Annotated in this window: 180 protein-coding genes, 3 tRNA genes, 6 pseudogenes and 1 riboswitch; of the genes and pseudogenes, 97 read left to right on the top strand and 92 right to left on the bottom strand. The window is 74.3% G+C overall.

Annotated features, from left to right (window positions below; all coding sequences use genetic code 11):
• The first annotated feature begins 234 nt into the window (after positions 1-234).
• The 3 genes from DQ238_RS08010 (at position 235) to DQ238_RS08000 (ending at position 2,720) form a co-directional block, all read left to right on the top strand.
• Positions 235-1,038 carry an exodeoxyribonuclease III gene (locus DQ238_RS08010; protein ID WP_113780747.1) on the top strand — a complete coding sequence of 268 codons (804 nt, stop codon included), beginning with the start codon at positions 235-237 and terminating at the stop codon, positions 1,036-1,038.
• Positions 1,039-1,067: 29 nt separating this feature from the next.
• On the top strand, positions 1,068-2,207 hold the full coding sequence (locus tag DQ238_RS08005) for a spore photoproduct lyase family protein (protein WP_113780775.1): 1,140 nt from the start codon (positions 1,068-1,070) through the stop codon (positions 2,205-2,207).
• 111 nt (positions 2,208-2,318) lie between these two features.
• Positions 2,319-2,720 carry an SRPBCC family protein gene (locus DQ238_RS08000; RefSeq protein WP_113780746.1) on the top strand — a complete coding sequence of 134 codons (402 nt, stop codon included), beginning with the start codon at positions 2,319-2,321 and terminating at the stop codon, positions 2,718-2,720.
• A 226-nt stretch (positions 2,721-2,946) separates the two neighbouring features.
• Here DQ238_RS08000 and fdhA read toward each other — a convergent pair.
• A pseudogene (gene fdhA, locus DQ238_RS07995) lies at positions 2,947-4,167 on the bottom strand (formaldehyde dehydrogenase, glutathione-independent).
• Positions 4,168-4,614: 447 nt separating this feature from the next.
• On the opposite strand from fdhA, the gene DQ238_RS24050 reads away from it, so the two are divergent.
• The 3 genes from DQ238_RS24050 to DQ238_RS07980 all read left to right on the top strand — a co-directional run bounded on the left by DQ238_RS24050 (position 4,615) and on the right by DQ238_RS07980 (position 9,275).
• The gene (locus DQ238_RS24050; RefSeq protein WP_255418029.1) at positions 4,615-4,737 is read left to right on the top strand and encodes a hypothetical protein; all 123 of its coding nucleotides are present in this window, start codon (positions 4,615-4,617) and stop codon (positions 4,735-4,737) included.
• A gap of 149 nt (positions 4,738-4,886) precedes the next feature.
• Positions 4,887-7,490: a SpoIIE family protein phosphatase gene (locus DQ238_RS07985; RefSeq protein WP_113780745.1), complete on the top strand. Its 2,604-nt coding sequence runs from the start codon at positions 4,887-4,889 to the stop codon at positions 7,488-7,490.
• A gap of 363 nt (positions 7,491-7,853) precedes the next feature.
• On the top strand, positions 7,854-9,275 hold the full coding sequence (locus tag DQ238_RS07980) for an amidase (RefSeq protein ID WP_113780744.1): 1,422 nt from the start codon (positions 7,854-7,856) through the stop codon (positions 9,273-9,275).
• A 161-nt stretch (positions 9,276-9,436) separates the two neighbouring features.
• Here the strand turns inward: DQ238_RS07980 and DQ238_RS07975 are convergent, their stop codons facing one another.
• Together DQ238_RS07975 and DQ238_RS07970 are read right to left on the bottom strand one after the other, a co-directional pair.
• Complete coding sequence (locus DQ238_RS07975) at positions 9,437-14,380, bottom strand: NAD-glutamate dehydrogenase (protein ID WP_113780743.1); 4,944 nt, start codon at positions 14,378-14,380, stop codon at positions 9,437-9,439.
• A gap of 190 nt (positions 14,381-14,570) precedes the next feature.
• Entirely contained in the window at positions 14,571-14,939 is a 369-nt protein-coding gene (locus tag DQ238_RS07970; RefSeq protein ID WP_113780742.1) for a phage holin family protein, read from the bottom strand.
• A 277-nt stretch (positions 14,940-15,216) separates the two neighbouring features.
• Between DQ238_RS07970 and DQ238_RS07965 the strand changes: the two genes are divergently transcribed.
• From DQ238_RS07965 to DQ238_RS07945, 5 genes are all read left to right on the top strand, one after another.
• Positions 15,217-16,185 carry a chemotaxis protein CheB gene (locus tag DQ238_RS07965; RefSeq protein WP_158550732.1) on the top strand — a complete coding sequence of 323 codons (969 nt, stop codon included), beginning with the start codon at positions 15,217-15,219 and terminating at the stop codon, positions 16,183-16,185.
• 128 nt (positions 16,186-16,313) lie between these two features.
• The gene (locus DQ238_RS07960) at positions 16,314-17,498 is read left to right on the top strand and encodes an ATP-binding protein (protein ID WP_113780774.1); all 1,185 of its coding nucleotides are present in this window, start codon (positions 16,314-16,316) and stop codon (positions 17,496-17,498) included.
• A gap of 173 nt (positions 17,499-17,671) precedes the next feature.
• Positions 17,672-18,427 (top strand): ZIP family metal transporter, encoded by a 756-nt coding sequence (locus DQ238_RS07955; protein WP_113780740.1) that lies wholly within the window; start codon positions 17,672-17,674, stop codon positions 18,425-18,427.
• 194 nt (positions 18,428-18,621) lie between these two features.
• Positions 18,622-19,548: an alpha/beta fold hydrolase gene (locus DQ238_RS07950; RefSeq protein WP_113780739.1), complete on the top strand. Its 927-nt coding sequence runs from the start codon at positions 18,622-18,624 to the stop codon at positions 19,546-19,548.
• A gap of 176 nt (positions 19,549-19,724) precedes the next feature.
• Entirely contained in the window at positions 19,725-20,183 is a 459-nt protein-coding gene (locus tag DQ238_RS07945; RefSeq protein WP_113780738.1) for an ATP-binding protein, read from the top strand.
• A gap of 89 nt (positions 20,184-20,272) precedes the next feature.
• Here DQ238_RS07945 and DQ238_RS07940 read toward each other — a convergent pair whose 3' ends face one another.
• A complete protein-coding gene (locus DQ238_RS07940) occupies positions 20,273-21,364 on the bottom strand; it encodes a YafY family protein (RefSeq protein WP_113780737.1) in 1,092 nt (363 codons plus the stop codon).
• Positions 21,365-21,424: 60 nt separating this feature from the next.
• Here DQ238_RS07940 and DQ238_RS07935 point away from each other — a divergent pair, with 60 nt between their 5' ends.
• Positions 21,425-21,868 carry a VOC family protein gene (locus DQ238_RS07935; protein WP_113780773.1) on the top strand — a complete coding sequence of 148 codons (444 nt, stop codon included), beginning with the start codon at positions 21,425-21,427 and terminating at the stop codon, positions 21,866-21,868.
• Here DQ238_RS07935 and DQ238_RS07930 read toward each other — a convergent pair.
• The 9 genes from DQ238_RS07930 to DQ238_RS07890 all read right to left on the bottom strand — a co-directional run bounded on the left by DQ238_RS07930 (position 21,849) and on the right by DQ238_RS07890 (position 28,476).
• On the bottom strand, positions 21,849-22,382 hold the full coding sequence (locus tag DQ238_RS07930; protein ID WP_233495803.1) for a winged helix-turn-helix domain-containing protein: 534 nt from the start codon (positions 22,380-22,382) through the stop codon (positions 21,849-21,851). The two genes, DQ238_RS07935 and DQ238_RS07930, sit on opposite strands and share 20 nt — an antisense overlap.
• A 4-nt stretch (positions 22,383-22,386) precedes the next feature.
• On the bottom strand, positions 22,387-23,487 hold the full coding sequence (locus tag DQ238_RS07925) for a hypothetical protein (RefSeq protein ID WP_113780736.1): 1,101 nt from the start codon (positions 23,485-23,487) through the stop codon (positions 22,387-22,389).
• A complete protein-coding gene (locus DQ238_RS07920) occupies positions 23,484-24,518 on the bottom strand; it encodes a TerC family protein (protein WP_113780735.1) in 1,035 nt (344 codons plus the stop codon). Before DQ238_RS07920 ends, DQ238_RS07925 begins: the two co-directional genes overlap by 4 nt.
• Positions 24,519-24,810: 292 nt before the next feature.
• Positions 24,811-25,311, bottom strand: a complete 501-nt coding sequence (locus DQ238_RS07915) for a hypothetical protein (RefSeq protein ID WP_113780734.1) — start codon at positions 25,309-25,311, stop codon at positions 24,811-24,813.
• Complete coding sequence (locus tag DQ238_RS07910; protein WP_113780733.1) at positions 25,308-25,670, bottom strand: response regulator; 363 nt, start codon at positions 25,668-25,670, stop codon at positions 25,308-25,310. The genes DQ238_RS07915 and DQ238_RS07910 overlap by 4 nt, the downstream gene beginning before the upstream one ends.
• Positions 25,667-26,155: a chemotaxis protein CheX gene (locus tag DQ238_RS07905; protein ID WP_113780732.1), complete on the bottom strand. Its 489-nt coding sequence runs from the start codon at positions 26,153-26,155 to the stop codon at positions 25,667-25,669. Before DQ238_RS07905 ends, DQ238_RS07910 begins: the two co-directional genes overlap by 4 nt.
• Positions 26,152-26,523, bottom strand: coding sequence for a response regulator (locus tag DQ238_RS07900; protein ID WP_233495802.1), 372 nt, complete (start codon positions 26,521-26,523; stop codon positions 26,152-26,154). Before DQ238_RS07900 ends, DQ238_RS07905 begins: the two co-directional genes overlap by 4 nt.
• Before the next feature lie 13 nt (positions 26,524-26,536).
• On the bottom strand, positions 26,537-27,361 hold the full coding sequence (locus DQ238_RS07895) for a protein-glutamate O-methyltransferase CheR (protein ID WP_113780730.1): 825 nt from the start codon (positions 27,359-27,361) through the stop codon (positions 26,537-26,539).
• Positions 27,358-28,476, bottom strand: a complete 1,119-nt coding sequence (locus DQ238_RS07890; protein ID WP_113780729.1) for a chemotaxis response regulator protein-glutamate methylesterase — start codon at positions 28,474-28,476, stop codon at positions 27,358-27,360. Before DQ238_RS07890 ends, DQ238_RS07895 begins: the two co-directional genes overlap by 4 nt.
• Positions 28,477-28,896: 420 nt before the next feature.
• Here DQ238_RS07890 and DQ238_RS07885 point away from each other — a divergent pair, with 420 nt between their 5' ends.
• Both DQ238_RS07885 and DQ238_RS07880 read left to right on the top strand, forming a co-directional pair.
• Positions 28,897-30,555: a bifunctional diguanylate cyclase/phosphodiesterase gene (locus DQ238_RS07885; RefSeq protein ID WP_158550731.1), complete on the top strand. Its 1,659-nt coding sequence runs from the start codon at positions 28,897-28,899 to the stop codon at positions 30,553-30,555.
• Between the two features lie 46 nt (positions 30,556-30,601).
• Positions 30,602-31,783, top strand: coding sequence for a glucose-1-phosphate adenylyltransferase family protein (locus tag DQ238_RS07880; protein ID WP_113780727.1), 1,182 nt, complete (start codon positions 30,602-30,604; stop codon positions 31,781-31,783).
• A 92-nt stretch (positions 31,784-31,875) separates the two neighbouring features.
• Here DQ238_RS07880 and DQ238_RS07875 read toward each other — a convergent pair whose 3' ends face one another.
• The 8 genes from DQ238_RS07875 to DQ238_RS07840 form a co-directional block, all read right to left on the bottom strand.
• Positions 31,876-32,745, bottom strand: a complete 870-nt coding sequence (locus DQ238_RS07875; RefSeq protein ID WP_113780726.1) for a hypothetical protein — start codon at positions 32,743-32,745, stop codon at positions 31,876-31,878.
• A 427-nt stretch (positions 32,746-33,172) separates the two neighbouring features.
• Entirely contained in the window at positions 33,173-33,634 is a 462-nt protein-coding gene (locus DQ238_RS07870) for a chemotaxis protein CheW (protein WP_113780725.1), read from the bottom strand.
• Position 33,635: 1 nt separating this feature from the next.
• Positions 33,636-36,113 (bottom strand): chemotaxis protein CheW, encoded by a 2,478-nt coding sequence (locus DQ238_RS07865; protein ID WP_113780724.1) that lies wholly within the window; start codon positions 36,111-36,113, stop codon positions 33,636-33,638.
• A gap of 278 nt (positions 36,114-36,391) precedes the next feature.
• On the bottom strand, positions 36,392-38,026 hold the full coding sequence (locus DQ238_RS07860; RefSeq protein ID WP_113780723.1) for a methyl-accepting chemotaxis protein: 1,635 nt from the start codon (positions 38,024-38,026) through the stop codon (positions 36,392-36,394).
• Between the two features lie 310 nt (positions 38,027-38,336).
• Positions 38,337-39,965 (bottom strand): methyl-accepting chemotaxis protein, encoded by a 1,629-nt coding sequence (locus DQ238_RS07855; protein WP_113780722.1) that lies wholly within the window; start codon positions 39,963-39,965, stop codon positions 38,337-38,339.
• Positions 39,966-40,397: 432 nt separating this feature from the next.
• Positions 40,398-41,765: a trehalose-6-phosphate synthase gene (locus tag DQ238_RS07850; RefSeq protein ID WP_305037557.1), complete on the bottom strand. Its 1,368-nt coding sequence runs from the start codon at positions 41,763-41,765 to the stop codon at positions 40,398-40,400.
• A gap of 275 nt (positions 41,766-42,040) precedes the next feature.
• Positions 42,041-42,403, bottom strand: a complete 363-nt coding sequence (locus tag DQ238_RS07845; protein ID WP_113780720.1) for a CrcB family protein — start codon at positions 42,401-42,403, stop codon at positions 42,041-42,043.
• Positions 42,400-42,777, bottom strand: coding sequence for a CrcB family protein (locus DQ238_RS07840; protein ID WP_113780719.1), 378 nt, complete (start codon positions 42,775-42,777; stop codon positions 42,400-42,402). The genes DQ238_RS07845 and DQ238_RS07840 overlap by 4 nt, the downstream gene beginning before the upstream one ends.
• A gap of 151 nt (positions 42,778-42,928) precedes the next feature.
• Here DQ238_RS07840 and DQ238_RS07835 point away from each other — a divergent pair, with 151 nt between their 5' ends.
• On the top strand, positions 42,929-43,483 hold the full coding sequence (locus DQ238_RS07835; RefSeq protein ID WP_147263025.1) for a Uma2 family endonuclease: 555 nt from the start codon (positions 42,929-42,931) through the stop codon (positions 43,481-43,483).
• Between the two features lie 130 nt (positions 43,484-43,613).
• On the opposite strand, the gene DQ238_RS07830 is transcribed toward DQ238_RS07835, so the two are convergent.
• Positions 43,614-44,582, bottom strand: a complete 969-nt coding sequence (locus DQ238_RS07830; protein ID WP_113780717.1) for an ABC transporter substrate-binding protein — start codon at positions 44,580-44,582, stop codon at positions 43,614-43,616.
• Between the two features lie 96 nt (positions 44,583-44,678).
• On the opposite strand from DQ238_RS07830, the gene DQ238_RS07825 reads away from it, so the two are divergent.
• From DQ238_RS07825 to DQ238_RS07805, 5 genes are all read left to right on the top strand, one after another.
• Positions 44,679-45,671 carry an iron ABC transporter permease gene (locus tag DQ238_RS07825; RefSeq protein ID WP_113780716.1) on the top strand — a complete coding sequence of 331 codons (993 nt, stop codon included), beginning with the start codon at positions 44,679-44,681 and terminating at the stop codon, positions 45,669-45,671.
• Positions 45,668-46,759: an iron chelate uptake ABC transporter family permease subunit gene (locus DQ238_RS07820; RefSeq protein WP_113780715.1), complete on the top strand. Its 1,092-nt coding sequence runs from the start codon at positions 45,668-45,670 to the stop codon at positions 46,757-46,759. The genes DQ238_RS07825 and DQ238_RS07820 overlap by 4 nt, the downstream gene beginning before the upstream one ends.
• Positions 46,756-47,622: an ABC transporter ATP-binding protein gene (locus DQ238_RS07815; protein ID WP_233495801.1), complete on the top strand. Its 867-nt coding sequence runs from the start codon at positions 46,756-46,758 to the stop codon at positions 47,620-47,622. The genes DQ238_RS07820 and DQ238_RS07815 overlap by 4 nt, the downstream gene beginning before the upstream one ends.
• A 127-nt stretch (positions 47,623-47,749) precedes the next feature.
• Entirely contained in the window at positions 47,750-48,115 is a 366-nt protein-coding gene (locus tag DQ238_RS07810) for a hypothetical protein (RefSeq protein ID WP_113780714.1), read from the top strand.
• A complete protein-coding gene (locus DQ238_RS07805; protein WP_113780713.1) occupies positions 48,108-48,557 on the top strand; it encodes a hypothetical protein in 450 nt (149 codons plus the stop codon). Before DQ238_RS07810 ends, DQ238_RS07805 begins: the two co-directional genes overlap by 8 nt.
• A gap of 120 nt (positions 48,558-48,677) precedes the next feature.
• Here DQ238_RS07805 and DQ238_RS07800 read toward each other — a convergent pair whose 3' ends face one another.
• The 3 genes from DQ238_RS07800 to DQ238_RS07790 form a co-directional block, all read right to left on the bottom strand.
• On the bottom strand, positions 48,678-49,424 hold the full coding sequence (locus DQ238_RS07800) for a hypothetical protein (protein ID WP_113780712.1): 747 nt from the start codon (positions 49,422-49,424) through the stop codon (positions 48,678-48,680).
• An 87-nt stretch (positions 49,425-49,511) separates the two neighbouring features.
• Positions 49,512-50,027 (bottom strand): flavin reductase family protein, encoded by a 516-nt coding sequence (locus DQ238_RS07795; protein WP_233495800.1) that lies wholly within the window; start codon positions 50,025-50,027, stop codon positions 49,512-49,514.
• 22 nt (positions 50,028-50,049) lie between these two features.
• Positions 50,050-50,985 (bottom strand): hydroxymethylglutaryl-CoA lyase, encoded by a 936-nt coding sequence (locus DQ238_RS07790; protein ID WP_113780711.1) that lies wholly within the window; start codon positions 50,983-50,985, stop codon positions 50,050-50,052.
• Between the two features lie 144 nt (positions 50,986-51,129).
• Here DQ238_RS07790 and DQ238_RS07785 point away from each other — a divergent pair, with 144 nt between their 5' ends.
• Positions 51,130-52,020: a sensor domain-containing diguanylate cyclase gene (locus tag DQ238_RS07785; protein WP_113780710.1), complete on the top strand. Its 891-nt coding sequence runs from the start codon at positions 51,130-51,132 to the stop codon at positions 52,018-52,020.
• 66 nt (positions 52,021-52,086) lie between these two features.
• On the opposite strand, the gene DQ238_RS07780 is transcribed toward DQ238_RS07785, so the two are convergent.
• Positions 52,087-54,330 carry an MMPL family transporter gene (locus DQ238_RS07780; RefSeq protein WP_113780709.1) on the bottom strand — a complete coding sequence of 748 codons (2,244 nt, stop codon included), beginning with the start codon at positions 54,328-54,330 and terminating at the stop codon, positions 52,087-52,089.
• A 30-nt stretch (positions 54,331-54,360) separates the two neighbouring features.
• Entirely contained in the window at positions 54,361-54,987 is a 627-nt protein-coding gene (locus DQ238_RS07775; protein WP_158550730.1) for a TetR/AcrR family transcriptional regulator, read from the bottom strand.
• 130 nt (positions 54,988-55,117) lie between these two features.
• Between DQ238_RS07775 and DQ238_RS07770 the strand changes: the two genes are divergently transcribed.
• Positions 55,118-55,759, top strand: coding sequence for a TetR/AcrR family transcriptional regulator (locus DQ238_RS07770; RefSeq protein ID WP_199506196.1), 642 nt, complete (start codon positions 55,118-55,120; stop codon positions 55,757-55,759).
• A gap of 60 nt (positions 55,760-55,819) precedes the next feature.
• Positions 55,820-56,671: an alpha/beta fold hydrolase gene (locus tag DQ238_RS07765; protein WP_113780706.1), complete on the top strand. Its 852-nt coding sequence runs from the start codon at positions 55,820-55,822 to the stop codon at positions 56,669-56,671.
• A gap of 79 nt (positions 56,672-56,750) precedes the next feature.
• Here the strand turns inward: DQ238_RS07765 and DQ238_RS07760 are convergent, their stop codons facing one another.
• Positions 56,751-58,481, bottom strand: coding sequence for a glycerol-3-phosphate dehydrogenase/oxidase (locus tag DQ238_RS07760; RefSeq protein ID WP_113780705.1), 1,731 nt, complete (start codon positions 58,479-58,481; stop codon positions 56,751-56,753).
• Between the two features lie 375 nt (positions 58,482-58,856).
• Between DQ238_RS07760 and DQ238_RS07755 the strand changes: the two genes are divergently transcribed.
• Positions 58,857-59,588, top strand: coding sequence for an MIP/aquaporin family protein (locus tag DQ238_RS07755; RefSeq protein WP_199506195.1), 732 nt, complete (start codon positions 58,857-58,859; stop codon positions 59,586-59,588).
• Between the two features lie 44 nt (positions 59,589-59,632).
• Positions 59,633-61,150 (top strand): glycerol kinase GlpK, encoded by a 1,518-nt coding sequence (gene glpK, locus DQ238_RS07750; RefSeq protein WP_113780704.1) that lies wholly within the window; start codon positions 59,633-59,635, stop codon positions 61,148-61,150.
• A gap of 77 nt (positions 61,151-61,227) precedes the next feature.
• On the opposite strand, the gene pgm is transcribed toward glpK, so the two are convergent.
• Both pgm and DQ238_RS07740 read right to left on the bottom strand, forming a co-directional pair.
• Positions 61,228-62,862 (bottom strand): phosphoglucomutase (alpha-D-glucose-1,6-bisphosphate-dependent), encoded by a 1,635-nt coding sequence (pgm, locus tag DQ238_RS07745; RefSeq protein ID WP_113780768.1) that lies wholly within the window; start codon positions 62,860-62,862, stop codon positions 61,228-61,230.
• A gap of 67 nt (positions 62,863-62,929) precedes the next feature.
• Complete coding sequence (locus DQ238_RS07740) at positions 62,930-63,751, bottom strand: DUF4253 domain-containing protein (protein WP_113780703.1); 822 nt, start codon at positions 63,749-63,751, stop codon at positions 62,930-62,932.
• A 105-nt stretch (positions 63,752-63,856) separates the two neighbouring features.
• Between DQ238_RS07740 and DQ238_RS07735 the strand changes: the two genes are divergently transcribed.
• Positions 63,857-67,126: a DEAD/DEAH box helicase gene (locus DQ238_RS07735; protein WP_113780702.1), complete on the top strand. Its 3,270-nt coding sequence runs from the start codon at positions 63,857-63,859 to the stop codon at positions 67,124-67,126.
• A 3-nt stretch (positions 67,127-67,129) separates the two neighbouring features.
• On the opposite strand, the gene DQ238_RS07730 is transcribed toward DQ238_RS07735, so the two are convergent.
• Positions 67,130-68,191: an alpha/beta fold hydrolase gene (locus DQ238_RS07730; RefSeq protein WP_233495799.1), complete on the bottom strand. Its 1,062-nt coding sequence runs from the start codon at positions 68,189-68,191 to the stop codon at positions 67,130-67,132.
• 78 nt (positions 68,192-68,269) lie between these two features.
• Here DQ238_RS07730 and DQ238_RS24340 point away from each other — a divergent pair.
• The 5 genes and pseudogenes from DQ238_RS24340 to thiD all read left to right on the top strand — a co-directional run.
• Positions 68,270-68,356: pseudogene (locus DQ238_RS24340) on the top strand (hypothetical protein); the annotation flags it as partial.
• 121 nt (positions 68,357-68,477) lie between these two features.
• Positions 68,478-68,903 (top strand): TA system VapC family ribonuclease toxin, encoded by a 426-nt coding sequence (locus DQ238_RS07720; protein ID WP_113780701.1) that lies wholly within the window; start codon positions 68,478-68,480, stop codon positions 68,901-68,903.
• A gap of 266 nt (positions 68,904-69,169) precedes the next feature.
• Positions 69,170-69,269: riboswitch (TPP riboswitch) on the top strand.
• The gene (thiM, locus tag DQ238_RS07715) at positions 69,261-70,049 is read left to right on the top strand and encodes a hydroxyethylthiazole kinase (RefSeq protein WP_113780767.1); all 789 of its coding nucleotides are present in this window, start codon (positions 69,261-69,263) and stop codon (positions 70,047-70,049) included. (Overlaps the previous riboswitch by 9 nt.)
• Positions 70,046-70,711, top strand: coding sequence for a thiamine phosphate synthase (thiE, locus tag DQ238_RS07710; RefSeq protein ID WP_113780700.1), 666 nt, complete (start codon positions 70,046-70,048; stop codon positions 70,709-70,711). Before thiM ends, thiE begins: the two co-directional genes overlap by 4 nt.
• Complete coding sequence (gene thiD, locus DQ238_RS07705; protein WP_113780699.1) at positions 70,708-71,523, top strand: bifunctional hydroxymethylpyrimidine kinase/phosphomethylpyrimidine kinase; 816 nt, start codon at positions 70,708-70,710, stop codon at positions 71,521-71,523. The genes thiE and thiD overlap by 4 nt, the downstream gene beginning before the upstream one ends.
• 131 nt (positions 71,524-71,654) lie before the next feature.
• Here thiD and DQ238_RS07700 read toward each other — a convergent pair whose 3' ends face one another.
• On the bottom strand, positions 71,655-71,957 hold the full coding sequence (locus tag DQ238_RS07700; protein WP_113780698.1) for a hypothetical protein: 303 nt from the start codon (positions 71,955-71,957) through the stop codon (positions 71,655-71,657).
• A 215-nt stretch (positions 71,958-72,172) separates the two neighbouring features.
• Complete coding sequence (locus tag DQ238_RS07695) at positions 72,173-73,258, bottom strand: SDR family oxidoreductase (protein WP_113780697.1); 1,086 nt, start codon at positions 73,256-73,258, stop codon at positions 72,173-72,175.
• Positions 73,259-73,458: 200 nt separating this feature from the next.
• Here DQ238_RS07695 and DQ238_RS07690 point away from each other — a divergent pair, with 200 nt between their 5' ends.
• The gene (locus DQ238_RS07690) at positions 73,459-74,835 is read left to right on the top strand and encodes a DNA polymerase IV (RefSeq protein WP_113780766.1); all 1,377 of its coding nucleotides are present in this window, start codon (positions 73,459-73,461) and stop codon (positions 74,833-74,835) included.
• Here DQ238_RS07690 and DQ238_RS07685 read toward each other — a convergent pair.
• Positions 74,801-75,058, bottom strand: a complete 258-nt coding sequence (locus tag DQ238_RS07685) for a hypothetical protein (protein ID WP_113780696.1) — start codon at positions 75,056-75,058, stop codon at positions 74,801-74,803. The genes DQ238_RS07690 and DQ238_RS07685 overlap by 35 nt on opposite strands.
• A 133-nt stretch (positions 75,059-75,191) precedes the next feature.
• Here DQ238_RS07685 and DQ238_RS07680 point away from each other — a divergent pair, with 133 nt between their 5' ends.
• Positions 75,192-75,797, top strand: coding sequence for a bifunctional 2-polyprenyl-6-hydroxyphenol methylase/3-demethylubiquinol 3-O-methyltransferase UbiG (locus DQ238_RS07680; protein ID WP_113780695.1), 606 nt, complete (start codon positions 75,192-75,194; stop codon positions 75,795-75,797).
• A 146-nt stretch (positions 75,798-75,943) separates the two neighbouring features.
• On the opposite strand, the gene DQ238_RS07675 is transcribed toward DQ238_RS07680, so the two are convergent.
• Entirely contained in the window at positions 75,944-77,131 is a 1,188-nt protein-coding gene (locus DQ238_RS07675; protein WP_113780694.1) for a CdaR family transcriptional regulator, read from the bottom strand.
• Positions 77,132-77,199: 68 nt separating this feature from the next.
• On the opposite strand from DQ238_RS07675, the gene DQ238_RS07670 reads away from it, so the two are divergent.
• A complete protein-coding gene (locus DQ238_RS07670; protein ID WP_233495798.1) occupies positions 77,200-78,336 on the top strand; it encodes a ferredoxin reductase in 1,137 nt (378 codons plus the stop codon).
• Positions 78,337-78,380: 44 nt separating this feature from the next.
• On the top strand, positions 78,381-79,583 hold the full coding sequence (locus DQ238_RS07665) for an acyl-CoA desaturase (RefSeq protein ID WP_113780692.1): 1,203 nt from the start codon (positions 78,381-78,383) through the stop codon (positions 79,581-79,583).
• A gap of 57 nt (positions 79,584-79,640) precedes the next feature.
• On the opposite strand, the gene DQ238_RS07660 is transcribed toward DQ238_RS07665, so the two are convergent.
• Both DQ238_RS07660 and DQ238_RS07655 read right to left on the bottom strand, forming a co-directional pair.
• Positions 79,641-80,528, bottom strand: a complete 888-nt coding sequence (locus tag DQ238_RS07660) for a hypothetical protein (RefSeq protein WP_113780691.1) — start codon at positions 80,526-80,528, stop codon at positions 79,641-79,643.
• A gap of 82 nt (positions 80,529-80,610) precedes the next feature.
• Positions 80,611-81,120 carry a hemerythrin domain-containing protein gene (locus DQ238_RS07655; protein ID WP_113780690.1) on the bottom strand — a complete coding sequence of 170 codons (510 nt, stop codon included), beginning with the start codon at positions 81,118-81,120 and terminating at the stop codon, positions 80,611-80,613.
• Positions 81,121-81,237: 117 nt separating this feature from the next.
• Here DQ238_RS07655 and DQ238_RS23655 point away from each other — a divergent pair.
• From DQ238_RS23655 to DQ238_RS07645, 3 genes and pseudogenes are all read left to right on the top strand, one after another.
• Positions 81,238-81,333: pseudogene (locus DQ238_RS23655) on the top strand (hypothetical protein); the annotation flags it as partial.
• 157 nt (positions 81,334-81,490) lie between these two features.
• Positions 81,491-82,756 (top strand): class I SAM-dependent DNA methyltransferase, encoded by a 1,266-nt coding sequence (locus tag DQ238_RS07650; RefSeq protein ID WP_199506194.1) that lies wholly within the window; start codon positions 81,491-81,493, stop codon positions 82,754-82,756.
• Positions 82,753-83,952: a restriction endonuclease subunit S gene (locus DQ238_RS07645; protein WP_113780689.1), complete on the top strand. Its 1,200-nt coding sequence runs from the start codon at positions 82,753-82,755 to the stop codon at positions 83,950-83,952. The genes DQ238_RS07650 and DQ238_RS07645 overlap by 4 nt, the downstream gene beginning before the upstream one ends.
• 117 nt (positions 83,953-84,069) lie before the next feature.
• Here DQ238_RS07645 and DQ238_RS07640 read toward each other — a convergent pair whose 3' ends face one another.
• The 5 genes from DQ238_RS07640 to DQ238_RS07620 all read right to left on the bottom strand — a co-directional run bounded on the left by DQ238_RS07640 (position 84,070) and on the right by DQ238_RS07620 (position 85,821).
• Positions 84,070-84,336, bottom strand: coding sequence for a DUF2442 domain-containing protein (locus DQ238_RS07640; protein ID WP_199506193.1), 267 nt, complete (start codon positions 84,334-84,336; stop codon positions 84,070-84,072).
• A gap of 107 nt (positions 84,337-84,443) precedes the next feature.
• Positions 84,444-84,857 (bottom strand): PIN domain-containing protein, encoded by a 414-nt coding sequence (locus DQ238_RS07635; protein ID WP_113780687.1) that lies wholly within the window; start codon positions 84,855-84,857, stop codon positions 84,444-84,446.
• Positions 84,854-85,090, bottom strand: a complete 237-nt coding sequence (locus DQ238_RS07630; RefSeq protein WP_113780686.1) for an AbrB/MazE/SpoVT family DNA-binding domain-containing protein — start codon at positions 85,088-85,090, stop codon at positions 84,854-84,856. Before DQ238_RS07630 ends, DQ238_RS07635 begins: the two co-directional genes overlap by 4 nt.
• Before the next feature lie 111 nt (positions 85,091-85,201).
• A complete protein-coding gene (locus DQ238_RS07625; protein WP_158550728.1) occupies positions 85,202-85,618 on the bottom strand; it encodes a PIN domain-containing protein in 417 nt (138 codons plus the stop codon).
• Positions 85,615-85,821 carry a type II toxin-antitoxin system VapB family antitoxin gene (locus tag DQ238_RS07620; protein ID WP_113780684.1) on the bottom strand — a complete coding sequence of 69 codons (207 nt, stop codon included), beginning with the start codon at positions 85,819-85,821 and terminating at the stop codon, positions 85,615-85,617. Before DQ238_RS07620 ends, DQ238_RS07625 begins: the two co-directional genes overlap by 4 nt.
• 147 nt (positions 85,822-85,968) lie before the next feature.
• On the opposite strand from DQ238_RS07620, the gene DQ238_RS07615 reads away from it, so the two are divergent.
• Both DQ238_RS07615 and DQ238_RS07610 read left to right on the top strand, forming a co-directional pair.
• Positions 85,969-89,382, top strand: coding sequence for a DEAD/DEAH box helicase family protein (locus DQ238_RS07615; RefSeq protein WP_113780683.1), 3,414 nt, complete (start codon positions 85,969-85,971; stop codon positions 89,380-89,382).
• 292 nt (positions 89,383-89,674) lie between these two features.
• Positions 89,675-94,336, top strand: coding sequence for an FtsK/SpoIIIE domain-containing protein (locus DQ238_RS07610; protein ID WP_370447503.1), 4,662 nt, complete (start codon positions 89,675-89,677; stop codon positions 94,334-94,336).
• Positions 94,337-94,539: 203 nt separating this feature from the next.
• On the opposite strand, the gene DQ238_RS07605 is transcribed toward DQ238_RS07610, so the two are convergent.
• The 5 genes from DQ238_RS07605 to DQ238_RS07585 form a co-directional block, all read right to left on the bottom strand.
• A complete protein-coding gene (locus DQ238_RS07605) occupies positions 94,540-94,866 on the bottom strand; it encodes a hypothetical protein (protein ID WP_113780681.1) in 327 nt (108 codons plus the stop codon).
• 125 nt (positions 94,867-94,991) lie between these two features.
• A complete protein-coding gene (locus tag DQ238_RS07600) occupies positions 94,992-99,557 on the bottom strand; it encodes a DUF6531 domain-containing protein (RefSeq protein WP_113780680.1) in 4,566 nt (1,521 codons plus the stop codon).
• Positions 99,558-99,569: 12 nt separating this feature from the next.
• Positions 99,570-99,869 carry a WXG100 family type VII secretion target gene (locus tag DQ238_RS07595; RefSeq protein ID WP_113780679.1) on the bottom strand — a complete coding sequence of 100 codons (300 nt, stop codon included), beginning with the start codon at positions 99,867-99,869 and terminating at the stop codon, positions 99,570-99,572.
• 89 nt (positions 99,870-99,958) lie between these two features.
• Positions 99,959-100,576 (bottom strand): hypothetical protein, encoded by a 618-nt coding sequence (locus DQ238_RS07590; protein ID WP_113780678.1) that lies wholly within the window; start codon positions 100,574-100,576, stop codon positions 99,959-99,961.
• Positions 100,573-100,842, bottom strand: a complete 270-nt coding sequence (locus tag DQ238_RS07585) for a hypothetical protein (RefSeq protein WP_147263024.1) — start codon at positions 100,840-100,842, stop codon at positions 100,573-100,575. The genes DQ238_RS07590 and DQ238_RS07585 overlap by 4 nt, the downstream gene beginning before the upstream one ends.
• Positions 100,843-101,089: 247 nt before the next feature.
• On the opposite strand from DQ238_RS07585, the gene DQ238_RS07580 reads away from it, so the two are divergent.
• Complete coding sequence (locus DQ238_RS07580; RefSeq protein WP_113780676.1) at positions 101,090-102,997, top strand: serine/threonine-protein kinase; 1,908 nt, start codon at positions 101,090-101,092, stop codon at positions 102,995-102,997.
• A 116-nt stretch (positions 102,998-103,113) separates the two neighbouring features.
• Positions 103,114-103,602, top strand: a pseudogene (locus DQ238_RS23650) (IS5/IS1182 family transposase); the annotation flags it as partial.
• Between the two features lie 120 nt (positions 103,603-103,722).
• Here the strand turns inward: DQ238_RS23650 and DQ238_RS07570 are convergent.
• From DQ238_RS07570 to rpsF, 5 genes are all read right to left on the bottom strand, one after another.
• Complete coding sequence (locus tag DQ238_RS07570) at positions 103,723-107,178, bottom strand: replicative DNA helicase (protein WP_113780765.1); 3,456 nt, start codon at positions 107,176-107,178, stop codon at positions 103,723-103,725.
• A 731-nt stretch (positions 107,179-107,909) separates the two neighbouring features.
• Positions 107,910-108,365: a 50S ribosomal protein L9 gene (gene rplI / locus DQ238_RS07565; protein ID WP_113780674.1), complete on the bottom strand. Its 456-nt coding sequence runs from the start codon at positions 108,363-108,365 to the stop codon at positions 107,910-107,912.
• A gap of 2 nt (positions 108,366-108,367) precedes the next feature.
• On the bottom strand, positions 108,368-108,604 hold the full coding sequence (gene rpsR, locus DQ238_RS07560; RefSeq protein ID WP_113780673.1) for a 30S ribosomal protein S18: 237 nt from the start codon (positions 108,602-108,604) through the stop codon (positions 108,368-108,370).
• 201 nt (positions 108,605-108,805) lie between these two features.
• Complete coding sequence (locus DQ238_RS07555) at positions 108,806-109,282, bottom strand: single-stranded DNA-binding protein (RefSeq protein WP_113780672.1); 477 nt, start codon at positions 109,280-109,282, stop codon at positions 108,806-108,808.
• 2 nt (positions 109,283-109,284) lie between these two features.
• Positions 109,285-109,572: a 30S ribosomal protein S6 gene (rpsF, locus tag DQ238_RS07550; RefSeq protein WP_113780764.1), complete on the bottom strand. Its 288-nt coding sequence runs from the start codon at positions 109,570-109,572 to the stop codon at positions 109,285-109,287.
• Positions 109,573-109,861: 289 nt separating this feature from the next.
• Between rpsF and DQ238_RS07545 the strand changes: the two genes are divergently transcribed.
• Positions 109,862-110,722, top strand: coding sequence for a deoxyribonuclease IV (locus tag DQ238_RS07545; RefSeq protein ID WP_233495796.1), 861 nt, complete (start codon positions 109,862-109,864; stop codon positions 110,720-110,722).
• Positions 110,723-110,918: 196 nt separating this feature from the next.
• On the opposite strand, the gene DQ238_RS07540 is transcribed toward DQ238_RS07545, so the two are convergent.
• The 3 genes from DQ238_RS07540 to DQ238_RS07530 all read right to left on the bottom strand — a co-directional run bounded on the left by DQ238_RS07540 (position 110,919) and on the right by DQ238_RS07530 (position 115,573).
• On the bottom strand, positions 110,919-112,520 hold the full coding sequence (locus DQ238_RS07540; RefSeq protein ID WP_113780671.1) for a glycosyltransferase family 87 protein: 1,602 nt from the start codon (positions 112,518-112,520) through the stop codon (positions 110,919-110,921).
• A 23-nt stretch (positions 112,521-112,543) separates the two neighbouring features.
• Positions 112,544-114,979 (bottom strand): transglycosylase domain-containing protein, encoded by a 2,436-nt coding sequence (locus tag DQ238_RS07535; RefSeq protein WP_113780670.1) that lies wholly within the window; start codon positions 114,977-114,979, stop codon positions 112,544-112,546.
• A gap of 180 nt (positions 114,980-115,159) precedes the next feature.
• The gene (locus tag DQ238_RS07530) at positions 115,160-115,573 is read right to left on the bottom strand and encodes a DUF5318 family protein (protein ID WP_199506190.1); all 414 of its coding nucleotides are present in this window, start codon (positions 115,571-115,573) and stop codon (positions 115,160-115,162) included.
• Between the two features lie 154 nt (positions 115,574-115,727).
• Between DQ238_RS07530 and DQ238_RS07525 the strand changes: the two genes are divergently transcribed.
• From DQ238_RS07525 to DQ238_RS07515, 3 genes are all read left to right on the top strand, one after another.
• On the top strand, positions 115,728-116,375 hold the full coding sequence (locus DQ238_RS07525; protein WP_113780668.1) for a PadR family transcriptional regulator: 648 nt from the start codon (positions 115,728-115,730) through the stop codon (positions 116,373-116,375).
• A 15-nt stretch (positions 116,376-116,390) separates the two neighbouring features.
• On the top strand, positions 116,391-117,470 hold the full coding sequence (locus DQ238_RS07520) for an inositol-3-phosphate synthase (RefSeq protein WP_113780667.1): 1,080 nt from the start codon (positions 116,391-116,393) through the stop codon (positions 117,468-117,470).
• 172 nt (positions 117,471-117,642) lie between these two features.
• Positions 117,643-118,404, top strand: a complete 762-nt coding sequence (locus DQ238_RS07515) for a hypothetical protein (protein WP_113780666.1) — start codon at positions 117,643-117,645, stop codon at positions 118,402-118,404.
• A gap of 268 nt (positions 118,405-118,672) precedes the next feature.
• Here the strand turns inward: DQ238_RS07515 and DQ238_RS07510 are convergent, their stop codons facing one another.
• Positions 118,673-119,332: a YqgE/AlgH family protein gene (locus tag DQ238_RS07510; protein WP_113780665.1), complete on the bottom strand. Its 660-nt coding sequence runs from the start codon at positions 119,330-119,332 to the stop codon at positions 118,673-118,675.
• A gap of 112 nt (positions 119,333-119,444) precedes the next feature.
• Between DQ238_RS07510 and DQ238_RS07505 the strand changes: the two genes are divergently transcribed.
• Positions 119,445-120,698, top strand: coding sequence for an MFS transporter (locus DQ238_RS07505; protein WP_113780664.1), 1,254 nt, complete (start codon positions 119,445-119,447; stop codon positions 120,696-120,698).
• 524 nt (positions 120,699-121,222) lie between these two features.
• Here the strand turns inward: DQ238_RS07505 and DQ238_RS07500 are convergent.
• Positions 121,223-122,668: a CCA tRNA nucleotidyltransferase gene (locus DQ238_RS07500; RefSeq protein WP_113780663.1), complete on the bottom strand. Its 1,446-nt coding sequence runs from the start codon at positions 122,666-122,668 to the stop codon at positions 121,223-121,225.
• 108 nt (positions 122,669-122,776) lie between these two features.
• On the opposite strand from DQ238_RS07500, the gene DQ238_RS07495 reads away from it, so the two are divergent.
• From DQ238_RS07495 to DQ238_RS07455, 9 genes are all read left to right on the top strand, one after another.
• Entirely contained in the window at positions 122,777-123,253 is a 477-nt protein-coding gene (locus DQ238_RS07495) for an NUDIX hydrolase (protein WP_113780662.1), read from the top strand.
• A 73-nt stretch (positions 123,254-123,326) separates the two neighbouring features.
• Positions 123,327-125,690 (top strand): DUF6049 family protein, encoded by a 2,364-nt coding sequence (locus DQ238_RS07490; RefSeq protein ID WP_113780661.1) that lies wholly within the window; start codon positions 123,327-123,329, stop codon positions 125,688-125,690.
• A gap of 412 nt (positions 125,691-126,102) precedes the next feature.
• Positions 126,103-127,815: a murein biosynthesis integral membrane protein MurJ gene (murJ, locus tag DQ238_RS07485; RefSeq protein WP_233495795.1), complete on the top strand. Its 1,713-nt coding sequence runs from the start codon at positions 126,103-126,105 to the stop codon at positions 127,813-127,815.
• A 68-nt stretch (positions 127,816-127,883) separates the two neighbouring features.
• Positions 127,884-129,458, top strand: coding sequence for a protein kinase family protein (locus DQ238_RS07480; RefSeq protein ID WP_113780659.1), 1,575 nt, complete (start codon positions 127,884-127,886; stop codon positions 129,456-129,458).
• A gap of 94 nt (positions 129,459-129,552) precedes the next feature.
• Complete coding sequence (trxB, locus tag DQ238_RS07475) at positions 129,553-130,530, top strand: thioredoxin-disulfide reductase (protein ID WP_113780658.1); 978 nt, start codon at positions 129,553-129,555, stop codon at positions 130,528-130,530.
• Between the two features lie 198 nt (positions 130,531-130,728).
• Entirely contained in the window at positions 130,729-131,055 is a 327-nt protein-coding gene (trxA, locus tag DQ238_RS07470; protein ID WP_113780657.1) for a thioredoxin, read from the top strand.
• A 264-nt stretch (positions 131,056-131,319) separates the two neighbouring features.
• Entirely contained in the window at positions 131,320-132,462 is a 1,143-nt protein-coding gene (locus tag DQ238_RS07465; protein WP_233495793.1) for an N-acetylmuramoyl-L-alanine amidase, read from the top strand.
• Between the two features lie 208 nt (positions 132,463-132,670).
• Positions 132,671-134,059: a PLP-dependent aminotransferase family protein gene (locus DQ238_RS07460; protein WP_113780656.1), complete on the top strand. Its 1,389-nt coding sequence runs from the start codon at positions 132,671-132,673 to the stop codon at positions 134,057-134,059.
• On the top strand, positions 134,056-135,051 hold the full coding sequence (locus DQ238_RS07455; RefSeq protein ID WP_113780655.1) for a D-alanine--D-alanine ligase: 996 nt from the start codon (positions 134,056-134,058) through the stop codon (positions 135,049-135,051). The genes DQ238_RS07460 and DQ238_RS07455 overlap by 4 nt, the downstream gene beginning before the upstream one ends.
• An 88-nt stretch (positions 135,052-135,139) precedes the next feature.
• Here the strand turns inward: DQ238_RS07455 and DQ238_RS07450 are convergent, their stop codons facing one another.
• From DQ238_RS07450 to rpmH, 8 genes are all read right to left on the bottom strand, one after another.
• Positions 135,140-136,192: a ParB/RepB/Spo0J family partition protein gene (locus tag DQ238_RS07450; RefSeq protein WP_113780654.1), complete on the bottom strand. Its 1,053-nt coding sequence runs from the start codon at positions 136,190-136,192 to the stop codon at positions 135,140-135,142.
• Entirely contained in the window at positions 136,189-137,274 is a 1,086-nt protein-coding gene (locus DQ238_RS07445) for a ParA family protein (RefSeq protein WP_113780653.1), read from the bottom strand. Before DQ238_RS07445 ends, DQ238_RS07450 begins: the two co-directional genes overlap by 4 nt.
• Positions 137,275-137,359: 85 nt before the next feature.
• Positions 137,360-138,031, bottom strand: a complete 672-nt coding sequence (rsmG, locus tag DQ238_RS07440) for a 16S rRNA (guanine(527)-N(7))-methyltransferase RsmG (RefSeq protein WP_113780652.1) — start codon at positions 138,029-138,031, stop codon at positions 137,360-137,362.
• A complete protein-coding gene (locus tag DQ238_RS23645) occupies positions 138,028-138,738 on the bottom strand; it encodes a protein jag (RefSeq protein WP_113780651.1) in 711 nt (236 codons plus the stop codon). Before DQ238_RS23645 ends, rsmG begins: the two co-directional genes overlap by 4 nt.
• A 90-nt stretch (positions 138,739-138,828) precedes the next feature.
• Positions 138,829-140,148: a membrane protein insertase YidC gene (yidC, locus tag DQ238_RS07430; RefSeq protein WP_113780650.1), complete on the bottom strand. Its 1,320-nt coding sequence runs from the start codon at positions 140,146-140,148 to the stop codon at positions 138,829-138,831.
• Entirely contained in the window at positions 140,141-140,515 is a 375-nt protein-coding gene (gene yidD / locus DQ238_RS07425) for a membrane protein insertion efficiency factor YidD (protein ID WP_233495791.1), read from the bottom strand. Before yidD ends, yidC begins: the two co-directional genes overlap by 8 nt.
• A complete protein-coding gene (gene rnpA, locus DQ238_RS07420) occupies positions 140,512-140,895 on the bottom strand; it encodes a ribonuclease P protein component (RefSeq protein ID WP_113780649.1) in 384 nt (127 codons plus the stop codon). The genes yidD and rnpA overlap by 4 nt, the downstream gene beginning before the upstream one ends.
• 1 nt (position 140,896) lies before the next feature.
• Positions 140,897-141,034, bottom strand: a complete 138-nt coding sequence (gene rpmH, locus DQ238_RS07415) for a 50S ribosomal protein L34 (RefSeq protein ID WP_089305879.1) — start codon at positions 141,032-141,034, stop codon at positions 140,897-140,899.
• 596 nt (positions 141,035-141,630) lie between these two features.
• On the opposite strand from rpmH, the gene dnaA reads away from it, so the two are divergent.
• The 7 genes from dnaA to DQ238_RS07380 all read left to right on the top strand — a co-directional run bounded on the left by dnaA (position 141,631) and on the right by DQ238_RS07380 (position 151,152).
• Entirely contained in the window at positions 141,631-143,418 is a 1,788-nt protein-coding gene (dnaA, locus tag DQ238_RS07410; protein WP_199506189.1) for a chromosomal replication initiator protein DnaA, read from the top strand.
• A gap of 844 nt (positions 143,419-144,262) precedes the next feature.
• Positions 144,263-145,426, top strand: a complete 1,164-nt coding sequence (dnaN, locus tag DQ238_RS07405; protein WP_233495790.1) for a DNA polymerase III subunit beta — start codon at positions 144,263-144,265, stop codon at positions 145,424-145,426.
• 95 nt (positions 145,427-145,521) lie between these two features.
• The gene (gene gnd, locus DQ238_RS07400) at positions 145,522-146,550 is read left to right on the top strand and encodes a phosphogluconate dehydrogenase (NAD(+)-dependent, decarboxylating) (RefSeq protein WP_113780648.1); all 1,029 of its coding nucleotides are present in this window, start codon (positions 145,522-145,524) and stop codon (positions 146,548-146,550) included.
• A 39-nt stretch (positions 146,551-146,589) separates the two neighbouring features.
• Complete coding sequence (gene recF / locus DQ238_RS07395; RefSeq protein ID WP_113780647.1) at positions 146,590-147,804, top strand: DNA replication/repair protein RecF; 1,215 nt, start codon at positions 146,590-146,592, stop codon at positions 147,802-147,804.
• Positions 147,801-148,334, top strand: coding sequence for a DUF721 domain-containing protein (locus DQ238_RS07390; RefSeq protein ID WP_113780646.1), 534 nt, complete (start codon positions 147,801-147,803; stop codon positions 148,332-148,334). Before recF ends, DQ238_RS07390 begins: the two co-directional genes overlap by 4 nt.
• Positions 148,335-148,468: 134 nt before the next feature.
• Complete coding sequence (locus tag DQ238_RS07385; RefSeq protein WP_113780645.1) at positions 148,469-149,368, top strand: hypothetical protein; 900 nt, start codon at positions 148,469-148,471, stop codon at positions 149,366-149,368.
• Between the two features lie 5 nt (positions 149,369-149,373).
• On the top strand, positions 149,374-151,152 hold the full coding sequence (locus tag DQ238_RS07380) for an ABC transporter ATP-binding protein (protein ID WP_113780644.1): 1,779 nt from the start codon (positions 149,374-149,376) through the stop codon (positions 151,150-151,152).
• 212 nt (positions 151,153-151,364) lie between these two features.
• On the opposite strand, the gene DQ238_RS07375 is transcribed toward DQ238_RS07380, so the two are convergent.
• Positions 151,365-152,888 carry an SDR family oxidoreductase gene (locus tag DQ238_RS07375; protein ID WP_113780643.1) on the bottom strand — a complete coding sequence of 508 codons (1,524 nt, stop codon included), beginning with the start codon at positions 152,886-152,888 and terminating at the stop codon, positions 151,365-151,367.
• Between the two features lie 342 nt (positions 152,889-153,230).
• Here DQ238_RS07375 and gyrB point away from each other — a divergent pair, with 342 nt between their 5' ends.
• From gyrB to DQ238_RS07345, 7 genes are all read left to right on the top strand, one after another.
• Positions 153,231-155,276, top strand: a complete 2,046-nt coding sequence (gene gyrB / locus DQ238_RS07370) for a DNA topoisomerase (ATP-hydrolyzing) subunit B (RefSeq protein WP_113780642.1) — start codon at positions 153,231-153,233, stop codon at positions 155,274-155,276.
• 117 nt (positions 155,277-155,393) lie between these two features.
• Positions 155,394-159,122, top strand: coding sequence for an intein-containing DNA gyrase subunit A (gene gyrA / locus DQ238_RS07365; protein WP_199506188.1), 3,729 nt, complete (start codon positions 155,394-155,396; stop codon positions 159,120-159,122).
• Between the two features lie 171 nt (positions 159,123-159,293).
• Positions 159,294-160,019: a DUF3566 domain-containing protein gene (locus DQ238_RS07360; protein WP_113780641.1), complete on the top strand. Its 726-nt coding sequence runs from the start codon at positions 159,294-159,296 to the stop codon at positions 160,017-160,019.
• A 285-nt stretch (positions 160,020-160,304) separates the two neighbouring features.
• Positions 160,305-160,378, top strand: a tRNA-Ile gene (locus tag DQ238_RS07355).
• A gap of 97 nt (positions 160,379-160,475) precedes the next feature.
• Complete coding sequence (locus tag DQ238_RS23090; protein ID WP_199506187.1) at positions 160,476-160,613, top strand: DLW-39 family protein; 138 nt, start codon at positions 160,476-160,478, stop codon at positions 160,611-160,613.
• 24 nt (positions 160,614-160,637) lie between these two features.
• Positions 160,638-160,710 (top strand) — tRNA-Ala (locus DQ238_RS07350).
• Positions 160,711-161,081: 371 nt separating this feature from the next.
• Positions 161,082-161,678 (top strand): MBL fold metallo-hydrolase, encoded by a 597-nt coding sequence (locus DQ238_RS07345; protein WP_233495789.1) that lies wholly within the window; start codon positions 161,082-161,084, stop codon positions 161,676-161,678.
• A 61-nt stretch (positions 161,679-161,739) separates the two neighbouring features.
• Here DQ238_RS07345 and DQ238_RS23640 read toward each other — a convergent pair.
• The 4 genes and pseudogenes from DQ238_RS23640 to DQ238_RS07330 all read right to left on the bottom strand — a co-directional run bounded on the left by DQ238_RS23640 (position 161,740) and on the right by DQ238_RS07330 (position 163,922).
• Positions 161,740-162,362, bottom strand: a pseudogene (locus DQ238_RS23640) (SDR family NAD(P)-dependent oxidoreductase).
• Positions 162,363-162,388: 26 nt separating this feature from the next.
• Positions 162,389-162,610 (bottom strand): hypothetical protein, encoded by a 222-nt coding sequence (locus DQ238_RS23075; RefSeq protein ID WP_199506185.1) that lies wholly within the window; start codon positions 162,608-162,610, stop codon positions 162,389-162,391.
• 55 nt (positions 162,611-162,665) lie between these two features.
• On the bottom strand, positions 162,666-163,106 hold the full coding sequence (locus tag DQ238_RS07335) for a VOC family protein (protein WP_113780639.1): 441 nt from the start codon (positions 163,104-163,106) through the stop codon (positions 162,666-162,668).
• A 180-nt stretch (positions 163,107-163,286) separates the two neighbouring features.
• A complete protein-coding gene (locus tag DQ238_RS07330) occupies positions 163,287-163,922 on the bottom strand; it encodes a dihydrofolate reductase family protein (RefSeq protein ID WP_233495807.1) in 636 nt (211 codons plus the stop codon).
• Between the two features lie 724 nt (positions 163,923-164,646).
• On the opposite strand from DQ238_RS07330, the gene DQ238_RS07325 reads away from it, so the two are divergent.
• Entirely contained in the window at positions 164,647-165,183 is a 537-nt protein-coding gene (locus DQ238_RS07325) for a peptidylprolyl isomerase (protein WP_113780758.1), read from the top strand.
• A gap of 149 nt (positions 165,184-165,332) precedes the next feature.
• Positions 165,333-166,088: a rhomboid family intramembrane serine protease gene (locus DQ238_RS07320; RefSeq protein WP_113780637.1), complete on the top strand. Its 756-nt coding sequence runs from the start codon at positions 165,333-165,335 to the stop codon at positions 166,086-166,088.
• A gap of 6 nt (positions 166,089-166,094) precedes the next feature.
• Here the strand turns inward: DQ238_RS07320 and DQ238_RS07315 are convergent, their stop codons facing one another.
• Positions 166,095-166,634, bottom strand: a complete 540-nt coding sequence (locus DQ238_RS07315; protein WP_113780636.1) for a PH domain-containing protein — start codon at positions 166,632-166,634, stop codon at positions 166,095-166,097.
• 145 nt (positions 166,635-166,779) lie between these two features.
• On the opposite strand from DQ238_RS07315, the gene DQ238_RS07310 reads away from it, so the two are divergent.
• Positions 166,780-167,943, top strand: coding sequence for a thiolase family protein (locus tag DQ238_RS07310; RefSeq protein ID WP_113780635.1), 1,164 nt, complete (start codon positions 166,780-166,782; stop codon positions 167,941-167,943).
• Positions 167,944-168,393: 450 nt separating this feature from the next.
• Here DQ238_RS07310 and crgA read toward each other — a convergent pair whose 3' ends face one another.
• Positions 168,394-168,663, bottom strand: coding sequence for a cell division protein CrgA (gene crgA / locus DQ238_RS07305; protein WP_113780634.1), 270 nt, complete (start codon positions 168,661-168,663; stop codon positions 168,394-168,396).
• 67 nt (positions 168,664-168,730) lie between these two features.
• Here crgA and DQ238_RS07300 point away from each other — a divergent pair, with 67 nt between their 5' ends.
• Entirely contained in the window at positions 168,731-169,498 is a 768-nt protein-coding gene (locus tag DQ238_RS07300; RefSeq protein WP_113780633.1) for a DUF881 domain-containing protein, read from the top strand.
• A gap of 121 nt (positions 169,499-169,619) precedes the next feature.
• Positions 169,620-170,276, top strand: a complete 657-nt coding sequence (locus tag DQ238_RS07295) for an aminodeoxychorismate/anthranilate synthase component II (RefSeq protein WP_113780632.1) — start codon at positions 169,620-169,622, stop codon at positions 170,274-170,276.
• 69 nt (positions 170,277-170,345) lie between these two features.
• Here DQ238_RS07295 and pknB read toward each other — a convergent pair whose 3' ends face one another.
• From pknB to DQ238_RS07260, 7 genes are all read right to left on the bottom strand, one after another.
• Positions 170,346-172,268, bottom strand: coding sequence for a Stk1 family PASTA domain-containing Ser/Thr kinase (pknB, locus tag DQ238_RS07290; RefSeq protein WP_113780631.1), 1,923 nt, complete (start codon positions 172,266-172,268; stop codon positions 170,346-170,348).
• 133 nt (positions 172,269-172,401) lie between these two features.
• Positions 172,402-174,276 (bottom strand): serine/threonine-protein kinase, encoded by a 1,875-nt coding sequence (locus DQ238_RS24205; RefSeq protein WP_113780630.1) that lies wholly within the window; start codon positions 174,274-174,276, stop codon positions 172,402-172,404.
• Positions 174,276-175,718: a penicillin-binding protein 2 gene (locus DQ238_RS07280; protein WP_113780629.1), complete on the bottom strand. Its 1,443-nt coding sequence runs from the start codon at positions 175,716-175,718 to the stop codon at positions 174,276-174,278. The genes DQ238_RS24205 and DQ238_RS07280 overlap by 1 nt, the downstream gene beginning before the upstream one ends.
• Positions 175,715-177,133, bottom strand: coding sequence for an FtsW/RodA/SpoVE family cell cycle protein (locus DQ238_RS07275; RefSeq protein WP_199506184.1), 1,419 nt, complete (start codon positions 177,131-177,133; stop codon positions 175,715-175,717). The genes DQ238_RS07280 and DQ238_RS07275 overlap by 4 nt, the downstream gene beginning before the upstream one ends.
• The gene (locus tag DQ238_RS07270) at positions 177,130-178,545 is read right to left on the bottom strand and encodes a PP2C family serine/threonine-protein phosphatase (protein ID WP_113780628.1); all 1,416 of its coding nucleotides are present in this window, start codon (positions 178,543-178,545) and stop codon (positions 177,130-177,132) included. Before DQ238_RS07270 ends, DQ238_RS07275 begins: the two co-directional genes overlap by 4 nt.
• 103 nt (positions 178,546-178,648) lie before the next feature.
• Positions 178,649-179,107: an FHA domain-containing protein gene (locus DQ238_RS07265; RefSeq protein WP_113780627.1), complete on the bottom strand. Its 459-nt coding sequence runs from the start codon at positions 179,105-179,107 to the stop codon at positions 178,649-178,651.
• 13 nt (positions 179,108-179,120) lie between these two features.
• The gene (locus DQ238_RS07260; RefSeq protein WP_113780626.1) at positions 179,121-179,930 is read right to left on the bottom strand and encodes a DUF3662 and FHA domain-containing protein; all 810 of its coding nucleotides are present in this window, start codon (positions 179,928-179,930) and stop codon (positions 179,121-179,123) included.
• A gap of 175 nt (positions 179,931-180,105) precedes the next feature.
• On the opposite strand from DQ238_RS07260, the gene DQ238_RS07255 reads away from it, so the two are divergent.
• Positions 180,106-180,188, top strand: a tRNA-Leu gene (locus tag DQ238_RS07255).
• A gap of 199 nt (positions 180,189-180,387) precedes the next feature.
• On the opposite strand, the gene DQ238_RS07250 is transcribed toward DQ238_RS07255, so the two are convergent.
• Entirely contained in the window at positions 180,388-180,804 is a 417-nt protein-coding gene (locus DQ238_RS07250; protein WP_233495788.1) for a metalloregulator ArsR/SmtB family transcription factor, read from the bottom strand.
• A 131-nt stretch (positions 180,805-180,935) separates the two neighbouring features.
• On the opposite strand from DQ238_RS07250, the gene DQ238_RS07245 reads away from it, so the two are divergent.
• Positions 180,936-181,343, top strand: coding sequence for a four-helix bundle copper-binding protein (locus tag DQ238_RS07245; RefSeq protein WP_113780625.1), 408 nt, complete (start codon positions 180,936-180,938; stop codon positions 181,341-181,343).
• A gap of 108 nt (positions 181,344-181,451) precedes the next feature.
• Here DQ238_RS07245 and DQ238_RS07240 read toward each other — a convergent pair whose 3' ends face one another.
• The 3 genes from DQ238_RS07240 to DQ238_RS07230 all read right to left on the bottom strand — a co-directional run bounded on the left by DQ238_RS07240 (position 181,452) and on the right by DQ238_RS07230 (position 183,686).
• Positions 181,452-181,838 carry a nuclear transport factor 2 family protein gene (locus tag DQ238_RS07240; RefSeq protein ID WP_113780624.1) on the bottom strand — a complete coding sequence of 129 codons (387 nt, stop codon included), beginning with the start codon at positions 181,836-181,838 and terminating at the stop codon, positions 181,452-181,454.
• 80 nt (positions 181,839-181,918) lie between these two features.
• On the bottom strand, positions 181,919-182,383 hold the full coding sequence (locus DQ238_RS07235) for a DUF1707 domain-containing protein (RefSeq protein WP_113780623.1): 465 nt from the start codon (positions 182,381-182,383) through the stop codon (positions 181,919-181,921).
• Between the two features lie 106 nt (positions 182,384-182,489).
• On the bottom strand, positions 182,490-183,686 hold the full coding sequence (locus DQ238_RS07230) for an acyl-CoA dehydrogenase family protein (protein ID WP_199506183.1): 1,197 nt from the start codon (positions 183,684-183,686) through the stop codon (positions 182,490-182,492).
• An 80-nt stretch (positions 183,687-183,766) separates the two neighbouring features.
• On the opposite strand from DQ238_RS07230, the gene DQ238_RS07225 reads away from it, so the two are divergent.
• Complete coding sequence (locus DQ238_RS07225; protein WP_113780622.1) at positions 183,767-184,417, top strand: TetR/AcrR family transcriptional regulator; 651 nt, start codon at positions 183,767-183,769, stop codon at positions 184,415-184,417.
• Here DQ238_RS07225 and DQ238_RS07220 read toward each other — a convergent pair.
• Positions 184,378-185,253 (bottom strand): proline dehydrogenase family protein, encoded by an 876-nt coding sequence (locus DQ238_RS07220; protein ID WP_113780621.1) that lies wholly within the window; start codon positions 185,251-185,253, stop codon positions 184,378-184,380. The two genes, DQ238_RS07225 and DQ238_RS07220, sit on opposite strands and share 40 nt — an antisense overlap.
• A 181-nt stretch (positions 185,254-185,434) precedes the next feature.
• On the opposite strand from DQ238_RS07220, the gene DQ238_RS07215 reads away from it, so the two are divergent.
• Genes DQ238_RS07215 through DQ238_RS07195 form a run of 5 tightly spaced genes read left to right on the top strand, consistent with a single transcriptional unit; the run spans position 185,435 to position 189,346 of the window.
• Positions 185,435-186,355 carry an aldose 1-epimerase family protein gene (locus DQ238_RS07215; protein ID WP_199506182.1) on the top strand — a complete coding sequence of 307 codons (921 nt, stop codon included), beginning with the start codon at positions 185,435-185,437 and terminating at the stop codon, positions 186,353-186,355.
• Between the two features lies 1 nt (position 186,356).
• Positions 186,357-187,082 (top strand): MOSC domain-containing protein, encoded by a 726-nt coding sequence (locus DQ238_RS07210; RefSeq protein ID WP_113780620.1) that lies wholly within the window; start codon positions 186,357-186,359, stop codon positions 187,080-187,082.
• Positions 187,083-187,088: 6 nt separating this feature from the next.
• Entirely contained in the window at positions 187,089-187,304 is a 216-nt protein-coding gene (locus DQ238_RS07205) for an RNA-binding S4 domain-containing protein (protein ID WP_199506181.1), read from the top strand.
• A gap of 39 nt (positions 187,305-187,343) precedes the next feature.
• Positions 187,344-188,588 (top strand): pyridoxal phosphate-dependent aminotransferase, encoded by a 1,245-nt coding sequence (locus tag DQ238_RS07200; protein ID WP_233495787.1) that lies wholly within the window; start codon positions 187,344-187,346, stop codon positions 188,586-188,588.
• Positions 188,585-189,346 (top strand): carbon-nitrogen family hydrolase, encoded by a 762-nt coding sequence (locus tag DQ238_RS07195; protein WP_113780619.1) that lies wholly within the window; start codon positions 188,585-188,587, stop codon positions 189,344-189,346. Before DQ238_RS07200 ends, DQ238_RS07195 begins: the two co-directional genes overlap by 4 nt.
• A 179-nt stretch (positions 189,347-189,525) precedes the next feature.
• Here DQ238_RS07195 and DQ238_RS07190 read toward each other — a convergent pair whose 3' ends face one another.
• Positions 189,526-190,308 (bottom strand): PRC and DUF2382 domain-containing protein, encoded by a 783-nt coding sequence (locus tag DQ238_RS07190; RefSeq protein WP_113780618.1) that lies wholly within the window; start codon positions 190,306-190,308, stop codon positions 189,526-189,528.
• Between the two features lie 144 nt (positions 190,309-190,452).
• Between DQ238_RS07190 and DQ238_RS07185 the strand changes: the two genes are divergently transcribed.
• Both DQ238_RS07185 and DQ238_RS07180 read left to right on the top strand, forming a co-directional pair.
• Positions 190,453-192,015: a CYTH and CHAD domain-containing protein gene (locus DQ238_RS07185; RefSeq protein WP_113780617.1), complete on the top strand. Its 1,563-nt coding sequence runs from the start codon at positions 190,453-190,455 to the stop codon at positions 192,013-192,015.
• Between the two features lie 166 nt (positions 192,016-192,181).
• Positions 192,182-193,420 (top strand): metallophosphoesterase, encoded by a 1,239-nt coding sequence (locus DQ238_RS07180; RefSeq protein ID WP_233495786.1) that lies wholly within the window; start codon positions 192,182-192,184, stop codon positions 193,418-193,420.
• A 62-nt stretch (positions 193,421-193,482) separates the two neighbouring features.
• Here the strand turns inward: DQ238_RS07180 and DQ238_RS07175 are convergent, their stop codons facing one another.
• Entirely contained in the window at positions 193,483-194,130 is a 648-nt protein-coding gene (locus DQ238_RS07175; RefSeq protein ID WP_158550727.1) for a TetR/AcrR family transcriptional regulator, read from the bottom strand.
• Positions 194,131-194,287: 157 nt separating this feature from the next.
• Here DQ238_RS07175 and DQ238_RS07170 point away from each other — a divergent pair, with 157 nt between their 5' ends.
• From DQ238_RS07170 to DQ238_RS07160, 3 genes are all read left to right on the top strand, one after another.
• Entirely contained in the window at positions 194,288-195,028 is a 741-nt protein-coding gene (locus DQ238_RS07170) for a GntR family transcriptional regulator (RefSeq protein WP_233495785.1), read from the top strand.
• A 168-nt stretch (positions 195,029-195,196) separates the two neighbouring features.
• Positions 195,197-195,673: an SRPBCC domain-containing protein gene (locus DQ238_RS07165; RefSeq protein ID WP_113780614.1), complete on the top strand. Its 477-nt coding sequence runs from the start codon at positions 195,197-195,199 to the stop codon at positions 195,671-195,673.
• A gap of 107 nt (positions 195,674-195,780) precedes the next feature.
• Positions 195,781-196,050 carry a GlsB/YeaQ/YmgE family stress response membrane protein gene (locus tag DQ238_RS07160; RefSeq protein WP_199506180.1) on the top strand — a complete coding sequence of 90 codons (270 nt, stop codon included), beginning with the start codon at positions 195,781-195,783 and terminating at the stop codon, positions 196,048-196,050.
• Positions 196,051-196,069: 19 nt separating this feature from the next.
• On the opposite strand, the gene DQ238_RS07155 is transcribed toward DQ238_RS07160, so the two are convergent.
• Positions 196,070-196,708 carry an MBL fold metallo-hydrolase gene (locus tag DQ238_RS07155; protein ID WP_113780613.1) on the bottom strand — a complete coding sequence of 213 codons (639 nt, stop codon included), beginning with the start codon at positions 196,706-196,708 and terminating at the stop codon, positions 196,070-196,072.
• 99 nt (positions 196,709-196,807) lie between these two features.
• On the opposite strand from DQ238_RS07155, the gene DQ238_RS07150 reads away from it, so the two are divergent.
• A complete protein-coding gene (locus DQ238_RS07150; protein WP_113780612.1) occupies positions 196,808-197,056 on the top strand; it encodes a hypothetical protein in 249 nt (82 codons plus the stop codon).
• 124 nt (positions 197,057-197,180) lie between these two features.
• On the opposite strand, the gene DQ238_RS07145 is transcribed toward DQ238_RS07150, so the two are convergent.
• The 3 genes from DQ238_RS07145 to DQ238_RS07135 all read right to left on the bottom strand — a co-directional run bounded on the left by DQ238_RS07145 (position 197,181) and on the right by DQ238_RS07135 (position 200,766).
• Entirely contained in the window at positions 197,181-197,957 is a 777-nt protein-coding gene (locus tag DQ238_RS07145; protein WP_113780749.1) for an enoyl-CoA hydratase-related protein, read from the bottom strand.
• 141 nt (positions 197,958-198,098) lie between these two features.
• Complete coding sequence (locus DQ238_RS07140) at positions 198,099-199,760, bottom strand: AMP-binding protein (protein WP_113780611.1); 1,662 nt, start codon at positions 199,758-199,760, stop codon at positions 198,099-198,101.
• Positions 199,761-199,767: 7 nt separating this feature from the next.
• Positions 199,768-200,766, bottom strand: a complete 999-nt coding sequence (locus DQ238_RS07135) for a cyclase family protein (protein WP_113780610.1) — start codon at positions 200,764-200,766, stop codon at positions 199,768-199,770.
• 236 nt (positions 200,767-201,002) lie between these two features.
• Between DQ238_RS07135 and efeU the strand changes: the two genes are divergently transcribed.
• The 5 genes from efeU (at position 201,003) to DQ238_RS07110 (ending at position 207,810) form a co-directional block, all read left to right on the top strand.
• A complete protein-coding gene (gene efeU, locus DQ238_RS07130) occupies positions 201,003-201,902 on the top strand; it encodes an iron uptake transporter permease EfeU (protein ID WP_113780609.1) in 900 nt (299 codons plus the stop codon).
• On the top strand, positions 201,889-203,058 hold the full coding sequence (gene efeO / locus DQ238_RS07125; protein WP_113780608.1) for an iron uptake system protein EfeO: 1,170 nt from the start codon (positions 201,889-201,891) through the stop codon (positions 203,056-203,058). Before efeU ends, efeO begins: the two co-directional genes overlap by 14 nt.
• 17 nt (positions 203,059-203,075) lie before the next feature.
• Positions 203,076-204,377: an iron uptake transporter deferrochelatase/peroxidase subunit gene (gene efeB, locus DQ238_RS07120; RefSeq protein ID WP_113780607.1), complete on the top strand. Its 1,302-nt coding sequence runs from the start codon at positions 203,076-203,078 to the stop codon at positions 204,375-204,377.
• A 203-nt stretch (positions 204,378-204,580) separates the two neighbouring features.
• Positions 204,581-206,233 (top strand): serine/threonine protein kinase, encoded by a 1,653-nt coding sequence (locus DQ238_RS07115; protein ID WP_113780606.1) that lies wholly within the window; start codon positions 204,581-204,583, stop codon positions 206,231-206,233.
• 101 nt (positions 206,234-206,334) lie between these two features.
• Positions 206,335-207,810, top strand: a complete 1,476-nt coding sequence (locus tag DQ238_RS07110) for a serine/threonine-protein kinase (protein ID WP_233495784.1) — start codon at positions 206,335-206,337, stop codon at positions 207,808-207,810.
• Between the two features lie 71 nt (positions 207,811-207,881).
• Here DQ238_RS07110 and DQ238_RS07105 read toward each other — a convergent pair whose 3' ends face one another.
• Positions 207,882-208,709, bottom strand: coding sequence for a hypothetical protein (locus tag DQ238_RS07105; protein ID WP_113780605.1), 828 nt, complete (start codon positions 208,707-208,709; stop codon positions 207,882-207,884).
• A gap of 110 nt (positions 208,710-208,819) precedes the next feature.
• On the opposite strand from DQ238_RS07105, the gene DQ238_RS07100 reads away from it, so the two are divergent.
• Complete coding sequence (locus DQ238_RS07100) at positions 208,820-210,091, top strand: competence/damage-inducible protein A (protein WP_113780604.1); 1,272 nt, start codon at positions 208,820-208,822, stop codon at positions 210,089-210,091.
• Between the two features lie 344 nt (positions 210,092-210,435).
• Here DQ238_RS07100 and DQ238_RS07095 read toward each other — a convergent pair.
• Positions 210,436-211,131: pseudogene (locus DQ238_RS07095) on the bottom strand (NADPH-dependent F420 reductase); the annotation flags it as partial.
• Positions 211,132-211,370: 239 nt separating this feature from the next.
• On the opposite strand from DQ238_RS07095, the gene DQ238_RS07090 reads away from it, so the two are divergent.
• Both DQ238_RS07090 and DQ238_RS07080 read left to right on the top strand, forming a co-directional pair.
• On the top strand, positions 211,371-212,582 hold the full coding sequence (locus tag DQ238_RS07090) for an HNH endonuclease signature motif containing protein (protein WP_113780602.1): 1,212 nt from the start codon (positions 211,371-211,373) through the stop codon (positions 212,580-212,582).
• 509 nt (positions 212,583-213,091) lie between these two features.
• On the top strand, positions 213,092-213,742 hold the full coding sequence (locus DQ238_RS07080) for a maleylpyruvate isomerase family mycothiol-dependent enzyme (RefSeq protein WP_113780600.1): 651 nt from the start codon (positions 213,092-213,094) through the stop codon (positions 213,740-213,742).
• Positions 213,743-214,020: the final 278 nt, after the last annotated feature.

The raw sequence follows: 214,020 nt of genomic DNA, 5'->3' as shown, positions 1-214,020 counted from the left end.
CTGGCTCTACGTGATCTGGCACTGCTGGCAAGCCGGCGAAGCCTACGACCCCGCCCGACACAACGCCCTGCAACGCATCCTCAACCAAGATCAACGGCAGGCGGCTTGACACAGGGCTTCTCACGCGTCCTCCCCGCTGGGCCGCCGGTCGTCTCGGCCATGGTCCCACCCGGCCCGACCGGAGAGGATTCGCGCGGGTAACCCGTGCCGATCCACTCCGTAAGCTCGGACGACGTGCGCCTGGCCACCTGGAACGTCAACTCGATCCGCACCCGCGCCGACCGGGTGGTCGCCTGGCTGCAGCGCTCCGACGTCGACGTCCTGGCGCTGCAGGAGACCAAGTGCCGCGACGACCAGTTCCCCGAGTCCCGCTTCGCCGACCTCGGCTACGCCGTCGCGCACGTCGGCCACTCGCAGTGGAACGGAGTGGCCATCCTGTCGCGGATCGGCCTGGACGACGTCGAGGTCGGCTTCCCCGGCCAGCCCGGCTGGGGCTCGGCCGACCGGCCCGACCCGGACACCGAGGCCCGCGCGCTGGGCGCCACCTGCGGCGGCGTGCGGGTGTGGAGCCTCTACGTGCCCAACGGCCGTGCGCTCACCGACCCGCACTACGAGTACAAGCTGCGCTGGCTGGCGGCCCTGCGGACGACGGCGGCCGGCTGGCTGACCGCCGACCCCGCGGCGCAGGTCGCCCTGGTCGGCGACTGGAACATCGCCCCGCAGGACGAGGACGTGTGGGACGTGCGGGTCTTCGCCGCCTCCACGCACGTCTCCGAACCCGAACGCGCCGCGTTCCGCGCGATCGTGGACGCCGGGTACGCCGACGTCGTCCGGCCGCACGCCCCCGGCCCCGGCGTCTACACCTACTGGGACTACACGCAGCTGCGCTTCCCCCGCCGCGAGGGCATGCGCATCGACTTCGTGCTCGGCTCGCCGGCGCTGACCGCCCGGGTCGGCGGTGCGCGCATCGACCGCGAGGAGCGCAAGGGCAAGGGCGCCAGCGACCACGCCCCCGTGGTCGTCGAGCTCACGGACTGATGCCGCCGCGGCCGGTGTTGCACGAGGTGATGAGCGCACCGGCCCCCGCCCCCGCCCCCACCCGGCCCAGCCCTCCCCCGCCCACCCAGCCCAGCACTCCCCCGCCCACCCGCCTCTGGACGCCGAAGCGCGTCCTCGTCACCCGCTCGGCCGCCGAGCGCCCGCACGGGCAGCGCATCCTGGCCCGCCTCGAGGCCGCCGGCGTCGACGACGTCGAGCTGCTGCCCGGCGACCGGCTGCCCCCGCTGCGGGGGGACGGCGACCGCGCGGCGTTCATGGCCGCCAAGGACACCCTCGCCGTCGTCGTCCCCCCGCCGTCCAAGCGCGCACTCCAGCCGATCCCGCCGTCGGCGGACTGGCGGGTCGACCTGGCCGAGGGCTGCCCGGCGCACTGCCAGTACTGCTACCTCGCCGGCTCGCTGTCCGGGCCGCCGGTCACCCGGGTCTTCGCCGACCTCGACGAGGTGCTCGCCGGCCTGGACGGCTACGTGGGCCGCGGCTCGGTCACCTCCGCCACCGTCGAGCGCGGCGGCGAGGGGACGACGTTCGAGGCCTCCTGCTACACCGACCCGCTGGCCATCGAGCACCTCACTGGCGGCCTGGCCCGGATGATCGAGCACTTCGGCACCCACGACTGGCCCGGGCCGGTGCAGCTGCGCGCCACCACCAAGTTCGACGACGTGGCCGGCCTGCTCGACCTGCCGCACGGCGGGCGCACCCGGCTGCGGTTCTCGCTCAACGCAGCCTCGGTGGCCCGCCGCTTCGAGGGCGCCACCTCACCGGTGCCCGCACGGATCGCCGCGCTGGGCGCGGTCGCCGCGGCCGGCTACCCGGTGGGCCTGACGATCGCGCCGATCATGCCGGTCGAGGGCTGGCGCGAGGAGTACGGCGCCCTGCTCGACGCGGTGGCGGCGGCGCTGCCGGCCGGCGCGGACCTCACCGTCGAGTGCATCACCCACCGCTTCACGCCGGGCAGCAAGACGACGCTGCTCGACTGGTACCCGCGCACGAAGCTGGAGATGGACGAGACGCGGCGCGCGACCAAGCGGGGGAAGTTCGGCTCGGTCAAGCACGTCTACCCGAAGGAGACGATGGCCGAGCTGCGCGGCTGGTTCGAGGCGGCCGTCGCCGAGCGGCTGCCGCAGGCCCGCTTCCTCTACTGGACCTAGCACCCCCTGGACCCAGCACCCCCTGGACCCAGCACCCCCTGGACCCAGCACCCCCTGGACCCAGCACCGGGACCGGGTTGGGTGCGCCACCCGGTTGGGTACGACCGACCCATGGGTGACTTCACCGCCTCCACCACGGTCGGGCGCGACCCGCAGTCGCTGTTCGACTACCTCTCCGACGTGGGCAACCTGCCCCGGTACTTCTCCCGCATGACCTCGGCCGAGCCGGGTCAGGGCGAGGAGGTGCACACCACCGCCCGGATGCCCGACGGGCAGGAGGTCCAGGCCGACGCGTGGTTCCGCGTCGACACCGGGGCGCAGCGCATCGAGTGGGGCTCGGAAGGCCCCAACGACTACCACGGCCACCTCGACGTCCGCCCGGACGGCGGGGGCAGCGAGGTGGAGGTGTACCTGCACACCACCCGGGTCGACGACGGCAACCAGCAGGTCGAGGACGGGCTCCGGGAGACCCTGGCGAACATCAAGCAGCAGGTGGAGGGCGGCTCGGCCTGACCGCGGCCCCCTCCCGGGCCCGCTGGCCCCTGCAGGGAGAAGGACCCCGGCCCCCACCCGCCGCGAGCTCGCGAGTGGCGGGGAAAGGGGTCCTTCTCCGAGGGGTGGGGAGGACCGGCGGCCCCTCTGCAGGGTCCCGCCGCGGCCCCGTCCCGGGTCCCGTCCTGAGCCTGCGAAGAGTGGGGAGGACGGGGTCCTTTCCGGTGGGGGGCAGAGGGGTCCTCCCTCAGGCGGCCGGGATCAGCCCGTTCGGGTCGAGCACGTACTTCTTCGCCGCGCCCTGGTCGAACTCCCGGTACCCGCGTGGAGCGTCCTCGAGCGGGATGACGGTCGCGTTGACCGCCTTCGCGATCTGCACCCGGTCGTGGAGGATCGCCATCATCAGCTGGCGGTTGTAGCGCATCACCGGGCACTAGCCGGTGGTGAACGCGTGCGACTTGGCCCAGCCCAACCCCAGCCGGATCGACAGCGACCCGGTCTTCGCCGCCTCGTCGGCCGCACCCGGGTCACCGGTCACGTACAGCCCGGGGATGCCCAGGGCGCCACCGGCGCGGGTGATGTCCATCAGCGAGTTGAGCACGGTCGCCGGCGCCTCGGTCTGCGCGTCCTTGCCGTGTCCCCGTGCCTCGAACCCGACCGCGTCGACGCCGCAGTCCACCTCGGGCACGCCGAGGATCTGCTCGATCTGGTCCTTGGGGTCGCCCTGGCTGACGTCGACGGTCTCGCAGCCGAAGCTCTCGGCCTGGGCCAGCCGGTCGGCGTTGAGGTCGCCGACGATGACCACGGCGGCGCCGAGCAGGTGCGCGGAGGCGGCCGCGGCGAGCCCCACCGGTCCGGCGCCGGCGACGTAGACGGTCGAGCCGGTGCCCACCCCGGCGGTGACGCAGCCGTGGTAGCCGGTCGGGAAGATGTCCGACAGCATCGTCAGGTCGCGGATCTTGGTCAGCGCCTGGTCGCGGTCGGGGAACCGCAGGCAGTTGAAGTCGGCGTACGGGATCATGACGTACTCCGCCTGGCCCCCGGTCCAGCCGCCCATGTCGACGTAGCCGTAGGCCGAGCCGGGACGGTCCGGGTTGACCGTGAGGCAGATCCCGGTCTTGCCCTCCTTGCAGTTGCGGCACCGGCCGCAGGCGGTGTTGAAGGGCACGCTGACGATGTCGCCCACCTCGAGGAACTCGACGTCCGGGCCCTTCTCGACGACCTCGCCGGTGATCTCGTGACTGAGCACCAGGCCCTCCGGCGCCGTCGTCCGCCCGCGGACCATGTGCTGGTCGCTGCCGCAGATGTTGGTGCTGACGGTCCGCAGGACCACCCCGTGCGGGGTCTTGCGCCCGACGTTGGACGGGTGCACCCCCGGGCCGTCCTGCAGCTCCAGCCTGGGGTAGTCCAGGTCGGCGACCTCGACCTTGCCCGGTCCCGTGTACACGACGGCCTTGTTGCCTGCCACAGCGCTCCTCCTCGTGGTCCATGGCCGGCTGTCGGCTGGGCCGGTCGCGTTCCCCTCTCCCCACGCCGGTCGGCGCGGACCGCAAGTGTGTCGTGCACGACACAACTGCTCCCGGATGGGGATCGAACCACCCTCCCGCAACGGCCTGTGACCACGTAGCGTGTTTACTCGTGTTCGTACTGCTGCCGCCGTCGGAGACCAAGGCCGTCGGTGGGGACGGCGTTCCGCTCGACCTGGCCGCCCTCTCCTCCCCCGCGCTCACCGCAGTCCGGGCCGAGCTGGTGCGGACGCTGGTCGACCTGGCCGCCGACGCGCCGGCGTCCCGCGCCGCCCTGGGCCTGTCCGAGCGGCAGGACGACGAGGTCGCGCGCAACGCCGCCCTGCGGCACCGGCCCGACCCTGCCCGTCCTCGAGCGCCACGCCGGCGTCCTCCACGACGCGCTCGACGTGCGCTCGCTGACCCGCGCCCAGCGCGCGCGGGCCGACCGGCGGCGGGCGGGGTTGCACGTGGAACACGACGGCGGGACGGCGCTGACCCTCGTCGTCCCCGCGCCGCGGGCGGCCCGGTGAGCGGTGCCGTCGCCACGGTGGTCCGGATCGGCTCGGTCGCCCGCGACCGACCAACCGTGGCATAACCTGCGGTGACACGCGAGGCTCGAACAGCGGGGCTGACCGGCGGGCACACGCCGCGGCCGTGTGTCGACGACGGAGAGGAACCGGTGGAGGGATCCCCGCGACGGCTCGGTGCCGTCCGCACGGCCGACGTCACCCTGGCGGCGGAGGAGCTGCGCAACGACCCCGCCCGCGTCCGCGCGGCCCGTCGGCTGCGGGCCGCCCAGCGCGGCACCCCGGCCCTCGACCGCCTGGTGGAGCTGGCCGCCCGGCTGCTGGGCACGCGGGCGGGGCAGATCTCGGTGCTCGACGACGTCGCGACGATCGGTGGCGCGGTCGGCCTGCTCCCGGGCCACGCCGACGGCGAGACGAGGCTGACCGACACGCCGTGCACGCTGTCGGCCGCCTCGGACGACGTCGTCGTCATCCCCGACGCCCGCGCCGACGAGCGGGTCGGCTCCCTGCCGCCGGTGGTCACCGGCGCGGTCGGCTCCTACCTCGGCGTCCCGCTCGCCGACAGCGAGGGGCACGTCGTCGGCTCCCTGTGCGTGTTCGACCCGGCGCCGCGCGAGTGGTCGGAGACCGACGTCGCGACGCTGCGCCAGCTGGCCGCCTCGGTGGTCACCGAACTCGAGTACGCGGCGCTGACCGGTGAGTACGAGCGCCAGCACCTGCGCTGGCGGCTGGCGATGGAGGCCGGCCGGGTGGGCACCTTCGACTGGGACCTGCGCACCGGCGAGCTGGTCTGGGACGAGCCGCTGATGGCCGTGTTCGGCTACACCGCCGAGGAGTTCGACGGCACGATCGAGGCGTTCAACCGGCGCCTGCACCCCGACGACCTGCCCCGGGTCGGCGAGGCGCTGCGCGCCTGCATCGAGACCTGCGGCGAGTACGAGGCCGAGTACCGCGTCGTCCACCCGGACGGCGGAACGCGCTGGGTGACCGCACGCGGCCGGGCGCTGGCCGGGATGGACGGCGCCGCCGCCCGCATCCTGGGCGCGGCCTACGACACCACCGAGGACCGCAGCGGCGACGTCCGCGTCACCCGGGTCCTCGAGGCCATGCCCGCCGGCTTCTACTCCCTCGACCACGACTGGCGGTTCACCCACGTCAACGCCGAGGCCGAACGGTTGCTGGGGCGCAGCCGCGAGGAGCTGCTCGGCGAGGTGATCTGGACGGCGTTCCCGGCGACGGTCGGCGGCGTCTTCGAGGAGGGTTACCGCAGCGCCGTCCGGACCGGGCAGCCGGTCAACTTCGACGCCCACTACCCCGCCCCGCTCGACGGCTGGTACGAGCTGCGTGCCTGGCCCAGCCCCGAGGGCCTGTCGGTCTACTTCATCGAGGTCACCGAGCGCAAGCACGCTCGGGACCGCGCCGAGCGCTCGGCGCAGCGGCTGGCCCTGCTGGCCCAGGTGAGCGCCGAGCTCGCCGGCACGCTGGACGCGCAGACCGCGACCAGCCACCTCCCGCGGCTGGTCGTCCCGGCGCTGGCGCAGTGGGGCATCGTCACCGTGGTCGACGCCGAGGGACGCGCCCGCGACGTCGGCTGGTGGCACCCCGACCCCGCCGCCCGGGCGCTGGTCGAGCGCTACGCCGCCGTCCGCCTGGACGCCATGCCGGCCACCTCGCCGGTGGCCCGGGCGCTGCTGTCCGGGGAGACGGTGCGGGCCCCGGCGGACGAGGTCACCGCGCTGCTGCCGCCGGGCGAGGCGCGCGACCTGCTGGGCGTGCTGGCGCCCGGGTCGGCGGTCTGCCTGCCGCTGCGCGGCCGGGGGCGCACGCTCGGCGTGCTGACCCTCTACTCCGGTCGCGGGGAGGCGGTGTCGCGGGAGGACCTCGCCACCGCGCAGGACGTCGCCGACCGCGCGGGGCTGGCGCTGGACAACGCCCGGCTCTACGCCCAGCAGCAGCAGCTGGCCGAGGGCCTGCAGCGCAGCCTGCTCACCGAGCCCCCCGAGCCCGACCACGCCGAGATCGTCGTCCGCTACCTGCCCGCCGCCGAGGCCGCCCGGGTCGGGGGCGACTGGTACGACGCGTTCATGCAGCCCAACGGGGCCACGATGCTGGTGATCGGCGACGTCGTCGGCCACGACACCGAGGCCGCGGCGGCCATGGGCCAGCTGCGCGGGCTGCTGCGCGGTATCGCCACCTACAGCGACGCAGCGCCGGTGGAGGTGCTGCGCGGCCTGGACGCCTCCATGGCGGTGCTGCAGACCCGGGTGATGGCGACCGCCGCGGTGGCCCGCTTCGAGCAGACCGAGGAGGAGCGGGCGCGCGGGATCACCCGGATGCGCTGGGCGAACGCCGGGCACCTGCCGCCGCTGGTCATCAACGGCGACGGCAGCGTCGCGGAGCTGGCCGCCTGGAAGGCCGACCTGCTGCTCGGCGTCGACCCCGAGGTCCGGCGGCAGGAGTCGGTGGTGACCCTCGACCGCGACGCGACGGTGCTGCTGTTCACCGACGGCCTCGTCGAGCGGCGCGACGCCGACCTCGACGCCGGGCTGCTGCGGCTGCGCGAGGCCCTCGCCGAGCTGGCCGACCGGCCGCTGCAGGAGCTGCTCGACGAGGTGCTCGAGCGGCTGGTCGACGGCCGACCGGAGGACGACGTCGCGCTGGTCGCCGTCCGGCTGCACCGGCAGGACCGGCCGCGCCCGGCCGAGGCCGGCCCCAACGACGTCCCGGACGTCTTGGCGGGCGACCCCGCCACCTGACCCGTCGGTGCCCGCGGTGGTGCGCCGACGGTGTCATCGCGATGTCGTCCTGACGAGCGGGGGCCCGGTGGTCTCCCCGAGGAAGGGCGAGATGGGCTCCGCGCAGCCGAGGGAGGGCACGTGGCCGCGGGAACGGTCCCTGGGAGTGGGGGGCCGGAGGCTCCCCCGAGCAGGGACGAGAGTGTGGGGCTCAGCGCAGGTCGGGGACGGCACGTGGCCGCGGGGGCGGTCCCTGGGAGTGGGGGGCCGGAGGCTCCCCCGAGCAGGGACGAGAGTGTGGGGCTCAGCGCAGGTCGGGGACGGCACGTGGCCGCGATGTCGTCCGGTAGGACGACGGTGTCATCGCATGGCTAACCTCCTCGGGTGACCGACACTCCCGACGAGCTCTGCCTCAGGCCGGCCACCGAGCTGGCCGCGCTGATCCGCTCCCGGCAGCTGTCCGCGCGTGAGCTGACCGACGCCTGCCTGAACCGCATCGAGCGGCTCGACCCGCAGGTGAACGCGGTCGTCACGCTGGACGCCGAGGGCGCCCGCGCCGCGGCCGACGCCGCCGACGCCGCGCTGGCCGCGGGCGACGAGGTGGGCCCGCTGCACGGGCTGCCGGTGGCGCACAAGGACACCCACGTCACCGGCGGCATGCGCACCACCTGGGGCTCACCCCTGCACGCGCGGACGGTACCGGCGGACGACGAGCTGGTCGTGGCCCGGCTGCGGGCGGCCGGGACGGTGCGGCTCGGGAAGACCAACGTGCCCGAGTTCGCCGCCGGCTCGCACACCTTCAACAGCCTGTTCGGGGCGACCTCCAACCCATACCGTCACGGGCTGTCGGCCGGGGGGTCCAGCGGCGGCGCGGCCGCGGCGCTGGCCGCGGGCTTCGTGCCGGTGGCCGAGGGCAGCGACATGGGCGGCTCGCTGCGCAACCCAGCCGCCTTCTGCAACGTCGTCGGGCTGCGGCCGACCCCGGGCCGGGTGCCGACGTGGCCGGCGGAGATGGCTTGGTCGCAGCTGTCCGTGCAGGGCCCGATGGGGCGCACGGTGGCCGACGTCGCGCTGTCCCTGTCGGTGCTGGCCGGGCCGGACCCGCGGGTCCCGATCTCGCTGGGCGACCCGGGTGGCCCGTTCGCCGCGCCGCTGCCGGACCGGCTCGACGGCCTGCGGGTGGCCTGGGCGCCGGACCTCGGCGGGCGGGTGCGGGTGGACCCGGCGATCACCGCGGTGCTCGCGGAGTCCGTGGGGGTGTTCGAAGAGCTCGGCGCCGCCGTGGAGCCCGACTGCCCGGACCTCTCCGGCGCCGACGACGTCTTCGGCACGCTGCGGGCCTGGCTGTTCGACGCGGCCTACACCGAGCTGGCCCGGCGGCACCCGGACCAGGTGAAGGAGTCGATCCGCTGGAACGCCGAGATGGGCGCCAAGCTCACCGGCGCCGACATCGCCCGCGCCGAGTCCGCGCACACGGCCCTGTACGAGCGGGTGGTGGGCTTCTTCGACGGCTACGACGTCCTGCTGGCGCCCACCACCCAGGTGCTGCCGTTCCCGGTCGAGCAGGAGTACCCGACCGAGATCGGCGGGGAGTCGATGGAGAACTACCTGGAGTGGATGCGCGCCTGCACGCTCCTCACGCCCACCGGGTGCCCGGCGCTGTCGGTGCCGGGCGGGTTCACCGACGACGGCCTGCCGGTCGGCCTGCAGGTGGTCGCCGCGCCGCGGGCCGACCGGCGGGTGCTCGAGGTCGGGCACGCGTTCGAGCAGGCCACCCGCTTCGGCGAGCGCCGTCCGCCCCTGTGACGCCGCCTGCGGCTCTCTAGGGCCAGGGCTAGAAAGCCATAGACGAGGCTCGACCGCCGTCCTGGCTCACCGTGGCGCGTCCGAGCTCACCGTCAACGATGAGCTCGGAGGCAGCATGATCAGCTCACCTGATCATCCGGCACGGCAGCGGCGGCGGCGGGTCAGGTGCGGCGGCGCAGGCCGCGCAGGGTCCGGACGGCGACCAGCAGCTCTGCCAGGTCCTGACGGTCCCCCGCGGCGAGGTCGACCAGCTGCGCCGCCGCCCGCTGCTGCGTGCCGTCCCAGCAGTCCACCCACCGGGCCACGAGCTCGCCGGCGTCCTCGGTGTCGCTGCGCCGGCCGGCGAGCACCTCCGCGGTGAGCGCCGCCTGCTCCCTCGCCAGGTCGTCGCGCAGGGCGGCCCGGGCCATCGACGGCCAGCGCCGGTCCCGGGGCAGCGCGGTGACCTGCTCGCGCAGCGGCACCAGCGCCAGCCGCTCGGCCAGGGCCTGGTGCACCCGGCCGGCCAGCTCGATCGGAGCGCCGGTGCGCTCGACGACGACGGCCAGGTCGAGGGCGGCCGGCAGCAGCGGCGCGGCGGCGACCTCGGCGGCCAGCTCCCCCGGGACCCCGAGCTGCCGCAGCCGGGTTCCCCGCTCGGTGTACGCCGCGGCCTCCGCGCCGAGCAGCCACGTCGGCAGGTCGGCCCGCACCGCGGCCACCGGGGCGGCGAACCGGGCGACGACGGTGCCGATCGGCGGAGCCTCGTCCGCGGCCAGCTCGGGCAGGGCCAGCAGCCACCGCGCCGCCCGCTCGGCCAGCCGGGTGACCTCGGTGCGCAGCTCGTCCTGGGTGGCCGCGGGCACGCGGTTGTCCAGCGGGCGGACGGCGTCCCACAGCCGGTCCACCGCGAACACGGCCCGGGCCACCGCGTGCGCCCGCACCACCCCGGCCAGGGTCACCCCGGTCTCCTCGACCAGCCGGAACAGCCCGGTCACCCCGGCGACGTTGACCGCCCGGTTGGTCAGCGCGGTGGCGACGATCTCCCGCCGCAGCGGGTGGCCGGTGACCGCCGGGGGGAAGCGCCGGCGCAGCTCGGTCGGGAAGTAACCGACCAGCAGCTCCTCGAGCGCCGGGTCGTCGGGCAGGGGCGAGGACAGGACGGCGTCCCCGGTCTCGAGCTTGGCGTAGGCCAGCAGCACCGACAGCTCCGGGCTGGTCAGCGCGTGCCCGTCCCGCCGCCGCTCGACCAGCGCCCGGTCGTCGGGCAGGGCCTCCACGCTGCGCACCAGCCGGCCGGTGCGCTCCAGGTGCCGCAGGAAGCGGGCGTGCGCGTCGAGCAGGCTGCGCGCCGAGGCCACCTCCACGGCCAGCGTCGCGTTCTGGGCGTGGTTGTCGGTGAGGACGGCGGCCGCCACCTCGCCGGTCATGTCGTACAGCAGCGCGGCCCGGCCCGCGGCGTCCAGCTCGCCGGACTCCTCCACCCGGTTCAGCGCGATCTTGATGTTCACCTCGTGGTCGGAGGTGTCCACACCCGCGGAGTTGTCGATGGCGTCGGTGTTGACCCGCCCGCCGGCCAGCGCGTACTCCACCCGGCCGCGCTGGGTGAGCCCGAGGTTGCCGCCCTCGCCCACCACCCGCACCCGCAGGTCGCGCCCGTCGACCCGGACGGCGTCGTTGGCCTTGTCCCCCACGTCCAGGGAGCTCTCCGACGCGGCCTTCACGTAGGTGCCGATCCCGCCGTTGAACAGCAGGTCCACCGGGGCCAGCAGGACGGCGCGGACCAGCTCCACCCCCGACAGCGCCACCACGTCCCCGGGCAGCCCGAGCGCGGTGCGCATCGGCTCGCTGACTCCGACCGCCTTCGCCGTCCGCGGCCACACCCCGCCGCCGGGGCTGATCAGCGCGGGGTCGTAGTCGGCCCAGGAGGAGCGGGGCAGGTCGAACAGCCGGCGGCGCTCGGCGTAGGAGGTGCGCGCGTCGGGTGCGGGGTCGACGAAGACGTGCCGGTGGTCGAAGGCGGCGACCAGCCGGATGTGCTCGGACAGCAGCATCCCGTTGCCGAACACGTCGCCGGACATGTCGCCGATGCCGACGACCGTGAAGTCCTCGCTCTGCACGTCGACGCCGAGCTCGCGGAAGTGGCGGGTCACCGACTCCCAGGCGCCGCGGGCGGTGATGCCCATGGCCTTGTGGTCGTAGCCGACCGACCCCCCGGAGGCGAAGGCGTCGCCCAACCAGTAGCCGCGCTCGAGGGCGACGGCGTTGGCCAGGTCGGAGAAGGTCGCCGTCCCCTTGTCCGCGGCGACCACCAGGTAGGTGTCGTCGCCGTCGTGGCGGACCACCCGCTCGGGCGGGACCACCGCGCCGTCCACCAGGTCGTCCGTCAGCGACAGCAGCGCGCCGACGAACAGCCGGTAGCAGGCCCGGCCCTCGGCCAGGACGGCGTCCCGCGACCCGTCGGAGGGCGGCCGGCGGACGACGAACCCGCCCTTGGCGCCGGTCGGCACGATGACGGTGTTCTTCACCATCTGCGCCTTGACCAGCCCGAGCACCTCGGTGCGCAGGTCCTCGTGCCGGTCGGACCAGCGCAGCCCGCCGCGGGCGACCGCGCCGAAGCGCAGGTGCACGCCCATCACCCGCGGCGAGCTCACCCACACCTCGCGGGCCGGGCGCGGCTGGGGCAGGTCGGGCACCGACGCCGGGTGCAGCTTGACCGCCAGCGGGCCGCCTGCGTAGTACGTCGTCCGCACGGTGGCGGTGACCGCGGCCAGCAGCGCGGTGAGCACCCGGTCGGCGTCCAGCGACGCCACCTGGCCGATCGCCTCGCGCAGCGACGCGACCAGCTCCTCGGTCCGGGCTGCCCGCCCGACCGCGCGGTCCGGCGAGAAGCGGGTCTCGAACAACGCCACCAGCCGGGCCACGACCTCCGGGTGCGCGGCCAGCGTCGTCTCCACGTACCGCTGGCCGAAGGGCAGCCCGGCCTGCCGCAGCCACTGCACGTAGGCCCGGACGACGGTGACCTGCCGCCAGGTGAGCCCGGCCAGCAGCACCAGCGCGCCCAGCCCGTCGTCCTCGGCGTCGCCGCGCCACACCGCGCCGAGCCCCTCGGTGAACCGCTCGGGCAGCGAGCCGGCGAACGGCAGCTCGGCGGCCGGCGCGGCCAGCCCGAAGTCGTAGATCCAGGCCAGCGGGGCGCCGATCCGGTCGATCTCGTAGGGCCGCTCGTCGACCACCTCGACGCCCATGTGCTGCAGCATGGGCAGCACGTCGGAGAGCAGCAGCCGCTCCCCCACCCGGTAGACGCTCAGCCGTGGTTCGCCACCCGCGGGCCAGCGCAGCACCAGGTCCAGCTCCCCCGCCGCGAGGGCGTCGAGCCGCTCGAGGTCCTCGACGGCGGCGGGAGCCGGGAAGTCCTCCTGGTAGGCCGCGGGGAAGGCGTCGGCGACCCGCGCCAGCCGGCGTTCGACGTCGTCGGCGCCGTAGCGGGCGGCGAGCGCGGCGGCGAGCTCGTCGGTCCAGCTGCGGACGACGGCGGCCAGCTCGCTCTGCAGCGCCGCGACGTCGACGTCGACGTCGGGCAGCGTCGCCGGGGCGCCGCGGGTCGCCGGCGGGCGGACGACGAAGTGCAGCCGGGCCAGCACCGACTCGGTGACCCGGGCGGTGTACTCGATGCTGGTGCCGCCCAGGCGCTCGAGCAGCAGCTGCTGGACGGCCAGCCGCACCTCGGTGGTGTACCGGTCGCGGGGCAGGTACACGATCGCCGACCAGAACCGGCCGGCGGGGTCGCGGCGCAGGAACAGCCGGGTCTGCCGCCGCTCCTGCAGGTACAGCACCGCCAGCGCCACCGGCAGCAGCTCGTCGGTGCCCACCTGGAACAGCTCGTCGCGGGGGTAGGTCTCCAGGACGTCGAGCAGCGCCTTGCCGGTGTGGCTGTCGGCCGGCGCCCCGGAGCGCTCGACCACCTGGGCCACCCGCCGGCGCACCAGCGGCGCCTCGCGGACGCCGTGCGCGTAGGCCGCGGTGGCGAACAGCCCGACCAGGCGGTGCTGGCGGGCCGGCCCGCCGTCGCCCGCGGACAGGGTGACCGTGACCAGGTCCAGCCAGGCGCGGCGGTGCACCGTCGAGCGGACGTCGGCCTTGGTCACCGCCAGCAGCCCGGCGGCCGGCGTCCCCTCGGGGGTGACCGCCATGTCCACGTCGCTGCGCAGCACGCCCAACCCGCTGCCGGGCACCGCGCGGACCGTCGTCCGACCCCGCGCCCGCACCACGTCGACGTCGCGGGCGCCGAGGAAGACGAAGTTGCCGTCGGTCAGCCAGCGCAGCAGCGCCGCCGCCTCGGCGGGGTCGTCGGCCGGGTCGGTGACCGCGGCGGCTCCGTCCCCACCCCGCCCGGCCCCGTGCTCGAGCCGGTCGGCCAGCTCGAGGGCGCGGGCCCGCATCCGGCCGGCGTCCTCGTCCACGGCCCGGACGTCGGCCAGCACGGTGCGCAGCCCGGTGACCAGGTCGCCGGCGGCCTCGTCGTCCAGCGGGCCGTCGAGGACGACGGCCATCCACGACTCGGCGAGCGCGTCGGGCCCGCAGCCGCCGGCCTCGGCGCTGTCGCAGAAGGCCCGGATGCGGCCGGTGACGTCCCGGCGGACCACCAGCACCGGGTGGACGACGTGCTCGATCCGGAAGCCCTGCCGCAGCACCTCGGCGGTGACGGAGTCGACCAGGAACGGCATGTCGTCGGTGACGACCAGGACCATCGAGCGGGCCCGCGCACCGGGGCGGGACGGCAGCTCCTGCACGTCCACCGTCGCCGACCCCTGCGGGCGCACCTCGGCCAGCCGCAGGTGCCCGAGGGCCAGCGCGGCGAGGTCGGCCGGGTCCTGCTGGAGGACCTCGTCGGCCGGCTCGCTCCAGTAGTAGCGCCGCAGCAGGGCGGGGACGTCGTCGGCGGTGCAGCCGACCGGGAGCGACGCCCCGGGGTCCAGGGCGGCCTGCGCGGCCCGTTCCAGCAGCCGGCGCTTCTCGTTGCGTGCCGCCTCGAGGGCGGCGAGCTCGGTGGCGGCCGGCGGGGTGCCGTCGTCCGCGGAGGCCGGACCCGGGGTCGCCGGGGCCGAGCCGGTGGCGCTGATCATGCTCCTGACGCTAGTAGAAGGACCCCCCTGCCCCCCACCGCTCGCACGCTCGCGGCGGGACCCTGCAGGAGGGCCGCCCCTGCCCCCCACCGCTCGCACGCTCGCGGCGAGCCTCCGGACGGGGCCGGGCCCGGGAGGGGGCCGGAGCCTCGGGACGGGGCCGGCGGCAGGTCCCTGCAGGGGCCGAAGGTCAGCCGCGCTCGACCAGCTGGTCGGCGATCCAGTTGCCGATGGCGAGCAGCAGCCCGCCGAGGACCGCCGTGCCGAAGCCGGCGACCTGCAACCGGTCGGTGATCGCGGCGGTGATGCCGAGCAGCGCGGCGTTCACCACGAGGAGGAACAACCCCAGGGTGAGCAGCACGAACGGCAGCGAGAGCAGCCGCAGGACCGGCCCGACGACGGCGTTGACCACCGCGAAGATCAACGCGATCCACAGGTAGGTACCGGGCCTCCCGAGCGGCCCGTCCGGGTTGGGGAGCACCTCGATACCGGGCAACAGGTACGCCACGCCGTAGAAGACGCCGGCCATGAGGACGACCTTGATCAGGAACCTCAGCACGCCGCCACGCTAGCGACGGTTCCTCCCGGTTCCCTGTGCATGGGCACCTCTACGGATCTCTAGACCGAGCCGTAGAGACCAGCAGACGACGCTCGAAGCGCCCTTCCGCCCCCGTGATCATGGGGTTGTTTCCGCCCGGCACGGCGAGTCCCACCGTGTCGCCGGCAAGAAGCCCGTGATCACGGCGCGGAAGGGGCCGGTTGATGCGCTCGCACGCATCGACCGGCGGCCCGCGGGGAACACCTCGGCAACGGAGGACGACCCGAGGAGGACGGCTGTGGTCGACCGGGTGGTCGTGGTGGGGGCGTCCGCGGGCGGCATCGGGCCGCTGCAGACGCTCGTCGCCGGGCTGCCCGAGGACCTGCCAGCGGCGGTCCTGGTCACCGTCCACCTGCCGGCGACGGCCGACAGCCACCTGCCCAGGCTGCTGTCCCGGTGCGGGCCGCTGCCGGCCGCCCACCCGGTCGACGGCCAGCTGCTGTCCCCGGCCTCGATCCTGGTGGCCCCGCCCGACCTGCACCTGACCGTCCGGGGCGAGCGGGTCCGGCTCTACCGCGGGCCGCGGGAGAACCGGCAGCGTCCCGCCGTCGACCCGATGTTCCGCAGCGCCGCCGCCGCGTTCGGCCCCGGCGTCGTCGCCGTCGTCCTCTCCGGCGCCCTGGACGACGGGTCCGTGGGCGCCGCGGCGGTGGCCGCGCAGGACGGCGTGGTCGTCGTGCAGGACCCGGTCGAGGCGCGGGTGTCGGCCATGCCCCGGGCCGCGCTGGCCGCCGTCCGCCGGGCGCGCAGGACGCCCACCGCCGAGCTCGCCGCCGTCGTCACCGACCTCGTCCGGCCCCCTGAGGCCGTCCCCGGCGCGACACCCCACCCCGCCTCCCCGGAGAGGAGCCCCACGATGACGGGCGGACCGACCGCGCTGACCGACCTGGGTACCCCCGCCGCACTGGGGTGTCCCGAGTGCCAGGGCGGGATGTACGAGTCGACCCCGGACGGCGCTGTGAGCTACACCTGCCACGTGGGACACGCGTGGTCCGCCCAGTCCCTCCTCGACGCCCAGCACCAGGCGGTGGAGGGGGCCGTCTACAACGCCGCCTCGAAGCTGATGGAGATCGCCGCGGTGCACCGGCGCCTCGCCGAGGTGCCGGACGCGCTCGAGGGCCGCGAGGAGCACCTGCGCGCGGCGGAGCGCGCCGAGCAGCGGGCGCTGCGGGTGCAGCAGCTGGCCACCGAGGACCCGACACCCTGACCCGGCCCTGGCCCCGGACTCACGGCCCCTGACCACACGCCCCGACCCGGAGCCGTGGCGCGACGACACGCTGCACTCCTCTACGGTTGTCTACGCCCGGGGCTAGACGAGCACATAGCGTGCTCGACGTGGACCCCGTGCGGAACCCGTACGCACCCGGCGCCGGGCAGCGCCCGCCCGAGCTGGCCGGCCGGGACGCCGAGCTGTCCGCCTTCGACGTCGTCCTCGAGCGGATCGCGCACGGCCGGCCGGAGCGCTCGCTGGTGCTGACCGGGCTGCGCGGGGTCGGCAAGACCGTGCTGCTCAACCAGCTGCGCTCGGCGGCGATCACCCGCGGCTGGGGCACCGGCAAGGTCGAGGCACGGCCGGAGCAGTCGCTGCGCCGGCCGGTCTCCTCCGCCCTGCACATGGCGCTGCGCGAGCTGCGCCACCCCGACCAGGAGTCGATGGACGCCGTCCTGGGCGTGCTCAAGGCGTTCGCGCTGCGCCAGGTGCCAGACGCCAGGGTGCGCGACCGCTGGCAGCCGGGCATCGACGTCCCGGCCGCGACCGGGCGGGCCGACTCCGGGGACATGGAGATCGACCTGGTCGAGCTGCTCAGCGACGCCGCCGGGCTGGCCGCCGACGTGGGCCGCGGCATCGCGCTGTTCGTCGACGAGATGCAGGACGTCCAGGCCGCCGACGTCTCGGCGATCTGCGCCGCCTGCCACGAGCTCTCCCAGCAGGGGGCCCCGCTGATCGTCGTCGGGGCCGGGCTGCCGCACCTGCCGGCGGTGCTGTCGGCGTCCAAGAGCTACTCGGAGCGGCTGTTCCGCTACCTGCGCATCGACCGGCTGGACCGCGCCGCCGCCGACCGGGCGCTGCTGGCGCCCGCCGAGCGGGAGGACGTCGCCTTCGAGCCCGAGGCGCTCGACGCCCTCTACGCGGCCGCCGACGGCTACCCGTACTTCGTGCAGGCCTACGGCAAGGTCACCTGGGACGTCGCCGCCGCCTCCCCGATCACCGCCGCCGACGTCGCGGTCGCCGCCCCGGTCGCCGAGGCCGAGCTCGCCGTCGGCTTCTTCGGTTCCCGCTACGACCGGGCGACCCCCGCCGAGCGGGAGTACATGCGCGCCATGGCCGAGCTGGGCGGGCCGACCGGCGGAGCGGTGTCCACCTCGGAGGTCGCGTCGTCGCTGGGCCGCAAGCCGGCGTCCCTCTCCCCCGCGCGGGACTCGCTGATCAAGAAGGGCCTGGTCTACTCGGCCGAGCGCGGCCAGATCGCCTTCACCGTCCCACACTTCGGCCGCTACCTGCTCGACCACCCGGACTGAAGAAGGACCCCTCTGCCCCCCACCTCTCGCAGGCTCGGGGCGGGGCCCGGGACGGGGCCAGCGGGACCCGGGAGAGGGCCGTTCTCCCCCACGAGTCGTGCAATTCGCGGCGATCAGCTCCTGATCGCCACGAGTTGGCATGACTCGACGCGTAGGAGGGCAGAGGGGACGCCGTGCCGACGTGGCTGGAAGCGGGGCTGTGGGGGCTGCTGGGCGGTGGCGCGCTGGTGCTGGGCGCGCTGGTCGCCTGGTTCGCCCGCGTGCCGCAGGTGGTCATCGCGTCGGTGATGGCCTTCGGATCCGGGGTGCTGATCTCCGCGGTCGCGTTCGACCTGATGGAGGAGGCCGCCGACACCGGCGGGCTGCTGCCCGCGGCCATCGGCTTCGTCGGCGGCGCGCTGGCCTACTTCGCGGCGAACGCCGCGCTGGCCCGCCACGGCGCCCGGCACCGCAAGCGGTCGGGGGACCAGCAGCCCTCGGAGCAGGAGCAGTCCGGCAGCGGGGCGGCCATCGCGATCGGGGCGCTGCTGGACGGCGTCCCCGAGTCGGTGGTGCTCGGCCTGGGGCTGCTGGGCGGGGGGACCGTGAGCGCCCCGGTGCTGGCCGCGGTCTTCATCTCCAACGTGCCGGAGGGGTTGTCCTCCGCGGCCGGGATGAAGAACAACGGCCGCTCGGCCCGGTACGTGTTCGGCGTGTGGATCGGCATCGCCGTGGCCAGCGGCCTGGCCGCGCTGGTCGGCTACGTCGCGCTCGGCGACGCACCCCCGGAGGTGGTCGCCGTCATCACCGCGATCGCCGCGGGGGCGATCCTCACCATGATCGCCGACACGATGATCCCCGAGGCGTTCGAGCGCACCCGCACCTGGACCGGCGTCATCACCACCCTCGGCTTCCTCGTCGCCTTCGCCATCGATCTCGCCGGGCGCTGAGCCCCGCACCGGTAGCCGAGCCCTGCCCGAGCCCGGCACGGGTATGGGAAGCAATCCCTGCGTCAGCGGCTCGTGGACGCAGGGATTGCTTCCCATACCTGGGCTGCGGGGGACGGCTTTCCATACCCGGGCTGCGGGGGACGGCGTTCCATACCCGGGCTGCGGGGGACGGCGTCCCCGGGCAGGGTGAGGCCGTGAGGGAACCACTGCCCGAACCCCGCCTGGTCGACGTCCCGGTGCAGGGCGGTGAGCTGGCCGTCCTGCACTGGGCGGCCGACGCCCCCGGCGCCCCGATCGCCGTCCTCGTGCACGGCATCACCGGCAACGCGATGGCCTGGGCGCGGGTGGCCGGCGCGCTGGCCGGGGAGTTCGAGGTGGTCGCGCCGGACCTGCGCGGGCGGGCCGCGTCGGCCGGTCTGCCGGGGCCGTACGGGATCGAGGCGCACGCGGCCGACGTCGCCGCGCTGCTCGACCGGTTCGGGGCCGACCGCGACGCCGGGGCCGACGCCGCCGTGCTGGTCGGGCACTCGATGGGCGCCTTCGTCGCCGCCCTGGCCGCCGCCGGGACGGCGCGGGACCGGGTGCACGGGCTGGTGCTGGTCGACGGCGGGCTGGCCTTCCCGCAGCCGCCGGGCGCCGACCTCGACGCGATGCTCTCCGCCGTCCTCGGCCCCGCGCTGGACCGGCTGTCGATGACCTTCCCCGACCTGGCCGCCGTCCGGGCCTTCTGGGCGCAGCACCCCGCGGTGGGCCCCTGGGTCGACGTCCCGTCGGTGGCCGCCTACCTGGCGCGCGACGTGCAGGGCGAGCCGCCGGCGTTGCGCAGCGCGTGCGTGCCCGAGGCGGTCCGGGTGGACGGCGGGGACGTGCTGCTCAACGAGCGGGTGCTGGAGGCGACCGCCGACCTGCCGGTGCCGGCCACGCTGCTGTGGGCGGCCCGCGGGCTGCTGGACCAGACGCCGGGGCTCTACGACGAGGGCCGGCTGGCGCAGCTGGGCCTGGAGCCGAGCGGGATCACCGCCCGCGAGGTGCCCGACACCAACCACTACTCGATCATCTGGGCGCCGCGGGGCGTCGAGGCCGTGGCCGCCGCCGTCCGGGAGGCCACCGCCCGCACCTGAGGCGCCCGGCGAGCGCCTGCTCGGGGCCGGCGCCACCAGCGTGGCGGTCGGCGGGCGGCCGGCTGCTCCTCCTCCGGGGTGGAGCGCGTCGCCCCGCGGTTGGGCCCGCGGCCGGCTGGGAACCCCCGGTGCGTCGAGGACACCGACGGAGGACACCGACGGACGGGGAGAGGGCAGTGGCTCGACTCGCGTGGCCGTTGCGCCCGCTACCGGACGGCCGGGGAGAGCTGTGGCGGTGGGGCCTGGGCGCCGTGGCCGAGCTGCCGGCCGCCCGTGCGGCCCTGCGTTCCCGGCTCGACGCCGTCGGCTCCCCGGACGGCGACGAGGACCAGGCGGCCGAGCGGCTGGTCCTGGCCTTCGACGAGCTGGCGTCGAACGCGCTGCGGCACGGGACGTCGCCGGTGGTCGCCACGGTGGTCGCCGGCAGCGGCGGGTGGCTGCTCGACGTGAGCGACCGCGACCCCGACTCGATGCCGGCCCCCGCCGTCGACCGCGACCCCGCCCGGGGCGGCCTGGGCCTGCACCTGGTGGCCCGGCTGTCGGTCGCGCACGGCTGGTACGTCGACGGCGGGTGCAAGCACGTGTGGGCCTGCCTGCCCACCACCCTCGGGAGCCGCCGGCCCACCTACAGCTGACCAGCGGTCGCCGCGGAACCCGATCACCGGACGCCGTCCGCCCGCGGGTCGTCGGGGGGCCTCGCCGGCCGGGTCACCGGGGAGCCGGGTCAGCGGGGAGGAGGAGGCGGTGACTCGTGGCCGGACCCCGCAGACGGCTGGCGGCCTCGGCGCCCGCGAGGGCGGGTCGACGACACACCCGGTGACCCTGGCGGGGCCTGGTCCCCGCGTCCGGTGTCGGCCTCGACCGCGGCGGTGAGCCGTTCGACCAGCGCGCGCACGAGCGGGCGCAGAGCCTGCGGGCCCTCCACCCGGAAGGGGCGGTCGATCCCGGCCAGGACGGCGGGTACCCAGTCCAGCCGTTCGGCCCGGATGAGCACGCGCACCCAGCCCGGGTCGTCGGCCTCCTCCTCGACGGTGGCGGTGCCCGGTGGGAACAGGGGGCGCACCTGCTCGGCGGTGCCCTCGACGCGGAGCGAGACCACGTGCCGGTGGGGTGCCGCGGCGATGGCGGACAGCAGAGCGTCGGTGGGATCGAAGCCCGCTGGCACGTCGAAGGTGCCGGTCGACGGCTGCGGCGCGGCGATGCGGTCGATCCGGAACGTGCGCACCTGGCCGCTGGCGGAGTCCGCACCGGTGAGGTACCAGCGCCCGGAGTGGGCGACGATCCCGTACGGGTGCACGGTCCGCCGGCTGCGCCGCCCGGTGGAGTCGGTGTAGTCGATGTCCACCGGTCGGCGGTCGCGTGCGGCCTCGGCGACCAGGAGCAGGACCGCCGTCTCGGGAGCGGCCGAGGGACGGGGGCCGACCGTGAAGTCGGCGGTCTGCAGCAGCGCGTCCAGCCGGCGCCCCAGCGCCTGCGGCAGGACGCGGCGCAGCTTGGCAGCAGCGCTCTCGGCCGCGGCGACCGACGTGCTCACCAGCCCGGCCCGGCGGCCGGAGACCAGGCCGAGCAGCACCGCCAGCGCCTCGTCGTCGGTGAGCATGAGCGGGGGCATGCGGTAGCCGGGGACCAGGCGGATGCCCCCGTAGCGGCCGCGCACCGACTCGACGGGGACGTCGAGGTCGACCAGGTGTGCGACGTAGCGGCGGACGGTCCGCTCGTCCACGCCCAACCGACCGGCCAGGTCCGCCACCGTCCGCGTGCCACCGGCCTGCAGGATCTCCAGCAGCGCGAGCACTCGAGCCGTGGGACGCGTCACACCGACATCGTCGTCCATACCGGGCGGGATCTGACCGGCTTCGTCCCTAGCGTGCCGGTCATGACGCAGACCCCGCCCACCGCGGACCACTCCCCCACCCTCGTGTCGATCCGGTTGATCACCGACGACGTGTCCCGCCTGGTCACCTTCTACGAGCAGGTCACCGCAACGCCGGCGCGGTGGTCGACGCCGGACTTCGCCGAGCTGCGGACGCCGGCCGCCACCTTGGCCATCGGCAGCACGCGCACGGTGGCGCTGTTCGGCGCGGGCTCGGCCCGCCCCGCGGACAACCACACCGCGATCGTCGAGTTCCTCGTCGACGACGTCGACGCCGAGTACACCCGGCTCCGGGACGTCCTGGGCGACGTCTGCGGGTCTCTGGTCAACGAGCCGACGACCATGCCCTGGGGCAACCGCTCGCTGCTGTTCCGGGATCCGGACGGCACCCTCGTCAACTACTTCACCCCGGTGACACCCGAGGCCATCACCAGGTCCGGGCGCTGACCGCGGCCCCGTCGACGTCGGTCAGCGGCGAGGAGTCCGGCTGCGCCGCGGCGGTGCGGGGGGCTCCGCCTGCGGCCCGCTCGCCGTCGGTGAAGATGGCCAGCAGGTCGTCGACCTCGTGCGAGGCCGTGGTCGGGTGCCGGAAGGGCCGGTGCGCCTCGATCGTGTAGTGCGTCCGCCGGCCCACCCGCTCGCGCCGCAGGTAGCCGGCGTCCTCGAGGTCGCGCAGGATCAGCAGCGCGGCGCGGGGCGTGATGCCCACGCGGTCGGCCACGTCGTTCACCCGGACGTCGGGGTCCCGGGCCACCGTCAGCAGCACGTGACCGTGGTTGGTCAGGAACGTCCACGACGGCCGGACGGGGCCGGGTGCGGCAGGTGGGGGGTGTGCTCGGCCGCCGGTCGTGGCGCCGGCACGCCCGGTGCCCGGGACCGCGACCTCCTCCCGCGGGAGCGCGGCCGGGTCGGGGTCGTCGCGTCCGCGGGCCGGGCGGTCGCCGGAACGGTCGTCCGTCACGGGGTCAGTGTCCCGCCCGCAGGGTCAGGGCCACACCCTCGTGCTCGGCGAGGGCGCCGTCGTCCACCAGTGCGACCCACCCACCCCGGTCGAGGACGAGCTCGATGAGCTCGTCCACGGCGTCGTCGATGACGTCGGGGTGCTCGACGTCCCAGGCCGGCAGGAGCAGGTCGCCGTCGCCGCTGAGGCGGGCCGGGTAGAAGAGCCCGTGCTCCACGGCGAGCATCTCGGGGCGCTCGTGGCGGGCCGCCAGCCAGGCCGAGCTCATGCCCGAGACCACCCGCTGCCCTCCGGCGCGGCGGTCGAGCAGGTCGAGCGCTTCCCGCTGGCGGGAGCGCAGGTAGCGGGTGAGCACCGGCCGGATCCGTTCGACGAGCTCGGGCAGCGGTGTGGTGGCGAGCGCCGGGACGGTCCCGGCGAGGCGCGAGAGGTTCTGCGACAGCCGGGTGAAGGCGGCCACCGCCTGCTCGGCCCCCGCGAGGACGAGGGGGGCGGGGTGCAGCCGCAGGTGGGTGCCGAGCGCGCGGTCGACCGACGTGAGGAACGCGGCCGTGTCGGTCTCCTCGAGCCTGGGCCGCGACGGATCCGGCCCCCGTTCCCGCTCGTTGCGCAGGGGGAACGGCGAGCGCGGGGCGGGCCGCAACGTGTCGGCGACGCCCTCGAAGAGCCGCGCCTCGCGGCTGCTCAGCAGCAGCACGACGTGGCGCGGGGTCTGGTGCAGCGCGGAGACGAGGTCGCGGGTGGCGAACGTCGGGTCGACGACCACCCGGTCGTGCACGGGCGTGGGCAGCCGCACGGTCATGGCGAAGCCGGAGCGGGCGTAGATGGCGATGGCCTGGCTGGTCGCGGCGGCCGTCGCCGCGGCGACGTGGGTCTGCAACGCGGCGAGGAGCTCGTCGACGTCCTCGAGCTCCTCGCCGCGCAGCCGGTGCCCGGCCTGGGCGAGGAGCCGGCGCAGGGCGAGCGCGTCGGCGGTCGTCATGACCGGCCGCGCAGTGGTGCTCAGCAGCAGCGACACCGCCGGGTACCCGCGGATCGACTGCAGCAGCACCACCGTCTCGGCGCTCAGCGAGGTCGGCGCGACACCGCCACCGGTACCGGTCACGGCGTCCTCCGTCGGGACGGGAGCGGCCGCCGGCGCCAGAGGGGCTCGACCGCGGCCATCTCCTCGGCCGAGGCGATCCGGAACGGCGGCGCCTCCGGGCGCGCTGGCGGCCGTCGGCCCTGACCCCGGGTGGCGCGCAGGCTGGCGCCGATGGAGACGGCGATGATGGTGGTGACCACGGCCAGCGACAGCGGAGTCGGCACGTGGAGCACGTCGACCTTGAGCAGCATCTTGACCCCGACCCACACCAGGACCAGTGCCAAGCCGGCCTTGAGGTACACGAAGCGGTGGATCAGGTCGGCGAGCAGGAAGTACATCGCCCGCAGGCCGAGGATGGCGAAGGCGTTGGCGGTGAAGACGAGGAACGGCTCGTCGGTGACCGCGAAGACGGCTGGGATCGAGTCGACGGCGAAGACGACGTCGGTGACCTCGACCAGCACCAGCACCGCCAGCAGGGGTGTCGCCAGCAGCGTCCCGCCCCGGCGGACCAGCAGGCGCTGCCCGTGGTAGGCGTCGGTCATGGGCACCCAGCGCCGGAAGAGCCGCAGCACCCGGGAGCGCTCCGGGTCCAGGTGCTCGTCGCGCTGGCGCAGCATGCGGTAGCCGGTCCACAGCAGGAACGCCGCGAACAGGTACAGCACCCAGGAGAAGCTGGCGATGAGCACCGATCCGGCGGCGATGAACGCCCCCCGGAAGACCAGCGCCCCCAGCACGCCGAGGAAGAGCACGCGGTGCTGGTACTCCCGGGGGACGGCGAAGTAGCCGAAGACGATCGCCCAGACGAAGACGTTGTCCACGGCCAGGGACTTCTCGATCAGGTAGCCGGCGAAGTACTGCTGGCCGAACTCGGCGCCCCACCGCCACCACACCAGCGCCCCGAACCCCACCCCGAGCGCGACCCACACCGCCGACCACGCGGCGGCCTCGCGGACCCCGATGACGTGCGCACGCCGGTGCGCGACGAGGTCGACGGCCAGCATGGCCAGGACGGCGGCCAGGACGGCCACCCACACCCACAGCGGCACACCCATCGAAGGACCTCCCGGTCAGCGCTCACCAACCGGAGGTCTCTCCCGGCCCGGGACGGGCCCGCCCCGCCGGGCCCGAGGGCCGTACTGACGGCGGAGCGCCGAGGGATACTCCCCTCCTGCGAGGACCAGTGAAGCAGAGTTCACCCATCCGCGCCAGCCCCGCACGGGGGACCCCGGCGGACAGGACCTGGCGGAGTGCGACGACGGCCCCGGGGTGGGTGCCCCGGGGCCGTCGTCGTGGAGTGCGCCCGGGACGGCGGGGCGGTGCCGCGCCGTCCCGGGGCAGCTGCGGTCAGGCCCCCGAGGGGACCACCAGCGAGAGGGCGCCCTTGCCGTAACCGGGGATCTCGACGGTCAGGTCGAGCCGGTTGAAGGCGGCCAGCATGCCGGCGACGTCGCCGGGCAGGTCCTCGCCCGGGGCGTAGAGCGCGTGCAGCTTGGAGTGCGGCGCACCCGGCACGTTGAACAGCGCGGAGAGCACGTTGACGACCTCGTGCAGGGCCTCGGTGAGCATGGCGGTCAGCTCGCCGTCCTCCTCGACGGCGTCCTGCACCCCACCGAGGGGCAGCAGCGCCAGCGCGCCGCCGGTGTAGGCCGACAGGCCCAGGTCCATGACGCACAGCGCGTTGACGTCCATGGACGGCGACACGTACACGGCCACCGAGACCGGCGACCGGTCGGTCGGGGTGACCGGCGCGCCGGGCGCCACGCCGACCGGCTTGCCCACCAGGCCGGTGAGCATGTCCCGGACGTCCTTGGGCGCCGGCAGGGCGACCGACAGCGGCGCGGTCACGAGAGCACCCCGTCGAGGGCGTCCCGGAAGGTCTCCTCGGTGAACGGCTTGGCGATGAGGAACAGGGCGCCGGCGTCCGCCGCCTTCTCCCGCATCTCCGCCGAGCCCTCGGAGGTGACGAAGCCGAACGGGACGCCGGAGCCGGCCGAGCGCAGCGCCTGCAGGCACTCCAGCCCGCTCATGTTCGGCATGTTCCAGTCCGACAGCACCAGGTCCGGTTTCTCGGCGTGGACCTTGTCGTAGGCGTCGCGGCCGTCCTCGGCCTCGACGACGTCGTGGTCGTCGTAACCGGCCTGCCGCAGGGTGCGGATGACGATCTGCCGCATGACGCGGCTGTCGTCGGCGACCAGGATCTTCACAGGGACACTCCGTTCTCTTCCGTGAGGTCCAGGGCGCACCCCTGGACGGAGATGGTCAGCGGCTGGCCGCGCCACAGGAGGTCGACGCGGCAGGTGTCGGCCGGCGAGCCGGGGCTCGGCGCGGCCCCGACCTCGGGCAGGCCGAGGACGGACGGTGCGGGGAGGAGGGCCTTGACGTTGCCGCCGACCACGTTGGCCAGCTCGCCCAGCGCGTCGACGACGTCCTCGCCGTCGACCACCTCCGGGGCGTGCTCGCCCAGCAGGGCGCGGGCCAGCTGCTCGGCGGTGTCCCGGCCGCAGGTCAGGACGACGGCGCCGGTCCAGGGGCCGACGACCTCGACCCAGGAGCTGACCGGGTCGGTGGGCGGCTCCCCCGGCAGGGGGACGAGGACCTCCTCCTCGCCGACGAGCGCGGCCCACGCCTGCTCGGCGATCTCCGCGACGGTGCCCTCGTCGAGCAGCTCGGTGACGACCGGCGCGCTCACCGCGCCACCTCCTGCGGCAGCAGGCCGAGCAGCGCGAGCTTGTCGTGGAGTGCGTCGGCGGTGAACGGCTTGAGGACGTACTCGTGCGCGCCGGCGGCGAGGGCGCGCACGATCTGCCCGTGCTCGCTCTCGGAGGTGACCATCACCAGGGTCACCGCCCGCCAGGCGGGGTTGGCGCGGACGGCGGAGACGAACTCCAGCCCGTCCATCACCGGCATGTTCCAGTCGATCGTGCACAGCTCGGGCACCCAGCCCTCGTGCAGCACGTCGAGCGCCTCCTGGCCGTGGCCGGCCTGGCGCGTCTCGTAGCCGAAGCCCTCCAGGGTCCCGCTCACGATGCGCCGCATGGCGCGTGAGTCGTCGATCACCAGTGCACGCACGTCAGGCCCCCTTCAGCGGGCGGTAGGCGGAGCTGCGGCCGATGACGACCCGCTCCCAGGAGTCGTCGACGCCGAGGGTCGTCTCCGCGGCGCCGAGGAACAGCCATCCGTCGGGGCGCATCAGCGCGCGGACCCGGTGGAGGATCGCCTGCTTGGTCGGCAGGTCGAAGTAGATGAGGACGTTGCGCAGGTAGACCACGTCGAACGGGCCCATCCGCGGGAACGGCGCGGCCAGGTTGCACTCGCCGGCGGTCACCATCCGCCGCAGGGCGGGCGCGATCTCCCACTCGCTGCCGGCCCGGGTGAAGTGCCGGACCAGCATCGGCGCGGGCAGCCCGCGGTTGACCTCCAGCTGGCTGAACCGGCCGGCGCGGGTGCGCTCGACCATCTCGCGGGAGATGTCGGTCGCGGTGATCGAGACGCGCGCCGCCGCGTTGGGCAGGGCGTCCTCCAGCAGCATCGCGATCGTGTACGGCTCCTGCCCGCTGGAGCAGGCCGCCGACCAGATCTGCAGCCGTTCGGCGGGGCCGCGGGCGGCCAGCAGCACGGGCAGCACCGTCGAGGTCAGGGCGGTGAACGGGTCGCCGTCCCGGAACCACGAGGTCTCGTTGGTGGTGAGCGCCTCGACGATCCTGCGGGTGGACTCGGGGCTGGGGCGGCTGCGCACCGAGTCGACCAGCCGGCCGACGTCGGGCAGGCCCATCTGGCGGGCGATGGGCAAGAGCCGGGCCTCCACCAGGTACTCCTTGCCCGGGGTGAGCACGATCGCGCTCTCCCGGTGCACCAGCTGGCGGACCCAGTCGAAGCCGGTCGCGGTGAGGGTCATCGCCTGCCTCCCGCGGTCGCCGGGACGGAGGCGGTGGCGCGGGCGGCGCCCAGCCGCCGGGAGATCGCCTCGGGGATCCGCTCCAGCGGGAGGACCTCGTCGGCCAGGCCGGCCGAGGCCACCACGCCGGGCATGCCCCAGACCACCGACGTCGCCTGGTCCTGCACGACGACGGCGCCGCCGGCCTCGCGGACGGCGCCGGCGCCGATGCGGCCGTCGGAGCCCATGCCGGTGAGGACCACACCGAGGACGGCGCCGTCGTAGGCGTCGACAGCCGAGCGGAACAGCGGGTCGACGGCGGGGCGGCAGAAGTTCTCCGGCGGCCGCTGGTCCAGGGCGGTCTGCAGCCCGCGGCCGGTGCTGCGGACGGTCAAGTGGTGGTCCCCCGGCGCCAGGTGCACCGTGCCCGGCGCCAGCGGGGTGCCGTCGACGGCCTCGACCACGCGCAACGGGCACAGCCGGTCGAGCCGCTGGGCGAACTGCCGGGTGAACACCGGCGGCATGTGCTGCACCAGCAGGACCGGCACGGGCAGGCTCGCCGGCAGCACCGGCAACACCTTGGCCAGGGCCTCCGGGCCGCCGGTCGAGGAGCCGATGACCAGGACGGCGGGCTGCTTGACCGCGCCGGAGCGGGGCGCCGGCGGGCGGACGGGGGCGGGCGGGGGTGCGGCGACCCGGGCGGAGCCGGCCGGGCGGCCGGTGAGGGCCTTGATCTTGGGGATGAGTTGCGCGCGCACGCTCTCCATCGACTGGGCGACGCTGCCCACGTTGGCCGGCTTGGTCACGTAGTCGTTCGCGCCCGAGGAGAGCGCGTCGAGGGTCGCCGCCGCACCCCGCTCGGTGAGCGTGCTGAACATGATGACCGGCACGCGGCTGCGCCTCGACCCGCCCACTCCCGCCCGGATGGCCCGCACCGCCTCGATGCCGTTCATCTCCGGCATCTCGATGTCCATCGTGAGCAGGTCCGGCTCGAGCTGGGCCAGCTTGCCCAGCGCGATCCGGCCGTTGATCGCGGTGCCCACCACCTCGATCGCCGGGTCCTCCGAGAGGACGTCGGTCACGATCTTGCGGACGACCACCGAGTCGTCGACGACCATCACCCGGATCGGGTCCATGCGTCCTCCTGGCGCCTGCCCACCGGCAGGCGAGCTGTTGTCCTCTGGTATCGGCAGCCGAGCGCTCCGCTTGAGCGGGACCGGCCGTCCCGCGTGGGTGGGGTCGCACACCGGCGCCCCGTCACGGGAGTTCTCGGCACGGCGGGCGCGGGGCTTGACGGGAGCCCAGCAGATGGCGCACGACCGAGCCGCCTGCCGGTGCCGTCGGCGGGACGGCGATCCGTCGTGAGCGCGCCACCGGACAGCGCACCCCCGGACACGGCCCCGGGCATCCCTCGTCGGGGTCGGGTCCCGGTTCCGGCCTCAAGGCGGCGGCGGGCCGGGCCGATGCGACCGGGACCGCGCCGACGGCCGTCGTCCACACCGGGGAGGCGTCGGCGGGCCGGGCCGACGACCGTCGTCCGCACCAGGGGGAGGACCGTGACGAACCGACCAGTCGACGTGCTCGTCGACCTGCGGGCCCGGGTGTCCCGTGAGGCGGCGCTGGTCGCCGTCCTCACCGTGCTGGTGGCCGCCGCCAGCGTGGCATGGGACCTCCCGGCCCGGCTGGCGGGCTGGTCCGCGCAGCACCGCGCGGTGCCGCTCGACCACGTCGTGCTGCTCCTGGCCGTCTCCCACGTGTTCATGGCCGTCTTCGGAGCCCGGCGGGCCGCCGAGCTCAAGGCGCAGTTCCGCCAGCGCGCGCAGGCCGAGGAGGAGCTGCGGGTCCGCGCGCGCACCGACGACCTCACCGCGCTGCTCAACCGCCCCGGGCTGGCCGGGGAGCTGGCGTCCGCGCTGGCCGACACGGCCGCCGGGGGCCCGGACACCACGGTGGTGCTCCTCGACCTCGACCGGTTCAAGGAGGTCAACGACGTCCTGGGCCACGCCGTCGGCGACGCGCTGCTGCGCGCCGTGGCCACCCGGCTCACCGGGGAGCTACCGCCCGACACGGTGCTGGCCCGGCTCGGCGGCGACGAGTTCGCCGTCCTGCTGCGCGGCCGCGACGACGCCGCGACCGGGCAGCTCACCACCGCGCTGCTGGCCGCGCTGCGCCGTCCCTTCGACGTCGACGGTGCGGTCCTCGAGGTCGACGGCAGCGTCGGTGTCGTCTCCAGCCGCGACGGCGCCGACGACCTGCTGCGCGCGGCCGACGTGGCCATGTACGCCGCCAAGGCCGAGCGGTCCGGGGTGGTCGGCTGGTCCCCGGGCCTCGAGCGGTCCGACGCCGCCCAGCTGGCCCTCTTCGGCGAGCTGCGCCGCGCCATCGGCGCCGGCGACCTGCGGGTGCACTACCAGCCGCGGGTCGGCCTCGCCGGCGGCCGGGTGCGGGCCGTGGAGGCGCTCGTCCGGTGGCAGCACCCCCGCCGCGGGACCGTGCTGCCCGGGGAGTTCATCGGCCTGGCCGAGGCGACCGGCCTGATCCGGCCGCTCACCGACGCCGTGCTCGAGCAGGCCCTCGCCGACTGCCGGCGGTGGGCCGACCAGGGGCTGTCGCTGGCCGTCTCGGTCAACCTCTCCGCCCGCAGCCTGCTCGACGAGGAGCTCCCCGACCGGGTCGCCGGCCTCCTGGGCGCCCACGGGCTGCCCCCGTCGTCCCTGGAGCTGGAGATCACCGAGAGCGCCGCGATGAAGGACCCCGACCGGGCGGTGCGGGTGCTCGCCCGGCTGCGCGGACTGGGGTTGCGCCTGTCGGTCGACGACTACGGCACCGGGCACGCGTCGCTGTCCTACCTCAGCCGCCTCCCGGTGGACACGCTCAAGATCGACCGCTCGTTCGTCTCCACCATGGAGCTCGACGGCAACGACCGGGCGATCGTCCGGAGCACCATCGCCCTGGCCCACCACCTGGGGCTGCGGGTGGTCGCGGAGGGCGTGGAGACCCGGCGGACCTGGGGGCAGCTGGCCGCCTTCGGCTGCGACGAGGCGCAGGGCTACTGGCTGGGCCGGCCGGAGCCGGCGGACGACGTCCCGGCCCGGGTGGCCGCGGTCGCCGACCTCCTGGCCGCGCCGCCCCGGGCTCCTGCGCCGGGCCGGGACGGCGGTCGAGCGCCGGCGGCCCCCGTCCAGGCCGGTGCCGCGGACGGACGCAGAGCCTGACCGGGCCCAGGGGGTGACCCGCCCGCGGCCCGGGTAGCCCGGTGCCATGGCGCTCCCCCGTGTCCTCGCCCTCGTCCTCGCCGGCGGCGCCGGCGGCCGCCTGGAGCTGCTCACCGAGCAGCGCGCCAAGCCCGCCGTCCCGTTCGCCGGGGTGTACCGGCTGATCGACTTCCCGCTGAGCAACTGCCAGCACTCGTACATCGGCGACGTGTGGGTGTCGGTGCAGTACAACCCCACGTCGCTGTCGCAGCACCTGGCCAACGGCCAGCCCTGGGACCTCGACCACATGGACGGCGGCCTGCTGACCCTGCCGCCCTACCAGGGCAGCGAGCGCGGCGGGTGGGTCTCGGGCACCGCCGACTCGCTGTGGCGGTACGCGCCGCTGGTCCGCCAGTTCGACCCCGACGCGCTGGTCGTGGTCAGCTCCGACGCGGTCTACAAGCTCGACTACCGGGAGGTGGCCGACGAGCACCTGGAGTCCGGCGCGGAGGTCACGATGGTGACCACCGAGGTCGCCGAGGACGACGCCCCGCGCTACGGGATCGTCGAGGTCGGCGACGGCGGCCGGGTCACCGACTACGCCTACAAGCCCGAGCAGCCGCGCACCACGACGGCGACCAACGAGGTGTTCGTCTTCTCCCCCGGCCCGACCCTCGACCGGCTCGACGCCCTGAGCGCGGAGGTCGGCGACGAGGGCCTGGCCGACCTCGGCAGCCACCTGCTGCCCGCGCAGACCCGCGACGGGCTGGCCCGGGCGCACCCGCTGCGCGGCTACTGGCGCGACGTGGGCACGGTGCCCGCCTACTGGCAGGCCCACCAGGAGTTCCGCTCCGCCGAGCCGCCGCTGGACCTCGACGACCCGCGTTGGCCGGTGCACACCCGCGGCGGCCTGCACAGCGCGGCCCGCGTGCTGCGCGGCGCGGAGGTGGAGGACAGCCTGGTCTCCGGCGGCACCCGGGTGGCCGGCCAGGTGAGCGGCTCGGTGCTCTCCCCCGGCGTCGTCGTGGAAGCCGGGGCCACCGTGGTCGACTCGGTGCTGTTGCCCGGGGTGCGCGTGCGCGCCGGGGCCACGGTGACCCGGGCCGTCCTCGACGACGGCGTGGAGGTCGGCGAGCGGGCCGCGGTCGGCGGGGACGGCGAGATCACCCTGGTCGGCCGGCGGGCCACCGTCGAGGCCGGCGCCCAGGTGAAGGCGGGCGCCCGGCTGCCCGACCCCGACGAGGACTGACCCTGCCCCCCCCCGGGTATGGGAAGCGATACCTGCGTTTCGAGCCCCAGGACGCACGTATCGCTTCCCATGCCCGGGAAGGTCGGCGGCGGTCAGCCCCTCGGCGCCAGCAGCACGGCGAGCGCGTCGGCGCCGAGCAGGTCGGCCACGGCGATTCCCTGCACGCAGCCGGCCACCGCGTTCCACGCACCCGCGGCGCCGTCGGCGGCGGTGAAGCCGCCGTCCAGGAAGGCCCGGACGGCGAGCAGCTGCGCGGTGGCCAGGGTGCGGGTGCGCCCCGAGACGTGCGCGGCCCAGCAGGCCTCGTGCATCGCCGCCGCCCACGGCCGGCGCTCGGCCCGACCCCGGTCGACGGCGGCCAGCCACCGGGCCCGGCCCGCGGCGTCCAGCGCCCGCAGCCCGGCCAGCAGCTCGGTGAGCTCACCGGTCGCGGGGCCGAGGTCGAGCTCGGGCGTGGTCGGCAGACCCGCGCCGGCAGCGGCGGTGAAGGGGCCGGTCAGCTGGCGGTGGACCAGCGGCGGGAGCACCTCGGCGGCCCAGGCGCCCACCGCGGCGTCGGCCAGGACGTCGGCGGCCGCGGCGCGCGTCGCGTCGTCCACCAGGGCCACGGCGGGGTGCTCGGGGCCGAGCACGTCCTCGCGCAGCACCCGCTCCACGGCGGCGGCGTCCCCGATGGTGCTGCGCTCGAGCTGCGCGACGAGGACGGCGGCGCGGTCGGCGCCGACGCAGGTGCGCAGCTGCGGGGCGGCGGCGGCCAGTTCGCGGGCCCGGCGCGACCGGACCGCGAGCGCCGCCCGCTCCGCCCGGTCCCCGCCCGTGGCCGGGTGGACCGCGGCGAGCTGTTCGAGCGCCGCCGCGTCGGCGGCCAGGCCAGCGAGCAGGACATCGGCGACCGCGCGGCCGGCCGGCAGCCGGACCAGGTCGAAGCCGAGAGTGGCGGCACTGACCAGCGAGTAGGGCACGGCGTCTCCCCCAAGACGTAGGTGCCGCCATGCTGACCGCGCCGTCGGGAGGGCGCTACGCGGCCCTCACTCGTTCGCCGGAGGGGAGCCGGCGGCGGCCTGCGCGCCCATCACCTCTCGACCATGGGACGGCCACGGAGAGTTGCTGGGCGCGGTCACGGCTCCCCCACCGCCGGGTGACCCCGGATCGCCGAGGTCGGGGGGTCCGGGCGCCGTGGGTCGGGCGGCGGAAGGGTCGCGCCGTGGCCCCGGGAGGACGCCGGGAGCGTCGCGCCGTGGCCCGGACAGACGACGTGACCCCCGGCTGCGGCGCAGCCGGGGGTCACGTCGGGTCGGGCCGTCGGCCGCCGGGGAAGTCCGGCCGCGCCCGGCCTCCTGCCGGACCCGCGCCGAGCGTGCAAGGCGTGGGGGCAGGGGCAGGGGCCTCTCAGGCGCTCACGGCCTTGTGGACGTCGAGGGCCAGCAGCAGCTGCCCGTCGAGCTTGAACGCGCCGCGGATGAGCTCGCGCGCCGAGCCGTCGAGGGTGTCCGGCGGGGCCTCGAAGTCGGCCGGGTCGACGTCGACGACGTCGGCGATGGCGTCGACGAGCAGGCTGACCGCCTCCCCGTGCAGCCGGACGACGATCACGACGGCGTCGGTGCCCTCGGGCCGCGGCGGCCGGCCCAGCCGCTGGCGCAGCTCGATCGCGGTCACCACCTGCCCGCGCAGGTTGATCAGGCCGGCGACGGCGACGGGGGCGAGGGGCACCCGGGTCAGCCCCTGGCTGCGCAGCACCTCCTGCACGTGCGCCACCTCGACGCCGTACAGGTCGCCGTCGAGCCAGAAGGTGGCCAGCTGGCCGCCGATGGCGGGGGCCCCGCTGTCGGCGGGCCTGGTGGTGGTGGCCATGTCAGACCTCCAGGAGGGAGCCGGGGACGCCGTCCGGCGTCGTGGTCGCGAGGGCGGAGGGGTGGGCGAGGGCGGAGGGGTGGGCGAGGGCGGAGGGGTGGGCGAGGGCGGAGGGGTGGGCCGAATAGAACGCCGGGTCGGCGGCGAGGATCGCGGCGCGGACGTCGAGCAGCTCGGTCACCTTGTCGCCGAGCACCGCCGAGCCGAGCAGGCCCAGGTCGTCGATGTCGCTGCGGATCGCCGCCTCGCCGTCGACGATGTCGAGGATCTCCTCGACCGCGATCGCCACGCTGCGTCCGCGGTCGGTGTAGACGATGACCTCGAGGACCTCGCGGTCGGTCTCGCCGTAGGCGCCCAGGTGTCGGTCGAGCCGGACGATCGGCAGGATCGCGCCGCGGTACTGCACGACCTCCCGGTTGCCGACCCGCTCCACCGACTCGGCGCGCACCTGCTCCAGGCGGGTGACGGTGTCCAGCGGGATCGCGACGCGGCGGCCGCCGCCGATGGCGGCCAGCAGCATCCGCTGGCGCTCGGCCTCGCTCGCCGCGGCCCGCAGCGCGGCCTCGCGGGACTCCTGGCGCTCGGTGGTCTCGGTGCGCAGGGCACGCCGGGCCAGGGCCTGCACGTCGAGGATGAGCGCCACGGTGCCGTCGCCCAGGACGGTCGCGCCCGAGTACAACCCGATCGCCTTGAGCTGGCCGCCGACGGCCTTGACCACGATCTCCTCGGTGTTGATGACGCGGTCGACGACGAGGCCGAAGCGGCGGCCCTCCGAGCGGAGGACGGCGATGACGACGTGCCCGTCGTGCCGCTCGGAGGTCAACCCGAGGACGTCGGTGAGCCGGACCAGCGGGAGCAGCTCGCCGCGCAGCCGGTACACCGGCGCGCCGCCGACCTCCTCGACGGCGGTGGCCGCCTTCTCGGCGTCCAGGGCGACCAGCTCCTGCAGGCTGATCTGCGGGATGGCGTAGCGGTCGCCGGCGCACTCGACGGTCAGCGCCGGGACGATGGCCAGCGTCAGCGGGATGCGCAACCGGGTGCAGGTGCCGTGCCCGGGGACCGACTCGACCTCGATGGTGCCGCCGATGGACTCGATGTTGGTCTTGACGACGTCCATGCCGACGCCGCGGCCGGAGACGTTGGTGACCGCCGCGGCCGTGGAGAAGCCGGGCAGGAAGATCAGCTGCAGGACGTCCTGCGGGTTCATCCGGGCGAGCGCGTCGGCGGTGATCAGTCCCCGCTCGACGGCCTTGGCGCCGACCTTGGCCGGGTCGATGCCGGCGCCGTCGTCGGCGACCTCGACCACGACCTGGCCGCTCTCGTGCTTGGCGCGGAGGGTGAGCACGCCCTCGGTCGGCTTGCCGGCGGCCCGGCGGGCCTCGGGGGCCTCGACGCCGTGGTCGACGGAGTTGCGGACCAGGTGGGTCAGCGGGTCCTTGACCGCCTCGAGCAGCGTCTTGTCCAGCTCGGTGTCGCGGCCCTCCATCTCGAGGCGGATGGACTTCTGCAGCTGCAGGCCCAGGTCGCGGACGACGCGCGGCAGCTTGGACCAGATGTGGTCGATCGGCTGCATGCGCGTCTTCATGACGCCCTCCTGCAGCTCGCTGGCGATGAGGTTGAGCCGCTGCGAGGCGCGTACCAGGTCGGTGTCGTTGGAGCGGCCGACGTACTGGACGATCTGGTTGCGGGTCAGCACCAGCTCGCCGACCAGCAGCATCAGCTCGTCGAGCAGGTCGACGTCGACCCGGATGGTGCTGTCGGCGACCGCCCGCCGGGACTGCCGGCCGCCGCTGTCGGCGGCGGGGGCGGCGTCGCCGTCGTGCAGGTCGGCGGGCTCGACCGCGGGCTCGGGTCGTGGGGCCGGCGCCGTGGGTGGCGCCGGAGCCTCGGCGGTCGGGACGGCGGGGGTCGGGACGGCGGCCTCGGGGTCGGCGTCCTCGGAGGCGGCGGCCTCCGCGTCGACGGCGGCCTCGGGAACGGCCTCGGGGACGGCGTCCTCCGCGTCACCGGCGGCGGGGGCGGGCGGGACGGCGTCCTCCGCGTCACCGGCGGCGGGGGCGGGCTCGACGGCGGGGGCGGGCGCCGCGGCCGGGGCGTCGTCCATCGCGGCGCTGATGGCCGCGACCACGGCGGAGACGTCCACCGAGCCCTCACCGCCGGTCGCCTCGATGGAGGCGAGCAGCGCGCGGACGGTGTCGACCATCTGCAGCAGCACGCTGGTCCGGTGCGGGGTCAGCGCCAGCTCGCCGTCCCGCAGCCGGGACAGCATGTTCTCCCCGACGTGGGTGACCTCCTCCAGCCGGGAGAAGGCCAGGAAGCCACTGGTGCCCTTGATCGTGTGGATCGTGCGGAAGATGCTCGACAGCCGCTCGCGCGAGTCGGGCTCCTGCTCGAGGGCGACCAGGTCGGTGTCCAGCTGGTCGAGGTTCTCGTGGCTCTCGACCAGGAACTCCTCGACGATGTCGTCCAGACCGTCCACGGATGCTCTCTCCCTCGTCCTGCCCGGCGTCCGGGCCTCTCGGTCTGTCATCGGCAGGCCCGGCCCGGTGTGAAGGCGAGGGCGCCGGGTCCACCTCCTCGGGCCGCGCGACCAGGTCGCGCGGCTGCTGCGCGGTGGCGGCCTCCGCGGCAGCCGTCGCCACGGCCTCGACCGCGCTCCTCGCCGCGCCCGCCGTGCGGCACGCCCTGGACCGGGGCTCGATCGGCTGGTCCTGCTCGGTCCCGGAGCCGGGTGGGGACCCGGCTCCGGGAGTGCGGTCAGTAGGTGAAGCGGGCGACGCTGCCGCGCAGGTCGGCGGCCATCCGGGAGAGCTCCTCGACGGAGGTGCGTGCCTGGGTGAGCGCCTGGGTGGTCGACGACGCCCCGGAGGACACGGCCGCGATGTTGTCGGTGATCTGCCCGGTGGAGGCCGCGGCCTCGGCGGCCGAGCGGGCCATCTCGCTGGTCGTGGCGGTCTGCTCCTCCACGGCGCTGGCGATGGTGGCCTGCCGGTCGGAGATCTGGGTGACGATGCCGGAGATCTCCCCGATCGCGGTCACCGCCGCACTGGTGTCCCCCTGGATGGACTGCACCCGGCGGGCGATGTCCTCGGTCGCCTTGGCCGTCTCCTGGGCCAGCTCCTTGACCTCGTTGGCCACCACGGCGAAGCCCTTGCCCGCCTCCCCTGCCCGCGCCGCCTCGATGGTGGCGTTGAGCGCCAGCAGGTTGGTCTGCTCGGCGATCGAGGTGATCACCTTGACCACGTCCCCGATCTCCGTCGAGGAGACCCCCAACTTGGTCACGGCCGCGGAGGTCTCCTCGACCGCCGTGACCGCCCGCGTGGCCACCTGCGCGGCGGCTGTGGCGTTGGAGGCGATCTCCCGGATCGACGCCCCCATCTGCTCGGCTCCGGCCGCCACGGTCTGCACGCTGCCGGCCACCTCGCCCGCGGCACCGGACACCACCGACGACTGCGCAGCGGTCTCGTCCGCAGACGCAGCGATCTGACCCGACGACGCCGACAACTCCTGGGACGACGCCGCCACCGCGTCCGCCGACGACACCACCGACGCCATCACCTCCCGCAGGTTGCCGACGGCGAGGTCGAGGGCCGCTGCCGTGCGACCGACCTCGTCGTCCTGCTGGACGCCGCTGACCCGGGTCAGGTCGCCGACCGACAGAGCGGTGGCCACCGACATCACCGCGGAGAGCGGGCGGATGATGCGCCGAGCCACGGCCAGAGCGATCCCCAGCACCAGCAGCGCGCTGAGGACGATGACGGCGATCATGATGCGGGTGGTCCGCTCCTGGGCGTCCGCGGCGGCCGCCTTAGCGGCCTCGACCCGCTTGCCGAGGGAGTCCTTCAGCTGCGTGGTGGCGTCGATGATGTCGAAGTAGATGGGCCAGCTGCCCTCCATCAGCAGCTTGTCGGCCGCGGCCGTGGTGGCCGGTGTGTCCTGGGCGTAGAGGGCGACGATCTGGTCGTCGGTCTCGAGGAAGTCCCCGTAGAGGCTCTCGATCTCGTCGCGCGCGGCGGCCTCGTCGGCGGTCAGCGGATCTGCGGCCATCACGTCCAGGTCGCCGAGCAACTGCTCGCTCAGGTCACGGAAGCCGGTCCGGTGGTGGCTGTTCTCGTCGACCGCCGCGGGCGCCCCGTAGAGGCGCACGTCCCAGGCGTAGGACACCTGCCAGCCGCTCAGGTCGGCGTTGTAGTACTCCATCCGCTGGGCATGGCCCAGCGCGGTCTCCAGCGAGTTGATCTCGTCCAGGGTCGCTCCCGCGTCGCCCAGCCCGGCGATGCCGAACCCGCCCAGCGCGAGGGTGGCGGCCATGCCGGCGGCGCCGACCGCGAGGATCTTGCCGCGGACGCCGATGTGGCGACTCCGTCGAGGTGCTCTCGGGCTCTCAGTCATGCCGTGTGCTCCTTGCCCTTCTTCGGCTCTCGGTTCGACCGGTCGGTGGAAATGGGCGGCGTCACGCGCCGGGAACTGGTTCACCCGGCTCGGAGACCACAGGCGCCGCATGCGGAAAAATAAAGGTGCACCGGGCCGCCGTCGACGCGTCGGGAGGCGTGTCGGAATGGCCGCGCAAAAATGGTGGGCCATCGCATCGAAGATGTCGACATGGCGCCGTGAACGGCACTCGGGAGCCCTCCTTGGAAATGCGACGGCCGGGGTGGGATCGCGGTGCGATCCCACCCCGGCCGAGTGCCGAGTGCCGAGTTCAGTAGGTGAAGCGGGCCACCGTGGTGCGCAGCTCGGCGGCCATCCGGGACAGCTCGTCGACGGCGGTGCGGGTCTGGGTCAGCGCCTGGGTCGTCGACTCTGCAGCCGTGGAGACCCCGGTGATGTTGTGGGCGATCTCGCTGCTGCCCCCGGCGGCCTCGGCCACCGACCGCGACATCTCCTGGGTGGTGGCGGTCTGCTCCTCCACCGCCGAGGCGATCGTGGTCTGGAAGTCGTTGATCTGCCCGATGATCTCGTTGATCCGCCCGATCGCGCCCACCGCGCCGGAGGTGTCGCCCTGGATGGACTGCACCCGGCGGGCGATGTCCTCGGTGGCCTTGGCCGTCTCCTGGGCCAGCTCCTTGACCTCGTTGGCCACCACCGCGAAGCCCTTGCCCGCCTCGCCGGCGCGGGCCGCCTCGATGGTGGCGTTGAGCGCCAGCAGGTTGGTCTGCTCGGCGATCGAGGTGATCACCTTGATCACGTCGCCGATCTCCTTGGAGGACTCGCCCAGCCGGGTCACCTGCGCGGTGGTGGTCTCGGCCTCGGTCACCGCCGTCGCGGCCACCCGGGCGGCTTCGGCGGCGTTCTGGCTGATCTCCCGGATGCTGGCGCCCATCTGCTCGGCACCCGCCGCCACGGTCGCCACGCTGCGGGACACCTCCTCGGCCGCCGAGGACACCACACCCGACTGCGCCGCGGTCTCCTCCGCCGACGCCGAGATCTGCGCCGAGGACGCCGACAGCTCCTCGCTGGAGGTGGCCACCGCCTCCGCCGAGGCCACCACCGACGCCATCACCGACCGCAGGACGGCCAGCGCCTCGTCCAAGGAGGTGCCCATGCGCCCCAGCTCGTCCTTCGAGGACAGGCTCACCGTCTGCGTCAGGTCGCCGGCCGCGATGGCCGCCGCGACGTCCTGCACCCGGCGGGTCGCCCGAGCGATGCCCGCGGCCACGACCATCCCGACCGCCACGGCGAGCAGGATGCCCACCACCAGGATGGCGATCGAGGTGACCCGCTGGGTCGCCGCGTCGTCGCGCGCGGCGTCGGCCGCGGCCTGGGCGGCCTGCTGCTCCCCCTGCACCAGCGTGTTGAGCGGGTCCTCGATCTTCGCGGTCAGCGGCTTGACCTGCGCCTCGTTGAGGGCCGTCCAGCTGTCGTAGTCGTTGCTCAGGGCGAAGGGGGCGAGGACGCTGCGCTGCAGCTCGAGGTAGTCGGCGTAGGACTGCTCGGCCTGGGTCAGCAGGGCGTCCTCGTCCTGCGTCAGGCCCCGCTCGCGGTAGCGCTGCGCCGCCTGCTCGAAGCGCGTCTCGATGTCGTCGAGCCCGTCCAGCACCTGCTGGGACTGGGCCGGGTCGCGGGTGAGCAGAGCGTCACGGGCGGCGATCCGCGAGTCCTTCATGGCCCCCCGCATGGACGTGACGTCGGTGACGCCCTGCACGTTGAGCGCGTACAGGTCGGCGGTCCGGGCAGCGGTGGTGTTCAGCGCCTGCAGCCCCAGGACACCGACGACTGCGGCGATCAGTGCGGCGACCCCGACGGCGGTGAGGACCTTGGTCTTCACTCCCCGGTCGGCGAACCAGGGGAACCGTCGCCGTCCGGCGTCGGCAGGTGCGGTGGCGCTCATGGCGGGTCTCCAAAGGAGGCAGGAAGTGGCGGCGGAGGAGCCGTTCTCGACTCCTGGGTTCTCGACCCGCCGGCACAGATGTTGAGGCGCCCACGGCGCGCAGGCGAACATTTCCGCGAGCGCGGTCCGAATTGTTGTCGAAAGGGTGGTCGACCTCTGATCCGGGCGCCATTTGTCGACATTTCGACCCGGCGGGAGCGGGAGCGGGGGTGATGGCCGCCGGCGCGATCGGCACCGTCATGCAGGCGGCGGACCACCGAACGTGACCAGCGACGAGGCGCACGGGATCGGGGCCCGACCGGTGACGGCGCTCAACCCGACGGTGGCCACGCTCCACCGTCGACGCGGCGACCGTCGTGGAGGACCACTCCGGAGACTGCTCCAGCCGCGGGCCGCCCCGTCTCCCGGTCCCCGTGACCCGTGCGGGCTCGGTCAGGCCTGGGCGCGCAGGGCGTCGAAGAAGGACGTCGCCCAGTGCTCGAGGTCGTTCCTGAACACCTGCCGGCGCATCGCCCGGATCCGCTTGGCACCCTCGGCCGGTTCGATCCGCAGGGCGCGCAGCAGCTGGGTCTTCACGCCGGTGATGTCGTGCGGGTTGACCAGGAACGCCTGGCGCAGCTCCGCGGCGGCGCCGGCGAACTCGGAGAGCACCAGGGCGCCACCGAGGTCGCCGCGGGCCGCGACGTACTCCTTGGCGACCAGGTTCATGCCGTCCCGGTACGGCGTGACGAGCATGACGTCGGCGGCCCGGTAGAGGGCGGCCAGCTGCTCGCGCGGCACCGACTGGTTGAAGTAGTGGACCGCCGGCCCGCCGATCGAGCCGAAGACACCGTTGATGTGGCCGACCTGCTGCTCGATCGTCTCGCGCATGTGCACGTAGTGCTCGACCCGCTCGCGGCTGGGCGTGGCGACCTGCACCAGCACCGTCTGCGGCGCCTCGATCGCGCCGTCCTGCAGCAGCTCCTCGAAGACCTGCAGCCGCAGGTTGATCCCCTTGGTGTAGTCCAGCCGGTCCACCCCCAGGACGATCTTGTCCGGGTTGCCGAGCTCGGCGCGGATCTCCTCGGCCCGTTTGACGACCTCGGGGGAACCGGCCAGCTCGTCGAAGGCCTGCGCGTCGATGGAGATGGGGAACGCCCGCGCGGTGACCGTCCGGCCCTCGTACTCGATCGTGGAGCCGCGGGTGGGCAGGTCGTGCAGCCGGCGGGCGAGCTGGACGAAGTTGGCCGCCGCGGTGGGCCGCTGGAAACCGACCAGGTCGGCGCCGAGCAACCCCTCCACGATCGCCGAGCGCCAGGGCAGCTGGGTGAACAGCTCGAAGGGCGGGAAGGGGATGTGCAGGAAGAACCCGATGGTCAGGTCGGGGCGGTGCTGGCGCAGCAGCGCCGGCACCAGCTGCAGCTGGTAGTCGTGCACCCACACGATCGCGCCCTCGGCGGCGACCTCGGCGGCCCGGTCGGCGAAGCGCCTGTTGACCTGGACGTAGGTGTCCCACCACGTCCGGTGGTACTCGGGCTTCTCGACGACGTCGTGGTACAGCGGCCACAGCGACGCGTTGGACATGCCCTCGTAGTAGCGGTCGACCTCCTCCTCGGAGAGCGCCACCGGGACGAGCGACACCCCGCCGGACTCGAACGGCTCGGGGGCCGCTCCCGCCGAGCCCGCCCAGCCCACCCAGGCGCCGCCGCGCCCGGCGACGAAGGGCTCCAGCGCGGTGACCAGGCCGCCGGGGCTGCGCTGCCACTGCGTCGTACCGTCCGGGTCGGTCACCTGGTCGACCGGCAGCCGGTTGGCCACCACGACGACGGGGCTGTCCGCCCGCTCGCGTCCAGACGTTGTCGGAGTCATACCGCCTCGACCCTACTGAGCCCGTCGGGTCCACGCTCCCGGGGAGCCGCGCCGGCCCACGGACGAGCGGCCCGGCCGGGGGATCTCCCCCCGGCTCGACGGTGCGCAGCCACTCGGCGAGCAGCGGCTCGGCCTGGGTGGTGAGCCGGGCCGGCGCCTGCTGGGTGTCCCCGGCCGGGCGCGGGGCGCCGGCCTCCTCCCGCCGGGTCACGAGTCGACCGTGCAGCTCAGGAGCCCACCCGGGCGGCGAGGGCGTACCCGGCCGCCGCCGCGCCCAGCCCCAGCAGCAGCGTCGCGGCCACGTAACCCAGACCGCGGGCGAGTGCCCGCTGCTCGGCCAGCCGCACCACGTCGGCGCCGAACGTGGAGAACGTGGTCAGCGTGCCGCAGAAGCCCGTCCCGACCAGGGCGACCACCGCCGGGGGAGTGGCGGCGGCCCCCAGCACCAGCCCGAGCAGCGCGCTGCCGGCCACGTTGGCCGCCAGCGTGCCGCGCGCGGGGTCCCGGCCGCCCCGGGCCGCCAGCCGGGTGACCAGCAGCCGCAGCGGGGCGCCGACCAGCGCACCGGCCGCCACCAGCAGCGGCGTCACCGGGCCCGGCGGCCCCGCACCGCCACGGCGCCGGCGGTCACCGCGAGCACCCCGCCGAGGACCGAGACGAGCACGTAACCGGCGGCCAGCGCGCCGGCCCCGGCGTCGGTGAGCTCCACGACCTCCACGGCGAACGTGGAGTACGTCGTGTACCCGCCGAGCACCCCGACGCCGAGCAGCGGCCGCACCCACACGGGTTCGGGGGAGCGGGCGGCGAGGCCGGCGTAGAGGGCGCCGAGCAGCAGGCAGCCGGTCAGGTTCACCAGCAAGGTGGCCCAGGGCCACCCGGCGGGGGAGTGCGGCAGCGCCGTCCCCACCCCCCAGCGGGCCAGGGCCCCGATCGCACCGCCCAGCGCGGCCAGCAGGTAGGCCATCGATGCCCCCGTCCATCCGCGACGATCATGGACCTGCGGTGCCGACACACCGGCGTCTCTCGGCGAGTCGCATCCGCGAGCCCGTGATCGCCGCGGGTCAGCGTTCCCGGACGCCCGTACCCGGGTGGTCGTGGCCGCTACGCTCGCCGCCGTGAGGGATGTGCTCGTCGAGGTGCCCGAGGCGTTGCTCGCCGAGCGCCGCCGGCTGGGCCTGGACGGGCGGGACGAGATGTGGGAGGGCGTCGTCCACGTGGTGCCGCCGGCCGGCGGGCCGCACCAGCGGCTGGCGTTCCGTCTGGGGCTCGCCCTGGGCCCCTTGGCCGAGCGGCTGGGGCTGATCGCCTCGCACGAGACCGGGCTGTTCCGCGCCGCCGACGACTACCGGGTTCCCGACCTGCTCTTCTGCCGCCCGGAGCACGCCTCCGAGCGGGGGGCGGAGGGCGCCGAGCTGGTCGTCGAGGTCCGGTCTCCCGGGGACGAGACCTACGCCGAGCTCGAGTTCTACGCCGCGGTGGGCGTCCGCGAGGTGCTCGTCGCCCACCCGGACGACCGCACCGTCGAGCTGTTCCGCCTGGCCGGTGACCGGATGCTGCCGGTCACCGGGGACGCGGAGGGGGCGGTGCGCAGCGACGTCCTCGGCGTGCGCCTGCTCACCGGCGACTCCGGGCTGCACCTGAGCTGGGCCGACGGCGCGACCACCGTCTGAACCCGGCCCGCAGCCCCCTCCCGGGCGCGCGAGCCCGGCTGACCGGGTCACCGGCACGGAGGAGGTCCGACCCCGTCCGCCGTCTCCACGGCTGCGCGCAGCGCCCGTCCGCCCCGCGGGACCCGCCCCGTCAGCCGACGGCGGCCTCGACGTCGTCCATCACGAGGTCGGCCGCGATCGGGCCGGAGGCGCTGCTCCAGACCGAGCCGTCGACCTCGGTCGCCGTCCCGCCCTGGACGGCCGTGAGGCGGCTGAACGCCGGCTGCGAGCGCGCGGCCTCCAGCGCGGCGCCGCCCTGGGCGCCGAAGGCGGCCAGGAACAGCCGGTCGGCGTCGACCTGGTCGAGGTTCTCCAGGGACAGCGGGTCGCTGTGCGGCCGGGTACCGAGGTCGACCGCCGCCTGCAGCGGCTCGGCCCCGGCGGCCTGCAGCAGCGAGCCGGGCATGGTGGTCGCGTTCATGAGCACCGGCCCGTTGGCCGCCCACCGGACGACGGCGGCGCTCCCCCGGAGCACGCCCGTGCCGGCCAGCGCGGCCGCCCGGTCGGCGACGGCGTCCAGCTTCCCGGTGAGCTCGTCGTCGGCCCCCAGCGCCTCGGCATAGGCGTGCAGCGGCGCCTGCCAGTCCCCGCGCTCGGGCGTCTCGGGCACCACGGTCGGCGCGATCGCCGCCAGCGCGTCGTACTGGGCCTGCTCCAGGCCGGCGGCGGCCAGGATCAGGTCCGGCTCGGCTTGCAGGACCGCCTCCAGGTTCGGCTCGGCCACCGTGGCGACCACCGGGATGTCCGCGGCCGCGCCGCCGAGGTAGCCCGGCGGGGCGTCGCCGCCGCGGCTGGCCGTGGTGCCGACGGGGGTGACGCCGACCGACAGCGCCACGTCGAGCGCGGACTCGGCGAGGGCGATCACGCGCTGGGGCTCGGCGGGGACGGTCACGTCGCCGTACAGGGTGTCCACCGTGGTGTCCTCGGCGACGTCCGTCGGCGACGCGGACGACGACGAGGGGGACGACGAACCGCCGCACGCGGTCAGTGCCAGGGCCAGCCCGGCGGCCGTTCCGGTCAGCAGGGCCCGGCGCCGGCGCGCCGCGGGCAGGTGGGTCACGAGGTCCTCCGCAGGGTCGGGGCAGCACCGACAGCCGGTGCCCGGCGGTAGGTTAGCCTTACCTAAGTGAGGAGCCGCAACCGGGGAGGGTGACGGGTGGACCGGGTACTGCTGCGCGGGCTGCTGCCCGCCCTGGCCGCGCTGGTCCTCGCCGTCCTGGCCAGCCTCGCCCTCGGCGCCGGCGAGGTGGGCCCCGGGCGGGCGCTGGCCGTCCTGGCCGGCGGCGGGGACGACGACGCCCGGTTCGCCGTCCTGCAGCTGCGGGTGCCGCGCACGATGGTCGCCGTCGCGGTCGGTGTCGCGCTGGGCGTCGCGGGCGCCGTCCTGCAAGCTGCCGCCCGCAACCCGCTGGCCGAGCCCGGCCTGCTCGGGGTGAGCGCCGGCGCGTCGTTCGCCGTCGTCCTGGTCATCGCCGCCGGCGCGAACGCGGCCACCCTCGGGCCGTGGGTCGCCGTGGCCGGGGCGGGCGCCGGCTGCCTGCTCGCGGTGGGCGCCGCCCGGCTGCGCGGCACGGGCGAGGACCCGGTCCGCCTGGTGCTGGCCGGGGCGGCGCTGTCCGGCCTGCTGGGCGCGGCCACCTCCGTCGTCCTCCTGCTCGACCAGCGGACCGCCGACGAGGTGCGGTTCTGGACGGTCGGCTCGGTCGCCGGCCGCGACCTCGCCACCCTCGCGCAGGTCGCGTCGGTGCTGGCCGGTGGCCTGCTGCTCGCCGGCCTGGCCGCCCGGCCCCTGTCCGCGCTGACCCTCGGCGACACCGTCGCCCAGGGGCTGGGCCACCGTCCCGCCCGCACCCGGGTCGTCGCCATGGCGGCGGTCGCGCTGCTGGTGGGAGGCGCGGTCGCGGCCTCGGGCCCGATCGCGTTCGTCGGGCTGGTCGTGCCCTTCCTGGCCCGCGCGCTCGGGGGCCCCGACCTGCGCCGGGTGCTCGCCGTCTCGGTCGTCCTCGGCCCGGTCGTGGTGCTCGCCGCCGACGTGGCCTCGCGGCTGGTGGTGCGCCCCTACGAGATGCCCCTCGGCGTGGTGACGGCGCTGATCGGCGCGCCGGTCCTGGTGGCCGTGGTCCGCTCCGGCCGGATGCCGGCGCTGTGACCGCGACCGCGCCGCCCGCCGGCGCCACCGCGCCGACCGCCGGCACCGCGCCCGCCCCGCCGGGCACGTGGTGGCTCGGGCTGCTCGGGCGCTCGCTCCTGGTCGACCGCCGGGCGCTGACCGCCGCCACCGCGCTGGCGGTGCTCGTCGTCGCCACCGTGGCCGTCAGCCTCGCCGTCGGCACCGCCGCGGTGCCCCTGACGCGCACCCTGCCCGCCGTGGTCGGCGCAGGAGAACCCCGCGACGTCCTGCTGGTGCAGCAGCTGCGGCTGCCGCGGGTCGCCGCCGGCCTGGCCGTGGGCGCGGCCCTGGGCGTCGCCGGCGTGCTGCTGCAGACCCTGGCCCGCAACCGGCTGGCCACGCCCGACACGGTCGGCCTCAACGACGGCGCGGCCGCGTTCGCGGTGGCCAGCGTGGTCGCCGTCCCCATGTCGCTGGCCCCGTCGGCGTCCGCGCTGGTCGGGTCGGCGACGGCCGCGGCGCTGGCCGTCGGGCTGGCCGGCGGTGCCGGCCGCCGCGGCTACCGCTTCCTCGTCGTCGGGCTCGGGGTGGGCGCCGCGCTGGGCGCGGTCACCCAGCTGGTACTGGCCCGGGCACCGATCGACGAGGCCAACCGGGCGTTCCCCTGGACCATCGGCAGCCTCAACAGCCGCGCGCCCACCGCCGTCGCCGTCCTGGCCGTCGGGCTGGCCGTCGCCCTGCCGGTGGCAGTCGTCCTGGGCCGGCAGCTGCGGCTGCTGCGGCTGGCCGACGCCGTCGTCCTCGGGCTCGGGCAGCGGGTGGGCCGGATCCGGCTGGGGGTGATCGCCACCGCGGTCGTCGCGGCCGGCCTGTCGGTGGCGACCGCCGGCCCGCTCGGCCTGGTCGCCCTGCTGGCCCCGGAGATCGCCCGCAAGGCCGCCGGGCCGCGGGTCGTCCCGGTGGTCGGCGCGGCGCTGGCCAGCGCCCTCGTCGTGCTGCTGGCCGACCTGGTGGGGCGCACGGTCGCCGCGCCGGTCGAGCTGCCCGCGGGCATCGTCACCGCCGTCCTCGGGGGCCCCTACCTGCTGTGGCTGCTGCTGACCACCCGGACGAGGAGGATGCCGTGAGCACCCTGGAGGCCACCCGACCCGCCCGTGCGGTCGACCCCGCCGACCTGGCCACCGAGCGACTGGACCTCGGCTACGACGGCACCCTCGTCGTCCGGGCCCTGGACCTGCAGCTGCCGCCCGGGGAGGTGACCGCGATCGTCGGGCCCAACGGCTGCGGCAAGTCCACCCTGCTGGGCGCGCTCGCCCGCGTGCACGGCCCCCAGGGCGGCGCGGTGCTCCTCGACGGCCGCGACCTGGCCGGCCTGCGCCCGCGGGACGCTGCGCGGCGGATCGGGCTGCTCCCGCAGCAGGCCGAGGCGCCCGACGGGCTCACCGTCCGCGACCTGGTCCGCTACGGCCGGCACCCGCACCAGGGGCTGCTGCGGCAGTGGTCGCCGGAGGACGCCGCGGCGGTGCACCGGGCCCTGGCCGCCGCCGACCTGCTCGACCTCGCCGACCGGCCGCTCGACACGCTCTCCGGCGGTCAGCAGCAGCGCGCCTGGATCGCGATGGTCGTCGCCCAGGAGACCGCGGTGGTGCTGCTCGACGAGCCGACGTCCGCGCTCGACCTCGGCCACCAGCTGGAGGTGCTCGACCTGGTGCACGACCTGGCGGCGCAGGGGCGCACCGTCGTCCTGGTGCTGCACGACCTGTCCACCGCCTGCCGGCACGCCGACCACCTCGTCGCTCTGCGCGACGGACGGGTCGTCGCCGAGGGGACGCCGGCCGGCGTGGTGACCGCCGAGCTGGTGCGCGACCTCTACGGCGTGGAGGCGACCGTGCTGCGCGACCCGGTCGCCGGCACCCCGGTCGTCTGCCCGGCCCGCCGGGCGGGACGGCGGCAGGAGCCACGGCCGCACGCCGACCCCGGACGTCGGTGAAACGCCGTCCCGCCACGTGCCGGGTACCCCGTGGTGTCCCCCCCCCGGCCGAGGACGGTGACCGGGGCGTTCCCCTCCGCGGGAGGATGGCACCCGTGCCCGCTCCCTCCGCCACGGGGCCTCCCCGGTGAGCCTCGCACTGGTGGTGGCGGTGACCGTGGTCTGCGCCCTGCTGGTCCTCGCCGGGCTGGCCTCCACCCTCGCCCGGCGCCGGATCGGCCTGCTGCACCTGTGGGGGGCGGCGCTGCTGGAGGTGCTGCTCGTGGTGCAGACGGTGCTCGCCGTCGTCGCGCTGGTCCGCGGGGAACGCCCGGAGGAGACCGCGACGTTCCTCGGGTACCTGGCCGGCATCGTGCTGGTGCCGGTCGCCGGGGCGCTGTGGGCCCGCTCGGAGCCGACCCGCTGGGCCGGCACGGTGCTGGCGGTGGCCGGCGCCACGGTCGCCGTGATGGTCTGGCGACTGCTGCAGCTGTGGGAGGCGACCGGTGGCTGAGCCGGCAGGGAAGCGGTCCACGGCCGCCGGCACGACCGCCGGCGGCCCCGGCCGCGTGTTGGTGGCGGTCTACGGGGTGTTCACGCTGGCCGCCGGCTCGCGCGCCGTCGTCCAGCTGGCCACCCGCTTCTCCGAGGCGCCCGTGGCCTACCTGCTCTCCGCGTTCTCCGCGGTGGTCTACGGCGTGGCGACGGTGGCGCTGGCCCGCGGCGGGCGCCGCACCGCGCTCGCCGCGATCTCGGTGGAGCTGGCCGGCGTCCTCGTCGTGGGGACGCTGTCCCTGGCGGACCGGGCGGCGTTCCCGGACGAGACGGTGTGGTCCGGGTACGGCCAGGGCTACCTGTTCGTCCCGCTGGTGCTGCCGGTGGTGGGCCTGTGGTGGCTGCGCCGGTCGCGGCGAGCGCAGGGCGCGCCCACCGACGAGCCGCCATCGAGCAGCTGAGGTTCCGCGTATCCCCAGTCGATCATGGGGTTGTGGCCGACCGCGACGGCGTGTCCCGCCGTGTCGCCGACAACAACCCCATGATCGACGAGGCGCCGCGCCCACCGCCCCCGCAGGGGGTCAGAAGTCCCCGCCGCCGAAGTCACCGCCGAAGTCACCGCCGAAGTCACCGCCGGGGTCACCGCCGGGGTCCGACCAGCCGGCGTCGGCGCCACCGGCGAAGTCCCCACCGGGGTCCCCTCCGTAGTCGCCGGCCTCGGCGCCGTCCGTGTAGCCGGCGGCGTAGGCCTCCTCGTCCCCGCCGCCGAAGAGCCCGCCGTCCCCCAGGCCGGTGTCGAACAGGGCGTCGGCGACCGCCGTCCCGACCACCAGACCACCCACGGTGCCCAGCAGGCTGGCGCCGACCATGCTGCCGAAGCTCGGGCCGTAGCCGCCCCCGTAGCCGGACCCGTAGCCGCCGCGGCCGCCGCCGTAGCCGCCGCCGCCGCCGCCGAAGGCGCGCTCGAGGGTGCCCGGCTGGCGCAGCTCGGCGCGGGTGGCGGCGCGGGCGAGGGTGCGCGGGTCGTCCGAACGGGGCCGCTCCGAGGACGGCACCGCCGCGGCCAGCTGCACCAGCACCTGCTGCCGCTGATCGGGGGTGAGCTGGGAGAAGGCCTCCGCGTGCGCCTCCTCGACCTTGTCCGGGGGCGCGGTGCGCAGCAGGTAGCGGTAGCGCTCGATCGCCTGCTCGTCGGCGGAGCGGCCGGCCGACGGCTGCGGTGGCGGCGGCGCGCCGTAGCCGCCGGAGGCGGGTGCGTACCCCTGGTCGGCGTACCCCTGGTCGTAGCCGGATCGACGGCGGCCGAAGAGCCGGTCGAGCAGTCCCATGGCGATCGTCTCCCTCCGGGTGGTGCACGTCCCGCCCCGTCGCTGGGTTCCCGCCCGGTCGCCGCCCACACCTCCCGGCAGCGGGTGTCAGCCCTGCGGGCTCTCCAGCAGCCGGTAGGCACCCCGGTGGAAGAGCAGGGGACGCCGACCCTCGTCGGCACCCAGGTCGAGCACCCGGGCGGTGACGACGGTGTGGTCGCCGCCGTCGTACTCGGCCCACAGCTCGCAGTCGACCCAGGCCACGACGTCGGCCAGCACCGGCTGCCCCAGCCGGCTGGGCCGCCACGACACGCCGGCGAACTTGTCGACGCCGGAGCTGGCGAACCCGTCCGACAACTCGGTCTGTTCCTCGGCGAGGACGTTGACGCAGAACCGGCCCAGCTCCCGCAGCCGCGGCCAGGAGCGCGAGCTGCGGGCCGGCGCGAAGACCACCAGCGGCGGGTCCAGCGACAGCGAGCTGAACGACTGACAGGTGAAGCCGACCGGCCCCTCGGAAGCCAGCGCCGTGACGATGGTGACCCCGGAGGCGAAGTGGCCCATCACCCGGCGCATCGTCGTCGAGTCGACGACCTCACCCTCGGGCACCGGCTGCGTCTCGCTCACACCGCCCAGCCAACCACGGGCGTCACCCGACGGGGGCCGAGCGGGGGACCGAGCGGCCGCCGGCGCGGTACAGCGAACTGGGCAGGTCGCGGCCCACGGCGTCCTCGGCGACCCGGGCGGCGGCGAGAACGGCGTCGAGGTCGAGCCCGGTGTGCACCCCGGAGTCCTCGAGCCAGTAGACGAGCTCCTCGGTGGCGATGTTGCCGCTGGCGCCGGGGGCGAACGGGCAGCCGCCGAGCCCGCCGACCGAGGAGTCCAGCTGCCTCACCCCGGCCTGGACGGCGGCCAGCGCGTTCGCCTGGCCGGTGCCGCGGGTGTCGTGGAAGTGCACCCCCACCTCGACGCCGGGGCAGGCGCGGCGGACGGCGTCGAGCAGCTGCACCACCCGCAGCGGGGTGGTCGTCCCGATCGTGTCGCCCAGGCACAGCCGGTCGGCACCGGCGGTGACCGCGGCCCGGGCGACGTCCACGGTGCGGGGGATCGGCGTGCGGCCGTCGAACGGGCAGTCCCACGCGGTGGCGATGACCACCTCGAGCGAGCCGTCGGCTGCGTGGGCCAGGCCCGCGATCTCCCCGACCGCCCCGACCGCCTCGGCGGTGGAGCGCCCGGCGTTGGCCCGGCTGTGCCCGTCGGAGGCGGAGACGACGTACTCCAGGTCCGCCATCCCGGCGTCCACGGCGCGGGTCGCTCCCCGCGGGTTGGCCACGAGGGCGGAGAAGTGCACGCCGGCGAAGCGGTGCAGCTCGGCCGCCAGCCGGTCGGCGTCGGCCAGGGCCGGCACGGCCCGCGGCGAGACGAAGGAGGTCACCTCGATCCGGCGGACGCCGGTGGCCACGAGCGCCTCGAGCATCGCCAGCTTGCCCTCCAGCGGCACGGGCGCCTCGAGCTGCAGGCCGTCGCGCATGCCGACCTCGCGGATGTCCACGGTGGCCGGCAGCACCAGGTCGAACTCGTGCACGGCAGCTCCCCTCGTCGGAACCCGGGTGCGGCTGCCCATCCTGCCCTCCCGGAGGTTCCACGTGGAACCGCCCGGGGCAACCAGGTGGAGGACCTGCAGGAAGGGGCGGCTGGTCGTGCAGGATGTCCGGCACGGAGGTGGGATGTGACGAACGCGGTGGGCAGGCTGCCCCCGGCCGACCGTCGGAGCGCGTTCGCGAACGCACCGATGGGCATCGTGCTCGCCACGCCCTCCGGTCTGGTCGTGGACGCCAACCCGGCGTTCGCGGAGATGGCCGGCAGCGCGGCGGAGGACCTCTACGGCGCCTCGGTGCTCGACCTCATCCACCCCGAGGACCGCCCGGCCGCGGTCGAGGCCTACACCGAGCTGGCCGAGCGGCGCCGGATGATGCGGCACGAGACCCGGCTGGTGCGGGGCGACGAGGACGTGGTCCCGGTGCAGGTCACGTCGTCCTGGGTGGAGGGGACGCCGGAGGGCGACCCGCCGCACCTGGTGATGATCGTGGAGGACATCACCGAGCGGAAGGCCCTCGAGGCCGCGCTGGTGCACCGCTCGCTGCACGACCCGCTGACCAGCCTGCCCAACCGCATCCTGTTCAACGACCGGTTGCGGCACGCCCTGGAGCGCGGCCACCGCGAGCGCACCTCGACCTGCCTGCTCGGCATCGACCTGGACGGCTTCAAGGAGATCAACGACGAGTACGGCCACCCGGTCGGCGACTCGGTGCTGGTGGCCTTCGCCGAGCGGCTGACCTCGGTGCTGCGGGCCAGCGACACCGCGGCCCGCGTCGGGGGTGACGAGTTCAACATCGTGTGCGAGAACAGCGAGCGGGCCGACGCCGAGGCGCTGGCCGAGCGGCTGCGGCACACCGTCACCGAGCCCCTGCAGGTGCGCGGGGGGCTGACCATCCCGCTCGGCATGAGCATCGGGATCGGCACCGTGGCCGGCGGCACCGACCCCGTGCAGGCCTTCGAGCTGCTCATCCGCGAGGCCGACGAGGCGATGTACGCCGACAAGGCCGCCCGCCGGCACTGAGTTCGCCCCCCCCCCCCCGGGGCACCGCCCCGAGCTCGCGAGGGGTGGGGAGGAGGGGGTCCTCGTTCAGCGGGTCGCCGGCTCCGGCTCCCGCCGGGCGGGCACGGTGGACGCCGGGGCGAGCCGCGCGCCCTCGACGTCGAGGTCGGGCAGCAGCCGGTCCAGCCAGCGCGGCAACCACCAGGCCGAGCGGCCGAGCAGCGCCAGGACGGCGGGCACCAGCGTCATCCGGACGACGAAGGCGTCGCACAGGATGCCGACGGTCAGGCCGAAGGCGATGGCCTTGACCACGACGTCGTCGATGGTGACGAAGCTGGCGAAGACCGAGAACATGATCAGCGCGGCCGCCACGACCACCCGGGAGGCGTGCCGGGCCCCGGCCAGGACCGCCGCCCGCGGCGCGGCCCCGTGCACGTACTCCTCGCGCATCCGGGAGACGAGGAAGACCTCGTAGTCCATGGCCAGGCCGAACAGCACCGCCATGAGGATGACCGGCATGAAGCTGATGACCGGCCCCGTCGTCGGGACGCCGAACAGGTCGGCCAGCCAGCCCCACTGGAACACCGCGACCACGGCACCGAAGGACGCGCCCACCGACAGCAGGAACCCGACCGCGGCCTTGACCGGCACCAGGACCGACCGGAAGACCAGCAGCAGCAGGACGACCGCCAGGCCGACGACGACCACGGCGAAGGGCAGCAGCGCCCGGTCGAGCCGGTCGGAGACGTCGATGGCGACGGCGGTCTGACCGGTGACCGAGACGTCGGCGCCGGTCCGGGCCTCCAGCTGCGGGGCGAGGTCGCGCAGCGCGGCGACCAGGTCGCCGGTCGCCTCGTCCTGCGGCCCGCTCTCGGGGACGACGGTGACCAGCGCGGCCGTGCCCCCGGGCAGCACGGTCGGTGCGGCGTAGGCGACGTCGGCCAGGCCGCCGGCGAACCGCCCCGGGGTCTGGGTGGGGGTGCCGCCGATGGCGACCGCGACCTGGCCGGCGGCCTGCGCGGCGGTGGCCGGGTCCAGGCCGTCGACCAGGACGACCAGCGGGCCGTTGAGGCCGGGGCCGAACGTCTCGCCGATCAGGTCGTGGGCCTGCCGCTGCGGGGTGTCCTCGGCGGCGGAGCCGTTGTCCGGCAGCGCCAGCCGCAGCTGCGCGGCGGGGAGGGCGAGCACGCCGAGCCCGATGACCGTGACCAGCACGGTCAGCAGCGGGCGGCGGGTGACCAGGGCGGCCCAGCGCTCGCCCATCGGGCGGGCCCCGCCGTCCTCGGCGGCGCTGGCGACCTCCCGGCGGGCCGTGCGCGAGCCGGGCCGGGGGGCGAGCCGCCGTCCGGCGAAGCCCATGAGGGCGGGCAGGAGGGTGAGCGCGACGAGGACGGCGACCAGCACGGTCGCGGCGGCCGCCAGCCCCATGACCGTGAGGAAGGGCAGGCCGACGACGGCGAGCCCGGACAGCGCGACGACCACGGTGAGGCCGGCGAAGACCACCGCCGTCCCGGCCGTGCCGGTGGCCCGCGCCGCGGACTCCTCCGGGTCCGTGCCCGAGGCCAGCTGGGTGCGGTGCCGGGACAGGATGAACAGCGCGTAGTCGATGCCGACCGCCAGGCCGATCATCAGCGCCAGCGTCGGCGCGGTCGAGGACAGCGAGATCAGGCCGGAGACGCCGAGCAGCCCGCCCAGGCCGACGCCGATGCCGATCAGCGCCGTCAGCAGGTTCATGCCGGCGGCCAGCAGCGAGCCGAAGGTGACGACCAGCACCAGGACGGCGACGGCGACGCCGACGAACTCGGTGGGGCCGACGTGCACGCCGGTGGTGCCGAACGCGCCGCCGCCGACGGCGACCTGCAGGCCGGCGTCCTCCGCCGCCTGCGTGGTCCCCTCCAGCGCGTCGAGGCTGCCGTCGTCGAGACCCTCGCGCTGCACCGGGTACTCGACGGTGACCAGGGCGGCGCGGCCGTCGGGGGTGATCGCCCGGCTGGTGAACGGGTCGGCCACGGCGGCGACCTGCGGCGCCTGCGCGGCCCGAGCCACCACCTCGGAGATGGCGGCCGCGTACCGCGGATCGGCCACGGTGGCGCCGTCCGGGGCGACGAAGACGATCTGCGCGCTCACCCCGGCGGCCTGCGGCTGCAGCTCGGCCAGCCGGTCGAGCGCGGCCTGCGACTCCGAGCCGGGGATGGCGAACTCGTCGTCGAAGGAGCCGCCCGCGGTGACCAGGACCGCGACGACGGCGGCGAGCACGACCGCCCAGCCGGCGGTGACCAGCCGGCGGGAGCGGTAGGCGGCCCGGCCGAGCCGGGCGAGCAGGGTGGCCATGGGTCCTCTTCGGGTCGGTCGGGGACGGCTTCAGCCGGAGACGGCGCTGCGCAGCAGGAGCAGCAGCGCGGTGCGCTCGAGGTCGGTGCCGGCGGCGGCCGTGTCCGTGGCGCTGTCGGTGACCTGCGAGACGACGACGCCGTCGTGCAGGGCGAGCAGCATGCGGGCCAGGTGCTCGGCGGGGACGGTCAGCCGCAGGCCGACGCGGGCGGTGGCGTCCTCGACGAGCCGGGCGACCCGCGCGCGCACGGCCCCGGTGTGCTCGCGCAGGGCGGCGGCGGCCTCGGGGTGCCGGGCGGCGTGCAGCGCGTACTCGGTGTGCACGAGCACCCAGGTGCGGTCGGCCCGGAACGTGTCGAGGCAGCGGGCCACGGCGGCGGCGATCGGGTCGTCCTCGGCCTCGATGCCGGCCAGCTGCTGCTCGACCCGCGCCAGCTCGCGGCTGGTCTCCCGGGCGTAGAGGGCGGCGAAGAGCTCGTCCTTGGTGCGGAAGCTGGAGTAGAAGGCGCCGCGGGTGAAGCCGCCGCGGCGGCAGACGTCCTCGACGGTGGCGGCGGCGAAACCCACCTCGGCGAAGGTCTCCAGCGCGGCGTCGAGCAGCCGCTCGACGGTGGCCGCACGCCGACGCCCGGGCCGGTCGAGGTCCGCGGCGCTCACGATGCATGAATGTATCCGATACGCCGGTGCATCGACTGGAGCCCTCGTCGGGCACGTCCGTGGAGGTGCCCGACGCGAGGGTCGGGCCGGACGACCCGGGCGTCCGGCCCGGCCTGGCATCGTGGCGGCCGTGGCCGACGGGGCGCCAGCCGAGCGACGGGGCTATCCGCGCGCGACCGGGTCCGAACGCGGGCTGGCGCGGCGCCGGGAGCTGCTCGACCGGATCGCCGACGACGTGGCGGCGCACGGGCTCGGCGACTTCTCGCTGCGCCGGGCCGCCCGTGTCGCCGGGACGACGCACAAGGTGTTGCTCTACCACTTCGACAGCGTCGAGAGCCTGCTCGCCGAGGTGGTCCGCCAGCTGCGCGAGCGGCGCATCGACCGCGGCCTGGCCGCCGCCGCGGCGCGGGAACGGCAGGGTGGGCGGACGCTCGCCGAGCGGATCCGGGCGATCTGGCCCGCCCTGCTCGTCGCGGAGAGCCAGGTCCTGGACCAGGCGATCGGCCTGTCGATGGTCGACCCGGCGCGGTACGCCGACCTCGGCCGGGGCGCCTCGCAGCAGTACCTGCCGTCCCTGGTCGCGCTGTGCCCGCCGCACTGGTCCGAGCGGCGCAAGGTCGAGGTCGCCGAGATGGTGCTCGCGACGCTGCGGGGCTTCCTCATCGACCGGCGGGTCAGCGAGTCCACCGACGGGGTGGCGGCCGGGTTCGCCGCGCTCGCCCGGGCGCTGGACCGGGAGGAGGCCGACGACCCGGGGATGGACACGAAGTGAACCAGGTGGTTCACTTCGTGGTGACGTGGATCACCGCGTTCCACCCGGAGGAGGTGTCCCGTGGACACGATCGAGTCGTCGGCCGGGACGATCGAGTACGCCGACTCCGGCGGGAGCGGTCCGGTACTGGTCCTCGTGCACGGGCTGCTCATGGACTCCACGCTCTGGGACGACACCGTCGCCCGCCTGCCCGCCGGCTACCGCTGCCTGCGGCCCGTCCTGCCGCTCGGCGCACACCGCGTCCCGGTGACGGAGGACGCCGACCTGTCGCTGCCCGGCCAGGCACGCCTGGTGGGCGAGTTCCTGCAGCGGCTGGGCCTGCACGACGTCACCCTCGTCGGCGCCGACACCGGCGGCGCGGTCGTGCAGCTGGTCCTCACCGACGGCGCCCCGCAGGTCGGGCGGGCCGTGCTGGTCGGGTGCGAGGCGTTCGACAACGTCCCCGCGGGCCTGACCGGGAAGACGGTCGTGCTGGCCGGGCGGCTCTCACCCCGCCTGTTCGGGATCGCGGTGCAGCAGATGCGGTTGCGGCCCCTCCGGCGGCTGCCGCTGTCGTTCGGCTGGCTGACCCGGCGCGGTGACGCCGTGACCCGGCGGTGGCTGTCCTCCGTCCTGACCCGCAACGACATCCGGCGCGACGCGGTGCGGGCGCTGCGGGCGATCGGGGCCGACACCGGCGTCCTGGAGCGCGCCGTCGAGCCGTTGCGCGCCTTCTCCCGCCCGGTGCTGGTCGTCTGGTCGCGCGAGGACCGGGTGATGCCCCCGGCGCACGGTCGCCGGCTCGCCGAGCTGTTCCCGGACGGCCGGCTGGTCGAGGTCGACGACAGCGCGACGCTGGTGCCGCTGGACCGGCCGGACGTCCTCGCCGACCTGATCAGCGGGTTCGTCCCGGCCGGGACGGCGGCCGGGTAGCCGTCGTCCCGCCCCGTCCCGGGCCCCGCCGGCCCCCTGCCCCCGGGTCCTGCTCCGAAGGGCGGGGAGGGCGGGGTCCTCAGACGAGGGCGCGGCCGACCGCGACCGCGCGCGTGTCCGGGGCGGCGACCCGGGCCGCGTCGGCCTCCTGGTCGCTGGTCGCGGTCTGCGAGCGGCGTTCGGCCTCCACGCGGGCGGCGTAGCTGTCCACCTCGCTGGCGATCCGCTGCTCGTCCCAGCCGAGGACGCCGGCGACCGCCCGGGCCACCGGCTCGGCGCTCTCCACCCCCCGGTGCGGCGTCTCGATGGAGATGCGGGTGCGCCGGGCCAGCAGGTCGTCCAGGTGCAGCGCCCCCTCGTGCGAGGCGCCCCACACCATCTCGACCATGAGGTACTCCTCGGCGCCGGGCACCGGCTCGAGCAGGAAGCGGTCGTCGGCGGCGAGCTCGAGCACGTCGGGGGTGAGCGAGCCGTAGCGGTTGAGCAGGTGCTCGGCGCGGAAGTGCGGGATGCCCCAGCGTTCGGCCAGCCCGTCGAGCTGGTTGACCATCGCCTGGTAGCCCTCGGCGCCGAGCAGCGGGATGTTCTCGGTGACGCTCGGGGGCACCCGGCGGGTGACGTCCTCGGCGACGGCGTCCACCGCGTCGGCGGCCATCGGCCGGTAGGTCGTGTACTTGCCGCCGGCGACGGCGATCACGCCGGGCGTCGGCCGGGCGACCGCGTGCTCGCGGGAGAGCTGGCTGGTCAGCTCCGACTCGCCGGACAGCAGCGGGCGCAACCCGGCGTAGACGCCGGTGATGTCGTCGTGGGTCAGCGGCACCGCGAGTACCTGGTTGACGTGCTCGAGGATGTAGTCGATGTCGGCCCGCGACGCGGCCGGGTGGGCCTTGTCGAGGTCCCAGTCGGTGTCCGTCGTCCCGATGATCCAGTGGCTGCCCCAGGGGATGACGAACAGCACCGACTTCTCGGTGCGCAGGATCAGCCCGGTCTCGCCGTTGATCCGGTCGCGCGGGACGACGATGTGCACCCCCTTGCTGGCCCGCACGTGGAACCGGCCGCGCCCGCCGACGAGGGTCTGGACGTCGTCGGTCCACACCCCGGTGGCGTTGACGACCACCTCGGCCCGGACGTCGACCTCCCGGCCGGTCTCCACGTCGCGCACCCGCGCCCCGACGACCCGGTCCCCCGCGTGCTCGAAGGCGACCACCTCGGCGGAGTTGAGCACGGTGGCCCCGTAGGCGGCGGCGGTGCGGACGACGGTGAGGGTGTGCCGGGCGTCGTCGGCCTGCGCGTCGTAGTAGCGGACGGCGCCGACCAGCGCATCGGGTCGCAGCGCGGGGAACAGCGTGCGGGCGCCGGTGCGGGTGAGGTGCTTCTGCGGGGGCAGCGGCGTCGACAGCGCGCCGATGCGGGCCAGCCCGTCGTAGAGGGCGAGGCCGGCGGTGACGTAGGGCCGCTCCCACACGCGGTGCTCGAGCGGGTAGAGGAAGGGCACCGGCTTGACCAGGTGCGGCGCGAGCCGGGTGACGGAGAGGTCGCGCTCGTGCAGCGCCTCGCGGACCAGGCCGAACTCGAAGGACTGCAGGTAGCGCAGCCCGCCGTGGAACAGCTTCGAGGAGCGCGACGACGTGCCGCTGGCGAAGTCGCGGGCCTCGACCAGCGCCGTCCGCAGTCCCCGGGTGGCCGCGTCCAGCGCGACGCCGGCCCCGGTCACCCCGCCCCCGACGACGAGGACCTCGAACTGCTCCTCGGCCAGCTCGGCCCAGGCTCGTGCACGCTGCTCGGGGCCGAGCGCGGTCTGTGCGGTCATGCCGACTCCTCAGGCGGGGACTGCTCGTCCTCCACGGTAGGCGGGCCGGGAGGGCCCCGTCGACGGCGCCCGTTCGACGACGGCGCCCGTTCGACGACACCCGTTCGACGACGACACCCGTTCGACGACGCCCGTGCGACGACGCCCGTTCGACATCGTCGGACGGGCAGGGCTCACCCTGTCGCGTGGCCGGCCCGCGGGTGATCGTCGTCCACCACGTCCTCCGACCCGACGGCTCGCCCCGGCAACTCGCCGCAGCCGCGTTGCCCCAGGTCCACGGGTGTGAATACCGTCACCCGGCCAGTCGTCGTCCGGTGGCCAGCCGCATCGGATCCGACCGCGGGCAGCTGAGGCACCGGCGATGAGGAGCACCGCATGGACCAGGTCGGCCTGTGGACCGTCTTCGGCAGCGAGTTCGTCGGGACCGCGGTCCTGGTACTCCTCGGCGTCGGCGTGGTGGCCAACGTCGCGCTGCCCCTGACCTACGGCAACGGACCGAGCTGGCTGCTGGTCAACTTCGGCTGGGGCCTGGCCGTCTTCGCCGGCGTCTACGCCGGCGCGACGTCCGGGGCGCACATCAACCCGGCGGTCACCCTCGGTATCTGGGTCAGCGGCGCCGACGAGTACGCCCCCGGCGTGCCCATCACCCTGGCCGCGACGGCGGTCTACGTGGTCGGGCAGTTGCTCGGCGCCTTCACCGGCGCGGTCCTGGCCTGGTTGGCCTACCGCAGGCACTACGAGCAGGCGCCGGAGGCCGCGCTCGGCACCTTCTCCACCGGGCCGGCCATCAAGAGCCCCGTGGACAACGTGGTCACCGAGGTCATCGGGACCTTCGTGCTCGTCTACATCATCCTGCGCTTCGGGGACACCCCCACCCAGATCGGCCCCCTCGCGGTGGCCCTGCTGGTGGTCGGCATCGGCGCCTCGCTCGGCGGGCCGACCGGCTACGCCATCAACCCCGCCCGCGACCTGGGCCCGCGCATCGCCCATGCCGTGCTGCCGATCCGCGGCAAGGGGAACAGCAACTGGGGCTACGCGTGGGTGCCGGTCGTGGGCCCGCTGATCGGCGCCGCGCTGGCCGGCGCGCTCTCGCACGTCCCCATCTGACCCCGAGGGCCGCTCGCCGGCCCACCGATCCGAGAGGAACCCCCGTGAGCCAGTACGTCCTCGCCATCGACCAGGGCACCACGAGCACCCGCTGCATGATCTTCGACCACGCCGGCGCGGTGGTCTCGGTCGGCCAGAAGGAACACCGGCAGATCTTCCCGCGCGCCGGATGGGTCGAGCACGACCCGAACGAGATCTGGGGCAACACCCGCGAGGTGGTGGGCCAGGCCCTGGCGCGCGCCTCCTTCGGGATGTCCGACGTGGTCGCCGTCGGCATCACCAACCAGCGGGAGACCACCGTCGTCTGGGACCGCCGCACCGGGGAACCGGTGTACAACGCGATCGTCTGGCAGGACACGCGGACCTCGCAGATCGTCGAGGAGCTGGGCGCCCTCGGCGGCGGCGCGGACCGCTACAAGGACAAGGTCGGCCTGCCGCTGGCCACCTACTTCGCCGGCCCCAAGGTGCGCTGGATCCTCGACAACGTCGACGGCGCCCGGGAGCGGGCCGAGCGCGGCGAGCTGCTGATGGGCACCATCGACTCCTGGCTGCTGTGGCACATGACCGGCGGCGCCGACGGCGGCGCGCACCTCACCGACGTCTCCAACGCCTCGCGCACGATGCTGATGGACTACCGGACGCTCTCCTGGGACGCCGGCATCGCCGAGGAGATGGGCATCCCGGTGTCCATGCTGCCGGAGATCCGGTCCAACTCCGAGGTGTACGGCGAGGGTCGCCCGGCCGGGTTCCTCACCGGCATCCCGATCGCCGGGTCGCTGGGCGACCAGCAGGCCGCGACGTTCGGGCAGGTCTGCTTCGAGCGCGGGATGGCCAAGAACACCTACGGCACCGGCAACTTCATGCTGCTCAACACCGGCGAGGAGGCCGTCCCCTCCGAGCACGGCCTGCTGACGACGCTGTGCTACCAGCTCGGCGACGCCAAGCCGGTGTACGCCCTGGAGGGGTCGATCGCGGTCACCGGCTCGCTGGTGCAGTGGGTGCGCGACAACCTGGGCATGATCACGAGCGCCCCGGAGATCGAGGACCTCGCCCGGTCGGTCGAGGACAACGGCGGCGCCTACTTCGTCCCGGCGTTCTCCGGCCTGTTCGCCCCGTACTGGCGCTCCGACGCCCGCGGCGCCGTCGTCGGGCTGACCCGGTACGTCAACAGGGGGCACCTGGCCCGCGCGGTGCTCGAGGCGACCGCCTACCAGACCCGAGAGGTGCTCGAGGCCATGAACGCCGACTCGGGGGTGGCCCTCACCGAACTGCGGGTGGACGGCGGCATGGTCGGCAACGAGCTGCTCATGCAGTTCCAGGCCGACGTCCTCGACGTCCCGGTGATCCGGCCGAAGGTGGCCGAGACCACCGCCCTGGGTGCGGCCTACGCCGCGGGGCTGGCCGTCGGGTTCTGGTCCGGCCTCGACGACCTCACCGCCAACTGGGCCGAGGACAAGCGGTGGACCCCGCAGATGCCGGCCGAGGAGCGGGAGCGGACCTACCGCAACTGGCGCAAGGCGGTCACCAAGAGCCTCGACTGGGTCGACGAGGACGTGCGGTAGTCCCTCCTCCGTGGTCATCGGCGGGCGGTCGTGCTCGACGGCGTGTCGGGCGACCACCCGCCGATGACCACCGGGGTTCACGCCCCCAGAGCGGCCGAGACGACGGCCTTGGCCTCCTCCTGCACCTGCTCGAGGTGGTCGGGGCCCTTGAAGGACTCCGCGTACACCTTGTAGACGTCCTCGGTGCCCGAGGGCCGGGCGGCGAACCAGGCGTTCTCGGTGACCACCTTCAGGCCCCCGATCGGGGCGTCGTTGCCCGGCGCCCGGGTCAGCTTGGCCACGATCGGTTCCCCGGCGAGCTCGGTGGCGGTCACGTCCTCGGGGGAGAGCTTCCCGAGGGCCGCCTTCTCCTCCCGCGTGGCCGGGGCGTCGACGCGGGCGTAGGCGGACGCGCCGTACCGCTGGGTGAGGTCGGCGTGCAGCTTGGACGGCGAGCGCCCGGTCACCGCCAGGATCTCGCTGGCCAGCAGGGCGAGCAGGATGCCGTCCTTGTCCGTCGTCCACACGCTGCCGTCGCGGCGGAGGAACGAGGCGCCGGCGGACTCCTCGCCGCCGAAGCCGACCGACCCGTCGAGCAGGCCCGGCACGAACCACTTGAAGCCGACCGGCACCTCGACCAGCCGCCGACCCAGGCCCGCGACGACCCGGTCGATCAGCGACGAGGAGACCAGGGTCTTGCCGACGGCGGTGTCGGGGGACCAGCCGTCGCGGTGGCTGTAGAGGTAGGAGATCGCCACGGCGAGGAAGTGGTTGGGGTTCATCAGGCCGGCGTCGGGGGTGACGATGCCGTGCCGGTCGGCGTCGGCGTCGTTGCCGGTGGCGACCTGGAACCGGTCCTTGGCGCCGATCAGCGAGGCCATGGCCGACGGTGAGGAGCAGTCCATGCGGATCCTGCCGTCCCAGTCCAGCGTCATGAACCGCCAGGTGGGGTCGACCAGCGGGTTGACCACGGTCAGGTCGAGGCGGTGCCGCTCGGCGATCGCCGCCCAGTAGTCGACGCTGGCGCCGCCGAGCGGGTCGGCGCCGATGCGCACCCCGGCGTCCCGGATCGCGTCGAGGTCGAGCACCGACGGCAGGTCGTCGACGTAGTCGCCGAGGAAGTCGTGGGCCTGCGCCGCCGTCCGGGCGCGGGCGAAGGGCACCCGGCGGACCCCCTTCAACCCGTCCCGCAGCAGCCCGTTGGCGCGGTCGGCGATCGCCGTGGTCGCGTCGGTGTCGGCCGGGCCGCCGGAGGGCGGGTTGTACTTGAAGCCGCCGTCGCGGGGCGGGTTGTGCGACGGGGTGACCACGATGCCGTCGGCCAGGCCGTTCGTCCTCCCCCGGTTGGCCCGCAGGATCGCGTGGCTGACGGCGGGGGTGGGTGTGTACCGGTCGGCGGCGTCCACGCGCACGGGGACGTCGTTGGCGGCGAGCACCTCCAGCGCGCTGGCCCAGGCCGGCTCGGACAGCGCGTGCGTGTCCCGGCCGATGAACAGCGGGCCGTCGTACCCCTGCACGGCGCGGTACTCGCAGATCGCCTGGGTGGTGGCCAGGATGTGCGCCTCGTTGAACGCCCGGTCGAACGCCGAGCCGCGGTGGCCGCTGGTCCCGAACACGACCTGCTGCGCGGGGTCGGCCGGGTCGGGTTCGAGCGTGTAGTAGGCGGTGACCAGCGAGGCGACGTCGATCAGGTCGCTGGGGGCGGCGGGCTGTCCGGCGCGGGGGTCGCTCATGGGCTCGATCCTGGCCCGCACCGCGCCGCTGCCGCGAGCCGGTGCCCGTCGTCGTCGGGTCCCCAGGTCAGTCCCACCAGAAGTGCCACACCTGCGCCGTGTGCAGCCGTGCGGCGTACTCCTCCGGGTCGAGCGGCGCCGCGTCGAAGGAGTCCTGCGGGGAGAAGTTGTCCGGGCAGAAGGCGATGTGCTCGTGCGCGAGGACACGGCTCTGCTCCGCGTCCTGCGGCGGCCTGGTGACCACGAGGTCCAGCTCCGCGAAGCCGACGGCCACCACGTAGGCGCCGAAACGGTCCTCCCACGACCGCAGCACTCCCGCGACGTCCGCGCCGGTGAGGAACCAGTTGCAGGCGCCGTGCCAGCCGAGCTGGGCCAGGGTGTCCGCCGGTCGTCGTGCCGGGACCAGGATCAGCCTGCGAGGGTGGTCGCCGCCCGGGAGACGGGGCAGCACCACGCCTGCGGCGGGCGGCTCACCGACGCCCACCGCGAGCCCGGACCACGGAGGGTGGGGCAGGAGCGTGCCGTCGGCCCGCACCGGTCGCATCCCCTCCCACCTCCTCCTGAGGACGGCCGCGGCGTCAGCGGGGGGAGCCGGGAGGAGGAGCTCTCCGGAGAGGAACGGCCGGTCCGGGACCGTGCTCGTCATCAGCGGCCAGAAGCCCGACCGGTCGAAGCGGCGGGCCCAGCGGCGCCACGCGCCGTGTGGGTCGGCGACCGGCTCTGCGGTCAGCCAGCCGCGGACCACGCCGTCCGGGATCCCCTTCGGTGACGTCCCGACGACGGGTACGAGCTCGGGGAGCCCCCACTGTTGGTCGGCAGCGCTCACCGATCCCGTCTGCTCCGCCCGCACCGGGACGGAGCGTGCCTGCTCGTCCAACACCCAGGTCATGCCGATTCCTCTCGTCGGCCGGATTCCATCAGCGGCGCGCTGTGGACCCGTGTCGCCGTCCACAGGGAGCCGTCTGCCGTCGGCAGGAGCGCCTAGCCTCGGTGCGTGCTCGACGAGTGGGAGGGGCTGCTCCGCGACGACGTGATCCGCAGCGCCGTGGGAGCGGCGGCCTTCCGCCGGGGTCAGCAGTACGCCCAGGCCGGGCGGGTGTCCGACATCCGGGCGCAGCGCACCCGGGGCCGGCTCTCGGCCACCGTGCAGGGCAGCGAGCCGCGGCCCTACACCACCGTCGTCGAGCTCGACGCCGGCGGCCGCGGCTGGTGGGGCTCCTGCAGCTGCCCGGTCGGCGCCGACTGCAAGCACGTCGCCGCCGTGCTGCTCGCCGCCCGTCAGGCGGTCACCGACGAGCCCGCCCCTGTCGCGCCGGACTGGGAGCGGACGCTCACCGAACTCCTCCGGCCGACCGACCGCGCCTCCCGGACGGCGGGGACGCCCCTCGGACTGCAGTTCGAGGTGGAGGAACCGGCAGCCGGCCGGTCGGGCGCGCTGACCACGTCCGCACGACCGGCGATCCGCCTGCGCCCGGTCGTGCCAGGAGCCAAGGGCCGGTGGATCCGCACCGGGGTCTCCTGGCGCAAGCTGGAGTACGCCTACGGGTACGCCGGCTACACGCCCGCCCACGCCTCCGCGCTGCGCGCGCTCTACGTCGCCCACCAGACCGCGCAGGAGGTGCCGGCCTACTACTACGGCGAGACGCCGGTCCAGCTCGAGGACTTCGGCCCGGCGCTGTGGCCGGCCCTCTCGCAGGCGGTGGACGACGGCGTGACGATGCTGACCGCTTCCGGAGCGCCGGTGGTCCTCGCCGAGGAGCCGGCGCGGGTCTGCGTGGACCTGCACCGCGCGGGCGAGGACGCCGTGGTCGAACCGGTGGTCACCGTGGCCGGGACACCGCTGCCGGCGAGCGCGGCACTGACCCTCGGCAGCCCCGCCCACGGTGTCGTCGTCCCGGCGGGTGCGGACACGGACGACCTCGTGCCCGACCGGGGGCTGCTGCTGGCCCCGCTGCACCGGCGGGCTCCGGCGCCGCTCACCCGGCTGCTCGCCGGCGGCGCCCTGCGGGTGCCCGAGGCCGACGTCGACCGGTTCCTGCGCGACTTCTACCCGGCGCTGCGCCGGACGGTCGAGGTGACCTCCTCCGACGGCTCGGTGACGCTGCCGGAGGTCGCGCCGCCCCGTCTGGCGTTGCACGTCACCTACGCCGAGGGCTCCCGGGTCACCCTGGAGTGGTCGGTGCAGTACGAGGCCGGCGGCGCGGTGCGCCGGCTGCCCCTCGACGCCGACAGGGCGGACGGCGACCCCCTCCGCGACCGGCCTGCCGAGGAGCGGCTGGTGCGCGGCCTGCCCCGTCCCGGGCGGCTGCCGCAGCTGTGGCAGCCCGACGGCGCGCCGACCCTGGTGCCGGGAGTGCGGCTGCAGGGCATGGACGCCGTCGTCCTCACCGAGCAGGTGCTGCCCGAGCTGCGCGACCGACACGGCGTCGTCGTCACCGTCAGCGGCACACCACCGGCCTACCGGCACAGCGACGCCGCGCCGCTGGTGCGGGTGTCGGCGACCGAAGGCGGGGACGTCGACTGGTTCGACCTGGGCGTCACCGTCAGCGTGGACGGCGAGGACATCCCGTTCGTCCTGCTGTTCACCGCCCTGGCCGCCGGCGACACGCACCTGGTGCTGCCCAGCGGCACCTGGTTCCGCATCGACCGGCCGGAGTTCGAGCAGCTGCGCCGGCTGATCGAGGAGGCGCGGGCCCTGCAGGACGCCGACCGGCCGGGCCTGCGGATCAGCCGCTACCAGGCCGGCCTGTGGGAGGAGCTGGCCGCGCTCGGGGTGGTCGAGGAGCAGAGCCGGCGGTGGACCCGCGAGGTGCAGCGCCTGCTCGACGTCGACACCGCCGCCCCGCCGCCGCTGCCCGCCGGCCTGGCCGCCGAGCTGCGGCCCTACCAGCTGCAGGGCTACCAGTGGCTGGCGGTGCTGTGGGACGCCGGTCTCGGCGGCGTGCTCGCCGACGACATGGGCCTGGGCAAGACGCTGCAGACACTGGCGCTGCTGTGCCGGGCCGCCGAGGCCGGTGAGCTGACCGATCCGGTGCTCGTCGTCGCGCCGACCAGCGTGGTGCCGAACTGGGTGCGGGAGGCGGCCCGGTTCGCCCCGGGCCTGCGGGTGGTGGCGGTCGAGGAGACCGATCGGCGGCGCGGCGTCCCGCTGGCCGAGGCGGTCGCCGGCGCCGACGTGGTGGTCACGTCCTACACGCTGCTGCGCATCGACGAGGAGGCCTACCGGTCGCTGCCGTGGCGCGGCCTGGTGCTCGACGAGGCGCAGTTCGTGAAGAACCACCAGGCCAAGACCTACTCCTGCGCCCGCCGGCTGCCCGCGCCGGTCAAGCTGGCGATCACCGGCACGCCGCTGGAGAACAACCTGATGGACCTGTGGGCGCAGCTGTCCATCGTCGCGCCCGGACTGTTCCCCAGTCCGCAGCGGTTCACCGAGTTCTACCGGACGCCGATCGAACGGGGCACCGACCCGGAGCGGCTGACCGCCCTGCGCCGGCGGATCCGGCCGCTGATCCGGCGGCGCACCAAGGAGCAGGTGGCCGCCGAGCTGCCGCCCAAGCAGGAGCAGGTGCTGGAGGTGGTGCTCAACCCGAAGCACCGCAAGATCTACGACACCCACCTGGCCCGTGAGCGGCGCAAGGTGCTCGGCCTCGTCGACGACCTCGACCGCAACCGCTTCACGATCTTCAAGTCGCTCACCGTGCTGCGCCAGCTCAGCCTGGACCCGGCCCTGGTCGACGACGCCTACGCCGGCGTCCGCTCCAGCAAGGCCGACGCCTTCCTCGAGCACCTGCAGGAGGTGGTCGCCGAGGGCCACCGGGCGCTGGTGTTCAGCCAGTTCACCGGCTTCCTGCGCACGGTGCGCGACCGGCTGGACGCCGAGGGACTGCCCTACGTCTACCTCGACGGCCGCACCCGCGACCGGGCGCGCCGGATCGCGGAGTTCACCGAGGGCCGGGCGCCGGTGTTCCTCATCAGCCTCAAGGCCGGCGGGTTCGGGCTCAACCTCACCCAGGCCGACTACGTCTTCGTCCTGGACCCGTGGTGGAACCCCGCCGTCGAGGCGCAGGCGGTCGACCGCGCCCACCGGATCGGCCAGGACAGGACGGTCATGGTCTACCGGCTGGTGGCGGCGGGCACCATCGAGGAGAAGGTGATGGCGCTCAAGGCCCGCAAGCAGGACCTCTTCGACCGGGTGGTGGACGACGAGGGAGCGCTGTCCGGTCCGCTGACCGCCGAGGACATCCGCGGCCTGTTCGCGCCCTGACCCTCAGGACTCCACCCGCTCCAGGCCGTCCCGCCGCTCGACCGCGTCGAGGCCGTCCCGCCGCTCGAGTCTGTCGAGGCCATCCCGTCGCTCGACTGCGTCGAGGCCATCCCGTCGCTCGACTGCGTCGAGGCCATCCCGTCGCTCGACTGCGTCGAGGAAGTGCCGTCGCTCGACTGCGTCGAGGAAGTGCCGTCGCTCGACTGCGTCGAGGAAGTGCCGTCGCTCGACTGCGTCGAGGAAGTGCCGCAGCGTCGCGAGGAACACCTCCGGTTGCTCCGAGTGCACCCAGTGGCCGGCGTTCTTGACCCGCACCAGGCGGGTGTTGGGACACAGCTCCTCCATCCGTGAGCGGTCCTGCGGCAGCACGTAGTGCGAGTTCGCGCCGGCGATCCACAGCACCGGCCCGTCGTAGCGGGCGCCCGGCGGCGGCTCGGGGAAGCCGCGCAGCTCACCCAGGTCGCGTGCGAGCAGCTCCAGGTTCAGCCGCCAGCGCCAGCCGCCGTCGCCGCCGACGTCGTCCCGGACCAGGCTCTGCAGCAGGAAGGAGCGCACCATCCGGCTGGGGACGGCGGCGCGCAGCGCGGCATCGGCGTCCGCGCGGGTCTCGAGCGACCCGAGGTCGAGGGCGCGCATCGCGGCGATGAAGTCCGCGAACGGAGAGGCCTCCTCGTCCGGATCGTCGGTGCGTCCACCGGACACCGGGTACTCGGTCGGGGCGATGTCGACGACGACCAGCGCGCGCAACAGCTCCGGGTGCCGCAGGGCGACCTGCAGCGCCACCTTGCCGCCCATCGAGTGCCCGACCAGGGTGACCGGCTCCCCGAGCGAGCGCAGCTCGGCGGCGACCGTGCGCGCCATGTCCACGTAGTCGACCCGGTCGGTCCACGGCGAGTGACCGTGGTTGGGCAGGTCGAGCAGGGTGACCCGGTGGTCGCCGGCCAGCCCCCGAGCGATCGTCGTCCAGTTCTTCCCCTGGCCGAAGAGGCCGTGCACGAAGACCACCCGCGGGCCGGTCTCGCCCAGCGTCCGGGCGTGCAACCGCTCCTCGGGGTGCGCCGTCATGCGTCGATCCCACCACGAGCATCGTGATGCGTGCAGCCGTGCACCACGACGTAGGCTCGGGGCGTACGGACCACGGTCAACCTCGACGACGACGTCGTGGCGGCGGTGGAACGGCTCCATCGGGAGGAGGGCCTCGGGGTCAGCGAGGCGGTCAACCGGCTGGCCCGCGCCGGGCTGGCCCCGCGCCGGGAGACCCGTCGTCTCCGGCAGCGCACGACCCCCTCGAGTTCACGGTGGACGTGCGGAACGTCGGCGAGGTCCTCGACCTGCTCGACGAGGCGCGCTGATGCTCGTCGACGCGAACCTGCTCCTCTACGCGGTCAGCGAGGCCGCACCGCAGCACGACAGGGCGCGCGTGTGGTGGGAGGAGACGCTCAACGGGTCGAGCCGGGTGGGCCTGCCGTGGCAGACGATCGGGGCCTTCGTCCGCATCGCCACCCACCCGCGGGTGGCCCGCCCCGCCCTGACCGCAGAGCAGGCGTGGAGCTTCGTCGCCGACTGGCTCGACGTCGACCTCGTCTGGGTGCCGCCGGCCACCGAACGCACCGCGGCCGTCCTCGGCAGCCTGCTGCGTACCACCGGCGTCACCGGCAACCTCGTGCCGGACGCCCAGCTCGCCGCCCTCGCCATCGAACACGGGCTGGGGGTCGCGTCGGCGGACAGCGACTTCGTGCTGTTCCCCGGGGTCCGCTGGAGCAATCCGCTCGGCTGACACCGCACCCGGCCGGCCCCGGACAGCGGGAGCCGGCCCGGGCGCGTCGTCCCCGCCCGTCCGGCGGAGCTGGCCGAGCACGGGTTCCACGTGGAACGTGAGCGCCAGGGCTGGGCGTGGACCGAGGACGCCGGGACTCCACCACCTCCTCCGAGTCGATCACGGGGTTGTTGCCGCTCGCCCCGCCCGATCCCGGCGTGTCGTCGACGACCCCATGATCACGGCAGGCCCGGCCGCTCCGGTCGGTCGGTGTTACGTTCGCAGTCGCACGTGGCACGGGGTGTCCCCCTCCCGTCGGGGACTGAGAGCACACCCGTCGAACCTGCTCCAGTTCGCACTGGCGAAGGGATGCCGACCGTGGAAGCCGTCGACCTGCGCGCCGCCCGCGCGGCGCTGACCGCACGCACCCCCCTGGTGCACTGCCTGACCAACACCGTGGTGCAGACGATCACCGCCAACGCCCTGCTCGCGGCCGGCGCCGCCCCGGCGATGGTCGACGCCCCCGAGGAGGCCGGCGACTTCGCCGCGGTCGCCTCCGCGGTGCTGGTCAACGTCGGCACCGTGCACGCCCGCACCGCCGAGGCGATGCGGATCGCCGCCCGCTCGGCCGGCGCCGCCGGGACGCCGTGGGTGCTCGACCCCGTCGCCGTCGGCGGGCTGGCCTACCGCACCGAGCTGGCCACCGAGCTGGTCGGGCTGCGGCCCACCGTGGTGCGCGGCAACGCCTCCGAGGTGATGGCGCTGGCCGGGGCGGGCCGCGGCGGCCGGGGCGTGGACAGCACGGACAGCGCCGAGGACGCGGCGAAGGCCGCCGCCGAGCTGGCCGCCCGCACCGGCGGGGTCGTGGCGGTCAGCGGCGAGGTGGACCTGGTCACCGACGGACGCCGGACGCTCCGGGTGGGCGGGGGATCGCCGCTGCTGACCCGCACCACCGGCGCCGGCTGCGCGCTCGGTGCCCTGGTCGCGGCCTACGTGGCCGTCACCGGGGACGCGCTGACCGGAGCAGTGGCCGCGCACGCGCACGTCGCGCTGGCCGCCGAGGTCGCCGCCGACGTCGCCGACGGGCCGGGCACGTTCGCGCCGGCCTGGCTCGACGCGCTCGACGCCCTCGACGGCGACTCGCTGGCCGCGGCGGACGTCCGATGAGCCGCCCGGACGACTGGACCCTCTACCTGGTCACCGACACCGAGCTGTCCCGGCCGCGCCCGGTCGCCGACGTCGTCCGCGCCGCCGTGGCCGGCGGCGTCACCGCCGTCCAGGTGCGGGACAAGACCGCCTCCCGGCGGGAGCTGCTGGCCCTGACCCGGTCGGTGCGGGCGGCGCTGGCCGAACGGCCGGACGTCGCGGTGGTCGTCAACGACGCGGTGGACGTCGCGCTGATCGCCGGTGCCGACGGCGTGCACGTCGGCCAGGACGACCTGCCCCCGGCCGAGGTGCGTGCGCTGCTCGGCCCCGACCGGCTGCTGGGGTTCAGCGTCTCCTCGGTGGCCGAGATGGACGTCGCGCTGTCCCTGCCCGCGGGCACCGTCGACCTGGTCGGCATCGGCCCGGTGTGGACGACCCCGACCAAACCCGACGCCGGGACCGCCCTCGGCCCCGCCGGCGTCCGCGTGCTGGCCGAGGTGGCCCGCGCCCGCGGGCTGACCACGGTGGCGATCGGCGGAATCGACGCCTCCCGTGCGGCGGAGGTGGCCGCGACCGGGGTGGACGGCGTCTGCGTCGTCTCCGCGATCTGCGCGGCGTCCGACCCCGAGCAGGCCGCCCGGGACCTGCGCGCCGCGATCGCTCCGGCGGCGGTGGCCCGGTGAGCGGCGTGCCGGTCGCGCTGACCGTCGCCGGCAGCGACCCCAGCGGCGGCGCCGGCATCCAGGCCGACCTGAAGACCTTCAGCGCGCTCGGCGTCTACGGGACGGCGGTGCTCACCGCGCTCACCGCGCAGAACACCCGCGGGGTCACCGGCGTCCACCCGGTGCCGGCGCAGTTCGTCGTCCAGCAGTTGCACACCCTGCTCGACGACGTCGAGGTGCACGCCACCAAGCTCGGCATGCTGGGCACCACGGAGGTGGTCCGCGCGGTGGCCGCCGTGCTGGCCGACCGCCCGGCCGGTCCGGTCGTCTGCGACCCGGTGATGGTGGCGACCAGCGGCGACCGGCTCATCGACGAGGCCGCGGTCGACGCCGTCCGCACCGACCTGCTGCCGCTGGCCGACCTGGTCACGCCGAACGTGCCCGAGGCCGCGGTGCTGCTCGACGCGCCGGCCGCCACCGACCTCGACGAGCTCCCCGAGCAGGCCACCGCGCTGCTGGGGCTGGGCCCGCGGGCGGTGCTGCTCAAGGGCGGTCACCTGGGCGGCGAGGAGAGCGTCGACGTGCTGGCCACCGCGGCCGGCGTGACGGTCACCCGAAGGCCGCGGGTGGTGACGACGTCCACGCACGGCACCGGCTGCACGCTGTCCTCGTCCCTCGCCGCCCTGGCCGCGCGCGGGCGCACCGACGACTGGGCGCGGCTCGTGGACCCGGCCCGGGACTACCTGCAGAAGGCGCTCGCCGCCGGGGCCGGGCTGGGGATCGGCTCCGGGCACGGCCCGGTGCACCACTTCGCCGGCATCTGGCCGGCCTGACGCCGGCCCTCCCGGGCAGACGCCGGCCCTCCCGGGCAGACGCCGGCCCTCCCGGGCATGGGAAGCGATACCTGCGTTCTCGGCGTCGACACGCACGTATCGCTTCCCATGCCCGGGAGGATCGGTCCAGGTCAACTGGGCCGCGTGGTGCCTTCGCCGTCTGCCGACCGGACCGCGCCCCAGGCCAGCGGGACGGCGACGGCCAGGCCGACGCCCAGCGCCAGGAGCCCGGCGGCGGCGTCCGGCAGGTCGTCGGGGAGCAGCGTGGCCGCGGCGGCGCCAGCGAAGCCCACCCCGCCCAGGCGCGCGGCGAGGGCCGGGACGGAGAACGGGCCGTCGGCGTCGTGGCCGAACTCGCCGACCTCGCCGACCACCAGGGCGAGCAGGAGGACGCCGAGGCCGACCGCGCCCACGACGAGGAACGCGACCGCCACGCAGTTCCTCCCCGTCGGTGTGCGCGCCGACGCTCGCAGGAGGGGCGGTGGTGATCAAGCGACGAGGCGCCCGCTCTCACCCGTACGGAGGACGGCCGGTCGGCCGGGTGGGCAGGAACCGGTCCGGGGACCGTCGCCGGTCGGCGCAGCGCACTCCGCGCCGATCACCGGCGGGTGGCGGCGCCTGCCGGCGGGCTGACGCGGCCGGGCAGCGGTCAGCGGGCGGGCGGGAGCACGCGGCGGTCCTGCAGCACCCGGATCCAGTGCACGAAGCTCTCCTCGGTGTCCATCACCCCGCAGAAGCCGGCCTGCTTGATCTCCACCGTGCTGACGAAGGCGGGCGGCGGGGGCTGCGTCGCGCCGTACGCGAAGCAGAAGTCCGCGTAGTGGTGCGACTCGCCCAGCAGGTCGGCCATGGCGATCGGGCGCAGGCCGTGCTCGGCGACGACCCCGTCCCAGACGTCGGCCTTCGCGGGGAGGAACTCGGCCAGGGAGAGCGGCTCGTCCGGCCCGGCGGGCACGCCGAGCGCGTCGGCCAGGGCCGGCCACAGGTCGCGCCACTCGAAGACCTCGCCGTTGGTCAGGTTGAAGTGCCGCCCGGCGGCCGCCGGCGCCTCGGCCGCCCAGCGGATGGCGTCGGCCACCAGCCGGGTGTCGACGGCCTCCCAGACGTAGGGCACCCCGCCGGGGAAGCCGAACGGCCGGCCCTCGGCCCGGCAGATCGCGGCGAAGGCGCCGATCACCGGCGGCAGGTTCATCACCACGCCGGTGTTCGGCCCGACGACCAGCTGCGGGCGCATGATCGTCCAGTCGAAGCGGCCGGCCGCTTCGTCGGTGAGGTGGTCCTCCTGCAGCCAGTAGAAGTTGGCGTGCTCGTCGCGCGGCTGGCGCTCGCGCGCCGGCACCCGCATCGGGTGCAGGTGGATGCCGTAGGCCTTGGTGCCCTGCAGCAGGGTCACGTGCCGCAGGGCGGCCACCCCGGTCAGCGGCTCGAGCAGGTTGCGCAGCATCGCCAGGTTGGTGTCCATCTGGTCCTGCTCGGTCCAGCCCGGGATGAGCCCGGGCTTCTCGTACACGGCGGCGTAGACCAGGTGCGTGACGCCGGCCAGCCCCGCGACCGCCGTCCGGGTCGCCGCCTCGTCCCGCAGGTCGACCGCGAGGTGCTCGAACGGCCGGTCGCTGTCCACCTCGGGCCGGCGGCGGGACACCGCGACGACGTCCCAGCCGTCGGCGAGGAAGCGGTCGACGCACGCGGCGCCCACCAGCCCGCTGGCCCCGGCGACGAGAACGGTGCCGGCCATGGTCTCCTCCTCAGGCTGGGGAGCAGGGGCTCCCGATGGTCCGGGCCCGATCGGGGAGGCGTCAATCGCCTCGTCGACGGCCGGCCGCCGTCCCGGCGCGTCGTCCCGCACCCGTGTCCGCGGTCTCCGAGCGTCGCCCCGGCCCCGTCGGACCCCGGCCGCAGAATGGGGACGGCGGCGGGTCGAGCGGAGGGGTGGGCGTGCGGCGGGAGGCGAGCATCCTGCACCTGGACCTCGACGCCTTCTTCGCCGCGGTCGAACAGCGGGACAAGCCGTCGCTGCGCGGGCGGCCGGTGGTCGTCGGCGGCGTGGGCGGGCGCGGCGTGGTGGCCACGGCGTCCTACGAGGCGCGGGCCCACGGAGCGCGGTCGGCGATGTCCACCGCGGAGGCGCGGCGGCGCTGCCCGCCGGGGACGGCGTTCCTCGGCGGCCGGTTCGCCGCCTACCGGCGCACCTCCGACGTGGTCATGGGGCTGCTGCGCGAGCTGTCCCCGCTGGTCGAGCCGGTGTCGATCGACGAGGCCTACGTCGACCTGGCGGCCGTCGACCTCCCCTCCGGTCCCGGCTCCGATCTGTCGGTGGACGGCGTCACGGCGCTGGCCCGCGCGCTGAAGGTGCGGATCGCCGGAGCGACCGGCGGGGTGACCGGATCGGTCGGCGTCGGCAGCTCGAAGCTCATGGCGAAGATCGCCTCCGACCTGGACAAGCCCGACGGGCTGGTCGTCGTCCCCCCGGGCAGCGAGCTGGACGTGCTGCACCCGCTGCCGGTGACCCGGCTGGGCGGCGTGGGGCCGGCGACCGCCGAGCGGCTGCGCCAGGTCGGGGTGACGACGGTCGCCGACCTGGCCGCCAAGTCGCTGCCCGACCTGGTGGCGCTGGTCGGGCGGGCGCACGGGGCCGGCCTGTACGCGCTGGCCCGCGCCGAGGACGACCGGCCGGTGGTCGCCGAGCGGGAGGCGAAGTCCATCTCGCAGGAGGAGACCTTCGCGCGCGACCTCACCGACCTCGCCGTCCTCGGCCGGGAGATCGACTCCATGGCCGGGCGGGTGGCCGGCCGGCTGCGCGCCGCGGCGCTGTCCGGGCGGACGGTGACGGTCAAGATGCGCCGCTACGACTTCACCACGATCACCCGCTCGCAGACCCTGCCGCAGCCCACCGACGACCCCCGGGTCGTCGCCGCGGTCTCCCGGCGGCTGCTCGCCGAGGCGGGCACCGGGGGCGGGCTGCGGCTGCTCGGCGTCGGCGTCTCCGGGCTGTCGCCCTACACCCAGGGCGACCTGTTCGCCGCCGACGACGAGCCGGTGGTCGACGTCCCGGTGTCCCCGGAGCTGCCGGAGGAGCTGGCGGAGCCGCAGGCGGAGGCGCGGTGGTGGCCGGGGCAGGACGTCCGGCACGACGAGCTCGGCCCCGGCTGGGTGTGGGGCCGCGGCCTGGGGCGGGTCACGGTGCGCTTCGAGGGCCCGCTGACCCCACCCGGGCCGGTCCGCACCCTGGCCTCCGGCGACCCGGCCCTGCACCCGGCCGGGCCGCCGGAGTGGCGGGTCAGCGGGCCAGCGCCAGCCACCCCAGGACGGTGAGGTCGCCGTCGACCTGGACGACCACCCGGTCGCCGTAGCAGGTCACCAGGTGAACGGCGAACAGGTCGGCGGAGTCGGCCTCGACGCGGTCGACGACGGCGCCGGGGTGCTCGGCGAGGGCGGCCGTGGCCACCCGGACGGCGAGGTCGGCGTCCAGGTCGGGAGGAAGCGGGCGTGCCCGCAGCTGACGGCGGGTCCGACGTCCGGTCGGGGTGGTCTGCACGGTGGCCTCCTGGCGTCGCGGCGACCTCCGGGGGGCCGCTCGGTCCCCGACCCTGGGCCGCGAGCCTGTGGCCGGGCTGGGCGCCGGATGCCGGTTCCCTCGCAGATCCGCGCCGGTCAGCGATCATGGGCGCATGGTCGAGCAGAGCGCGTGGGTGCGGATGACCCAGCGGGACCCGGGCCACTCGACGGCCTACGTCCAGCGGTTCCGGGACCTCGCCGCCCGGGGGTTCGACCTGGCCGGCGAGGCGCGCCTGGTCGACGCGATGCTGCCCCGCGGCGCGCGGGTGCTCGACGCCGGCTGCGGCCCGGGCCGGGTGGGCGGCTGGCTGGCCCGGGCGGGGCACGACGTCGTCGGGGTGGACGTCGACCCGGTGCTCGTCGCCGCGGCCGAGCAGGACCACCCCGGCCCCCGGTGGCTCGTCGGCGACCTGGCCGAGCTCGACCTGCCCGCGCTGGGGATCCCGGACCCGTTCGACGCCATCGTCTGCGCGGGCAACGTGATGACCTTCTTGGCGCCGTCGACCCGTGCCCTGGTCCTGCGGCGGCTGCACCCGCACGTGGCCGCCGACGGGCGGGCGGCCATCGGCTTCGGCGCCGGCCGCGGGTACGCCTTCGACGAGTTCCTGGACGACGCCCGCGCTGCCGGCTGGGAGCCGGACCTGCTGCTGTCCACCTGGGACCTGCGGCCGTTCACCCCGGAGTCGGACTTCCTCGTCGCGGTCCTGCGCCCCGCCTGAGTGAGGACCCCCTCCCCCGACGTTGATCATGGGGTTGTCGTCGGCCTGCTCGGCGTGTCGACGCGTGTCATCGACAACAACTCCATGATCGTCTCGATCGTCTCGATCGTCTCGGTCGGATCGGTCGGCCCCCCCGGCGATGGCGCTCAGGGCTCCCGGGCGCCCAGCGCGAGGGTGAGCTCCAGCACGTACTGCGGGTCCTCCAGCCGCTTGCCGTAGAGGTCGCGCAGCTGGCCCATCCGGTAGCGCACCGTCTGCGGGTGCACGAACAGCTCCGCGGCGACCCTCTCCCGCCGGCCGTGGTGCAGCAGCCACGCACGCAGCGTCTCCACCAGCTTCTCCCGCGGCCCGGGACCCAGCCCGTCGAGGGGGGCGAGCACCTGCGCGCGCAGATCGGTCAGCGCGTCGCCGTCGGCCCGCAGCACCAGGTCGGCCAGCCGCTGCTCGGTGTCGACGGCGGCCTCGCACTCCGGCCGCAGGCCCAGCTGCAGCGCCCGCAGCGCCCGCGAGTACGACGAGCGTGCCTCCTGCCACGGCCGCGGCGGCCCGACGACGGCCTCCCGCCCGGACAGCGCCTTGAGCAGCGCCGCGCGGGCGAACCCCTCCGCGTCGGGGACCAGCAGCACCGCCCGCTCGGTGGTCGGCTCGGCGCCCGGCAGGTCCTCGCCAGCCGTCAGGGTGCGGGCGTCGAGCACGGCGAGCGCACCGCGGGCGCGGGCCTCGGGTAGGAGCACCGCGGTGAGGGTCCGCGGCGGTGCCCAGTCGGCCCGCTCGGCGGCGGCGACCAGGTCGTAGGGCGACCCTCCGGTGAGCAGCAGGTGGGCCAGCCGCTCCAGGTGCTCCCGCCGCACCCGCCCGCTGGTGGCCAGGTGGTCGGCGTGACCGGCCACGCTGGAGGCCGACAGCTGGTCGATGTAGGCGAAGACCAGCTCGGCGAAGCGGGCCAGCGAGTCGGCGGGCATGCCGGCCCGCACCGCGGTCTCGCTCAGGTGCCGCCACGCCACCCGCGCCCCCACCCGGTAGGCGGCCAGCAGCGCGTCCATCGACCGCCCGCTGCGCGCCTCCCCGCGGCCGAGGGAGTAGGCGCCCTCGATGGCCGGTCCGACCGGCCGGCTGGCGTCGGCCCCGCCGCTGGCGGTCGCCAGCTCGAGGAAGCCGCCGAGGGCCAGCTGGACGGCGTTCTCGATCTTGCGGCCCATCGGACCGCGGAACGCCTCGGTGTAGCTGGGCACCGCGACCACGATCGCCGCCACGGTCTGCTCGGCGACCGCCGGCAGCTCGGCCCGCATGGCCGCCGCGACCTCGGCCGGAAACATCTCCTGCTCCGGTGCCATCACCCCTCCTTGTTCGCAGGGGACAGTATCCGGACTCACGTTCACGTCCTGAGCACAGGTGGTTGCGCGTGACGCCGGGAAACATCGAGGACATGACCGCGACCGTCCCGCGCCCTTCCCCGGTTCGGCCGGCCCTCTCCGCGCTCCGCGACCGGGCGTGGCGCCTCGCCGAGCTCGTCACCACCCCGCTGCTGCCCGCCGACTACCTCGACATGGTCAGCCCGCTGCGGGCCGGGGCCGACCTGCGCGGGCGCATCGTCGCGGTGCAGCCGGAGACGCGGGACGCCGCCACGCTGGTCATCCGGCCCGGCGCCGACTGGCAGCGCCACGTGCCCGGCCAGTGGGTGCGCATCGGCGTCGACGTCGACGGCGTGCGCATGTGGCGGGCCTACTCGCTCACCTCGCAGCTGGACCGTCCCGACGGCTGCATCAGCATCACGGTCAAGGCCATCCCCGGCGGGAAAGTCAGCAACCACCTGGTGCACCGGACGACGCCGGGCACGCTGGTCCACCTCGACCAGGCCGCCGGCGAGTTCGTCCTCCCCAGCCCGCTGCCGGCCAAGGCGCTGTTCGTCACCGCCGGGTCCGGCATCACCCCCGTCATGGGCATCCTGCGCAACTACCCGGAGCTGTCCGACAGCCGGGCCGACACGGTCGTCGTCCACTCGGCCCCGACGGCGGACGACGTCGTCTTCGGCTCCGAGCTGCGGGTACTGGCCGCTGACGGCCGGATCCGGCTGGTGGAGCAGCACACCGACACCGCCGGGCTGCTCGACCCGGCCGGCCTGGCCGCGCTCGTCCCCGACCTCGCCGAGCGCGCCACCTGGGCCTGCGGCCCGGTCGGTCTGCTCGAGGCGCTGGAGGAGCACTGGGCCGCGGCCGGCATCGCCGACCGGCTGTTCACCGAGCGGTTCCGCCCCACCGTGGTGGTGGCCGGCGAGGGCGGCACGGTCACCTTCACCGGGACCGGCACCACGCTCGAGGCCGACGGCGCGACCCCGATCCTCGACGCCGCCGAGTCCGCCGGCGTCCTCGTGCCCAGCGGCTGCCGGATGGGCATCTGCTACGGCTGCGTGCTCCCCCTGCGCGAGGGCGCGGTGCGCGACCTGCGCACCGGCGAGGTCACCACCGCCGTCCCGGGGGACGGCGTCCTCGTGCAGACCTGCATCAGCGCCGCCGCCGGCGCCTGCTCCATCGACCACTGACCCGACGACCGAGCCCGATCCCGAGACCCGAGGAGCCTGCCCGCGTGACCGTGCTGCAGAAGAAGGACGTCAACCCGATCGAACACCTCGCCCCCGAGGACGTCGAGCTCATCGGCAAGGAGCTCGACGAGATCCGCCAGGGCGTCATCGACACCCGGGGCGAGGCCGACGCGCGCTACATCCGCCGCGTCATCGACGTCCACCGCAAGATCGAGCTCGGTAGCCGCGCCGTCCTGCTCGCCTCCGGCTTCCCGCCCGCCTGGGTCCTCGGGACGATCGGCCTCTCGGTCGCCAAGATCCTCGAGAACATGGAGATCGGGCACAACATCCTGCACGGCCAGTGGGACTGGATGCGCGACCCGAAGATCCACTCCACGACGTGGGAGTGGGACATGGCCAGCCCGGCCGAGCAGTGGAAGCACTCGCACAACGAGCTGCACCACACGTACACGAACGTCGTCGGCAAGGACAACGACCTCGGCTACGGCATCATGCGCGTCGACGAGGACCAGCCGTGGCAGCCGTGGCACCTCGGGCAGCCGCTGTGGAGCTTCGTCAACGCCTGCTTCTTCGAGTACGGCATCGCCGCCTACGACCTCGAGCTCGCCGGCAACCTGGCCACCAAGGAGCGGCGGTCCAACCCGCAGTTCCGGGCCGACGCCAGGGCCGTGCTGCGCAAGATCGGTCGCCAGGTGCGCAAGGACTACCTGGTCCACCCGCTGCTGTCGGGGCCGAACTTCCTCTCCACCCTGGCGGCCAACTTCGTCGCCAACCTGGTGCGCAACCTGTGGTCGAACTCGGTGATCCTCTGCGGGCACTTCCCCGAGGGCGTCGAGACCTTCGAGAAGAAGTCGATCGACGGCGAGACCCGCGGCGAGTGGTACCTGCGCCAGATGCTGGGCTCGGCGAACATCTCCGGCTCTGCGGCCATGCACGTCATGACCGGGAACCTGTCGCACCAGATCGAGCACCACCTGTTCCCCGACCTGCCGAGCAATCGGTACGCGCAGATCGCGCCGAAGATCCGCGACCTGTTCGACCGGTACGGGCTGAATTACCACACCGCGCCGCTGCCGAAGCAGGTCGCCTCCGCCTGGCACAAGATCATCCGGCTGTCGCTGCCGAACGGCTGGCTGGAGAAGACCAACCGCCGCAACCTGCCATCCCAGCTGGTCACGCTCTACCGGGTCACGACCGGCAAGCCGAAGGTGCGCCGCCGGCTGCTCAAGGAGATGGCCGCCGCCTGAGAGGCGGGCGCCGCACACGGCCGAGGCCGGGACGGACCCCGTCCCGGCCTCTGCCGTTCACAGGAGGCCGTTGTCCCGCAGGATCCCCAGTGCCTCGACGGTGCGCCTCCCCCGCCACTCCAGCGCCGCGGCGGGGGAGTAGCTGACGAAGTCGACCGGCCACCCGCCGTCGTCCTGCTGCTGGGCGGCCAGCCGCTCCAGCTCCCGGTCGACGACGTCCGGCGCGAACAGCTCCCGAGCGGGGGAGCCCGGGCTGGGCGCGAAGTCCAGCGGGCGCACGTACTCCTCGTCGGCCCCGCCGGCGACGTGCACCAGGCCGTCGGCGGGGACGTGGACCCGGAGCCGGTCGAGCAGTTCCGGTACCTCGGGGCGGGTGGCGCAGGCCGCGTCGAGGAGCCGCACCGCGAAGGCGAGCTCGAGGGCGTGCGGATCTTCGCCGAGGTCGCGGACGGCGGCCAGGCAGAAGGCGGTGGCGCGGGCCAGCCACGGGTGGTCGGCGACGGCGGGGTCGTGCTCGGCCACCCGGTGGGCGACGGCGGCCACGGCCGCGGTGATCTGCAGGCTCGACGCGGTGGGGTCGGCCGAGGCCCAGAAGGGGGCGCAACCGGCGGGGTCGGGAACCGGGAGGGCGAACGGCAGGCCGCCGTCCGGCAGGGTCGCCGCGTCGAGCCAGTCGCACAGCTCGCCGGCCCGGGAGGTGGTCACCGCGGCGGTGTCGGCGAAGACCTCGAGGGCGTGCAGCGCCCCGCCGGGCTGGCTGGTGCGCGAGCGCAGGTCGGGTTCCAACCCCCAGCCGTAGCCGCCGTCGGGGTTGCGGTACGCCTCGACGGCGGCCAGGACGGCGGCCGCAGTGCCTGCACCGAACAGCAGGTCGAAGCGGCGGCGGTCGAGCAGGCGGGCGTGGGTGGCCGTGAAGTCGGCGGCTGCGGACAGGTCGGCTGGCATGCGGCCACCTTGGCCCAGCCCACCGACATCTCGGCGGCGTCGGCGAGCCGGGGAGCGGTCGCACGCGGCGCCGTCGTCGCGGTCAGGAGTTCTCGGAGATGTACTGCTGGGGGTCCTTGTCCCGGATCGGGATGCCCGCGTAGTGCTTGGACTCGAAGGTGAGGAACTGGACCGCGATGTCGTGCCGGGTCTGCAGGTCGGCGTGGTGCCGGAAGTCCAGCAGGTCCTCCCGCTCCTCCTCCGCCATGTGGTCGTCGTTGGCCTTGCGGGCCTCCCAGACCGCCGTCCACCAGCCGTCGCTGCCGACCTCGTGGTCGCGGGTCTTCCGCACCCCGTCGCGGATGTCGTTGTGGTCCTTGATGGCGTCCTCGACCTCGTCGTCGACGTCGCCCTCCGGGTTGCCCTTGCCGAGCTGGAGCACCCGCGGGTAGAAGAACCGCTCCTCGGCCTCGGCGTGCACCTCGAGCAGCACCGCGAGCCGGTCCCAGACCGCGCCCAGCGCCTCGGTGTCGTTCCGGGGCATCTCGTCGAGCAGCGCGAACATGCGCCGCTGCTCGTGGTGCTGCTCGAGGATGACTTCGGTGATGTCCATGCCCTGGACCCTCCTCGGGACCCCTGGGCGGTGCAACAGCGCGGTGATCCACGTGGAACAACGCCCGGCCACCGGCGCCTCCCGAGCGTCGTCGTCCCCGCTGGTTAACCTCAGCCGATGCTGACGGGCTCACTGCGCAACCAGATCGACCGCGTGTGGGACGCCTTCTGGTCGGGCGGGATCGCCAATCCGCTCGAGGTGATCGAGCAGATCACGTACCTGCTGTTCGTCCGGCGTCTCGACGACGTCCAGTCGCGCGAGGAGAGCCGCGCCCGGCTGCTGACGCGCCCGCTGCAGCGACGGATCTTCCCCGAGGGCGACGGGCGACCTGCTGCGCTGGTCGCGGTTCAAGGACCTCGAGCCGGGCGAGATGTACGAGGTCGTCAGCAACGGCGTCTTCCCGTTCCTGCGCACGCTCGGCGAGGGCTCCACCTACTCGCAGCACATGAGGGACGCCCGTTTCACCGTGCCGACGCCGGCGCTGCTCTCCCGGATCGTCGACATGCTCGACAAGGTCCCGATGGACAACCGAGACACCAACGGCGACCTGTACGAGTACATGCTGTCGAAGATCGCGACGGCGGGGCACAACGGCCAGTTCCGGACGCCGCGGCACGTCATCCAGCTGATGGTCGAGATGACCGCCCCGACGCCCACGGACGAGATCTGCGACCCGGCGTGCGGCACGGCCGGCTTCCTCGTCGCGGCGGGGGAGTACGTGCGGGAGCGGCATCCCGAGGCCCTCGTCGACCGGGAGCAGAACCGGCACTTCAACGAGAGCATGTTCCACGGGCACGACTTCGACTCGACCATGCTGCGCATCGGCAGCATGAACATGCTGCTGCACGGGGTCGAGCAGGCCGACATCCGCTACCGCGACTCGCTCTCGGACGGCGCGAGCGGCGAGGCCGAGCTGTACTCGCTGATCCTGGCCAACCCGCCGTTCGCCGGGTCGCTGGACCACGAGTCGGTGGCTCGCGACCTCCAGCAGCTCGTAAAGACGAGGAAGACCGAGCTGCTGTTCCTGGCGCTGTTCATCCGGCTGCTGCGCACCGGCGGCCGGGCGGCGGTGATCGTGCCGGACGGCGTGCTGTTCGGGTCGACGAAGGCGCACAAGGAGCTGCGCCGCACGCTGGTCGAGGAGCACAAGCTCGACGGCGTCGTGAAGCTGCCCAGCGGGGTGTTCAAGCCCTACGCCGGGGTGTCGACGGCGATCCTGCTGTTCACCAAGACCGGGGTCGGCGGCACCGAGGACGTCTGGTTCTACGAGGCGACCGCGGACGGCTGGTCGCTCGACGACAAGCGGTCGCCACTGCTGGACGCCGACAAGCTCGGGCCGCGGCCGGCGATGCCGCTGTCGGAGGACGAGCACGCGAAGAACAACCTGCCTGACGCGCTGGCCCGATGGTTCGAGCGGGACGGCGACGAGCGGAAGCGGGAGCGCACCGAGCAGAGCTTCTGCGTGCCCAAGGCCGACATCGTCGCCGCCGGCTACGACCTCTCCCTGAACCGGTACAAGGAGGTCGTCCACGAGGAGGTCGAGCACCGCCCGCCACTGGAGATCATCGCCGAGTTGGAGCAGCTCGAGGGCGAGATTGTTCGGGGTCTCGCCGACCTCAAGGCGATGCTCTCGTGACCTGCTGGCCGCTCGTCCGACTCGACGAGATCGCCGAGGTCCGCCTCGGGCGGCAGCGATCCCCGAAGAATCACGTCGGTCATGACATGCGGCCCTACCTACGGGCAGCCAACGTCGGCTGGGACGGGCTTCTGCTCGACGACGTGAAGGCGATGAACTTCACGGCCGCCGAGATGAAGACCTACCGCCTGGAACCGGGCGACCTGCTGCTCAACGAGGCCTCCGGAAGTCGCCACGAGGTCGGCAAGCCTGCACTCTGGCAGGGCGAGATCCCGGACTGCGCCTTTCAGAACACGCTCCTACGCGTTCGTCCCCGCAAGGCTTCCTCACGATTCCTGCTGCACTACTTTCGTCACACGGCAAGCAAGGGAGGGTTCGCGGAGCGGTCCCGAGGCGTCGGCATCCACCACCTCGGTCGTGACACGCTTTCCAGCCTTCCCACACCGCTGCCCCCTGTCGACGAGCAGAAGCGGATCGCAGACATCCTGGACCATGCCGAGTCTCTCCACGTCAAGCGGCTGCGGACCCTCGTCCTCCTCGAGAACCTCGTGCAGTCAATCTTCCTCGATATGTTCGGCCATCCCCTGACGAGCCCCCGCTACGCAAAGGTCCGGCTCGGTGATGTGACGGCTTACGTCCGCGGCGTCGCGTTCAAGCCGGAGCAGGTGAGCGACTCGGCTGACCCACAGAGCGCCGCCTGCCTGACTACGAAGAACGTGCAGCGGACGCTGAACCTGTCCGCCATCACGTTCATCCCAGCCTCCGTCGTCCGCCGTGACGACCAGTGGCTACGAGAAGGCGACACCCTCATCTCCAGCGCCAACAGTTGGAATCTGGTCGGTCGCTGTTGCTTCATGCCGCCCTTGGAAGCACCGGCTACGTTCGGTGCCTTCGTCTCCGTCCTCCGTCCTACTGTCGACGAGCTGTCCGCGAAGTACTTGCACCACTGGTTCGCGAGTCCAGCGGTGCAGACCACGGTCCGGAGCTTCGGGCGTCAGACGACCAACATCGCCAACCTTGACGTGCAGCGGACCCTCGATCTCTCGCTCCCGATGCCGTCTCTGGAAGAGCAAGAGCGCTTCATCACAGCCCTCGCGGCACGGCGCGCAACGACTGCACGATTGGAGACATCGCAACAGGAGCTCGACCGTCTTCGAGCAGCGCTGCGAGCTCGCGCGTTCCGGGGAGAGCTGTGAGCGCGCCGGTGGAGATGCCGGTGTGGGAGGGGTTTCTCGTCCCCGTCCTCCAGGTCCTGTCCGACGGACACCAGCGTGCTCGGCGGGAGACGTCCAAGCTCGCCGCCGACCTGGTGATCAGGCGGGGATTGGCGGCCGCGACTTCGCGTACAGGCCCTCCGGGGATAGGTCGGCCCCGTTCGGCCACACGATGGTGGCCGCCTCTGGGTCGACCCGCACGGCAGTGAACGCGGCATGGTCCGAGCGCAACGGTTCGAACGCCGGTCCCCACAGAGAATCCTCGACGTCCAGGACCCGGACCTCTCCGGTGCTGAAGGTCAACTCCAAGACGTAGCGGGCCAGCACCCGCACGGCCACGACGTCCACAGACGGCTCGTCGTTCACCGGCCCTTCCCTTCGTCGGCGCCCAGGCTACCTGGGAAGTCGTGCTCCAGCGTGCGCTCGAAGGCCACGATCGCCTCCTCCTGATGGGCGGCCACGGCCGGTATCGCTCACTCGGCGACGATCTCGACGTCCACGCTCAGCGCTGCGTACGTGCCCAGAGCGCGAGCGTCCCGGGTGACCAGCGGAACGCCGGCGGCGCGCGCGGCGAGACCGACCAGCGCGTCGTAGACGGCGCCCCCGGCGATGCCGAGGGGCGCGAGGACCCGCGGCAGCGCGGTCGCCTCGGTGGCCGGCACGGCCAGCGAGGCGCCGAAGTTGGCCTCCACCAGCCGGACGGCGTCCGGCGCAGCCACCCGCGGGTCACCCGGCAGCCGGGTGAGGACGGAGTAGGTCTCGGCCAGCGAGTGGGTCGTCAGCACGGCCGTCCGGTCGGCGACATGGCGTCGCACGGCCGCGCGCGCGGCGTGGGACCGGACGAGGAACGGGACGGCGGCGCTCGTGTCGAGGGCCAGCCGGCTCACCGTCGGCCCGAGTCCAGCAAGCCGAACACGATGTCGTCGGTGACCGGGGTCGCGGAGTCGGCGACGAGCGCGCCGTCGACATCGACGAGCCGAGCGGTGCGGCCGGTCGGGATCAGCTGGAGCCCTGCGCCGTAGCGGCTCACGTCCAGGGTCGTACCCGGGGTCAGCCCGAGGGCATCGCGCAACGCCTTGGGGACGACGATCCTGCCCAGCCGATCGATGGACGTCTCCATTGGCACGACGCTACCAGCCACCTACCATCTCCCGATCTCGTGATCGAGTGCTCCCGGTCAATGGCACTGCATCTCCTCGAGCGCTTCATACGACCGCTGGAGGAAGGGCGGCTACGAGCCGGGATCGTGCCCCTCACCCCGCGGCGCCACCCACTCATGGGTGATCCCGGTGACCTCGGCCAGGCGCTCGTAGTCGCTGTCGTAGTGCAGCACCGTCAACCGATGCTCTGCTGCGGTCGCCGCCACGATGACGTCCGGCAGTGAGGTGCGGTGCTGGCCGCGCAGCGCCAGGCGGCGCTGGACGTCGATGGCAGCCCGCTGGTCGCTGAGGTCGTACCAGGGCAGTCGGCGCAGGTGTTCCAGTGTCGCGTCGTACTCCTGCGCGTTGCGCGCCGAATACAGCAGCTCCAGCGCGGTGACGGTGCACAGTCCGAGGTTCCTCGCCCGGATCTCACCGGCCAGGCGATCGGCCACCACGCGGTTGCGACCACCCAGGACCCACGCCGACTTGTCGAACAGGTACGTCACTGCCGCCAAGCACCACGGAGGTCTGCGTCCGCCAGGCGCTTGCCCACCTCCTGGATCCAGTCGGCGAGGTCATCGGTCTCCTCGTACTTGCCGGCGACCTCCCGCAGCGCGCGATTCACCGCCTCCTTCTTCACCGTCGTCCCGTACCGCGCCATGGCCAGCGCCAGCGCCTCTTCGTCCAAGTCGATCACCGTCTTGGCCACCGGGTCCTCCAGAACAGGTGGATATCTCGTCGCGAAGCGTATATCCGCCGGAGACGGGCAAGCCACCCCTCCGCGTGAGGAGCAGTGGGCCAACGCAGCGTTACCGTGTGGTCTCTGAGCATCACGCGGGAAGCGGGGGAGGACCGGGTGGCGAGCAACTTCGCGTTCCTGCGCGCCGAGTGGCCGCAGCTGGCCGAGGAAGCCGCCCGCGCCGAGCACAACACCTTCGGTGACCCCCGCGCGGCCTGCTTCTACGCCCGCCGCGCCCTCGAGCTCGCCGTCCACTGGCTCTACGACGCCGACGCCGCACTCCGCCGTCCGTACAAGGACGACCTCTCCGCCCTGCTCTTCGAGCCGACCCTGCGCACCCTCGTCGGGCCGGCGCTGCACACGAAGATGGACGTCCTCCGCCGGCAGGGCAACGCCGCCGTCCACCGCAGCAAGCCAGTCACCCCGGGCGAGTCGCTGCCCGCCGTCCGCGAGCTCTTACACGTCCTCTACTGGCTCGCCGACCGGTACAGCCGCCGGCCGGGGGACCGGCCCGGCGCCCTGACCTTCGACGCCGACCTCCTCCCGCGACCCGTGCCGGCGAGCGTGCGGATGAAGCGCCAGGAGGAGCTGCGCGCCCAGGCCGAGCGGTACGCGGTCCAGGACGCCGAGCTGGCGCGCCAGCGTGAGCGCAATGCGGACCTCGAGCGGGAGATCGCCGAGCTGCGGGCCGCGGTCGCCGCCGCCACCGCCATCAACTCGGCCGCGCCGGTCCCGCACGACTACGACGAGGCGACCACCCGCGACCTGTTCATCGACCTGCTGCTGCGCGAGGCCGGCTGGCCGCTCGACGGAGATCGCGACCGGGAGTTCCGCGTCACCGGCATGCCCACGGCGGCAGGGACCGGCTACGTCGACTACGTGCTGTGGGGCGAGGACGGCCGGCCGCTGGGGCTCGTGGAGGCCAAGCGGACACGGACCGACCCGGCCGGCGGGCAGCAGCAGGCGAAGCTCTACGCCGACCGCCTCGAAGCCGAGTTCGGCACCCGCCCGGTCATCTACTACACCAACGGCTACGAGCACTGGATGTGGGACGACGTCACGGCGCCGCCCCGGCCGGTGCAGGGCTTCTACACCCGCGACGAGCTGGCCCTGCTGGTCGCGCGGCGCAACGCCCGCCGCTCGCTGGCCGACACCGCCATCGACGAGCGCATCGTGGGCAGGCACTACCAGCTGCGCACCGTTCGGCGGATCGCGGAGACCTTCGAGGTCGACCGGCAGCGCCAGGCCCTCGTCGTCATGGCCACCGGCGCCGGGAAGACCCGCACCGTCATCGCGCTGACCGACCTGCTGATGCGGGCCAACTGGGCGAAGCGGGTGCTCTTCCTCGCCGACCGCGTCGCCCTGGTCAACCAGGCGGCGGGCGCCTTCAAGGCGCACCTGCCGGCGGCCACCACCGTCAACCGGGTCACCGACCGCGCCACGGACGGACGCGTCTACGTCTCGACCTACCCGACGGTGATGGGCCTCGTCAACGAGGTGGACGACGAGGGGCGCCGCCGCTTTGGCCCCGGCTTCTTCGACCTGATCGTGGTCGACGAGGCGCACCGGTCGATCTACCGGAAGTACAAGACGCTCTTCGAGCACTTCGACGGGCTGCTCGTCGGTCTCACCGCCACGCCCAAGGACGAGGTCGACCGCAACACCTACCGGCTGTTCTCCCTCGAGGACGGTGTCCCCACCGACCACTACGACCTCGACGACGCCGTCCAGGAGGGGTTCCTGGTGCCGCCGCGAGCGGTGTCGGTTCCCCTGCGCTTCCTCCGCCAGGGCATCCGCTACGACGACCTGCCCGAGGAGGAGAAGGACGCCTGGGAGGACGTCGACTGGGACGACGTCGGCCCGGCGCCGGACGCGGTCGAGGCCGCGGCCCTGAACAGCTGGCTGTTCAACGCCGACACGGTGGACAAGGTCCTCGCCACGCTGATGACGCACGGCCACCGGGTGGCCGGCGGCGACCGGCTCGGCAAGACGATCGTCTTCGCCAAGAACGCCGACCACGCGCACTTCATCGAGCGGCGGTTCAACGCGCAGTACCCACAGTACAACGGGGAGTTCGCGAAGGTCGTCACCTACCAGACGGCGTACGCGCAGACCCTGATCGACGCCTTCGCCACCCCGGGCAGAGCCCCGCACATCGCCATCTCCGTCGACATGCTCGACACCGGGATCGACGTCCCCGACGTCGTGAACCTGGTGTTCTTCAAGCCCGTCCGATCCAAGGCGAAGTACTGGCAGATGATCGGCCGCGGCACGCGGCTGCGGCCGGACCTCTACGGCCCCGGCCAGGACAAGGCCGACTTCTACCTGTTCGACTTCTGCCAGAACATCGAGTACTTCAACCAGCCGGTGGTCCCCGCGGCCGGCGCGGTGAGCCCCTCGCTGATGGAACGCCTGTTCGCGGCGCGGGTCGAGCTGCTGACCCGCCTGGACGGCGGGGCTCCCGATCCCGCCGACGACGGCACGATCAGCGAGGCCGGCCTGCGCCGGGACCTCTCGCTGCTGCTGACCGAGCGGGTCGGCGGGATGAACGTCGAGAACGTGATCGTCCGCCCGCACCGCCGTCTGGTGGAGCGGTTCTCCCGGGTCGAGGCGTGGTGCGGCCTGGACGCGACGGCGGCTTCCGAGGTGACCGCGGAGCTCGCCGGGCTCCCGAGCACGGTGACCGAGGACGACGAGCAGGCGAAGCGGTTCGACCTGCTGATGCTGCGGCTGCAGCTGGCCGCCGTCGACGGGGATCCGGCGTTCGACCGGCTGCGGCGGCAGGTGCAGCAGCTCGCGGCGGCGCTGCTCGAGCAGACGCAGATCCCGGCCGTGCGGGAGCAGCTGGTGCTCCTGGACGACGTCTGCGGTGACGAGTGGTGGGTCGACGTGACGCTGCCGCTGCTGGAGCTGGCCCGCCGCCGGGTCCGGGGGCTGGTCCAGCTGATCGACAAGGTCCGGCGGGGGATCGTCTACACCGACTTCGCCGACCAGCTCGGCGAGGCCACCGAGGTGCCACTCGTCGGCATCCCGGTGCGCGATGAGTTCGAGCGCTTCCGCGCCAAGGCGCGGGCGTACCTGCAGGCGCAGGAAGGTCACGTGGCGCTGCTGAAGCTGCGCCGGAACCTGCCGCTCACGCCGACCGACCTCGTCGAGCTGGAGCGCATGCTCACCGACGCCGGCGTGGCGACCGAGGAGGACCTCGCACGCGCCCGGGAGCAGGCGGAGGGACTGGGCCTGTTCATCCGCGGCCTGGTGGGCCTGGAACGGGACGCCGCCACCGCCGCCTTGAACACCTTCGTCGCCGGGCGGACGCTCACCGCCAGCCAGCTGGACTTCGTGCAGCTGGTCGTCGCCGAGCTGACCGCACACGGCGCCATGGACCCCGGGCTGCTGTGGGAGTCGCCCTTCACCGGCCTGGCGCCGCAGGGGCCGGACTCGCTGTTCAGCGACGCCGACGTCACGTCCCTGGTCGCCGTCCTGGAGAGCGTGCGGTCAACTGCTCAGCCCACATCGGACATCGTCGCCTGACCCGGCACCGGGCAACGCGAGAGACCCCGTCGTCGACACGGGGTGCTCCGCTGGTGCGGCCCCGCCATGGCCTACGCACGGTGTGATGGGACATGCGGCGCCGCAGAAGTGCGGTCACGCTTTGTGCGGTGTCCCCCGACCTCGTCACAGGACGCCGTTGGCCCGCAGGACGGTGAGGGCCTCGATGGTGCGGTGGCCGCGCCACTCCAGCGCGGCCGCGGGGGAGTAGCTGGCGAAGTCGACCGGCTAGCCGCGCCAGCTCTGCTCGACGACCTGCAGGGTTCCACGTGGAATGCGGGCCGGTAACCGCTCGAGCCGACTGGGGTGGCGCTCAACATGGCGCTGGCCGCAGAGACTGGCCGCAGGGAGCGGTTGCCGCGGATCTGTTGGGCCGCACCTCACTGCGCCACACTCCGTAGCTGTCTCCGTGTCGACGGGGGGTCGCATGACGGTCGCTGTCGCCATCGCCATCACCATCACCAGCCTCGCCGCGGGTGCGGCCGTGGCCTTCCTGCTCAGCCGGTCGGGACCACCCCGCGGTGGACACGTCAGGACACGTAGACGTGCGGACACCCCGGTGCGAAGCGGCCGGAACGGTCATTCGTCGACGAAGTTGGCGCACCGCTACGTGGAGGGCCTTCGGCGTTCGGAACCCGGTCCTGCGCCGCCGGAGGACGACACCGCAAGGCAGCGCCCCTGGGTCATGCGGCTGACCGTGCATGACACGGACACCGGCTTCGTCCAGGACGTCGAGGTCCGGGCACAGGCGGCGACCAGTGTGGCCTCCCTGCTGTCCGCGCTGCCTGTCCGCGTCGGGACGCGGCGGTGCTACGTGGGCTCCCAGGCCGTGGATCCAACAGGCACCCTGGGAACGAGCCCCTTGTTGCAGGGCGCGACGATCAGCGTCGGTGCGCCGGCGTCGAATCCGCGAACTCTTCCGGACGGCGTCGTCGGTGCTCTCCGCGTCGTTGCGGGCTGTGACGCCCGAACCGCGGTCTGGCTACCGCCCGGTGGCCACCTGATCGGGCGGGAGACCGCAGCGGCGGTCCTGCTGCACGACGGGGACGTCTCCCGGCGGCATGCGCAGCTCGATGTCCGACGCGACGGCGAGGCCACCCTCACCGACGTGGGCTCGACCAACGGCACGAGGGTCGACGGAGACGCCGACACCGGACCCGTGACATTGAACCGCGACAGCGTGGTGGAGATCGGCGGGAACCGGCTGCAGTGGGTGTCCGGATCCGCCCCGCTGCGCACCGCCCGCAGCTCGGACGGGCGGTTGGAGTTCAACCGCGCGTTCGCCCCGGCCCCGGCTGTGCTCCGCACCGCGGTGGACCTGCCGGTGTCGGTCCACAGCCCGGCGCGAACCGCCAGCACGCTGGTCATCGGCGTCCTCGTTCCCCTGGCTCTCGGCGTTACCCTGGCCCTCGCCCTGGGGCACCCCGCCATGCTGCTGTTCGCGCTGCTGGGACCGGTGACCGTCCTGCTCACCGCGTGGTCCGACCGGCGCCAGCGCCGGGCCAACGACCGCGAGCGAGCCGCTGCGCAACAGGCGGTCACACAGCGGCTGACCGCGCACGTCGCCGAGGAGGAGGCGCTGCGCCGGGCGCTGGCCCCGGACCCGGTCGACCTCACTCTCGCGGCGACCGGCGCCGCCCGGGGGCTGTGGCCGCGCAACGCCGACTCGCCGGACGGACTGGTGCTGCGCGTGGGCCTGGCCGACGAGCCGGCGTCGGTGGACCTCCGGGGTCAGCCATGGACGGGGTTCGAACCGCCGGTGCTGCACGACGTCCCCGTCACCGTCGACCTGCGGACGATCGGGGTGCTGGGCGTCGTCGGCTCGGCCGGGCCGGCGGCCGCGCTGCTGCGCTGGCTGCTCGTGCAGTTGGGCACCCTGCGCAGCCCGGACGACCTGCGGCTGGTCGTCATCAGCTCTGGAGACGGCGAGGAACTGGCCTGGACCCGCTGGCTGCCGCATCTCGACGCCGGGGAGGCCGGCTCGTCACCGTGCTGGGTGGGCAACACTGCGGCGACCCGCACGGCGCGGATCGCCGAGCTCAAGACACTCGTGGCCACACGGACGGCGGCCCGCGGCACCGCATTCGACGTCCGCTTCACCGACGAGGTGGTCGTGGTGCTCGACGGTGCGCTCGAGCTGCGCCGGCTGTCCGGGATGAAGGAGGTGCTGCGCGACGGTCCGTCGGTGGGGGTCTACACGATCTGCGTCGATCGACACGACATGAACGAGTGCCGCGGTCTGTGCGAGCTCGAGGGCACGGTCCTGCGGCTCACACGCAGCCGGGACGACCGGACGACAACGATCCGGCCCGAGGGGGTCGATCACGCAACGGCGGAACGACTGGCCCGTGCGGTGGCGCCGATGCGCGACCGACTCACTCTTGCCGGCGCGGAGGCCGCCGTCCCCTACCCCGTGCGCTTCCTCGACCTGCTGGGCATGGGCGCACCCACGGCCGAGGACGTGCTCGAGCTGTGGCGGGAGCTGCCCGGACCGACCACCGAGGTGCCACTGGGCGCCGACGCCTCGGGGCTGGTGACGGTCGACCTCGCAGGTCAGGGACCGCACACGATGCTCGGCGGCGCTACCGGTGCAGGCAAGAGCATCCTCCTGCAGACCCTGGTGACCTCGCTGCTGCTGTCGAACCGATCCGACGAACTGGACCTGGTCCTCGTTGACTTCAAGGGCGGCAGCGCGTTCCTGCCCTTCGAGGACTGCCCCCAGGTGGTGGGGCTGATCCGCTCGACGGGGGAGACACCCGCCGACGTCTTCGACGAGGCCGCCGCAATCCGCGTGCTGGCCTCCGTGCGGGCGGAGGTCCGCCGCCGCGAGTCTCTGCTCGCCCGCTACGGCGGGGAGATCGACGAGTACTGCCGCGCCCGCTGCGGAGATGCGGCGCTGCCCGCGTTGCCGCGGCTGGTCATGGTGTTCGACGAGTTCGCGCGGGTGCTGGAGGTCTCGCCGGACTTCCTGCGGGAGCTCGTCAACGTCGCCGCCAAGGGCCGGTCGCTCGGCATGCACCTGGTGCTCGCCACCCAGTCGCTGCAGGGCAAGCTGTCGGCGGAGCTGAAGAACAACATCGACCTGCGCGTCACGCTGCGGCAGAACGAGCCCGCCGACAGCGTCGAGGTCCTCGGCGTGCCGGACGCCGCGGTGATCCCCGGCCGGCTGCGAGGGCGCGGCATGATCCTGTGCACCAAGGACGAGACCCGCACACCGCGGCTGTTCCAGTCCGGCTACCTGGGTGACCCCCCGCCGGTGGCCGGGGCCCAGCCGGCACGGGTGCGCATCGTGGAGTGGGCCGCGCTCGGCGCGCCCCGGCCGCAGGAGCCCTCCGCCGCCGGTGGTGCGGTGACCGACCAGCAGCTGGCCATCGCCGCCATCGAGGAGGCCGCCCGCCGCCTCGGCCTGCCCGCGCCGCACCGCCCGCTGCAGCCGCCACTGCCCGCCCACCTCGGGCTGGAGGAGCTGTCCTGCCGGGCCACCGCTGCGGCAGCAGCGACGGCAGTGCCGTTCGGACTCGCCGACGATCCCGACGACCAGGCACAGCCGCCGGCGGCGCTGGACCTGGCCGGCACCGACCGGCTGCTGGTGGCCGGTGGCCCCCAGTCGGGTCGGACGACGTTCGTCCGTGCCCTGGTGGAGAGCCTGGCGCGGCGGTTCCGTCCCGACCAGGCACACCTCTACCTCTTCGAGCACCAGCCGGCGGGCTTGGCCGCCTACGCCGAGCTGCCGCACTGCGGTGGTGTCTTCTCCCCGGCCGAGCCGGACCGGGTCCGCCGCCTGGTCACCTGGCTGGACGGCGAGGTACAACGGCGGAAGGTAGCCGGTTCCGGCGCGGACCCGTGGATCGTCTGTGTGATCGACGGGTGGGAGCACTTCGAGAACCGCACCGACCCGGCCTTCGTCGAGACGTCGCTGCTGAAGATGCTGCGCGGAGTCATCACCGCTGGCCCGCCGGTCGGCGTGCACGTCGTCGCCGTCGGGGGCCAGGCCATGCTGTCCAGCCGGGTACCCGACCTCTACTCCCGGCGGCTGCTGCTGCCCTTTCCCAAGGAGGAGACCCGCCGCGCATACCTGCCCTCGGGAACGGTGAGCCCGCCGGTGCTGCCCGGTCGGGCCGTCGACGCCGCGAGCGGGGACCACGTGCAGGTGTGCCGACCCTCGCGGTCGCCTAGCGAACTGGTCGGCCTGGCGCCTGCCGAGCTGTTGCCCAAGCAGTTTCCGTCCCTACCCGTGCGGGTGTCGCTGGACGAGCTGTGCCTGCCCTCGCCGCTGCCCTCGCCCACCTGGATTCCGCTCGGTGTCGGCGGGCCGGAGGTCGAGACGATCGGGGTCGACTTCTTCGGCGCCGGGCCGCACACCATGCTCGTCTCCGGTCCGGCCGGCTCGGGCCGGAGCACCGCCGCGCTGACCGTGATCACCGGCCTCCGCTGCGTCGGGGTCGACGTGCTTGTCGTCGCGCCGCCCCGATCCCCCCTGGCCACGTTGGTAGACACCGATCTTGGGGTGCGTGCGGTCGTCGGCACGACCGTCACGGACGCCGAGCTGCGGGAGGCCGTGGCCGACTTCGGTGAGGACCGCTACGCGGTCGTAGTCGACGACTTCGAACAGATCACGGTGACCCCGTCGCAGGAGAACTGGGCGGACGTGTCGACCCTGCTCGAGGAGGCCACCAGCCCGGCCTCGCTCGGCCGTCAGGCGCTGGTGCTAGTCGGTGACGCGACACCCGTCCTCAACGGCCAGCGACGCTCACTGATGCGGGTGGCCAATGAGGTCCTGACCTCCGGCACGCGGCTCCTGCTCACCCCAACCGTCCCGCTGGTCGCCCGCGAGCACGGTTTCTCCCTGGAGCCTGACCAGTTCTTCGCCAGCCCTCCCGGCGCCGGCTACATAACCTTTGCCCGCCAGCAGCTCGTGCGGGTCGCTCTCTTGTGAAGTGGCACGCGGCCGAGGACCCACGATGCAGCAGCCGTTGCAGTTGACGGTGTGTCGACGACGCTGCCAATGGCGGGGCTTGGTCATCCGACAACGTACGGCGTCCCCGTGCTCTCGGCATTTCCACGCCGCGGCCGATCGCCTCACTTGCCACGGCAGCAGCTTTCATTAGCTCACAGGGGAAAGCCGACTATGCCGCCCGTTCACGTGGCTCCAAGCTCAGACAGGACATCCTGAGCGCTCGCGGAGGCCACGGTGGACTTTCCCGTCATAATGGTCTTGCACATCGCCGGCACGTCGACCCCCTCAAACCAGAGTTCATTGAGGGTGTCCAGCAAATGGGCGGACACCTGGTCGTCGGCGTTCGCCAAAGCTTCCAGGACGATGCCCAGTCCCTTCACCCCCCACTTCACCACTAGTGTCCCCGCTGCTGCCTTGATTACAGCGAGATCCTTGTCGTTCAACAGATCACGGAGCTGCATGACCGCATCGTCGTTGCTGGACTCAGCTAGCAAGGCTGTGGCACGCATGCGGTCCTGCCAATTTCTGGACCGCGCCAAGGAGTGAATCCGCTCTGATGTCATTCCACCCCTCCTGACATCGCGCTATACGACAACCTGGGAACGGTATAAACGTCGCCCGGCTACAATGATCATCATGGTATTTCATCGGGTGTGGCGGCCCGCACGTCGCCTTGGCGAGGGAAGACTTTCCCCAGCGGGTTGACGTCATGGTGGTATTCGACGGTATGCGGGGTGGGAATTCCTGCATGCGGTCGCCCGGTCAGATCAACTCTCTTGATAATGAGGCCGCTGCTGTCATACACGGCATAGTTGGTGATGGACCCATCGGGGGCCCTTTTGACGAGGATGGCCCCCGCAGGGCCTTGCTGAAGTGGAAGGCGACGCCCAGGGTACATGGCGGCTGCTGACAGGTCGATCCTGTCGGTCCGCGCGCCAGGATTTCCGGCGCCTGCCCTATTATTCCGGCACGGCGTCAAACCGAGAGGATCCGACTCGGCAAAAGGATTCTTGGGATAGCTGTATACATTGCTCCCGCCCCTCAAGCCGATAGGGTCGTCGCTCTGGTAACGAGCACTGTCCATGCTGTAATAGCGATGATGGTTGTACGCGAGCTGCGTTTCGCCGTCGAAGTACTGTCCCGGAAACATGAGGGGACAGTCCCGATCCCTGTCCCTTGGGCCGACAGCATCTCCCCAGAGGCTCGACTTGCCTTGCCAAATCGGCTCTCCGTCGCCGTTCAGCAGCTCGGCCGGTGCGCCGCTGAGTTCCGTGACGATCAGGTGGAATTCCTGCACCGGTGGAGAACCCGATTCATCACCAACAGAGCGCATCAGCAGGGACTGCGAGAGTGGTTGGAAGGTCCCAGGAAACCAGTCCCATGACCTGGCTCGGCTGATTGAAGGCACGCGTAATTGGTACGGGCGAGCGCTGGTGAACTCTTCGGCGAGCAGAAGGCCGTCCCACGCAAAGTGAAGTCCCTCCACCTGGTTTGAGGCCCGGTCCACACGCTCCTTGGCCGTACGCCGACCGAAGGAGTCGTAGCGGTACTGCCAGCGCTCTCCCTGGGGGGTCTCGGCAGCGACGAGGCGATCATCACCGTCCCATGTGTACCGCCAGGTGCGCGGCTTGGCGGACAGGCGCTTCTGTTGGCGGATCACGACACGTCCTTGGCTGTCGTGTTCGTATCGCACCGCACCCGCGCGGCGGATCTGCGTGCCGGCGTACTCCCGGTCGCCTTGAGCATCACTACTCAACGTCTCGGGAGAAGCAGGCCAGGACCCAGTTGTGATATTCCCAGCCGAGTCGTAGGCGTACCGTTCGGTCCAGCCGGCCCCGGTGACCGCGGTGATCCGGCCGACCGGGTCGAGGTCGAAGCGCCGACTTCCCGACAGGAGGTCGTCGATCTGGGTGATGTAGCCGTCGGCCCGGTAGTGGTACTTCCGCTGCTGCACGACCCGCGCTTGGCGCGCGGATTCAGGCCGTGCATCGTCGAGCGAGGGCGCCGTGACGGTTTGCGCCAGCAGCTGTGAGTTGGCGTCCCAGTCCTGCGCGATGACGACGCCGGTATCGAGGCGCCGCTCGATCTCTCGCCCCGCCGCGTCATAGCTAAAGTCCAGCCGGTGTCCCGCCGTGTGCAGGGCGACAGGACGGTCGTTGGCGTCATATTCCCACAGGCTCTCCGCGCCCGACGGCGTCCGGCGGCGCACCCGCCGGCCGAGCACGTCGTACGTGGACTCGACGCTGCGGCCGTTGCACGTCTCCGACAGCACCCGGCCGAGCGGGTCACGCTCGAAGCGGACGTCTGCGTCGGCGTTCGTGGCGCGGACGACGCGGCCCGCGGGATCGTAGGAGAAGACCGCGAGGGCGTCCTCGGCTCGCTGCTCCACCACGTTGCCGAGCGGGTCGCGGACGAAGCGGGTGACCTCTCCGGCGCCGTTGACCCGCTCGACGAGCTGGCCGCCGGCGTCATACGCGTAGCGCAGGACGCGGCCGTTGAAGTCGATCTCGCGCACGAGGTTGCCGGCGGCGTCGTACTCGTACCGCCACATGAGGCCCTGCGGGTTGGTGACGGCAACCAGGCGCAACTCGGTGTCGTAGGAGAACACCAGTCGGGCGCCGTCGGGCGCGGTGCGGGCGGCGGGCAGGTCGAAGTGCGTGACCTCGATGCGGGTGGCAGAGCCCATCGCGTCGAGGTGCTCGACCAGGTTGCCCTCCCCGTCGTACGACCACCGCTCGGTCGCGCCGTCCGGCAGGGCGCGCCAGGCCAGCTTTCCCTCGACGGTGTAGCGGAAGCGGGTCGTCGCCCCCAGCGGGTCAATCACGGTGGCGGCGCGACCGGCGACATCCCGCTCGTAGCGGGTCGTCGCCCCCAGTGGGTCGGTGACGGCGACCGGCAAGCCGGCAGCATCGGTCTCGATCCGGCGGACGTGACCCAGGGCGTCCATGACCTCGACCAGCCGGCCCAGCTCGTCGTACAGGTACGACGTCCGTGCCCCCATCGGGTCAGTGACGGCGGTCAGGTTGCCGCGTTCGTCGTACTCCCGCCGCCAAACGGCGCCGTCGGGCCCGATGACGGTGACCGGCAGGCGCATCGCGTCGTACGCGGCGGAGATCGTGCTGCCGTCCGGCCGCTCGACCGAGGTCAGATCGCCGGCTTCGTCGTAGGCGTAGCGAATGGTCCGGCCGAGTGGGTCGGTGCGGGCGAGCAAGCGGTCGTAGCGGTCCCACTCGGACTCGGTCGCGTGCCCGAGTGGGTCGACCTCGCGAATGACCTGTAGGGCCTCGTTGAGGTGGTAGGTGGTGCTGTGACCGAGGGAGTCGGTCACCACGCTGACGCGGTTGTCGACGTCATAGGTGATCGTGCCGTCGAGGCAGCCGTCCGAACCGGAGGTGCGGACGCAGCGGCCGTAGGCGTCGTAGGCGTAGCGGTACTGGGTGCCGTTGCGGTCCTGCCACTGGGTCATGCGCCCGGCGCTGTCGTACCCGAAGCGCAGCGGGACGCCAGAGGAATTGACCACGTCGGTCAGCCGCCGAGCCCCGTCGTAGCCGAAGCGGACGAGGACTTGCTCCACGTCTCCTGAACGGCCGAGCAGGCGCAGCCCGGTCACCAGGCCGCTGCGGGTGTCGACGGCGACGCGGTAGCCGCCGGAGTGGCGGACCTCGGTGAGCGTGCCGTCCCCGTCGTATTCGAGGTCGATGCGGTGCCCGTTGCGGTCGACCACCGCGGTCAGCGGCAGAACGCCGGCGTCCGGTCCGCTCGTCGACCCGAAGTGCAGGACGAGCCCGCGCTCATCGTCGGTGACCGTGTACGTGTCGTCATCGGTGCGGGCGAGGGGAAGGCGCGGACCCTCCTCGGGTAGCACGTGGCCTGCGGCGGGCACCGGGGGGTAGACGAGCAGCGTGCCGTCCTCGGCGGCGTAGCAGACCCCGGCACCGTCGACCTCGAGCCGCTGGTCGAGCGTCGACGCCCACGACGGGCCGAACCAGCGGCCCACCCGGTAGGACGACAGGTGCGTGCGCGTGAGCACCAGCGGGAGCATCCCCGGCAGCTCGGCGTCGGTCTGCTGGAGCAGCATCTCGCCACTTGCGACGTCGATTGGGTCGACCCTGACATTCCGCATGGACGTGGGAATCGCGTTCCGCCGAACCCAGGTGATGCCGCTGCGGATGGCGGGCACCGCCTTGCGACCGACGGCGTGCAGCGCACCGCCGACCGTCCGGCCCGCCGTCCCGAGGCCACGGGCCAGACCCTGCGCCGCACCTGCCAGCCGCGCGGCATTGCCGGCCAGCTTGCCGGCGGCCCCGACGACTCGGCCGGCGGGGATGAGCCCGACAGCCTCGAGGGCGACGTCACCCAGCGAGGCCTCCCCGCGTCTGTACTTGGCCACCGTGTCGGCGGCCACGGCGGCACCAGTAACGAGAGCGGCGGCGAGTATGGCTGCCCCGATGGGGCCGGAGATGAAGAGCGCCGCGACGCCGGCGACGAGGGCGACGACCTTGCACAGCTCGACGAAGGCGTCCCAGGACCGGAACGGCGCGGAGGCGAAGTCCCACGCCTTGCGGAACCACGACTTGTTCTTGATCCCGCTGCCTTCGAGGGCCTCGTTGATGCCGTCCACGCACCGCTGCTCGGCGTCCCCCCGCAGCTCGGCCGCCTGATCGGCCAGCCGGCGGGCACGGTCGCGGTCGGTGTCGGCGTCGCGGGCGCGCGCCGCCGCGGCGCGCACCTGAATCTTCACGCCGTCGTCGAGGCCGATCATCCTGGCCTCGAGCGTGGCCAGACTGAGGCCCGAGGCGAAGGCGAGTTCCCGGTCATCCGGCAGCGCCGCCCGGATCTCCCGCATCGCGCCCTGGTAGCGGTCATCTGCGTCCCGGCCCTGGCGCAGCGCCGAGCCCGCCTGCGATTTGGCCCGCTCGAGGTCACCGGCGAACGTCAGCACAGCATTCCCGCAGCCCTGGTAGGCACGGGCCAGTTTGCCGATTTGGTCGGGGAGCTCGGTCAGCACGTCGCGGAATTTCGGAGCGTAGTCGCCCTCCATCCGCAGGGCGCCCTCGTTGGCGGCCACCGAGCGGAGCCGGTCGGTGTTGCGCTCGGCCAGTTCCGCCTGGTGGTGCAGCCGCGCGGCCAGCTCCCGGGTCCGGGACGGGTCCCCGGGCGCCGGGTCGCCGTCGCGACCGACGACGTGCCAGTCGCTCATGGCGGGAGTCGGTCAGCTCCCGGTGGACCTGCTCAGCCGGTCGTCCAGGTCCCGGTGCTCCTTCACCGTGGTCTTGAGGAAGCTGCTCATGCCCTCCAGACCCTGGATGACGTTCTTCGCGCCGGTGTCCCACTGCGCGTAGGACTGCTGGAACTTGCCGGAGGCGAGGTCGGTACGGAATCCGCCCTGCACCAGGTTGTCGATCATCGACTTGAGTCGGGCCAACTCACTGATCATGTCCTGCTGGGCGGTGCTCAGCTGCGTTGCGCAGCTCTCCAGCTCCTGGTAGCCGACGTTGATGTTGGACGTCATGGCCGGGTCCCTCTCCGGGAGGAGGGCCGTACGGACGGTCGCCGCACGGTCAGCCGTACGGCACCGTGCCGTACGGACGCATCAGGAGGTCAGTCGCTGGACCAGGCGAGTGTCGCGCTGATCGCGTCGAACAGTTCGAGCATCGGTTCAGCCAGCTGTACCTGTGGGCTGGTGAGCACGACGTCCAGGACGCCCTGCTCGTGGGGGACGGGGATCAGGGTCTGCATGACGACGGCGTCGAGGGAGCCGCGGGCGCCGAGGTCGACGCGCTCGACACCCGAGATGCGCACGGCACGGCCGACGGGCAGCTCCACGACCTCCACCCGCCGCCACGTGGGCGACCCGTCGGCGGGCGCCCCGGCGCTCACCTGTGCGGCGATCGCCTCGACGGTGTTGTCAGCCGGGTCGGGAGCACCCTCGGTCTGGAAGACCATCGCGGTGGCGGCGAGGACCCCTGCGTCGTCTACGGCCTCGGTCATCGCCGCGCAGAAGACCGCACCCCGCCGCTCGGCGTCGGCGGCGGTCTGACGGAGCAGCTTGAGCAGGGTGCTGCGCTGCGGGGCGAGCTCCGGTTCCTGGGTGATCCGGGCATCGACGAGGCGGGCGAGGTCGCCGGTGCGGGTGGCTCGCCAGACGTCGAACTCCACCCAGGACGTCGGCACCCGCAGGGTGAAGCCGGTCGGTGCCGCGGTGCTCGGAGCGGTCACTGCGGGCTACCCGTCGTCGCCGTCTCGGGAGCTCTGGGGACGACGGTGGCGGGCGGCATCACCGGCAGCGCGTCGGCGAGTGAGCGGTCGACGGCCTGTGTTCCCTCGGCGAGACCCCGCAGGAGCCCGGACCCGCGGTCCAGGAGCTCGCCGAGCTTCTTGCGACTGTCGGAGGAGTCGGCGTAGAAGCCCTCGAGGGCCTGCTCGACCCTGTCGGAGCCGGTCGCTCCGGCGAACCCACCGAACACCTGGTCAGTGGCGTCCATGTCCCGGCGGATCCCGGCCAGCTCATCGGAGACCTGTCGGGCTACGCGGGGGTCACAACTGAAGGAGCTGGCCACGAGATCCCCCGAACTCCGCTCGGTGAGCAACCTCTCGCGATGAGGGAAAGACGCTACGGCCCGCACCTGCTCTGTCGCAAGGGGTGCCCTTCGTCACCCGAGTGAGCTAACTTCCGGGTCCACCTACGCGCCTGCTGCTGAGAACGCGCCCCCAGGGCGGACAGGAGCGAACATGGTCGAGGAGCCACTCGGCAGCGAGTACCGACTGCTAGAGGAACTCGGCCGGGGAGCCGTGGGTGTCGTGTGGCGGGCCGTCAGTCACAGGGGAGGTCCGCCGCTCGCCGCCAAGCTACTGCACCAGCATCTCGCCGGCGAGCCCGAGATCCGCGACCACCTCCTGCGCGAGGAGGCGGTGTTGCGGCAGCTGCGACACGACTCCGTCGTGGCCGTTCGTGACGTCGTTGCCGAACGAGGCCGACTGGCGCTGATTATGGACCTCGTCGACGGCCCCGACCTACGCCGCTACCTCCAGGATCACGGCGGGACGCTCCGGCCAGCGCAGGCATGCTCGATCGCTGCCCAGGTCGCGGCCGGCCTCGCCGCCGTGCACGCGCACGGAGTCCTCCACCTGGACCTCAAACCGGAGAACATCCTCGTCGAGCCGTCGGCTGAGGGAGCGCACGCGAGGATCACCGATTTCGGCATCGCCGTCGTCCTCTTGGACGCAGGTCAGCGAGGAACAGCCCTGGGAGGAACCCCCGGCTACACGGCGCCGGAACTGACACGAGGCGGGCGGGCGACAACCGCCTCTGATGTGTTCTCCCTTGGCGTGGTGCTGGTCGAGATGCTCACCGGCCACCGACCCGAAGTCTCATCAAGAACCGACCTGCCATCACAGCTGCCCACGACCCTGCGCGGTGTCGTACGCGACTGCTTGGCGCGCGAGCCTAGACGCAGGCCGAGCCTCGATTTGCTGCGTGATGCGCTGCGGACCAGCGAGGCGGCCGTGGCTGGCATGTCCGGCTTGCACCTGAGCACCGGACCCGCGTCAGCGGAGGTCACGTCCATCCGCCCGAAGAACGAGGATTCCGAACCGACGAAGCGGCGGCGACGACTGCTGGTCCTCGGCGCGTCAATCGCCACCGTGCTCGCAACCGCAGGTACGGGCGCGGGCATCGCCGTCCTGAGCGGTGCCTGGGCCGACGACCGGCCGGGGCGGGGCTCGCCTGCAGCGACCTCGACAGCACCGGAGCTGGAGCCCAGCAGCCCAGCTTCCCCAGGACCCTCGCCCTCGACCGAGGAGACCCAGGCACCGCCTCCGATCACCGACGCGGCGCCGTCCCGACCAGACCGAACGAGCGAATCGGTCCCGCCGCGCCCGACCACGGACACATCACCGTCTCAGCCGAGCCGAACGAGCGAGCCGACCCAGCCGCGCTCCACCAATTCGTCAGCGCCGAGCACGACCACCCAGTCGACCGCGCCAAGCGAAGCGCCTCAGTCAACCACTTCGGCTCCAACCGCGAACTCGACGTCGACGACGCCGGGCGAGTCAGCCAGTTCTACCTCCGTACCACCTTCCGAGGTGAGCACGCCTGCGACTGGTCAGTGGGTCGTCGCCGTCACCCCGTACAGCAAGTCATCGACGGACGCACTCCCGCACGCGAGCGAACGCGCGAGCCAGCTCACCGCGGCCGGCCAGCCGGCGGAAGTGCTCGACACCTCGAAGTATCCATCGCTGCCCTCGGGATCCTGGCTCGTCTACGTGGGACCGTACTCGAGTCAGCGAGCCGCAGCCGACCGCTGTCTGGCCTTGACCGCCGTTCCGAACTGCTATCCGGCCTATCTCGGGACGAGTCGTCGCCCGCCTGAGCCGGTCACTCCAACGGTGATTGCCGTACTCGCCACCTTTGGCACTGACGGGTGGGCACGAGCGGAACAACAGGCCCGTCGGCTCACCCAGGAGGGCATCACAGCGAGGGTCCTCCTCACCGACTACTACGTCCCGGCACTGAGCGCCGGCCACTGGATCGTCTACGCGCCCGGGCCGTTCGCCGACGCGGACGCGGCGACCGAGTACTGCCGCACGCCTGCCGTCGCAGCCGCTTCCTCGGGGTGCAATGCCCGAGTTCTGCGGTGAGCTAAGGGCCCCCGCCAGTAGGCGTGATCGTCGCGTTCGGCGTGGCTGATCGTTGAGGGCAGGCACGAGGGCCACGCTCGCGAAGGTGCTAACGCTCCGTGAGATGTGGACCGCTCGTGCCTGCCGTCCCATCGTGCATCCTTGACCCGCTGCGCGAGCAGTTCCTCGCCCTGCTGCCGGCGCGTGTCGATGACCACCCGCTGGGCTGTCACCGGCCGCGCATCGCCGACGCCGTGGTGTTCGATCACCTCGTCGAAGCGCTGGTGTTCGGCGCCGGCTACGAGCGGATCGCCGACGCCGCCTGCTCGGCCACCACCATGCGCCGCCGCCGGGATGAGTGGATCGCCCTGGGCGTCTTCGACCGGCTGCGGCTGGCCTGCGCCGACGCCTACGACCAGATGATCGGCCTGGACCTGGCCGACCTGGCGGTCGACGGCTGCACCACCAAGGCGCCCTGCGGCGGGCAATGCGCCGGTCGCAGCCCGGTGGACCGGGGCAAAGGCGGCCTGAAGCGATCCCAATTGTGCGAGGGCGCCGGCGTGCCGATGGCCACGGTGTCCGCGCCGGCCAACACCCGCGACGACGCCCTGCTGGGCCAGACCCTGGCCACGACCTCATGCTGTCTCGCGGCTGCCGCGGACAGGCTCGTCCCGGAGGTCCGTGCTCCATGCGATCCGGGTGCAGCAGGGCCCGGACCGAGCCGGCCGCCGGCCCGGTCGCCACGGTCAGTTGGCCATGTCCACGAACCGGCTGTAATGGCCCTGGAAAGCGACCGTGACATTTGCCGTGGGACCGTTCCGGTGCTTCACGAGCATGATGTCAGCCTCACCGGCACGTGGCGACTCCTTCTCGTACATGTCCTCGCGGTGGATCATCATGACCATGTCCGCATCCTGCTCGATGCTATTGTGCAGAGCCATTCCGTTGGCTACGAAATTGTGCCCGCCAAGCACTGTTGCGTCGTAGACCTCCTCGGCCGCGCCTTGCTCGATGGAAGTGATCGTGTCCCAGTACAGGTCGTTCACCGCCTGCATCTCCAGCTCAGCGTCGCCGAGCACAGCGGCGATCCGGCCGAGCCGTTCGCGACTCGGTGCGTGCTTCCACATCGTGCTGCCGCAGAAAGCCGAGCCCACGGAAGTGGCGAAAGCCCGGTGGCTCATGCCCTTGTCCTCCAGGACCGCCCGTACATGCTCCCAGACCTGCACGGGCACGGTGTCCACGTTCGTGTTCGCCGACAGCCCCCGGACGATCTCCAGCAGCCTCTCAGCGGCCGTACCACGGGCACCGTGGACGCCGATCTCGTTGAGGAACCGCCGCTGGTCATCGCACCCGCCGATGTCGAGCGTCCACCCGTCGCGGTAGCCGCTCTTCTGCGTCCGGCGAATGCGGCAAGAGATGCCGAAGCGCAGCAACAGTCGGGAGATGTCGTCAACGAGCTCGCGGCTGGTCGAGGCGTAGTACACCCGCCCTCCGCGGCCGTTCTTGGTCACCGTGACGGATCCGTCGGTGGCCCACAGGTGGCGCAGGAAGAGCGCGATCTGCTTCTTCGGCAGGGAGAACACCGGCTCCGGCGCGAACTTCTCGTGGCTACGCAGGCCGAACAGTCCCAGCTCGTCGAGCCAGGCCGCGATCGGGTTGCGGCGACCGTGCGTGAGCGGGAAGGGAGCCCGCAGCCGCAGCGACGTGCAGCGAGCGGCCGCGTGGTCGTCGCGCACCGCCACGACACCGAAGTGCAGCGCCGCGGTGGTGACCGCCCGCAGGTTCTCCTCGTCGACGGAGGCGTAGCGCAACGGCTGCCGAGCGACGAAGCTGCCGTCACCGATCAGGTGCGCGAGCAGGACGACCATCTCGTCCTCCCACACGGTCATCCGGTCCGGCGCCGGCACGTGCCGGGGTACGGCGATGCGGTTCCCGGGGACCAGCTCACCCAGGGGCCGCCATCCGTCGTAGGTGAGGAACGGGTGGTTGGCCGTCGCCCGCACCGTCTTGCCCGACGCCGTGGTCAGCTGCAGCACCGGCTTGCGGCCGGTGGAGAAGACGTGCGTCAGGTGCCGGCGGACGTAGCGCAGGCTGTCGTCCAAGGCCCACACCGGGACGTCGGTCGCCCCATGTTCGAAGAGCTCACCCATCGTCGTCTCGGCGCCCGTGTCGGCCCTCAGGACGCGTGTGTCCGCGGTCAGGCAACCCGACTCGCGGAGGTCCGACAGCATCGGCTTCTTGTCCTGCCGCTGCTCGGAGCCGCGGTTGAGCTGGCTCATCGCGATGACCGGGACCTCGAGCTCCTTGGCCAGCAGCTTCAGCGCCCGGGAGAACTCCGAGACCTCCTGCTGGCGGCTCTCCACCCGCTTGCCCGAGGTCATGAGCTGCAGGTAGTCGATGACCACGAGCTTGAGGTCGTTGCGCTGCTTGAGCCGCCGCGCCTTGGCCCGGATCTCCATCATCGTCATGTTCGGCGAGTCGTCGATGTAGAGCGGCGCGTCGGCGATCTCACCCATCCGGCGGGCCAGCTTCGACCAGTCCTCGTCCGACAGCGTGCCGGCGCGCATGTGGTGCAGCGGCACCTTCGCCTCGGCCGAGAGCAGACGCATGGTGATCTCGTGCTTGCTCATCTCGAGCGAGAAGATGACGGCCGGCAGGTGGTGCTTCACCGTGGCCGAGCGCGCGATGTCCAGTCCCAGGGTCGAGTTGTGGGTCGGGATGAGACCCCGCCCGGCGAGGAACAGGTGGTCCTCGGCGTCCACCTGGATGCACCGCACCGGCACGCTCGGGATGGGCCGCACGTCGGTGATGAACCGGACACCGCGGCCCGCAGATGTGCGAGCGCCGCGCTCCTTGTGCGCCAGCCTCTTGCGCTGCAGCCAGAAGACCTCGTCGTCGGTGGCGAAGCTCAGCGCGTGTCCATCATCGCTCCGCGCGGTGTGCCCCAGGCTCACGATCAGCTCCCGGACGTCCTCGGCGAGGTCGGCGCCGAGGACGGCGAGCTGCACGGCGCCGTCGGCGGCCACGGTGCCGCCGGCGTCGAGGAGACCGGCCAGCAGCGCCCGGCGCTGGGCGACCGACGCCCGCAGGAACGGCACCGGGATCCGCCCCGCCGCCGCGACGACGGCGAGAGCGCGGGCGTCCAGCTCTCCCCCCGCGGCGCCATGGGCGTACACGGCGATCTCCGGGTCCAGCTCGACGAGCTCGGTCGCGGAGCGCGTGCTGAGCTCCACCCCCAGCGCGTACGGCGGCAGGGGGAGGTCGGCCGCGGCCAGGTCCAGTGGGGCGGCGTTGGTCACCGAGTGGTCGGGTCGCTGCGGCTCCGTCGCGCTCCTGAGGGTGCGGGCGATCTCCTCCGTCGTCCGGATCCTCGCCGGACCCGAGGACCTCCGACTGGCCCGGTCCTCGGTGAGCCACTGGTGCTGGGCGTCGGCGACGATCACCGAGCCGTCGGAGAAGTGCACCTCGTAGCAGGGGCGGCCGGCCATCACCTCGGTGGCGGCCACCACCGTCGTCGGCCGGCCGTCGGAGCCGATCACCTGGTCGCCGACGCGGACCCCGCCCATCGTCGTCCAGCCGGACGGGGTGGCGAGCAGGGTGTCGAGGGCCAGAGCCTTGCCCACACCGGGACGTGCCGCGATGACGACCATCTGGCCGCCCTGCAGGCCGTTGGTGAGCTCGTCGAGGTCGCGGATGCCGGTGGGCACGCCGCGGGCGGTGCCGCCGCGGGAGGCGATGGCGTCCAGCTCGTCCATCGTCGGCTGCAGGATGTCCTCGAGGCGCGCGTAGTCCTCGCTCATGCGCTTCTCGGTGACGTCGTAGATCTCCTGCTGGGCGCGGTCGACGATGTCGTCGACGTCGCCCCGGCCGCCGGCCGCGCCGTAGCCCAGCTGCACCACGCGGGTGCCGGCCTCGACCAGCCGGCGCAGCACCGCCTGCTCGGCGACGATCGCCGCGTAGTAGCCGGCGTTGGCCGCCGTGGGCGTGGACTGGATGAGGGTGTGCAGGTAGACCGCGCCGCCCATCTTCGACAGCTGGTCGGTGCGGTTGAGCTCGGCGGCGACGGTGATCGCGTCGGCCGGCTCGCCGCGCCCGTACAGGTCGAGGACGCAGTCGAAGATCACCTGGTGCGCCGGGCGGTAGAAGTCGACGCCGTGCAGCACCTCGACGACGTCGGCGATCGCGTCCTTGCTCAGCAGCATGCCGCCGAGCACCGACTGTTCCGCTGCGACGTCCTGCGGCGGCTGCCGGTCGTACTCCGGCGCCGTCGGGGACGGCCGGCTGAACTCGTCGGCCACCGCCACGGTGGTTCCTCCGTCCACTCACCGGCGCACCGCGTACAGGCCCCGACCGATCGGCCGGGGCCTGGTGGGGGAAGCACCAGAACGCTGCACACCTGACTCGTACGCGTGTTCGAGCCGTTGCTACCCCGGGGGGCTGACAGTTCCCGCACCGGTGGCAGCCGAGGAGGACGTTAGGAAGAGCGGAGGGACCCGTCCAACACCACCTGTGCACGCGGTTCTGCACAACTTGTGGACAAGTCGGTGGACACAGACGTGTCGACATGTGGAGACAGCGGGGGACGCCGGGACGCCGTCCCCCGTATCCCCGGGCTGACCTGCGCGGCGGCCACGCACGGGGTGTGGACGGGAGAAAGTCGGGAGAATTCCTGGTGTCGGTCTCCGGCGTGTCACGGACCGGGCCCACGAGTCCCACCTGTCACACGTCCACAGGTCGGCACGCCCGCGGCCGGCCCGGCTTCCTGACCGCTGGACGGGCGCACACCACCCGAGAACGCCGCGAGGGGCGCCGGACCGTGGTCCGGCGCCCCTCGCGGGCAGTGTAGGAGCGGCCCCTCTGCAGAGCCCCGCCCACGGCCCCGTCCCGGGTCCCGCCCCGAGCATGCGAGGGGTGGGGAGGACGGGGTCCTCGTTCAGCCGGGGACGACCTCGATGGTCAGCTCGGTGCTCACCTCGGGGTGCACGCGCACGGTGACGGTGTGCTGGCCCGTGGTCTTGATGCTGCTGGGCAGCTCCACCCGGCGGCGGTCGAGCTCGGGGCCGCCGGCGGCGGTCACGGCGTTGATGACGTCGGCGGTGGTGATGCGGCCGAACAGGCGGCCGCCCTGGCCGGTGCGGGCCGGCACCCGGACGGTCAGACCGGTCAGGCGCCCGGCCACGGCCTGGGCCTCCTCGAGCGAGCGCACCTCGCGGGCAGCGCGCGCCCGGCGCAGCGACTCGACCTGCTTCTCGGCGCCGCGGGTGGCCTTGATCGCCAGGCCGCGGGGCAGGAGGTAGTTGCGGGCGTAGCCGCCCTTGACCTCCACGGTGTCACCGGAGGACCCGAGACCGGTGACCTCCTGCAGCAGGATCAGCTTCTGGGTGCTCATGGTCAGCGCGCCGTCGAGGTGTAGGGCAGCAGGGCCATCTCGCGGCTGTTCTTCACGGCCGTGGCGACGTCCCGCTGGTGCTGGCTGCAGTTGCCGCTGACGCGGCGGGCCCGGATCTTGCCGCGGTCGGAGATGAACTTCCGCAGCAGGGCCGTGTCCTTGTAGTCGACGTAGGTCGCCTTGTCCTTGCAGAACTGGCAGACCTTCTTCTTGGGCTTGCGAACGGGGGGCTTGGGCACTGGGTTCTCCAGGTACGACGAGGTTCAGGGAAAGACGGGCGGCCCTCCTGCAGGGTCCCGCCACGAGCCTGCGAGCGGTGGGGGCAGGGGGCGGCCCCGTCCCGGGTCCCACCCTGAGCGTGCGAAGGGTGGGGAGGACGGGCGGCCCTCCTGCAGGGTCCCGCCACGAGCGTGCGAGTGGTGGGGGGCAGGAGGGTCCTTCTAGAAGGGCGGTTCGTCCGACGGCGGGGCCGGGGTCGACCACGGGTCGCTGGACCCGCCGCCGCCGCCGAAGCCGCCACCGCCGCCGCCGAAGCCCCCGCCGCCCTCACCGCGCGAGGCCTTGGTGACCTTCGCGGTGGCGTAGCGCAGGGACGGGCCGATCTCGTCGACCTCGAGCTCGACGACGGTGCGCTTCTCGCCCTCCTTGGTCTCGAACGACCGCTGCTTGAGCCGGCCCGAGACGATCACCCGCGAACCGCGGGTCAGCGACTCGGCGACGTTCTCGGCCGCCTGCCGCCACACGTTGCAGCGCAGGAAGAGGGCCTCGCCGTCCTTCCACTCCTGCGACTGGCGGTCGAAGGTCCGCGGAGTCGAGGCGACGGTGAAGTTGGCGACCGCGGCCCCGGACGGCGTGAACCGCAGCTCCGGGTCCGACGTCAGGTTGCCGATGACGGTGATGACGGTCTCACCGGCCATGGTCAGTGGACCTCGGGCCGGATCAGCTTGGTGCGCAGGACCGACTCGTTGAGGTTCAGCTGCCGGTCGAGCTCGGCCACCGCGGCCGGCGTGGCCTGGATGTCGACGACCGCGTAGATGCCCTCGATCTGCTTGTCGATCTCGTAGGCCAGCCGGCGGCGGCCCCAGATCTCGGTCTTGACGGTACCGCCGGCGTTGGTGACGACGGTCAGGAACCGGTCGAGGGAGGGAGCGATGGTGCGCTCCTCCAGGTCGGGGTCGAGGATGACCATCAGTTCGTAGTGACGCACGGAGAACCCCACCTCCTCTGGTCTGAAGCGGCTGCAGTCGGTCTGCAGCAGGAGGGTCGTACACGCGTCGCGCGCCCCGGCACCTCGAACAGCACAGCCGGAACGCGCCACCGGTCAGGTTACCAGCGGCGGGCGGGACGCCGGTCCGCGTCGTCCACAGGCCCGGATCCACGGGACCGGAGCGCCGGCCCGCCCGACTCCTGCCGGCGCCGCCGCACCCGCAGAGCGCGGGGAGCCTGCGGAGCACCGGCGGAGCACGGGACGAGCCGGCGCGGCTAGGGTCGGCGGCGTGACCTCCCCACCCGCCCGGGCGCTGATCGGCGTGCACGTCGGGCCGGGCCTGACCCAGGACGGCGGGATGGACGGCGGCGGCCCGCTGGCCCGTGCCGCGGAGATGGACGCCGACGGGGTGCAGTTCTTCCTCGGCGACCCGCAGGGCTGGAAGGCACCCGGCCTGACCCCCGACCAGCAGGCGCTCCTCACCGGGGACGCCGCCGGGGACGCCGGTGGGGACGCCGCTGGGGACATCGCCCTGTTCGTGCACGCGCCCTACGTGCTCAACGTGGCCTCGACCAACAACCGCATCCGCATCCCCAGCCGCAAGCTGCTCGGCCAGCACGCGAAGACCTCGGCCGAGATCGGCGCCCGCGGCATGGTGGTGCACGGCGGGCACGTCCTGGGGGACGACGACCCGGCCGCGGGCGCCGACAACTGGCGCAAGACCTTCTCCCGGCAGGCGGAGACCGGCGGCTTCGCCGTCCCGCTGCTGATCGAGAACACCGCCGGCGGGGGCAACGCCATGGCCCGCGACCTCGATGCGATCGCCCGGCTGTGGGAGGCCGTCGGCGAGTTCGGCGCCGGGTTCGTGCTCGACACCTGCCACGCCTGGGCCGCCGGCTGGGACCTCGCCACCGCGGTGGACGACGTCCGGGCGATCACCGGCCGCGTCGACCTGGTGCACCTCAACAACAGCCGTGACCCGCACGGGTCCAGCCGGGACCGGCACGCCCCGCTGTCCGAGGGGCAGATCCCGACCGGGCTGCTGGTCGAGGTCGCCCGCGCGGCCGGCTGCCCCGTCGTCCTGGAGACCCCCGGCGACGCGCCGGCGCACGCCGAGGAGATCGCCCTGCTGCGGACCGCCCTGGCGTAGCGGTCCTGTCGTGCCGAGTGGGCCCCGGAGGGGTCCGCGCAGGCACGACGCGGCGGCTCGGCGTAGGTAGGGGACGGTACCTGATCGCGGGTGGGCCGGTCGCGAGGGCCCCGGCCCCCTCCAGGGCCTCCCCGAGCGGAGCGAGGGGAGCCAGGAGGGGGTCCTTCCACCGACCGGGACACGGCAGCGGCTCAGCTCAGCGGGGGGACGGCACGTGGCCGCGGTGCGACCCGGAGGGTCGCAGTGTCACCGCGTCCTCGGCGTGGTCCAGGACGCCTCCGGCGGGGTCGTCGACGCCGGGCCAGCCGGCGCGGACGACGTCCCCGTCGGGACGCCAGACGTCCCGTACGACCAGGGCCACGAGGACGACGACGGCGGCGTCCCGCAGGACGACGGCGCCGAGGAACCACTCGACCTCGACGCCGCGGTTCTCGGTGCCGAGGTACCACAGCATCCGGGGTACCCACAGCAGCGCCTCGGTGGCCTGCCAGAGCAGCAGCGCCCGCCAGCTCGGGCGGGCCAGCACGGCCAGCGGGAGCAGCCACAGCGAGTACTGCGGGCTCCACACCTTGTTGACCAGCAGGAAGCCGGCCACCAGCAGGAACGCGACCTGGGCGACGCGGGGCCGCACCGGGGCGGCCAGCACCAGCCAGGCCACCGCGGCCACCCCGAGCAGCAGGGTGACGGCGACGACCGCGTTGAGCACCTCCGGCGTCTGGCCCTCGGCCAGCGGGCCGTCGAACAGCCGCCCGCCGGAGAGGGTGATCGCGATGTTCCACAGCGTGTCCGGGTCGGCCGGCCGCTCGCTGTTGAGCCGGAAGAACCGCGCCCAGTTCTCCGGCGCCAGCACGGCGACGGGCACGTTCACGACCAGCCAGGCGGCACCCGCGGCGACCGCCGTCCGCAGCCAGGTGCGCACGCGCCCGGCGCGCAGGCAGAGCAGGAACAGCGCGGCCAGCAGCAGGACCGGGTAGAGCTTCGCGGCGACGCCCAGGCCGAGCAGGAGGCCGGCCAGCACCGGACGCCGCCGCGCCCACGCCCACAGCCCCAGGCTGCCCAGCGCGACGGCCCACAGGTCCCAGTTGGTGAAGGCGTGCACGAACAGCAGCGGGGACAGGCCCACCATCGCCGCGTCCCACGGCCGCCGTCCCGACAGCGCCAGGACCGCGCGGGTCGTCAGCAGCGCGCACACCGACAGCAGCAGGCAGGTGGCGACGTAGTAGGCCTGCACCCCGGGGACCTGCGGCAGCAACCCCACGGCGTCGGCCAGCCCGGTGTAGGCGCGGCCGAGGGCGGCGGCTCCCACCATGAAGGCCCCGGTGAGCACGGGGTACTCGACCGGGGAGTCCAGGTACGGCACCAGCCCGCGGTCCAGGCCGTGCAGGCCGTACAGCGGGACGGTGTCGGAGTAGCACAGGTGCGTGTACTGCACGTACCCCGCCCAGTTGCCGTCGGCGCAGGGCGCCTGTTTGACCCAGGCCAGCGCGAGCACCGCCGTGGTGAACAGCAGGCAGACCCGCAGCGGCGTCCAGAACAGGGCCCCGCCGGTCACCGCGTGCCGACCCCACGGACCGCCCACCGCCTCGCTGGCCTGCGCCGCGACCGGGTCGGTCCAGGTGGGGACGACGCGGTCCGGCCGGCCCTCGGCCCGGCGCCCGGACGCCGCCGTCCTGGCCGAGGACGCCGTCCCGCCCGTGGGCGCCGGGCCGCGCGGGGAGGCGACCGTCCCCGCGGACACCGCGGGCCCGCCCGCCGGCCGGGGTGCCGGGTCGGACGGGCCCGTCGGGGTCGTGCTCATGGCGCTCAGTCTGCCGGGGGCGGTCAGCCGGTCTGCCAGTCCTGGGTGCTCGGCGAGGCGGGCTGCCCCTCCGCGGTGCTGTCGGGGGCCGGCGCCCCGCCGGCGGTGTCCCCGGCGCCGGGGGTCCGGCCCGTGCCGGTGTCCGGGACCGTGCCGGTGCCCGGGCCGGTGCCGGTGTCGCCGGTCGTGGTGCCGTCCGGGGCGGGTGCCGGCGTCGGCGCCGGGGTGGGGGTCGGGCTGGGGGTGCTGCTCGCGGGCCCGGTGCCCGAGGTGCCGGTGTCCGCGGTGCCGTTCCCGGCAGCCGGTTGCGGCGCCCGGGTCCGGGTGGGTTCCGGCGTCGGCTCGGGCACCCCACGGCTGCCGGCGTCCCCCCGGATGACCGGCCGGTTGGGCAGGTCCTCCTTCGGCGTCCCGGCGAGGACGGTGTTCATGAACTCCTGCCAGATGGCGCCGGGCAGCCCGGAGCCGTAGACGATCGCCCCGTTCGCGTTGACGATCGGGTCGCTGGGGGAGTCGTTGCCCATCCACACCGCGGTCGACAGGGACGGCGTGTAGCCCACCATCCAGGCGTCGGAGTTGTCCTCGCCCTGGCCCTGGGTACCGGTCTTGCTGGCCACCTCGCGGCCACCGGACAGCGACCGCTTGGAGTAGGAGGCCACGCCCTCGAGCGCGTAGGTGACGTCGTTGGCGACGTCTTCGGGGACGGCCTGGTCGCCGGCGTCGCCCTGGTGGTCCAGCAGCACGGTGCCCGCGCTGTCGGTCACCCGGGAGACGAAGAACGGCTCGTGCTCGACGCCGCCGTTGGCGAAGGTGGCGAAGCCGTGCGCCTGGTCGATCGGGCGCAGCTCGTACTCGCCGATGCCGATGGCCGACCCGGTGAAGCCGTCGGAGTTGGCCAGGGTGGTCTCGTCCTCGAGCGTGCCGCCCTGCCACACCTCGGGGAGCCCGGTCGCGGCCAGCGCCGTCTCCCGGACCTCCTCCGGGCCCACCTCGTAGGCCAACCCGTAGAAGGTGGTGTTCAGCGACCGGGTGATCGCCTCGACCAGAGTGCAGGCGGCGCAGGACGCCCCGCCGGAGTTGCGCACCGGCGCGTCGCGGTCGGGGAACTCCTGCGGCGAGCTGCCGTCTCGGCGGGCGTTGACGCTGATGCCCTGCTCCAGGGCGGTGGCCAAGGTGTAGGGCTTCATCGACGAACCCGGCTGCCGCTGGGCCTGGGCGTAGTCGGTGCCGGTGCCGCTCGACCCGCCGTAGTAGGCCCTGACCGCACCGGTGCGGGGGTCGACCGCCACCAGCGCCTGCCGCAGGCCCTGCGGCTGCCCCTCCATCACGTCGCCGACCGCGGCGGTGGCGGCGTCCTGGTAGCCCTTGTCCACGGTCGTGGTGATCCGCAGGCCGCCGGCGCGGATCTGCTGCTCGGTGTAGCCCTTGGCCTCGAGCTCGGCGACGGCCCGCTGCACGACCAGGCCCTCCGGCCCGCTGGGGATGCCCAGGCCGGACCCGGTCTTGGGCAGCACCTGGGGGTAGGTGGAGGCGTTCCGCTCGGCCTGGGTCAGCCACCCCTCCTCGACCATCGCGTCGAGCACCAGCCCCCACCGGTCCTGGGCGGCCTCGGGGTTGGCCTCGGGGTCGTAGGTCGAGGGGCTGCGCACGAGGACGGCGAGCACCGCGCCCTGCTGGGCGGTGAGCTGGCTGGCCGGCACTCCGAAGTAGGTGGTGGCCGCCGCCTCGATGCCGTAGGCGCCCCGCCCGAAGTAGATGGTGTTCAGGTAGTTCTCGAGGATCTCGTCCTTGTCGTACTGGTTGTCCAGCTTGACGGCGAGGAAGAGCTCCTGGAACTTGCGGCTGAACGTCTGCTCCGAGGTGAGGAAGGCGTTCTTCACGTACTGCTGGGTGATGGTCGAGCCGCCCTGCGTGGAGCCGCCGGTCAGGTTGTTCCACGCGGCGCGCACGATGCCGGAGAAGGAGATGCCGGGGTCGGAGTAGAAGTTGCGGTTCTCCGCGGCCAGGATCGCGTCCCGCGCCGGCTCCGACACCTGGTCCAGGTCGACGTTCGTGCGGTTCTCGGCGCCCAGCCGGGCCATCTCGGTGGTGCCGTCGGCGTAGTGGACGACCGTCGTCTGGGCGCTCTGCACCGAGCTCGGGTCGGGGACCTCGGTCGTGGCGTAGACGACGACGACGAAGACGGCGAGCAGCCCGAGCAGAGCGGCGAACGCGGCGAGGACGGCCTTGAGCCGGCGGCCGCGGCGCCGCCGGGGGGAGCGGGTGGTCCTGCCGCCGGACGGCCGGGCGCCCTTGGCGGTGCCGCCGCGGGACGCCGTCGTCCGCGCTCCGCGTCCGGCCGGGAGCCGACGGCTCCCGCCGCTGCCCCCACCACGGCCGCCGGCGCTGCGACCGGGAGGCGGCCGGCGGGCCGAGCCGCTGCGCGGCCCGGCCGGTGAGGTCTCGTCGTGGGGAGGCACGCAGGGGCCCCTTCCTGGCTCAGGGTCTCGGGTGGCACGCGAACGACCCGCGTCCGGCGTCCCAGGGTGACGTCTTCAGCTGTGCAGGCGGGTGAGGACCCGCGGGCGCGGCGGCGTGGCCGGGGCCCTTCTCGGCTCAACGACGGCGCGGGGCGCCGGGTGTTCCCGGTGTGACGCGCACTACTCCGTGGCGGCCCGCCGGCGGGTCCGGCGCGGCTGGCGCCCCGGGTCCGGTTCGGCGCCGAGGACGTAGGAGCAGTCCAGGTGGTTCCACCCGCAGCCGCGGCACACCTGGACGGCGTAGACGGAGAACTCCTCCTGCGCGGCGTCCATCCGGGCGAGCTCGGCCTGCGTCTTCGCCTGGCCGGCCGTGGGGCCCAGGTGCTCCCCGTACACGTAGCTGACCAGCGTCAACCGCTCCTTGCGGCAGACCGGGCAGACGACGTCGGTCGCCTCGCCGTGGTACCTGGCCGCCCGGGAGAGGTAGGGGCTGGCGTCGCAGACCTCGAAGCGCCCGGTGCGCCCGGCGTACAGGTCGGCGAGGACGGCTCGCCGCTGCAGCGAGTAGTCCACGACGGATCGACGTCCGGGCACGGGGCTCAATGTACGCACCGAGGACGACGTCCGAGACCTCCCGACGTGCCCGGAGCCGGCCCTCCCCCGCCGTCGCACGGGTCCGGGGCGTCGCCGCACCGTTCAGGTCGATGTATCGTGCCGATACATCGATCCGGAGCACAGGGGAGGCGACGTGCTCGAGCTCGCCATCCTGGGCCTGCTCAACGGGTCCCCCATGCACGGCTACGAGCTGCGCAAACAGCTCGCGCAGGTGCTCGGCGGGCTGCGCAGCATCTCCTACGGGTCGCTGTACCCCGCGCTCAAGCGGCTGCACGCCGCCGGGTACGTCACCACCGACGAACCGGACCGGCGGACCCCGCTGCCGGCGGACGCGCCGCCGCTCACCGGCCGGCGCGGCAAGGTGGTCTACACGATCACCGCGGAGGGCAAGGAGCGCTTCGCCGAGCTGGTGAGCCAGGCCGGTCCGGAGGCGTACGACGACGGCGGGCTCTTCGGCGTCCGCCTGGCGTTCTTCCGGCACACCGCCGCCGACGTGCGGCTGCGGATCCTCGAGGGCCGCCGCCGCACCGTCGAGCGGCAGCGGGAGGGGTTGCGGGCCTCGCTCTCCCGGACCCGGGAACGCCTCGACCGCTACACCCTCGAGCTGCAGCGGCACGGCCTGGAGTCGGTCGACCGCGAGGTCCGCTGGCTGTCGGAGCTGATCGACAGCGAGCGGCAGGGCGCCGACCCGCCGGCGTCCGACCCCTCCGCGGGGACGTCCCGTCCCGCAGCTGCCCCCCGGACCACCCCTGGTCCGTCCACCGACCGTTCGCGGTCCTAGGAAGAAGGAGACCCCATGGGTTCTGTCAAGGTCGCCATCGTCGGCGTCGGCAACTGCGCCGCCTCGCTGGTGCAGGGCGTGCACTACTACCGGGACGCCGACGAGACGTCGTCGGTGCCGGGGCTGATGCACGTGCGCTTCGGCGACTACCACGTCTCCGACGTGCAGTTCGTCGCCGCGTTCGACGTCGACGCCAAGAAGGTCGGCCGCGACCTGTCCGAGGCGATCGTCGCCAGCGAGAACAACACCATCACGATCTGCGACGTGCCGCCGCTGGGCGTGCCCGTGCAGCGCGGCACCACGCTCGACGGCCTGGGCCGGTACTACCGGGAGACGATCGAGGAGTCCGACGAGGAGCCGGTGGACGTCGTCGCCGCGCTGCGCGAGTCGGGCGCCGACGTCCTCGTCTGCTACCTGCCGGTGGGCTCGCAGCAGGCCGTGGAGTTCTACGCGCAGTGCGCGATCGACGCCGGGGTGGCCTTCGTCAACGCCCTACCGGTCTTCATCGCCGGGACCCCGGAGTGGGCGGAGAGGTTCACCGCCGCCGGGGTGCCGATCGTCGGCGACGACATCAAGAGCCAGGTGGGCGCCACCATCACCCACCGCGTGCTGGCCAAGCTGTTCGAGGACCGCGGCGTGCAGCTCGACCGCACCATGCAGCTCAACGTCGGCGGCAACATGGACTTCAAGAACATGCTCGAGCGCGAGCGCCTGGAGTCGAAGAAGATCTCCAAGACCCAGTCGGTCACCAGCCAGGTCGACCGCGACATGGGTCAGGGCAACGTGCACATCGGCCCGTCGGACCACGTGCCGTGGCTGACCGACCGCAAGTGGGCCTACGTCCGCCTCGAGGGCCGCGCGTTCGGCGACGTCCCGCTGAACCTGGAGTACAAGCTCGAAGTCTGGGACTCCCCGAACTCGGCCGGCATCATCATCGACGCCATCCGCGCGGCGAAGATCGCCAAGGACCGCGGCATCGGCGGCCCGCTGCTGTCGGCGTCGTCCTACTTCATGAAGAGCCCGCCGGTGCAGTACGACGACAGCACCGCCCGGGACGCCGTGGAGCGGTTCATCCGGGGCGACGTGGAGCGCTGAAAGAGGACCTCCCTGCCCCACGCCTCGCGAGCTCGGCGCGGGACCCTGCAGGGAGGCCGTTCCAGCACGTTGCGACAGGGCCCGTCCTCCGGCAGGGGCGGGCCCTGTCGCGTCCCGGCCGGCCGCGCGGAGGCTCCCCCTGTCACCTGCGCCGCTGCCTACGCTGGGCCGCATGCCCGCGCGCCGCCGTCAGCTGCTCCCGGCCCTCGCGCTGGTGTGTGCGCTGCTCCCCGGGTGCTCGGGCACCGCCGAGGAGCGGCGCGACGGCGACCCGGTCACCCCGCAGGAGGCCGACGTCCTGGCGCAGCTGCTGGTGCGCAACCGCGAGCAGGGCGGCGCGGACTTCGTCGTCACCGCCCCTTACGGGCAGGACACCGTGCTCACCCTCACCGGCGAGGTCGACTTCACCGACCGGGTCGGGCGGGCGCAGGCGGTCACCGCGTACGGCGACGGGCGGCCTGACGAGACCCGCACGCTGTTCTTCACCGCCGACCAGCTGTGGTTCGGCGACGTCCCGGGTCTGCCCGACGCGCTGCGCGCCGCGGGCCTGCCGGAGGCCTCCTACGTGCGGCGTCCGGTGGCGCTGGGCGAGCAGGCCCCCCTCACCGACGTGCTGACCCAGGTGGTGCTCAACCTCTCCGCCGAGCAGCCCGACGACCCCGCCGCCTTCCGCACCGACGCCTACACGTGGGCGGGGAACCGCATGATCGACAGCGAGCTCACCGCGGTGTACCGGGCGCGGACCGGCTGGTCGGTGGCGGTGGACAGCTCCGACGACCTGCTGGCCCAGTACCGCACTCCGCTGCCGGGGCAGGACCACGACGTGACGGTGACGCTGTCGGACCACGGGACGCGGGACATCGCCCTGCCGGCGGACGGGGAGACCGTGGACGGCGCGGCGCACCCCGAGGTGGCGGCGACCGTCGGCCTGTAGAAGGACCCCCTGCCCCCCGTGGAAGGACCCCGTCCCGGCCCCGTCCCGAGGCTCAGGCCCCGTCCCGGGTCCCGCCCCGAGCTCGCGAGGGGTGGGGAGGACGGGGTCCTTTCCGGGGTCACCGGCGGGGCCCGGGACGGGGGCGGGACACAGAGGGAGGGGGCGGCCTCTTCCCCAGACCGCCCCCTCCGACCAGGAACCTAGCAGACGCCCGGCCCCCGCGCCTCCCCGACGCGCGCGGTGGCGGATCAGTGGCCGACGGATCGGCTCAGTTGGCCGACGGGTCGGCCGACGCGGTGGACAGCACCGCCAGCCGGCCGATCTGCCGCCCCATCACGCGGCGCCACAGCGCGGGGCCGGCCAGGTCGCTGAGCACGTCGTCCGGGCGGCCGGGCACGCACGCCCACGCGCCCTCGGCGACCTCGGCGGCCAGCTGACCCGCCGACCAGCCCGCGTAGCCGGCGAACACCCGCAGCCCGAGCAGCTGCCCGGCGAGGGTGTCGGGGTCGGCGTCGAGGTCGACGAGGTGGACGTCGCCGGTGACGCGCCGCAGACCGCAGTCCTCCCCCGGCGTCCGGGAGACGGCCAGGCACAGGGCGGTGTCGGTCTCGCAGGGACCGCCCACGTGGAACACCCCGGGTTCGACGGCGAGCTCGGACCAGCCGGGCAGCACGTCGCGGATCTCCACCTGGCTCGGCCGGCCGAGGACCACGCCCAGCGTGCCGCCGGCGTTGTGGTCGAGCACGAAGACGACCGTGCCGGAGAACGTGGGGTCGGCCAGGTTCGGCATGGCGACCAGCAGCGCCCCCGGGCGGACGTCGTCGAGCCCACCGGTGGAGAGCGCCGGCACCGCGCCCGCACGGCGCCGACCGGTCGCGGGCCGGATGGGCCCACCGGGCTCGGGGTCGGACGCGGGCGGGGGGTTCATCCCGTCCAGTGTGCCCCACCGCCGGGTCGCAGGGACGTCGAGATCGTCCCCGCGGCAGCCCCCGGCCGGTCGTCCACCCTGCGGCAGGGGTCGGCCACCGTAGGGTGACCGGGTGCAGCTCGCGGGCACGGCCGTGCGCTCCCTGCTGGTCCGCCGCGACCTCCGCCGGCTGCTGGCCGTCCGGCTCTGCGCGCAGTTCGGGGACGGCGTGCTGCAGGCCGCGCTCGCGGGCACGGTGGTGTTCGACCCGCAGCGAGCGGCCGACCCGGTGGACGTCGCCGTGGGGTTCGCCGTCCTCCTGCTGCCGTACTCCCTCGTCGGGCCGTTCGCCGGGGTGGGGCTGGACCGGTGGAGCCGCCGCCAGGTACTGGTGCACGCCGACGTCCTGCGTGCCGGGCTGGTCGCCGTCCTCGCCGCGCTCGTGGCCGCCGGCGCAGGCGGGGCCTCGTTCCTCCTCACCGGGCTCGCGGTGTTCTCGGTCAGCCGGTTCGTCCTGGCGGCGCTCTCGGCGGCGCTGCCGCACACCACCGACGCGCTGGTGCCGGCCAACGCGCTGGCGACGACGTCCGGCGCGGTGGCCACCGTGGTCGGCGGCGCGGTCGCGGTCGGGCTGCAGCAGCTGGCCGGTGTCGCCGGCGCCGGCGGGTACGCGGTGACGACGCTGGCCGCGGCGGTGCCCTACCTGGCCGCGGCCGGGCTGGCCGCCGGGTTCGACCGCCGCTCCCTCGGCCCGGACGGCAGCGGCGCGGCGGTCTCGTCGGTGCGCGAGGTGGCCGCCGGGATGGTCGCCGGGGCCCGGCACGCGTGGGCCCGTCCGCCGGCGGCGGCCGCGCTGGCCGTGGTCACCGTGCACCGGCTGTGCGTCGGCGTGGTCACGCTCATGACGCTGCTGCTGTTCCGCGACCCCTCCGCCGGCCGGGGACCGGTGCCCGGCGGGTTGGCGGGGGTCGGTGTGACGCTCGCCGCGGGAGCAGCCGGCACCCTGCTGGCTGCGGTCGTGACGCCTGCGGCGGTGCGGCGTCTCGGGCCCCGCTGGGTGACGCTGCTGCTGGCGCTGGCCGGTCCGCTGCTCGTGGCCCTCGGGCTGCCGTTCCGGCTCCCCCTCGTCGTCCTGGCCGGCTTCGTGCTCGGGTTCGTCGGGCAGGCGGTGAAGATCTGCGTCGACGCCACCCTGCAGGAGGTGGTGGACGACGACGTCCGCGGCCGGGTGTTCGCCGTCTACGACACGCTGGTCAACGTCGGCTACGTGGTCGCCCTGCTGGTGGCGGCGTTCGTGCTGCCGAGGTCGGGCATCTCGGTGCCCGTGGTGGTGGCGGTGGGTGCGGTCTACCCCCTCACCGCCCTGATGTGGAGTCGCTGCACCTAGCGGAGTGCCACGAGCGAGGTTTCCTGCGCTCCCGGCCTCCGGTCAGACGACGTGGGGCAGCAGCTCCCGACCGCAGGTCAGGGGCTCGGCCCGCAACCGGCGGACGGGGAAGCGGAACAGCGTCACCCGTGCGGCCTGGATGGCGTTCTGACGACGCAGGTCTGCGCTCCAGTCGGCCGCCGAGAGGTGGCCCAGGCGACGAGGGCGCTGCGGTGCGACAGGACGGCCCCGTCACCGGCGAAGTGCAGTGCGGCGTGCCAGCGTTCCCGCCGGGTGAGGGGGCCCGGGTGGCTCACGTACCCGCCCGGGAGGGGCTCCTGCCATCGTCCGGAGGTCACGGCGGTGCGCAGACGGTAGGGGCTGAGGCCCTCTGCGAGGAGGAGACGACGGGGAGCCACCTGCACCCCGTCGTGGTCGATCGGTGGGAGACGCACCCGGGCAGGGTGGCCGAGCCGGTTCCCGTGCCGCTCCCGCCGTCCACAGCGGAGGCTGAGGAGCGAGGTTTCCTGCGCCGGAGCACTCCGCTACTCCCGCGCGGCCCACCAGGTGCGCAGCTCGGCCTCGGCCTCGGCGGGGTCGAGCGGGCCGCGTTCGAGGCGGAGGTCCTTGAGGTACCGCCACGCCTCGCCGACCTCACGTCCGGGCGGGATGCCGAGGATCTCCATGATCGCGTTGCCGTCGAGGTCGGGTCGCACCCGCGCGAGGTCCTCGGCCGCCGAGAGCTCGGCGACCCGCCGCTCCAGCGCGTCGTAGGTGGCCGACAGCGCCGCCGCCCGCCGCCTGTTGCGGGTCGTGCAGTCCGACCGCACCAGCTTGTGCAGGCGGGACAGCAGGTCGCCGGCGTCGGTGACGTACCGGCGGACGGCGGAGTCGGTCCACTGGCCGCCGCCGTACCCGTGGAAGCGCAGGTGCAGGAAGGTCAGCCGGGCGACGTCCTCGACGACGTCCTTGGGATAGCGCAGCGCGGTCAGCCGCCTGCGCACCAGCTTGGCGCCGACCACCTCGTGGTGGTGGAAGGACACCCGCCCACCCGGCTCGTGCCGGCGGGTGGCCGGCTTGCCGACGTCGTGCAGCAGCGCCGCCAGCCGCAGCACCAGGTCCGGTGAGTGCGCGGCAGAATCCGCCTCCTCCAGCGCGATCGCCTGCTCCAGCACCGTGAGCGAGTGGCTGTAGACGTCCTTGTGCTGGTGGTGCTCGTCGATCTCCATGCGCAGCGCGGAGAGCTCGGGCAGGACGACGTCGGCCAGGCCGGTCGAGACGAACAGCTCCAGCGCCGCCCGGGGGGAGTCCTGCAGCAGCGTCCTGGACAGCTCGACCTGCACCCGCTCCGGGGTGATCCGCGCCAGCTCCCCGGACATCGCCGTCATCGCCTCGACGACCTCCGGCACCGGCGTCGTCCCGAGCTGGGCGGTGAACCGGACCGCGCGCATCATCCGCAGCGGGTCGTCGGCGAAGGACTCGGTCGCCGACCCGGGGGTGCGCAGCCGGCGGGTCAGCAGGTCGCCGAGGCCGCCGAACGGGTCGGTGACGGTGCGGTCCGGGCCGAGCGAGACCGCCATCGCGTTGATGGTGAAGTCGCGGCGGGCCAGGTCCTCGACCAGCGAGGTGCCCCAGGCGACCTCGGGGTTGCGCGACTGGCGGTCGTAGCGGTCGGCCCGGAAGGTGGTGATCTCCAGCCGGACGCCGGAGACCTCCGCACCCACGGTGCCGAAGGCGATCCCGGTGTTCCACGTGGAACCGGCGAACCCGCGCAGCAGCTCGAGCACCTGCTCGGGACGCGCGTCGGTGGTGACGTCGAGGTCCCCGGGGATCCGCGGCTCACCCGAGCCGGCGGCCAGCAGCGCGTCGCGCACCGAACCGCCGACGAGGTGCGCCTGGAAGCCGGCGGCGGTGAAGCGCTCGCCGAGCCGGGTCAGCACCGGGGAGACGTCGACGATCTCCCGCACGACCTCCTGGACGGCGGGCGGCACCGGGTCCCCGGCCGGGGGCCGACCGTGGGGCGCAGCCGGGGGACGACTCTGGAGCTGACCGGACACGACGATCCAGGGTAGTGCCGCACGGCGCGCTACCCTCCTGGCATGGCTGGGACGGGCGGGCGAGGGCGCCCCGGCCGCCGGTTGCGCCGGGTCGACGAGACCTCAGCCGGGGGCCTGGTGGTGGCCGACGACCCGATCACGGGGCCGCGCGCCGCCCTCATCGGCCGCACCGACCGCCGCGGCCGGCTGCTCTGGTCCCTGCCGAAGGGCCACATCGAGGAGGGCGAGACCCCGGAGGACACCGCCGTCCGGGAGGTCGCCGAGGAGACCGGCATCATCGGTGAGGTCGTCGCCCCGCTGGGCGTCATCGACTTCTGGTTCGTCGCCGACGGCCGCCGGATCCACAAGACCGTGCACCACTTCCTGCTCCGCGCCGTCGGAGGGGCCCTGTCCGACGCCGACATCGAGGTGACCGAGGTCGCCTGGGTGCCCCTCGACGAGCTGGCCGAGCGGCTGGCCTACGCCGACGAGCGGGCGCTGGTCGAGCGGGCGCCGGCGCTCCTGGCCGACAGCGCGTGAGCGGACGGACGCGCTCCCCGGCACCACCCGCAGGCCGCGCCCCGACGGCGACGAGCGCCGGCGGGGAGCTGCCGTGACGCGGTCGGCGGTCGGGAGCGCCGGCGGCCGGTCCGTCGGGCAGGGTCCCGGCCGTGCCGCCGCGCGCCGTCGCCGGCACCGGTGGACGCCGGTCTGCGGCGTGCTGGCCGGGTTGCTCGCCGCCTCGCTCGCCGGGCCGGCCCCGCCCGCCGCCGCCGCGCCCGGCGTCCAGGCGTCGGCCGCCGACGAGGAGAGCACCGACGGCGACCGCCCGGTTCGGGTCGACCTCACCCGCGTCGAGCCGCGGACGCTGACGCCGGGGGCTCCGGTCACCATCGGCGGCACGCTGACCAACACCGGCACCGAGACCCTCACCGGCCTCGACGTGCGGCTGCAGCGGGGCACGCCCCTGGCCACCCGCGCCGAGCTGCTGGCCAGCGACGGCGACCCGGACCCGGTGTCCGCCGTCGCCACACCCTTCCAGCAGGTCCCCGGCGAGCTGGCGCCCGGCGCGTCCGTCGCCTTCACCCTGACCACGGACACCGCCGAGCTGCAGATCGACCGGGACGGCGTCTACCCGCTGCTGCTCAACCTCAACGGCGCCGCGCCCGACGGGGAGCGGCGCCGGGTCGGCGAGCTGTCCACGTACCTGGTGCAGCCGCCGGCGCAGCCGGTCGCGCCGACCGCCGTCGCCTGGCTGTGGCCGCTGGTGGAGCGCACCCACCGCGACGCCGGCGGCCGGTTCGTCGACGACGGGCTCGCCGGCGAGGTGGCGGCCGGTGGCCGGCTCGACCGGGCGGTGGCCGCCGTCGAGCAGCTGCCCGAGGCTCCCCCGCCCGGGAGCGGCGACCCCGCGCCGGTGGTGCGGGTGACCCTGGCCGTCGACCCGGCACTGGTCGAGGAGCTCGAGCTCATGGCCGACGGGCCCTACGACGTCGCCGGTCGGCAGGACGCGGGGGAGGGCAGCGAGGACGCCGCCGCCTTCCTCGGCCGGCTGCGTGCCCTCGCCGCCGACCACCCCGTCGTCGCGCTGCCCTACGGCGACGTCGACGCCGACGCCCTGACCGCGGCGGGCCTGTCCGAGGTGGTCACCCGCAGCCTGCCGGGCACGCCGGGCGGGACGGCGCGGGACGACCCCGACGCCCTCGCCGCGGCGCCGGCGACGGCTGCGGGGGGTGCGGCCCAGCCGACCTCCGGGGCCGGGGCCGAGATCCTCCGGGACGCGCTCGGGGTCGCCCCCCGCACCGACCTGGCCTGGGCGCCGGGCGGTTCCCTGCGCGCGGACACCCTGCGCACGCTGCTCGCCGGCGGCGTCGACGAGGTGGTGCTCGGCCCCGGCGGGCTCACCGACGGCTCGGCGGCGCTCGGGCTGGAGGACGGCGGCGCGGCGGCCCGGACCACCGTGCCCACCTCCGGCGGGGACGTCGCCGCGCTGGTGGCCGACGGCGGGCTGGGCGAGCTGGCCGACACGGCCGGGCGGCCCTCCGGCGGCGCTCCGGTCGCCGAGCAGCGCTACCTCGCCGAGCTGGCGCTGCTCACCCTCCGGCCGGGGATCACCGCGGGACAGACCGTGCTGGTGGCCCCGCCCCGGGAGGTCGACGCCGACCCCGCGAGCGGAAGCCGGATGATGGCCGACGCCGCGCAGCTGCCGTGGCTGCGCCCGGCGACCGTGGCGCAGCTGGACGGCGGCCCTCACGCCACCACTGGCAGGCTGGCCGCCCCGGCCGAGCCCGGCGGGCTGGGCGCCGCGGGGATGGCCGACGTCGCCGCGGCGGTCCGGGCCCGCGACGACCTCGCCGGCGCCGTCGACGGCAGCGCGGACCAGGCGCTGGCCCCCTATGACGCCGCCGTCGCCCGGGCGACCTCCGCGGCCTGGCGCGACGACCCGCCGGGGTTCTCCGCGGCCGCCGCGGACCTGCGGACGACGCTGGACCGGCTGCGCGACCGGGTGAGCCTGCTGGCCCCGGCCGACGGCACCTACAGCCTCGCCTCCAGGGACGCCCCGCTCGTCCTCACCATCGGCAACGACCTGCCCTTCGCCGTCCGCGTGCGGCTGCGGGTGCAGACCCGCGGCGGCGCCCTGACCGTGGCCGACGTCGGCGAGCAGGTCCTCGCGCCCGACCAGCGGACGACGCTGCAGGTGCCCACCGAGGTGCGCCAGTCCGGCCGCTTCGGCGTGGTGGCCGGCCTGACCACCCCCGACGGCGGCCCCCTCGGCGAGCAGGTGCAACTGCAGGTCAAGAGCACCGTCTACGGGTCGATCTCGCTGCTCACCACCCTCGGCGCCGCGGCGCTGCTCGGGCTGCTGTTCCTGCGCCGCCTCGTGCTGTTCGTGCTGCGCCGCGGCCGCGGCACCCCGCAGGACGGCGGGGCGCTGGGCGGGCCGGTCCCGCTGCCGCCGACCCGGAGCCCGGTGTGAGCGGCGGAAGCCCACCACCGGGCACGGCGACCCCGCGCCGGCGCCCGGCAGGCGCCGGCGAGGAGGTCCGGTGAGCGGGGACCGCCCGGTCGAGGAGCAGCGCCGGGTCCCGCTGCCCCCGGTCCCCCCGCCTCCTGCCCCGTCGCGGCGGGCCGCGGCGAACGGGTCGTCGGCGGCCCGCCGTCCCCCCGTCGACGGGACGGCGCGGGACGGCGCCCCGCCGCGGGTCCCCGGACCCGGCACACCGCCGGCCCTCCCGCTGCCCCCTCCGCCGTATCCGACCCCGCCGTACCCGACCCCGCCGTACCCGCCGGAGGCCGGCCGGCCGCTGCCCCCGGTCCCGCCGCCGTCCCCCCGCGCGCGCCACCTGCCCCCCGTACCGCCGCCGTATCCGCGGGGCGCCTCACGGTGGGTGCCCGGGCCCGACGACACCCAGCTCATCCCGGTGCTGCCGGCGGTGCCGCGGCCGGTCGACGAGTCCGACGAGGAGGTCGAGGCTCGGGAGGGCCGGCCCGGCGCCAGCCGCGGCATCCTCCGCGCCGCCGGCACCATGGCGGTGGCCACGCTGGTCTCCCGGCTGACCGGCTTCCTGCGGACGGCGGTGCTCACCGCGGTGCTGGGCGTGGCCGCCGTCGGCAACGCCTACACCGTCGCCAACCTGCTGCCCAACATCGTCTACGAGCTGCTGCTCGGCGGGGTGCTCACCTCGGTCGTCGTCCCGCTGCTGGTCGGCGCGCAGGAGGAGGACGCCGACGGCGGCGTGCGGTACGCCCAGCGGCTGATGACCCTGACCGTCGTGGGGCTGAGCGCGCTGACCGCGCTGGCCGTGCTGGCCGCTCCGGCGCTGACCTGGCTGATGAACATCCGCGACGACCCCGACCAGGTGCGGCTGGCCACCTGGCTGGCCCGGATTCTGCTGGTGGAGATCGTCTTCTACGGCGTGGGCGCCCTGGCCACGGCCGTCCTCAACGCCCGGGGGGTCTTCGGGCCGCCGGCCTGGGCACCGGTGCTCAACAACGTCGTGGTCATCGTCACCGGCGGGCTGTTCGTGCTCGCCGGCGGGCCGGGGCCGCTGACGCCGGTGACCATCACCGACACCCAGGTGTGGGTGCTCGGTGTCGGCACCACGCTGGGCATCGCCGTCCAGGCGCTGGTGCTCCTGCCGCTGCTCGGCCGGCACGGGGTGCCGCTGCGGCCGCAGTGGGGGCTGCGCGGCACCGGGCTGGGCGAGGCCGGGTCGCTGGGGCTGTGGGTCGTCGGCTACGTGCTGGTCAGCCAGGTGGGCGTGGTGGTGGCCAACCAGGTGGCGGCGGCCGCCGCGGCCGCGGGTGGGCTGGGCAACGCGGCCTTGGCCAACGCCAACCTGCTGTTCCAGATGCCCTACGGGATCATCGGCGTCGCCCTGCTCACCGCCCTGCTGCCGCGGATGAGCCGCGCGGCCGCCCGCGGCGACGTGCCCGGCGTGGTGCAGGACCTCTCCCTGGGCACCCGGCTGTCGGCGCTCGGCCTGCTGCCGATCACCGCCGCGCTCGTCGTCCTCGGGCCGGCCGTGGCGACGATCGCCTTCGGCCACGGGGAGACGACGGTCGCCCAGGCCCGGGGGATCGGCGTCGCGCTGGCCGTCGGGGCGTTCGGGCTGCTGCCGATGGCGATCACCCTGCTGCAGCTGCGGGTCTTCTACGCGATGAAGGACGCCCGCACCCCGACCCTCGTCCAGCTCGGGATGGTCGCCGTCCGGGTGCCGCTGCTGCTGCTGGTGCCGGTGGTCGTCGAGCCGGGGCAGGTGGTCGCCGGGCTGATGCTGGTCACCAGCCTCACCTACGTCGCCGGCTGGGGGATCGGGCAGGCGGCCCTGCGCCGCCGGCTGGGCGACGTGGACGGCGGCAGGACCCGCGGTCCGGTGCTGCGGATCGCCGCCGCCTCCCTGGTCGCCGGCCTCCTCGGCTGGGCGGCGGTGGCCGTGACCGACGCCGCGTTCGGGACGTCGGTGAGGGGGTCGCTCGGCACCCTGCTCGTCGGTACCGTGGTGGTCGGCGGCGCGGCTCTCGCCGGGATCGTGGTCGCCCGAGTCCCCGAGATCCGGGAGCCCCTGGCCGCCGTCAGGTCCCGCCTGGGACGCGGGTGAGCACTGCGTCGCCGCCGCCGGGGCGACCCAGCCGCCGGCCGGGAGCGGACAGGGGGCCGGAGCCGTCGATGACGTCCACGACCACCGGCCTGCCCGACCGCTACCGGCCCCTCGACGAGGTCGGCCCCGCCGAGACCACGGCCACCGGCGCGATCCGCTGCTGGCGTGCCCGGGACCGCATCCTCGACCGGGACGTCGCCGTCCGCGTGCACACCCCGGGCGGCCCGCCCGCCCGCGAGTGGATCGGCCGGGCGCTGACCGCCGGCGGCCTGGCCACCCCCGCCCTCGCCATGGTCTACGACGCCGCGGAGGGCGACGGGCGCGCGCCGGGCGGCGCGGCCTACGTCGTCAACGAGTGGATCGAGGGCCAGGCCCTCGCCGAGCGCCTGGCCGAGGGCCCGATGCCCGAGCGGGAGGTGCGCACCGTGATGCGCCGGCTGGCCGAGGGCGTCGCCGACGCCCACCGGGCCGGGCTGGCCGTCGGCGGGATCAGCCCGGAGACCGTCGTCCTGCGGCCGGGCGGCCTGGTCGGGCTGCGGTCGGTCCCCGCCGCCCACGGCAGCGTGCAGGGCGACATCGCCGCCCTCGGCGAGCTGCTCGAGCACTGCCTGACCGGCCACCGCGCCGGCGCGACCCCGCTTCCGGACACCGGCCGTCGGACGGGCATCGCCCCCGACCTGGCCGCCCTGGTGCGCCGCGCCCGCTCCACCGAGCCGGGCACGCGGCTGTCCAGCGCGTCCGCGATGGCCGCCCTGCTCGCCGAGCGCCCCCGTACGGCGCCGGTGCGCGAACCCGACGAGTCCGACAGCGGCTGGCTGCGCCGGCTGCGCGAGCGCCGCGAGGAGGACGTCGCGGCCGAGCCCGCCCCCTCGGGTTCGACCGTGTTCCACGGCAACCGGCCGGCTCCCGTCACGGCCGACGACGGCGACGAGGACGACCTGCTGCCGTTCGCCGCCGCGGACGACGACCCCGACCCCGAGGAGGACGCGGGCGGCGCGCCCCCGCCCGGGCGCCGCCGGCTGCTGGTGGTGGGTCTACCGCTGCTGGCCCTGCTCGTGGTGGTCGCCCTGGCCTGGTACGTGGGCAACAACGTGCTCTCGGTGGCCGGCACCGGCAGCGCCGCAGACGACCCGCCCACCACGGCGCCGTCCACCGACGCACCCGCCGCGCCGACCACGACGGCCGCCCCCTCCGCCGGCCCGCTGGCGGTCACCGGGGCGTCGGTGTTCAACCCCTACGGCGACGGCGACCCGGAGAACGAGGACGACGTCGACCTCTCCCACGACGGCGACCCGGCCAGCGCCTGGTCCACCGTCACATACCGGGGCTCGGCCGCGTTCGGCAACCTCAAGCCCGGTGTCGGCGTCCGGTACGACCTCGGCGGCGACCAGCGGCTGGCCGGCGTCACCGTGACCACGACGACCCCGGGGATCGCCGTCGAGGTGCGCACCGGGAACGACCCGGGCGTCTCGCTGGACGGCTACGCCGTCGACGCCTCCGGCACGGTCGACGGCACCGCCGAGCTGACCTTCGACCAGCCGGTGACCGCCCGCTACGTGCTGGTGTGGATCACCTCGCTGGCGCCGGCCGACGGCGGGTTCGCCGGGGACCTCGCCGAGGTGACCCCGATCCGCGCCGGCTGAGCGAGGACCCGCGGCCCGGTGAGCGGGGAATGCCGCCCCTACCATCCTCGTTGTGCCGCCCGTGACGACTGAGCACCCGACCCCCGGCCCGGCGGTGACGGCCGAGCACGCCGAGCCGGCCATCCCCCCGGCCGAGCACGACGGCGTCCGCGACCTGGTCATCATCGGCTCCGGCCCGGCCGGGTACACCGCCGCCATCTACGCCGCCCGGGCCAACCTGCACCCGCTGGTCTTCGAAGGCTCCCAGTTCGGCGGGGCGCTGATGACCACCACCGAGGTGGAGAACTTCCCCGGCTTCGCCGAGGGCATCCAAGGCCCCCAGCTGATGGACGACATGCGCACCCAAGCCGAACGCTTCGGCGCCGAGCTGGTACCCGCCGACGTCACCGCAGTCGACCTCACCGCCGAGCCCAAGGTGGTCACCGTCGGCGACGAGGTGCACCGGGCGCACGCGGTGATCGTGGCCACCGGCTCGAAGTACCGCTACCTGGGGCTGGACAACGAGGCCCGGCTGCTCGGTCACGGCGTATCGGCGTGCGCCACCTGCGACGGGTTCTTCTTCCGCGATCAGGACATCGCCGTGGTCGGTGGCGGGGACTCGGCGATGGAGGAGGCCACCTTCCTGACCCGGTTCGCCAAGACCGTCACCGTGGTGCACCGCCGCGACGAGCTGCGCGCCTCGAAGATCATGCAGAAGCGCGCCCGGGACAACGAGAAGATCCGCTGGGCGTTGGGCAAGCAGGTCACCGACGTGCTCGGCGATCAGACGGTGGCCGGTGTGGAGTTGACCGATGTGGCCTCCGGGGCCATCGAGGAGCTGCCGGTGAGCGGGGTGTTCGTGGCGATCGGGCACGATCCGCGCAGCGAGCTGTTCGTCGGGCAGCTCAAGTTGGACGACGAGGGTTACGTCCAGGTGGAGCAGCCGAGCACCCGGACCAACATCGAGGGGGTGTTCGCCTGCGGGGACGTGGTCGATCACGTCTACCGCCAGGCGATCACCTCGGCCGGCACCGGCGCGGCGGCGGCCATCGACGCCGAGCGCTACCTGGCCGAGGCCTTCGGCGAGCGCTGACGATCGCCCGGTAGGGGCCCGCCGCGGCCCCGTCGCCTCCGGGGTCCCGCCCCGAGCCTGCGAGAGGTGCTCTTCCGAAGGCTGGGGAGGACGGGGTCCTCCTACGGTGGGGGCAGGATGGTCCTCACACCGGGCATACACCCACTTCCCGTCCGGTTGCAGCCGGCGGGTACCAGCAGACCGAGAGGGAGTACGACCATGGCAGGCAACACCGTGACGGTCACCGACGCCACCTTCGCCGACCACGTGCTGGGCAGCGACAAGCCCGTGCTCGTCGACTTCTGGGCGGAGTGGTGCGGGCCGTGCAAGATGGTCGCCCCGGTCCTCGAGGAGATCGCCGCCGAGCACGGCGACAAGCTGACGATCGCCAAGCTGAACATCGACGAGAACCCGCAGATCGCCCGCGACTACCAGGTCATGTCGATCCCGACGATGACCGTGTTCCAGGGCGGCAAGCCGGTGAAGAGCATCATCGGCGCCAAGCCCAAGGGCGCCATCCTCTCCGACCTCGCCGACTACATCTGATCAAGGACTCCGGCTCCCTTGCAGGTAGAAGGACCCCCTCCTGCCCACCCCTCGCAAGCTCGGGGCGGTGCCCGGGAGGGGGCCTAGCGCGAGCGTGCGAGTGGTCGGGGGCAAGGGGGCCCTTGTTCCACCCCTCGCAGGCTCGGGGCGGGACCCGGGACGGGGCCACTCGGAGGGCCTCCTCCGCCAGCCGGTGGGGGAGGCCCTGGCGTGTCCGGGGGTCGGCTGGGCCGGGGCCAGGGCCGGGGTGAGAATCGACCCACGATGGGAACCGACAGCCGCATGCAACCCCTGCGTCCCGGGGACCGCGGCCCCGCCGTGGCCGACGTCCACGCCGCCCTGCGCACCCTCGGGCTGCTGTTGGCCGACGGGGACGACGCACTCGGCCAGGCCGTCTACGACGCCGCGACCGAGCTCGCCGTCCGCCACTTCCAGCAGGTCCGCGGGCTCTCCGTCGACGGCCGCGTGGGCGAGGAGACCTACCGCGCCCTGTCCGAGGCGCGCTGGAAGCTGGGCGACCGGCTGCTGCACCACGATCCCGAGCGGCCGACGCGCGGGGACGACGTGACCAGCCTGCAGGAGCGGCTGCACGAACTCGGCTACGACGCGGGCCCCGTCGACGGCGTCTTCGGCCCGGAGACCGAGGTCGGACTGCGGGCCTTCCAGCGCGACTACGGGCTGACCGCCGACGGCACCTGCGGCCCCGCCACGCTGCGCGCGCTGCGCCAGCTGGGCCGCAAGGTCACCGGCGGGCGGCCGCAGCTGCTGCGGCAGAGCGCCCACTTCGTCGAGAGCGGCCCCCACCTGATCGGCCGGCGCATCGTCGTCGACCCCGGGCACGGCGGACCCGATCCCGGCTTCACCGCGGGCGAGACGACCGAGGCCGACCTGGTCCTCGACCTGGCCTACCGCATCGAGGGCCGGCTCGCCGCGGCCGGGGCCACCGTCTACCTGACCCGCGGCCGGTACCAGGCCCCCACGCCGACCGAGCGGACGGCGTTCGCCAACGACGCCCACGCCGACCTGTTCCTCTCCCTGCACCTGGACGCGCACGGCTCCGAGCACGCCCGCGGGGTGGCCAGCTACTACTACGGCACCGGCTCGGGCGCGTCCTCCACCGTCGGCGAGCAGTTCGCCGGCCTGGTGCGCCGCGAGATGGTCGCCCGCACCGGCATGCTCGACCTGGGCTCGCACGCCAAGACCTGGGACCTGCTGCGCGCGACCCGCATGCCCGCCGTGCGCCTCGACTGCGGCTACCTCTCCCACCCGGTCGACCGGCTGCTGCTGCTCGACGCCCGGCTGCGCAGCACCGTCGCCAGCGCCGTCCTGGCCGCCGTCCAGCGGCTGTTCCTGCCCGCCGAGGCCGACCCGCCCACCGGCACGTTCGTCCTCCCCCGCGCCCGCTGACCCCCCTGGGCATGGGAAGCGATACGTGCGTCTGCACGGCCACGACGCAGGTATCGCTTCCCATGCCCACGACGGGTGCACCGGTGTCTCCCGGGACCGGTGTGACCGACCGGTCCGTCCGGCTGCCGTGTCCCAGGGGCGCCGTGGCCCTGCTCCGTACACTCGACGGGTGGTCTCCCTCCCGCCCGGCACCCCCCCGGGCCCCGGTGTGCACCCCCACGCGGCGCAACCACTCCACGCGCCCCGCCACCCGCGGCTGGACCCGCTGGCCGACCGGTACGCAGCACGCACCCACGGGATGAAGACCTCCGAGATCCGGGCGCTGTTCTCCGTGGTGAGCCGCCCCGAGGTGGTCTCGCTGGCCGGCGGCATGCCCGCGGTCACCGCGCTGCCGCTGGACGCGGTTGGCTCGATGATCGGCGAGCTGGTCTCGGGCATGGGCGCGCAGACGCTGCAGTACGGCTCCGGCCAGGGCGACCCGCGGCTGCGGGAGCGGATCTGCGACGTCATGGCCCTGGAGGGCATCACCGACGCCTCGCCCAGCGAGGTCGTCGTCACCGTCGGCTCCCAGCAGGGGCTGGACCTGGTCACCCGCGTCTTCTGCGACCCCGGCGACGTCGTCCTCGCCGAGGGCCCCTCCTACGTCGGCGCGCTGGGCGTCTTCCAGGCCGCCGAGGCGCGGGTCCGGCACGTTCCGATGGACGACGACGGGCTGGTCCCCGAGGCGCTGGAGCAGGCGCTGCTGGAGTGCCGGGCGGGCGGCGACCGGGTGAAGTTCCTCTACACCGTGCCCAACTACCACAACCCGGCCGGGGTGACGCTCTCCGAGCCGCGCCGCCGGGCGGTCATCGACATCGCCGACCGCTACGACCTGCTGGTCGTCGAGGACAACCCGTACGGGCTGCTCGGCTTCGACCACGAGCCGATGCGCGCGCTGCGTGCCCGCGACGCCGACCGGGTCGTCTACCTGGGGTCGTTCTCCAAGACCTTCTCCCCGGGCCTGCGGGTCGGCTGGGTGCTCGCCCCGCTCGCCGTCCGGGAGAAGCTGGTGCTGGCCACCGAGGCGCAGGTGCTCTGCCCGCCCTCGCTCACCCAGTACGCCGTCGCCCGCTACCTGGACACCCAGCCCTGGCGCGAGCAGATCAAGCTGTTCACCGAGCTCTACCGGGAGCGGCGGGACGCCACCCTGGAGTCGCTCGAGGCGCTCATGCCGCCGGGCACCACCTGGACGAGGCCCGACGGCGGGTTCTACGTGTGGCTGCAGCTGCCGCACGGGCTGGACGCCAAGCTCATGCAGCCCCGCGCGGTCAACGCGCACGTGGCCTACGTCCCCGGCATCGGCTTCTACGCCGACGGGTCGGGCCAGGAGTTCATGCGGCTGTCCTACTGCTACCCCGAGCCGGACCAGATCCGCGAGGGTGTCCGTCGGTTGGCCCGCGTCATCGAGGCCGAGCTGGACCTGCACTCCACCTTCGACGGCGTCGACACCGGCACCTTCCGGGCCGTCACGGGACGGGCGGGGGACCGAGGAGCGCGCCAGGGGATCGACCCGATCGTCGGCCCGGCCGCCAGCGACCGATACGAGGACCACCCGTGACCGAGCCCGCCGCCGCCCCGACCGCGCAGTCCGGCGCCGCCGAGCACCCCCTGCGCGCCGTCGTCCTCGCGGGCGGGTTGAACGTGGAGCGGGAGGTCAGCCTCTCCTCGGGCACCCAGGTGGTCGAGGAGCTCGCCCGGGCCGGGGTGGACGCCGAGCTGCGCGACGCCGACGCCGAGCTGCTGCCCGGGCTGGCCGTGTCCCCGGCCGACGCGGTGTTCATCGCGCTGCACGGCGCCACGGGGGAGGACGGCGCGCTGCGGGCGGTGCTCGACCTCGCCGGCGTCTCCTACGTCGGCTCCCCGGCCGCGGCCTGCCGGCTGGCGTGGGACAAGCCGGCCGCCAAGTCGGTCGTCCGCTCGGCCGGCCTGACGACGCCGGACTGGGTGGCCCTGCCGCACAGCACCTTCCGGGAGCTGGGGGCGGGGGCGGTGCTCGACCTGATCGTCGCCCGGCTCGGCCTGCCGCTGATGGTCAAGCCCGCCTCGGGCGGCTCGGCGCTGGGCGTGCAGAAGGTCGGCCGGGTCGAGGACCTCCCGGCGGCCATGGTCAGCTGCTTCGCCTACGGCGACACCGTCATGGTCGAGCGGTTCGTCGCCGGGGTGGAGCTGGCGCTGTCGGTGGTCGACCTGGGGGAGGGGCCCGAGGCGCTGCCGGCGGTGGAGATCGCCCCCGAGTCGGGCGTGTTCGACTACACCTCCCGTTACACCCCCGGGCTCACCGAGTACCACGCCCCGGCCCGGGTCTCCGCCGAGGTGGCGGTCGAGGCCGCCGGGCTCGCCGTCCAGGTGCACCGGGTGCTCGGCCTGGCCGACCTGTCGCGCACCGACGCGATCGTCAGCTCCGACGGCGCGGTGCACTTCCTGGAGGTGAACGTCTCCCCGGGGTTGACCGAGACGTCGATGTTCCCGATGGCTGTCGAGGCGGCCGGGTACGGGCTCGGCGACGTCCTCTGCCGGCTGCTCACCCGCCGGGCGACCACACCCCGCTGAACGCCGGCTTCCGTCGGTGACGGAAGCCGCACCTCGGGGTCGCGTCCGCGTTTCCACGGCACCGCGCGACCGTGCGGGCGGACGAGGGTCAACCCGGCGTGCTCCCCGGACGGCGGGCGGCGACGTCCGGCGCCATCTGGCCGATGATGCGTTGCAGGTCGTCGACCGAGCCGAACTCCACGACGATGCGACCCTTGGCCCGGCCGATCTGGATCTTGACGTTGGTCTCGAAGGCGTCCGACAGCCGGCCGGCGAGGTCCTCCACGCCGGGGGCGGTGAACCGGCGGGGACGCCGCTTGGCCGCCGGCTGCTCGGCGACGGCGAGCGCGACCGCCTCCTCGGTGGCCCGCACGGACAGCCCCTCGGCGACGATGCGGGCGGCGAGGGCGTCCTGCGCCTCGGGGTCGGGCAGGCCGAGCAGCGCTCGGGCGTGCCCGGCCGAGATGACGCCGGCGGCGACCCGGGTCTGCACCTTCACCGGCAGCTTGAGCAGCCGGATGGTGTTGGTGACCTGCGAGCGGCTGCGGCCGATGCGGCCCGCCAGCTCCTCGTGGGTGGCGCCGAACTCCTCGAGCAGCTGCTGGTAGGCCGCCGCCTCCTCCAGCGGGTTGAGCTGCACCCGGTGGATGTTCTCCAGCAGGGCGTCGCGCAGCAGGGCGTCGTCCGTGGTGTCCCGGACGATCGCCGGCACCGTCTCCAGCTCGGCCGCCCGGGCGGCACGCAACCGGCGCTCACCCATGATGAGCTCGTAGCCGCCCTCGACGTGCTCGCGGACGACGATCGGCTGCAGCAGGCCGAACTCCCGGACGGAGTGGGTGAGCTCGTCGGCCGCCTCGTCGTCGAAGACCTGCCGGGGCTGGCGGGGGTTGGGGACGACGTCGGCGACGGCGACCTCGCGCAGCTGCGCCCCGGGGACGCCGACCGCGGCCTCCTCCGCCTGCCGGGCCACCGTCGCCGCGGCCTGGGCGGCCGGGGGCAGCAGGTGGACCGGGGCGGCGACCGGCGTCTCCGCGGGGACGCTCGCCCCGGCGGGGCGCCCAGCGCCGTCGTCGGTCTCGGGCGGCGTCGGCTGCTCGACCGGCGGGGCGCTGGTCGGGATCAGCGCCGCCAACCCTCGGCCGAGGCCGCCACGCTTGCTCATCGTTTCCTCTCCTCAGCGGACGGGGGGACGGGGACGGCGGCCGTACCGTGCGCGGCCGTGGCGTCGGTGCCGGCGCCCACCGACACCCCGACGGGCATCCCGGGCGCCGGCCGCGAGGCCAGCGGCGGCAGGGCCACACCGCGCCGAGCGAGCTCGCGGGCGGCCTCCACGTAGCTGGTCGAGCCGCGGGAGCCCGGATCGTAGGTCAACACCGACTGGCCGTAGCCCGGCGCTTCGGACACCCGCACGTTGCGGGGGATGACGGTGTCGAGCACCAGGGGACCGAAGTGGTTGCGCACCTCCTCGGCCACCTGGTCGGCGAGCCGGGTGCGGGCGTCGTACATGGTCAGCAGGATGGTGCGGACGGCGATGCCCGGGTTGAGGTGTTGGCGGACCAGGTCGATGTTGTTGAGCAGCTGGCCCAGGCCCTCCAGCGCGTAGTACTCGCACTGGATGGGGATGAGCACCTCGTCCCCGGCGACGAGCGCGTTGAGGGTGAGCAGCCCCAGGGACGGCGGGCAGTCGACGAGCACGTAGTGCGGCCGCTGCTCGGGCGGCAGGGTCTGCAGGTGGGCCTCGATCGCCCGCCGCAGCCGGTACTCGCGGGCGACGACCGACACCAGCTCGATCTCGGCACCGGCGAGGTCGATGGTCGCCGGCACGCAGCGCAGCAGCGGGCTGGCCGTCGTCGGGTGCACGACCTCCGACAGCGAGCTGTCACCGACCAGGGCGTCGTAGACCGACGGCGTCCCCACGCTGTGCTCCACGCCGAGCGCGGTGCTGGCGTTGCCCTGCGGGTCGAGGTCGACGACCAGCGTCCGCAGCCCGTACAGCGCCAGCGCGACGCCGAGGTTGACCGCCGAGGTGGTCTTGCCGACGCCGCCCTTCTGGTTGGCGATGGTGATGACCCGGATCCGGCCGGGGGCGGGGAAGGGTTCCTGGTCGGCCGCGTGCAGCACGCGGGTGGCCCGCAGCGCCTCCATGGCGATGGGACTGTCGAAGTCGGCCATGCCGTTGACCGTCGGGGAGCCGGCCGACTGGTCGGCCAGGCTGCGGCGCAGCCGCTGTCCCGGGTCGGTCATCTCGGGTCCTCCCTCCCGGTCCGTTCCACGTGGAACAGGCTCGGGACGTGCATCGGGTTCCACGTGGAACGCCGGGCCGGACGGCTCACCGCGCTCCACGGGTCATGACGACCACGGTAGTGGCAGCCTCCCCCAGCTCAGCACCGACGGCCCGCGGCCGGATGTCGCGCATCCCCGCGGCCTCGAGCTCGGGGACCAGCGCCGGCAGCTCCGCCACCGCGCGGGCGCCGACCAGCGCCACCAGCTGCGCCCCCGGGCGCAGCAGCCCGCGGCACCAGGCCACCAGGCGGGGCAGCGCGGCCACCGCACGGGCCGTGACGACGTCCACCGGACCCACCGCGGAGCGCACGGAGCGCTCCTCGGCCCGGCCGCGCACCACCCGCCACGGAGCGCCGAACTCGCCGACGACCTGCTCGAGGAACTCCACCCGGCGGGCCATCGGCTCGACCAGGGTGAGCCGGATGTCGGGGCGGGCCAGGGCCAGCGGGATGCCGGGCAGGCCGGCGCCGCTGCCGACGTCCACCACCCGGGCCCGGTGCGGCACGACGTCGGCGACCGCGGCGCTGTTGAGGACGTGCCGCTCCCACAGCCGCGGCACCTCGCGTGGCCCGATCAGTCCGCGGGTGACTCCGTCGGTGGCCAGCCGGGCCACGTAGCGCTCGGCGTCGGTGAGGGCGTCTCCGAAGACCGACCGGGCGACGGCCGGAGCCGGCGGGACCGGGAGGGCGCCGGCGTCGGCGGAGGGAGGCCCCGTCACCGATCCGGGAGGACGACGACGCGGCGGTTGGGCTCCTCGCCCTCGGACTCGCTGTGCACGCCGGCGATCCCGGCGATGACGTCGTGCACGACCTTGCGCTCGAACGGGTTCATCGCCGCAAGCCGCTCGGGCTGGCGACTGCCGGCGACGCGGCGGGCGGCCTCGGCGGCCAGCGAGGTGAGGTCGGCCCGGCGGCGGGCGCGGAACCCGCTGATGTCGAGCATCAGCCGGCTGCGCACGCCGGTCGACTGCGCGACGGCCAGCCGGGTCAGCTCCTGCAGCGCCTCGAGGACCGCACCGTCGGAGCCGACGAGGTCCTGCAGGTCGGCCCCGACGATGGCCACCGAGGCCCGGTCGCCCTCGACGTCGAGGTCGATGTCGCCGTCCACGTCGAGGATGTCGAGCAGCCGCTCGAGGTAGTCGCCGGCGACGTCGCCCTCCCGGACGAGCAGGTCGTCGGCCTCGGCAGGAGCCTCGTCGGCGGCGTCGGTGTCCTCGTCGGTGTCCTCGTCGGTGTCCTCGTCGGTGTCGGCGGGCTCGAGGACCGCGTCTGCGCCGTCCTCGTCGGGGTCCGGCAGGTCCGGCTGCGCGGAGACGGGAGCGTCGGCCGGGACGGGGGCGTCGTCGGGGACGGGGCTCAGGACCGCCCCCGAGGTGGCCTCGCTGGTCGGGCCGGCCGGGCCGGTGGGGTGCTGTGGGGCGCTCATGGCGTCTCCTCCCGTGGATGGGCGTCCGGGCGTGCCCGGTGGTCTCTGGCCGGCCGCCGCCGGCATCCGGGGGGACGCCGGCGGACCGGGTCAGCGGCGCTTGCGCTTGCCGCGGTTGGCCGGTCCCTGGCTGCCCCGACCGGCACCACCGGCCCGGCCGGCACCGCTGCGCGGACGGGCGCCCGGGGGCCGGCTCGCGCTGCTGGGCGACTGGCCGTTGGCACCGGCGGTGGCACCCGGCGGCTGCGTCCCGCCACCGGACGCGGTGGCGCCCGACGGCCGCGACCGGCCACCGGAGGAGGTGTCCGCGTCCCCCGTGGACCCGGTCGTGCCGGCGGGCTCCGCGGCGTCGGCGGCCTCCGGTGCGCCGGCCGGCTCCGCGGTACCCGCGGCCTTCGGCGTGCCCGCGGCCTTCGGCCCGCCGGCGGCCTTCGGCGTGCCCGCGGCCTTCTGCGTGCCGGCGGGCTCGGCCCCGTCGGCCTCGGCGCCGGCGGCCGGCGCGGCAGCGGCGGGGCGGCCCGGCTTCGGGCGGACCGGCTTGGCGCCGGGCCTCGGGGCGAGCGTGCGCGGGTCGACCGCCGGCCGCTCGGCGGCGGCCCCGCCCTTCGCTGCCCCGGCCTTGGCGGCGGGCGAGCCGGGCGGCGGCATCTTGCGCAGGATGAAGAACTGCTGGCCGAGCGTCCACAGGTTGTTGGTCATCCAGTACAGCAGGACGCCGATGGGGAAGAAGAAGCCGCTGACGAACAGGCTCGCCGGCATGCCGTAGAGCAGCAGCTTCTGCACCATGGCGGCCTGGCCCTCGACCGGCCCGGTCCGCTTGATCGTCTGCTTCTGCGTCGTGTACGTCGTCACGCACATGATCACGATGAGCGCGAACGCGACGACGCGGATGTTGGTGTAGCTGACGCCCGGCAGGTCGAGGATCGCCTGCTCCTTGGCCCCGACCATGTTGAAGGAGGCGGAGATCGGCGCGCCGAACAGCTTGGCCGAGGCGGCCTGCTGGGTCAGCTCGTAGGACCAGCTGTAGAGCCCCTGGGCGCCGGGCCGCAGCCGGCGCAGCACGTGGAACAGGGAGAGGAAGACCGGGATCTGCGGCACGATCGGCAGGCACCCGGCCAGCGGGTTGACCCCGCGCTCCTTCTGCAGCGCCATCATCGCCTGGCTCAGGCCCTGCCGGTCGCTGCCGAACTGCTTGCGCAGCTTGGCGATCTCCGGCTGCAGCTCCTGCATCGCCCGCTGCGACTTGATCTGCTTGACGAACAGCGGGAAAAGGATCAGCCGGACCGTGACGACCAGGAAGATGATCGACAGCGCCCAGGCGATGCCACCGGACGGGTCGAGGAACGTGGAGAACAGCGCATGCCATCGGGCCAGCACCCAGGCGATGGCGGTGTACAGCCAGTCAAGCACGGGAGGACTCCTCCTGCGGGGCCCGGCGGCGTACCGACGGGACGGCGGGGGTGGTCTCGGGGGAGCGGTCGGTTCCGGTGGGTGCGGTGCGCGCGGGCGGCACCGGGTCGAACCCGCCGGGGTGCCAGGGAGCGCACCTGCCCAGACGGCGCAGCGCCAGCCAGCCGCCCCGCCCCGCGCCGTGGACGGCGATCGCCTCGGCGGCGTAGGCGCTGCAGGTGGGGGCGAAGCGACAGCGGGGCGGCAGCGCCGGGCTGACCGCCCGCTGGTAGAAGTCCACCGCGGCCAGCAGGGCCCGGGCCACCACGCCCCGCCCGCGCTCGGTGGCCGGTCGCCCGGTGCCCGCGGCACCCGCGTCGGCGCTCACCGGGTGCGCGCCCGGGAGGCGAGGACCCGGTCGAGCCCCGCGGCCAGGTCGCGGCGCAGGTCGGCCGACGTGGCGGTCGCGGCCTCGGGGCGGGCGCGCACCACCAGGTCCGCGGACGCGGGCAGGCGGTGCAGCTCATCGCGCACCACCGCGCGCAGCCGGCGGGTCACCCGGTGCCGGACCACGGAGTTGCCCACGGCCCTGCTCACCACGAAGCCAGCCCGTGGCCCACCGACCGCGCCGGCATCGCCGGGGGTCGAGGGCACGGACCGTTCGGGGAGGTAGTGGAGCACCATGGTCGGCCGCCCGGCACGCCGACCGGACCGGACGACCGCGGTGAACTCCGGACGCCGGCGCAGGCGTGCCTGCGCGGGCAGCACCTCAGGCGGAGAGCTTCTCGCGACCCTTGCGCCGACGACCGGCGATGATCGCCCGGCCCGCGCGGGTGCGCATCCGCAGCCGAAAGCCGTGGGTCTTGGACCGGCGGCGGTTGTTCGGCTGGAACGTGCGCTTGCTCACGAGGTACTCCCACTACGCGACGTCGACGGTGCGCACCCGCTGGTGGGCAGGCACGCGCGAGGGACGATCAGGACACGACGGCTGTCGGCCGCCGGTGCCCGGCATCCACAGACTCCGGCCAGCATAGCCGAGGGAACGGGCGAGCCGGTGGGCCGGGCGGACGTCGACCGCTCGGGCGCCGTCGGCCGCGGGCACGGTGCGCGGTGACGCGCCGCCCCCGCGGGGTGACGCGCCCGACGCTCCGCCCCCACCGGTCACCGGCGTCGTTGCCGGGCTGTGGACAGGGCTGTTAGCGTCGCCGTCGCTCCGCACCGGATCCCACGTCCGGGCGCAGGGGCCGCCCCGCTGGGTCGACCGACCACCGCGCCCTCCGAAGAACCGCTCGTTCCCCGCTCCTGACCAGCGACGACGCCTCTGCCCGGTCCGGACCGGGGCACCTCGGTGCGAGGAGTTGCCGGCCGCGCACAGCCTGTGGACACCGGTGTGGACGCCGTGTACCCGGATGTCCACAGCGGGGGACTGGCCGGGGACGACGGACCCGGCTGCGGACGGTCGCGGCAGGGGCCGACGACACACGGTTTGGGGAGGACACGGCCATGACCGATGCCACGGTGGACCTGGCGACGGTCTGGGACCAGATCCGCGAGCGACTGGCGGCGAGCCTGTCCCCGCAGCAGAACGCCATGCTCAGCCTGACCCGGCCGGTCGGGGTGTTCGAGGACACCGCGGTGCTGGCCGCGCCCAACGGGTTCACCCAGACGGTGCTGGAGTCCCGGATGCGCCGTGTGCTGGCCGAGGCCCTGTCGGAGCACCTGGGCCGCGCCATCCGCGTCGCCGTCCAGGTCGACGACACCGCCGCCGAGCAGGGCGGCGCCGAGCCCGAGGTCCCCACCCGGCGGCCGTGGTCGGCGGTCGAGGCGCAGCGGGCCGAGGAGGACCGGGAGACCCGTGACCGTGCCGACGACGGCCGCAGCGCCTTCGGGATCCGCGCCGACGTCTCCCGGCCGCTGACCTGGGAGCGCGAGGCCGCCGGGTCACCCGAGCCGGCCGACGATCCCGGCGCCGACCGGGACGTCGAGGAGTGGGCGCCCACGGACTGGAGCCCGCCGACCCGCCGACCCGCCGAGCGCAGCACCCGTGCCACCGACCGCGACTGGGGGGGCACCGACCCGGACGAGGACGGAGCCGCCGTCCTGCCCTTCGACCTGGACACCGGTGCACTGGCCGAGCAGCAGCGGCCCTCGGCCGGCAGCGGCCGGGGCCGCCGCGGCGAGGGCCGGGCGGCGGGCGGGCGCGGCGGGGACGCCGTCCCCCTCTTCGGCGACCGGCGGGCACCGGCCGGCACGCAGGACCCGGGGCTGAACCCCAAGTACGTCTTCGACAGCTTCGTCATCGGCAACAGCAACCGGTTCGCCCACGCCGCGGCGGTCGCCGTCGCCGAGGCGCCCGCCCGGGCCTACAACCCGCTGTTCGTCTACGGCGACTCGGGGCTGGGCAAGACCCACCTGCTGCACGCGATCGGGCACTACGCGGCGCGCATGTACTCGAGCGTGCGGGTGCGCTACGTGAGCACCGAGGAGTTCACCAACGAGTTCATCAACCTGGTGCACTCCGGCCGCGCCGAGGACTTCCGCCGCCGCTACCGCGACATCGACTTCCTGCTCATCGACGACATCCAGTTCCTGGAGCGCGCCGAGCGGACGCAGGAGGAGTTCTTCCACACGTTCAACACGCTGCACAACGCCAGCAAGCAGATCGTCATCACCTCCGACCGGGCGCCGAAGAAGCTGACCACGCTGGAGGACCGGCTGCGCACCCGCTTCGAGTGGGGGCTGATCACCGACGTCCAGGCGCCGGACCTGGAGACCCGCATCGCGATCCTGCGCAAGAAGGCCTACGGCGAGCGGCTGCAGGTGCCCGACGCGGTGCTGGAGTTCATCGCCAGCAAGGTGCAGACCAACATCCGCGAGCTCGAGGGGGCGCTGATCCGGGTCACCGCCTTCGCCAGCCTCAACAAGCAGCAGGTGGACCTGCCGCTGGCCGAGCTGGTGCTCAAGGACCTGATCAGCGACGAGCAGGGTCCGCAGATCACCGCCGCGATCATCATGGCGGCCACCGCGGAGTACTTCTCCGTGACGATGGAGGAGCTGCAGGGCACCAACCGCAGCCGCACGCTGGTCAACGCCCGGCAGATCGCGATGTACCTGTGCCGGGAGCTGACCGAGCTGTCCCTGCCGCGGATCGGGGCGTCCTTCGGCGGCAAGGACCACACCACGGTCATGCACGCGGTCAAGAAGATCACCAACCAGATGAGCGAGCGGCGGGCCACCTACACCCAGGTCACCGAGCTCACCGCCCGGATCAAGAGCCGCGCCCGGCAGTGAGGCGATGACATCGTCGTCCTACCGGACGACACCGCGGCCAACGGCCGTCCCCCAGCAGCATGGAGCCCACCCGGCCGCTCGTCGGGGACCCTGCGGGCCCCACTCCTCCCGACCACCGCGGCCACGTGCCGTCCCCGGCCGCCGTGGAGCCCCTCCGTCATGCCTGCGAGGACGACGGTGTCATCGCTGTCCACAGCCGGTGTGGACCGGTGTGCCGGCATCGTCCCGGCGTCCCGCGCGGCTCGCCGCTGACCTGGACCGGTGACCCCGGTCGACTCGTCGACGAGTTGTCCCCAGGGATGTGCACAGCCTGGGGAGATCTCACCTCGTCCCCTCACGAGGGGTCACGACCGGCCCGGAAGCACCGCCGATCCGCACGACCGTGTGATTTCCCGGCTCCTCCTCGACCAGCACGGATCCGAGTCCGCCCTCGTCGGTGCGGTGGACGACCGCCGGACCGGTCGTGGCCCTGGGTACGAGCTGGGGACGACGCTGGGAGAACCGGGGGACAGGGCGTGGAAAGACGGCGACCGGTGTGCACGACCGTCGAGATGTCCACGTGTCGACAACAGCCGACGGTCGTCCACCCACAACTCGTCAACACGTCGACTCGGGCGCTGACCTGCGGGGACAGGCTCTGTCCCCAGGTTCCACACCAGTGATGACGAAGACGAAGGAGAGAGATCGGGGCTTTCTCGAACCACAGTCAGGGTGGGGACGCAGCGCTGGAGAACGACCTGGTGGGAGCAGCGGCCGTCCGCATGTCGGTCGCACAGGGCACGATGAGCAGCGCAGCAGGAGCGCAGACGACAGAGCTGGGGTGGGGAAGGTCATGGAGTTCCGGGTGGCACGTGAGGTGCTCGCCGACGCCGTCGCCTGGACGGCGCGCAGCCTGCCGCCGCGGCCGTCGGTCCCGGTCCTGGCCGGGATCCTGCTCGAGGTCGACGGCAGCCAGCTGTCGGTGTCCGGGTTCGACTACGAGGTCTCCGCCCGCGCCGAGGTCGACGTCCAGGGCACCGAGAGCGGCCGCGCGCTGGTACCGGGCCGGCTGCTCGCCGAGATCACCCGGGCACTGCCGCCGCACTCGGTGGACGTCCGCGCGGAGGGGGCACGGCTGGCCATCTCCTGCGGCAACGCGCGGTTCAGCCTGCCGACCCTGCCGGTCGAGGACTACCCGTCCCTCCCGGTGATGCCGTCGGCGGCCGGCGTGGTGGACAGCGACGTGTTCGCCGAGGCGGTGGGCCAGGTGGCCGTCGCCGCCGGGCGTGACGACACGCTGCCCATGCTCACCGGTGTCCGGCTGGAGATCGACGGCGACCGGGTGACCCTGGCCGCGACCGACCGGTACCGGTTGGCCGTGCGCGAGTTCGCCTGGCGGCCGGAGACCCCGGGGGTCACCGCCGCCGTGCTGGTGCCGGCGCGCACCCTGGCCGACGCGGCCAGGACCCTGACCAGCGGCCCGGAGATCGTCGTCTCGCTGTCCTCCGGCGGCTCCGGGGAGGGCATCCTCGGGCTGTCCGGCAAGGACCGGCAGACCACGACCCGGCTGCTGGACGCGGAGTTCGTGAAGTACCGGGCGATCATGCCGACCGAGTCGCAGGCCAATGCCACGCTGCCGGTCGGGCTGTTCACCGACGCGGCCAAGCGCGTGGCGCTGGTCGCCGAGCGGGGTACGCCGCTGCGCTGCGAGTTCACCCCCGGCCAGGTGACGCTGCGGGCCGGCGGCACCGACGACGAGGGCCAGGCCGAGGAGCGGTGCGACGTCGAGTTCGACGGCGACCCGCTGACCATCGGCTTCAACCCGACGTTCCTGCTCGACGGCCTGGCCGCGGTGCACACGCCGCGGGCGCGGATGGACTTCACCAGCCCGCTCAAGCCCGCCGTCCTCTCCGGTGTGCAGGAGCCGGCGGCCGACGAGGACGCCGGCGACGGCCGGGCGCCCGCCCGCCCCGCCGAGCGCCCGGGCAGCTACCGCTACCTGATCATGCCGGTGCGCCTGCCCGGCTGAAGAAGGACCCTCCTGCCCCCCGCTCCTCGGAGAAGGACCCCGTCCTCCCCACCCCTCGCACGCTCGGGGCGGGACCCGAGACGGGGCCAGGGACCATGCAGGAGGGCCGCGGCGGGCCCCGTCGCGCGGACCGCGCCCACCGAGCACGATGGGCAACCGAGGCCGGACACCTGCGAGGAGAGGACTGCATCGTGCAGCTGGGGCTGATCGGGCTGGGCAAGATGGGCGGCAACATGGCCGAGCGGGTGCGCCACGCCGGCCACGAGGTCGTCGGGTACGACCGCGCACCGGGCAGGCGGGACGTCGAGAGCCTGGAGGAACTGGTCCAGGCCCTGTCGACGCCGCGGGTGATCTGGGTGATGGTGCCCGCCGGGGATCCGACCCGCGCCACCATCCACGAGCTCGGGGACCTGCTCGACCCCGGCGACGTCGTGGTCGACGGCGGCAACTCGAAGTTCACCGACGACAAGCTGCACGCCGAGATGCTGGCGGAGAAGGGCATCGGCTACATCGACGCCGGTGTCTCCGGCGGGGTGTGGGGCCTGGAGAACGGCTACGCGCTGATGGTCGGCGGCACCAAGGAGGACGTTGCCAAGGTGCAGCCGATCTTCGACGCGCTCAGGCCGCAGGCGCCCAAGGACGCGTCCGGCCAGGAGCTGCCCGGTGCCGGGTTCGTGCACGCCGGCCCGGTCGGGGCCGGGCACTTCGCGAAGATGGTCCACAACGGCATCGAGTACGCGATGATGCAGGCCTACGGCGAGGGCTACGAGCTGCTGACCGCCGTCGACCTGGTCGAGGACGTGCCCGGCGTCATCGCCTCCTGGACGCAGGGCACGGTCATCCGCTCCTGGCTGCTCGACCTGCTGGTGCGCGCGCTGCAGGAGGACCCGGACCTGGAGAAGATCAGCGGGTACGCCGAGGACTCCGGCGAGGGCCGCTGGACCGTGGAGCAGGCGATCGACCACGCCGTCCCCATGCCGGCGATCTCCGCGGCGCTGTTCGCCCGGTTCGCCTCCCGGCAGGACGACTCGCCGACGATGAAGGCCGTCGCCGCGCTGCGCAACCAGTTCGGTGGGCACGCGGTGCACGCCATCCGCGAGGGAGAGGTCGAGCGCCCGGCATGAGTCCGTCCGTGCCGGCCGTCCCCGGGTCGCCGAGCTGAGGTGTACCTGCGGCACCTGCAGCTGGCGTCCTTCCGCAACTGGGAGCGGGTGGACCTCGCCCTGCGTCCCGGGGCGACGGTCTTCGTCGGCCGCAACGGCGCGGGCAAGACCAACCTGGTCGAGGCGGTCGGCTACCTGGCCACGATGGACAGCCACCGGGTCGCCGGCGACGCCCCGCTGGTCCGGCAGGGCGCGAGCCAGGCGGTGGTCCGCGCGGCGTTGCGCCGTGCGGACCGCGAGCTGCTCGTCGAGGTCGAGATCAACCCGGGGCGGGCCAACCGGGTACGGGTCAACCGGGCCGCGCTGCCGCGGCCTCGGGAGCTGCTCGGCCTGGTCAAGTCCGTGCTCTTCGCCCCGGAGGACCTCGTCCTGGTCCGCGGCGACCCCGCCGAGCGGCGGCGGTTCCTCGACGACCTGCTCTCCAGCCGCACGCCGCGGCTGGCCGGGGTGCGCAGCGACTACGACCGGGTGCTCAGGCAGCGCAACGCGCTGCTCAAGACCGCCCGGCTGGCCCGCGGCAGCTCCCTGGCCACCCTCGAGGTCTGGGACGGGCACCTGGCCGACCTCGGCGGGCAGCTCCTGGCCGCCCGGCTGCAGCTGGTCGCCGACCTGGCGCCGCACGTGGCGCGGGCCTACGCCCAGGTCGCCGGACCGGACGCCGCGGGAGCCGCGCTGGGCTACGCCAGCACCGTTCCGCTGGCCGGTGACGGCACGCCGATCCGGCCCGGGACGGCGCTGCCGACCCACCGTCAGCTGTCCGCCGCGCTGAGCGAGCAGGTGGCCCGGCGCCGCGCCGAGGAGGTCGACCGCGGGATGACGCTGGTCGGTCCGCACCGCGACGATCTGGTCGTGTCCCTGGGGTCGTTGCCGGCGAAGGGGTTCGCCAGCCACGGCGAGTCCTGGTCGCTGGCGCTGGCGCTCAAGCTGGGCTGCTTCGCGCTGCTGCGCGCCGACGGCGAGGAGCCGATCCTGGTGCTGGACGACGTGTTCGCGACCCTGGACGCCGGCCGGCGGGCGGCGCTGGCCGCGGTGGCCGGCTCCGCCGAGCAGGCGCTGGTCACGGCCGCGGTGCTCGACGACGTCCCGGCCGAGCTGCGCGGCACCGTGGTGGAGGTCGCCGGCGGGCGGGTGGTGCCGCTGGCCGCCGGGGCGGCCGAGGACGCGACCGGGGACGCCGCCGTGGGCGGCGCGCTGCTCGACGGAGGTGCCCGATGAGTGCGGACGGCGAGCGGCCCGCGCGGCCCGGTGACACCCCGCCGGCCCGGCCCAGCGACATCGCACGCGCGGCGCTGGAGGCCGCCCGCGTGGCGTCGGCGGCCCGGCCCCGGCCCACCCGGCGACGGATCGCCGGCCCGCGGCGCACCTGGACCGGCGCCCGACCCGGCGACGACGACCCGCAGCCGCTGGGCCGGCTGGTCGACTCGCTGGTCCAGAACCAGGACTGGACCGAGCACACCAAGGTGGGAGCGGTGTTCGGCCGCTGGTCGGCCCTGGTCGGCCCGGACATCGCCGCCCACTGCACCCCGCAGACCCTCACCCACGGCGAGCTGCTGGTGGTCGCCGAGTCCACCGCGTGGGCCACCCAGCTGCGGCTGCTGGCGCCGACGATCCTGGGCAAGCTGCGCGCCTCGGTCGGCGGGGACGTCGTGACCCGGCTGCGCGTTGTCGGACCGACGGCCCCGAGTTGGAAGAAGGGCCCCCGGGCGGTGCGCGGAGCGCGCGGACCGCGGGACACGTACGGATAGGAGCGCAGCCCGCCTCCGGGCCGCTCCGGGAGGACGGTGCACATGAGGACCGTGCACATGGGGACGGTGCACATGAGGACGGTGCACGTGAGGACCGTGCACGTGAGGACGACGCACACGGGAACGAGGCAGCGATGAGCAGCCCGCGCGACCGCGACGGCTTCGACGACCGCGCCGACGAGGGCAGCGGCTGGCGGGAGCCGGCCCACCTCGGCGGGGACTCCCCCGCCGAGCGGCCGACGGGGGACCGCCCGGGCGGTCCGGACCGGCCGGGGGAGGGCAGCACCGCCTGGCAGCCCCCCGGCTGGGACCTCCCGCCGGCCTCCCCGGACCGCCCGGTCGACCAGCCGCAGACCGCGGAGGAGCGGCCGGCCCGCGGCGGCCTCCTCGGGGGGCGGCGCCCGCGCACCCCCGGCGAGGTGGAGCGGGTCTTCGCCTACCAGGGCGACCCCGTCGGCGTGCAGGGCTGGGCGGTGCAGCACGGCTGGACGGCCTCCGACGGCACCGCCCCGGAGGACGCCGTCCTGGCCGAGCTGGTGCGCACCGCGCCGGTCCGCGCGACGAAGGACCACCGCCCGGCCGGGGTGGTGCGCGGCCGCTACGGGGCGCTGGAGCTGGTCGCCTTCGACGTCCTCTACGCGTCGGGGCGCTACGCCGTCCCCGAGTACGCGATCACCGCCGCTCCGGTGCTCGGCTCCGTACCGACGCTGCGGCTGTCGCCGGCCCGGTTCTGGAAGCACCGGACCGGCGGGCTGGTGCAGGTGCCCAGCGGCGACCCGGCCTTCGACGCCCGCTGGGTGCTGCTGGCCGCGGAGGACTCGCCGGCCACCCGGCGGCTGGTGGAGGACGCCACGGTGCGCGCGCTGCTGCTGGGCACCGACGACGGCGACGAGTTCTGGACGACGACCGGGCACGGCGGCTGGGCGGGCGGCTTCGTCGCGGCGATCCGTCCCGACGGCCACCGCCCGGAGCTCCTCGAGCACCACGCCCGGCTGCTGACCGCCGTCGTCGGCGCCCTCGCCGTCGTCTCCTGATCCCGGTGAGCGCTCCCGCGGGGGGACGACCCGAGGCCGTCGCGCCGGCAGCGGGGCTGCGCGAGCTGCTCCCGCTGCTGCGTCCGCACCGCCGGCCGCTGCTGGCCGCGGCCGCGCTCTCGCTCGTCGCGGCCGCCGGCTCCCTGGCCCAGCCGGCGCTGGTCGCCCGGGTGATCGAGGCGGTCGGCGCCGGGCGGGCGCTGCTGCCGGCGGTGCTCACCCTCCTCGTCGTCCTGGTCGCGGCGTCGGCGCTGGGCGCGGTGCAGCAGTACCTGCTGCAGCGCACCGCGGAGGGCGTCGTGCTCTCCACCCGCCGGAGGGTCGCCGACCGGCTGCTGCGGCTGCCGGTCGCCGAGTACGACCGGCGCCGCACCGGGGACCTGATGTCCCGGGTGGGCGCGGACACCACCATGCTGCGGGCGACGGTGACCTCCGGCGTCGTCGAGATCGCCGGCTCCGCCGTCGTCGGCGTCGGTGCGCTGGTGGCGATGGCGCTGGTGGACGGCTGGCTGCTGCTGGTCACGGTGCTGTCGGTCACCGTCGGGCTGACCGTGGTGGTGTCGGTGTCCCGCGGGGTGCGCAGGCTGTCCCGGCAGGCCCAGGAGGAGGTCGGCACGATGAGCGCCGCGGTGGAGCGGGCGCTGTCGGCGGTGCGCACCATCCGGGCCAGCGGCGCGACCGCGCGGGAGGTCGACGTCGTGGGGGCGAGCGCCCGGCGCGCGTACGCGGCCGGGGTGCGGGTGGCTCGGCTGGAGGCCATGGTCTCCCCCGCCGGTTCGATCGCCGTCCAGGGCGCGTTCCTCGCCGTCCTCGGCCTCGGCGGGTACCGGGTGGCGACCGGGTCGATCGCCGTCGCCGACCTGGTCGCCTTCATCCTGTACCTGTTCCTGCTGGTCATGCCGCTGGGCCAGGCGATCGGTGCGTGGACCCAGCTGCAGACCGGGCTGGGCGCGCTGGCCCGCATCCAGGAGGTGCTGGCGCTGCCGCCGGAGGACGACGCCCGGCCCGAACGGGGCGGCCCGGTCCTCCCCGTGCCGGCCACCCCTCCCGCCGGGACCCCGCTGCTGGAGCTCGACGACGTCACGTTCGCCTACCCGGACGGCGCTCGGGTCCTCGACGGGGTGTCGCTGAGCGTGCCGGCCGGCAGCCGGGTGGCGCTGGTCGGGCCGTCCGGGGCGGGCAAGTCGACGGTGCTCGCGCTGGTCGAGGGCTTCTACCCGCTCACCGGCGGGGCGATCCGGTGGGCCGGCACCGACGTCCGCGATCTGCCGCGGGCCGGCCTGCGCGCCCGACTGGGCTACGTCGAGCAGGAGGCGCCGGTGCTCGCCGGCTCGGTCCGCGACAACCTGCTGCTGGCTGCGCCGTCCGCGACCGACCCCGAGCTGTGGGCGGTGCTGGCCGCCGTCGGCCTCACCGAGGTGGTGCAGCGCTCACCGCGCGGGCTCGACGTCCCGGTCGGTGACGACGGCGTGCTGCTCTCCGGCGGGGAGCGGCAGCGGCTGGCGATCGCCCGGTCGCTGCTGGCCCGCCCGGCGCTGCTGCTGCTCGACGAGCCGACCGCCAGCCTCGACGCCCGCAACGAGGCGTTGCTGCGCGACACCCTCGCCGCCGCGACCGCCGACCGGGCGCTGCTGGTGGTCGCGCACCGGCTGTCCACCGTGCTCGACAGCGACCAGATCGTCGTCCTGGACGCCGGCCGGGTGGTCGGCCGCGGCACCCACGCGGAGCTGGTGGCGACCAGCCCGCTCTACCGCGAACTCGCCGCGGCGCAGCTGCTGGTCTGACGCCGCGCAGGATCAGCTCAGCTGGTCGTGCCGCGTCCGAGCTCACCGTCGACGGTGAGCCCGGTGGCGCCACGGTGAGCCAGGACGCGGTGCGGTGAGCTCAGCTGATCGTCGACGGACGGTGCCGCCGACCCCGTCCCGGGTCCGGCCCGCGCCTGCGAGGGGTGGGCAGGACGGGGTCCTTCTCCGGTGGGGGGCAGGGGGGCCCTTCCTCAGGCGGCGGTGGCCCCGGACCGCGGCTCGCCGGTGACCGTCGTCCCCTCCTCCGCCGCGCGGCAGATGTTGCGCACCATGCCCCCGAACACGACCCCGTGGAACGGCACGAGCACCCACCAGTACAGGTGCCCGAACAACCCGTGCGGGCGGAAGGTGGCCTTCTGCCGCAGCCGGGTCCGGCCGTCGTCCGGTTCCACGTGGAACTCCAGCCACGCCAGGCCGGGCACCCGCATCTCGGCGCGCAGCCGCAGCAGCCGGCCCTCGTCGAGCTCCTCCACCCGCCAGAAGTCGAGCGCCTCGCCGACGTAGAGGTCGTGCGGGGAGCGCCGTCCCCGCCGCAGCCCCACCCCGCCGACCGCCCGGTCCAGCCAGCCGCGCACCTCCCAGGCCAGCGGGAAGGAGTACCAGCCGGACTCCCCGCCGATCCCCTCGACCACCCGCCACAGCGCCGCGGGCGACGCGTCGCTCACCCCGGCGCGCTCGTCGACGTAGAGGCTGCCGCCGGCCCAGTCGGGGTCGGTGGGCAGCGGGTCGGACGGCGCACCGGGGACCGACGCCGACGACCAGCGGGTCGCCACTGCGGCGTCCTTGACCCGCTGGATGGCCAGCCGGACGGCGTCGTCGAAGCCGAGCAGCCCCTCCGGCGGGTCCGGGACGTGGCGCGCGATGTCGTGCTCGGCGCAGACGACGGTGTTGCGCAGCGACTCGACCAGCGGGCGGGCGATACCGGCCGGCACCGGCGTGACCAGCCCGACCCAGTGGCTCGACAGCGCGGGGCTGAGCACCGGCACCGGCAGGATCCGCCGCCTCGACAGCCCGGCCACCGCCGCGAAGCGCTGCATCATGTCCAGGTAGGTCATGACGTCGGGGCCGCCGATGTCGAAGGAGCGGTGCACCTCCGCCGGGAGCGTCGCGCAGCCGACCAGGTAGCGCAGCACGTCGCGGATGGCGATCGGCTGGATGCGGCTGTGCACCCAGCGTGGGGTGACCATCACCGGCAGCCGCTCGGTCAGGTGGCGCAGCATCTCGAACGACGCCGACCCCGAGCCCAGCACCACCGCCGCCCGCAGGACGACGGTCGGGACACCGGAGCCCAGCAGGATCCGCGCCACCTCGGCGCGCGAGCGCAGGTGCGGGGAGAGCTCCTCGCCCTCCGGCTCCAGGCCGCCCAGGTACACCAGCCGCCCGACGCCGGCCTCGCGCGCGACGCGGGCCACCACCCGCGCGGTGCGCCGGTCGGTCTCCTCGAACTCGGGGCCCGTGCCGAGGGCGTGGACCAGGTAGTAGACGACGTCGGCCCCGGCGCAGGCCGCCGCGACCGCCTCCGCGTCGCCGGCGTCGGCCCGGGTGATCTCGACCTGCCCGGCCCACGGGTGGTCGCGCAGCCGCTCGGGGGAGCGGGTCATCACCCGCACCCGGTGCCCGGCGGCGAGCAGCTCGGGGACCAGCCGGCCGCCGACGTACCCGGTGGCTCCGGTCACGAGGCAGGTCCTGGGGGTCGTGCCGTCGGTCTCGGCCATGTCCCGAGTGTCCGCCGCCGACGCCCGCCCAGCGCCCCGGCCGGGGTGCTCCGCCGACCGGCCGCCAGCGGCCGCAGGGACGGCGTGTCGACCTGGGGGGCAGCACCCGGGGTGGCAGACGCGCTCCCAGTGGCGCAGACACGACGTGAGGGCCGGGACGACGGCGTTCTTGTCGTACCACCCGGTATCCTGGGAGACAGAAACCGCCAGCATCCGGCTCAGCGTCGTTCTGCGCCCCTGTGGCACGGCGTCGTCCTGCGCCCCTCGTGAGAGGGTGTGCGTTCCGCGCCCCTGCCCGTCGTCGGGGCGCCGTGCGCCGGGTGCGCGACAGAAGGGCCCCACGTGGTCGCGCGACCGAAGACCGACACCCTGCCGGACGCCTACTCCGGCAGCTCCATCACCGTCCTCGAGGGTCTCGAGGCGGTCCGCAAGCGCCCCGGCATGTACATCGGCTCGACCGGTGAGCGGGGTCTGCACCACATGGTGTGGGAGGTGGTCGACAACTCCGTCGACGAGGCCCTCGCCGGCCACTGCGACGCCGTCCGGGTCACCCTGCTGGCCGACGGCGGCGTGCGGGTGGAGGACAACGGCCGCGGTATCCCGGTCGACACCCACCCGGTGGAGAAGCGGCCCACCGTCGAGGTGGTCATGACCATCCTGCACGCCGGCGGCAAGTTCGACGGCAAGAGCTACGCCGTCTCCGGCGGTCTGCACGGCGTCGGCGTCACCGTCGTCAACGCGCTGTCCACCGCCCTCGACGTGCGCATCTGGCGTGACGGCGTCGAGTGGCACCAGCGCTACACCGAGGCCGAGCCCGGCCCGCTGGAGAAGGTCGGCCCGACGAAGAAGCGCGGCACCCAGATCACCTTCTGGGCCGACCCGGGGATCTTCGAGACGACGACCTACTCGTTCGACACGATCAGCCGCCGGCTGCAGGAGATGGCCTTCCTGAACAGGGGCCTCAAGATCGTCCTGCGCGACGAGCGGCCCGGCCACGGCAAGGCCGAGACCGGCATGGCCGAGGAGGTCTCGCTGGCCGAGGAGGCACCCGCCCCGGACGAGGAGCAGCCCGCCCTCGAGCCGACCGAGATCACCTACTTCTACGAGGGCGGCCTCAAGGACTACGTGGCCTACCTCAACCGGACCAAGAGCCCGATCCACCGCTCGGTCATCGGGTTCTCCGCCGACGGCACCGGCCGCAACGACATGGCCATGTCGGTCGACATCGCCATGCAGTGGTCGGAGGCTTACTCCGAGTCGGTGCACACCTTCGCCAACACCATCAACACCCACGAGGGCGGCACCCACGAGGAGGGCTTCCGCGCGGCGCTGACGTCGATCGTCAACCGCTACGCGGAGGACAAGAAGCTGCTCAAGGGCAAGGACGACAAGCTCACCGGCGAGGACATCCGCGAGGGCCTGGCCGCGATCGTCTCGGTGAAGATCGGCGACCCGCAGTTCGAGGGGCAGACCAAGACCAAGCTGGGCAACACCGAGGTCAAGGGCTTCGTGCAGCGGGTCTGCAACGACCAGCTGGCGCACTGGTTCGAGGCCAACCCGACCGAGGCCAAGCAGATCATCACCAAGGCCTCCTCGGCCGCGCGTGCCCGCCGCGCCGCCCAGCAGGCCCGCCAGCTGGCCCGCAAGAACCCGCTGAACTCGACCGGCCTGCCCGGCAAGCTGGCCGACTGCCGCTCCACCGACCCGCGCGCCTCGGAGATCTACATCGTCGAGGGCGACTCGGCCGGCGGCTCGGCGAAGTCCGGCCGCGACTCGATGTTCCAGGCGATCCTGCCGATCCGCGGCAAGATCATCAACGTGGAGAAGGCGCGCATCGACCGGGTGCTGAAGAACACCGAGGTCCAGTCGATGATCACCGCGTTCGGCACCGGCATCCACGACGAGTTCGACCTGTCGAAGCTGCGCTACCACAAGATCGTGCTGATGGCCGACGCCGACGTCGACGGCCAGCACATCCGCACCCTGCTGCTGACCCTGCTGTTCCGCTTCATGCGGCCGCTGGTCGAGGCCGGGCACGTGTACCTGGCCCAGCCCCCGCTGTACAAGATCAAGTGGGGCGGCAAGCACGGCGACGAGTACGTGTACTCCGACAAGGAGCGCGACGCCGTCATCAAGGCCGGCGTCGAGGCCGGCCGCAGGCTGCCCAAGGACGACGCCATCCAGCGGTTCAAGGGCCTCGGCGAGATGAACGCGACCGAGCTGTGGGAGACCACGATGAACCCGGAGACGCGCATCCTGCTGCAGGTCACCCTCGAGGACGCCGCCACCGCCGACGAGCTGTTCAGCGTGCTCATGGGCGAGGACGTCGAGGCCCGGCGCAGCTTCATCACCCGCAACGCCAAGGACGTCCGCTTCCTCGACGTCTGAACAAGGACCCCCTTGCCCCCCACTGCTCGCAGGCTCGCAGCGGGCCCCTGCAAGGGGGCCGCCGTCGGCCCGAATCGACATCCACTCCGTATGCACTGAACCGTGGAGACCTGAACCGTGACCGAGACCCCTGCCCGCGACCGGATCGAGCCGGTCGACCTCCAGCAGGAGATGCAGCGCAGCTACATCGACTACGCGATGAGCGTGATCGTCGGCCGCGCCCTGCCAGAGGTGCGCGACGGCCTCAAGCCGGTGCACCGCCGGGTGCTCTATGCCATGTACGACCAGGGCTTCCGCCCCGACCGCGGGTACGTCAAGTGCGCCCGCGTCGTCGGCGAGGTCATGGGCAACTACCACCCGCACGGTGACGGCGCGATCTACGACGCCCTCGTGCGGCTGGCCCAGCCCTGGTCGATGCGTTACCCGCTCATCGACGGCCAGGGCAACTTCGGCTCCCCGGGCAATGACCCCGCGGCCGCGATGAGGTACTGCTTGACCGGTGACGCCCTCGTGCGCACCGTCGACAGCACCGTCACGTTGGCCGAGCTGGCCGACGGCATGGCGCCCAACAGCGAGCGCGAGCTCGGGCTCAAGGTGCTCGACCGCAACGGCGACCCGGTGCTGGCCAGCACGGTGTTCCACTCCGGCACCCACCCGGTGAAGCGGCTGACCACCACCGGCGGCTACTCCGTCACCGGCACCGGCAACCACCCGCTGCTCTGTCTGGTCAGCGTGCTGGGCGTGCCCACTCTGCTGTGGAAGACCCTCGACGAGATCCGCCCCGGCGACCGCGTCGTCCTCCAGCGGGTGGCCCGCGAGGACGAGGGCATCCCGGCGGCGAGCGACGAGGACCTCGCGTTGCTCGCGGGCGCCTTCGTCAGCGAGGGCTTCGTCTCGGCGAACCGGGCCGGCTTCAACAACCTCGATCGCGACTTCTTCGACGCCGTCGTCGCCGCCTACGACCGGTACGTCGGCGGACGGCGGTACGTGTCGTCGCGGGTCATCGCCTCCGGCAGCACGCTGCACGAGCTGGATGTCCAGGACCTGAGCGCCCTCAGGGAGACCGACCTCGGCCTCATGGTCGGTCAGCGCAGCGCCGCCAAGCACGTGCCGCACGTCGTCTGGCACTCCACCACGGGCACGCGCCGGCTGTTCCTGCAGGCGCTGTTCGAGGGTGACGGCTCGTCGTCCCTGCTGCCGCGCAGCACCATCCAGGTCAGCTACTCGACCCGCAGCGACCGGCTGGCCCGCGAGGTGCAGCAGCTGCTGCTGGAGTTCGGCGTCGTCAGCAAGCTCTGTCGGTACGGCAACGGCGAGATCAAGGTGGTCGTCGGCAACCGCCGGGACGCCAGGCTGTTCGCCACCCGCGTCGGCTTCTGGGGCCGCAAGCAGGCCAAGCTCGAGGCCGAGCTCGCGCAGGTGCCGGCCACCAGCACCGCCATGTCGACCGACCACGTCCCGTTCGTCGCCGACTTCCTGCGGCTGACCGGTGCCGAGCGGTGGACCGAGCGCGACTGGCTGCGCCGGCACAACGTCGACCGCATCGAGCGCTGGGAGCGCGACCGCGACCTCATCGAGGCCCGGATCACCAACGCGGAGGCGCTCGAGGTCGTCGCGCCGCTGGTTGACGGCCGGTTCCACTACGCCGAGGTCGCCTCGATCGAGGACGCCGGTGAGGCACCGGTCTACTCGCTCAAGGTCGAGACCGACGACCACGCCTTCATCACCAACGGATTCGTCAGCCACAACACGGAGTCACGGTTGACCCCGCTGGCCATGGAGATGCTGGCGAACATCGACGAGGAGACCGTCGACTTCCAGCCCAACTACGACGGCAAGAACTCCGAGCCGCTGGTCCTGCCGGGGCGCATCCCCAACCTGCTGATCAACGGCTCGGCCGGCATCGCCGTCGGCATGGCCACCAACATGCCGCCGCACAACCTCCGCGAGGTCGCCGAGGCGGTGTTCTGGATGCTCGAGCACCCGGACGCCGAGCCGGAGGAGGCGCTCACCGCCTGCATGCAGCGCATCCCGGGCCCGGACTTCCCGACCGCCGGCCTGATCGTCGGCCGCGAGGGCATCGAGGAGGCCTACCGCACCGGCCGCGGCGCGGTGCGCATGCGCGCCGTGGTCACCGTCGAGGAGGACACCCGGGGCCGGGTGCAGCTGGTCGTCACCGAGCTGCCCTACCAGGTCAACCCGGACAACCTGGCCGAGGCGATCGCCGACGCGGTCCGCGACGGCCGGCTGCAGGGGATCAGCGAGATCGCCGACGAGTCGTCCGACCGGGTCGGCCGCCGGCTGGTCATCACCCTGCGCCGGGACGCCGTCGCCAAGGTCGTGCTGAACAACCTCTACAAGCACACCCAGATGCAGACGACGTTCGGCTGCAACATGCTCTCCATCGTCGACGGCGTCCCGCGCACGCTGCGCCTCGACGAGCTGGTCCGCCACTACGTCGCCCACCAGGTCGAGGTCATCCAGCGGCGGACCCGCTACCGGCTGCGCAAGGCCGAGGAGCGCGCGCACATCCTGCGCGGGCTGGCCAAGGCCCTCGACCAGCTCGACGCGGTCATCGCCCTCATCCGCTCCAGCGAGTCCGCCGACGCGGCGCGCAGCGGCCTGATGGAGCTGCTGGAGATCGACGAGATCCAGGCGACGGCGATCCTGGACATGCAGCTGCGCCGGCTGGCCGCCCTCGAGCGCCAGCGCATCCTCGACGAGCTGGCCGAGCTCGAGGCCCGCATCGCCGACCTGCAGGCGATCCTCGACTCGCCCGAGCGGCAGCGGCAGATCATCCGCGACGAGCTCGCCGAGATCGTGGAGCGGTACGGCGACGAGCGGCGCACCAAGTTCGTGGTCAACGATGGCGACGTCTCCATGGAGGACCTCATCGCCGAGGAGGAGGTCGTCGTCACCATCACCCGCACCGGCTACGCCAAGCGCACCAAGAGCGACCTCTACCGGTCGCAGCGGCGCGGCGGCAAGGGCGTCATGGGCGCGACGCTCAAGCAGGACGACATCGTCGACCACTTCTTCGTCGGCTCCACCCACGACTGGATCCTGTTCTTCACCAACAAGGGCCGGGTCTACCGGGCCAAGGCCTACGAGCTGCCCGAGGCCAACCGCACCGCCCGCGGCGCGCACGTGGCCAACATCCTGGCGTTCCAGCCCGACGAGCGGATCGCCCAGGTCATGCAGATCAAGGACTACTCGGTCGCCCCGTACCTGGTGCTCGCCACCGCCAACGGGCAGGTGAAGAAGACCCGGCTGGTCGACTTCGACTCCCCGCGCAGCGGCGGGCTCATCGCGATCAACCTGCGCGACGGCGACGAGCTGGTCGGGGCGGCGCTGATCGACCCCGAGCAGGACCTGCTGCTGGTCACCCGCAAGGCGATGTCGATCCGGTTCCAGGCCGACGACGCCACGCTGCGGCCGATGGGCCGGGCCACCGAGGGGGTCCGCGGCATCTCGCTGTCCTCCGACGACCAGCTGCTGTCGATGATCGTCGTGGAGGAGGGCGTCGACGTCCTGGTCGCCACCGAGCGCGGCTACGCCAAGCGCACCGGCATCGAGAACTACCCACCGCAGGGCCGGGGCGGCAAGGGCGTGCTCACCGCCGACCCCAAAGCGCGCAAGGGCAACCTGGTCGGTGCGCTGGCCGTCCGGCTCGGCGACGAGCTGTACGCCATCACCTCCGGTGGCGGGGTCATCCGCACCCCGGTCAACGGCGTCCGGCACAACAAGGACCGCGCCACCATGGGTGTCAAGCTCATGAACTTGCCCGACGACGTGGCGATCGTGGCGATCGCGCGGACGACGGACAACGACGAGCCCTCCGCCTAGGCTGGGGAGGATGACGGAGGAGGCGGGGCGGCCGTGCCCCCGAGGACCGGCGCAGCGCCTCCTCCGTCCGAGCCAGCACGGATCTGACCGGCGCCCGGGCGCCCCCGGCCGCGTGTCGGGTGTCCCGGGTGCGAGGCAGCGGCGAGGGCCGCTGGGGAACGGGAGACTCGCATGAGCGACCGGACGCAGGGTTCGGTGCGCACCGGGGCCCGACCCGGGGACACCTCGGCGCAGGGGACGGCGACCGCCCAGCAGCCCGGGGGCACGGTGCCGGTGGGGGCGACCCAGTCCATCCCCGGCGCGAGCACCCCGCGGGCCCAGGCGGCCAGGGCAGCCGAGGAGACCGCCCCCGCCTCCGGCGCTCCGGCCGCACGGGTGGCCGTGGCCGAGGACGCGCCGGCACAGGCCACCGCGACGCAGACCGTGCCGGTCCAGCCGGCTCCCGCCCAGACCGACGCGGCGCAGGTGGTCCCGGCGCAGCCGGACACCCCGGCCCCCGGGGCGGCCGGCGGCAAGCAGAAGACCGCCCGGGGGCCGCGCCGCGCCCGGCTGCAGCTGCGGCACATCGACACCTTCTCGGCGCTGAAGATCTCCCTGGTGCTGTCCATCGCGCTGTTCTTCATCTGGATGGTCGCCGTCGGCGTCCTCTACGGCGTGCTGTCCGGCCTCGGCGTCTTCGAGACCCTCAACGACCTGTTCGGCCAACTGGGCACCGCCTCGGGCGGCGACGGCGGCAGCGAGGTCATCACCCCGGGCATCGTCTTCGGCGGAGCCGCGGTCATCGGCGCCATCAACATCGTGCTGCTGACCGCGCTGTGCACCGCCGCGGCGTTCATCTACAACATGTGCTCCGACCTGGTCGGCGGCCTGGAGGTCACCCTCTCCGAGCGGGACTGAGAGAGGACCCCGTCCTCCTCGCCCCTCGGTGAAGGACCCCGGCCCCCTTGCAGGTAGAAGGACCCCCTCCTGCCCACCCCTCGCAAGCTCGGGGCGGTGCCCGGGAGGGGGCCTGGCGCGAGCTTGCGAGCGGTGGGGGGCAGGGGGTCCTTTTTCGGTGGGGGGCAAGGGGGTCCTTGTTCCACCCCTCGCAGGCTCGGGGCGGGACCCGGGAGGGAGCCGCCCCGGGACGGGGCCACCCCGTCGGGGCCGCCGGTGCCGTCGGGTACGCTGGTCGAGGTCCACGGGCCTGTAGCTCAGACGGTTAGAGCGCATCCCTGATAAGGATGAGGCCGGAGGTTCAAGTCCTCCCAGGCCCACTCGTGTCCCGGCGTCACCGGCGCCGTCCGACCGCCCTCCTCGGGCGGTTCCGGCCCCTCCTCCGGGAGGGGACACCCCCGCGAGGAGGTACACCACGTGCTCAGGAGACTGGCGCTCGCGGCGGCTGCCGCCGGCGCTCTCGCCCTCGTCCGCAAGCGCTCGGCGGGCAAGGCCGAGGCCGACCTGTGGCACGAGGCGACCAGCGGCTCGGTGAGCACGCCCGGCGCCCGCTGACCGCTCGGGGCGCTCGCCCCGCCCGGGGACGTAGCTCAATTGGCAGAGCACCGCCTTTGCAAGGCGGGGGTTAGGGGTTCGATTCCCCTCGTCTCCACTCGGTCAGCATTGCGCTGAACAGCGGTTTTCCCGTTTGCGCGGGGGTCCCCCGAGGGTTGGGCGTTGAGGGCTGCACATCGCCGTACGTGTCATCTCATGGGTTGTCTGTGGCAAGTCGTCCATGACGCTGGGCCCTGCCCGACCGATGACTTCTGTGCAGCTACGACGTCGTAGTGCTGGCAGCCGCGCCCAGCGGCGCACGAACACCAGGGGAACGAGGAACCATGGCCACGTTCGTGACCATCGGACACGGCGACCGCGCCGGATGCGAGGCAACTGCACGAGCTGTCCGCGATGCATGATCCACGACCCCCGGAGGGGGAGGGAGCGGGAAGCGGGATCTCGCCGCCGACCATCACGCCGGTCCTCGTGGCCGAGTTGCTCGCCGAGGGCGAGCGGATGCCGGTCTGTGTGCACGTCATCGACCATCCCGACGCGCGCGTGCTCGTCGACACCGGCTTGACGGAGCTGCACCCGGCGGTAGCCGACCTCGATCCCCGCCTGGTTCCACTGAGCACGCAGGCCGACTTCGACGTGGCCGGCATCGACGTCGTCATCAACACGCACCTGCACTTCGACCACTGCGGCGGCAACCACCTCTTCACCGGCAGGCCGACCTACGTCCAGCGCCGGGAGCTCGACGACGCGCGCAGCGAGGACGACTACACGATCCGCGAGTGGGTCGAGGCGCCCGGCGTGCAGTACGTACCCGTCGACGGCGAGCTCGAGTTGCTGCCGGGGCTCCGGCTCGTCCCGGCACCAGGACACACGCGAGGCTCGCAGGTCGTCGTCGTCGAGACGGGCGGGCGTCCGGTCGTCGTCGGCGGCGACATGGCGGTCTTCTCCGGCGAGCTCGACGAGCCGCGCACCGAAGGCCAGCGGCTGGTGCGCGCGCTCGACCCCGAGCTGGTCTGGCTCTCGCACGAGCACGAGCCGTGGCGGCCTCGGAGTGACCAGCAAGTCTGATCCGAGGGAGCGAGACAGACCGCCCGGTAGACGATCCGTCTGCAGGACACTCGTGGAGCGGTCAGGCCTCTTCTGGATCGGGTCCTCGGGCGGCTCGGCCGCCATCGATGGGGAGGATTGCGCCGGTGATGAAGCTGGCTGCATCCGAGAGCAGGTAGACGACGGCGTCAGCGACCTCCTCGGCGCGTCCGACGCGGCCAAGGGGGTGCATCTGTACCATCAGCTCCTCGACGCGGGCGGCATCGCGCGGGCTCTGCTCGGCGAGGTAGGCGTCGTACCGCTCCGTACGGATCGAGCCGAGCGCCACCGCATTCACCCGGATACCCGCAGCACCGTGGTCGACCGCGGCTGCGCGGGTGAGGCCCTCTGTCGCAGCCTTGGCGACGGCGTAGGGCAGGGCGCCGCGACCGCTCGCTGCGCCTGGTGGCTTGAGACGTTGACGATCGCTCCACCGATTCCCGCGGCTAGGAACCGGCGGACCGCCGTAGCGCAGCCGATCACCGCAGGCGCCAGGTTGAGCGTGATGAGGTCGAGCACGTCCGACGCCGACGCAGTATCAAGCGCCGCGTCGCGGAACACTGCGGCGTTGTTGACCCAACCTGCGAGCCGGCCCAGCTCCTCAGCCCGGTCGGCGGCCTTCTCGGCCACGTCCGAGTCGGCCGCGCTGCCGACGACCCCGACCACCCGCCGGCCAGCATCGTGTCGCTCGATCACCCGAGCGCAGCCGGGTCCAGTTCGATGACGACGACGCTGCCGCCGTCGGCGAGCAACCGCTCGACGACGGCGCGGCCAACGCCGCGGCCCCCGCCCGTCACCACGTAGGACCGGCCCACCCGCACCTCCTCGACAAGATCACCGTAGCCGAGCCCGCGCGCCGATGGCCGGTCGTCGTACGGGACACCGTGCCGATCGTTGTTCGGCATCCGGGACACGCCCGCCGAGCGGGTGTCCAGCCGCCGGACGTGGTCGGGCTCGCCGACCGCGGCGTCAACCGATCCGCTCGGCCAGGGACACGATGATCCCCTCCGGTCCGCGCACGTACGCCATGCGCCAGACGTGCTCGTACTGACCCACGCCGCCGACCAGGCCGTACCCGTCCGAGGCCAGCCGGTCGACGGCCGCCTGGAGGTCGTTCACCTCGAACGCCACGTTGCGCAGCCCCAGTTCGTTGGCCATCGCGGCGGGAGACCCAGGCTCGTGGTCGGGCCGGACGAAGCTCGCCAGCTCCACACCGGTGCCTCCATCGGGCGGCCGCAGCATGACGATCTCGCTGCGGGAGTCGGGAATGCCGATGACCGTGTCCACGAACTCGCCCTCCATGAGCATCCGGCCCTCGACCTCGAGACCCAGCCCGACGAAGAACGCCGTCACCCTGTCGAGGTCCGCGACGGTGATGCCGACGTGGTCGAAGCGTCGCACGTGTGACATGGGTGCAGTCTCCAGTTCTCGTCGTGTCCGTCCGGCTCGGGGGACCGCACGGCGGATGGCTCGACTGCTACTGGGCTGCGGGCCGGCGGACGGTGGTGCGCCGCTGGTTGATCCCCGTGCCAGTCGCGCCACGGGACGTCGTGCCGGTCGCCGTTCGCTTCATCGGAACCCGCGGCTGTGTCAGCGTCGCCAGAACAGGTGGTGGACCACGCCGCTGGGGCTGGGCACGACGTCACGGTGGTACCGGTCGAGAAGCTCTTCGGGTGAGTTCCACAGCCGAGACCCGGCGTCGAGTTCCACGGGGGCGACGGCGACGTGCAGGGTGTCGACGAGGTCGGCGTCGAGGAACTGTCGGATGGTGTTGGCTCCACCGCCCAGTCGGACGTCCTTGCCCTCGGCGGCTTCGAATGCGCGTTGTAGCACCGTGGCGGGGTCGCCGCCGACGAAGTGGAAGGTCGTGTCGGACAGGGTGAAGGAGGACCTCTCGTGGTGGGTCATGACGAAGACCGGGGTGTGGAACGGCGGCTGCTGACCCCACCAGCCTTGCCACTCGTGGTCGGTCCAGGGCCCGCGTTGCGGGCCGAACTTGTTGCGGCCCATGATCTCGGCGCCGATGTTGCGGTGGAAGTCTCGGACCAGGTAGTCGTCCAGACCGCGGCTGCCCCCTGAATCGGTGCGAGTGGGCCAGCTGGCGGTTGCGCCGGCCCAGGAGGAGAGCTGTGTGGGGTCGGCGTGGCCGAACGGGCGTTCGAGGCTCTGTCCCTCACCGGCTGCGTAGCCGTCGCTGGACACCATGAAGTTGTGCACTCGGACCATCTGCGTCACTGCTTGCTCCTCCCTCGTCAGGTGCGGTCGTTCGATGTGTTGGACCTCGCCGCACGACCGGAGTCATCGCGATCCACGGAAGTCCCCCGTGACGAGGCGCCCGGTGACCGATCCCCTGTCGGACACGCAGTGGTAGGTCGGCCTGGGTGTCGACGCTGCCCGTAGCAGGTTCGGCCTGCAGCGCGAGCGGCCCGTCTTCGGGGGTGGTCATCGGCCTCCCGCTACGCGCAGCGCCCTTCCGGCGGCCGGCGCATTCGGAGAGGCTCCCGCGGGGATGGGGGCGGGTGCCGCCTCCCCGTGCACCGGCTGAGGCGTGCTCAGTCCGCAGATGGTCCGCAAGACGGCCAGGAACGGCCGACACCGCCCGACAGCGACCAACGGTGAAAGTGCCGCTCAGGACGGGTTCTCAGTCACAGCCCACCGTGCCGAACCACCCGGAGATCGATGTTGCAAGGCGGGGGTTGGGGGGTCGATTCCCCTCGTCTCCGCCCCCTCGACAGGCTGTTCGACCTGCGTTCCTCCTCGACGGCCTGGTCACCGAGATCGGGGAGAAGGTGCCCGCCGCCGTCAACCTCCGACGGTCTGGCGCCGTCGACGACCAGGGCATGACCGACGGTGAACCCGCCGAGGTCCGAGCACAATCACGGCACCGCCGAGGTGATCTCACCATGCCTCCCCACCATCCGCTCGGCGCCGGGGTGGGAGAGTGGACGTCGTGACCGAACAGACCCCGCCCGCACGGCGCGCCGTCCTGCACACCAACCACGGGGACATCGTCGTCGACCTGTTCCCCGACCACGCGCCCAAGACGGTCGCGAACTTCGCCGACCTGGCCGAGGGCCGCCGGGAGTGGACCCATCCGCAGACCCGCGAGAAGACCACCGACCGCCTCTACGACGGCACCGTCTTCCACCGCATCATCGACGGCTTCATGATCCAGGGCGGAGACCCGCTGGGGCAGGGCACCGGCGGGCCGGGCTACCAGTTCGGCGACGAGATCCACCCCGAGCTGGCGTTCACCAAGCCCTACCTGCTGGCCATGGCCAACGCCGGGCCTGGCACGAACGGCTCGCAGTTCTTCATCACCGTCGCGCCGACCACCTGGCTGACCGGCAAGCACACCATCTTCGGCGAGGTCGCCGACCAGGCCAGCCGGGACGTCGTCGACCGCATCGCCAAGGTGCGCACCGCCCGCGGCGACCGTCCGGTGGAGGACGTCGTCCTGGAGTCGGTCGAGGTGCAGCGCAGCTGACCACCAGCCCGGACGACGGCCCCGTCCAGGGGCCCGCCCCGAGCGAGCGAGGGGTGGGGAGGACGGGGTCCTTCTACTGCTACCGGCACCCCGACCGGCCCACCCGCATCGCCTGCACCCGCTGCGGGCGGCCGATCTGCCCTGAGTGCATGACCCCGGCCTCGGTGGGCTTCCAGTGCCCCGAGTGCGTCCGGGAGGGCCAGGCGAGCGTCCGCCATCCCCGCCAGGCGCCCCTGCTGCGGCGCGCGGGCCGGCGCTTCGGCGCGGTCACCGTCACCCTCATCGGCCTCAACGTCGCGGTGTTCGTCGCGACCGCGGTCTCCGCCGGGCTGGCCGGGGCCAACCCGCTGGACAACCAGTTCTCGCCGCTGTTCGCCCGGCTCGCCCAGATCCCGGTCCTCGTCGAGCTCGGCGAGGACTGGCGGCTGGTCACCGCGGCGTTCCTGCACATCGGGTTGGTGCACCTGGCGCTCAACATGCTCGCCCTGCTGGTCTTCGGCTCCGAGCTGGAACGCCAGCTGGGCCGGTGGCGCTATCTCGCCGTCTACCTGGTCTCGCTGCTCGGCGGCGCGGTGGCGCTGCAGCTGTTCGGGGAGCCGGCCCGGCCCATCGCCGGCGCGTCGGCGGCCATCTACGGCCTGCTCGGCGGCCTGGCGGTGCTGATGATGGCCCGCCGGGAGGACCTGCGCGGCCTGCTCACCCTGCTGGCCATCAACGTGGTCATCAGCTTCCTGCCCGGCGTCTCCCTGCTGGGCCACCTCGGCGGCCTGCTCGCCGGGTTCGTCGCCACCGGCCTCGTCGTGCTGGCCCGGCGCCGCACCGAGCTGCAGGTGCTGGCCCTCATGCTGCTGGGCGCGGGTCTGGTGGTGGTCGCGCTGACCGTCCCCACGATCGTCGTCCTCTAGCCGCCCTCAGGGCCGGCAGGAGTGGCCACTCCTGCCGCGGGGAGCGAGGTCCTGCAGCGCCCGCGCGACGTCGCCGGGGTCGGCGCCGAGGTCCCGGCGGCCGAGCAGTACAAAGACCCCGTCCTCCTCGTGAAGGACCCCCTTGCCCCCCACCACTCGCAAGCTCGCGGCGGGACCCTGCAAGGGGGCCGTGGGCTCGCGGCGAGCCTCTGGACGGGGCCGGCCGTCGTCGTCCGGGCCGGTCGCGGTGTCCAGCTCCAGCAGCCGGGACCGCACGCCCCAGTGCCGGGTCTCCCGCACCGCCACCCGCAGCAGCGGCCACGCCAGCCGGGTCGTGCCGCTCAGCGTGCGGACGGCGACCCCGGCCGGGCCGGCCGACAACCGCGGCCGCAGCACCCGGTCGCGCACGGCGAGCGCCAGCAGCAGAACGGCGGCCGCGCCGACGAGGACCCGTCCGACCGGGTCGAGCAGCACCGCGACCAGACCCAGCGCCACCCCCGCGGCCGCCAGGGCCGCCGTCTCCCACGGGCGCGCCGACCACTGCACACCGCCCAGCCTCCCAGGAGGATCCCGTCCCCCTCACGCCTCGCACGCTCGGCGCGAGCCTCCGGACGGGGCCAGGGGGGCGGGAACGTGGACGTCCTACCATCGCCGGGGCGGGGAATGCCGCCCACGTCGACGAGGAGTGGTCATGCGAGATGCCGTCATCTGCGCCGCGGTGCGCACCCCGGTGGGCAAGCGAGGCGGGGGGTTGTCCGGCGTGCACGCCGTGGACCTCTCCGCGCACGTGCTCGAGGCCCTGGTCGAGCGGGCGGGCATCGACCCGGCCGTGGTCGACGACGTCTTCTGGGGGTGCGTGAGCCAGGTCGGCGAGCAGACCTTCTGCATCGGGCGCAACGCCGTGCTGGCCGCGGGCTGGCCGGAGTCGGTGCCGGGCACCACGATCGACCGGCAGTGCGGCTCCTCCCAGCAGGCGGTCGCCTTCGCCGCCGCCACGGTGGTCAGCGGCCAGGCCGACGTCGTGGTGGCCGGCGGGGTCGAGTCGATGAGCCGGGTGCCCATGGGCTCGGCCAGCAGCGAGGCCGCCGGCGCCGGCCGGCCGCTGGGCCCGCGCTTCCTCGAGCGCTACGGCGGCGTGTTCCCCAACCAGGGCGTCGGCGCGGAGATGATCGCCGAGCGCTGGGGCTTCTCCCGCACCCGGCTCGACGAGTACTCCCTCGCCTCCCACGAGAAGGCGGCCAAGGCCCAGGCCGACGGCGCCTTCGACGACGAGATCACCCCGGTCACCACCCCCGACGGCACCGTGGTGCGCGCCGACGAGGGCATCCGCCCCGGCGGCACGCTGGAGACGCTGGCCGCCCTGAAGACCCCGTTCAAGGCCGACGGCGTCATCAGCGCCGGCAACGCCAGCCAGATCTCCGACGGGTCCGCCGCGCTGCTGGTCACCACCTCGGAGCGGGCCCGCGAGCTCGGCCTGCGGCCGCTGGTGCGCATCCACACCACCGTGATGGCCGGCGACGACCCGATCGTCATGCTGACCGCTCCCATCCCAGCCACCCACAAGGTGCTGCAGCGCTCGGGCCTGTCGATCGGCGACATCGGCGTGGCCGAGGTCAACGAGGCGTTCGCCCCCGTGCCGCTGGCCTGGCAGGTCGAGACCGGCGCCGACCCCGACCGGCTCAACCCCCGCGGTGGCGCGATCGCGCTGGGCCACCCGCTGGGCGGCTCGGGTGCGCGGATCATGACGACGCTGGTCCACACCATGGTGAGCACCGGGACCCGCTACGGCCTGCAGACGATGTGCGAGGGCGGCGGCATGGCCAACGCGACGGTCCTCGAGCTGGTCGACGCCTGAGGCCGGTCCACAGGCCCACCGGGGCCGGCACCGTCCTGGGGACGACGACCGGGCTGCCGCATCCGCCGTGGTCGGCGCGCGTGTCGCGGACCGCGGCGCGGGTACCGGAGCGGGCCGGGAACCGTGCGCTGTCCACCGCCGTGTCGACTCGTCCACAGCTGTGTGCACAGCTGGGGATGGACTGACAGGTCTGTAGTTACCCGGGTGCCCTTCCCGTCACATCCGCAGCAGCGGGGTGAACCCGCAGGTCAGCAGTTCGTGGTCGAACACCCGTTCTCCACACGCGGTGGACAACTCTGGGGGAACAGCGCCGTGTCGACCTGTGGACGAGGCGATCGGCTGTGCACAGCGCCGTCCGCGCACAGCGCTCCGTGTCCACATCCGGTCACGGCAAGAGGCCCCCGTCCCCGGGTGGGGACGGGGGCCCGGCGAGGGGCGGGAGGTCCTTCCTCAGCGCCAGCGCATCGACATGACCAGGCCGGCCACCATGAGGCCGAAGCCGATCGCGAAGTTCCACGCCGACAGCGAGACCATCACGGGGATCCGGTCGCCGGCCACGTAGTAGACGACGATCCACAGCAGGCCCACCAGCATGAGGGTGACCATGACGGCCGGGTACCAGCGGGGGCTGGGCCGGGCGGCGCGGGCGCTGCCCCGCGACTGCAGGGTGCCCTGCGGCGGCGTGTACACCGGCTTCTTGCGCACCTTGGACTTGGGCACCGTGCGATCTCCCTCCGGGGCCGGTCCGTCGGCCGGCCGTGACCAGCCCCCAGCCTAAGCTGCCCTCGTGGCCGGAGCCCGCAGCCTGACCCGTCGGGGGGCCCGCGGTCGCTCCGGCTGGGCCGCGCTGGTGCCCGTGGTGGCGCTCGCGGCCGGGCTGCTGTTCGCCACCTCGAGCCAGACGGCGCAGGGGACCGACCTGCGCGGCGGCGAGGTCACCGAGCTGTCCGCGCTGATCGCCGCCCGGCAGGACGTCCTCGTCGCGCAGGAGGAGCAGCTGGCCGCGCTGCAGGCCCGGGCGCAGGCCCTCACCGACCAGGCGGCCTCGCGGGACGGCGCCGTGGCCGCCGCGCAGGCGCGAACGGAGGCCGGGGTGCTCTCGGCCGGCCTGGTGGCGCTGTCCGGGCGGGGGGTGGAGATCACCCTGGACGACGCCCCCCGCCGGCCCGACGGCTCGCTGCCGATCGGCGCCCGGCCGGACGACGTCGTCATCCACCAGTCCGACGTGCAGGCGGTGGTGAACGCGGTGTGGGCCGCCGGCGCCGACGCGGTCGCGGTCATGGACCAGCGGCTGATCGCGACCAGCGCCGTCCGGTGCGTGGGCAACGTGCTGCTGCTGCAGGGCCGCACCTACTCCCCGCCGTTCGTGGTGACCGCTATCGGGGACGCCGCCGCCATCCGCGCCCAGCTGGCCGCCTCGCCGCAGGTGGCGCTGTTCCAACAGGCGGTGGACGACTACGGGCTCGGTTTCGCCGTCCGGGACCGGTCGCAGGTGACCGTGCCCGCCTACGACGGCCCGCTGGACATGGAGTACGCCACAGCTGCTGACGGCTGAGGCCCCAGCAAGGACCCCCTTGCCCCCCGCCGCTCGCAAGCTCGTGGCGGGACCCTGCAAGGGGGCCGGGGTCCTTCCACGAGCAGTGGGGGGCACGGGGTCCTCCTGGTACACAGGGAGCGTGAGCCGCCCGGTCCTCGTCGTCGACAACTTCGACAGCTTCGTCTACAACCTGGTCCAGTACCTGGGCCAGCTGGGCGTGCGCTGCACCGTCCGGCGCAACGACGCGGTGACCGTCGACGAGCTGCCCGACCTGGACGTCGCCGGGGTGCTGCTGTCCCCCGGCCCGGGGGCGCCGGGCGAGGCGGGGGTGACGGTCCCGATGGTGCGGGCCGCGGCCGAGGCCGGGACGCCGGTCCTCGGCGTGTGCCTGGGCCACCAGGCGATCGCCGAGGCCTTCGGCGCCACGGTGGTGCGCGCCCCCGAGCTGCTGCACGGCAAGACCAGCCACGTGGTGCACGACGGCGTCGGTGTCCTGGCCGGGCTGCCCTCGCCGTTCACCGCCACCCGCTACCACTCGCTCGCCGTCGACCGGGCGACCGTGCCCGACGAGCTGGAGGTCACTGGCTCGACGCCGTCGGGCGTCGTCATGGCGCTGCGGCACCGCGAGCTGCCCGTCGAGGGCGTGCAGTTCCACCCGGAGTCGGTGCTGACCGAGGGCGGCCACCGGATGCTGGCCACCTGGCTGGCGAGCTGCGGCCTGGCGCCCGACCCCGCCGTCGTCGAGGCGGCGGCCGCGGCCGCGCACCGGCTCACCACGGTCACCACCCCGGCCTGAGACGGCCCCGACGCCACGACGGGCTCCTCCCCGCACCGGGGAGGAGCCCGTCGTCGTGTCCGGCGCCGATCAGGGGGTCGGGCTGGCCGAGGTCGGGGTCGTGGTGGTGGTGGGTGCGACCCCCACGGTCAGCGTGACCGGCTGGGTGACCGCGGCCTGGCTGCCCGCCGGCGGGTTGCTGCTGAGCACCACGCCGACGTCCCCGGGGTCGGCGGCCGGGGTCCCGGTCACGGTGACGGCGGTGAACCCGGCGGCCTGCAGCTGCGCCCGCGCCGCCGTCTCGGTCCGGCCCACCACGTCCGGGACGGCGACCGTGGTCGGCTCGGCCGGACCGCCGGACACCTGCAGGGTGATCTGGTCGTCGGCGGCGGCCTGTGCACCAGCGGCGGGGTCCTGGGCGAGCACCGTGCCCTCGGGCTGGTCGGAGTCGACCTGCTCGACGGTGGTGTTGGTGAAGCCCGCACCGCGCAGCGCCTGCGTCGCGGCCGCCTGCTGCTGACCGACCACGTTCGGCACCTGGGCGTCACCGTCGGACACCGACAGCGTCACGGCCGTGCCGGGGGCCACGTCGGAGCCCTGCCGCGGGTCGACCGCCACGACGGTCCCCTCGGGCTCGGTCGAGTCGACGCGGTCGGTGGTGACCCGGCCGGTGAGGCCGGCGTTCTGCAGCGCGGTCCGGGCGTCGTCCTCGGCCAGGTTGACCACCGGCGGCACGGTGACCGTGTCCGGCCCGACGCCGACGACCAGGTCGACGGGGGTGCCCTCGTCGACCTGCGCGCCGCCGGCCGGGTCGCTCTCCAGGACGGCGCCCACCTGGGCGTCGTCGTCCGTGGTCTGGGTGGTGACCTCACCGAGCTGGAGGCCGGCGTCGGCCAGCGCCGCCTCGGCGGCGGCCCGCTGCTGCCCGACCAGGGTGGGCACGGCGACCCGGGCGACCGGCGCGGGGCCCTGCTCGTCGCCGCCGGACACCAGCAGGGCCGTCACCACGGCGCCGACCAGCAGCAGGGCGGCGACCACCGCGGCGACGACCCGGTTGCGCCGGCGCCGTCGGGCGGCGTCGTCGTCGTCCTCGCCCATGTCGTAGCCGCCGGGCGGGACGCCGATGACCGCCGTCTTCTCGGCGTCGTCCATGACCGGGGTCGCCTCGACCCGCTGGCCGGCCAGGGCGCGCAGCAGGTCGTTGCGCATCTCGGCGGCCGACTGGTACCGGTTCGCCGGGTTCTTGGCGAGGGCCTTGAGCAGGATGGCGTCGAGCTCCGGCGGGATCGCCGGGTCGACCGACGACGGGCGCTTCGGGTCCTCGCGCACGTGCTGGTAGGCGACCGAGACCGCGGAGTCGCCGGTGAACGGCGGCGCGCCGGTGACCAGCTCGTAGAGCAGGCAGCCGACCGAGTAGACGTCGGAGCGGGCGTCGACGCTCTCCCCGCGGGCCTGCTCGGGGGAGAGGTACTGCGCGGTGCCGATGACCGCGGCCGTGGAGGTCATCGTGGCGGCCGAGTCCGAGACCGCCCGGGCGATGCCGAAGTCCATGACCTTGACCGCGCCGTCCGGCGTGATCATCACGTTCCCCGGTTTCACGTCGCGGTGCACGATGCCGTTGCGGTGGCTGAAGTCCAGCGCGGCGCAGATGTCGGCGGCCAGGCTCATCGCCCGGGCCGGCGGGAGCGGGCCCTCGCGGCGGAGCACGTCGCGCAGCGTCTCGCCCTCGACGTACTCCATGACGATGTAGGGGGTGGCGCCGGTGGCCGTGCGGTCCTCGCCGGTGTCGTAGACCGCGACGATCGCCGGGTGGTTGAGCGAGGCCGCGGCCTGCGCCTCGCGGCGGAAGCGCACCTGGAAGGACGGGTCGCGGGCCAGGTCGCTGCGCAGCACCTTGACCGCCACCTCGCGGCCCAGCCGCAGGTCGCGGCCCCGGTGCACCTCGGCCATGCCGCCGCGGCCGAGCACCCCGCCGATCTCGTAGCGCTGACCGAGCACCTGCGGCGTGGTCATCGGGGGTCCTCTCGGGCGGTGCGGTCCTGCGTCCACGGGGGGTGCGGGTACGGCGGAGCGCTGCGGACGGGTGGGCCGGCGGGGAGCCTAACCGCTGCTCCCCCGCGATCCCCGACGGCGCGAGGGGGTGCGGTCACTCCGCCGAGCCCTGGTCCTGCGGTGCCGCCTGCCCCTCGGCGTTCGGGGCCCCGTCGGCCGCGCCACCGGGCGCCGACGTGCCGGCCGGCGTCACCGGCGCCGGCGTCCCGGGCGCGGTCGTCGCCTGCTGCTGCGGCGTGACCGTGCTGGTCGCGCCGCCGCGGCCCCCGTCGCCCCCGCGCTGGCCGCTGCCCTGCCCACTCCCCTGTCCACTCCCCTGCCCGCTGCTCTGGCCGCCGCCCGTGGTGCCCGAGGTGGCGGTCGGCGTGCTGGTCTGGCTGCTCTGACTCGGCGTCGTGGTCGGCGCCGTGGTGCGGGACGGCGTCGTGGTCGCCGGCTGCTGGGACGCGGTGGTGCGCTGCCCGGAGCCGGTGTCCTCCGCGCCGCCGCCGGGGGCGTAGCCCTCGGGCGCGTAGTAGAGGACGACCGTCGTGCCCGGCGGCACGGACTCGTTCGCCGGGTCGGAGCCGACGACGTCGCCCGCGGACACCGCGGTGCCCAGGCTGCTCACCTGCGCGCTGGTGGCCGCCTGCTGGTCCACCCGGAGGCCGGCGTCGGTCAGCTCCCGTGCGACGTCGTCCCCGTTGCGGCCGAGGTAGGAGTCGGTGTCGACGAGGACCGGGCCGGCGGTCGCACTCGTGCTGGCCGGCGCGGTGGCGGTGGGGTCGGCCGCGGTGCCCGGGGAGTCCCCGCCGCCGCCGAGCAGGGCCCAGGCGCCCCCGCCCAGCAGCGCGAGCAGCACGAGCCCGGCGACGAGCCATCCCCAGCGGGTGCGCCCGCGGTCGTCCCGCGCGGGGACCGGCCCGCCGAGGGCCGGGGTCGCGTCGTCCTCCGGCGGGCGGCGCAGCGGCGGCACGGTGCCCGCCGCGGTCCGCGCGCCCGTGCCGGCCCCGCCGGCCCCGCCAGCTGTGGCGGCACCCAGCACCCGGGTGCGGCCGTCGGCGGTGGTGGGGCCGACCAGCTCGGTCTGCGCGGTGGCCGCCCCGGCCAGGGGCGGCGCCGTGGCGGGCCCGGCGGCCGGGGGAGCGGCGAGTCCGCTGCCGGAGGCCACCGACCGGATCGCGGCGGCGAAGGCGGCCCCGTCGGGAAAGCGGTCGGCGGGGGCCTTGGCCAGGGCCCGCTCGATGAGCAGCCGCACCGCGGGCGGGACGTCCGCCGGCAGCGGCGGCGGGGGCCGGTTGATGTGGGCCAGGGCGACGGCGACCTGCGACGTCCCGTCGAACGGCCGCCCGCCGGTCAGGCACTCGTAGCCGACGACCCCCAGGGAGTAGACGTCGGAGGCGGCGGTGACCTCGAAGCCCTGGGCCTGCTCGGGGGAGAGGTACTGCGCGGTGCCGACGACCATGCCGGTGCGGGTCAGCGGTGTGGCGTCGCGGGCGCGGGCGATGCCGAAGTCGGTCAGCTTCACCACGCCGTCCGGGCGCACGATCAGGTTGCCCGGCTTGATGTCGCGGTGGACGACGCCGGCGGCGTGCGCGGCGGAGAGCCCGTCGGCGGCCTGCTCGAGCACGTGCAGGGTCCAGTCGACCGGCAGCCGGCCCTCCTCGTGCAGGATCGTCACCAGCGGCTTGCCCTCGACCAGCTCCATGACGAGGAACGCCAGCTGCGCCCCGCGCTCGTCGGTGGTCTCCCCGTAGTCGTAGACCGAGGCGATGTTGGGGTGGGACAGCGCCGCGGTGTGCCGTGCCTCGTTGCGGAAGCGGGCCACGAAGCTCGGGTCGCCGGTGAACTCGCTGCGCAGCACCTTGGCGGCGACGACGCGGTCGAGCACGCGGTCGCGGGCGCGCCAGACCTCGCCCATGCCGCCGGTGGCGATCGGCGCGGTGATCTCGTAGCGGCCGGCGAGGACCGTGCCGGTCGACAGTGCCATCAGCCGCCCTGCCCCTCGAGGTAGGCCTGCATCACCTGACGGGCGATGGGCGCGGACACGTCCCCGCCCGTACCCCCGCCGTTGGCGACGAAGACCGCGACGGCGATCTCCGGGTCGTCGGCGGGGGCGAACCCGATGAACCAGTTGTGGTCGGGCCCGGCGTTCTGCGCCGTCCCGGTCTTGCCCGCGACCTGGACGCCGGGGATGCGCGCGCGCCGGCCGCTGCCCTCGTCGACGACGCTGCGCATCATCCGGGTGAGGTCCTGCGCGACCTCGGGGGTGACCGGCCGGGAGAGCTCCTCGGGGTCGGTCTCGTCGATGACGGACAGGTCGGGCGCGCGCAGCTGCGCGACCAGGTGCGGCTTCATCAGCCGGCCGTCGTCGGCCACCGCGGAGGCGATCATCGCCGCCTGCAGGGGGGTGAGCGCGACGTCCTGCTGGCCGATCGAGCTGGTCGCCAGCTGGGCGTCGTTCTGGATGTCCCCGATGGTGCTGCCCTGCACCGGCAGCGGGGTGTCGAAGCCGTCGCCGTCGATGCCGAACGCCTCGGCCATCGACCGGACGCGGTCCTCGCCGAGGGCGATGCCCAGCTCGGCGAAGGCGGTGTTGCAGGAGATGGTGAGCGCGTCGATCAGGCTCTGCTCGCCGCTCGGACTGCAGGCCGACCCGCCGAAGTTCTCCAGGGTCTGCGTCGACTGGGGCAGCGGGAACTCCTGCGGCGCCGGGATCACCGTGTCGGGGGTGTACTGGCCGCTGGCCAGGGCGGCGGCGGACACGACCACCTTGAAGATCGACCCGGGCGGGTAGCGGTCGCCGATGGCGCGGTTCAGCCGCGGGTCGGGTCTCTCGGCGCCCAGCTGGGCCCAGTAGTCCCGGATGGCCTGCGGGTCGTGGCTGGAGAGCTGGTTGGGGTCGTAGGTGGGGGTGCTGGCCATGCCGAGCACCGCCCCGGTGGAGGGGTCCAGGGCCACGACCGCGCCGGTGACGCCCTCGAGGCCGGCCATCGCGGTCTCCTGCACGGTCGGGTCGAGGGTGAGGACGACGTCGCCTCCGGAGGGGTTGCGCCCGGTGAACAGGTCGGCGATGCGCCGGGTGAACAGCCGGGCGTCGGTGCCGGAGAGCAGGTCGTTCTCGGTCTGCTCGACCTGCGAGTTGCCGTAGACCAGCGAGTAGTAGCCGGTGACCGGGGCGTACACCGGGCCCTGCGGGTACTGCCGCAGGTAGGTCAGCCGGTCGTCGGTGGCCGTGGACATGGCGACCTCGGTGCCGCCGACGACGATCGAGCCGCGCTCGCGGTCGTACTCCTCGGCGAGCACCCGGGTGTTGCCCGGATCCGCGCGCAGCTCGTCGGAGCGCACCACCTGGATGTAGTTGACGTTGACGATGAGCAGCGTGAACAGCACGAGCACGCTGATCGCGACACGGCGCAGGGGGGCGTTCACGTCTGCACGACCTCGGTGGGGGCGTCGCCGAGCGCCGGCTTCGGCGGCGCGGGCGGGGCGGCCGGACGGCGGGCGGCATCGCTGATCCGCACCAGCAGGGCGACGAGCACGAAGTTGGCCACCAGCGACGACCCGCCGTAGGCGAGGAACGGCGTGGTCAGGCCGGTCAGCGGCAGCAGGCCGGTGACCCCGCCCAGGACGACGAACACCTGCCACGCGATGGCGAAGGCCAGGCCCGCGGCGAGCAGCTTGCCGAACGCGTCGCGCACGATCAGCGAGGTCCGCAAGCCCCGCTCGACCAGGATCAGGTAGACGATGATCACCGCGACCAGGCCGAACAGGCCGAGCTCCTCGCCGATGGCCGCGGCGATGAAGTCGCTCTTGGCGACCGGCACCTGGTCCGGGCGCCCGCCGCCGAGGCCGGCCCCGAACAGCCCGCCGGTGCCCAGCCCGAACAGCGACTGCACCAGCTGGTAGCCCGCGCCGTCCCGGTAGGCGAAGGGGTCCAGCCAGACGTCGACGCGGGCCCGCACGTGGCCGAAGACCTGGTAGGCGATCAGCGCGGCGCCGGCGAACAGGACCAGCCCGATGAGCAGCCAGCTGGCCCGCTCGGTGGCGGTGTAGAGCATCACCACGAAGATGCCGAACAGCAGCAGCGAGCTGCCCAGGTCCCGCTCGAAGACCAGCACGAGGATCGACAGCACCCAGGCGGCCAGCACCGGGCCGAGGTCGCGGGCGCGGGGCAGCTCCAGGCCCACCACCCGGCGGCTGGCCAGGGCCAGGACGTCGCGCTTGTCGACCAGGTAGGCGGCGAAGAAGACGATCAGGCAGATCTTGGCGAACTCGCCCGGCTGGATGCTGAACCCGGCCAGCCGGATCCAGATCTTGGCGCCGTTGACCTCCGACAGCGACGAGGGCAGCACCGCCGGGACGGCCAGCAGCACCAGGCCGACCAGCGCCAGCGTGTAGGCGTAGCGGGACAGCAGTCGGTGGTCGCGCACGACGACCAGCACGGCGACGAACAGCAGCACGCCGAGGGTGGCCCACACCAGCTGGACGGGTGCGTCCTCCCGGCTGGTGCGGTCGGCCTGCTCGGCGGCGAGGTCGAGCCGGTGGATGACCGAGAGCCCGAGCCCGACCAGCAGGGCGACCGACGGCAGCAGCAGCGGGTCGGCGTAGGGCGCGAAGCGGCGGACGACGAGGTGCGCGACCGCCCACAGCCCGGCGAACCAGCCGCCGAAGGTGGCCAGCTCCGGGCGCAGCCCCCCGGTGACGGTCAGGTCGACGACCGCCTGCGCGGCCAGGGTGATCAGGACGGCGAACCCGAGCATGGCCAGCTCGGTGCCGCGGCGCCTGGGCGGGGTCGTCGTCCCCGGTGCGGCGGCACGCGGGTCGGTGGACGGGCCGACGCTCACGGCACCTCCCGGCAGTCCACCCCGGGCTCGTACGTCCTCGTCGGGAGCTGCGGTGTCGGGGCCGCGTCGGTGGGCTGCGGTGTCGGGGTGGCGTCGGTGGGCACGGCCGGCTCGAGCGGGACGGGGGACGGGGGAGGCTCGACGGCCGGCAGCGACGGGGTCGGCGCCGACAGGGTCGCCGTGCTCTCCTCGACCGACGGGCACAGCGGCAGACGCTGCCCGCGCAGCATGGCGACGATGCGGTCGGCGTGGTCGGCGTCGGTGGCCTCGATGCCCCGCCGGACCTTGCTGGCGTCGGCCTGGGTGAGGTCGGCGACGTCGAGGTCGGTGACGTCGGCGACCCGGTTGAGCCCCACCCCCAGCAGCGAGGTGTCCAGCCCGCGGAAGACCGCGACCCGGTCGCCGGCGTCGGTCTCCTGCACCCCGACGAACCAGTTGGACAGCACCCAGACGTAGGCGCTGGTGCCGGCCGCGACCAGCAGCACCGCCGCCACCAGCGCCCAGAGCACCCGGCGCCGGCGGCGCCGCGGCGGGGGCGCGGCCGCCGTGCCGGCCCCCGCCGGCGCCAGCGCCGGCGGCACCGGGGGCGGGTCGTGCAGCGCCGCCCGGCCGGCCGCCGAGCGCGGGTCGACCTCGCGCTGCCCCACGTTGTCGCCGGCGGCCCCGTCCACCACCGGGTCCACCGGGGAGGTGCCGCCGTCCTCGACGACGTCGGCCACGATGACGGTGACGTTGTCCGGTCCGCCGCTGCGCAGGGCCAGCTCGACGAGCCGGTCGGCGCTCGACTGCGGGTCGGGGTCCTCGAGCGCCTCGGCGAGGGTCTCCTCGCTGACCACGCCGGAGAGGCCGTCGGAGCAGAGCAGGTAGCGGTCGCCGGCGCGGGCCTCGCGCATCGACAGGTCGGGGTCGACGTCCTGCCCGTTGAGCGCGCGCAGCAGCAGCGAGCGCTGGGGGTGGTGGTTGGCCTCCTCGGGCGTGATCCGCCCGTCGTCGATCAGCGTCTGCACGAACGTGTCGTCGTGGGTGATCTGCTGCAGGACGCCGTTGCGCAGCAGGTAGGCGCGGGAGTCGCCGACGTGGCACAGCGCCAGCCGGCCGCCGGCGAACAGGACGGCGGTGAGCGTGGTGCCCATGCCCTCCAGCTGCGGGGACTCCCGGATGACCTCGCGCAGGTGCTCGCTGCCGTCGAAGACGGCCTCGCGCAGCGACTGCAGCATGTCGCCGGAGGGGGCGTCGTCGTCCAGGTGCTCGAGCGCGGCGATGACCACCTTGCTGGCCACGTCGCCGGCGGCGTGGCCGCCCATGCCGTCGGCGACGGCGAGCAGGCGGGGACCGGCGTACACGGAGTCCTGGTTGCTGCCGCGGACCAGGCCGCGGTCGGACCGGGCCGCGTAGCGCAGCGCGAGGCTCATCGGGGAGGTCTTCCGAGGATGCGAGCGCTCCCCACCGTGCGGGCCGGTGCCGTGGACGGGGGAGCCGTGGGTGCCGGTGCCGTGGGTGCCGGGGCCGTGGTGGTCACCGCAGCTCCAGGGCCGTCTGGCCGATGCGGATCGGCTGGCCCGGGGACACCAGCAGCGGACCCTGCACGCGCTGCTGGTCCAGGTAGGTGCCGTTCGTGGAGCCGAGGTCCTCGACGTACCACTGCCCGCCGCGGTTGGTCAGCCGCGCGTGCCGCGAGCTGGCGAAGTCGTCGGTCAGGACCAGGGTGGAGTCGTCCGCGCGGCCGATGAGGATCGGCTGCTCACCGAGGGTGATCTTGGTGCCGTTCAGCGGGCCGGCGGTGACGACCAGCGTCCGGGGGCCGCGGCCCTTCTTGCGGCCGGCCGCGGCCGCTCGGGGTGGCACCGACGCGACCCGGCCGGCCCGGCCGCCGAACAGGTCGGCCCGGACCACCCGGAACGCCGCGAAGACGAACAGCCACAGCAGCAGGAGGAAGCCGAAGCGGAAGATCTGCAGCACGATCTCGGCGGTCATCGCTCGATCCGCTTCACGCGCCGTCCTGTCGGTAGACCAGCACGGAGTGGCCGATGCGGATGACGTCGCCGTCGGAGAGCGCCTGACGGGTGATCCGCCGGCCGTTGACCAGCGTCCCGTTGGTCGAGCCGAGGTCCTCGGCGACCGCCGTCCCGTCGTCGAGGACGACGTCGACGTGCTTGCGGCTGACCCCGGTGTCGGGCAGCCGGATGTCGGCGTCGGTGCCACGGCCGATGACGTTGCGGCCGGTGGTCAGCTCGTGCCGGGTGCCCGGGCCGTCGACCACCAGGACGTGGGTGACGCCCGGCCGGGTGCCGGCTCGGCCCACGAGCGACGGCGTCTGCCGACCGGTGTCGGTGGGGACCCGCCCGCGCAGCGGGGGCAGCGGCGGCACCACCCCGCCGCCGGTACCCGGCGGGGCGGGCTCGTCCAGCCGGGTGTCCGGGCGGGCCGGGTCGGCGACGTGCGAGCTGACCTCGAACACGCCGGTGGTCAGGTCGTCGTCCCGCTGCAGGCGGACCTGCACCCGGTCGAAGACCTGGTAGCCCTCGGTCTCGATGTGCTCGGCGACCATGTCGGCCAGCTGGGCGGCCAGCTGCTCGGACCACTCGGCCAGGTGGTCGTAGTCGGTGGGGCCGAGCCGGACGTCGTAGACGTTGGGGGCCAGCACCCGACCCTCGCCCACCACCGCGCGCTGCTCGTCGGCCTCGCGGGTCAGCGCCTTGGCGATCTCGGCCGGGTGCACCTTGCCCTTGAACAGCCGGGCGAAGGCCAGCCCGACCATGCCCTCCAGCCGCCGCTCGAAGCGCTGCAGCACACCCACAGTCGCTCCCTCGGTTCGCGTGGACGTCCGATCCGCCTGACGTTGATCGTAGCCGGGCGCGCAGCCGGGGACCGGGGAGCAACGCACTTCGCCCCGCCCCGCGCCGCCCGCCGACGCGGCCCGACCGACCCCTCCGCAGCGGTCCGCCGGGTGCTGCTACTGTCGTTGCTCGCCAGGGCAAGTGGCGGAATGGCAGACGCGCACGGTTCAGGTCCGTGTGTCCGGAAGGACGTGGGGGTTCAACTCCCCCCTTGCCCACCCGAGTCGTCCACGAAGGTCGTCCACGAAGGCGAGCCGCCCACGGAGCGACGTGGACGTCGATGCGTCGACGGCCTGGGACGCCGCCTCCACCTCGCCGGGTGCCGCTCGCGCGCTGGCCGGCCCCTGTGGCCGTCGGCGAGGTCGACAGGCCACGGCGGAGGGTTGCGCGCGGCCGATCGCCTCCGCCCGCGCACGTTCACTCGCCCCCGTCCGCGTCCTCGGTGTCGTTGCTGCGCGAGAGGTCGACCAGGCGTCGCAGGCAGTGGTCGCGCAGCGGCTCGGGGAAGTCGGCCGCCAACCGGTAGTAAACGACCCGGCCCTCCTTGCGGGTGGTGACCAGCCCGGCGGTGCGCAGCAGCCGCAGGCCGTAGCCGACCGCGTCGATCGTGGCGCCCAGCGCCAGCGCGATGTCCCCGACGCACAACTCCTCCACCAGGTCCAGGGCGTAGAGGATGCGCGCCCGGATCGGGTCGGCGAGCAGGCTCAGCGTGCCCGCCAGCCGGCTCGCGTCCTCCGCGCCCAGACCCCGCGCCCGGGCGTGCTCGACCCGCTCCGGATCGACCGGGTGGTCGTGCCCGGCCATCGCCGTGGGCTGCTCCCGCGACCCGGTCACGACCGCACCTCCCACCCCAGACACCCGTGTGATCGCACGGATATCCAGACGGTACCCGGGGTAGGGGGCGACCACTGGCGCACCGTGCCGCCGGCACCGGGCCGTCGGCCGCCGACCCAGGAGGAGGACCCATGACCGTCGTCGCCCAGATGCTCGACACGTACCCGAAGGACCTCGGCGGGGTCGACCGGGAGAGGTTGCGGGCCTGCATCGAGGCGTGCATCGAGTGCGCCCAGGCGTGCACGGCCTGCGCCGACGCCTGCCTGAGCGAGGACACGGTCGCCGAGTTGACCACGTGCATCCGCACCAACCTCGACTGCGCCGACGTCTGCGACGCCACCGGCCGGGTGCTGTCGCGGCACACCGGCTACGACGCCAACCTCACCCGGGCGGTGCTGGACGCCTGCGCCGCGGCCTGCACGGCGTGCGGAGACGAGTGCGAGCAGCACGCCTCGATGCACGAGCACTGCCGTGTCTGCGCCGAGGCGTGCCGTCGCTGCGGGCAGGCGTGCCGCGACCTGCTCACCAGCCTGGGCTGACCGGGCGGGCACGGTGGTGGCGGAGGCCACCACCGTGCCCGCCCGTGCGGGCGAGCGGTGGGGGCAAGGAGGTCCTGCTGCGAAGGGTGGGGAGGACGGGGTCCTCTCTCACGCCGTTCCGGCGGTCTCCTGCAGGAACGCCGCGGAGTCGTAGTACGTGCGGACGCCGGTGAGCCCGTCGTCGTCCCCCTCGATCACCGTGACCCCGTTGTAGGTGATCGGCCGGCCAGCGGAGAGGGTGCCGGTGGAGGTCCACTCCAGCGCGGCGCTGCCCTCTCCGACGGTGGTGTGCGTGAACGTCGTCTCGATGTCGTCGAAGACGTTGCGGTAGTCCTCCCAGAAGCGCTGCGCGCCGTCCCGGCCGCGGGCCTCCTTGCGCTCGTCCAGCTTGACCAGCACGGTGTCGTCGCCGGCCAGCTCCACCAGCGGACCGGTGTCCCGGTCGGCGTCCAGGCGGTGCAGGGCCTCGGTGAAGCGTTCGGTCATGGAGTGCATCGCGGGTCCTCCGCTCGTGCGGTCACGGACCCCGGCACGTACCCGCCCGCCGGCGGCGACACCCACCTGGTGCGCAGCGATCAGGGCAGCTGGCGGCGCCCGTCGTCGCGCCGGCCGCCGGTGAGCGTCTGGGCGAGCAGCACCGCCCCCCACGGTCCGATCACCCAGATCGGCCAGAAGTAGGTCAGGTCGCCGGAGGCGATCGAGGTGGTGAGCCAGACGGCGAGCACGATGGCGGCCACGCCCGCCCAGTTGCGCCAGGCCGCCAGCTGGGACGGCCCGCCGGCCCAGCCGCCCCACCCCCCGGCCGAGCAGACGCCGCCGTGGGCGGAGGGCGCGGGGGTCGGCTGGGGCCGGCGGGCGACCGGACGCGGCAGGTCGGCGGTCAGCTGCTCCAGCTCGCCGTAGGTGCGGGCGGCGTAGACGCGGGCCAGCCGCTCGTCGTACTCGGCGACGGTGAGCCGCCCGGCGCTCATGTGCTCACCGAGGACGGTGGCGACGGCGGCGCGGTCGGTGTCGGCGGCGCGCAGGTGCGGCTCGGGCATCGGGACCTCTCCTGGGATCGGGTGGACCCAGTCTCGTCCGCGGCCTGCGCAGGGTCCACTGACGAACGTCACGCTCTGCACGTGCGGATGTGCACGGCCCTCGGCCTCAGCCCGTGGCCGGGACCGCCTCCCGGGCCAGGTGCCGGCCGATCACCATGCGCTGGATCTGGTTGGTGCCCTCGAAGATCTGCATGACCTTGGCCTCGCGCATGTAGCGCTCGGCGGGGTGGTCGCGGGTGTAGCCGGCGCCGCCGAGCACCTGGACGGCGTCGGTGGTCACCTTCATCGCCGCGTCGGTGGCCACCAGCTTGGCGATGCTGGCCTGGCGCGAGTACGGCTTGCCGGCGTCCCTGCGGCGGGCGGCGACCAGGTAGGTGGCCCGGGCGGACTCGACCGCGGCGGCCATGTCGGCGAGCAGGAAGGCCACGCCCTGGTGGTCGGCGATCCGCCTGCCGAAGGTCTCCCGCTCGAGCGCGTAGCGCACCGCGACGTCGAGCGCGGACTGGGCCAGGCCGACCGCCACCGCGCTGACGCCGAGGCGCCCGGAGTCCAGCGCGGCCAGCGCGATGGTCAGCCCGCGGCCGCGATCGCCGACCAGCCGGTCGGCCGGGACGTGGACGTCGTCGAGCCGGATGGCCGCGGTGGTGGACGCGGTCAGCCCCATCTTCTCCTCGGGCCTGGCGGCGGTGAGGCCGGGCAGGTCGGGGGTGAGGTGGAAGCAGGAGATGGCTCCTCGTCCCCCGTCCGCGTCGTCGTCCGCTGTCCGGAGGAAGGTCGAGTAGAAGTCGGCGTGCCCGCCGTGGGTGACCCAGGCCTTCTCGCCGTTGGCGACCCAGCCGTCGTCGGTGGCCCCCTCTCCCGTGGCCTTGGCGGTCGCGCGCATGGCCGCGGGGTCGGACCCCGCGTGCGCCTCGGACAGGCAGTAGGCGCCCAGCAGCTGCCCGCCGACCATCTCCGGCAGCAGGTCGCGCCGCTGTGCCTCGGTGCCGAACCGGTCGATGGGGAAGCAGGTCAGGGTGTGCACGCTGACGCCGAGGGCGACGCTGGCCCAGCGGGCGGCGAGTTCCTCGACGACCTGCAGGTACACCTCGTACGGCTGCCCGCCGCCGCCGACGTCCTCCCCGAAGGGCAGGCCGAGCAGGCCGGCCTCGCCGAGGGTGCGGAACACCTCGCGGGGGAAGCGCTCCTCGCGCTCGTACTGCGCGGCCCGGGGTGCGAGCTCGGCGTCGGCGATCTCGCGGGTCAGGGCGAGGAGGTCGGCGGCCTCCTGGGTGGACAGTTCGCGGTCGACCGGCACGGCCATCCCTCCCGTGGGAACAGTACCGAGAACGGTACCGCAGTACTGTCGCCCGTCCAGGCGGCTGCTGGGACCCCGGAGGTGTCATGACGACGACCGTTCCGCCGTCCGACGTCGGGGGTGCGCGGCTGACCCGCCGGCAGGCCGAGCTGCTCGACCAGCTGGAGGAGTTGTTCCTGGCCGAGGGGTTCGCGGGCTTCACCCTCGAGGACCTCGCCGTCCGGCTGCGCTGCTCCAAGAGCACTCTCTACGCGCTGGCCGGGAGCAAGGAGCAGCTGGCCGTCCGGGTGATCCGGCACTTCTTCCGCAAGGCCACCGCCGCCGTGGAGGCCGGGACGGCGACCGAGGAGGACCCGGCGCTGCGTGTGACGGCCTACCTGACCGCCGTCGCCCGGGCGCTCGCGCCGGCGAGCCCGGCCTTCCACCGGGACCTGGACGCCTTCCCGCCGGGCCGGGCGGTCTACGAGCACAACACCGCGCGGGCCGCCGAGCGGGTGCGCGAGCTGATCGGCGAGGGCGTGGCGCAGGGACGGTTCCGGGAGGTGCACCCGGCGCTGGTCGCCGACACGGTGACCACGCTGGTGTTCCGCATCGGCCGCGGGGACACCGCCCGCGCCACCGGGCTGGACGACGCGACCGCCTACCGCGAGCTCGCCGCCCTGCTGCTGCACGGGATCTCGCTGGTCGGACGCGAGGGTCAGGCGCCGCGCGACTCGGCCACCCGGCGCATCCAGTAGCGGAACCAGTCGGGGCCGTACGGGACGTACACGCGGGTCGGGATCCCACGTCGGGCCAGCTCGTCGAGGACGGCGGGGCGGACGCCGAGCAACTGCTCGACCGGTACGGGACCGTGCTGGAGCAGCAGGGCCTCCTGCAGCCGGCGGTCGTGGGTGGCCGCCGACCAGGGGACGCCCGACCGTGCCAGCCGCGCTGCCAGGTGCAGGTAGGCGACGTCGGTGGGCTCCCCGTGGGGATGCGTGCCCGTCGGGTCCAGGTAGGCGCCCTTGACCAGCCGGACGTGCACGCCGGTGCCGGCCAGGGCGTCGACGTCACCGGGGGACCGTTCCAGGTTGGCCTGGACCGTCGCGCCCAGACGGCCGGCGAGCCCCCGATCCGCGACGGCCAGGACGCACCCCAGGACGGCGTCGGTGCGGCCGGCGTCCTCCGCGCCCACCTGCACCCTCCGCTCTGCGGGGAGGGCTGCGGCGATCGCCGCGAGCCGGTCCGCGGTGCCGACCGGGTCGACGTCCAGGGCGAGATGGGTGAGGTCCACCGACAGCCACGTGTCCGACGGCGGGGGTGGCAGCGCTGCGGCGAGCCGGCGGTAGTCGTCGACGACCCGGTCGCCCACCTCGGGGGTGCGGACCAGCTCACCGAACAGGTCCACGCTCGCCCCGTGACCGCGGTGCAGCACCTCGGCGGTGGTGGCCAGCGCCTCGTCACGGGTGCGGCCGGCGACGTAGCGGCGGGCGGCCCGCCACGTCCCGGCCTCGCCACCGGGGAGCGTGCGGACGGCTCGTTCGAAGCGCTCACTGGTGGCGAGCCGGAAGAGCACCGCACGGTCGATCCCCATGCGCGCAGCCTGTCAGGCCGTCCCGTCGCTCGGACGGCACGCGGTGACCCGTCCCGGGAAGCGGTCGTCTCCGGTCCGGCGGGTGTCCACCTCGCGACACACCCTCGTCGAGCCGCCACCCACCGGAGTGCGCCGGCCCGCCGGCGCCGTCGGTGTCTGCACGGTGTGGTGGGGTGGGCGCATGAGGAGCGGTGCGTGGCCGGCGACGGAGCCGACGGAGGTCGAGATCACCGCAGGCGCGGCCCGGCTGGCCGTCGACCTGCGCGGCGGCGGGCTGCGGTCGCTGACCGCCGGCGACCGCGAGCTCCTCGACGGCTACCCCGCCGGCACGGTGCCCGGCGGCCGCCGCGGCGGGGTGCTGCTGCCCTGGCCCAACCGGCTGCGGCAGGGCCGGTGGACCTGGCGGGGCCGGCAGCTGCAGCTGGAGCTGGCCGGGCCGGACAAGCCCAACGCGATGCACGGCCTGGTCAGCTGGCAGCCGTGGGCGGTGCTCGAGCAGGCCGACGACGCCGTCACCGTCGGCACCGTCGTCGAGGCCCGCTCCGGCTACCCGTTCCGCCTGGCCGCCGCCCTCGACTACGCGGTGCAGCCCACGCGGCTCGCCGTCACGCTGCGGGTGCGCAACGCGGGCGCCGAACCGGCTCCGTTCGGCGCCGGCCTGCACCCCTACCTCGCGGTGGGCGCCGACACCGACGGCGCGATCGCCGACGCCGAGCTGGACCTGCCCGCCCGCACCGAGCTGGTCGTCGACAGCGGCGGCCTGCCCACCGGCGAGCGGCGTCCCTTCGACGGCGCCGTCGGCCGCATCGGCGACCGCTCCCTCGACACCCCGCTCACCGACCTCGACCGCGACGCCGACGGCTGGGCCCGGGTCCGGCTGCACGCCCCCGCGCTCGGCACCCTCGAGCTCGCCGTCGACCGCGCCTGGCCGTGGCTGCAGGTCTACACCGGCGACACCCTCCCCGAGGGGCAGCGCCGGCGCAGCGTCGCCGTCGAGCCGATGACCTGTCCGCCCAACGCCCTCGCCGACGACGTCGACCTCGTCGTCCTCGACCCGGGCGCCGACTGGGCCGGCACCTGGACCCTGGCCTGGGAGGTCTGACGTGCAGGTCGCGGAGCTGTGGCGGTACCCGGTCAAGTCGCTGCAGGGCGAGCGCCTGGCCAGCGCCGAAGTCGGCCCAGAGGGGCTGGCCGGGGACCGGCAGTGGGCGCTGTTCGACGTCGACACCGGGCTCGGGCTCACCGCCCGACGGGTGCCGGACCTGCTGTTCGCCTCCGGTCGGCTGCGGCCCGACGGCGACGTGCAGATCACCCTGCCGGACGGGTCCGTCACGTCGGACGACGCCGTCCTGTCCGCCTGGCTGGGCCGGCGAGTGACCCTGCGGGCCGCGGCGGACGCGCCCGGTGACCGGCGCTACGAGAACCCGGCCGAGGTGGCCGAGGACGGCGAGTACGACTGGGACGCCTTCACCGGCGCCCGCGGCGCCTTCCACGACAGCTCCCGCATCCGCGTCTCGCTGGTCTCCGCCGGCACGCTGGGCACCTGGGACCGGCGGCGGTTCCGCTCGAACGTCGTCCTCACCGGGGAGGGTGAGGACGGGCTGGTCGGGCAGCGGCTGCGGCTGGGCGGGGCCGAGCTGGACGTGGTCAAGCAGGTGGCGCGCTGCGTCATGGTCACCCGCCCGCAGCCCGGCGGCATCGGCCGGGACACCTCGGTGCTGCGGACGGTGCACCGGGAGCGCGGCGGCACGGTGGCGATCGGGGCGCTGGTGGTGCGCCCGGGCGCCGTGGCGGTGGGCGACGAGCTGACCGCCGTCGGGGGGCGGTGAGCTGCCGTGCGCACCGTCGAGCTGCGTCCCGGGGAGGACGCCATCCGCCTGGGCCAGCTGCTCAAGCTGGTCGACGCCGTCCCGACCGGCGCCCAGGTGAAGGACGTGCTGCTCACCGGCGCGGTGCGGGTCAACGGCGAGCCCGAGGAGCGGCGCGGCCGGCAGGTCCGCCGCGGGGACGTCGTGCAGATCGAGGGCATGGAGGACCTGCGCGTCGGCTGACGGGCGTTCCACGTGGAACGCGTCTGCCAGGCTGACCCCATGACTCCGCCACGGCCCGCTCCCGGGCCCCGCCGCGAGCGTGCGAGGGGTGGGGAGGAGGGGGTCCTTCCTCTGTCGGCCCGGCTGCAGGGCTTCGGGACGACGGTCTTCGCCGAGATGAGCGCGCTCGCCGTCGCCACCGGGTCGATCAACCTGGGGCAGGGCTTCCCGGACTACCCCGGCCCACCGGAGGTGCTCGACGCCGCCCGCACCGCGATCGGCACCGCGCACGACCAGTACCCGCCGGGGCCGGGGATCCCCGAGCTGCGGGAGGCGGTCGCCGACCACGTGCAGCGCTTCGGCGGGCACGGCTACGACCCGGCCGGCGAGGTGCTGGTCACCGCGGGCGCCACCGAGGCGCTCAGTGCCGCGCTGCTGGCGCTGCTCGAGCCCGGCGACGAGGTCGTCCTCTTCGAGCCGATGTACGACAGCTACGCCGCGGGCATCGCGATGGCCGGCGGCGTCGCCCGGCCGGTGCCCCTGCGGCCTCCGGCGTCCGGCGCCGGGCCGTGGACCTTCGACGTCGCCGAGCTGCGCGCCGCGGTCACCCCGCGGGCCCGGCTGCTGCTGCTCAACACCCCGCACAACCCGACCGGCAAGGTCTTTCGCCGCACCGAGCTGGGCACCCTGGCCGCCCTGGCCATGGAGCACGAGCTGCTGGTGCTCACCGACGAGGTCTACGAGCACCTGGTCTTCACCGGTGCCCGGCACACCTCCATCGCGACGTTCCCGGGCATGCGCGAGCGCACCCTCGTCGTCAGCAGCGCGGGGAAGACGTTCAACGTGACCGGCTGGAAGGTCGGCTGGGTCTGCGGCCCGGCGCCGCTGGTCGCCGCCGTCCGCACCGCCAAGCAGTTCCTCACCTACGTCAACGGCGGGCCGTTCCAGCCGGCCGTCGCCGTCGGGCTGCGGCTGCCCGACGAGTACTTCGCCGGCATCGCCCGCGACCTCGAGTACCGCCGCGACGTGCTGGTGCAGGGGCTGACCGCGGCCGGGCTGCCGGTGGTGTGCCCGGAGGCGACGTACTTCGCCACGGTCGACGTCCGCCCGGTGCAGCCCGACGGCGACGGCCTGGCGTTCTGCCGGTCGCTGCCCGAGCGCGCCGGGGTGGTCGCCATCCCGACCGTGGTGTTCCACTCCCCGCAGAACGCGCACCTCGGCCGGCACCTGGTGCGGTTCGCGTTCTGCAAGGGCGACGCCGTGCTGGGTGAGGCCGTGGAGCGACTGGGGAGGATGGGCCGATGAGGATCGCGGCGGTCCAGCACGACATCGTCTGGGAGGACCGGGCGGCCAACTTCGCCCGGCTCGCCCCGCAGGTGGCCCGCGCCGCCGGGGCCGGGGCCGAGCTGGTGCTGCTCAGCGAGACCTTCTCGACCGGGTTCACCATGACGCCGGGCATCGGCGAGCCCGAGGGCGGGCCGTCGTCGCGGTTCCTGCAGGAGCAGGCCGCCGAGCACGGCGTCTGGGTGGCCGGCAGCTGCCCAGAGGTCGCACCGGACGGCGAGCTGCCGCACAACTCGATGGTCCTGGCCGGCCCCGACGGCACGGTGCACCGCTACCGCAAGCTGCACCCGTTCACCCACGGCGGCGAGCACGAGCGCTTCCGGGCCGGCGAGAAGCCGCTGACCGTGGAGATCGGGGACTTGAGGGTCACCCCGTTCATCTGCTACGACCTGCGCTTCGCCGACGTCTTCTGGGCCGCCGCCCTCGACACCGACGTCTACCTGGTCCCCGCCAACTGGCCGGCCGCCCGCCGGCACCACTGGCAGACGCTGCTGCAGGCGCGGGCGATCGAGAACCAGGCCTACGTCGTGGGCTGCAACCGGGTGGGCGTCGCCGGCGACGGCACCGAGCACGCCGGGGACAGCCGCATCGTCGACCCGATGGGGGAGCTGCTGGCCACCGCGGCCGGGGTGGAGACGGTCGTGGTCGCCGACGTCGAGGCCGCGGAGGTCACCGCCGTCCGCGACCGGTACCGGTTCCTGCCCGACCGGCGGAGCTGAGCGGTAGGAGGACCCCCTCCCCACCCGGGAAGGACCCCCTCCCCGCCCTGGAAGGACCCCCTCCCCGCCCACCGCTCGCACGCTCGTGGCGGGGCCCTGGGAGGGGGCCACGGCGGGGCCCTGGGAGAGGGCCACGCTCGGGGAGGCCGAGGAGGGGGTGGCGCACAGATCCCGTCTGGTCAGCGGGTGCGGTCCTCGTCGACGTCGACCGCGATCTCCTCGCGGCGCACCTGCTCGGTGACCTGCTGCTGCTCCCGGACCACCTCGGTGTACAGCCGCACCCGCTCCACCGGGACCGCCTCGACCGAGACCACCGGCCGCTCGGCGTGCAGGACGATCTCCTCCGGCAGGCCGCCCGAGGTCGCCGCACCGCCCAGCGACCCACCCGCCCCCGCGTCGAGGGGCACCTCCTCGACCCGGATCTCCTCCCGGCGGATCGGGACGGTGACCTGGACCTCCTCGGTGACGACGTACTTCACCACGCGCACCCGCTTGACCGGGACCCGCTCGGTGCCCACCCGCAGCTGCTCCTCGCTGCGCGTCATGGCGTCGTCCGACGGGGCCGCCGCCGGTGCGGCGGCAGCGGTGCCCTGGACGGCGGTGGTGTCCTGGACGGCGGTGGTGTCCTGGACGGCCGGGTCCGTGCCGGTGGCCGTCTCCAGGCCGTAGTGCCGGCGCAGCAGCGCCTCGTCGTCGGGGTCGAGGTGCTGGTCGGAGACGTCCGGCGCGGTGCGGACGACCTCCTTGGTCACCGGCAGGTGCACGTTGCCGTCGCTGAACGTGGCCTGGGAGGCGGGGACGACGGAGTGGCGGGTCCCGAACAGGCCGGTGGACACCGCCACCCAGGTCGCTGCCCCGGTGCGGTCGTCGGTGAAGAAGTGCTCGACCGTGCCGATCTTCTCGCCGTCCGGACCGTAGGCGGTGCTCCCGATCGCCGCGGCCAGCTCTCGTTCGCTCAACATCGGGTCGGCTCCCCTCATCCGGGGGTCCGCACGACAGACCCCTCTCGGCACGAGCGTGCCCAGCCGTGAGCTCCGACGAACATGGCGCCGGACGGCGTGCGACGGCGTGCTGACCAGCCGCTGCCTGCCCTACCGTGATCGAGTGTGAGCACCGAGCACGTGGAGATCGAGCGGAAGTTCGAGGCCGAGGAGTCCTTCGCCCTGCCCGACCTCGGCGACCTCGCCGCCGTCGCCGCTCCGGAGGAGCAGACGCTCGAGGCCACCTACTACGACACCCCCGACCTGCGGCTGCTGCGCTCGCGGGTGACGCTGCGCCGGCGTACCGGCGGCGCCGACGCCGGCTGGCACGTCAAGCTGCCCGCCTCGGCCGGCGCCCGCCGGGAGCTGCACCAGCCACCCGGGCGTGCGGCCCGCACGGCGCCGAAGGCCGTCGTCGCCCCCGTCCTCGGCCTGCTCGGCACCGCCACCACGGCGCCGGTGGCCACCATCCGCACCCGTCGCCTGGTGCACCGGCTCCTGGACGACGCCGGTCGCGTGCTGGCCGAGGTGGCCGACGACGCCGTCCTCGGCACCGCGCTGCCTCCCGACCCCGGCGAGCCGGCCACGGTGACCAGCTGGCGGGAGGTCGAGGTCGAGCTGGTCGACGGCGACGAGGCGCTGCTGGACGCCGTCACCGAGCGTCTGGTCGCGGCCGGGGCGCGGGTGTCCACCGTCCCGTCGAAGGTCGGCCGGGTGCTCGACGGGCGGCTGCCGGCGCCGGCGGCTCCCGCTGACACCCCGTCCGACGAACCCGCTCCGGGGAAGAAGGGCAGGAAGGCCCCGGTCCGCTCGGCCGGCGACGTCGTCCTCGGTGCGGTGGCGACCCAGCTCACCGCGCTGCGCAGAGCCGACCTGGCGGTGCGCACCGGACAGCCCGAGGGCGTCCACGACCTGCGCGTGGCCTGCCGCCGGCTGCGCAGCATCCTCGCCGCGTTCCGCCCCGTCCTCGCGCGCGAGCACACCGACCCGCTGCGCGACGAGCTGCGGTGGGTGGGCGCGCAGCTGTCCGGCGCGCGGGACACCGAGGTGGCGCTGGAGCACCTGCGCGAGCTCGTGGCCGCCCAGCCGCCCGAGCTCGTCCTCGGCCCGGTCGCCACCCGGCTGCAGCAGACCGAGGCCAGGGACCACCAGGCCGGCGGCCGCCGGGTCACCCGCACCCTCACCGACCGGCGCTACCTGCAGCTGCTCGACGCCCTCGACGCCCTGCTCGCCGACCCGCCGGTGACCGAGCTCGCCGCCGCCCCGGCGCACCCACAGCTGGCCGACGCCGTCCGCCGCACCGGCAAGCGGCTGCGCCGGACGGTCCGGACCGCTCGGGAGGCCGAGGGCGCCGACCGGCACGCCGCCCTGCACGAGGTCCGCAAGGCCGCCAAGCGGGTGCGTTACACCGCCGAGGTCGCCGAGTCGGAGTTCGGGGAGCCCGCCGCCGCGCTCGTCGCGTGCACGAAGCGGGTGCAGGACGTGCTGGGCGCCGCCCAGGACACCGTTGTCACCCGGGACACCACCGTCCGCGTGGGCCGGGCCGCCTTCGCCGCGGGGGAGAACGCCTGGACCTACGGTCGGCTGCACGGCCTGGAGGAGGCCCGCGCCGACGCGGCCGAGGCGGAGTTCTGGACCCTGGAACCCGACCTGCGCCGCGCGGTCAAGGCGGTCGCCTCGCTAGCCTGAGGGAGCCCCCGCTCCTGCCGGGTCCCGCCGCCGGCCCCGTCCCGGGCACCGCCCTGAGCTTGTGGAGGATGGGTAGGACGGGGTCCTTCCATGGTGGGGCAAGGAGGTCCTCCCGCTGTCCCTGATCGGCCTCCTGGGGTTCGCCACCGTCGTCCTGCTCGCGCTGGTGCTGCTGCACGGCTACCTGTGGTGGCGGCTGGTCCGCAGCACCACCCGGCGCGGGCGGGCACGCCGGCTGCTGAGCGCGCTGACCGTCGTCCTCGCCGTCCTCCCGGCCGCCGCGGTGGTGCTGCGCGGGGACGTCTCCCCGGCGACCCGAGCGCTGGACTGGATCGGCTTCACCTGGCTGGGGACGGCCTTCTACGCGTTCCTCGCGCTGCTGGTCCTCGAGCCGGTTCGTCTGCTCCTGTGGCGGTGGACCCGCCGCAGCCCGGACCCGGAGCCGACCGCGGTCCCGACGGTCGCAGCCGACGCCGTCGTCCCGAGTGGGTCCCGGAGGGCTCCGCGCGACGGGGGGACGGCAGACCGCGGTGCTGTCCGGCGGGACGGCGATGTCCCGGCCACGGCCTCCCGCCGGCTGTTCCTCGCCCGCGGGCTCGCCGTCACCGCGGGGGCGGTCGCGCTGGGGACGGCCGGCACCGGCGTGTACCTGGCCAACGCCGCCCCCGTCGTCCGCCGGGTGCCGATCGTCCTGCCGGGGCTGGACCCGGCCCTGGACGGCCTGCGGATCGTCACCTTCTCCGACGGCCACCTGTCCGCCACCTACGGCGGACGGCGGTTCGAGCGGCTGGTCGACATGGTCAACGCCCAGCGGCCGGACGTCGTGGCGATCGTCGGCGACCTGGTCGACGGCGACGTCGCCGACCTGCGGGAGGAGGTCGCCCCGCTCGCCGACCTGGTGAGCAGGCAGGGCGTCTACTTCGTCACCGGCAACCACGAGTACTTCGTCGACACGGCCGCGTGGCTCGCGCACCTGCCCACGCTCGGCGTCCGGGTGCTGCGCAACGAGCGGGTGCCGATCTCGCGCGGTGGCGCCTCGTTCGACCTCGCCGGCATCGACGACCGGACGGCGGCCGGCTCGGGCGTGCCCGGCCACGGCGCCGACCTCGACGCCGCGCTCGACGGCCGCGACGACGCCGTCCCGGTGGTGCTGCTGGCCCACCAACCGGTGATGGTGGAGCAGGCGCACGCCGCGGGGGTGGGCCTGCAGCTGTCCGGCCACACGCACGGCGGGCAGCTGTGGCCCTTCGACTACGCGGTGCGCCTGGACCAGCCGGCCGTGCAGGGGCTGTCCCGGGTGGGGAGGACCCAGCTCTACGTCACCACCGGCGCCGGCTTCTGGGGCCCGCCGATGCGGATCGGGGCCCGCCCCGAGATCGCCGTCGTCGAGCTGCGCGCGCCCTGACGCGGCCCCCTCGAGGGCACCGCCCCGAGCGGAGCGAGGGGTGGGGAGGAGGGGGTCCTCTCTCAGAGCCCGCGCAGGGCGTCCATGACCTCCCGGGCGACCTCCTCCAGCGGCCGTTCTCCGTCGGACTCCGCCCACCGCAGCAGGGCCTGCGTGTAGGCGGCGAGGTGGGCGGTGACCACCACCTGCGCCGCAGGGGAGCCCCCGCTCCCGCCCAGGCCCAGGGAGTCGAGGAACATCTGCGCGGTCGTCCGCTCGAACTCGGCTGCCCGGTAGCGCAGCCCGGGTGTGGTCACGACGATCCGCCACCGGGCCAGGACGTCGGAGCGCCGCTCGCCCTCGAGCCCGCCGACGACGGTGAGCAGCGCCCGGCGCACCCGCTCGCCGAGCGGGAGGTCGGCCGGCTGCCGTGCGAGCAGGGCGTCCACGTCGCCGGGTTCCGGCAGCGCCATGACCAGGTGCTCCTTGCCGGGGAAGTGGTCGTAGAACGTCGGGACCGACACCCCCGCCGCGGCCGCGATCTCGCCGGTGGTCACCTTCTCGTAGCCCCGCTCCTCGAACAGCTGCAGCGCCGCGCGGTAGATGCGCCGGCGGGTCTGCGCACGACGGCGGGCACGGTGGTCCGGCGACACGCTCTGCTGCCTCCCCTCCCCGGGCGCGCCGGCCGGGGACGGCGGCGCGACGGTGGGCTGCGGCGTCCCTTCGGTCACACCTGCCATGTCCTCGGAGCGGACGTCGGGACGCCGCCACATGATGTGTGGTCGTCGGCGGATCCGCGCGTCGAGCCCGCGCCGGTCGGCCGCCCGGCCGGGTGGGACAGACGTCTGAGATGACCAGACGTCTACCGTGTCCAGTACCTTTGCCGTCGTGACCAGCGCCGTGTCGGGACCGAAGTACCTCTCGGTCCGCGAGCACCTGCGCCGCCGGGTGTCCGCGTTGCCCGAGCACACCCTGCTGCCCCCCGAGCCGGTGCTGTGCACGGAGTACGGGGTCAGCCGGATCACCCTGCGCCGGGCCGTCGACGGGCTGGTGGCCGACGGCCACCTGGTGCGCGAGCAGGGACGGGGCACCTACGTGACCCGCCCGGCGATCCGCCACGAGTACCGCGAGAGCTTCGTGCACCGCATCGCCGGCTGGAGCTCGGTGATGACCGAGCAAGGCGCGCAGGTCGGCACCACCGTGCTCACCCAGCGGATCGTCCCGGTCCAGCCGCCGGTCGCCGCCGAGCTGGGCCTCGAAGCGGCGACCGACGTCGTCGAGCTGGTCCGGCTGCGCAGCGTCGACGGCGCGCCCAACCACGTCGCGCACAGCTTCCTGCCCGTGGACCGCTACCCGAAGGCGGCGGTGGCCGACCTCAGCGAGGGCTCCCTGTACGAGTTCCTGCGCCGGGAGTACTCCGCCGACCTCGCGCACGCCCGGATCGTCGTCGACGTCGGCACCGCGGCCCCGGACGAGGCCGAGCTGCTGCGCGTGGTCGCCGGCTCCCCGCTGCTGGTCGTCCGGACGACGGTCCGCGACAGCGGCGGCCACCCCCTGGTGCACAGCTTCTCCCGCCTGCGGCCCGACGTCAGCCAGGTCGAGTTCGAGGTCTCCGTCGGCGGTCGGTGACGAAGGACCCCCTGCCCCCCGCCGCTCGCGAGCTCGCGCCAGGCCCCGTTCAGAGGCTCGCCGCGAGCTTGCGAGCGGTGAGGGGGACGGGGTCCTTCCACCTGCAGGGGGGCCGCCCGCGGCGGTCTACCGTCGGGAGCGCCGCCGTCCCCAGCTCCCGGAGGTCCGATGCCCCAGCCGGTCAGCGCCAGCGGCACCCGCGAGGTGCCCTCCGACCGGGCCCGGGTGTGGGAGGCGCTCGCGGTCATCGCCCCGTACTGCGCGGTGTGCGACGTCTCCTACCTGGTGGACGGCGCCGGCGCGCCCGGCCGGGGCACCCGGTTCGTCTGCGTGCCCGGCCACCTGGACGACGGTGCCGAGCCGCCGACCGGCGCGGCGCAGGGCGAGATCGTCGAGTGGGAGCCGCGCCGGCGGGTCACCACCCGGTTGGAGCTGGTCCCCGAGACCTGGACGACGACGATCGAGCTGGCCGACGCCGGACCGGGCGCCACCCGGGTGACCATCACCGTGACCCACGAGCCGCGTACCGGTGGCCGGCTGGCCCGGCGGCTGGTGCGCAGCGGCGTGCGGCAGCTGGTGCGCCGCACGGTGGACGGCGAGCTCGACAGGCTCCCCCAGCACGTCGACCAGCTGCCGGCGGGCTGACCTCACCTGATCCGGGGACCGGTAGGTGTGCCGGGGTGATCTTGGGGTATCGGCCATCCCGGCCGGGGTACCGTCGGGGGCGCCCCGCGAGTGCAAGGGAGAAAACCGTGCAGATCCTCGGTCTCATCGTGGTCGGCCTGATCATCGGGGCGCTGGCGCGCCTGATCAAGCCGGGCAAGCAGCGGCTGAGCATCCTCGCCACGCTGCTGCTGGGCATCGTCGGCGCACTGATCGGTGGCGTGATCGCCAGCTGGCTCGGAACCGGGAACATCTTCGAGCTCAACGTGCTCGGCTTCATCGTCGCCGTCATCGCCGCCGTGCTGCTGATCGGCGTCGCCGAGGGCCTGTCGGGCGGCCGCAACCGCGCCGTCCGCTGATCCGCGGCACCCGGGGGGCTCAGAGCTCGACCGAGTCCCCCGGGGCCAGCCGGGAGAACGGCGTCGGCGTGCCCGGGCCCCGCTCACCCAGCAGGCCGGTGACGGTCTTCAGGCCGGCGTCGTTGAGCATCCCGTCGTGGACGGCGTACGCCTGGTCGGCGTCCACGGCCCGGACGTAGTCGATGAGTTCGGCGGTCTTCGACCACGGGGCGTGCATGGGCAGGAGCAGCGTGCTCACCGGCTCGCTGGGCACGGTCAGGGCATCGCCCGGGTGGAACACCGTGCCGTCGACCAGGAAACCGATGTTGGGGATCCGTGGGATCTCCGGGTGGATAACCGCGTGCAGCTCGCCGTGCACGTGGACGTCGAAGCCGGCGACGGTCACCGCGTCGCCGTCCCCCAGCACGTGCACCCGCCCGGCCGGGCCGTCGAGCTGCTTCGCCACCGAGCCGTTGGTCCACACCTCGAGGCCGGGGTCGGCGTCCAGCGCCGCGCGCAGCACGTCCGGCGCGAGGTGGTCGGGGTGCTCGTGGGTCACCAGGACCGCGCTGGCGCCGGTCAGCGCCGCCGGGTCGGTGTAGACGCCGGGGTCGATGACCAGCCGCCGCTCACCCTCGCTGAGGACGACGCAGGCGTGGCCGTGCTTGGTCAGCTCCATGACCGCATCCTGCCCCCGCCGGCGCCGGCTCACCCATGAGGGGGAGGGCGCCGCTGCCGGCTCTGTGCCGCGGGCGCCGGCGTGCCGACGACTCGGTCCATGCGCACCTCCGCCCTCGCTTCGGCCCCCGCCCTCGCTTCCGCCCCCGCCCTCGTCGCCGCCCGCAGCCGCGCCCACGGTCCGACCACCGCGCTCTGGCACGCCGTCGAGGTGCACCGCCCGACCGCCGAGGTCGACGGCGCCTGCGAGCTCACCGTCTGTGGTTCCCTGGCCCGGATCGACGTCGACCAGCCCTGGCCGACGCCGACCCGCGACGTCTGCCCGGCCTGCGCCGTCCTGACCCGGTGAGGACCCCCGGCCCCCTTGCAGGGTCCCGCCACGAGCGTGCGAGCGGTGGGGGGCAAGGGGTTCCTTGCTCCACCCTTCGGAGGCTCAAGGTGGGGCCGGGGACAGGGCCCGGCGGGGGCCTTCTTCAGTGCCCGGTGAACCGCGGCGTGCGCTTCTCCAGGAACGCCTCGACCGCCTCGCGGTGGTCGGCGGTGCGGCCCAGCTCGGTCTGCAGCCGGGCCTCCAGGGCCAGGGTGTCCTCGAGCGAGTCGGTGGCCGCGGTGGCCAGCACGGTCTTGATCGCCCGATAGGCGGCGGTGGGGCCGGCGGCCAGCCGGGCGCCCAGCACCTGCGCCTCGGGCAGCACCCGCTCGGGCTCGACGACCCGGTGCACCAGCCCCCACGAGGCGGCGGACTCGGCCAGGAACGGCTCGGGCAGCAGCAGCAGCTCGGCGGCCCGGGAGCCGCCGACGCAGTGCACCAACCGGGAGGCCAGCCCCGAGTCACTGGACAGCCCGATGCCGGCGAACGCGGTCGTGAACTTGGCGCCGGCCGCGGCCACCCGCAGGTCTCCGGCGAGCGCGAGGCCCAGACCGGCCCCGGCGCAGGCCCCGTTGACCCCCACGACCACCGGCACCCGCAGCGCGGCCAACGCCAGCACCAGCGGGTTGTACTCCTCCTCGACCACCGCCAGCGACGTCGCGGCGTCCCCCCGCAGGGCCTCGACGTGCTGGCCGAGGTCCTGGCCCACGCAGAAGGCCCGTCCGGTGCCGGTGAGCACGACCGCCCGCACCGACTCGTCGGCGCCCACCTGCCGGACGACGTCGGTCAGCTCGCGGCGCGACTCGTGGGTGAGCCCCGCGCGCAGCATGGTGATCGTGGCGACCCCGCCGACGTCCTCGCGGGTCACGGTCTCGGGCACGATCGCCACCTCACTCTCTCTCGTCGTCCTGGCTCGCCGCAGCGCGTCCTGGCTCACCGCAGAGGGTCCTGGCTCACGGTCGACGGTGAGCCAGGACCCTGCACGACCAGCTCAGCTGATCATCCCGGAGCGCGGCCGGGGTCAGCCGGCGGGCTGGTCCCGCAACTCCCGGCGGAGGATCTTGCCGGTGACCGTCTTGGGCAGCTCGTCGATGAGCTCGATCTGTCTCGGGTACTTGTAGGCGGCCATGCGCTCCTTGCAGTGCGCGATGAGCTCCTCCGGCGTGACCTCGGCGCCTGCCTTGGTGCTGACGTAGGCCTTCACCGTCTCGCCGCGCTTCTCGTCCGGTACGCCGACGACCGCGGACTCGCGCACGGCCGGGTGCTCGGCGAGGACGTCCTCGACCTCCCGCGGCCAGACCTTGTACCCCGAGGCGTTGATCATGTCCTTCTTGCGGTCGACGATGAAGACCCAGCCCTCGGGGCTCATGAAGCCGACGTCGCCGCTCTTGAGCGCCCCACCGGGCAGGTTGGCGGCCGTCTCCTCCGGTTTGCCCCAGTAGCCGGCGACGACCTGCGGCCCGTCGGCGACGATCTCGCCGACCTCGCCCAGCGGCAGGTCCTTCCCGTCGTCGTCCTGGATGCGGACGACGGTGTTGGGCGCCGGCACCCCGACCGACAGTGCTCCCGAGGTCGGGTCGACCGGCGACGGCGAGCCGAACGGCGTCACGGTCATCGGCGAGGTGGTCTCGGTCAGGCCGTAGGCGTTGTGCACCTGCATGCCCGTGGCCTCGAGGAACGCCTTCTCGGCCGTCGGCGAGATCGCCGCACCCCCGGAGTACACGGAGGTGAACGAGGAGAAGTGGTCCCTGGTGAAGCCCGGCGCGCCGAGCAGGGCGTTGAACGCCGTGATGGCGCCGATGGTGAACGCCGGCCGGTGCTCGAGGAGGGCGTCGAGGACCACCTGCGGCTCGAACCGGTAGGCGAGGATCAGGGGAGCCGGGACGAGCAGGCTCACCGCGATGTGCCCGATGAGCCCGGTGATGTGGAACAGCGGGGCGATGCCGAAGATCGCGCCGTCCCGCCCCGCGCGCACCCAGTCCCGGTAGACCTGCGCGGTGAACACCACGTTCCGGTGGGTGTTCATCGCGCCCTTGGGGACGCCGGTCGTCCCCGAGGTGTAGGTCAGGAACGCGACGTCGTCGGGCGCCAGCTCGACCGGCGGTGGCACCTGCCCGCGGTGCTCCTCGATGAACTCCAGGAAGTCCACCGTGCCCTCGTACCGCTGACGGCGCACCCCGGCGAAGAGCCGCTCGTCGTCGCGGGTCTGGAACTCCAGCTCGCTGGTGGTGAGGACCAGGCGCACGTCGGTGTCGGGCAGGACCTCCCGCGCGACCTGGTCGTGGAGCGCCTCCAACGAGACCAGGACGGTCGCACCCGAGTCCTTCAGCAGGTAGGACAGCTCCCGCTGCCGGCTCATCGGGTTGATCGAGACCATGATGCCGCCGGCCTTCCAGGTCGCCACCATCGCGATGACGAACTGGGGGACGTTCTGCAGGTACACGGCGAGGCGGTCGCCGGCCGAGAAGCCGTTGGCGAGCAGCCCCGCGGCCAGCGCGTCGCTGAGCTCGTCGAGCTCCTGGCGGCGGATGATCCCGTCGAAGTACTCCAGGGCATCGCCGTCGGGGTCCCGCGCGACCCCGGCACGGAACACGTCGAGCGCGTTGGCGAACTCGATGTCGTAGTCGGCCGGCTGGCTCTCCTCGTAGAGGGCCAGCCACGGCCGGTCGGTGTAGGTCGTCACGGTCGGCTCACTTGATCGCCAGCGGGTTGACGGGGGCGCCGCTGGCCTCGCGGACCTTCAGCGGCGCGGCGGCGTAGAGGAAGGTGTACTGCCGGTCGGAGGCGCAGTCCTCGGCGAGCTCCTCCAGGTCGGCGATCTCGCTGAGGGTGACCCCCAGGTTGCGCATGAGCGCGCAGTGCAGCGGCAGCGCGGTGCCGTTGTTGGGGTCGTAGGTGACCTCGTTGGCGATGGTGTCGGTGGTCAGGTTGGGGATCTCCATCTCCTGGAACCAGCGCACCAGCTCGGGGCTGTAGACCAGGCCGGGCTCGTTGAAGCCCTCGAAGAACGCCTCGCCCTGGTCGAAGAACAGCTGCAGGAAGTTGGTGCGGATCAGCAGGACGTCGCGCTTCTCGATCTGCGTGCCCTGGGCCTCGGCGCAGGCCATGAGGTCCTCGTGGGTGAAGGTCTCGCCCTTGTCCAGGTACGGCTTGCCGCGGAAGCGGGCCACGTCGAGCAGGATGCCGCGGCCGACGATGCCCTTGCGGGCGATCGGCTCGACGCTGGCCTTGGCGAGGCCGCCGACCGTGGTGCGGGCGTCGTAGCCGTTCCAGATCTTGCCGTCGTACCAGACGTGGCCGAGCGCGTCGTACTGCGTGGACCCCTGCAGGAAGGCGTTGATCTTGTCGTCGGCGTAGTGCAGGCCGCCGGGGAACTGCGGGGCGTCCGGGGAGTCCCAGGAGGACTCGTCGAGGATCATCGTGCGCTCGGCCGGCGAGCGGCCGGGCCACACCGGGTCGCCCTTGGGGTCGCCGATCAGCCGCTGCAGGGTGAACACCTTGCCCTGCTTGACGTGCTGGATGCCGCGCATGACCTCCTCGGCGGTCAGGTAGTTCAGCGATCCCAGCTCGTCGTCCGGTCCCCACTTGCCCCAGTTGGTGGGGGCGTCGGCGAGGACCTCGGTCATGTCGGGGACCGCGGTGGGCGGGGTGGGGGCCTTCTCCTCGGCCTGCTCGGCGGCGTTGGTCATGGGGGAGGACCGTCCTCTCGGCGTCGAGGGGTGTCCGGCGGACCAGGACGGGCGCCGGGGTGTCCACCGTCACAGTCCACCGTCGGACCTGGCAAGCGGTCGCCGCGCAGCGCGCGACACCGTCGTCGCCACCGGGTCCGGGGAACCTGCCTGGTGCTCCCGAGACTCGTGAGTAAGGTGAGGCTGCCCTACGGCGCCGTCGCAGGGTCCTCCCGTGTCGCAGAGGGGGTCCCGCCATGGACCGTGCGTTCCTCGCCAGCTACCTGATCGGACTCCGCGAGGGGCTCGAGGCCACGCTCGTGGTCAGCATCCTAGTGGCCTACCTGGTGAAGTCCGGCCGCCGCCGCCAGCTGGTGCCGCTGTGGGCCGGTGTCGCCCTCGCCGTCGCGCTGTCGGTGCTGTTCGGGGCGCTGCTCACCTACACGGAGACGTCGCTGCTGGCCGACTCCCGGTCGCGCGAGCTGTTCGAGGCGATCACCTCGCTGCTGGCCGTCGTCCTGGTCACCTGGATGATCTTCTGGATGCGGCGCACCGCCCGCCGGCTCAAGGGTGAGCTCACCGGCCAGCTGGAGCACGCCCTCGGCCTGGGCGCCCTGGCCGTCGCCGGGGTCGCCCTTCTCTCCGTCGTCCGCGAGGGCCTGGAGACGGCGCTGCTGTTCTACGCCGCCGCGCAGGGCGCCACGACCACCGCGGCGCCGCTGATCGGGATCAGCGCGGGCGTGGTGAGCGCCGTCCTGCTCGGCGTCGGCCTCTACGCCGGCGCGATCCGGGTGAACCTGTCGACGTTCTTCACCGTCAGCGGCGTGCTGCTGATCTTCGTCGCCGCCGGCATCTTCAAGTACGGCGTCCACGACCTCCAGGAGGCCGGCGTCCTGCCCGGCCTGCACGATCTGGCGTTCGACGTCTCCGGCGTGCTCGACCCGAACAGCTGGTACGGCGCGGCGCTCGCCGGGATGTTCAACATCACCCCGGCCCCCACCGTCCTGGAGACGGTCGCCTGGGTCGCCTACGTCGTCCCCGTCCTCACCGCCTTCCTCTGGCCGGCCCGCCGGCCCGCCGCCACCCCGTCGTCCCCCGGCGCCGCCGTGCCGGGGACCCCCTCGAAGCCGGAGACCTCCTCGCATGTCCGTGCGTAGCCGTCACCTGCCCCACAGCCGTCGCCTGCCCTTTCTCGCCACCGGCCTGCTCGCGGCGGTGACCGTCACCGCCTGCGGCGGCGACTCCGGGCCCGGTGCCGCCTCCTCCGACGGCGCGGCCGCCGACAGCGTCACGGTGGCCGCCACCGACGACACCTGCGACGTCGCCGAGACCGAGCTGCCCGCGGGCACCCACTCGTTCCAGGTGACCAACACCGGCAGCGAGGTCACCGAGTTCTACGTCTACGCCGCGGGCGACCGGGTCATGGGCGAGGTGGAGAACATCGCCCCCGGGCTGACCCGCGAGCTGCTGGTGCAGCTGCCGGCCGGCGACTACCAGGCCACCTGCAAGCCGGGCATGGTCGGCGACGGCATCCGCTCGGCCCTGACCGTCACCGGCGAGGCGGTGCAGCTGTCGGAGGACCAGACCCTCGCCCAGGCCGGCACGGACTACCAGCGCTACGTGCAGAGCCAGACCGGTGCGCTGCTGGAGCAGACCACCGCCTTCGTGGACGCCGTCACGGCCGGGGACGTCGAGGGCGCCAAGGCCCTCTACCCGGTGGCCCGCACCTACTGGGAGCGGATCGAGCCGGTGGCCGAGAGCTTCGGCGACCTCGACCCGCTGATCGACGGGCGGGAGGGCGACCAGGAGCCGGGCCAGGACTTCACCGGCTACCACCGCATCGAGCAGGCGCTGTGGGTCGGCGGCACCACCGAGGGCATGGGCCCGTACGCCGACCAGCTGCTGACCAACGTGCAGCAGGTCGTCGACCGGGCCGACCAGGTCACCCTCGACCCGCTGCAGCTGGCGAACGGAGCCAAGGCGCTGCTCGACGAGATCGCCACCGGCAAGATCACCGGCGAGGAGGAGCGCTACTCGCACACCGACCTGTGGGACTTCGCCGCCAACCTCGAGGGCTCCGAGGCCGCCGTCCAGGCACTGCGCCCCTACCTCGAGGAGGCCGACCCGGAGCTGGTCGTCCAGATCGACGAGCGCTTCGCGGCCACGCAGGCCGAGCTGGAGCAGTACCGCTCCGGCGACGGCTGGGTGCTCTACGACCAGCTCACCCAGGAGCAGCTGCGCGGCCTGTCCGACCGCGTCACCGCGCTCACCGAGTCGGTCAGCCAGGTCGCCGCGGTCGTCGCCGACCGTTGACCAGCAGGGGAGTGGTCATGAGCGAACCGACGTCCCCCGGCCGGGGCCTGTCCCGGCGGCGGCTGTTCGGCCTGGCCGGCGCGGGCGCGGCGGGGGTGCTCGCCGCCGGCGCCGCCGGGGGCGCGATCGGCCGCGCCACGGCCGACGACGCGCCGGCGACCCCCGGACCGGCGCCCACCGACGCGGTGGCGTTCACCGGCGAGCACCAGGCCGGCATCGTCACCCCCGCGCAGGACCGGCTGCACTTCGTCGCCTTCGACGTCACCACCGACAGCCGCGACGACCTGGTCGAGCTGCTGCAGGCCTGGACGGCGGCGGCACGGCGGATGACCGCCGGGCAGGACGCCGGACCGGTCGGCGCGGTGGACGGCGGCCCGTACGCCCCGCCGGACGACACCGGCGAGGCGATCGGCCTGCCGCCGTCCGGGCTGACCCTGACCGTCGGCTTCGGCCCGACGCTGTTCACCACCGCCGACGGCACCGACCGCTTCGGCCTGGCCGCCCGCCGTCCGGCGCCGCTGGGAGAGCTGCCCTCCTTCCCCGGCGACCAGCTCGACTCGGCGATCAGCGGCGGCGACCTGTGCGTCCAGGCCTGCGCCAACGACCCGCAGGTCGCGGTGCACGCCGTCCGCAACCTGGTCCGGCTGGGCGCCGGCGTGGTGAGCGTCCGCTGGTCGCAGCTGGGCTTCGGCCGGACGTCGTCCACCACGACCGGGCAGGCCACCCCGCGCAACCTCTTCGGCTTCAAGGACGGCACCGACAACCTCAAGGCCGAGGCGGCCAACGCGCTGGACCAGTTCGTCTGGGTGGGCGACGACGACGCCGCCTCGCAGGGAGCCCCCTGGCTGGCCGGCGGCAGCTACCTGGTCACCCGGCGGATCCGGATGCTCATCGAGCCGTGGGACACCTCCTCGCTGCGCGAGCAGGAGCAGGTCGTCGGCCGCACCAAGGGCACCGGCGCCCCGCTGGGCCAGCGCGCCGAGTTCGACCCGGTCGACTTCACCGAGCAGGTGGACGGCGAGTTCGCCATCCCCGAGACGTCGCACGTGTTCCTCGCCCACCCCACCAACTCCGGGACGGCGATCCTGCGGCGCGGCTACAGCTTCGTCGACGGCTCCGACGGTCTCGGCCGGCTCGACGCCGGGCTGTTCTTCATCGCCTTCCAGAAGAACCCGGAGACCGGCTTCGTCCAGGTGCAGCGCAACCTGCGCCACGACGCGATGAACGAGTACATCCGGCACACCTCCTCGGCGGTCTTCGCCTGCCCGCCGGGGATCCGCGGCGACGACGACTGGTGGGGCCGGACCCTCTTCGCGTAGACCCGCACACCCCGCCCGGGGCCTGGGACCATGGACGGCGACCGGGGTCCCGGCCGTGCCGTGAGCGGACGGGCAAGGCCGGCGGGCGAGCGCCCGGGGCATGTGTAGCCACACCCGCCGCGGGACATCCACACCCCTCAGGGCACCGGCGCCCGGGGCCGAGGACCGACGGCCGGGTCGCAGCAGGCGAGGAGTGAGCCACCGTGGTGGAGCCGGGCAGGCGCAACCTGGGCGGGCGCTACGAGCTGTCCGAGTTGATCGCCGCCGGCGGCATGGGGCAGGTGTGGCGCGGCACCGACGTGCTGCTCGGCCGGCCGGTCGCGGTCAAGGTGCTGCGCAGCGAGTACACCGGCGACCCGACCTTCCGCGCCCGCTTCCGCGCCGAGGCCCAGCACGCCGCCGCGCTCTCCCACCCGAACATCGCGGCGGTCTTCGACTACGGCGAGACCGAGGCCACCGACGGTAGCGGGGAGACCCTCGCCTACCTGGTGATGGAGCTGGTCGAGGGCGAGCCGCTGTCGGCGCTGCTGCGGCGGGAGGGCCGGCTGGACCCGGCGACCACCCTGTCGCTGCTCGAGCAGGCCGCCGCGGCGCTGGCCGAGGCCCACCGCCTCGGGCTGGTGCACCGCGACGTCAAGCCCGGCAACATCCTGGTCCGCCCCGACGGCAGCGTGGAGATCACCGACTTCGGCATCGCCTGGTCGGCCGGCAGCGTGCCGCTCACCCGCACCGGCCACGTCATCGGTACCCCGCAGTACCTCGCCCCGGAGGTCGCCGAGGGCTCCCACGCGGGGCCGGCCAGCGACGTGTACGCCCTGGGCCTGGTCGGCTACGAGTGCCTGACCGGCTCCCCGGCCTTCGCCGGCGACAACCCCGTCACGGTCGCGCTCAAGCAGGTGCGCGAGGACCCGCCCCCGCTGCCCGACGAGCTGCCCCGGGGTGTGCGCACGCTGATCCGCCGGGCGCTGGTCAAGGACCCCGCGGCGCGGATCCCCGACGGCGCGGCGTTCGCGGCCGTGATCGACGACGTCCGCGCCGGCCGCCCGCTGGCCGAGCCGGCCCCCACGCTCACCGTCCCCGTCCGGCCGGGGCCGCCGGCCGGCGAACCCCCGGCTCCGCGGGTCAGCAGCCCACCGGCGCCGCGACGGCGCGGCCTGGCCGCCGTCCTCGTGCCGCTGGCGACGCTGCTGCTCGGGGCCGGTGCCGCCGCAGGCGTGTTCGCGGCCGTCTCCGGCGACCCCGAGAGCCCGACCGTGGTCGCCGCCCGGACCGACGACGCGGGAATCGTGCTGACGGCCGAGGACTACGTCGGCCGGCCGGTCGACGAGGTGGCGCTCTCGCTGTCCGCGCTCGGGCTGGTCGTGCAGCGCCAGGAGCAGGTCATCCCCGACGCGGTACCGGGCCTGGTCACCGGCGTCGACCCGGTCGGGGCCCGGCTGGCCGCCGGCGACCCGGTGCAGGTGGCGTTCGCCGTGGCTCCTCCGGCCTCCTCGACGCCGGGCCGTGCTGCGGCGACGGCCACCGGCGACTCCGGGCGGGCTGCCTCCACCACCCGGCCGCAGCCGCAGCAGGAGGCGCGGACGACGACGCCGGCGCCGACCGCGGCGCCCTCGACGTCCGCGGTGGCACCGGCTCCTCCCCCGCCGTCCGTTCCGCCGACGCCGACCGCGCCGGCGACCACGCAGGCGTCCCCGACGACGTCCGAGCCGAGCCCGACGTCCGAGCCGGAGGCGACCACCGGGTCCCCGACCGGTACGCCGCCGATCCCCGTGCCGTCGGTCCCGGTGCCGTCGGGGCCGGCGGGGGAGGAGCCCCATCCGCCGGCGGACGGCGACCGGGGCTGGGACCGGGGCTGAGCCGCTCCCCGGACGGCGCGGGCGTGCGGGAGCGGGGTGCCTGGCGCTCCCCGTGGTGGCACCCTGGGAGCTGCTGGGACGACCGCCGACAGGGGGAGCGGGTGGCGCAGGTGGTCGATCGGGGGAGCCGTACGCTCGCCGGCCGTTACGCACTGCACTGCCTCATCGCCACCGGCGGCATGGGGCAGGTCTGGCGCGGCACCGACGTGCTGCTCGGCCGCCCGGTCGCGGTCAAGGTGCTGCGCAGCGAGTTCACCGGTGACCCGACCTTCCGCGCCCGCTTCCGCGCCGAGGCCCAGCACACCGCGCGGCTGGTGCACCCGAACATCGCCGACCTGCACGACTACGGCGAGGTCGTCGCCGACGACGGCAGCGGGGAGACCCTCGCCTACCTGGTGATGGAGCTGGTCGAGGGCGAGCCGCTGTCGGCGCTGCTGGCGCGCGAGGGCCGGCTGGACCCGGACCGGACGCTCGCCGTCGTCGGCCAGACCGCCGCCGCGCTGGCCGTGGCGCACGCCGCCGGGGTGGTGCACCGCGACGTCAAGCCCGGCAACATCCTGGTCCGCCCCGACGGGGTCGTGAAGATCACCGACTTCGGCATCGCCTGGTCGGCCTCCAGCGTGCCGCTCACCCGCACCGGCCAGGTGGTGGGCACCGCGCACTACCTGTCGCCGGAGCAGGCCGCGGGGCAGAAGGCCGGTCCGGCCAGCGACGTGTACGCGTTGGGCGTGATCGGCTACGAGTGCCTGACCGGCCGGCGGGCGTTCGACGGCGAGGGCCCGGTGCAGATCGCCCTCGCCCAGATCCGCGACGAGCCCGACCCGCTGCCCGACGACGTCCCCGGCCCGGTGCGGACCCTCGTGGCCCGGACCATGGTCAAGGACCCCGCGCAGCGCTTCGCCGACGGCGCGGCCGTGCGGGCCGCCGTGGACGACGTCCGTGCCGGGCGCCCCCTGCCGCCGCTCCCGCCACCCACGGCGCTCCTGCCCGCCGGCGCGCTCCGGCCCGGGGCCCGCCGCCGGCTGCTGGTGCCGCTGGCCGCCCTGCTGGCCGGGGCCGGCATCGCGGTCGCCGCCCTGCAGCTCACCGGCAACACGGGCGGGCAGACGCCGGTGGCCGTGGCCGAGACCGGCACGCCGACGCAGCCGACGGCCGCTCCCGTGCTGGTCACCGCCGCGGACCACATCGGCCGCCCGGTCGACGAAGTCGAGTCCGCGCTGGCCGCGCTCGGCCTGCGGGTGCAGCGGGTGACCGAGGAGCGGTCCGACGTCCTCGCCGGGCAGGTCACCGGCCTGGGGCCGGTCGGCGCGCTCGCTCCCGGCGACCTCGTGACGCTCACCGTCGCGGTGGCCCCGGCCACTCCGGTCACTCCGGAGCCGGCCGCCCCCGAGACCCCCGCGGCGCCGTCGTGGGTCCCGCCGCAGGTGACCGTCGAGGTCCCGTGGGGCCGGGTCGAGGTCGGCGCCGGGGTGAGCGGGGCCGTCCCCCCGTGGGTCGGGCGCAGCACCGGCATCGGTTCGGGGACCGCGGGCGACGACGTCGAGAACGGGAACGGCCGGGAGAACGGCCGCGGCTGACTCCGCGGCCGGCCGCGGCGCCGGTCGGCCGCGGCGGGTGCCGGCCGGGCTCCGCCGTCGGCGGGCGCCGGTCAGGCGCGACGGGCCGGGGCGACCCACAGCGCGGCGCCCAGGGCGGCCAGCGCGGCGGTGAGGACGAACCCGCGGTCGCTGTCGACCCGCGGCAGCACGACGAGCACCCAGAAGACCGCCAGGCCGGTCAGCCCGCCGGCGGCGACCCGCCAGGTGGCGTCCGGGCGCAGCCGGGCGGCGGGGAGGAACCGGCCGGCGGACGGCAGCAGCCCGAGCAGGGCGGTGAGGGTGGCGAACGCCGACCACAGCGGCACCGTCACCCACAGGGCGTCGTCCCCGGAGGACAGCGCCAGGCCCAGCTGGAGCAGGACCAGGCAGAGGACGGCCAGGCCGGTGCCGAGCAGCGCCGCCCGCTCCTGCGGGGTGCGCCGGGTCCGTGTCCGGCGCGGCGTGGCCGCGGCCGATGGGGTCACCGTGCGCTTGGGGCCCTCGGTGCGCTTGGGGGTCCCGGTGCGTTTGGGGGTCCCGGTGCGCTGGGGAGCCTCCGCGGACGCCGGGGCCGTCGTGGGGCTCGGGGCCGTCGTGGGGCTCGGAGCCTCCGGAGGCCTCGGGCTCTCCGGAGACCTCGGGGTCTCCGTGGGGTACGCGGCCTGCGCGGGTCTCGGGGCGGCTGCCGGGGGCGGTGGCGGGGTGCCCGGGCCGGACAGGCCGGGGACGAAGTCCACCGGGCCGGTCGGCGCGACCCCGTCCGCGGCGGGCCCGGTCCCGGGCAGCTGCCGGGTGCCGGCCGCAGTGGCTCCGGCGGCCGCGATCCGGACGCCCGGGGTGCCGGGGTCGACCTCGTCCTGCGGTGCGGGCGGCTGGGGGCTGGTGGTCTGCTGCGTCACGGTTTCCTCCTCGCCCGACGGACCGGTCCGTCTCCGGCACGCTATCGGCGGGCTGCTCGCGGGCCCGGCAGGAAACGCGGAGGAGCGGTCGGCTCACTAGGGTCGGCCGGGTGGCCGTGCGCGCAGGGATCGTCGTCACCGGGACCGAGGTGCTCACCGGCCGGGTGACCGACCGCAACGGTCCCTGGGTGGCCGAGCAGCTGCGGCGGTCCGGGGTGGACGTCGGCAGCGTCGTGGTGGTGGGCGACCGGCCCGACGACCTGCGGGCCGCGCTGCGGTTCCTGGCCGGCGAGGACGTCGTCGTCACCACCGGCGGGCTCGGTCCCACCGCCGACGACCTGACCGCGGAGACCGTGGGCGAGGTGCAAGGCCGGCCGTCGTCGGTCGACCCGGCGCTGGAGCGCGAGATCGCCGCGATCGTCGAGGGACTCATGGACGGCCGGGGCTGGCGCGCCGACCCGGAGGCCACCGCCGCCGGCGTCCGCAAGCAGGCGATGGTGCCGGCGGGTGCCACGGTGCTGCCGCCGGTCGGGACCGCACCCGGTCTCGTCGTCCCCCCGGCGGAAGGGCGCGGCGGGCCGGTCGTGCTGGTGCTCCCCGGCCCGCCGGCGGAGCTGCAGGGCATGTGGCCGGCCGCGCTCGCCGCCGAGCCGGTGCAGCGGGCGCTGGCCGGGCGGGCCGAGCTCCGGCAGGAGACGGTTCGGCTGTGGGGGACGCTGGAGTCGCAGCTGGCCGCGACGCTGCGGGAGCACGAGTTCCCCGGCCTGGAGATCACCACCTGCCTGCGCGACGGCGAGCTGGAGATCGTCAGCCGTTTCGGTCCCGCGGCGCAGCCGGTCTACGACGAGCTGGTCGGCGTCCTGCGCCAGGCGCACGGCGCGCAGCTGTTCTCCACCGGCCCCACCATCGACGACCTGGTCGCGGAGGCGTTCGCCTCGCGGCGGCTGACGATCGCGACCGCGGAGTCCTGCACCGGCGGGCTGCTGGTGGCCCGGCTGACCGAGCGGGCCGGGTCGTCGGCCTGGGTGCTCGGCGGGGTGGCCTCGTACGCGAACTCGGCCAAGGAGGCGTTGGCCGGCGTCCCCGCGGACGTGCTGGCCGAGCACGGCGCGGTGAGCACCCCGGTCGCCGCGGCGCTGGCCGAGGGGGCGCGGGAGCGGTTCGGCGCCGACGTGGGCGTCGGCATCACCGGCATCGCCGGACCCGGGGGCGGGACGCCGGACAAGCCGGTCGGCACCGTCCACCTGTGCGCGGTCGGCCCGGACGGGCGCCAGCCGCGCTCGGTGGTGCTGCCCGGCTCGCGGTCGGCGGTGCGGCACCGGTCGGTGACCTTGGCGATGCACATGCTGCGGCAGCTGCTGCTCGGTGGGCCCCCGGCCTGACGGCCGTCGCCCACCTCGCGTCGATCATCGGCATCCGGTCGTGCCCCACCGCCGCGTGTCGAGCAGCCGGCTGCCGATGATCGACTTCGCCAGCAAGGGGTGGGAGGCGCGCCGCCGCTCGGCCCGGGGCGCCCTTCGAGGTGGACGGTGTCGACGAGGCCGCCCGGCAGTGGCCGTGGACGGTGCACGCCGGGCCGCCGCGGGTCCGGCTGCCGCACCGGGTGGGTGACGGTCCGGACGGCGGCAGCACGTTGCGCCCCCGCAGGCCTGCGCCGCTCGTGCTCGGGTACGCCCCGCTGGCGCGGCTGGCACTCGGCTGCCTGGTCCGCCCCTCGGTTCGGGCCTCACATGTCGCGGTAGCGCACGGCTGCGTCCAGCTTCTCCGTCAACAGGTCCGCGGTGGCCTGGTGTGCGGGGCCGGGGAACTCCGTGCCCGGAACCGTGTAGGGGGTGACGTACGCCGCGGTGTCGCGCTGGTACCGCCAGCCCTCCGAGAGCGGGCCGACGTCGTAGGTGTCGTACCCGATCGAGTCGAGGAACTCCGCCACCGTCCGCTTGGCAGCCTCGTCATCGCCGGCGATCGGGAGCACGGAACGCTCCGGGTCGCCCGCCGGGCGCGCCAGGCTGGCGAGGTGGCCGAAGTAGATGTTGTTGAACGCCTTCACCACGTGCGACTCCGGCAGGTGGGCCTGGAGCAGCTCGCTGGTCGTCGTCGACTCGGCGTCGAGCTCGGCGATGTGCCCGTCGCGCTGCGGGTAGTAGTTCTCGGTGTCGATGACCACCTTGCCGCGCAGCGGCTCGACCGGCACCTCCCGGTAGGCCTTCAGCGGGATCGTCACCACGACGATGTCGCCGGCCGCGGCGGCCTCGGCCGCGGTGGCCGCTCGTGCGTGCGGTCCGAGCTGGTCCACGAGCTCACCGAGGGTCTCGGGTCCACGACTGTTGCTGAGCACCACGTCGTGGCCGGCGTCGACCGCCAGCCGGGCGACGGTGCTGCCGATGTTGCCGCTGCCGATGAGCCCGATGGTCGTCATGTGAGCCGCAACACCGGACCAGGAGAGGCATTCCCGGCCGGTGGTGCGCCGGTGGGTGAACGGTGGTGCGAGCGCCGCTGAAGCTCTGGGTGCACGGCCAGGCGATGGTTGCCGTGGGCTGTCGGGAGCGTGACGTCAAGTCCTCTCGCTGATCTGTGTGCAGGCTGTTGAGCTGCGGGTTCACGGTGTAGGGCAGCCTTCTCCGCAGTAGACTCAGAACACTCGTTCGAGGTGTGGGAGGTGTCGTGGGCGAGCTGTCGTCGGGGCTGGACGCCCTGGTCACCGATGACCTGCACGCGCTCGGCGACGGCGAGCTGCTGGAGCGCACCGCGGAGCTGGTGCGACTGCGCAACCGGATCGACGCCGAGCTGGCCCGCACCGTCCGCGCCGCCGACACCCGCCAGTCCTGCGAGCACGACGGGCTCAAGACCATGCCGTCCTGGCTGCGCGGGCACGCCCACCTGTCCCCGGCTGAGGCCGGGCGGGTGGTCCGCGCCGGGCGGGCGATCGAGCACCTGCCGGCCCTGGCCGCGGCGTTCGCCGCCGGGGCGGTGACCGCCGACCAGGTCGCGGTGGTCGCGCCGGTGGTCACGCCGGAGAACCTCGAGCGCGCCGCCGGGCAGCAGGTGGAGCTGGCCGAGGTCGACGCGGCGCTCACCACCGTGGCCGCCACCCAGCTGTACCGGACCCTGGGCCAGGCGGTGCACCACTACCTGGCCGGGCTCGACCCCGACGGGCCCGAGCCCGACCCGACCGAGGGCCGGCGGCTGACCATCGCCAAGCACGCGGACGGCTCGATCAGCTTCCGCGGTGATCTGGACGCCGTCGGCGGAGAGAAGCTGCAAGCCGCGCTGGAGTCGCTGGTGCAGGCCGGCCGCTGCGCCGGGGATGAGCGCACCCGGTCCCAGCAGCAGGGCGACGCGCTGGTGCAGCTGGGCGATCTGGCCCTGGCCGCCGGCACCCTGCCCATCCTGCGCGGGCACAAGCCGCAGGTGATCGTCACGATCGGCATCGAGGACCTGGCCGACCCGAACGTCGGCTCCGGCGCCGGCGAGATGGGATTCGGTGCGGTGATCTCCGCCGCCCGGGCGCGGTGGCTGGCCTCCGACGGGCAGGTCACCCGCATCGTCATGGGCCCCGAGGGGATGCCGCTGGACCACGGCCGCAGCATGCGGCTGTTCCCGCCGCACGTCCGGCGCGCGGCGGAGGTGCGCGACGGTGGGTGCGTGTTCACCGGCTGCGGGGCGCCGACCTGGTGGTGCGACGTGCACCATCTGCTGGAGTGGGCCCTGGGTGGGGAGACCGACCTGGACAACGCCGCGCTGCTGTGCGAGCGGCACCACACGAAAGTGCACCACGGGTTCCGGGTGGAGCGACAACCCGACGGGCGATGGCGTACCTGGCGGCCGGATGGCACCGAGATCCGCAGCGGACCCGAGCACCTCGCCGCAGCCTGACACCGCACAGGCAGCATCACCCGTTCCACGTGGAACCGGGGAACCGGCGGAGCGACGGCCGGGCAGCTGCCTGCAGTCCGTGCTCGTGCGGACCAGTCGAGGCAGTGTTACCTGCCCGGTTACCTGCCCGGACGGGCAGCCCCGTCGGTCACGGGCTGCTCCCTGGACCATCGCCCTCGGTGCATCCCCCGGGACGGCGTCCGACGACTGGCTCGAGCGGCACGCGAGCCCGACCACTCTCGTGCGCGGTGGCCTGGCGCGGGAGACCCTCACCCACCTCGTCCTCACCGTCACCACCACCGCCTGGGTGGCCATGGTGATCGGGTTCGGCGCGCGCCTCCGTGTGGGGCACGACGCCACAGAGCGCGTGGGGGCGCGGTGCCCACCGAGGTGCAGGGTCGGTCGGCAGCCGCTGCGCCATGGGGTGTTGCGGAGGTCGGAGGACTGGCAGCCGCGAGAGGCCTGGTGACGACCGATGAGTACGCGGGCCGGGTGGGGTCCATGAGGTGATGAACGCCCTACCTGCCCTCTCCCGCGCCGCCGTCGACGAGGCGGTCTCCACCGAACGGCGCCGCCTCGCCGACTCCGTCGCCGACCTCACCGACGAGCAGTGGGCGACGCCGTCGCTGTGCGCCGCCTGGACGGTGCGCGACGTCATCGCCCACCTCACGGTCACGACCAGGTTGACCGTGCCGCGGCTGCTGCGGGCGGCGGTGCGGGCGCGCGGCAGCTTCGACCGGATGGAAGTCGCTCTCGCGGCGCAACGGGCGGCGGCGTACACCACCGCCGAGTTGGTCGCGCAGCTGCGCGAGAGCGCCGACTCCACGCGGAGGTTCCCCGGCAGCACCCCGGTGGATCCGCTCATGGACCTGGTTGTCCACGGTCAGGACGTCGCCCGGCCCCTGGGCCGGCGCTACGTCTCGCCGCCGGAGGTGGTGGCGGCCTGCCTCGCCTACGTCGCCAGGAACAGGTTCATGGGCGGGCCGCGGCGGCTGTCGGGGGTGCGGCTGGTCTCGACCGACACCGGGTGGACCCTCGGCGACGGCGCCGAGTTGCGCGGGCCCGACGTCGACCTGCTGCTGGTGGCGGCGGGACGACGCGCCGGCCTGGATGCGCTCGCCGGGCCCGGGACCGCGGTCGTGGCCGAGCGCCTGGGTTGAGCGGCCGACCCGTCACCCGCGGCGGGCTCGCGGGAACGGGCGTCGGGCTCGGCGCGGGCCGGGGACGGCAGGTGGTCGCGGTGTCGGGTTCCTGGGAGCGGGGGCCGGAGGCTCCCCGAGCAGGAACGGGTGTGGAGGGCTCGGCGCGGGTCGGGGACGGCAGGTGGTCGCGGTGTCGGGTTCCTGGGAGCGGGGGCCGGAGGCTCCCCGAGCAGGAACGGGTGTGGAGGGCTCGGCGCGGGTCGGGGACGGCAGGTGGTCGCGGTGTCGGGTTCCTG

It is taken from the genome of Geodermatophilus sp. TF02-6 (assembly GCF_003319115.1).
Taxonomy (GTDB): domain Bacteria; phylum Actinomycetota; class Actinomycetes; order Mycobacteriales; family Geodermatophilaceae; genus Geodermatophilus.
The sequence above is the reverse complement of the archived record's forward strand: the minus strand, read 5'-3'. Positions and strand labels throughout refer to the sequence as shown.

What these genes read in the sequence shown, in the direction of transcription:
- DQ238_RS08005 (WP_113780775.1), top strand. Translation starts at nt 1,068, where the DNA reads ATGAGCGCACCGGCCCCCGCCCCCGCCCCCACCCGGCCCAGCCCTCCC.
- DQ238_RS08000 (WP_113780746.1), top strand. Translation starts at nt 2,319, where the DNA reads ATGGGTGACTTCACCGCCTCCACCACGGTCGGGCGCGACCCGCAGTCG.
- DQ238_RS07975 (WP_113780743.1), bottom strand. Translation starts at nt 14,380, where the DNA reads ATGATCAGCGCCACCGGCTCGGCCCCGGCGACCCCGGGTCCGGCCTCC.
- DQ238_RS07935 (WP_113780773.1), top strand. Translation starts at nt 21,425, where the DNA reads ATGACGCAGACCCCGCCCACCGCGGACCACTCCCCCACCCTCGTGTCG.
- DQ238_RS07920 (WP_113780735.1), bottom strand. Translation starts at nt 24,518, where the DNA reads ATGGGTGTGCCGCTGTGGGTGTGGGTGGCCGTCCTGGCCGCCGTCCTG.
- DQ238_RS07895 (WP_113780730.1), bottom strand. Translation starts at nt 27,361, where the DNA reads ATGACCCTCACCGCGACCGGCTTCGACTGGGTCCGCCAGCTGGTGCAC.
- DQ238_RS07890 (WP_113780729.1), bottom strand. Translation starts at nt 28,476, where the DNA reads ATGGACCCGATCCGGGTGATGGTCGTCGACGACTCGGTGGTCGTCCGC.
- DQ238_RS07880 (WP_113780727.1), top strand. Translation starts at nt 30,602, where the DNA reads ATGGCGCTCCCCCGTGTCCTCGCCCTCGTCCTCGCCGGCGGCGCCGGC.
- DQ238_RS07870 (WP_113780725.1), bottom strand. Translation starts at nt 33,634, where the DNA reads ATGGCCACCACCACCAGGCCCGCCGACAGCGGGGCCCCCGCCATCGGC.
- DQ238_RS07860 (WP_113780723.1), bottom strand. Translation starts at nt 38,026, where the DNA reads ATGACTGAGAGCCCGAGAGCACCTCGACGGAGTCGCCACATCGGCGTC.
- DQ238_RS07855 (WP_113780722.1), bottom strand. Translation starts at nt 39,965, where the DNA reads ATGAGCGCCACCGCACCTGCCGACGCCGGACGGCGACGGTTCCCCTGG.
- DQ238_RS07840 (WP_113780719.1), bottom strand. Translation starts at nt 42,777, where the DNA reads ATGGCCTACCTGCTGGCCGCGCTGGGCGGTGCGATCGGGGCCCTGGCC.
- DQ238_RS07800 (WP_113780712.1), bottom strand. Translation starts at nt 49,424, where the DNA reads ATGGGACTGCTCGACCGGCTCTTCGGCCGCCGTCGATCCGGCTACGAC.
- DQ238_RS07780 (WP_113780709.1), bottom strand. Translation starts at nt 54,330, where the DNA reads ATGGCCACCCTGCTCGCCCGGCTCGGCCGGGCCGCCTACCGCTCCCGC.
- DQ238_RS07760 (WP_113780705.1), bottom strand. Translation starts at nt 58,481, where the DNA reads ATGACCGCACAGACCGCGCTCGGCCCCGAGCAGCGTGCACGAGCCTGG.
- DQ238_RS07755 (WP_199506195.1), top strand. Translation starts at nt 58,857, where the DNA reads ATGGACCAGGTCGGCCTGTGGACCGTCTTCGGCAGCGAGTTCGTCGGG.
- pgm (WP_113780768.1), bottom strand. Translation starts at nt 62,862, where the DNA reads ATGAGCGACCCCCGCGCCGGACAGCCCGCCGCCCCCAGCGACCTGATC.
- DQ238_RS07740 (WP_113780703.1), bottom strand. Translation starts at nt 63,751, where the DNA reads ATGACCTGGGTGTTGGACGAGCAGGCACGCTCCGTCCCGGTGCGGGCG.
- DQ238_RS07730 (WP_233495799.1), bottom strand. Translation starts at nt 68,191, where the DNA reads ATGACGGCGCACCCCGAGGAGCGGTTGCACGCCCGGACGCTGGGCGAG.
- DQ238_RS07720 (WP_113780701.1), top strand. Translation starts at nt 68,478, where the DNA reads ATGCTCGTCGACGCGAACCTGCTCCTCTACGCGGTCAGCGAGGCCGCA.
- thiE (WP_113780700.1), top strand. Translation starts at nt 70,046, where the DNA reads ATGAGCCGCCCGGACGACTGGACCCTCTACCTGGTCACCGACACCGAG.
- DQ238_RS07695 (WP_113780697.1), bottom strand. Translation starts at nt 73,258, where the DNA reads ATGGCCGGCACCGTTCTCGTCGCCGGGGCCAGCGGGCTGGTGGGCGCC.
- DQ238_RS07680 (WP_113780695.1), top strand. Translation starts at nt 75,192, where the DNA reads ATGGTCGAGCAGAGCGCGTGGGTGCGGATGACCCAGCGGGACCCGGGC.
- DQ238_RS07675 (WP_113780694.1), bottom strand. Translation starts at nt 77,131, where the DNA reads ATGGCACCGGAGCAGGAGATGTTTCCGGCCGAGGTCGCGGCGGCCATG.
- DQ238_RS07660 (WP_113780691.1), bottom strand. Translation starts at nt 80,528, where the DNA reads ATGCCAGCCGACCTGTCCGCAGCCGCCGACTTCACGGCCACCCACGCC.
- DQ238_RS07655 (WP_113780690.1), bottom strand. Translation starts at nt 81,120, where the DNA reads ATGGACATCACCGAAGTCATCCTCGAGCAGCACCACGAGCAGCGGCGC.
- DQ238_RS07650 (WP_199506194.1), top strand. Translation starts at nt 81,491, where the DNA reads ATGTACGAGGTCGTCAGCAACGGCGTCTTCCCGTTCCTGCGCACGCTC.
- DQ238_RS07630 (WP_113780686.1), bottom strand. Translation starts at nt 85,090, where the DNA reads ATGGAGACGTCCATCGATCGGCTGGGCAGGATCGTCGTCCCCAAGGCG.
- DQ238_RS07610 (WP_370447503.1), top strand. Translation starts at nt 89,675, where the DNA reads ATGCGGGCCGGTAACCGCTCGAGCCGACTGGGGTGGCGCTCAACATGG.
- DQ238_RS07605 (WP_113780681.1), bottom strand. Translation starts at nt 94,866, where the DNA reads ATGCGTGCCACAGCCTTGCTAGCTGAGTCCAGCAACGACGATGCGGTC.
- DQ238_RS07600 (WP_113780680.1), bottom strand. Translation starts at nt 99,557, where the DNA reads ATGAGCGACTGGCACGTCGTCGGTCGCGACGGCGACCCGGCGCCCGGG.
- DQ238_RS07595 (WP_113780679.1), bottom strand. Translation starts at nt 99,869, where the DNA reads ATGACGTCCAACATCAACGTCGGCTACCAGGAGCTGGAGAGCTGCGCA.
- DQ238_RS07585 (WP_147263024.1), bottom strand. Translation starts at nt 100,842, where the DNA reads ATGGACGCCACTGACCAGGTGTTCGGTGGGTTCGCCGGAGCGACCGGC.
- DQ238_RS07580 (WP_113780676.1), top strand. Translation starts at nt 101,090, where the DNA reads ATGGTCGAGGAGCCACTCGGCAGCGAGTACCGACTGCTAGAGGAACTC.
- DQ238_RS07570 (WP_113780765.1), bottom strand. Translation starts at nt 107,178, where the DNA reads ATGCTGCTGAGCAAGGACGCGATCGCCGACGTCGTCGAGGTGCTGCAC.
- rplI (WP_113780674.1), bottom strand. Translation starts at nt 108,365, where the DNA reads ATGAGCACCCAGAAGCTGATCCTGCTGCAGGAGGTCACCGGTCTCGGG.
- DQ238_RS07555 (WP_113780672.1), bottom strand. Translation starts at nt 109,282, where the DNA reads ATGGCCGGTGAGACCGTCATCACCGTCATCGGCAACCTGACGTCGGAC.
- DQ238_RS07540 (WP_113780671.1), bottom strand. Translation starts at nt 112,520, where the DNA reads ATGAGCACGACCCCGACGGGCCCGTCCGACCCGGCACCCCGGCCGGCG.
- DQ238_RS07520 (WP_113780667.1), top strand. Translation starts at nt 116,391, where the DNA reads ATGGGTTCTGTCAAGGTCGCCATCGTCGGCGTCGGCAACTGCGCCGCC.
- DQ238_RS07515 (WP_113780666.1), top strand. Translation starts at nt 117,643, where the DNA reads ATGCCCGCGCGCCGCCGTCAGCTGCTCCCGGCCCTCGCGCTGGTGTGT.
- DQ238_RS07510 (WP_113780665.1), bottom strand. Translation starts at nt 119,332, where the DNA reads ATGAACCCCCCGCCCGCGTCCGACCCCGAGCCCGGTGGGCCCATCCGG.
- DQ238_RS07495 (WP_113780662.1), top strand. Translation starts at nt 122,777, where the DNA reads ATGGCTGGGACGGGCGGGCGAGGGCGCCCCGGCCGCCGGTTGCGCCGG.
- DQ238_RS07480 (WP_113780659.1), top strand. Translation starts at nt 127,884, where the DNA reads ATGACGTCCACGACCACCGGCCTGCCCGACCGCTACCGGCCCCTCGAC.
- trxA (WP_113780657.1), top strand. Translation starts at nt 130,729, where the DNA reads ATGGCAGGCAACACCGTGACGGTCACCGACGCCACCTTCGCCGACCAC.
- DQ238_RS07465 (WP_233495793.1), top strand. Translation starts at nt 131,320, where the DNA reads ATGGGAACCGACAGCCGCATGCAACCCCTGCGTCCCGGGGACCGCGGC.
- DQ238_RS07450 (WP_113780654.1), bottom strand. Translation starts at nt 136,192, where the DNA reads ATGAGCAAGCGTGGCGGCCTCGGCCGAGGGTTGGCGGCGCTGATCCCG.
- DQ238_RS07445 (WP_113780653.1), bottom strand. Translation starts at nt 137,274, where the DNA reads ATGACCGACCCGGGACAGCGGCTGCGCCGCAGCCTGGCCGACCAGTCG.
- DQ238_RS23645 (WP_113780651.1), bottom strand. Translation starts at nt 138,738, where the DNA reads ATGAGCGCCCCACAGCACCCCACCGGCCCGGCCGGCCCGACCAGCGAG.
- dnaA (WP_199506189.1), top strand. Translation starts at nt 141,631, where the DNA reads ATGACCGATGCCACGGTGGACCTGGCGACGGTCTGGGACCAGATCCGC.
- gnd (WP_113780648.1), top strand. Translation starts at nt 145,522, where the DNA reads ATGCAGGAGGGCCGCGGCGGGCCCCGTCGCGCGGACCGCGCCCACCGA.
- DQ238_RS07390 (WP_113780646.1), top strand. Translation starts at nt 147,801, where the DNA reads ATGAGTGCGGACGGCGAGCGGCCCGCGCGGCCCGGTGACACCCCGCCG.
- DQ238_RS07385 (WP_113780645.1), top strand. Translation starts at nt 148,469, where the DNA reads ATGAGCAGCCCGCGCGACCGCGACGGCTTCGACGACCGCGCCGACGAG.
- DQ238_RS07375 (WP_113780643.1), bottom strand. Translation starts at nt 152,888, where the DNA reads ATGGCCGAGACCGACGGCACGACCCCCAGGACCTGCCTCGTGACCGGA.
- DQ238_RS07360 (WP_113780641.1), top strand. Translation starts at nt 159,294, where the DNA reads ATGAGCGACCGGACGCAGGGTTCGGTGCGCACCGGGGCCCGACCCGGG.
- DQ238_RS07335 (WP_113780639.1), bottom strand. Translation starts at nt 163,106, where the DNA reads ATGTCACACGTGCGACGCTTCGACCACGTCGGCATCACCGTCGCGGAC.
- DQ238_RS07330 (WP_233495807.1), bottom strand. Translation starts at nt 163,922, where the DNA reads ATGGTCCGAGTGCACAACTTCATGGTGTCCAGCGACGGCTACGCAGCC.
- DQ238_RS07320 (WP_113780637.1), top strand. Translation starts at nt 165,333, where the DNA reads ATGACCCCGGCCTCGGTGGGCTTCCAGTGCCCCGAGTGCGTCCGGGAG.
- DQ238_RS07310 (WP_113780635.1), top strand. Translation starts at nt 166,780, where the DNA reads ATGCGAGATGCCGTCATCTGCGCCGCGGTGCGCACCCCGGTGGGCAAG.
- pknB (WP_113780631.1), bottom strand. Translation starts at nt 172,268, where the DNA reads ATGACCACGCCGCAGGTGCTCGGTCAGCGCTACGAGATCGGCGGGGTG.
- DQ238_RS24205 (WP_113780630.1), bottom strand. Translation starts at nt 174,276, where the DNA reads ATGGCACTGTCGACCGGCACGGTCCTCGCCGGCCGCTACGAGATCACC.
- DQ238_RS07270 (WP_113780628.1), bottom strand. Translation starts at nt 178,545, where the DNA reads ATGAGCCTCGCGCTGCGCTACGCGGCCCGGTCCGACCGCGGCCTGGTC.
- DQ238_RS07265 (WP_113780627.1), bottom strand. Translation starts at nt 179,107, where the DNA reads ATGACCGCCGAGATCGTGCTGCAGATCTTCCGCTTCGGCTTCCTCCTG.
- DQ238_RS07245 (WP_113780625.1), top strand. Translation starts at nt 180,936, where the DNA reads ATGACCGTCGTCGCCCAGATGCTCGACACGTACCCGAAGGACCTCGGC.
- DQ238_RS07240 (WP_113780624.1), bottom strand. Translation starts at nt 181,838, where the DNA reads ATGCACTCCATGACCGAACGCTTCACCGAGGCCCTGCACCGCCTGGAC.
- DQ238_RS07235 (WP_113780623.1), bottom strand. Translation starts at nt 182,383, where the DNA reads ATGCCCGAGCCGCACCTGCGCGCCGCCGACACCGACCGCGCCGCCGTC.
- DQ238_RS07230 (WP_199506183.1), bottom strand. Translation starts at nt 183,686, where the DNA reads ATGGCCGTGCCGGTCGACCGCGAACTGTCCACCCAGGAGGCCGCCGAC.
- DQ238_RS07225 (WP_113780622.1), top strand. Translation starts at nt 183,767, where the DNA reads ATGACGACGACCGTTCCGCCGTCCGACGTCGGGGGTGCGCGGCTGACC.
- DQ238_RS07220 (WP_113780621.1), bottom strand. Translation starts at nt 185,253, where the DNA reads ATGGGGATCGACCGTGCGGTGCTCTTCCGGCTCGCCACCAGTGAGCGC.
- DQ238_RS07215 (WP_199506182.1), top strand. Translation starts at nt 185,435, where the DNA reads ATGAGGAGCGGTGCGTGGCCGGCGACGGAGCCGACGGAGGTCGAGATC.
- DQ238_RS07200 (WP_233495787.1), top strand. Translation starts at nt 187,344, where the DNA reads ATGACTCCGCCACGGCCCGCTCCCGGGCCCCGCCGCGAGCGTGCGAGG.
- DQ238_RS07195 (WP_113780619.1), top strand. Translation starts at nt 188,585, where the DNA reads ATGAGGATCGCGGCGGTCCAGCACGACATCGTCTGGGAGGACCGGGCG.
- DQ238_RS07190 (WP_113780618.1), bottom strand. Translation starts at nt 190,308, where the DNA reads ATGTTGAGCGAACGAGAGCTGGCCGCGGCGATCGGGAGCACCGCCTAC.
- DQ238_RS07165 (WP_113780614.1), top strand. Translation starts at nt 195,197, where the DNA reads ATGCCCCAGCCGGTCAGCGCCAGCGGCACCCGCGAGGTGCCCTCCGAC.
- DQ238_RS07155 (WP_113780613.1), bottom strand. Translation starts at nt 196,708, where the DNA reads ATGGAGCTGACCAAGCACGGCCACGCCTGCGTCGTCCTCAGCGAGGGT.
- DQ238_RS07150 (WP_113780612.1), top strand. Translation starts at nt 196,808, where the DNA reads ATGCGCACCTCCGCCCTCGCTTCGGCCCCCGCCCTCGCTTCCGCCCCC.
- DQ238_RS07135 (WP_113780610.1), bottom strand. Translation starts at nt 200,766, where the DNA reads ATGACCAACGCCGCCGAGCAGGCCGAGGAGAAGGCCCCCACCCCGCCC.
- efeU (WP_113780609.1), top strand. Translation starts at nt 201,003, where the DNA reads ATGGACCGTGCGTTCCTCGCCAGCTACCTGATCGGACTCCGCGAGGGG.
- efeO (WP_113780608.1), top strand. Translation starts at nt 201,889, where the DNA reads ATGTCCGTGCGTAGCCGTCACCTGCCCCACAGCCGTCGCCTGCCCTTT.
- efeB (WP_113780607.1), top strand. Translation starts at nt 203,076, where the DNA reads ATGAGCGAACCGACGTCCCCCGGCCGGGGCCTGTCCCGGCGGCGGCTG.
- DQ238_RS07080 (WP_113780600.1), top strand. Translation starts at nt 213,092, where the DNA reads ATGAACGCCCTACCTGCCCTCTCCCGCGCCGCCGTCGACGAGGCGGTC.